This window comes from Streptomyces sp. NPDC048211 (assembly GCF_043202315.1).
Lineage (GTDB): Bacteria > Actinomycetota > Actinomycetes > Streptomycetales > Streptomycetaceae > Streptomyces.
In genome coordinates this window covers 390,259-612,536 of record NZ_JBIDAD010000001.1, presented here as the reverse complement: position 1 = coordinate 612,536, position 222,278 = coordinate 390,259, and the positions used below count along the sequence as shown (strand labels likewise).

214 protein-coding genes (1 of these 214 running past the window's edge) are annotated in these 222,278 nt (G+C 71.5%); 101 read left to right on the top strand and 113 right to left on the bottom strand.

Annotated elements, in window-relative coordinates; all coding sequences use genetic code 11:
• The first annotated feature begins 54 nt into the window (after positions 1-54).
• On the top strand, positions 55-459 hold the full coding sequence (locus tag ACGFZA_RS02885; RefSeq protein WP_393676729.1) for a hypothetical protein: 405 nt from the start codon (positions 55-57) through the stop codon (positions 457-459).
• Positions 456-758 carry a hypothetical protein gene (locus ACGFZA_RS02880; protein WP_385281828.1) on the top strand — a complete coding sequence of 101 codons (303 nt, stop codon included), beginning with the start codon at positions 456-458 and terminating at the stop codon, positions 756-758. Before ACGFZA_RS02885 ends, ACGFZA_RS02880 begins: the two co-directional genes overlap by 4 nt.
• A gap of 80 nt (positions 759-838) precedes the next feature.
• Here the strand turns inward: ACGFZA_RS02880 and ACGFZA_RS02875 are convergent, their stop codons facing one another.
• Entirely contained in the window at positions 839-1,861 is a 1,023-nt protein-coding gene (locus tag ACGFZA_RS02875) for a hypothetical protein (protein ID WP_393676726.1), read from the bottom strand.
• A gap of 118 nt (positions 1,862-1,979) precedes the next feature.
• Here ACGFZA_RS02875 and ACGFZA_RS02870 point away from each other — a divergent pair, with 118 nt between their 5' ends.
• Entirely contained in the window at positions 1,980-2,711 is a 732-nt protein-coding gene (locus ACGFZA_RS02870) for a TetR/AcrR family transcriptional regulator (RefSeq protein ID WP_393676724.1), read from the top strand.
• 43 nt (positions 2,712-2,754) lie between these two features.
• Positions 2,755-3,411 (top strand): hypothetical protein, encoded by a 657-nt coding sequence (locus ACGFZA_RS02865; protein WP_393676722.1) that lies wholly within the window; start codon positions 2,755-2,757, stop codon positions 3,409-3,411.
• An 81-nt stretch (positions 3,412-3,492) separates the two neighbouring features.
• Here the strand turns inward: ACGFZA_RS02865 and ACGFZA_RS02860 are convergent, their stop codons facing one another.
• The 3 genes from ACGFZA_RS02860 to ACGFZA_RS02850 all read right to left on the bottom strand — a co-directional run bounded on the left by ACGFZA_RS02860 (position 3,493) and on the right by ACGFZA_RS02850 (position 6,662).
• Positions 3,493-4,284: a GPP34 family phosphoprotein gene (locus ACGFZA_RS02860; RefSeq protein WP_393676720.1), complete on the bottom strand. Its 792-nt coding sequence runs from the start codon at positions 4,282-4,284 to the stop codon at positions 3,493-3,495.
• A gap of 73 nt (positions 4,285-4,357) precedes the next feature.
• Entirely contained in the window at positions 4,358-4,861 is a 504-nt protein-coding gene (locus ACGFZA_RS02855) for a GNAT family N-acetyltransferase (RefSeq protein WP_393676718.1), read from the bottom strand.
• Positions 4,862-6,122: 1,261 nt separating this feature from the next.
• Positions 6,123-6,662: an ATP-binding protein gene (locus ACGFZA_RS02850; protein ID WP_385281842.1), complete on the bottom strand. Its 540-nt coding sequence runs from the start codon at positions 6,660-6,662 to the stop codon at positions 6,123-6,125.
• 311 nt (positions 6,663-6,973) lie between these two features.
• On the opposite strand from ACGFZA_RS02850, the gene ACGFZA_RS02845 reads away from it, so the two are divergent.
• Entirely contained in the window at positions 6,974-7,825 is an 852-nt protein-coding gene (locus tag ACGFZA_RS02845) for a helix-turn-helix domain-containing protein (RefSeq protein ID WP_393676716.1), read from the top strand.
• A gap of 11 nt (positions 7,826-7,836) precedes the next feature.
• On the top strand, positions 7,837-8,028 hold the full coding sequence (locus tag ACGFZA_RS02840) for a hypothetical protein (protein ID WP_393676714.1): 192 nt from the start codon (positions 7,837-7,839) through the stop codon (positions 8,026-8,028).
• A gap of 63 nt (positions 8,029-8,091) precedes the next feature.
• Here ACGFZA_RS02840 and ACGFZA_RS02835 read toward each other — a convergent pair whose 3' ends face one another.
• The 16 genes from ACGFZA_RS02835 to ACGFZA_RS02760 form a co-directional block, all read right to left on the bottom strand.
• A complete protein-coding gene (locus ACGFZA_RS02835; protein ID WP_393676712.1) occupies positions 8,092-8,301 on the bottom strand; it encodes a hypothetical protein in 210 nt (69 codons plus the stop codon).
• Complete coding sequence (locus tag ACGFZA_RS02830; RefSeq protein ID WP_385281853.1) at positions 8,298-8,645, bottom strand: hypothetical protein; 348 nt, start codon at positions 8,643-8,645, stop codon at positions 8,298-8,300. Before ACGFZA_RS02830 ends, ACGFZA_RS02835 begins: the two co-directional genes overlap by 4 nt.
• A 192-nt stretch (positions 8,646-8,837) precedes the next feature.
• Entirely contained in the window at positions 8,838-9,482 is a 645-nt protein-coding gene (locus tag ACGFZA_RS02825; RefSeq protein ID WP_385281856.1) for an OmpA family protein, read from the bottom strand.
• Positions 9,482-10,075 carry a hypothetical protein gene (locus tag ACGFZA_RS02820; RefSeq protein ID WP_385281859.1) on the bottom strand — a complete coding sequence of 198 codons (594 nt, stop codon included), beginning with the start codon at positions 10,073-10,075 and terminating at the stop codon, positions 9,482-9,484. Before ACGFZA_RS02820 ends, ACGFZA_RS02825 begins: the two co-directional genes overlap by 1 nt.
• A gap of 29 nt (positions 10,076-10,104) precedes the next feature.
• Entirely contained in the window at positions 10,105-10,698 is a 594-nt protein-coding gene (locus tag ACGFZA_RS02815) for a pilus assembly protein TadG-related protein (RefSeq protein ID WP_385281862.1), read from the bottom strand.
• Between the two features lie 8 nt (positions 10,699-10,706).
• On the bottom strand, positions 10,707-10,940 hold the full coding sequence (locus ACGFZA_RS02810) for a hypothetical protein (RefSeq protein ID WP_385281865.1): 234 nt from the start codon (positions 10,938-10,940) through the stop codon (positions 10,707-10,709).
• Between the two features lie 203 nt (positions 10,941-11,143).
• Positions 11,144-12,226 carry a response regulator gene (locus ACGFZA_RS02805; RefSeq protein ID WP_393676707.1) on the bottom strand — a complete coding sequence of 361 codons (1,083 nt, stop codon included), beginning with the start codon at positions 12,224-12,226 and terminating at the stop codon, positions 11,144-11,146.
• 66 nt (positions 12,227-12,292) lie between these two features.
• Positions 12,293-13,663 (bottom strand): sensor histidine kinase, encoded by a 1,371-nt coding sequence (locus ACGFZA_RS02800; RefSeq protein ID WP_385281871.1) that lies wholly within the window; start codon positions 13,661-13,663, stop codon positions 12,293-12,295.
• Positions 13,664-13,716: 53 nt separating this feature from the next.
• Positions 13,717-14,604, bottom strand: coding sequence for a DUF5936 domain-containing protein (locus ACGFZA_RS02795; protein ID WP_393676705.1), 888 nt, complete (start codon positions 14,602-14,604; stop codon positions 13,717-13,719).
• Between the two features lie 28 nt (positions 14,605-14,632).
• On the bottom strand, positions 14,633-15,571 hold the full coding sequence (locus ACGFZA_RS02790; RefSeq protein WP_385281877.1) for a type II secretion system F family protein: 939 nt from the start codon (positions 15,569-15,571) through the stop codon (positions 14,633-14,635).
• A 62-nt stretch (positions 15,572-15,633) separates the two neighbouring features.
• A complete protein-coding gene (locus tag ACGFZA_RS02785) occupies positions 15,634-16,974 on the bottom strand; it encodes a CpaF family protein (protein WP_393676702.1) in 1,341 nt (446 codons plus the stop codon).
• 36 nt (positions 16,975-17,010) lie between these two features.
• Positions 17,011-17,367 carry a TadE family protein gene (locus tag ACGFZA_RS02780; protein ID WP_385281883.1) on the bottom strand — a complete coding sequence of 119 codons (357 nt, stop codon included), beginning with the start codon at positions 17,365-17,367 and terminating at the stop codon, positions 17,011-17,013.
• A 41-nt stretch (positions 17,368-17,408) separates the two neighbouring features.
• Positions 17,409-17,870, bottom strand: coding sequence for a TadE/TadG family type IV pilus assembly protein (locus ACGFZA_RS02775; RefSeq protein ID WP_385281886.1), 462 nt, complete (start codon positions 17,868-17,870; stop codon positions 17,409-17,411).
• A gap of 61 nt (positions 17,871-17,931) precedes the next feature.
• Positions 17,932-19,179: a CpaE family protein gene (locus ACGFZA_RS02770; RefSeq protein ID WP_393676699.1), complete on the bottom strand. Its 1,248-nt coding sequence runs from the start codon at positions 19,177-19,179 to the stop codon at positions 17,932-17,934.
• Between the two features lie 7 nt (positions 19,180-19,186).
• The gene (gene cpaB / locus ACGFZA_RS02765) at positions 19,187-19,897 is read right to left on the bottom strand and encodes a Flp pilus assembly protein CpaB (protein ID WP_385281891.1); all 711 of its coding nucleotides are present in this window, start codon (positions 19,895-19,897) and stop codon (positions 19,187-19,189) included.
• A gap of 168 nt (positions 19,898-20,065) precedes the next feature.
• Entirely contained in the window at positions 20,066-20,926 is an 861-nt protein-coding gene (locus tag ACGFZA_RS02760) for a hypothetical protein (protein ID WP_385281894.1), read from the bottom strand.
• Between the two features lie 772 nt (positions 20,927-21,698).
• Here ACGFZA_RS02760 and ACGFZA_RS02755 point away from each other — a divergent pair.
• Both ACGFZA_RS02755 and ACGFZA_RS02750 read left to right on the top strand, forming a co-directional pair.
• A complete protein-coding gene (locus ACGFZA_RS02755) occupies positions 21,699-23,366 on the top strand; it encodes a chitinase (RefSeq protein WP_393677617.1) in 1,668 nt (555 codons plus the stop codon).
• 212 nt (positions 23,367-23,578) lie between these two features.
• The gene (locus ACGFZA_RS02750) at positions 23,579-25,900 is read left to right on the top strand and encodes a serine/threonine-protein kinase (RefSeq protein ID WP_393676696.1); all 2,322 of its coding nucleotides are present in this window, start codon (positions 23,579-23,581) and stop codon (positions 25,898-25,900) included.
• Between the two features lie 30 nt (positions 25,901-25,930).
• Here ACGFZA_RS02750 and ACGFZA_RS02745 read toward each other — a convergent pair whose 3' ends face one another.
• The 4 genes from ACGFZA_RS02745 to ACGFZA_RS02730 form a co-directional block, all read right to left on the bottom strand.
• On the bottom strand, positions 25,931-27,406 hold the full coding sequence (locus tag ACGFZA_RS02745) for a GntP family permease (protein ID WP_385281901.1): 1,476 nt from the start codon (positions 27,404-27,406) through the stop codon (positions 25,931-25,933).
• A gap of 123 nt (positions 27,407-27,529) precedes the next feature.
• Positions 27,530-27,949 (bottom strand): RidA family protein, encoded by a 420-nt coding sequence (locus ACGFZA_RS02740; RefSeq protein ID WP_393676693.1) that lies wholly within the window; start codon positions 27,947-27,949, stop codon positions 27,530-27,532.
• A 6-nt stretch (positions 27,950-27,955) separates the two neighbouring features.
• Positions 27,956-28,714 carry an IclR family transcriptional regulator gene (locus tag ACGFZA_RS02735; protein ID WP_385281907.1) on the bottom strand — a complete coding sequence of 253 codons (759 nt, stop codon included), beginning with the start codon at positions 28,712-28,714 and terminating at the stop codon, positions 27,956-27,958.
• Between the two features lie 227 nt (positions 28,715-28,941).
• Positions 28,942-29,994 (bottom strand): sugar kinase, encoded by a 1,053-nt coding sequence (locus ACGFZA_RS02730; RefSeq protein WP_393676690.1) that lies wholly within the window; start codon positions 29,992-29,994, stop codon positions 28,942-28,944.
• A 182-nt stretch (positions 29,995-30,176) separates the two neighbouring features.
• On the opposite strand from ACGFZA_RS02730, the gene ACGFZA_RS02725 reads away from it, so the two are divergent.
• The 3 genes from ACGFZA_RS02725 to ACGFZA_RS02715 all read left to right on the top strand — a co-directional run bounded on the left by ACGFZA_RS02725 (position 30,177) and on the right by ACGFZA_RS02715 (position 34,133).
• Positions 30,177-31,547, top strand: coding sequence for an alanine racemase (locus ACGFZA_RS02725; RefSeq protein WP_393676688.1), 1,371 nt, complete (start codon positions 30,177-30,179; stop codon positions 31,545-31,547).
• Positions 31,548-31,615: 68 nt separating this feature from the next.
• Complete coding sequence (locus tag ACGFZA_RS02720; protein ID WP_393676686.1) at positions 31,616-33,250, top strand: amidohydrolase family protein; 1,635 nt, start codon at positions 31,616-31,618, stop codon at positions 33,248-33,250.
• Between the two features lie 34 nt (positions 33,251-33,284).
• Positions 33,285-34,133 (top strand): DUF1206 domain-containing protein, encoded by an 849-nt coding sequence (locus ACGFZA_RS02715; RefSeq protein WP_385281918.1) that lies wholly within the window; start codon positions 33,285-33,287, stop codon positions 34,131-34,133.
• A gap of 62 nt (positions 34,134-34,195) precedes the next feature.
• On the opposite strand, the gene ACGFZA_RS02710 is transcribed toward ACGFZA_RS02715, so the two are convergent.
• The 7 genes from ACGFZA_RS02710 to ACGFZA_RS02680 all read right to left on the bottom strand — a co-directional run bounded on the left by ACGFZA_RS02710 (position 34,196) and on the right by ACGFZA_RS02680 (position 40,573).
• Positions 34,196-35,113, bottom strand: coding sequence for a serine protease (locus ACGFZA_RS02710; protein ID WP_385281921.1), 918 nt, complete (start codon positions 35,111-35,113; stop codon positions 34,196-34,198).
• Positions 35,114-35,227: 114 nt separating this feature from the next.
• Positions 35,228-35,887: a response regulator gene (locus tag ACGFZA_RS02705; RefSeq protein WP_385281924.1), complete on the bottom strand. Its 660-nt coding sequence runs from the start codon at positions 35,885-35,887 to the stop codon at positions 35,228-35,230.
• Positions 35,884-37,038, bottom strand: coding sequence for a sensor histidine kinase (locus ACGFZA_RS02700; protein ID WP_393676682.1), 1,155 nt, complete (start codon positions 37,036-37,038; stop codon positions 35,884-35,886). The genes ACGFZA_RS02705 and ACGFZA_RS02700 overlap by 4 nt, the downstream gene beginning before the upstream one ends.
• Positions 37,035-37,871 carry a CPBP family intramembrane glutamic endopeptidase gene (locus ACGFZA_RS02695; RefSeq protein WP_393676680.1) on the bottom strand — a complete coding sequence of 279 codons (837 nt, stop codon included), beginning with the start codon at positions 37,869-37,871 and terminating at the stop codon, positions 37,035-37,037. Before ACGFZA_RS02695 ends, ACGFZA_RS02700 begins: the two co-directional genes overlap by 4 nt.
• Before the next feature lie 193 nt (positions 37,872-38,064).
• Positions 38,065-38,934, bottom strand: coding sequence for a GyrI-like domain-containing protein (locus tag ACGFZA_RS02690; RefSeq protein WP_393676678.1), 870 nt, complete (start codon positions 38,932-38,934; stop codon positions 38,065-38,067).
• A gap of 86 nt (positions 38,935-39,020) precedes the next feature.
• Positions 39,021-39,878, bottom strand: a complete 858-nt coding sequence (locus ACGFZA_RS02685) for a DUF3626 domain-containing protein (RefSeq protein WP_393676676.1) — start codon at positions 39,876-39,878, stop codon at positions 39,021-39,023.
• Positions 39,875-40,573 carry a methyltransferase domain-containing protein gene (locus tag ACGFZA_RS02680; RefSeq protein WP_393676674.1) on the bottom strand — a complete coding sequence of 233 codons (699 nt, stop codon included), beginning with the start codon at positions 40,571-40,573 and terminating at the stop codon, positions 39,875-39,877. The genes ACGFZA_RS02685 and ACGFZA_RS02680 overlap by 4 nt, the downstream gene beginning before the upstream one ends.
• Before the next feature lie 84 nt (positions 40,574-40,657).
• On the opposite strand from ACGFZA_RS02680, the gene ACGFZA_RS02675 reads away from it, so the two are divergent.
• Entirely contained in the window at positions 40,658-40,870 is a 213-nt protein-coding gene (locus ACGFZA_RS02675) for a DUF4287 domain-containing protein (RefSeq protein ID WP_393676672.1), read from the top strand.
• Between the two features lie 236 nt (positions 40,871-41,106).
• Here ACGFZA_RS02675 and ACGFZA_RS02670 read toward each other — a convergent pair whose 3' ends face one another.
• A complete protein-coding gene (locus ACGFZA_RS02670) occupies positions 41,107-41,448 on the bottom strand; it encodes a hypothetical protein (protein WP_385281942.1) in 342 nt (113 codons plus the stop codon).
• 269 nt (positions 41,449-41,717) lie between these two features.
• Between ACGFZA_RS02670 and ACGFZA_RS02665 the strand changes: the two genes are divergently transcribed.
• The 3 genes from ACGFZA_RS02665 (at position 41,718) to ACGFZA_RS02655 (ending at position 44,510) form a co-directional block, all read left to right on the top strand.
• Complete coding sequence (locus tag ACGFZA_RS02665) at positions 41,718-42,554, top strand: arylamine N-acetyltransferase (protein WP_393676670.1); 837 nt, start codon at positions 41,718-41,720, stop codon at positions 42,552-42,554.
• Positions 42,555-42,780: 226 nt separating this feature from the next.
• Complete coding sequence (locus ACGFZA_RS02660; RefSeq protein WP_393676668.1) at positions 42,781-43,992, top strand: pyridoxal phosphate-dependent aminotransferase; 1,212 nt, start codon at positions 42,781-42,783, stop codon at positions 43,990-43,992.
• Positions 43,993-44,093: 101 nt separating this feature from the next.
• The gene (locus ACGFZA_RS02655; RefSeq protein ID WP_393676666.1) at positions 44,094-44,510 is read left to right on the top strand and encodes a hypothetical protein; all 417 of its coding nucleotides are present in this window, start codon (positions 44,094-44,096) and stop codon (positions 44,508-44,510) included.
• Between the two features lie 96 nt (positions 44,511-44,606).
• Here the strand turns inward: ACGFZA_RS02655 and ACGFZA_RS02650 are convergent, their stop codons facing one another.
• From ACGFZA_RS02650 to ACGFZA_RS02640, 3 genes are all read right to left on the bottom strand, one after another.
• Positions 44,607-46,772 carry an isopeptide-forming domain-containing fimbrial protein gene (locus ACGFZA_RS02650; RefSeq protein WP_393676664.1) on the bottom strand — a complete coding sequence of 722 codons (2,166 nt, stop codon included), beginning with the start codon at positions 46,770-46,772 and terminating at the stop codon, positions 44,607-44,609.
• Positions 46,773-46,870: 98 nt separating this feature from the next.
• Positions 46,871-47,023: a hypothetical protein gene (locus ACGFZA_RS02645; protein WP_393676662.1), complete on the bottom strand. Its 153-nt coding sequence runs from the start codon at positions 47,021-47,023 to the stop codon at positions 46,871-46,873.
• A gap of 262 nt (positions 47,024-47,285) precedes the next feature.
• Positions 47,286-49,112 carry a phosphoenolpyruvate carboxykinase (GTP) gene (locus tag ACGFZA_RS02640; RefSeq protein ID WP_393676660.1) on the bottom strand — a complete coding sequence of 609 codons (1,827 nt, stop codon included), beginning with the start codon at positions 49,110-49,112 and terminating at the stop codon, positions 47,286-47,288.
• A 211-nt stretch (positions 49,113-49,323) separates the two neighbouring features.
• Between ACGFZA_RS02640 and ACGFZA_RS02635 the strand changes: the two genes are divergently transcribed.
• The 3 genes from ACGFZA_RS02635 (at position 49,324) to ACGFZA_RS02625 (ending at position 52,335) form a co-directional block, all read left to right on the top strand.
• Positions 49,324-50,025, top strand: coding sequence for a hemolysin III family protein (locus ACGFZA_RS02635; RefSeq protein WP_385281962.1), 702 nt, complete (start codon positions 49,324-49,326; stop codon positions 50,023-50,025).
• A gap of 139 nt (positions 50,026-50,164) precedes the next feature.
• The gene (locus tag ACGFZA_RS02630) at positions 50,165-51,691 is read left to right on the top strand and encodes an MFS transporter (protein WP_393676657.1); all 1,527 of its coding nucleotides are present in this window, start codon (positions 50,165-50,167) and stop codon (positions 51,689-51,691) included.
• A gap of 11 nt (positions 51,692-51,702) precedes the next feature.
• A complete protein-coding gene (locus tag ACGFZA_RS02625) occupies positions 51,703-52,335 on the top strand; it encodes a TetR/AcrR family transcriptional regulator (protein ID WP_385281968.1) in 633 nt (210 codons plus the stop codon).
• 18 nt (positions 52,336-52,353) lie between these two features.
• On the opposite strand, the gene ACGFZA_RS02620 is transcribed toward ACGFZA_RS02625, so the two are convergent.
• Positions 52,354-54,375 (bottom strand): thioredoxin domain-containing protein, encoded by a 2,022-nt coding sequence (locus ACGFZA_RS02620; RefSeq protein ID WP_393676655.1) that lies wholly within the window; start codon positions 54,373-54,375, stop codon positions 52,354-52,356.
• 246 nt (positions 54,376-54,621) lie between these two features.
• On the opposite strand from ACGFZA_RS02620, the gene ACGFZA_RS02615 reads away from it, so the two are divergent.
• The 3 genes from ACGFZA_RS02615 to ACGFZA_RS02605 all read left to right on the top strand — a co-directional run bounded on the left by ACGFZA_RS02615 (position 54,622) and on the right by ACGFZA_RS02605 (position 56,962).
• Positions 54,622-55,926: a hypothetical protein gene (locus ACGFZA_RS02615; RefSeq protein ID WP_393676653.1), complete on the top strand. Its 1,305-nt coding sequence runs from the start codon at positions 54,622-54,624 to the stop codon at positions 55,924-55,926.
• A gap of 215 nt (positions 55,927-56,141) precedes the next feature.
• On the top strand, positions 56,142-56,729 hold the full coding sequence (locus ACGFZA_RS02610; protein WP_385281976.1) for a DUF2975 domain-containing protein: 588 nt from the start codon (positions 56,142-56,144) through the stop codon (positions 56,727-56,729).
• Entirely contained in the window at positions 56,729-56,962 is a 234-nt protein-coding gene (locus ACGFZA_RS02605; protein WP_385281979.1) for a helix-turn-helix domain-containing protein, read from the top strand. Before ACGFZA_RS02610 ends, ACGFZA_RS02605 begins: the two co-directional genes overlap by 1 nt.
• Before the next feature lie 81 nt (positions 56,963-57,043).
• On the opposite strand, the gene ACGFZA_RS02600 is transcribed toward ACGFZA_RS02605, so the two are convergent.
• Positions 57,044-57,304: an LPXTG cell wall anchor domain-containing protein gene (locus ACGFZA_RS02600; RefSeq protein ID WP_393676650.1), complete on the bottom strand. Its 261-nt coding sequence runs from the start codon at positions 57,302-57,304 to the stop codon at positions 57,044-57,046.
• 134 nt (positions 57,305-57,438) lie between these two features.
• Between ACGFZA_RS02600 and ACGFZA_RS02595 the strand changes: the two genes are divergently transcribed.
• From ACGFZA_RS02595 to ACGFZA_RS02565, 7 genes are all read left to right on the top strand, one after another.
• On the top strand, positions 57,439-60,693 hold the full coding sequence (locus tag ACGFZA_RS02595; RefSeq protein ID WP_393676648.1) for a tetratricopeptide repeat protein: 3,255 nt from the start codon (positions 57,439-57,441) through the stop codon (positions 60,691-60,693).
• A gap of 637 nt (positions 60,694-61,330) precedes the next feature.
• A complete protein-coding gene (locus ACGFZA_RS02590; protein ID WP_393676646.1) occupies positions 61,331-62,674 on the top strand; it encodes a hypothetical protein in 1,344 nt (447 codons plus the stop codon).
• On the top strand, positions 62,671-63,918 hold the full coding sequence (locus ACGFZA_RS02585; protein WP_393676644.1) for a YcaO-like family protein: 1,248 nt from the start codon (positions 62,671-62,673) through the stop codon (positions 63,916-63,918). The genes ACGFZA_RS02590 and ACGFZA_RS02585 overlap by 4 nt, the downstream gene beginning before the upstream one ends.
• Position 63,919: 1 nt before the next feature.
• Positions 63,920-65,236 carry a TfuA-like protein gene (locus ACGFZA_RS02580; RefSeq protein WP_393676642.1) on the top strand — a complete coding sequence of 439 codons (1,317 nt, stop codon included), beginning with the start codon at positions 63,920-63,922 and terminating at the stop codon, positions 65,234-65,236.
• Positions 65,233-66,480 carry an MDR family MFS transporter gene (locus tag ACGFZA_RS02575; RefSeq protein WP_385281995.1) on the top strand — a complete coding sequence of 416 codons (1,248 nt, stop codon included), beginning with the start codon at positions 65,233-65,235 and terminating at the stop codon, positions 66,478-66,480. Before ACGFZA_RS02580 ends, ACGFZA_RS02575 begins: the two co-directional genes overlap by 4 nt.
• A 1-nt stretch (position 66,481) precedes the next feature.
• A complete protein-coding gene (locus tag ACGFZA_RS02570) occupies positions 66,482-67,321 on the top strand; it encodes a sulfurtransferase (protein WP_385281998.1) in 840 nt (279 codons plus the stop codon).
• On the top strand, positions 67,318-67,938 hold the full coding sequence (locus ACGFZA_RS02565) for a VOC family protein (RefSeq protein ID WP_393676639.1): 621 nt from the start codon (positions 67,318-67,320) through the stop codon (positions 67,936-67,938). Before ACGFZA_RS02570 ends, ACGFZA_RS02565 begins: the two co-directional genes overlap by 4 nt.
• Before the next feature lie 78 nt (positions 67,939-68,016).
• Here ACGFZA_RS02565 and ACGFZA_RS02560 read toward each other — a convergent pair whose 3' ends face one another.
• Together ACGFZA_RS02560 and mca are read right to left on the bottom strand one after the other, a co-directional pair.
• Positions 68,017-68,262 (bottom strand): hypothetical protein, encoded by a 246-nt coding sequence (locus ACGFZA_RS02560; RefSeq protein ID WP_393676637.1) that lies wholly within the window; start codon positions 68,260-68,262, stop codon positions 68,017-68,019.
• 1 nt (position 68,263) lies between these two features.
• Positions 68,264-69,145 (bottom strand): mycothiol conjugate amidase Mca, encoded by an 882-nt coding sequence (mca, locus tag ACGFZA_RS02555; RefSeq protein WP_385282006.1) that lies wholly within the window; start codon positions 69,143-69,145, stop codon positions 68,264-68,266.
• 151 nt (positions 69,146-69,296) lie between these two features.
• Here mca and ACGFZA_RS02550 point away from each other — a divergent pair, with 151 nt between their 5' ends.
• Entirely contained in the window at positions 69,297-69,713 is a 417-nt protein-coding gene (locus ACGFZA_RS02550; RefSeq protein ID WP_385282009.1) for a DUF4307 domain-containing protein, read from the top strand.
• 182 nt (positions 69,714-69,895) lie between these two features.
• Positions 69,896-70,393 carry a transcription elongation factor GreA gene (greA, locus tag ACGFZA_RS02545; protein WP_385282011.1) on the top strand — a complete coding sequence of 166 codons (498 nt, stop codon included), beginning with the start codon at positions 69,896-69,898 and terminating at the stop codon, positions 70,391-70,393.
• Positions 70,394-70,508: 115 nt separating this feature from the next.
• Here greA and ACGFZA_RS02540 read toward each other — a convergent pair whose 3' ends face one another.
• From ACGFZA_RS02540 to ilvA, 3 genes are all read right to left on the bottom strand, one after another.
• On the bottom strand, positions 70,509-71,360 hold the full coding sequence (locus ACGFZA_RS02540; RefSeq protein ID WP_393676634.1) for an ABC transporter permease: 852 nt from the start codon (positions 71,358-71,360) through the stop codon (positions 70,509-70,511).
• Positions 71,357-72,361: an ATP-binding cassette domain-containing protein gene (locus tag ACGFZA_RS02535; protein WP_385282017.1), complete on the bottom strand. Its 1,005-nt coding sequence runs from the start codon at positions 72,359-72,361 to the stop codon at positions 71,357-71,359. The genes ACGFZA_RS02540 and ACGFZA_RS02535 overlap by 4 nt, the downstream gene beginning before the upstream one ends.
• Before the next feature lie 150 nt (positions 72,362-72,511).
• On the bottom strand, positions 72,512-73,741 hold the full coding sequence (gene ilvA / locus ACGFZA_RS02530; RefSeq protein ID WP_385282020.1) for a threonine ammonia-lyase: 1,230 nt from the start codon (positions 73,739-73,741) through the stop codon (positions 72,512-72,514).
• A 156-nt stretch (positions 73,742-73,897) separates the two neighbouring features.
• On the opposite strand from ilvA, the gene ACGFZA_RS02525 reads away from it, so the two are divergent.
• From ACGFZA_RS02525 to ACGFZA_RS02500, 6 genes are all read left to right on the top strand, one after another.
• Positions 73,898-74,428: a MarR family winged helix-turn-helix transcriptional regulator gene (locus ACGFZA_RS02525; protein ID WP_393676631.1), complete on the top strand. Its 531-nt coding sequence runs from the start codon at positions 73,898-73,900 to the stop codon at positions 74,426-74,428.
• A 71-nt stretch (positions 74,429-74,499) separates the two neighbouring features.
• A complete protein-coding gene (locus ACGFZA_RS02520; protein ID WP_393676629.1) occupies positions 74,500-74,997 on the top strand; it encodes a sigma factor-like helix-turn-helix DNA-binding protein in 498 nt (165 codons plus the stop codon).
• Positions 74,994-75,245 carry a hypothetical protein gene (locus ACGFZA_RS02515; RefSeq protein WP_393676627.1) on the top strand — a complete coding sequence of 84 codons (252 nt, stop codon included), beginning with the start codon at positions 74,994-74,996 and terminating at the stop codon, positions 75,243-75,245. The genes ACGFZA_RS02520 and ACGFZA_RS02515 overlap by 4 nt, the downstream gene beginning before the upstream one ends.
• Before the next feature lie 215 nt (positions 75,246-75,460).
• The gene (locus ACGFZA_RS02510) at positions 75,461-75,868 is read left to right on the top strand and encodes a YciI family protein (RefSeq protein ID WP_385282031.1); all 408 of its coding nucleotides are present in this window, start codon (positions 75,461-75,463) and stop codon (positions 75,866-75,868) included.
• A 16-nt stretch (positions 75,869-75,884) separates the two neighbouring features.
• Positions 75,885-77,021 carry an RNA polymerase sigma factor gene (locus ACGFZA_RS02505; RefSeq protein WP_385282060.1) on the top strand — a complete coding sequence of 379 codons (1,137 nt, stop codon included), beginning with the start codon at positions 75,885-75,887 and terminating at the stop codon, positions 77,019-77,021.
• A gap of 70 nt (positions 77,022-77,091) precedes the next feature.
• Positions 77,092-77,283 carry a DUF1059 domain-containing protein gene (locus tag ACGFZA_RS02500; RefSeq protein WP_266782074.1) on the top strand — a complete coding sequence of 64 codons (192 nt, stop codon included), beginning with the start codon at positions 77,092-77,094 and terminating at the stop codon, positions 77,281-77,283.
• Between the two features lie 116 nt (positions 77,284-77,399).
• Here the strand turns inward: ACGFZA_RS02500 and ACGFZA_RS02495 are convergent, their stop codons facing one another.
• Positions 77,400-78,545, bottom strand: coding sequence for a cystathionine gamma-synthase (locus tag ACGFZA_RS02495; protein ID WP_385282034.1), 1,146 nt, complete (start codon positions 78,543-78,545; stop codon positions 77,400-77,402).
• 67 nt (positions 78,546-78,612) lie between these two features.
• Here ACGFZA_RS02495 and ACGFZA_RS02490 point away from each other — a divergent pair, with 67 nt between their 5' ends.
• From ACGFZA_RS02490 to msrA, 3 genes are all read left to right on the top strand, one after another.
• Positions 78,613-79,716: a hypothetical protein gene (locus tag ACGFZA_RS02490; RefSeq protein WP_385282037.1), complete on the top strand. Its 1,104-nt coding sequence runs from the start codon at positions 78,613-78,615 to the stop codon at positions 79,714-79,716.
• A gap of 90 nt (positions 79,717-79,806) precedes the next feature.
• Complete coding sequence (locus tag ACGFZA_RS02485) at positions 79,807-79,929, top strand: hypothetical protein (RefSeq protein WP_385282040.1); 123 nt, start codon at positions 79,807-79,809, stop codon at positions 79,927-79,929.
• A 73-nt stretch (positions 79,930-80,002) separates the two neighbouring features.
• Positions 80,003-80,668 carry a peptide-methionine (S)-S-oxide reductase MsrA gene (gene msrA / locus ACGFZA_RS02480; RefSeq protein WP_393676623.1) on the top strand — a complete coding sequence of 222 codons (666 nt, stop codon included), beginning with the start codon at positions 80,003-80,005 and terminating at the stop codon, positions 80,666-80,668.
• Here msrA and fxsT read toward each other — a convergent pair.
• Positions 80,605-82,983, bottom strand: coding sequence for an FxSxx-COOH system tetratricopeptide repeat protein (gene fxsT, locus ACGFZA_RS02475; RefSeq protein WP_393677614.1), 2,379 nt, complete (start codon positions 82,981-82,983; stop codon positions 80,605-80,607). The two genes, msrA and fxsT, sit on opposite strands and share 64 nt — an antisense overlap.
• Before the next feature lie 2 nt (positions 82,984-82,985).
• Complete coding sequence (locus ACGFZA_RS02470; protein ID WP_393676621.1) at positions 82,986-83,408, bottom strand: hypothetical protein; 423 nt, start codon at positions 83,406-83,408, stop codon at positions 82,986-82,988.
• 329 nt (positions 83,409-83,737) lie between these two features.
• Here ACGFZA_RS02470 and ACGFZA_RS02465 point away from each other — a divergent pair, with 329 nt between their 5' ends.
• Complete coding sequence (locus tag ACGFZA_RS02465; protein WP_393676619.1) at positions 83,738-84,193, top strand: YrdB family protein; 456 nt, start codon at positions 83,738-83,740, stop codon at positions 84,191-84,193.
• 160 nt (positions 84,194-84,353) lie between these two features.
• Here ACGFZA_RS02465 and gdhA read toward each other — a convergent pair whose 3' ends face one another.
• Complete coding sequence (gene gdhA / locus ACGFZA_RS02460; RefSeq protein WP_393677612.1) at positions 84,354-85,730, bottom strand: NADP-specific glutamate dehydrogenase; 1,377 nt, start codon at positions 85,728-85,730, stop codon at positions 84,354-84,356.
• A 380-nt stretch (positions 85,731-86,110) separates the two neighbouring features.
• Positions 86,111-86,281 (bottom strand): hypothetical protein, encoded by a 171-nt coding sequence (locus tag ACGFZA_RS02455; RefSeq protein WP_393676617.1) that lies wholly within the window; start codon positions 86,279-86,281, stop codon positions 86,111-86,113.
• Positions 86,282-86,480: 199 nt separating this feature from the next.
• Here ACGFZA_RS02455 and ACGFZA_RS02450 point away from each other — a divergent pair, with 199 nt between their 5' ends.
• Positions 86,481-87,107, top strand: coding sequence for an RDD family protein (locus tag ACGFZA_RS02450; protein ID WP_393676615.1), 627 nt, complete (start codon positions 86,481-86,483; stop codon positions 87,105-87,107).
• 58 nt (positions 87,108-87,165) lie between these two features.
• Here the strand turns inward: ACGFZA_RS02450 and ACGFZA_RS02445 are convergent, their stop codons facing one another.
• The 4 genes from ACGFZA_RS02445 to ACGFZA_RS02430 all read right to left on the bottom strand — a co-directional run bounded on the left by ACGFZA_RS02445 (position 87,166) and on the right by ACGFZA_RS02430 (position 91,557).
• Positions 87,166-87,849: an ABC transporter ATP-binding protein gene (locus ACGFZA_RS02445; protein WP_385282052.1), complete on the bottom strand. Its 684-nt coding sequence runs from the start codon at positions 87,847-87,849 to the stop codon at positions 87,166-87,168.
• A 109-nt stretch (positions 87,850-87,958) separates the two neighbouring features.
• The gene (locus ACGFZA_RS02440; protein ID WP_385282054.1) at positions 87,959-89,416 is read right to left on the bottom strand and encodes an ABC transporter permease; all 1,458 of its coding nucleotides are present in this window, start codon (positions 89,414-89,416) and stop codon (positions 87,959-87,961) included.
• Between the two features lie 148 nt (positions 89,417-89,564).
• Entirely contained in the window at positions 89,565-90,818 is a 1,254-nt protein-coding gene (locus ACGFZA_RS02435; protein ID WP_385288226.1) for an Ig-like domain-containing protein, read from the bottom strand.
• Between the two features lie 301 nt (positions 90,819-91,119).
• The gene (locus tag ACGFZA_RS02430; RefSeq protein ID WP_385288229.1) at positions 91,120-91,557 is read right to left on the bottom strand and encodes a hypothetical protein; all 438 of its coding nucleotides are present in this window, start codon (positions 91,555-91,557) and stop codon (positions 91,120-91,122) included.
• A gap of 139 nt (positions 91,558-91,696) precedes the next feature.
• Here ACGFZA_RS02430 and ACGFZA_RS02425 point away from each other — a divergent pair, with 139 nt between their 5' ends.
• On the top strand, positions 91,697-91,981 hold the full coding sequence (locus ACGFZA_RS02425) for an LPXTG cell wall anchor domain-containing protein (protein WP_393676611.1): 285 nt from the start codon (positions 91,697-91,699) through the stop codon (positions 91,979-91,981).
• Between the two features lie 63 nt (positions 91,982-92,044).
• Here ACGFZA_RS02425 and hutH read toward each other — a convergent pair whose 3' ends face one another.
• The 5 genes from hutH to ACGFZA_RS02400 form a co-directional block, all read right to left on the bottom strand.
• Entirely contained in the window at positions 92,045-93,595 is a 1,551-nt protein-coding gene (gene hutH, locus ACGFZA_RS02420; protein WP_393676609.1) for a histidine ammonia-lyase, read from the bottom strand.
• A gap of 35 nt (positions 93,596-93,630) precedes the next feature.
• The gene (locus tag ACGFZA_RS02415; protein WP_393676607.1) at positions 93,631-94,860 is read right to left on the bottom strand and encodes a diguanylate cyclase domain-containing protein; all 1,230 of its coding nucleotides are present in this window, start codon (positions 94,858-94,860) and stop codon (positions 93,631-93,633) included.
• Positions 94,861-94,955: 95 nt separating this feature from the next.
• Positions 94,956-95,768 carry an enoyl-CoA hydratase/isomerase family protein gene (locus tag ACGFZA_RS02410; protein ID WP_385288239.1) on the bottom strand — a complete coding sequence of 271 codons (813 nt, stop codon included), beginning with the start codon at positions 95,766-95,768 and terminating at the stop codon, positions 94,956-94,958.
• 233 nt (positions 95,769-96,001) lie between these two features.
• Positions 96,002-97,171 (bottom strand): adenylate/guanylate cyclase domain-containing protein, encoded by a 1,170-nt coding sequence (locus ACGFZA_RS02405; protein ID WP_385288242.1) that lies wholly within the window; start codon positions 97,169-97,171, stop codon positions 96,002-96,004.
• 188 nt (positions 97,172-97,359) lie between these two features.
• Positions 97,360-98,262 carry a biotin--[acetyl-CoA-carboxylase] ligase gene (locus ACGFZA_RS02400; RefSeq protein ID WP_393676604.1) on the bottom strand — a complete coding sequence of 301 codons (903 nt, stop codon included), beginning with the start codon at positions 98,260-98,262 and terminating at the stop codon, positions 97,360-97,362.
• Between the two features lie 157 nt (positions 98,263-98,419).
• Between ACGFZA_RS02400 and ACGFZA_RS02395 the strand changes: the two genes are divergently transcribed.
• From ACGFZA_RS02395 to ACGFZA_RS02380, 4 genes are all read left to right on the top strand, one after another.
• A complete protein-coding gene (locus tag ACGFZA_RS02395; protein ID WP_385288247.1) occupies positions 98,420-100,003 on the top strand; it encodes an acyl-CoA carboxylase subunit beta in 1,584 nt (527 codons plus the stop codon).
• 14 nt (positions 100,004-100,017) lie between these two features.
• The gene (locus ACGFZA_RS02390) at positions 100,018-100,224 is read left to right on the top strand and encodes an acyl-CoA carboxylase epsilon subunit (protein ID WP_219570237.1); all 207 of its coding nucleotides are present in this window, start codon (positions 100,018-100,020) and stop codon (positions 100,222-100,224) included.
• 139 nt (positions 100,225-100,363) lie between these two features.
• Positions 100,364-100,492 carry a morphogenic membrane protein MmpB gene (mmpB, locus tag ACGFZA_RS02385; protein WP_385288251.1) on the top strand — a complete coding sequence of 43 codons (129 nt, stop codon included), beginning with the start codon at positions 100,364-100,366 and terminating at the stop codon, positions 100,490-100,492.
• Positions 100,493-100,515: 23 nt separating this feature from the next.
• Positions 100,516-101,133, top strand: a complete 618-nt coding sequence (locus tag ACGFZA_RS02380) for a Maf family protein (protein WP_385288252.1) — start codon at positions 100,516-100,518, stop codon at positions 101,131-101,133.
• 15 nt (positions 101,134-101,148) lie between these two features.
• Here the strand turns inward: ACGFZA_RS02380 and ACGFZA_RS02375 are convergent, their stop codons facing one another.
• Entirely contained in the window at positions 101,149-101,607 is a 459-nt protein-coding gene (locus tag ACGFZA_RS02375) for a hypothetical protein (protein ID WP_393676600.1), read from the bottom strand.
• A gap of 393 nt (positions 101,608-102,000) precedes the next feature.
• On the opposite strand from ACGFZA_RS02375, the gene ACGFZA_RS02370 reads away from it, so the two are divergent.
• Entirely contained in the window at positions 102,001-103,755 is a 1,755-nt protein-coding gene (locus ACGFZA_RS02370) for an acetyl/propionyl/methylcrotonyl-CoA carboxylase subunit alpha (protein WP_385288257.1), read from the top strand.
• 161 nt (positions 103,756-103,916) lie between these two features.
• On the top strand, positions 103,917-104,591 hold the full coding sequence (locus ACGFZA_RS02365; RefSeq protein ID WP_393676598.1) for a TetR/AcrR family transcriptional regulator: 675 nt from the start codon (positions 103,917-103,919) through the stop codon (positions 104,589-104,591).
• 82 nt (positions 104,592-104,673) lie between these two features.
• Here ACGFZA_RS02365 and ACGFZA_RS02360 read toward each other — a convergent pair whose 3' ends face one another.
• Together ACGFZA_RS02360 and ACGFZA_RS02355 are read right to left on the bottom strand one after the other, a co-directional pair.
• Entirely contained in the window at positions 104,674-105,585 is a 912-nt protein-coding gene (locus ACGFZA_RS02360) for a DeoR/GlpR family DNA-binding transcription regulator (protein ID WP_385288272.1), read from the bottom strand.
• A 234-nt stretch (positions 105,586-105,819) separates the two neighbouring features.
• Entirely contained in the window at positions 105,820-107,259 is a 1,440-nt protein-coding gene (locus ACGFZA_RS02355; protein ID WP_385288261.1) for an NAD(P)H-quinone dehydrogenase, read from the bottom strand.
• Between the two features lie 217 nt (positions 107,260-107,476).
• Between ACGFZA_RS02355 and ACGFZA_RS02350 the strand changes: the two genes are divergently transcribed.
• The 3 genes from ACGFZA_RS02350 (at position 107,477) to ACGFZA_RS02340 (ending at position 110,771) form a co-directional block, all read left to right on the top strand.
• Positions 107,477-107,914, top strand: a complete 438-nt coding sequence (locus ACGFZA_RS02350) for a gamma-glutamylcyclotransferase (RefSeq protein WP_024490113.1) — start codon at positions 107,477-107,479, stop codon at positions 107,912-107,914.
• A 135-nt stretch (positions 107,915-108,049) separates the two neighbouring features.
• On the top strand, positions 108,050-108,874 hold the full coding sequence (locus ACGFZA_RS02345; protein WP_385288263.1) for a purine-nucleoside phosphorylase: 825 nt from the start codon (positions 108,050-108,052) through the stop codon (positions 108,872-108,874).
• Positions 108,875-109,130: 256 nt separating this feature from the next.
• Positions 109,131-110,771, top strand: a complete 1,641-nt coding sequence (locus ACGFZA_RS02340; protein WP_393676595.1) for a phospho-sugar mutase — start codon at positions 109,131-109,133, stop codon at positions 110,769-110,771.
• Between the two features lie 273 nt (positions 110,772-111,044).
• Here the strand turns inward: ACGFZA_RS02340 and ACGFZA_RS02335 are convergent, their stop codons facing one another.
• The 4 genes from ACGFZA_RS02335 to ACGFZA_RS02320 form a co-directional block, all read right to left on the bottom strand.
• The gene (locus ACGFZA_RS02335; protein ID WP_385288269.1) at positions 111,045-111,794 is read right to left on the bottom strand and encodes a DUF4239 domain-containing protein; all 750 of its coding nucleotides are present in this window, start codon (positions 111,792-111,794) and stop codon (positions 111,045-111,047) included.
• Between the two features lie 65 nt (positions 111,795-111,859).
• Positions 111,860-113,458 (bottom strand): hypothetical protein, encoded by a 1,599-nt coding sequence (locus ACGFZA_RS02330; protein ID WP_393676593.1) that lies wholly within the window; start codon positions 113,456-113,458, stop codon positions 111,860-111,862.
• 125 nt (positions 113,459-113,583) lie between these two features.
• Positions 113,584-114,810 carry a beta-ketoacyl-[acyl-carrier-protein] synthase family protein gene (locus ACGFZA_RS02325; protein ID WP_393676591.1) on the bottom strand — a complete coding sequence of 409 codons (1,227 nt, stop codon included), beginning with the start codon at positions 114,808-114,810 and terminating at the stop codon, positions 113,584-113,586.
• A gap of 185 nt (positions 114,811-114,995) precedes the next feature.
• Entirely contained in the window at positions 114,996-115,979 is a 984-nt protein-coding gene (locus ACGFZA_RS02320) for an acyl-CoA desaturase (RefSeq protein ID WP_393676589.1), read from the bottom strand.
• 541 nt (positions 115,980-116,520) lie between these two features.
• On the opposite strand from ACGFZA_RS02320, the gene ACGFZA_RS02315 reads away from it, so the two are divergent.
• Positions 116,521-118,701: a hypothetical protein gene (locus ACGFZA_RS02315; RefSeq protein ID WP_393676587.1), complete on the top strand. Its 2,181-nt coding sequence runs from the start codon at positions 116,521-116,523 to the stop codon at positions 118,699-118,701.
• Positions 118,702-118,817: 116 nt separating this feature from the next.
• Positions 118,818-119,099 (top strand): hypothetical protein, encoded by a 282-nt coding sequence (locus ACGFZA_RS02310; protein WP_393676585.1) that lies wholly within the window; start codon positions 118,818-118,820, stop codon positions 119,097-119,099.
• Between the two features lie 101 nt (positions 119,100-119,200).
• Here ACGFZA_RS02310 and ACGFZA_RS02305 read toward each other — a convergent pair whose 3' ends face one another.
• Both ACGFZA_RS02305 and ACGFZA_RS02300 read right to left on the bottom strand, forming a co-directional pair.
• Positions 119,201-120,799: a peroxidase family protein gene (locus tag ACGFZA_RS02305; protein ID WP_393676583.1), complete on the bottom strand. Its 1,599-nt coding sequence runs from the start codon at positions 120,797-120,799 to the stop codon at positions 119,201-119,203.
• 46 nt (positions 120,800-120,845) lie between these two features.
• On the bottom strand, positions 120,846-122,153 hold the full coding sequence (locus ACGFZA_RS02300) for a cytochrome P450 (RefSeq protein ID WP_393676581.1): 1,308 nt from the start codon (positions 122,151-122,153) through the stop codon (positions 120,846-120,848).
• 489 nt (positions 122,154-122,642) lie between these two features.
• On the opposite strand from ACGFZA_RS02300, the gene ACGFZA_RS02295 reads away from it, so the two are divergent.
• The gene (locus tag ACGFZA_RS02295; RefSeq protein ID WP_385287920.1) at positions 122,643-123,716 is read left to right on the top strand and encodes a (+)-(1(10)E,4E,6S,7R)-germacradien-6-ol synthase; all 1,074 of its coding nucleotides are present in this window, start codon (positions 122,643-122,645) and stop codon (positions 123,714-123,716) included.
• Positions 123,717-123,783: 67 nt separating this feature from the next.
• On the opposite strand, the gene ACGFZA_RS02290 is transcribed toward ACGFZA_RS02295, so the two are convergent.
• A complete protein-coding gene (locus ACGFZA_RS02290; protein ID WP_385287917.1) occupies positions 123,784-124,422 on the bottom strand; it encodes a PH domain-containing protein in 639 nt (212 codons plus the stop codon).
• Positions 124,423-124,603: 181 nt separating this feature from the next.
• On the opposite strand from ACGFZA_RS02290, the gene deoC reads away from it, so the two are divergent.
• From deoC to ACGFZA_RS02275, 3 genes are read left to right on the top strand one after another with little or no spacing between them, the layout of a single operon-like run.
• The gene (deoC, locus tag ACGFZA_RS02285) at positions 124,604-125,551 is read left to right on the top strand and encodes a deoxyribose-phosphate aldolase (RefSeq protein ID WP_385287936.1); all 948 of its coding nucleotides are present in this window, start codon (positions 124,604-124,606) and stop codon (positions 125,549-125,551) included.
• Positions 125,552-125,556: 5 nt separating this feature from the next.
• On the top strand, positions 125,557-126,993 hold the full coding sequence (locus tag ACGFZA_RS02280; RefSeq protein ID WP_393676578.1) for an aldehyde dehydrogenase family protein: 1,437 nt from the start codon (positions 125,557-125,559) through the stop codon (positions 126,991-126,993).
• Positions 126,986-127,897 carry an aldehyde dehydrogenase family protein gene (locus ACGFZA_RS02275; protein WP_393676576.1) on the top strand — a complete coding sequence of 304 codons (912 nt, stop codon included), beginning with the start codon at positions 126,986-126,988 and terminating at the stop codon, positions 127,895-127,897. Before ACGFZA_RS02280 ends, ACGFZA_RS02275 begins: the two co-directional genes overlap by 8 nt.
• Before the next feature lie 56 nt (positions 127,898-127,953).
• Here ACGFZA_RS02275 and ACGFZA_RS02270 read toward each other — a convergent pair whose 3' ends face one another.
• On the bottom strand, positions 127,954-128,370 hold the full coding sequence (locus ACGFZA_RS02270) for a hypothetical protein (RefSeq protein ID WP_385287910.1): 417 nt from the start codon (positions 128,368-128,370) through the stop codon (positions 127,954-127,956).
• A 150-nt stretch (positions 128,371-128,520) separates the two neighbouring features.
• Here ACGFZA_RS02270 and ACGFZA_RS02265 point away from each other — a divergent pair, with 150 nt between their 5' ends.
• Positions 128,521-129,189, top strand: a complete 669-nt coding sequence (locus ACGFZA_RS02265; RefSeq protein ID WP_393676574.1) for a uridine kinase — start codon at positions 128,521-128,523, stop codon at positions 129,187-129,189.
• Positions 129,190-129,419: 230 nt separating this feature from the next.
• On the opposite strand, the gene ACGFZA_RS02260 is transcribed toward ACGFZA_RS02265, so the two are convergent.
• Positions 129,420-130,181, bottom strand: a complete 762-nt coding sequence (locus ACGFZA_RS02260; protein WP_393676572.1) for a SigE family RNA polymerase sigma factor — start codon at positions 130,179-130,181, stop codon at positions 129,420-129,422.
• Positions 130,182-130,373: 192 nt separating this feature from the next.
• Between ACGFZA_RS02260 and afsQ1 the strand changes: the two genes are divergently transcribed.
• The 5 genes from afsQ1 to ACGFZA_RS02235 all read left to right on the top strand — a co-directional run bounded on the left by afsQ1 (position 130,374) and on the right by ACGFZA_RS02235 (position 134,237).
• A complete protein-coding gene (gene afsQ1 / locus ACGFZA_RS02255) occupies positions 130,374-131,051 on the top strand; it encodes a two-component system response regulator AfsQ1 (protein ID WP_026249390.1) in 678 nt (225 codons plus the stop codon).
• The gene (locus ACGFZA_RS02250; protein WP_393676570.1) at positions 131,048-132,586 is read left to right on the top strand and encodes an ATP-binding protein; all 1,539 of its coding nucleotides are present in this window, start codon (positions 131,048-131,050) and stop codon (positions 132,584-132,586) included. The genes afsQ1 and ACGFZA_RS02250 overlap by 4 nt, the downstream gene beginning before the upstream one ends.
• A complete protein-coding gene (locus ACGFZA_RS02245; RefSeq protein WP_385287900.1) occupies positions 132,583-133,197 on the top strand; it encodes a hypothetical protein in 615 nt (204 codons plus the stop codon). Before ACGFZA_RS02250 ends, ACGFZA_RS02245 begins: the two co-directional genes overlap by 4 nt.
• Positions 133,198-133,389: 192 nt before the next feature.
• Positions 133,390-133,938: a VanZ family protein gene (locus ACGFZA_RS02240; RefSeq protein WP_385287898.1), complete on the top strand. Its 549-nt coding sequence runs from the start codon at positions 133,390-133,392 to the stop codon at positions 133,936-133,938.
• A 92-nt stretch (positions 133,939-134,030) separates the two neighbouring features.
• Positions 134,031-134,237 carry a PspC domain-containing protein gene (locus ACGFZA_RS02235; protein WP_385287895.1) on the top strand — a complete coding sequence of 69 codons (207 nt, stop codon included), beginning with the start codon at positions 134,031-134,033 and terminating at the stop codon, positions 134,235-134,237.
• Positions 134,238-134,312: 75 nt separating this feature from the next.
• Here the strand turns inward: ACGFZA_RS02235 and ACGFZA_RS02230 are convergent, their stop codons facing one another.
• Together ACGFZA_RS02230 and ACGFZA_RS02225 are read right to left on the bottom strand one after the other, a co-directional pair.
• On the bottom strand, positions 134,313-134,627 hold the full coding sequence (locus tag ACGFZA_RS02230) for a hypothetical protein (protein ID WP_385287892.1): 315 nt from the start codon (positions 134,625-134,627) through the stop codon (positions 134,313-134,315).
• A gap of 134 nt (positions 134,628-134,761) precedes the next feature.
• Positions 134,762-135,916 (bottom strand): adenosine deaminase, encoded by a 1,155-nt coding sequence (locus ACGFZA_RS02225; protein WP_385287889.1) that lies wholly within the window; start codon positions 135,914-135,916, stop codon positions 134,762-134,764.
• Between the two features lie 113 nt (positions 135,917-136,029).
• Here ACGFZA_RS02225 and ACGFZA_RS02220 point away from each other — a divergent pair, with 113 nt between their 5' ends.
• Positions 136,030-136,791 carry an alpha/beta hydrolase gene (locus ACGFZA_RS02220; RefSeq protein WP_393676566.1) on the top strand — a complete coding sequence of 254 codons (762 nt, stop codon included), beginning with the start codon at positions 136,030-136,032 and terminating at the stop codon, positions 136,789-136,791.
• Positions 136,792-136,857: 66 nt separating this feature from the next.
• Here the strand turns inward: ACGFZA_RS02220 and ACGFZA_RS02215 are convergent, their stop codons facing one another.
• On the bottom strand, positions 136,858-137,589 hold the full coding sequence (locus ACGFZA_RS02215; protein ID WP_385287885.1) for a helix-turn-helix domain-containing protein: 732 nt from the start codon (positions 137,587-137,589) through the stop codon (positions 136,858-136,860).
• 223 nt (positions 137,590-137,812) lie between these two features.
• Between ACGFZA_RS02215 and ACGFZA_RS02210 the strand changes: the two genes are divergently transcribed.
• The 4 genes from ACGFZA_RS02210 (at position 137,813) to ACGFZA_RS02195 (ending at position 140,577) form a co-directional block, all read left to right on the top strand.
• Positions 137,813-138,484, top strand: coding sequence for a DUF4097 family beta strand repeat-containing protein (locus ACGFZA_RS02210; protein ID WP_393676563.1), 672 nt, complete (start codon positions 137,813-137,815; stop codon positions 138,482-138,484).
• A gap of 105 nt (positions 138,485-138,589) precedes the next feature.
• A complete protein-coding gene (locus tag ACGFZA_RS02205; protein ID WP_393676561.1) occupies positions 138,590-139,408 on the top strand; it encodes an alpha/beta fold hydrolase in 819 nt (272 codons plus the stop codon).
• 129 nt (positions 139,409-139,537) lie between these two features.
• Positions 139,538-140,386 (top strand): helix-turn-helix domain-containing protein, encoded by an 849-nt coding sequence (locus ACGFZA_RS02200; protein ID WP_393676559.1) that lies wholly within the window; start codon positions 139,538-139,540, stop codon positions 140,384-140,386.
• A complete protein-coding gene (locus ACGFZA_RS02195) occupies positions 140,383-140,577 on the top strand; it encodes a DUF397 domain-containing protein (protein WP_393676557.1) in 195 nt (64 codons plus the stop codon). The genes ACGFZA_RS02200 and ACGFZA_RS02195 overlap by 4 nt, the downstream gene beginning before the upstream one ends.
• 4 nt (positions 140,578-140,581) lie before the next feature.
• Here the strand turns inward: ACGFZA_RS02195 and ACGFZA_RS02190 are convergent, their stop codons facing one another.
• On the bottom strand, positions 140,582-141,535 hold the full coding sequence (locus ACGFZA_RS02190; protein WP_385287872.1) for a LysR family transcriptional regulator: 954 nt from the start codon (positions 141,533-141,535) through the stop codon (positions 140,582-140,584).
• 62 nt (positions 141,536-141,597) lie between these two features.
• On the opposite strand from ACGFZA_RS02190, the gene ACGFZA_RS02185 reads away from it, so the two are divergent.
• From ACGFZA_RS02185 to ACGFZA_RS02170, 4 genes are all read left to right on the top strand, one after another.
• On the top strand, positions 141,598-142,911 hold the full coding sequence (locus tag ACGFZA_RS02185; RefSeq protein WP_393676555.1) for an MFS transporter: 1,314 nt from the start codon (positions 141,598-141,600) through the stop codon (positions 142,909-142,911).
• A gap of 87 nt (positions 142,912-142,998) precedes the next feature.
• A complete protein-coding gene (locus ACGFZA_RS02180; protein WP_393676553.1) occupies positions 142,999-143,715 on the top strand; it encodes a L,D-transpeptidase family protein in 717 nt (238 codons plus the stop codon).
• 99 nt (positions 143,716-143,814) lie between these two features.
• A complete protein-coding gene (locus ACGFZA_RS02175; RefSeq protein WP_393676551.1) occupies positions 143,815-144,816 on the top strand; it encodes a sigma-70 family RNA polymerase sigma factor in 1,002 nt (333 codons plus the stop codon).
• On the top strand, positions 144,813-145,133 hold the full coding sequence (locus ACGFZA_RS02170; RefSeq protein ID WP_393676549.1) for a hypothetical protein: 321 nt from the start codon (positions 144,813-144,815) through the stop codon (positions 145,131-145,133). Before ACGFZA_RS02175 ends, ACGFZA_RS02170 begins: the two co-directional genes overlap by 4 nt.
• Positions 145,134-145,230: 97 nt before the next feature.
• On the opposite strand, the gene ACGFZA_RS02165 is transcribed toward ACGFZA_RS02170, so the two are convergent.
• The 9 genes from ACGFZA_RS02165 to ACGFZA_RS02125 form a co-directional block, all read right to left on the bottom strand.
• Positions 145,231-145,587 (bottom strand): STAS domain-containing protein, encoded by a 357-nt coding sequence (locus tag ACGFZA_RS02165; RefSeq protein ID WP_385284885.1) that lies wholly within the window; start codon positions 145,585-145,587, stop codon positions 145,231-145,233.
• A gap of 18 nt (positions 145,588-145,605) precedes the next feature.
• On the bottom strand, positions 145,606-146,196 hold the full coding sequence (locus tag ACGFZA_RS02160) for a Uma2 family endonuclease (RefSeq protein ID WP_385284883.1): 591 nt from the start codon (positions 146,194-146,196) through the stop codon (positions 145,606-145,608).
• A 98-nt stretch (positions 146,197-146,294) separates the two neighbouring features.
• Complete coding sequence (locus tag ACGFZA_RS02155) at positions 146,295-147,572, bottom strand: thymidine phosphorylase (protein ID WP_393676546.1); 1,278 nt, start codon at positions 147,570-147,572, stop codon at positions 146,295-146,297.
• A 142-nt stretch (positions 147,573-147,714) separates the two neighbouring features.
• Positions 147,715-148,137, bottom strand: a complete 423-nt coding sequence (locus tag ACGFZA_RS02150; protein WP_385284879.1) for a cytidine deaminase — start codon at positions 148,135-148,137, stop codon at positions 147,715-147,717.
• Positions 148,134-149,423, bottom strand: coding sequence for an ABC transporter permease (locus tag ACGFZA_RS02145; protein ID WP_385284877.1), 1,290 nt, complete (start codon positions 149,421-149,423; stop codon positions 148,134-148,136). The genes ACGFZA_RS02150 and ACGFZA_RS02145 overlap by 4 nt, the downstream gene beginning before the upstream one ends.
• A complete protein-coding gene (locus tag ACGFZA_RS02140; protein ID WP_385284875.1) occupies positions 149,420-150,535 on the bottom strand; it encodes an ABC transporter permease in 1,116 nt (371 codons plus the stop codon). Before ACGFZA_RS02140 ends, ACGFZA_RS02145 begins: the two co-directional genes overlap by 4 nt.
• Entirely contained in the window at positions 150,532-152,190 is a 1,659-nt protein-coding gene (locus tag ACGFZA_RS02135; protein ID WP_393676543.1) for an ABC transporter ATP-binding protein, read from the bottom strand. Before ACGFZA_RS02135 ends, ACGFZA_RS02140 begins: the two co-directional genes overlap by 4 nt.
• 269 nt (positions 152,191-152,459) lie before the next feature.
• Positions 152,460-153,500 (bottom strand): BMP family protein, encoded by a 1,041-nt coding sequence (locus ACGFZA_RS02130; protein WP_385284871.1) that lies wholly within the window; start codon positions 153,498-153,500, stop codon positions 152,460-152,462.
• A 138-nt stretch (positions 153,501-153,638) separates the two neighbouring features.
• A complete protein-coding gene (locus ACGFZA_RS02125) occupies positions 153,639-154,865 on the bottom strand; it encodes an amidohydrolase (RefSeq protein ID WP_393677608.1) in 1,227 nt (408 codons plus the stop codon).
• 349 nt (positions 154,866-155,214) lie between these two features.
• Here ACGFZA_RS02125 and ACGFZA_RS02120 point away from each other — a divergent pair, with 349 nt between their 5' ends.
• Positions 155,215-156,417: a M48 family metallopeptidase gene (locus ACGFZA_RS02120; protein WP_393676541.1), complete on the top strand. Its 1,203-nt coding sequence runs from the start codon at positions 155,215-155,217 to the stop codon at positions 156,415-156,417.
• Between the two features lie 38 nt (positions 156,418-156,455).
• Here ACGFZA_RS02120 and ACGFZA_RS02115 read toward each other — a convergent pair whose 3' ends face one another.
• The gene (locus ACGFZA_RS02115) at positions 156,456-157,082 is read right to left on the bottom strand and encodes a hypothetical protein (protein WP_393676539.1); all 627 of its coding nucleotides are present in this window, start codon (positions 157,080-157,082) and stop codon (positions 156,456-156,458) included.
• A gap of 209 nt (positions 157,083-157,291) precedes the next feature.
• On the opposite strand from ACGFZA_RS02115, the gene ACGFZA_RS02110 reads away from it, so the two are divergent.
• Together ACGFZA_RS02110 and ACGFZA_RS02105 are read left to right on the top strand one after the other, a co-directional pair.
• The gene (locus tag ACGFZA_RS02110) at positions 157,292-157,534 is read left to right on the top strand and encodes a type II toxin-antitoxin system Phd/YefM family antitoxin (RefSeq protein ID WP_393676537.1); all 243 of its coding nucleotides are present in this window, start codon (positions 157,292-157,294) and stop codon (positions 157,532-157,534) included.
• On the top strand, positions 157,534-157,908 hold the full coding sequence (locus ACGFZA_RS02105) for a type II toxin-antitoxin system VapC family toxin (protein WP_393676535.1): 375 nt from the start codon (positions 157,534-157,536) through the stop codon (positions 157,906-157,908). The genes ACGFZA_RS02110 and ACGFZA_RS02105 overlap by 1 nt, the downstream gene beginning before the upstream one ends.
• A 24-nt stretch (positions 157,909-157,932) precedes the next feature.
• Here the strand turns inward: ACGFZA_RS02105 and ACGFZA_RS02100 are convergent, their stop codons facing one another.
• From ACGFZA_RS02100 to ACGFZA_RS02085, 4 genes are read right to left on the bottom strand one after another with little or no spacing between them, the layout of a single operon-like run.
• Entirely contained in the window at positions 157,933-158,991 is a 1,059-nt protein-coding gene (locus ACGFZA_RS02100) for a hypothetical protein (RefSeq protein WP_385284861.1), read from the bottom strand.
• A gap of 11 nt (positions 158,992-159,002) precedes the next feature.
• The gene (locus ACGFZA_RS02095) at positions 159,003-159,938 is read right to left on the bottom strand and encodes an N-acetylneuraminate synthase family protein (RefSeq protein ID WP_148020346.1); all 936 of its coding nucleotides are present in this window, start codon (positions 159,936-159,938) and stop codon (positions 159,003-159,005) included.
• 15 nt (positions 159,939-159,953) lie between these two features.
• Complete coding sequence (locus ACGFZA_RS02090; protein ID WP_393676532.1) at positions 159,954-161,177, bottom strand: cytidylyltransferase domain-containing protein; 1,224 nt, start codon at positions 161,175-161,177, stop codon at positions 159,954-159,956.
• Between the two features lie 32 nt (positions 161,178-161,209).
• Entirely contained in the window at positions 161,210-162,559 is a 1,350-nt protein-coding gene (locus ACGFZA_RS02085) for a DUF6716 putative glycosyltransferase (RefSeq protein ID WP_393676530.1), read from the bottom strand.
• A 220-nt stretch (positions 162,560-162,779) separates the two neighbouring features.
• Between ACGFZA_RS02085 and ACGFZA_RS02080 the strand changes: the two genes are divergently transcribed.
• From ACGFZA_RS02080 to ACGFZA_RS02070, 3 genes are all read left to right on the top strand, one after another.
• Positions 162,780-163,763: a glycosyltransferase family 2 protein gene (locus ACGFZA_RS02080; protein WP_393676528.1), complete on the top strand. Its 984-nt coding sequence runs from the start codon at positions 162,780-162,782 to the stop codon at positions 163,761-163,763.
• Entirely contained in the window at positions 163,760-165,148 is a 1,389-nt protein-coding gene (locus ACGFZA_RS02075) for a polysialyltransferase family glycosyltransferase (RefSeq protein ID WP_393676526.1), read from the top strand. Before ACGFZA_RS02080 ends, ACGFZA_RS02075 begins: the two co-directional genes overlap by 4 nt.
• 202 nt (positions 165,149-165,350) lie before the next feature.
• The gene (locus ACGFZA_RS02070; protein ID WP_393676524.1) at positions 165,351-165,740 is read left to right on the top strand and encodes a hypothetical protein; all 390 of its coding nucleotides are present in this window, start codon (positions 165,351-165,353) and stop codon (positions 165,738-165,740) included.
• A 114-nt stretch (positions 165,741-165,854) separates the two neighbouring features.
• Here the strand turns inward: ACGFZA_RS02070 and ACGFZA_RS02065 are convergent, their stop codons facing one another.
• Positions 165,855-168,191, bottom strand: a complete 2,337-nt coding sequence (locus ACGFZA_RS02065) for a glycosyltransferase (protein ID WP_393676521.1) — start codon at positions 168,189-168,191, stop codon at positions 165,855-165,857.
• Positions 168,188-169,741: a hypothetical protein gene (locus ACGFZA_RS02060; protein WP_393676519.1), complete on the bottom strand. Its 1,554-nt coding sequence runs from the start codon at positions 169,739-169,741 to the stop codon at positions 168,188-168,190. Before ACGFZA_RS02060 ends, ACGFZA_RS02065 begins: the two co-directional genes overlap by 4 nt.
• 422 nt (positions 169,742-170,163) lie before the next feature.
• On the opposite strand from ACGFZA_RS02060, the gene ACGFZA_RS02055 reads away from it, so the two are divergent.
• Entirely contained in the window at positions 170,164-172,677 is a 2,514-nt protein-coding gene (locus ACGFZA_RS02055) for a YfhO family protein (protein WP_393676517.1), read from the top strand.
• 91 nt (positions 172,678-172,768) lie between these two features.
• Here ACGFZA_RS02055 and ACGFZA_RS02050 read toward each other — a convergent pair whose 3' ends face one another.
• On the bottom strand, positions 172,769-173,413 hold the full coding sequence (locus ACGFZA_RS02050) for a TetR/AcrR family transcriptional regulator C-terminal domain-containing protein (RefSeq protein WP_393676515.1): 645 nt from the start codon (positions 173,411-173,413) through the stop codon (positions 172,769-172,771).
• 61 nt (positions 173,414-173,474) lie between these two features.
• On the opposite strand from ACGFZA_RS02050, the gene ACGFZA_RS02045 reads away from it, so the two are divergent.
• On the top strand, positions 173,475-174,908 hold the full coding sequence (locus ACGFZA_RS02045) for an FAD-dependent monooxygenase (protein ID WP_393676513.1): 1,434 nt from the start codon (positions 173,475-173,477) through the stop codon (positions 174,906-174,908).
• Between the two features lie 15 nt (positions 174,909-174,923).
• Here ACGFZA_RS02045 and leuE read toward each other — a convergent pair whose 3' ends face one another.
• The 3 genes from leuE to ACGFZA_RS02030 form a co-directional block, all read right to left on the bottom strand.
• Positions 174,924-175,592, bottom strand: coding sequence for a leucine efflux protein LeuE (gene leuE / locus ACGFZA_RS02040; RefSeq protein WP_385284842.1), 669 nt, complete (start codon positions 175,590-175,592; stop codon positions 174,924-174,926).
• Between the two features lie 62 nt (positions 175,593-175,654).
• Positions 175,655-176,266 carry a Uma2 family endonuclease gene (locus ACGFZA_RS02035; protein ID WP_393676511.1) on the bottom strand — a complete coding sequence of 204 codons (612 nt, stop codon included), beginning with the start codon at positions 176,264-176,266 and terminating at the stop codon, positions 175,655-175,657.
• Between the two features lie 99 nt (positions 176,267-176,365).
• Positions 176,366-177,946 (bottom strand): methylmalonyl-CoA mutase, encoded by a 1,581-nt coding sequence (locus tag ACGFZA_RS02030; RefSeq protein ID WP_393676509.1) that lies wholly within the window; start codon positions 177,944-177,946, stop codon positions 176,366-176,368.
• A 229-nt stretch (positions 177,947-178,175) separates the two neighbouring features.
• Between ACGFZA_RS02030 and ACGFZA_RS02025 the strand changes: the two genes are divergently transcribed.
• A complete protein-coding gene (locus ACGFZA_RS02025) occupies positions 178,176-179,108 on the top strand; it encodes a L,D-transpeptidase family protein (RefSeq protein WP_393676507.1) in 933 nt (310 codons plus the stop codon).
• Positions 179,109-179,291: 183 nt separating this feature from the next.
• Here ACGFZA_RS02025 and ACGFZA_RS02020 read toward each other — a convergent pair whose 3' ends face one another.
• The 6 genes from ACGFZA_RS02020 to ACGFZA_RS01995 form a co-directional block, all read right to left on the bottom strand.
• On the bottom strand, positions 179,292-180,509 hold the full coding sequence (locus ACGFZA_RS02020) for a hypothetical protein (RefSeq protein ID WP_393676505.1): 1,218 nt from the start codon (positions 180,507-180,509) through the stop codon (positions 179,292-179,294).
• Entirely contained in the window at positions 180,509-181,342 is an 834-nt protein-coding gene (locus ACGFZA_RS02015; RefSeq protein ID WP_385284893.1) for an RNA polymerase sigma factor, read from the bottom strand. Before ACGFZA_RS02015 ends, ACGFZA_RS02020 begins: the two co-directional genes overlap by 1 nt.
• Before the next feature lie 422 nt (positions 181,343-181,764).
• Positions 181,765-182,478, bottom strand: a complete 714-nt coding sequence (gene lepB, locus ACGFZA_RS02010; protein ID WP_393676503.1) for a signal peptidase I — start codon at positions 182,476-182,478, stop codon at positions 181,765-181,767.
• 107 nt (positions 182,479-182,585) lie between these two features.
• The gene (locus ACGFZA_RS02005) at positions 182,586-183,167 is read right to left on the bottom strand and encodes a hypothetical protein (RefSeq protein WP_385284833.1); all 582 of its coding nucleotides are present in this window, start codon (positions 183,165-183,167) and stop codon (positions 182,586-182,588) included.
• Between the two features lie 203 nt (positions 183,168-183,370).
• Positions 183,371-184,102: a DUF4328 domain-containing protein gene (locus tag ACGFZA_RS02000; protein ID WP_393676500.1), complete on the bottom strand. Its 732-nt coding sequence runs from the start codon at positions 184,100-184,102 to the stop codon at positions 183,371-183,373.
• Between the two features lie 213 nt (positions 184,103-184,315).
• Positions 184,316-185,926 (bottom strand): glycoside hydrolase family 20 protein, encoded by a 1,611-nt coding sequence (locus ACGFZA_RS01995; RefSeq protein WP_393676498.1) that lies wholly within the window; start codon positions 185,924-185,926, stop codon positions 184,316-184,318.
• Between the two features lie 353 nt (positions 185,927-186,279).
• Between ACGFZA_RS01995 and ACGFZA_RS01990 the strand changes: the two genes are divergently transcribed.
• The 5 genes from ACGFZA_RS01990 (at position 186,280) to ACGFZA_RS01970 (ending at position 190,446) form a co-directional block, all read left to right on the top strand.
• Entirely contained in the window at positions 186,280-186,783 is a 504-nt protein-coding gene (locus ACGFZA_RS01990; protein ID WP_385284827.1) for a 2-oxo-4-hydroxy-4-carboxy-5-ureidoimidazoline decarboxylase, read from the top strand.
• A 242-nt stretch (positions 186,784-187,025) separates the two neighbouring features.
• Positions 187,026-187,406, top strand: a complete 381-nt coding sequence (gene sdhC, locus ACGFZA_RS01985; protein ID WP_026249405.1) for a succinate dehydrogenase, cytochrome b556 subunit — start codon at positions 187,026-187,028, stop codon at positions 187,404-187,406.
• 5 nt (positions 187,407-187,411) lie between these two features.
• The gene (locus tag ACGFZA_RS01980; RefSeq protein WP_148020330.1) at positions 187,412-187,885 is read left to right on the top strand and encodes a succinate dehydrogenase hydrophobic membrane anchor subunit; all 474 of its coding nucleotides are present in this window, start codon (positions 187,412-187,414) and stop codon (positions 187,883-187,885) included.
• Positions 187,886-187,915: 30 nt separating this feature from the next.
• A complete protein-coding gene (gene sdhA, locus ACGFZA_RS01975; protein WP_385284825.1) occupies positions 187,916-189,670 on the top strand; it encodes a succinate dehydrogenase flavoprotein subunit in 1,755 nt (584 codons plus the stop codon).
• Positions 189,670-190,446 carry a succinate dehydrogenase iron-sulfur subunit gene (locus tag ACGFZA_RS01970; RefSeq protein WP_148020328.1) on the top strand — a complete coding sequence of 259 codons (777 nt, stop codon included), beginning with the start codon at positions 189,670-189,672 and terminating at the stop codon, positions 190,444-190,446. The genes sdhA and ACGFZA_RS01970 overlap by 1 nt, the downstream gene beginning before the upstream one ends.
• Before the next feature lie 163 nt (positions 190,447-190,609).
• On the opposite strand, the gene ACGFZA_RS01965 is transcribed toward ACGFZA_RS01970, so the two are convergent.
• Positions 190,610-191,119, bottom strand: a complete 510-nt coding sequence (locus tag ACGFZA_RS01965) for a MarR family winged helix-turn-helix transcriptional regulator (RefSeq protein WP_385284823.1) — start codon at positions 191,117-191,119, stop codon at positions 190,610-190,612.
• Between the two features lie 87 nt (positions 191,120-191,206).
• On the opposite strand from ACGFZA_RS01965, the gene ACGFZA_RS01960 reads away from it, so the two are divergent.
• The 4 genes from ACGFZA_RS01960 to ACGFZA_RS01945 all read left to right on the top strand — a co-directional run bounded on the left by ACGFZA_RS01960 (position 191,207) and on the right by ACGFZA_RS01945 (position 194,143).
• Positions 191,207-192,433 (top strand): MFS transporter, encoded by a 1,227-nt coding sequence (locus tag ACGFZA_RS01960; protein WP_385284821.1) that lies wholly within the window; start codon positions 191,207-191,209, stop codon positions 192,431-192,433.
• A gap of 67 nt (positions 192,434-192,500) precedes the next feature.
• Positions 192,501-192,938 (top strand): hypothetical protein, encoded by a 438-nt coding sequence (locus ACGFZA_RS01955; protein ID WP_385284819.1) that lies wholly within the window; start codon positions 192,501-192,503, stop codon positions 192,936-192,938.
• A 9-nt stretch (positions 192,939-192,947) separates the two neighbouring features.
• Positions 192,948-193,397 carry a thiol-disulfide oxidoreductase DCC family protein gene (locus ACGFZA_RS01950; RefSeq protein WP_385284817.1) on the top strand — a complete coding sequence of 150 codons (450 nt, stop codon included), beginning with the start codon at positions 192,948-192,950 and terminating at the stop codon, positions 193,395-193,397.
• Between the two features lie 23 nt (positions 193,398-193,420).
• The gene (locus ACGFZA_RS01945; protein ID WP_393676491.1) at positions 193,421-194,143 is read left to right on the top strand and encodes a TetR/AcrR family transcriptional regulator; all 723 of its coding nucleotides are present in this window, start codon (positions 193,421-193,423) and stop codon (positions 194,141-194,143) included.
• A 78-nt stretch (positions 194,144-194,221) separates the two neighbouring features.
• Here the strand turns inward: ACGFZA_RS01945 and ACGFZA_RS01940 are convergent, their stop codons facing one another.
• From ACGFZA_RS01940 to ACGFZA_RS01930, 3 genes are all read right to left on the bottom strand, one after another.
• Positions 194,222-195,775 (bottom strand): ABC transporter substrate-binding protein, encoded by a 1,554-nt coding sequence (locus ACGFZA_RS01940; RefSeq protein WP_385284891.1) that lies wholly within the window; start codon positions 195,773-195,775, stop codon positions 194,222-194,224.
• 238 nt (positions 195,776-196,013) lie between these two features.
• The gene (locus tag ACGFZA_RS01935; protein ID WP_393677605.1) at positions 196,014-197,360 is read right to left on the bottom strand and encodes a metallophosphoesterase; all 1,347 of its coding nucleotides are present in this window, start codon (positions 197,358-197,360) and stop codon (positions 196,014-196,016) included.
• Between the two features lie 83 nt (positions 197,361-197,443).
• A complete protein-coding gene (locus ACGFZA_RS01930; RefSeq protein ID WP_385284815.1) occupies positions 197,444-197,689 on the bottom strand; it encodes an SCO4848 family membrane protein in 246 nt (81 codons plus the stop codon).
• 121 nt (positions 197,690-197,810) lie between these two features.
• On the opposite strand from ACGFZA_RS01930, the gene ACGFZA_RS01925 reads away from it, so the two are divergent.
• On the top strand, positions 197,811-199,079 hold the full coding sequence (locus ACGFZA_RS01925; protein ID WP_385284814.1) for a D-alanyl-D-alanine carboxypeptidase family protein: 1,269 nt from the start codon (positions 197,811-197,813) through the stop codon (positions 199,077-199,079).
• Here ACGFZA_RS01925 and ACGFZA_RS01920 read toward each other — a convergent pair.
• Positions 199,027-200,004 carry a YihY/virulence factor BrkB family protein gene (locus tag ACGFZA_RS01920; protein ID WP_393676488.1) on the bottom strand — a complete coding sequence of 326 codons (978 nt, stop codon included), beginning with the start codon at positions 200,002-200,004 and terminating at the stop codon, positions 199,027-199,029. The two genes, ACGFZA_RS01925 and ACGFZA_RS01920, sit on opposite strands and share 53 nt — an antisense overlap.
• Positions 200,005-200,144: 140 nt before the next feature.
• On the opposite strand from ACGFZA_RS01920, the gene ACGFZA_RS01915 reads away from it, so the two are divergent.
• Positions 200,145-201,533, top strand: a complete 1,389-nt coding sequence (locus ACGFZA_RS01915) for an FAD-binding protein (protein WP_385284810.1) — start codon at positions 200,145-200,147, stop codon at positions 201,531-201,533.
• A gap of 113 nt (positions 201,534-201,646) precedes the next feature.
• Positions 201,647-202,447: a decaprenylphospho-beta-D-erythro-pentofuranosid-2-ulose 2-reductase gene (locus ACGFZA_RS01910; RefSeq protein WP_385284808.1), complete on the top strand. Its 801-nt coding sequence runs from the start codon at positions 201,647-201,649 to the stop codon at positions 202,445-202,447.
• 25 nt (positions 202,448-202,472) lie between these two features.
• Here the strand turns inward: ACGFZA_RS01910 and ACGFZA_RS01905 are convergent, their stop codons facing one another.
• The gene (locus tag ACGFZA_RS01905) at positions 202,473-203,063 is read right to left on the bottom strand and encodes a 2'-5' RNA ligase family protein (RefSeq protein ID WP_393676486.1); all 591 of its coding nucleotides are present in this window, start codon (positions 203,061-203,063) and stop codon (positions 202,473-202,475) included.
• 105 nt (positions 203,064-203,168) lie between these two features.
• Positions 203,169-204,182: a tryptophan--tRNA ligase gene (gene trpS, locus ACGFZA_RS01900; protein WP_385284804.1), complete on the bottom strand. Its 1,014-nt coding sequence runs from the start codon at positions 204,180-204,182 to the stop codon at positions 203,169-203,171.
• Between the two features lie 213 nt (positions 204,183-204,395).
• Between trpS and rocD the strand changes: the two genes are divergently transcribed.
• The 3 genes from rocD (at position 204,396) to ACGFZA_RS01885 (ending at position 208,071) form a co-directional block, all read left to right on the top strand.
• A complete protein-coding gene (gene rocD / locus ACGFZA_RS01895) occupies positions 204,396-205,601 on the top strand; it encodes an ornithine--oxo-acid transaminase (protein WP_385284801.1) in 1,206 nt (401 codons plus the stop codon).
• An 83-nt stretch (positions 205,602-205,684) separates the two neighbouring features.
• Positions 205,685-206,557: a hypothetical protein gene (locus tag ACGFZA_RS01890; protein ID WP_393677603.1), complete on the top strand. Its 873-nt coding sequence runs from the start codon at positions 205,685-205,687 to the stop codon at positions 206,555-206,557.
• A 251-nt stretch (positions 206,558-206,808) separates the two neighbouring features.
• A complete protein-coding gene (locus ACGFZA_RS01885; protein ID WP_393676483.1) occupies positions 206,809-208,071 on the top strand; it encodes a serine hydrolase domain-containing protein in 1,263 nt (420 codons plus the stop codon).
• Positions 208,072-208,150: 79 nt separating this feature from the next.
• On the opposite strand, the gene ACGFZA_RS01880 is transcribed toward ACGFZA_RS01885, so the two are convergent.
• Complete coding sequence (locus ACGFZA_RS01880; protein WP_393676481.1) at positions 208,151-209,554, bottom strand: PLP-dependent aminotransferase family protein; 1,404 nt, start codon at positions 209,552-209,554, stop codon at positions 208,151-208,153.
• Between the two features lie 47 nt (positions 209,555-209,601).
• Between ACGFZA_RS01880 and ACGFZA_RS01875 the strand changes: the two genes are divergently transcribed.
• On the top strand, positions 209,602-210,114 hold the full coding sequence (locus ACGFZA_RS01875) for a carboxymuconolactone decarboxylase family protein (RefSeq protein WP_393676479.1): 513 nt from the start codon (positions 209,602-209,604) through the stop codon (positions 210,112-210,114).
• Between the two features lie 41 nt (positions 210,115-210,155).
• Positions 210,156-210,875, top strand: coding sequence for an isocitrate lyase/phosphoenolpyruvate mutase family protein (locus ACGFZA_RS01870; RefSeq protein ID WP_393676477.1), 720 nt, complete (start codon positions 210,156-210,158; stop codon positions 210,873-210,875).
• 102 nt (positions 210,876-210,977) lie between these two features.
• Here the strand turns inward: ACGFZA_RS01870 and ACGFZA_RS01865 are convergent, their stop codons facing one another.
• The 4 genes from ACGFZA_RS01865 to ACGFZA_RS01850 all read right to left on the bottom strand — a co-directional run bounded on the left by ACGFZA_RS01865 (position 210,978) and on the right by ACGFZA_RS01850 (position 215,388).
• The gene (locus ACGFZA_RS01865; protein ID WP_219574035.1) at positions 210,978-211,967 is read right to left on the bottom strand and encodes a malate dehydrogenase; all 990 of its coding nucleotides are present in this window, start codon (positions 211,965-211,967) and stop codon (positions 210,978-210,980) included.
• Positions 211,968-212,318: 351 nt separating this feature from the next.
• On the bottom strand, positions 212,319-213,422 hold the full coding sequence (locus tag ACGFZA_RS01860; protein WP_393676474.1) for a DUF2690 domain-containing protein: 1,104 nt from the start codon (positions 213,420-213,422) through the stop codon (positions 212,319-212,321).
• Positions 213,423-213,882: 460 nt separating this feature from the next.
• A complete protein-coding gene (locus tag ACGFZA_RS01855) occupies positions 213,883-214,494 on the bottom strand; it encodes a DUF3017 domain-containing protein (RefSeq protein ID WP_393676472.1) in 612 nt (203 codons plus the stop codon).
• 30 nt (positions 214,495-214,524) lie between these two features.
• Positions 214,525-215,388 (bottom strand): bifunctional methylenetetrahydrofolate dehydrogenase/methenyltetrahydrofolate cyclohydrolase, encoded by an 864-nt coding sequence (locus ACGFZA_RS01850; RefSeq protein WP_385284787.1) that lies wholly within the window; start codon positions 215,386-215,388, stop codon positions 214,525-214,527.
• A 228-nt stretch (positions 215,389-215,616) separates the two neighbouring features.
• Between ACGFZA_RS01850 and ACGFZA_RS01845 the strand changes: the two genes are divergently transcribed.
• Positions 215,617-216,387, top strand: coding sequence for an RDD family protein (locus ACGFZA_RS01845; protein ID WP_385284785.1), 771 nt, complete (start codon positions 215,617-215,619; stop codon positions 216,385-216,387).
• Positions 216,388-216,504: 117 nt separating this feature from the next.
• On the opposite strand, the gene purH is transcribed toward ACGFZA_RS01845, so the two are convergent.
• Positions 216,505-218,058: a bifunctional phosphoribosylaminoimidazolecarboxamide formyltransferase/IMP cyclohydrolase gene (gene purH, locus ACGFZA_RS01840; RefSeq protein ID WP_393676469.1), complete on the bottom strand. Its 1,554-nt coding sequence runs from the start codon at positions 218,056-218,058 to the stop codon at positions 216,505-216,507.
• Positions 218,045-218,701: a phosphoribosylglycinamide formyltransferase gene (purN, locus tag ACGFZA_RS01835; RefSeq protein ID WP_385284922.1), complete on the bottom strand. Its 657-nt coding sequence runs from the start codon at positions 218,699-218,701 to the stop codon at positions 218,045-218,047. The genes purH and purN overlap by 14 nt, the downstream gene beginning before the upstream one ends.
• A 365-nt stretch (positions 218,702-219,066) precedes the next feature.
• On the opposite strand from purN, the gene ACGFZA_RS01830 reads away from it, so the two are divergent.
• Entirely contained in the window at positions 219,067-220,041 is a 975-nt protein-coding gene (locus ACGFZA_RS01830) for a hypothetical protein (protein ID WP_393676466.1), read from the top strand.
• Here the strand turns inward: ACGFZA_RS01830 and ACGFZA_RS01825 are convergent.
• On the bottom strand, positions 220,031-221,788 hold the full coding sequence (locus ACGFZA_RS01825) for a DUF6350 family protein (RefSeq protein ID WP_393677601.1): 1,758 nt from the start codon (positions 221,786-221,788) through the stop codon (positions 220,031-220,033). The two genes, ACGFZA_RS01830 and ACGFZA_RS01825, sit on opposite strands and share 11 nt — an antisense overlap.
• 125 nt (positions 221,789-221,913) lie before the next feature.
• Here ACGFZA_RS01825 and ACGFZA_RS01820 point away from each other — a divergent pair, with 125 nt between their 5' ends.
• Positions 221,914-222,278 carry the 5' end (the start) of a helix-turn-helix domain-containing protein gene (locus tag ACGFZA_RS01820; RefSeq protein ID WP_393676464.1) on the top strand. The gene runs 1,150 nt beyond the window's last position, so the window shows 365 of its 1,515 coding nt (coding positions 1-365); it begins with the start codon at positions 221,914-221,916; its stop codon lies off the right edge, out of view.

Sequence of the window (222,278 nt, the reverse complement as noted above, 5' to 3'; positions counted from 1 at the left end):
CCCGCCGCCCACGGCCCGCCGCCCGTTGTCACACCCTGGTCGTACGCTCACGTCATGAGCGTCTCCCTCTACTACAACGCCCACCGTGCGACCCCGCTGACCGAGGCCGAGTCCGCCTCCGTCGAGCGTGTCGTCGCCGCGCACACGGCGACGTTCCCGTACGACGAGGAGGAGAGCCTGTACGTGTACGACGGGGCTTCCTCCGAGCCGTCGGAGATCATCACCGGGTCCACCAAGATGCCCTTCGATCCGGGCCGGCTGATGCCCGTGATCGCCCATGTGCTGGACTCCGTCACGGAGTTGCGCCGCGCTCTGCCGGACGCGCGGTGGCGCGTGCACATGGACGATCTCGACGTCCCGTGGGACGAGGCCGAGGGGTACGCCCTGCCCGGGATGCGCGACGCGGACCTCATCGCGGAGCTCGCGGCGGCCGGCGGCGAGGACGTGGCGGAGCGATGAGCGACGTGCCTGCCGGAACGGGGACTGCTCCGGACGCCCCGCAGCCGACGCCGGAGCAGCGGCTGCTCATCGAGTTCGGCGAGGCGCTGTACCACCGCGTCTCACCGGACGCCCGTCTCGGCCATGTGCTGCTGCCCGAGGACGACGCCGTCGCCGTCGTGCATCAGGTGCGCGGCGGCGGGACGGTCCTCGTGGGGGCCGACCGGTCGGTGCTCTTCTCCGGATCGGCGCGCGACATCAATGCCGCCCTGACCGACTTCCGGGCGGGAGTGCGCACACCCGTGGAGCGGTTCGGGTAGGGGCGGCCGGCGGCGGCGTGACCTGCTCGCGGTCGCGGCCGGACGGGCGCTCGGTGCTCCCGTGGAGGCCGTCCGGAAGGTCAGTGGTCCCGGTAGTGAGCGGCGACGGCGGTGAACGCGGCCTTGGGTTCCCACGGCATACCGGGGTACACGGTGCCCTGCCGGTCCTCGAAGACCTTGACGATGCCGTAGCTCGCCCGGTCCAGGTCGTCGCGGGGGTCGCCGTCGGGGCGGTGCACATGGTCGTACAGCGCGAAGGTGAAGACGAAGGCGCTGTCGATGCCCCCGGCCTCGAAGGCGGCCAGCAGTTCGCGCAGATACGCGGCCTGACCGGCCTCGTCGCGCGCGTAGACCCCGTCCAGCCGGACCGGCCTGCCCTCCTCGTCGTACTCGACGATCTCCAGACCACGCGCGCCCCGGTCGCCCGCGCCGAGGTAGCCGGCGGCGCCGAACTCGGTGACGGCGACCGGCTTTCCGTGCGCGACGAGGTCGCGCACGCCTGCGGCGAAGCCGTCGGCGGCCTCGGCCGACCGGTAGAGGTCGAGGGACATGATGTCGAAGGGCGTCCAGTCGACGCGTTCGAGCGGTACGGCCGCGTACGTCACCCGGCCGCCGAAGCGCTCCCGTACGAGCGCCGCGGCCCGGCCGAGGAACTCGTTGACACGTACCCCTGCCTCGCCGATGACCTCGCGCACCCGGTCCGGACCGCTCAGCAGGGCGACCCGCTCGTCCGTGCTGTCGCCGGGCAGGAACCCCTTGTTCATCAGGCTCAGTTCGGCGCCGGTGACGAACACGACCTCGGCGCCCCGCAGCCTGAGCCGCTCCGCACGCTCGGCGCAGTCGGCGAACAGGTCCAGCATCTCGTCCGTCGTCAGTTCGAGGGGATAGGGCGAGAACCACACCTCCAGTCCGAGGTCGGCGGCGCAGGAGGCCGCGAACTCCACCCGCTCCGGGTCCCCTCCCATCACGCGGACCGCGTTGCAGTGCAGGTCGTCCCGGATGACGCGCAGCTCCCGGCGCACCGTCTCGGGGTCGGCGTGCTCACGCGAGGTCACCCCGTCCCTGACGAATCCGGTGTCGTAGCTGATGCCTCTGGCGCGCATGTGTCGTCTCCCCTCCCGGCATGAACATTTAGGGTACGGAACGTACCCTACTTTCCGCCTGCCAGGGACGGCCGTCACAATGGGAAGGCACGAGCGGTACCGATCACGGGAGGGCGTCATGGCGGGTGACGCGAAGGAACGGCCCGGCACCGGGCAGACCCGGCGGCGCGGAGCCGTCCTGGAGGAGGCGATCCTGCGCGCCGCCGCGGACGAGCTCACCGCATCGGGATACGCCGGGCTGACCATGGACAAGGTCGCCGCCCGCGCGGGCACGAACAAGAACGCCCTCTACCGGCGCTGGCCCAACCGCCTCGCGCTCGGCATCGCCGCGTACCGCCGACTGGCCACGACCGTCCAGCCGCCCGACACCGGCACCCTGCGCGGCGACGCCCTGGAACTGCTGCGCCGGGCCAACCGCACCTGGAGCTCGCCCTTCGGCGCGATCCTGCGTGAGCTGCTCTCCGCAGCCGGAGGGGCCTCCGAGCTGCTGGCGCAGTTGCAGGACCAGTCCGGTGACGCGGCGGCCGCCCCCTGGCTGACGGTCCTCGGCCGTGCGGTCGCGCGCGGCGAGGCACCCCCCGAAGCGCTCCACCCCCGCGTTGCCACCGTGGCGATGGTCCTGCTGCGCAACGAGTTCGTCGTCCGCGGAGCCCCCACCGCCCCCGACGACGTCCTCGTGGAGATCGTCGACGAGGTGTACCTGCCGCTGGTACGGCGGCGCAACCCCGAGCCGGACCGGGCACCGGGATGTACACCCGGCCGCCCCGGGCCGCCGGCACACCGGGCCTCCGAAGGGCCGGACCGACAGCCCGGGAATATCGGCTCGGACCGGGCCGCGGGCAGCGCTTAGGGTGGGGCGGCAGGCAACGGTCGGGGGACACGTGGAACAACGGGTGCGCATCCACAAGGTGAGGCTGGGCAGCAACGAGATCCGGGTCGTCCGCCCCGCCCCGATTCCGGCCCGGCTGGCGCTGCGCGACGAGGGCCACTGGCTGTCGATGCACGCCGATCGCGGGGGCGCCGAACAACTCGTCGCGCTGTGGTCCCTGGCCGCCCGGTCCGCCCACTCGCTGGTGCACCTGCCGATCCGGGCCAACGCGGCCCCGAACGGAGTCGTGAGCGAGGGCCTCCCGACCTCGCTGGACCTGGTCCTGCTCCATCACAGCCTCCAGTTCCCCACGGGTTCGTGGAAGGAGGTACGGGCACGGCTCGGCACCGGCGCACCACAGGTCGCGGAGACTCCGCACGACGACTTCCGCGACGAGAGCGCCACCGCCTCTCAGCGGCGGCTCCACGCCGCACACCGGGACCATCTCCGCTTCGACATCGCCGCGCACACCCTCTTCGTCGTGGGCAGTTCCACCGCGTTCCGCGAGCACGGCGCAACCCTGCGCGGTCTCGTCGAGGAGGCCCCCTCACACATGCACCGCCGCCGGAACGCCGGTCACTGCTGCGCCGAGCTCAGCGCCGGTCCGTGGTCCCGGCCGCGGACGCGCCGGAACGTGCCGACTCTGCTGCACGTCCAGTACTGCGCCGACTGGCACGCCTGACGACGGAGAGTCCCGTCCACCGCGAGCCGGGCCTGATCCTCACGGGAGGGCCTGATTCGCCGCAGGACCCCCGGCACCGGGTCACCAGCCCCCGTGCCCGCCTCCCCCGTGGTGACCGGTGCCGTCCGACCAGTTGCCCGGGTCGGCGGAGTGGCCGAGACCGTGGCCTCCGGTGGTGAAGTCCGCGTAGAGGTCGCCGAGTTCGTCCTGGAGTTGCCGGGTGAGTCCGTCGGCTCCGGCGACCAGCGCCGCCGCGAGCTCCTCGTCGGCGGCCGGACCCGCTCCTCCGGCGCCGGGGGCGAGGTGCCCGCCCGCGGCAAGGGCGGCCAGACGGCGGCGGCCGAGGGTGCCGCGCACACCCGGGTGGACGGCTGAAGCGAGGCCGGCGGCCTGGACGAGGGCGGCGAGGGTCAGGTCGCGCTCTCCCGGGGAACCGTCCGGTCCGGAACGCACCACCGCAGCCAGGCGGTCCAGCACCTCCCGGCGGCGCGACCGGTCGACGAGGACGATGTCGTGGCGCGTGCGGCCACCGGCCTCCCGCCACCGCCGGACCCGGACCGTCTTCCGGTCCTCCAGCCGCGAGAGGTACTCGACGGTGAGGGAGCGCGGCGTCCGGCGCAGCCACTCCCCGAGACCGGGCGGAGGATGGGCGGAGGCCAGACCGCGCAGGACGTTGTTCAGGCGCCGTTCATCGACGGGCCGGGGGTCGGTCACCTCGATCCGACGGGGCCCGACGACGATCCGGCCCGCGCGGCCCAGGTCCGCCAACTCCGCTGCTCGCAAGGCGAATCGGAGCCGGTCCGCGTCCCTGATCCGGACGCGTCGCCGGTACGGCACCAATGCGATCAGGAGCAGTTCGTCCGCCGTGGTCATACGGGCCAGGGTAGGGACACATACGCCGGAGGGACCGCCTCCGGAGGCAGATGCCTCCCCACGTCGGGGAGCGCTACACCGCCCCCGCAGTGTCGATGGTGAACGCCACCCGGTCGAGGCCCGGGCCGTCGTAGTCCGGCTTCACGGCGGAGGCCGTGAAGCCCAGCCGGGTGTGGAAGGCCTGCGACGCGGTGTTCTCCGGGCTGGTGATGCAGTGCACGTGGTGACGCCCGTGCGACCGGGCGAGCGCGAAGAAGGACCGGTAGAGGGCACGCCCGACACCTTGCCCGTGCAGCACCGGGTCGACGCCGACGAAGTGCACGTAGGCGGCGTCGGGCTCCGTCTGCGACAGGAAGCCGACCAGGAAGGCGGCAATCCCGCCGTCGCCGCGTTCGACGACGAAGCTGGTGGTGGTGAAGTGCTGGAAGTACAGCCGGGGCAGCAGCAACGCGCGTTCGGTGGCCCCTGCCTCCCCCTTGAGTCCGCCCCACCACGCGTCGAGGACGGTGAGCACGCGGGAATGGTCCTCTTCGGCAAGATGCCGGGCGGTCAGGCCGGCCGGAAGCTCATCGATCATGCGTACAGTCTGTCATCCGCGTGAGGCACACAGGGGCGAACGGATGAGCGGCGACTCACGAGTCGCGCACGACAAGTAAGCGACGCCTGAGCCCGGTTACGCATCCCGCCTCGGCGTCCACCGCGCCTCCCGGGCGCCTCCATTGCGTAGAGCACTTGACGCCACAAGGACGGCGCCCGCACCCAGGCCGTACGGCGCCCGCCATGCGCCACTAGGCCCGCACTCGCCGGATTCACCCGGTTGACGCTCGTCGCTGACGGCTTGTCCACAGGCGGGTGCGCCTCCGTGTCCGTTGAGGAATCGTGGCTCCATGACCACAGCAGGCACCACCCCCCCTTCCCCGAAGCCGTCGGCATCCCGACGGGCCGAGGCCGTACCGGACCTGCCGTCCCTGGCGCCCGGAGGCGTGCTCTTCACCGCCCGAGCCCTCGAAGCCGGATGGACACGGAGGCAGCTTCACCATCGGCTGCGGCAAGGGCGGTGGCAGCCGATCGCCCACGGCGCCTGGGGCTCCGGGGCGCCGGGTCGACTGGTTCACCCGCGCCTGGGCCGTACAGACCCTCCAGCCGAACCTCGTGTGCAGCCACCGCACCGCAGCGGCTCTGCACCGACTCGAACTCCTTCACGGCCCCGCCAGGGAAGCGGACGCCGTGGCCGAGTTCACCGACCCGCGCCCCGGCCCGTACCGGAGCCGCCCCGGTACCCGTATCCACCGCTCCGCCCTCGCGCCCGCCGACCGAGCCGTGCGACGGGGGCTCCGCGTCACGTCCCCGGCCCGCACGGTCGGCGACCTGATGCGCCACCTCCCTCGCGACGAAGCGGTCGCGGTCGCGGACTCCGCCCTCTCCGCCCGCCGGGTACACGGCGTCCGTCGCCCTCCGGTCCTCTCCCTCCGTACGCTCCACGCCGAACTCGCACGCCACCGTCGCGGCGCCCCCCGCGCCCGCGCGCTCCTCGACCCCGCCTCCGCTTCCCCTGCCGAAACGGTCACCCGCCTCCTCTTCCACGACGCCGGTCTCCGCCCCGAGACCCAGGCACTCCTGCGCACCCCGAACGGCCGCCCCCTCCGCCGAACGGCGTCGCCACCGAGACGATGCCCCCGCCCGGCCGCACCGTCGAGACCGGGGCGGCGGCGCCCGCCGCGGTCAGCGGGACCGGGTTGGGGCAGGGTGTCGACCGGGCGCAGGCGTGGCCGGCGGCCCCGAGAGCCGTGCGACAGGGAGCACGGGGCACGCGGGGCACGCGGGGCACGCGGGGCACGTCAACGAGGGAGCAGGGCCCAGGACTTGGTGCCGCGCTGCGGCTCCGGCGCTTCGCACATGCCCCACTCGCCTCCCCAGTCGTCCACGACCGCCGCGAGCAGCCAGAGCGCACGTCGGCGGCGCGCCTCGCAGAGGGCGGTGAGGTCCGCTTCGGTGTGGTGCGGGTGCTGGTCCCACACGAGGAGGCGGACGGCGTCGTCGCGGTGGCGCAGCGACACGTAGAGCTCCCGGCCGGGGCTCATCCGCGCGGTGACCGAGACGAGTTCGGTGACCGCGTACGTCACGGGCCAGACGTACGGGTCGAGTCCATGCGCCTCCAGCGCGGCGGCGGTTGCCGTACGGGCGATGCGGGCGCTTCGGATGTCACCGGGGAGGGTGAAGCTCAGGGCGAGCCCGGGGGTGGTGCGCCCCGAGCCGCTCTTCGGGCGGAGATAGGGCTGCGGTGGGCGGGGACTGCCGGAGTGCGCGTACCTATCCGGAAAGGGCATCCGCGTCCCGGCGACGGCCGGGCAGAGCGCGGCGAGCGGAGATGAGTGCATGGCTGACTCCCCGTCATGGGTGGCGAGTTGGCGGTGTCTCTCTTCCTCGTGGGTGCGCACGGATGGCTCTCGCGTTTCGGACGACGAACAGTGGCCTGTCTCCCTGACGCGGACCCGCCCCTCCCAGGGAAGGAGGCTGCGGGCAGGGCCGTGCGATGCACTTCTTGCTCGGCTGTGCGTGAGCGGTGTGTTACTTAATGTAGTGGACGAAGGGTCATATTGGCCACCTCGTCACGGAAATGTGCCCCTTGCGTGGTTCAAGGAGGCTGCGGCACGGCAGACTTCGCAGCGAAGGACACGGAAGGACTGGCATGGCATCGCGAATCGCGCCGACCGAACGTCAGAAGCGTCTGGGGCGCGAGCTCCGCAAGATGCGCCTGACCGCTGGAGTTTCCGCCCAGGCCGCCGCAGGCATTCTCGGGGTCGACCGATCCCGGCTCTCCAACATCGAGCAGGGCATCAGAGCCATCAGCGAGGAGCGCCTGCTCGCGCTGGCGCACGCATGCGCGTGCCAGGATCAGGCGTTTGTCGCGGCTCTGGCCCGGATGACGAGACCGACGGAGCGGGGCTGGTGGGAGCGGTACCGGGACTCCCTGCCGGCCGGGCTGCTCGACATCTCGGAGCTTGAGGCCGGGGCGCTGGGGATGCGCACCGCACATTCGGTCCACATCCCGGGCATCCTCCAGACCAGTGAGCACGCCCTGGCCGTCTTCCGTGTGGTCGTTCCCGCACTCCCGGAACACGAAGCGGCCCTGCGGCTCGCCCATCGCGTGGAGCGGCAGCAGGTCCTGAAGGGCGCCGCACCGCCCAGGTACACGGGCGTCATCCATGAAGCCGCTCTCCGCATGCAGTTCGGTGGGCGCACGGTAGCTCGTGCGCAGCTTGAGCACCTGCTGGCCGCTTCCGAGAGCCCTCACATCAGGCTGCGCGTCATCCCCTTCGAAGCGGGGGCGTTCCCCGGTGCGGGGCAGACGGTCAATTACGCGGAAGGGCCTGTGCCTCAGCTCGACACCGTTCAGGTCGACAGTACGCATGGCCCCGAATTCCTCCACGAGGAGGCACAGTTGAGCAAGTATCGTTCGCACCTCGACTGGATGGAACGCCTCGCGCTCCCGGAGGACGAGTCGCGGGACTTCATCCATGGCATCGCACGCCACCTCTGAGGGGAGTCACCATGCGGGACGTCACGTGGGAAGCACCATTCTGCGGCGAAGGTGCCAGCTGCTACCGCCTCGGGACCGACAGCGAGGGCAACAGCTACATAGCCGTCGCGGGTGCCGAGGACCACCACCTCACCGACAGCCGCGAAGCGCTCCAGCAGATGATCCGCGACATCAAGGCCGGCAAGGCGGACCACCTGCTGTGACAACGAGACACCCGGCACCGCACATGCCCCAGCGGGTCGCGGTGCCTGGCGCGGGGTGTCGGATCAGAGGTCCTGCACGTCCGGGTGGTACGAGGTGTCGACCCAGAAGCCGTCGGTGGACCCGCCCTTGATCTCCCGTACGTACTGCCCCGCCATCAGCGGCGCGACGCCTCCCCCGATGTCCCAGGCGTAGCGACGGGTCAGCCCCGTCCGGAACGGTGCCGAGAACTCCCGCAGCTCCCAGGTGCCACCGCTCGGCTCCGTTCCGCTCACGATGGGTTCGTCTCGTCGAAGGGTTCGTCGTGCCAGCGCCAGCCGGCGGTGCCGTCGTCGTGGATGTGCAGCATGAACTCGGCGACCGGACTGCCGTCGGGGAATGACATGGTCAGCGCACCGCGGATCTCCTCGTAGCAGCCGTCGAGGCGTTCCCAGTCCTCCTCGTCGGCGGCTCGCTCCTGCTCGGCGAAGACCGGTCGGAATTCTTCGAAGCCAGGAAGGGTCTCGACGTCGGCGTACGTCCAGGGCATGTCCCCGCCGGTCACGGTCAGCCGGGCAATCTCCCGGTCGCCATGGTGGAGCCGCCAGACAGCATCGGTGTGCAGATTCGCGTGGGTCACCGTCCCATGATGGCGGCGACCACTGACAGGCGGAGCACACCGGCCGCCGCCGGTGGTCGCCGATGCCGGACCCGTCCCGCGGGAGGCGCCGGCCGGGCTCCGCGCCCGCCCGCACAGCCTCGCGGCCGGTGCCGTATGCACTTCGCATACGGCACCGGCCGCGAGGTCACGACGTGAAGCAGGAAGGCGGGGTCAGCTCTTCGAGCCCTCCCCGCGCGCGAAGGAGACCTCCACGCGACGGTTCTTCTTGCGGCCGTCTTCCGTCCCGTTGTCGGCGATCGGGTACTGCTCGCCGTAGCCACGGATCTCGTACGAGATGCCGGTGCCGGCCAGGGCCTTGTCCAGGACGTTGTGCACGGCCTCCGCGCGCTGCTTGGAGAGCACGTCGCCGTGGGCGGAGGAACCCAGGTTGTCGGTGAAGCCAAACACCCGGACCTTCCTGGCGTCCTGCTTCTTGATCTCCGCGGCGATCGCGTTGATGCGGCCGTTGGCCGCGGAGCTCAGCTTCGCGCTGTCCTTGCCGAAGAGGACTTCGGCCTGGAGCGCGAACTTGATGTCCGAGTTGGTGTCCTCGCGGCGCTCCTCGCCACCCATGTCCTCGATGACCGACTTGATGTCGAGGATCTTGACGGGGGCAAGGGTGGCCCCTTCGGGGAGCTTGAGATCCGTATCGTTCGCGTCGATCTTGACGGACGGCTCCGCGGATGCCGAGGGATACGGGCTGTCATCCGCGAAAGCCTGCGATACGCCCACGGATCCGAACGAGAGCACACCGACGAGAACCGTGATCGCCATCTGGCCGGACACCCGACGGGTGGTGGTGACGGTGCCGTTCATCAGGAGATCTCAATCGGCGCAGGGGCGAACCCGTGGAACAGGAGGTCGACCTTGCTGGTGGTGTCCGGAGGGGACGGGAACTGAGCGAAGAAGGTGATGGTCTTCCCCGCGTCGAGGAACGCGTTGAAGCCCGTGGTCGTCAATGGACGGTTGTCCGTGTCCCTCAGAACGTAGTAGCGCTTCTTCCCCACCGAGTCGACCAAGGTCATGTCCGCCAGGGATCGGTCCTTGAGCGCAACGGCAACCTCCTTGCCGTTCCATCCGATGGGGATGGTGTAACTCTTACCCGAGTTGTTCTTGAGCTGTCCGGTGACCGTGAGGAACCCACCGCTGTCACGCTTGGCCGAGTTGATGGCCATCTCGATGCCGTCATCGTTCTTGGATGTCACCAGAACGGTGCTCGTGTCCGGGACGGTTTCCCCGCCACCGTTGCCCTTGTCGGACTTGGACGGCGAGGTGGAAGCCTGGGAAGCGGCGTCCTTCGGCTTGTCCCCGTCATCACTGCCGCAGGCGGTCATCGAAAGCGCCAGAACGGCTGCCAGAACGGCAGCCCCCCCGGCACGGCGCAGGGTCCTCACGTGCGGATAGCTCATCGGTCCAGTTCCTTTGCGTTTGATCGTGGTCAGTCTTCGGCCAGGCGAACGTCGAAAAGCAGGGTCATATCCGGCATGGCAGCCAGGCTCTGGGGGCTGACCACCCACACCAGCCCGCTGGCACAGCCGACCGTGCCGATGGACGGCGACGTAATGATCGGGTTCGGGACGAACTTGCAGCCCCGATTGTCGAGAACGGCGAGCGCCTCCGCCTCCGCCCTCTTCCCCTCAGTACCCGGAACGAGGTTCGCACTCATGCGCTTTCTCGACTTCAGCTCGACCTCGTAGCCCCATCGCATGCCGGAAGCAGGCTGGCATCCGACATCGGTGGCATCGTTCCTGGCGGCGAACGCACGCGCCATGGAACAGCCGTCCATCCCGACGTAGGGGGTGTTGAACACCTCGGTGTAGAAGCCCCTGTCCATGACGTGGGCCATCAGGTCCAACTTGAGCAGCCGCCGGGAGTCCTTGGCCGCCGCCAGAGCCGTGGCATCGGCCGCAGTCTGTGCCCCGTTGCGCTTGACATCGGCTTCACCGAACGCAAAGAAGACCAACGCAAGGAAGAGCAGGCCCGTCACCGCTGTGATGTACAGCGGTGCGGCCTGCCCTGCCTCGGACTTCACTCGACGGATCACCCGTTGAGGACCGAGTTGATCTTCTCGGTGAACTTCGCGCCGATGGTCGAGCCGAGGTTCGTCTGCAGCAGCGCCACGACGATGGCCACCACGAGGATCGTGATGCCGACGTACTCGATCGCGCCCTGACCCTTGTCGCTGCGACGCTTGAGCGCGTCCACCGCGGTGTTCTTCCAGCCGTTGATGTAGGTCTGCGTGGCGGCGGCGGCCTTCAGGGTGATGTTCGACATGGTGTTCCCCTCCGAGTTCGGCCGACCGGGAATCGGCCGACGTTGCTGCGTACGTCTTCGTGTCGTTCGCGCTTCCGGCTTCCTCCTGGCCGGTCTCACTTCCGACATGAGAAACGTACGTCGGCGCAACACCCACTCGCATGGGCCTGCGGGCCCAACTCAGGGCCCACTTCGCCAGTTGGGTCTTCGGACCCACCCTGTGCTCAGCCATGCCTCGTCGACCCCCCGGACGACAGGCGGTGCCAGACGGCGATGGCCTCGCCCCGGCTGCCCGCATTCAACTTGGCGAAGATGCGATTGATGTGGTTCTTCACGGTCTTCTGGCTGATGAAGCAGGTGGAGGCGATCTGCTGATTGGTCATGCCCGACGCGATCAGGTCCATCACTTCCACCTCCCGTTCGCTCAGCTCGGCCGGCACTCCCCGAGGGGCCGCAACAGGTAGCCCTGAGGATGAATGTCCCACAGATGATTGCGGAAGCGAAGCCTTTTGCGGGAATCCGCGCGTGTCCAACTCCCGCCCCAAGTCCCCGACCTGGCGACCCGAGCCTCCAGCAAGTCCCAAACGTCCGCGCGTGTCGTGTGCGGGTGCAGACACTTGCCCCTGCGGGGCAACGGGCCGGTAGCCCGGCCCGGCGAAAGCCGTGCCCAGCCCTTCAGGCAACGGCCGGCCGTCCTGGCCCTGCCCGCCGCTCCCTCCCCGTACCGACTCCAGCAAGGCGCTGCTGGCCGAGTACGTGAAGTGGGCCCGTCCCTCCTTCGTGTCGCGGACGGCGGCCACCAGCTCGTCCGCGGTGAACTCGCCGTGCACCAGGTAGCCGCCGGCTCCCAGTCGCAGCGCCTCGTGGACGATCTCGCTCTCCCGGCTGTACGTCATCATCAGCACCGGGGCCAGCCGCACCAGGTGGGGCAGGGCCGAGATGCCGTCGACGCCGGGCATGCGTACGTCCAGCAGCACGACGTCCGGGCGGTGCCGCACCGCCATCTCGTACGCCTGACGGCCGTCACCCGCCTCCGCGACCACGTCGATGTCGTCGCGTCCGTGCAGGAGAACGGTCAGGCCCGCCCGTACGACCGGATTGTCGTCGGCGACGACGACTCTCAGCGCACGGGCCGCAGGCATCGCTTCGGGGCTGGGGAAGGCCGGGAATCCACCGGGGGAATCAGGTGCGGGGACACCGGCTGTGGGGGGCGAACTGAGCGGGCTCGGATGCGAGGACGTGTGCTGCGAGACGTGCGGCTGCTGCGTCCACTGCTCTCCGGAGCTGCGGGAAATCTCGTCCGACATGGCGCGGGCCTCCTCTCTCAAGGATGGGGACTGTGTGTGGGGGGACTCAGGAGCGGTGGTACGGATTCAGTTGTGGGGTCGGACGGGTTGGCCGGGTACCTGCGTGAGCAACGGCGGGTACCCGGGAGGGGCGGAGGACGCGGGTGGTGCCAGGTTCATCGCGGCGAGGGACAGGTCGAGGCGGACCTCGGTACCCCGTTCCGCCTTGCCCCTGCCGATCCGGATGCGGGCGCCGACGGAGGCGGCGCGTTCGACCATGCCGACGAGGCCGAAGTGCCCGGCCTTGCGCAGATCCGCCAGGGAGGTGCCCCGGGGCAGGCCCTCGCCGTCGTCGTACACGCTGATGCGCACCACGTCGCGGACCAGCCCGGCGGAGACCTCCACGTAGTGGGGACGGGCATGGCGCTGGGCGTTCTCCATGGCCTCGGTGGCGATGGTGAGCGCCTGGCGGGCCACGGCGTGCGGAATGGGTGGGACCGGGCTCTCGCCGAGTCGCCGGAAGATGGCCTTGACGCTGTGGCGGCGGTCGAAGTCCGCCGTGCGCGCCGCCAGCTCCTCGACCACGTCCACACCGCCGTCGAGGCCCGACTCCCTGCGCAGGTCCGAGAGGAGTTCCCGGGACTCCGCCGCGGCCCGGCGGGCCGCACGTGCGACGAGGTCCGCCTGGTGCTTGACCGTCAGCGGGTCCATCCGGTCGGCGGTGCTGGCCAGGCCGTCGGCCGCCATGGCCAGGCCGTGCAGCGTCTTGGCCACGGAGTCGTGCATCTCCCGGGCGAGGCGGGCCCGCTCCTCCTCGACCGCGCCGTTCACCGCGAGGCGGGCCCGGGTCTCCGTCAGCGCCTGGGAGGCCGCGCCGAACCCGAGGAGCAGACTCCGCAAGGAACTGCCCACCGCCCCGGCCATGATGCAGAGCCCCACCACGAGGAGCGCCGAGGAATCCGCATCGACCTCTTCGCTGACCCCGTACGCCGCGGCAAGCAGGAGCGCCTGAAGGGCCGCGAAGATGGCGCCGCCCCGCCAGCCGTAGACGAGCCCGGCAAGGAGCGGGGTACAGACCGTCACGTACGAGAGTGTCGATCCGGGTGTCGCCGCGAACAGCAGAAGTGCGCCGAAGAGCATGTCCGCGGCAAGCAGGAGCGGGTGGCGCAGCAGGACCGGCCCGAAGCGCTCCCAGTCGCGCATCAGTACGTACGAGACCATGACGGTGACGAGGACCGCCGCTCCCACCAGCCAGCTGCCCACCTCGTCGTGCACGCTGTCGAGGGCGAAGGGAGTGGCCAGCAAGGTCATCGCAAGCCGGAAGCCGAAGAGCTGACGGCACAGGGCTTGCAGGGCGTTCAGCTGGATCGGCAGGGAGGGGACGTGCCCCGGGGCGCTCTCCGGCGTCTGTGCATCGGGGCCGCCTGTCAGGGCGGAGCCGCTCAGGCGTGTGCCCATCCGGTCCTCTCACCTCCTCGTCGGTTCAGGTCTCTTCCTCATCCGCGTACGGATCAACCGCCGAACACATCCCCGATGTTGACTTGGGACGCGTAGTAGAAGCCGACGACGATCAGAATCATCGTTCCGGGCAGCATGAAGCTGGTGACGATCAGCGTGGCCTTGGGGACCGCCTTCGCCGCCTTGCGCCGCGCGTTCTGGGAGTCGGTCCGACGCATGTCGTTGGCGATCTGGATCAGGGTGTCCACGATCGGAGCACCGAGCTCCTCACCCTGCTGGAGGGCCGAGACGAACATCGACACCTGCTCCGACTCGTTCCGCTTGCGGAGCTGGTCGAAGGCATCGCGCCGGCTCACCCCCATGTCCATCTGGCGCAGGGTGATCCGGAGTTCGTCGGCCCACGGGCCCTGGTACTTCTCCGCGACCCGTTCCAGCGCCTGCCGGAAGCCGAGCCCGGCCGAGACGACCACCGCGAGGACGTCGAGGAAGTCCGGGAGGGTCCGGTCGATGTCCTCCTTGCGGCGCGAGATCGCGGACCTGATGATCACGTCCGTCCAGAAGAGGCCGTAGACGAACAGGATGATGGCCAGGACGAGCTGTCCGTTCATGAGCATGGCCAGGGCCGCGAGCGTCCCGAGGCCGCCGTAGAAGGCGCGGCGGGCCGCGTAGCGGTCGACCGTCATACCGCCGGGGTTGCCGGCCATGTCCAGCTTGCGTCGCACCTTGTCGACGCGCTTGGGGCCCATCATCGACAGGACCCGGGGTGCGTAGCGCATGCCCATGCGGTCGGCCAGGCCGCCCGCGACCGTCGTGCGGGTGGCGCCGACCTCCAGGGCGAGCTCCATGTCGCCGGGGAGCTTGGCCTCGGCGCGGTACATGCGGATGCCGTGGAAGGCTCCGTAGACGGCGAGTCCGAAGACGGCCGCGATCAGAAGGTCCATGATGTCCTCTCCTTGTTGATTCGGGCCGTCAGATCCGGACGCGAGTGAGTCGGCTGATGAGGAAGAAGCCGAGGGCGTAGAGGCCGGCGGCGACGAGGACGGCGATCCGGCCGGGGGTGGAGGCGGTCATGTCGTCCAGCGCGCCCGACCGCATGCTGTTGATGATGAGCAGGAAGCCCAGTCCGAGGACCGGGACGGCGACCGCGGTCACCTTGACCTGGGACAGGAGGGTGGTGACCTCTCGCCGGGTCTCCTTGCGCTCCTCCAGCGTCCCCGTGAGGTTGCGCAGCGAGGAGACGATCGTGCCGCCCGCCCGGTTGGAGAGGATGAGGGTGGAGACCAGCACGGTCAGTTCGCGTGAGGGGAGCCGCTCGACGAGTTCGTTCATCGCGTCGTCGAGCGAGTGGCCGACGGCCAGTCGGTCGGCCACCCGGCGCAGCTCCTCGTGCGCGGGCTCGTCGAGTTCGTCCACCGCCATGCTGATGGCCGTACGGAGCGCCAGGCCGGCCTGGGTGGCGTTGGCGAGGACGCGGGTCAGCTCGGGGAGCTGGTTGATGAACGCCTCGGTGCGCTTGGCGCGCTGGTAGTTGAGGAAGGCGTTGCCTCCCCACAGTCCGATGAGCGCGGCGATGAGTCCGAAGAACGAGGCGAAGATCGAGCCGACGACGAAGTAGAGGCCGAGCAGTGCCGCCACGACGTAGACGGCGTACTCGCCCGGTGTGAGGTCGAGGCCGGTGGCCGCGATCTTGCGTTCGATGCGCTTGCCCAGATTCGTCCTGCGCAGGCGCCGGTCGACGCCCCGGAAGCGGCGGGTGCGGCCGCCGATGGTGAGCTGGCCGGTCTGGGACATCCGGTCGACCAGGATCTGCTGCTGAGCTCTGCCCGAGGTGAACACGTGCACGCCTATGACGGCGAACAGACCGGCGAGGAGCGTCACACCGATCGTCAGGAGCGGAAGATTATCCATGTCGGACGAGGCCTTCTGGGTGAGCGGCGGGGTGGGGACGTGACCGGGTACGGGGACGGGGATCAGGCGGCGGACTTGCGCATGCTCAGCTGCTCCTCCGCCTGGGCGACACCGAAGGCCGCGGGGACGGCCTCACTCGACATGTAGAGGCGTTCGGCCACCCGGCGGGGCAGCGGGTAGTAGTCGAACTTCCCGTAGATGCGGCCGTCCGCCGCCATAGGCTGGGCGTTGAAACGGCAGACCGAGACGATGCGGTAGTCCTCGCGTCCGTGCGAGTCCACGATCGCGATCTCGGTGATCCGGCGGGAGCCGTCGGCGTGCCGGGTCAGCTGGACGATCACGTCGACGGCGCTGTTGATCTGGTCGTGGATCGCCACGAACGGGATCTCGACCTCGGACATGGAGCTCAGCGTCTGCAGACGCATCAACGCGTCCTCGGCGTTGTTGGCGTGGACGGTGGCGAGCGATCCGTCGTGACCGGTGGACATCGCCTGGAGCATGTCGAGCGTCTCGCCGCCTCGGACCTCACCGACGATGATGCGGTCGGGGCGCATACGCAGGGAGTTGCGGACCAGGTCGCGGATGCTGATCTGGCCCTTGCCCTCCACGTTGGAGGGGCGGCTCTCCAGCGTGATCACGTGGGACTGCTGGAGCTGGAGCTCGGCGGAGTCCTCGATCGTGACGATGCGCTCGCCGTTCGGGATGAGCCCGGACAGCGCGTTGAGGAGGGTCGTCTTGCCGGTGCCGGTGGCCCCGGAGACGATCACGTTGAACTTGGCGCGGACGAGTCCGGCGAGGAGCATCAGCATGTGCTCGTCGAGTGAGCCGAGCCCGATCATCTCCTGGAGCGTGAACGCCTTGGGGAAGCGCCGGATGGTGAGGATCGGGCCCTTGAGGGAGAGCGGCGGGATGATCACGTTGACACGCTCGCCCGAGGGGAGTCGCGCGTCGACCATTGGATTCGCCTCGTCGACGCGGCGGTTGACCGTGGAGACGATGCGTTCGATGGTCTGCATCAGCTGTTCGTTGGACGAGAACCGCATCGGGAGCAGCTCCAGGCGCCCTCGCCGCTCCACGTACACCTGCTCGTGTCCGTTGACCATGATCTCGCTGATGGAGGCGTCTTCGAGGAGCGGTTCCAGGATGCCGAGTCCGAGGGATTCGTCGACGACCCGGCGGATGAGCTGCGAGCGCTCCATCTGGGAGAGGACGGGGCCCTCGCGGCTGATGATGTGGCCCAGGACGCGTTCGAGCCGGGCCCGGCGCTCGGCCGCCGCGAGGGCGGACATCTCCGCGAGGTCGATCTCCTCCAGGAGTTTGGCGCGGTAGACCTGGACCAGCCGGCTCTCTTCGCTCAGCCCGCTCGTCGGCTCGGGTCCGGTAATGCGCGCCCGCAGGCTCATGTCCTCAACTCCCTGGTGTGGTGCAGCGGTACTGGATCAGTCGCGCGGCATGGTGGCTTTCTTCGTGACGGACCCGAACTTGAACATCGGCAGGAGAGAGGGGATGCGAACCGTCACCCGCACGGTCACCTCGTTCACACCACCGGAGGGGATGACTGTGGCTCCGTCGGCCAGCCAGTCGCTGAGTGAATCGCGTGCCACCGGCGCTGCGCGCCCCATCTGGTATTTGTCCGAGCCCACGCGCGCCCCGGCCCGGGCGGCCGTGCCGGCCTGCTGGGCCGTGTAGATCGCGATGCCGAGCTGGACCACGGCCAGGGATATGACGAGCAGGAGGGTGAGCACACCCACGTACTCGACTGCCGCCTGGCCGCGCACCCGGTCCGGGCGGGACACAGGGGTGCTTCCTGTACCGGGCTGTCGTGCCCATGGGTGCCTCACCATCCCCACCCGCCCTTCTCCTTCTTGGCCTTGGCGTCGCCCGTCGCGTGCCACGGCACGTTGAACACCCCCGGGAAGATGAGGGGGACCTTGACCTCGACCTTCGCGGTGACCAGGTCGCCGAAACCGGCGCTGCAGCGCACGACGTCGGTCTCCCAGGCGTCGGGCACGTCCTCGCGCACCGCCTGTTCGCACGCCTGGCGGGAGCCGCTCTCGGCGACGGCGGCCGCCCTGACGCCCTTGTCCGCCGCGTTGCCGGCGAGCACCCACGTGTAACAGACCAGTCCGGCCTGCCACATCACGGCCAGCGTCACCAGGATCAACGGCAGCGTGCCGACGAACTCGATCGCCGTCTGGCCCCGGTCGCTCCGGATGCGCCGGCGCCGTTCACCGGGGACGGCTGTCTCAGCCCTCGCGCTGTCCGGTCCGGCCGGCCGGCCCGTTCGTAGAAGATTCATAATTCAACGGTCCTCCTCGGTCTCATCGCTCCACTGGTCGCTTCACCGCGTGCCCGGCCGCTCACTTCGTACGTCCCCGGCGGGCACCGAACGAACCGCGGTCGCCCTTGAACTTCCCCTGCTTGTCCGCGCCTTCGGCGTTCTTCACCAGACCGAGATCCCCCGCGAGCCCCCACAGCGCCTGCTTCACCGTGGATTTGGCCTCCAGGTCCTGCATGCGGCCGGCGTCGACCACCGCCTGGAGTTCCTTGAAGTTCGCGGGGACCACGACCCGTGCCACCTTCGTGGCCGTGATCTTCTCGATCAGGGGTGGCTGGATCTCCGTGTTGCGGGTGTAGCGGTTGACGACCGTGACCGTCTCCTCGGCCTTGCGGACCTGGAGGCGGTCCCAGAGCCGGACCATGCGCTTGGCCGCGCGGACGGTGATCACGTCCGGGGTGGTGACCAGCAGGGTGCGGTCCGCCATCTCGATGGCCGCGGCGTTGGCCGAGTTCATGTGCGTACCGCAGTCGATGACGACGACCTCGAAGCGGTGGCGCAGGGCGCCGATGGTCTGGCGTACGACCCGGTCGCTGACGTCTTCTCCCCGCTCGCCCTCGCCCGGCGCCAGCAGCAGGGCGAGCCCGGTGTCGTGGCTGTAGAGGGCGTCCTGGAGGACGCGGGGCGAGATGTCCTGGATGGTGGAGAGGTCGACGATCGACCGGCGGAACTGCACGTCCAGGTAGGACGCCACGTCCCCGGACTGGAGGTCCAGGTCGGCGAGGGCGACGGTGTGGCCCGACGCCGCGGCCGCGAGGGCGAGCTGCACGGCGACCACCGTCGCGCCGACCCCACCCTTGGCGCCGCTGACGGTGACGACCGTACCGCCGGGGCCGGTGAACATCTCGGCGCCCGCGCCGAGGTGGCGGCGGACCCCGACGGACCAGCCGGCGGCGGCCTGGACGCGCTGGGCCAGCTCCTCGTACGAGAGGGGCAGGCCGACCAGGCCGCGTGCGCCGGAGTCCATGGCCGCCGAGTAGAGGCCCGGACTCATGTCGGCGGTGACGAGTACGACCCCGACCGCGGGGAAGCGCAGGGCCACCTCCCGGATCAGCTCCAGCGCCGGGACCGGACCGATCCGCTCGTGCACCAGCACGACCTCGGGCAGCTCGTCCAGCGACTCGGCGGCGAGCCGGGCCAGCGTGTCGAGCAGGGAGGTCGAGTCGCCGAGCGGCGCCGCCGGCTCCGCGTCGGGGAGCTGGCTGAGCAGCGTGGTGATGGACCGGGCGGCGTCGGCGTCGCCGACAGCCGGGAGGATTCGTGTGCTCATCCGGTCCTCACTTGTTCTTGTCTTCGTCGAGGTTGTAACTGCCCTCGCCGGGACGCAGGGTGGTCGGGCTGTCGTCGGGCAGCAGGGCGAGGCGTACGTGCTCCGCGAAGGACTCCGCGTAGGCGACGCGCTGCGCGTCGGTGGTGTCCAGGGCGAAGGTGATCGGCACGGCCTCGGTGGGGCCGCCGCGGTCGTCGCCCTTCGGGTCGAGCGAGGTCAGCTGGCCGACGTCGAGCACCTTGGCGTTGGGGACGATCACCCGGGAGGTGGGCTTGTCCTTGTCGGTCTGGCCCTCGAAGGTCGCGTAGATGTTGACCAGGTTGCCCGGCCGGATCTTTCCGGCGACGCCGGTCGCGGCGTCGATCATGATGGCTATCTCCTGCTGGCCGTTCTCCAGCTTGGGGCGCTTGACGAGCATGTCGTCCTGGAGCAGGGAGCCCTTGCGGAGGTTGGTGACGGCGATCTTGCCGTTCAGCACCGAGAGGTCGGTGACCGCGTTCTTGGACAGCCAGCGCTTCGGCATCTTGACCTTCTCGAACTGCCCCGGATCCAGCGGCCGGTAGGGGGCTATATCCGATTTCACCTGGTAGGCAGTCACCTCCGGACCGACCTTCGAGTTCACATCACTGATCACCGAGAGCACACCGGCGAACGCACCGAAGGCGCAGAGGACCGAGAGGAGAAGAAGGATGACGCCGCGGCGTTGCCGTGAGTTCATGAGCGGAGCAACCTCGTTGGGAGACGTGGGCCGATGAGCGGGGTGAGGAGCGGAGCGGGGTCGAGCCGTCGCAGGTCTCGCTGTGGCGTCGCCCGCGGGGACGGGCCGGCGCCGTGCACTGTTCTCCGGGATGCGGGTGCGGCAGGGGAGCACCGCTGTCGCGGTGGCTCACGACCCTTGGTGCATCGGTGTTCCTTGGCTCAGGACACCGGAACCGCGCGTTTGGTTCTCCGGCGGTTTCAGTGGGGCCGAGCAGAGACCGCAGCGGTCGCCGATGAGTTCATTTCCGCACCAGGTACAGACCTCCCTGCGAACCGAAGAAACCAGCTGATAGATCAGTGAAATATCGGGCAGAAAAGCGGCGAATTCGATCATCTTCGAAGTTCCCCACCAGGAAGGCGATTCTGCGGGCAGCGGGGCTTCGTGCACCGCCTGCACCTCCCAGGCCTTGGCGACGGTGGCCGTCACCCAGTCGGATTGCAGCTGCCCCTTCGCCACGAGCAGGTGGGTCGCGAATTCGGGCCCGGTGAGGTCCCCCGAGCCGACCTTGATCAGCTGCGGGTTCGGGTTGGCCATCACGCCGAACTGGGAGCCGGGGACCCAGGACTTGGCATGGGTCTTCAGGCTGACCGGCACCCGGTCGAGCTTGGTGACCGAGTTCAGGAGGGCGCCGGAGTGGATGTAGTGGGAGAGCAGCCTCGCCGCGGAGGCGACGACCCCGGCACTGAAGTCACAGATGGACAACTGCCGCAACTGGCGCACCAGTACGGCGATCCCCAAGGGGGGCAGATCCATCTTGAGCAGCGCAATACGGTCGCTCTCCATCACCGCGCGGATCGCATGGAGCCGCCGCTCATGGGTGGGCCTGATGCTGGCGGGATAGAGCGCGATGACGTAGCCGTGCTGCTCCAGCAGCACGTGCATGTCCCCCACCGCCTCTTCGAGCGACTGGTCCTCGGGCGCGCGCAGAACCACCGCCGTGGGCGTCTGCTGATCGGCCGGGGCCAGCACCAGGTCAGCGCTTGTCACTGCTATTGCTGTCGGCACGCTGTTCCCCGTTCGGCTCCGGCCGCCGCATACCGCCGGCCGCAATCGCTCCCGTCAGGTGCCCCTCCACTCAGGCGCTCCTGCATCTGCACTTTATCCACGTAATGCGAGGTAGAGAACACCTTCCTGGACCCAGTGCGGACGGGCCCACGGACCCCCGCAGGGCGTTCGCGTGACAAATCGGCCCAAGTGACTAGTTGTTAAAGTCCGTACCATTTAATCGAATACCCATTCCCCGCCCGGGTTATTCATGATCCTCACCAGTCTTTATGCACGTCACAGCCGTGGGAGCGCATTCACGCAACGGCCCGAGGTGTTCCTGGTGGGCCCAATGTGAACTCTGGGCCCGGATTGGGGCCCCCGGACCCAACGCGGCCCGCACGAGCAGCGCGGCCGGCAGGGGTCACCCTCCGGACTTCGCGAGCCCCCGCACAACCGTCCCCGGCTCCCCCTCGGAAGCCGACGGCCGGAGTCCGCACCCCCGCCCGACACCCCTTGCACGAGGGCGGATTGCGACGAGTCGCTGCCAGAGGTCTTGACAACTTGATTGGTCTGGACCAGTTTTAGCGCCCAGCGGTGGCCACCGTCCCTCGATTCCACACCCCGGCACCCCCGTGTCCGGCCCCGGCATCCCCGTGCCGCTCCCCCGCCATCCCCGACTCCCCCACGGAGGCAGCAAGTGGAACGTTCCCTCGCAACGAGCCTGCCGGCCCACCGCAGACGACGGCACAGCCGGCCGCTGCTCGGCTCCGCCATGGCGGTCGTGGCCGCGGGCGCGCTGACCCTCACCGGTCTCGTCAGCAGCGCCTCGGCCGCCGACGTCAACGTCGCCAAGAACGCCGGATTCGAGTCCGGCCTCGCCAACTGGACCTGTTCCGGCGGCAGCGGCGCCACCGTCTCCTCCCCCGTGCACGGGGGCACCTCGGCGCTCAAGGCCACCCCGGCCGGCCAGGACAACGCCAAGTGCACCCAGACCGTGGCCGTGAAGCCCAACTCCACGTACGCGCTGAGCTCCTGGGTCCAGGGCGGCTACGCCTACCTGGGCGCCAGCGGCACCGGGACCACCGACGTGTCGACCTGGACCCCCGGCTCCAGCAGCTGGACCCAGCTCTCCACCAGCTTCAAGACCGGGCCCAGCACCACCTCCGTCACCGTGTACACGCACGGCTGGTACGGGCAGGCCGCCTACCTCGTCGACGACTTCTCGGTCACCGGCCCCGACGGCGGCGGCGGTACCGACCCCGCGCCGACGATCCCCGCGGCCCCCGGCGGTCTCGCCGTCGGCACGGCCACGTCGTCCTCCCTCGCCCTGTCCTGGAACGCGGTGTCCGGCGCGACCGGCTACACCGTCTACAAGGACGGCGCGAAGGCCACCACCTCCACCGGGACCTCGGCGACGATCACGGGGCTGGCCGCCGACACGGCGTACCAGTTCGCCGTGACCGCCACCAACGCGGCCGGTGAGTCGGTCAAGTCCGCGACGGTCAGCGGCCGTACGGCCACCTCCGGCACCGGCAACCCGAACCCCGGCACCTCCGTGCCCAAGCACGCGGTCACCGGCTACTGGCAGAACTTCAACAACGGCGCGACCGTGCAGAAGCTCAGCGACGTGCCCGCGAACTACGACATCATCGCGGTCTCCTTCGCCGACGCCACGGCCACGCCCGGCGCCGTCACCTTCAACCTGGACTCGGCGGGCCTGAACGGCTACACGGTCGACCAGTTCAAGGCCGACATCAAGGCGAAGCAGGCAGCCGGCAAGAACGTCATCATCTCGGTCGGCGGCGAGAAGGGGTCCGTGTCGGTCAACAGCGACGCGTCCGCCACCAACTTCGCCAACTCGCTCTACTCCCTCATCCAGGAGTACGGCTTCAACGGCGTCGACATCGACCTGGAGAACGGCCTCAACTCCACGTACATGACGAAGGCGCTGCGCTCGCTGTCGCAGAAGGCGGGCTCCGGCCTCGTCATCACGATGGCTCCGCAGACCATCGACATGCAGTCCACCTCGGGTGAGTACTTCAAGACGGCGCTCGGCATCAAGGACATCCTGACCGTCGTCAACATGCAGTACTACAACAGCGGTTCGATGCTCGGCTGCGACGGCAAGGTCTACTCGCAGGGCTCGGTGGACTTCCTCACCGCGCTCGCCTGCATCCAGCTGGAGGGCGGCCTCGACCCGTCGCAGGTCGGCCTCGGCGTCCCCGCCTCCACCCGGGGCGCGGGCAGCGGATACGTCGCCCCGTCGATCGTGAACGCGGCGCTGGACTGCCTCGCGAAGGGCACCGGCTGCGGCTCCTTCAAGCCGTCGAAGACCTACCCCGGTCTGCGCGGCGCGATGACCTGGTCGACCAACTGGGACGCCACGTCCGGCAACGCCTGGTCGAACGCGGTCGGCCCGCACGTCCACGCCCTCCCGTAACACCGCCCGGACCGGGCCCTGCTGACCCCGGCCGGCATCACTGACCAGCAGCGCCGCCGCTCCCCCGGTGGCGCTGCTGCATGTGCGGGGCCGGGCGGGCGTCCCGGGCCTGTATCGGACCGGCAACAGAGTGTCGGGGAGTTGCCGCAATCCATGGCTGTTCGGGCGGCCTCGTGGCACCGTTGCCAGGAGGGTTCGACAGGGGGAGTGACATGGCCGGGGCGCGGGTTCAGGCGCTGGGCGGGGACGATCCGGCGACGCTCGGACCGTACCGGTTGATCGGACGGCTGGCTTCCGGTGGCATGGGGCGGATCTATCTGGCCCGCAGCGGTGAGCGCGGCGGGCGGGCCCTGGTCGCCGTGAAGACGCTGCTGGCGGAGGGGAGCGTCAGCGACATCGACCGCCGGCGCTTCGCCCGCGAGGTGGCGGTCGCGCAGCGGGTCGCCAGCGCGTACACGGCGCGCGTCCGGGACGCCGACCCCGACGCGGAGCGGCCGTGGATGGCCATCGACTACATCGCCGCTCCCCCGCTCTCCGAACTCGTGCGCAGCTGCGGGGTGCTGCCCGCGTCCGCCGTGCGGTGGATCGCCGCCGGCACCGCGGAGGCGCTGGTCACCCTGCACGGGGTGGGCATCGTCCACCGCGATGTGAAGCCGCAGAACGTGCTGCTGCCGCTGGACGGCCCCCGTGTCATCGACTTCGGCATCTCGCACGCCAGCGACCTCACGCTCACCGGCCTCACGCTCGGCACGATCGCCTTCACCTCGCCGGAGCAGGCGCGCGGCGAGGAGTCGACCGCCGCGTCCGACGTGTACTCCCTGGGCGCGACGCTCTTCCTGCTCGCCACCGGACGGCCGCCCTACGGTACGGACGGCGACACGCTGCGGCTGCTGGCCCGCGTCCAGCGGGGCGAACTCGACCTCGGCGGGCTGCCGAAGGAGCTCGTGGCGACGATCCGGCCGTGCCTGTCCCTCGACCCGGACCGGCGCCCCGAACCGGCGGACCTGCTCGCCAGTTTCCGCGAGGCCCAGGCCGGACTGCCGGAATCCCACAGCGGCACCCGGTGGCTGCCGCCGCGGTGGACGGCCCTGATCGGCGCGTACGCGACCCAGGGCCTGGAACTCGCGAACGACCGCCGTTCGGACCGGCCGAACCCGTCGGACCGGCCGAACCCGTCCCACCCGTCGAGCGCCGCGACCACGCCCGTCGCCCGGCGCACGCGCGTGGTGCCGCCGATCCCCCCGACGCTCGTCTACCCGCCGGAGCGGGAGGCCCGTGCGGCCCGCGAACGCGCGCGCCGCGCCAGGGCGCGGCCGGACCTGGCCGCCCTCTCGGAACTGGCGGAGCGGCAGCGGGCGGAACAGGCCGAGCAGGAACGCGGCGAACAGGAGCGCGTCGAGGCCGCCCGCAGGGAGGCGGAGCGACTGGCCGCCCAGCGCCAGGAGGCCGCGCGCGCCCGGCGCGAACGGGAGCGCGCGGCGCAGGAGCACGAGCGGGCCGAGCGCGAGCGGGCGCAGCGGCAGGCCGAGCGGGAACGCGCGGCCAGGGCAGCGGCCGAACGGGAACGCGCGGCGAGGGAGGCGGCCGAGCGCGCGGTGCGGGAGCAGGCCGAGCGGGAGGCCCGGAGACGGGCCGAGCGGGAGGCGGCCCGTCGCGCGGCCCGGTCCCGTACGTCGTCGCCCAGCACCGCCCCGCCCACCACGCGCCCGACACCTCCGCGTACCGGCTCCTCGGGCCGCTCGTCGGGCCTGGGCTGGCTGATCGCCGTGGCCGCCGTCATCGCCCTGCTGGTCTGGCAGCCCTGGGAACCGGCGGGCAACGAGGGGGGCGGTGGCGGCGGTTCGTCCTCCGGCGGCAGTTCGGGGGCCGTATCGTCCGGCAGCGGCCTCGACACGCACACGGACGGCTCCGGCACGGACACCGACAGCGGTAGCAGCAGCGGTGCCGATGAATCCGACGACGCGTCCGTGGACGAGCCGACACCGACCCCGACACCGACCCCGACACCCACGCCGACCCCCACGCCATCACCCACCCCGGACGCCACCGACCGGGCGTTCGCCGCGGTGCGCGCCGGTGACTGTCTCAACGTGTACAACGACGGGCACGACGACATGAGCGCCGACCGCCCGGTCCGGGTGAGCTGCGGCGCTTCGAACGCGTACATGCACGTCAACCGCGTCAGCACCCTCTCCGGCGGGTCCGGTTCCTGCGACACCGGGGCGGGCTTCACCTGGTGGAGCAGATCCGGTGACGACGGGATCGACAGGACGCTCTGCCTGGACCGGGTGTACCAGGTGGGCCAGTGCTTCCCCGCGGACGTCACCGGGGCCACCAGTGCCGATCTGACGGTGGTCTGGAGCTGCGACGCGTCGACCGTTCCCGTGGCAGGCCAGTCGATCCTGCGGATCACGGGGTTCTACCGGGCCCCGAAGGCGGGCCAGAACTGGACCTGCCCGTCCGGGAGCGGGCAACGGTTCTGGTACTGGCCGGTGAACCAGGGCCGGAGCATCATCTGCGCCTCGGCGGCCTGAACCGGCCAGTACCCGTGCGGACAGGAGACGCTAGATCACCAGGCTGAGCAGCGCGGCCACGGCGAACCCGGCCACCGACAGGACCGTTTCGAGGACCGTCCAGGACTTCAGGGTGTCGCGCTCGGAGATGCCGAAGTACTTCGACACCATCCAGAAGCCGCCGTCGTTGACGTGCGAGGCGATGATCGAACCGGCCGAGATCGCCATGATGACCAGCGCCAGGTGCGGCTGCGAGAAGCCCTGGTCCTCGACGAGCGGGACCACGATGCCTGCGGTGGTGACGATGGCGACCGTCGCCGAGCCCTGGGCGATGCGCAGCACCGCCGAGATCAGCCAGGCGAGCAGGATGACCGGCAGGCCGACGTCGTTGAACGTGTCGGCGAGCGCGTCCGCGATGCCGCTGCTCTTGAGGACGGCGCCGAAGATGCCGCCCGCGCCGACGACGAGCAGGATGTTGCCGACCGGCTTGAGGGACGAGGTCGACACGGATTCGAGGGACTTGCGGGACCAGCCGCGGCGGATGCCGAGCAGGTAGTAGGCGAGCAGCAGCGCGATCGTCAGGGCGACGAACGGGTTGCCGAAGAACTCGATGACGGAGCGGAGCGTCGAGGGGTCGAGCGCGATGGAGGAGAACGTCGCGGCGAGGATCAGCACCAGCGGGGTGCCGATGATCGCGAGGACGGTGGAGAGCGCGACGGGTGCCTCGTGCGGGGTGACCCCGGCGGCCCGCTGCTCGGCGACGACCGCGGCCTTCGCCTCCTCGGCGGCGTCGACCATGTCCTGCGGGACGTCGACGAAGATGCGCTTCCCGATCCAGGCGGCGTAGCCCCAGGCGGCCAGGACGGACGGGATGCCGACGACGGCGCCCATCAGGATGACCCAGCCGAGCGAGACGTGGAAGAGGCCTGCGGCGGCGACCGGGCCGGGGTGCGGCGGCAGGAACGCGTGCGTCATGGACAGGCCCGCGAGGAGCGGCATCGCGTAGAGCAGGATCGACTTGCCGGAGCGCTTGGCGGCCGCGTACACGATCGGCGCGAGGACGAAGATGCCGACGTCGAAGAAGACCGGGATACCGAAGATCAGACCGGTCAGGCCCATGGCGAGCGGGGCGCGCTTCTCACCGAAGAGGCGGAGCAGCCGGGCGCTCAACACCTCGGCGCCACCGGAGACTTCGAGGATCGCGCCGAGCATCGTGCCGAGGCCGATGATGATCGCGACATGGCCGAGGATGCCGCCCATGCCGGATTCGATGACGGAGACGGCGGCGGACTTCTGCACCGTGCCGAAGAGCTCGGTGACGGAGAGACCCGCGCCCAGGCCGACGGCTATGGAGACGGCGAGCAGCGCGACGAACGGCTGCAGCCTGACCTTGATGATCAGGAAGAGGAGGAGCGCGATACCGAGGACGGCGACGGTCAGCAGACCGGCCGTCCCGCCTATGAGGAGGAGGAGTCCACCGGTGTGGGGTGGCGTCTCGACCGGTGGGGGGCTTGCGGCGAGCAGCATGGGTAACTCCGTTGTCGTCCATGGGGATGGGTGGGTAGGGGGGAGCCCGGCAGGGCGCCCCGGTGGGGCGGGGCGCCGTGCCGTGCGTGGTGCGGTGGAGCGGGTGCGGCAAGGTGATCAGGCTCAGCCGAGGACCGCGAGGGCGTCGATCTCGATGAGCAGGCCCTCGGGCAGGCCGACGTAGACCGTCGTGCGGGCGGCGGGCGCCTCCTTGAGGTTCTGCTCGCCGAAGTAGGTGTTGTAGATCTCGTTCATCTCGGCGAAGTGGTCCACGTCCGTGAGGTAGACGCGCATCATCATCACGTCGTCCCAGCTCGCGCCGCCCTCCTCCAGGATCGCCTTGACGTTGGCGAAGGTCTGGAGGGTCTGCTCGCGCAGCGTCGGACCGGCCGGGGTCGGGGCCTGGCCCTCGACGGCGGGCAGGAAGCCGACCTGGCCGGCGACCTGGAGGATGTTCCCCTTCCGCACGCCGTGCGAGAACTTCGCGGGCGGGGTGGTGTGGGTGCTGGGGGTGAGGGCGGTCTTCTCGGTCTTGTCGGTCATCGCTGATCAGGCTTTCTTGGGTCGGTTGGTGCCGGAGTACTCCCGGCTGATGGTGTCGGCGGTGCGACGGACCAGGGGGAGCAGGGTGAGGAGTTCCTCGGCCGTGACGACCACGTTCGGTGCGGAGACCGACATCGCGGCGACGACGCGCCCGTCGGCACCGCGAATGGGGGCGCCGACGCAATTGATGGACTCCTCGTGGCCGCCGAGGTCGGTGGCCCATCCCTGTTCGCGCACGGTGGCGAGTTCCTTGAGGAAGGCGCCGGGGCCGGGGGTCGAACGGGACGTGTACATGGGGTAGTCGAGCTTCTCGGCGATGGCGCGCCGCTCGGTCTCGGAGAGGTCCGCGAGCAGCAGCTTGGCCACGGCGGCGACGGTGATCGCGACGGGTTTGCCGATGCGGGAGTACATCCGGACCGGGTAGCGGCTCTCGACCTTGTCGATGTAGAGGACCTCGTTCTCCTCGTACACGGCGAGGTGGACGGTGTGTCCGCAGGTCGCGTTGAGCTCGACGAGGTGCGCGTGGGCGATCTCCCGTACGTCGAGGTTCTCGACGGCCTCCTGGGCGAGCGCGAAGAGCCGCGCGCCGAGGCGGTAGCGCTGGTCCTGCTGCCGGTAGACGAGCCCGTGCTCGTGGAGCGTACGGAGCAGGCGCAGGGCCGTGGACTTGTGGACGCCGAGCCGCTCGGCGACCTGTCCGAGGTCGGCGGGCCCCTGAGCGAGCAGCGGCAGGATACTCAGCGCCCGGTCGACGGTCTGACTCATGCGCGTGCCTCGCTGTCCTCGGCCCGGCCTTCGCCGGTGACGCCCCTCATGTCGAATCGCTCGCTACGCTCGCTCATGCGCGTGCCCCGCTGTCCTCGGCCCGGCCTTCGCCGGTGACGCCCCTCATGTCGAATCGCTCGCTACGCTCGCTCATGCGCGTGCCCCGCTGCCCTCGGCCCGGCCTTCGCCGGTGACGCCCCTCATGTCGAATCGCTCGCTACGCTCGCTCATGTCTCACGTACCTCCGTGTCGTCCCCCGTCCACCCGGGGCCGAGACGCAGTCTCCCCCAGTCGGCGTCGGCCAGGGCCGCGAGCCGGTCGGCGTGGTCGCGGGCGGGAGGGTCGGTGAGATCGCCGGGGACGGTGAGGACGGCGGCGGCCATCAGGTGTCCGTGCCGGGCCCGGTCGCGGACGGGGAGTCCGCGCAGGGTGGCGGAGAGGAACCCGGCGGCGAAGGCGTCACCGGCGCCGACGGGGGCGACGACGTCGACGCGCAGGGCCGGTACGTCGGTGACGGTGTCGGCCGGGTCCGTGCCGCGGGAGAACACCGTCGCCCCCTCCGCGCCCCGTTTCACGACCACCACCGCCGGTTCCGGCAGCGCCGCACGGATCGCCTCGGCTCCCACGATCCCCCACGCCTCCTCCGCCTCGTCCTCGCCGACGAACACCAGGTCCGCGCCGCGGGCCAGGTCCAGCAGGACCGCGGGGGACGCGTCCGAGCCGCGCCACAGCCCGGGGCGGTGGTTGACGTCGAAGGAGACGAGCGGGCGGCCGGGGCGCGGGGCCGTCAGCTCGCGCAGCAGCGCCAGGCAGTCGGCGGAGAGTGCCGCCGTGATGCCGGAGAGGTGCAGGACCCGGCCGGCGAGCGGCGCCTCGCAGGGGACGTTCGCGGGGGACATCGCGGATGCCGCGGACCCGGCCCGGTAGTACGCCACCTCGTGGACGTCGGTGGCGCGGTCCGTCGCCGTACGGAAGTAGATGCCCGTGGGCCGGGCCGGATCGCGCCGCACGGCGGAGGTGTCGACGCCGTACGCCGAGATCGCGTCGACCAGGTGGTCGCCGAAGCCGTCGGCCCCGACCCGGCTCACCCAGGCCGCGCGGTGCCCCGCCGCGGCGAGGGCGCAGGCCACGTTGGACTCGGCGCCGCCGATGCCGCGGCCGAAGGACGGGACGTCGGCGAGGCGCCCGGGCCGCGAGGGCAGGAACGTCACCATGGACTCACCGAGGCACACGACATCGGTGGTCGCGTCGGTGTCGGTCCTGGCCGGGGTTCCGGTCACTCGGGCTCCTCGGGATCGGGCGGGCGGGCACCGGGTCTCACCATTGACCGGGCGTCGGCTCGGATGTTAGACAGCCTTGAGCGATATACGCAATGGGTGTTGCATATGCTGCAACGTCGATGCGGTGAGCTACCGCATGACTTCGCACGATTTCGCATGACTTCGACCAAGGAGGCACCCCCATGGCCGCCGAACCCCCCGTTGCCGGGCTCGCCGGGTTCTCCGGATCCGATGGACCCGACGGACCCGACGGACCCACCGGGCTCCCCGGAGTCTCCGGGCTCTCCGGACTCGCCGACGAGCGGGTCGACCACCGGTTCAAGGCGCTCCCGCCCGACGCGGACGGCCTGACCGTCGGCGACCTGGCCGCCGAGCGGCGCAACCTCTTCACCGGCGGGTTCACCACCCCGGTGCTCGCCCTGTCGGCCGGGTCCGTCGAGCACAACCTCGCCCTGCTGGAGACGTACGCACAACGCCACGGCCTCGCGTTCGCCCCGCACGGCAAGACCTCGATGTCCCCGCAGCTCTTCGCCCGCCAGCTGGAGCACGGCGCATGGGGCATCACCGCGGCGGTGCCCCACCAGGCGCGCGTCTACCGGGCGTTCGGGATCCAGCGGATCTTCCTCGCCAACGAACTCGTCGACGCGGTGGCCCTGCGGTGGCTCGCTGGCGAGCTCGACGCCGACCCGGACTTCCGCTTCATCTGTTACGTCGACTCGGTACGCGGCGTCGAGCTGATGGACGAGGCCCTGAGCGCGGCGGGCGCCTCCCGCCCGGTGGACGTCGTCGTCGAGCTGGGCGCGGGCGAGGGTGCCCGCACGGGTGCCCGCACCGAGGCCGACTGCGTCGCGGTGGCCGACGCGGCGGCCGCCGCCGGGACGCTGCGCCTGGTGGGTGTGGCCGGTTACGAGGGCGAGGTGCCGGACGCGGACGGCGAGCGGGTGCGGAACTGGCTGCGCCGGCTCGTGGCGCTGGCCGCGGACTTCGACGCGGCGGGGCGGTTCGCCGCAGCGGGCGCCGGTGAGCGGATCGTGATCAGTGCGGGCGGCAGCGCGTGGTTCGACGCGGTCGCGGACGTGTTCGCGGAGATCCCCGAACTCTCCGCCCCCGTACTCAAGCTGCTCCGCTCGGGGGCGTACGTCTCGCACGACGACGGGCACTACCGCCACCTCACGCCCTTCAACCGGGTCCCCGAGGAGGGTGCGCTGCAGCCCGCGTTCCGGCTCTGGGCGCAGGTCGTGTCGCGCCCCTCGGCCGGGCAGGCGTTCCTGAACGCGGGCAAGCGGGACGCCGCCTACGACCTCGACCTGCCGCAGGCGCAGGTCGTGCGCTCCGGCCGCGACGGCTCGGTGCGGGAGGCGACCGGCATCGAGATCACCGGCCTGTCGGACCAGCACGCGTGGGTACGGACGGACGAGGGGGCCGAGCTTGAGGTCGGGGACTGGGTGGGGATGGGCCTGTCGCACCCCTGCACGAGCTTCGACAAGTGGCAGCTGATCCCGCTGGTGGAGACGGACGGCACGGTCACGGACTACATCCGCACCTTCTTCTGATCCCGACCGCAGCACGGGTGCCGGGGGCCGCGCCCCCGGCACCCGGCCCCCGAAAGGCACCCCCCCTGATGGACCTGGTCATCCGCGACGCCCGCGTCATCGACGGCACCGCCACCCCCTCCTACCGCGCCGACGTGGCGCTCGCCGACGGCCGCATCGCGGAGATCCACCGCGAGGACTCCCCCGGCCCCCGCCCGACCGCCGCCCGGACCCTGGACGCCGACGGCCTCGCCCTCTCCCCCGGCTTCGTCGACATGCACGCCCACAGCGATCTCGCCCTGCTGCGCGACCCCGACCACAGCGCGAAGGCCGCGCAGGGCGTCACCCTCGAAGTGCTCGGGCAGGACGGACTGTCGTACGCCCCCGTCGACGACCGCACGCTCGCCGAGGTCCGCCGCTCCATCACCGGGTGGAACGGCGACGGGAGCGACATCGACTTCGACTGGCGCACCGTCGGCGAGTACCTCGACCGGCTCGACGGCAACTTCGGCGGCCGGGGCATCGCGGTGAACGCCGCCTATCTGATCCCGCAGGGCACCGTCCGCATGTACGCGGTCGGCTGGGACGACCGGCCGGCGACCGAGGCCGAACTGACCCGGATGAAGCAACTCGTCGCCCAGGGGATGGCCGAGGGCGCCGTCGGCATGTCCTCCGGACTCACCTACACCCCGGGCATGTACGCGGACGACGCCGAACTCACCGCCCTGTGCCGGGTGGTGGCCGAGCACGGCGGCTACTACTGCCCGCACCACCGCTCGTACGGAGCCGGGGCGCTGGAGGCGTACGAGGAGATGGTGCGGCTCACCCGCACCGCGGGCTGCGCCCTGCACCTCGCCCACGCCACCATGAACTTCGGTGTCAACGAGGGCCGCGCCCCGGACCTGCTCGCCCTGCTCGACGGCGCGCTCGACGCGGGAGCCGACATCTCCCTCGACACCTACCCGTACACCCCGGGCTGTACGACCCTGGTCGCCATGCTGCCCAGCTGGGCGAACGAGGGCGGCCCCGGGTCGGTCCTGACGCGCCTGGCCGACGAAGCGACGGCGGCGAGGATCCGCCACGACCTGGAGATCGTGGGCTCGGACGGCTGCCACGGGGTGCCCATCGAGTGGGACACCATCGAGATCTCCGGCGTCAGCGTGCCGGACCTGGCCTCCTATGTCGGCCGTACGGTCGCCGAGTCGGCCCGCCTGCGCGGCGAGGAGCCCTGGGTGACCGCACGGCGGCTGCTCGTGGACGACCGGCTGGGGACGACGATCCTCCAGCACGTGGGCCACGAGGAGAACGTCCGGCAGATCATGCGCCACCGCGTCCACACCGGCGGCAGCGACGGAATCCTCCAGGGCGACAAGCCGCACCCCCGGGCGTACGGCACGTTCCCGCAATATCTCGGCCGGTACGCCCGGGAGCTGGGCATCCTCTCCCTGGAGGAGTGCGTCGCCCATCTCACCTCGCGCCCCGCGGCCCGCCTGCGGCTGCCGGACCGGGGGTACGTGCGCGAGGGATACCGCGCCGACCTGGTGCTCTTCGACCCGTCGACGGTGGCGGCGGGCTCGACGTTCGAGGAGCCCCGCACCCTGCCGACCGGCATCCCGCATGTGCTGATCGACGGCCGGTTCGTCATCGAGGACGGGAAGCGGACGCAGGTGCTGGCAGGACGGTCGGTGCGGTCCGGCACGGCGTCCGGCGCCGGGGCACGGTAGTTTCCCGCCTCCCGGCCGGGGCAACCGGCTGACTATGAATATCTCTGCGACAGCCCGGAGAAGTCACGGAAAGGCAAGACAGGCAGGCGACAGTCCGGCCGTCGAGGCAGGCGGCCGGGCGGGATTCGTGGCCCGCGGAGTGATCTATGCCCTGGTCGGCGTCCTCGCGCTGCGCATCGCCTTCGGCGGGGGCGGAGACGGCGGGAAGCAGGCGGACCGGGGCGGGGCGCTCGCGGAGATCGCGCAGAAGCCCTTCGGTTCCGTCCTGCTGTGGATCCTGGGGATCGCCCTGGTGGGCATGGCCCTGTGGCGATTGTCCGAGGCGGCGTTCGGGGCCGCGGGCCCGGACGGGCGCAAGGCGGCCAAACGACTGGCCTCGGCCGCCCGCGCCGTCTTCTACGGCTTCGTGTCGTACTCGGTCCTGATGTTCGCCGCGGGCGACCGGGGCAGCGGAAGCGGAAGCGGCGACGCGCAGTCGAAGGACGTCACGGCACAGGTGCTCGACATGCCGGGCGGACGCTGGCTGGTGGGCGCTGTCGGGGCGGTCATCGCAGGCGCGGGCCTGTGGATCGCGGGCCGTGCCGCGCTGCGGAAGTTCCACAAGCATCTGCGCATCGGCGAGATGTCGCCCCCGGTCCGCCGCACGGTGGACATCACCGGAGTCTTCGGCGGCGTCTGCCGCGGACTCGTCTTCGCGGTCGCGGGCGGATTCGCCGTGTCCGCCGCGGTGAAGGCCCGCTCGGGCGAGGCCAAGGGGATGGACGACACCCTGCGCTCCTTCAGTTCGACGCCGGCCGGTCCCTGGCTGCTGGCCCTGATCGCCCTCGGGCTGGCGGCCTTCGGCCTCTTCTCCTTCGCGAACGCCCGGTGGCGCAAGATCTGACCGGGGCACCGGACAGGAGCGGGGCGGGACCACAGACGTGTGGTCCCGCCCCGCTCCGCCGTTCACGGCTTGGGGAGTGCGCAGCCTTCACGGTCGAGATCGAAGACGTTGCCGGTTCCGATGCACGGCACGATGCCGTACGTCTCCTGGGCGTAGTTGATGCCCTCGCGGACGGTCACCTGCCCGTTCTCGTCGACCTCGCACGGGTTGTTGTCCGTGCACTCCTGCCCGTCCTCGTTACCGGTGTTGTTGACGGCGACGACCTTGCCGGTGGCGTTGTCGACCACGGGCGAACCGGACGTACCGCCGATGGTCTGGCAGGCGGAGGTGTAGCGGAGCGAGTCCTTCCAGGTCCACTCCCCCTCCTTGAGGCGGTAGACGAACCCGTCGACGTTGCAGCTGTACGTGCGCTTCCAGTACCCGGACACGACGGTGATCGCGGTGCCCTGCACCGGGTGCGCGGTGTTGAGCTCCAGCGCCTTGATGCCGTAAGTGTTCTCGATCTGGGCGTACGTGGAGGTCAGTTGGTACACCGATATGTCGGTGTCCGTCATCGTCCCGTACGCGACCTTGCTCGCCCGCAGCGTGCCGACGCCGCTGCCCGCGGAGTTCAGGAGCGTGAAGCTGCGGGTGGACGGCTGGTTGAACACGACCTCGCCCGGCCCGGGGAAGCCGGATTCCAGGCAGTGTCCGTTGGAGAGCACGAGCGCGGGATCGCCCGGCTGGGAGTCGGGCGTACGGACGACCGATCCCGAACAGTTGCTGAGCGCCACGGTCCCGGCGAAGCCGATCGCCTTGGGCCTGACCTTCGCTTGCAGGGCCGCGTGGCCGGACGACGCCGCGGTGCGGCTCGCGGCAGCGGCTGCCGCCCTGACCGTGCTGGGCGCTGTCGCGTCGTGGCTTGTGGCCGCTGCCGCGGGCGCGGTGCCGGCTCCGAGGAGCAACACCGCGAAGAGCGCACCGACGAGAGGCTTTTTCATGTGGGGGTCCCCTCAAGTGACCTGCGCAGAGCGTGGAAAGCCTCTGCGACCGAAGTTCTTCCGGTTTGACATGCGCATGGTGGCGCACTGAGGAGAACCCCACAAGGGGCGATTTCAGGTCACCAGGCCCTGCCGGTAGGCGTAGACGACCGCCTGGACGCGGTCGCGGAGCCCGAGTTTGGCGAGGATGCGCGACACGAACGTCTTGACGGTCTCCTGGCTGATCAGGAGGGTCGCGGCGATCTCGCTGTTGGAGAAGCCGTCCGCGATGAGGCACAGGACCTCCCGCTCACGCGGGGTCAGCGGGATGTCGTGCGGGGTGTCGCCGGTCGGCCGGATCCGGGCGGCGTACCGGCCCACGAGCCGGCGTGTCACCTCCGGGTCCAGCAGCGCGGCGCCCGTCTGCACGGTCCGGATTCCGTGCAGCAGATGGGCCGGCGGCGCGTCCTTGAGCAGGAAGCCGCTCGCCCCGGCGCGCAGCGCCTCGTAGACGTACTCGTCCAGATTGAACGTGGTCACCACGAGCACCTTGGCGGGGTGCGGCACCCCGGCACCGGCCAGCAGCCGGGTGGCCTCGATGCCGTCGAGCACCGGCATCCGGATGTCCATCACCACGACGTCCGGGCGCAGCCGGCCGGCCATGTCGACGGCGGTGCGCCCGTCCCCGCACTCGCCCGCCACTTCGAGGTCGGGCTGGGCGTCGATGATCGTGGCCAGCCCGGTGCGGACCAGGATCTGGTCGTCGCAGACCAGGACCCGGATCGGCGCGCTCATGCGGAACTCCCCGCGGGTATGCGGGCCCGTACGACGAAGCCGCCGCCCGGGTGCGGGCCGGCGCTGAACTCGCCGCCCAGGACGCCGACCCGCTCGCGCAGACCGGCGAGGCCCCGCCCGCTGCCGCCCGGCACCCGGGCCCGGGAGCCCGGACCGTCGGTCCTCACCTCCACGTGGATCTCCGTTTCACTGTGCCGCACCCGGACCGAAGTGGGGCTTCCCTGAGCGTATTTGAGGGCGTTGGTCAGCGATTCCTGCACCACCCGGTAGGCCACGAGGTCGGCACTGCCGGTCGACTCCGCCGGAGTGCCCTCCTCGGTGAACTCGACGGTCTGCCCGGCCCGGCGGGTCTGCTCCACCAGCGGGAGCAGCCCGCCGACGGCCGGCTTCCTGGCCCCGGCGCCGTGATCGGGGTTGAGGAGGTCGAGCAGATGCCGCAGGTCGGTGATGGCCCGGCGGCCGGTGTCGCTGACGGTGGTCAGGGTCTGGTCGAGGCGTTCGGGCGCGGCGGTCAGATAGCGTGCCGCCTCGGCCTGCACGACCATCGCCGTGACGTGATGGGTCACGACATCGTGCAGCTCCCGGGCGATGCGGGTGCGCTCGGCGGCGCGCGTGTCCTCGGCGACGCGGCTGCGGCGCTCGGCCTCGGCCGCGCGGGTTGCCCGCAGCCAGGCGCCGGCGCCCCAGGCGAAGGCCAGCATCAGGTAGAACGTCACGAACTCGATCGGCGGTTCGCCCGTCCCGAACCTCAGGAGCACGAGCGACAGCGGCACGTACGCCGCGGAGAGCACGAGCACGACGGCCCGCCGGTGCCGCTCCAGATGGGAGCCCGCGCTCAGCAGGGCGATGGGGAGCGCGGCGCCCGCGACCAGGTGGTAGCCCCGGAGTTGGTCCAGGGCGAAGCCGAGGGACACCAGGGCGACACAGACCACCGGCCACCGCCTGCGCGCGGCGAGCGGGAGGCATTCGAGGGCCCCGGCCACGGCCGCCGGGGCGTCGAAGGAGTGGGTGGGCATCCCGCCGAACTGCGTACCCCGGCTGTGGAGCACGGGCACGAGCGACGCCGCGAGGAGCAGCAGCCCGAGCGGAAGATCGCGCAGGGCGACGTCGAGCCGGCGCCACTGTTCGGGGAGGCGCGGAAGACTGGTCACCGGGAGACTGTAGTCGCGGTCTCGCTCCGGCCGGCCCGTCGGCGACGGGGGACCACATGGCCGCGCCGGTGGGCCAGCCACATGAACACTCCGGTCAGCACCACTCCGAACGCCACCGAGTACACGCTGCCTTCGGGACCGAAGGCGCCGCCGGTGATCAGCCGCGGGCCCGAGGTGGCGGCGTCCAGGAGCCCCTGCTGGGTGTCGTTGCCCGAGACCTCCGTACTGAAGATGCCGGACGCGGCGAAGTTCCATCCGAAGTGCACGCCGATGGGCAGCCACAGCGTGCGGGTGGCCGCGTACGCGGCGGCGAGCATGCCGCCGGCCTCGATGGCGATGGCGACGGCGCCCCACAGGTCGGCGTCCGGGTTGGACAGGTGCGCCAGACCGAACAGCGCGCCCGTCAGGGTCAACGCGATCCAGGTGCCCGCGCGCTCCTCGACGAGCCGGAACAGCACGCCGCGGAACAGCAGTTCCTCGGTCACCGCGGCGGCGGCCATGAAGCCGATCAGCCCCACCGCCCCCGTGACGGTTCCCAGCCCGTCGACCTCGTAGTGGCCGAGGAGGGCGATGTTCGCGATGACCGCCCCGAACAGGACGAGGCCGATCAGCACTCCACGGCCGGTACCCGCCCCCGCGCCCTCCGGGGACAGTTCGGTGACCGGGCGGCGTTCGGTCCGCCCCACCACCCACCGGTAGACCGGCACGGCGAGCACCGCCGTCAGAAGGCCGAGTATCAGCGTCAGCCACGGATTACCGTCCACCGCGGCGACGCACTGACCGCCGGTCATCGCGACCGCTGCCACGGCGGCGAGCTGCCAGACCACTCTCATGAGAACTCCTCAGCGACACCCGCGGACGGTGCGCCGCGGCTTCGCTTCGACGCTACGGATCCGGCGGCCAGGAGTCGTCACCGCACAGTGGACACCTGCCCGTAGCTCGCACGGGGGACAAGCCGCCCCCGCGAGGTCCTCAACGCGCCGTGCGCTGACGCCCGTTCGGCACCGCGGCGCCCGCGCCGGCGCCTCAGGCCGCCGTGCCCCGCTCCACCGGAATCCACAACTGCGCTTCCGCCCGCGCGCCGTCGGGCGAGACGTGGACCCGCAGGATCTCCGGTCCCGGGCGGCTCCGGTACGGATTGGACGGGAACCACTCCGTGAAGACGTCACGCCACAGATGCTGGAGCGCCTGCGGGAAGGCGCCCGAGCTGTCGAAGACGGCCCAGATGCCGGCCGTCACGGGGAGCGCGTCCATGTCCTCGGGGACAGGCCCGGAGCTCACCACCGCGTGGTAGTAGTCCAGTTCGGTTCCCTCGGCCCGGCTCTCGTCGAGGTCGTCACTCACCTGGACGATCCCCTCCGGCTCCTGGTCGGACAGGCCGCGGATGCGCTCGACGGTCTCCTTGTCGATGCTCCGGATGAACGCGGCAATGGCCGGGTTGGCCCCTTCGTGTACCAGCGGAACGCGTGCCTTCCTGCCCACCACACGGAACTCTTCCTTCTCCACGATCCGGTAGCGCATGCTGCTGGTCCCTTCGACGACGAGGCGGAAGGACATCCGGGGCTGGGAGCGCAGAGTGGCCCCCGTGCGTCTGGCCTCGCCCGGACCGATGCCGTGCATGGCACGGAACGCACGGGCGAACGCCTCGCCCGAGGCGTAGCCGTACCGCACCGCGACATCCAGCAGCGTCCGCTCGCCGGCCAGCACCTCGGCGCCCGCGACCGTGAGCCGCCTGCGCCGGATGTACTCCGAGAGCGGGATCCCGGCGAGCGCGGAGAACATCCGCCGCAGGTGGTACTCCGAGGTCATCGCGATCCTGGCCAGCTCGGCGGCCTCGACGCGGCCGTCGAGACGGAGCTCGATGTGGTCCATGGCCTCGTTCAGCCGCTCCAGCACCCGGGCCTCCTTCCTCTTCGTCCACCACGGTAGGAAGGAACCACCCTGCCCCACCCGACATCCTGTGCCCGGCCCGGTCGGGTACGTCAGCGGGGCGGGACCGCCGGGGCGCCGAAGCGTGCCAGGCAGTGCCAGACCCTCTTCAGGGACTGGAGGTCGTGGCGGTCTGCGCGGGCGGCGTCACCGATGATCCGCGGGTCGAGGACGCCGTCCTCGGCGATCTCCGCCCCGAGGACGACGAACTCCTCGCCCCGGTAGTCGCCGTGCCGGCGCAGCTCCTCGACGGTCAGCCGGAATCCGGCGTGCCATTCGGTACGGAACGGCAGGGCGCGGGCCGCCGCCTCCACCGGGGTGCCCCGGTAGCAGGGGTCGAGGACGAGGGCCTCGACGTGCCGGTCCAGCAGGACCGGTCCGTGGATCTGGGCCTCGATGTAGTCGTCCAGCGCGTCCTGGTCGTCGGACTCGGCCAGCTCGATGAGGTGCATCCCGGCCGCGACGCCGAAGTCGGCGGGTTCGGCGGCGCTGTCCGGATAGCAGAAGGTGGCACGCGCCATGGCGTCGGCGGTGAGCCTGAGGTGCGCCGAGCCGAACCGGGGGGCCGCGCCGACGGCGGACCGGCGGAAGTCCAGCGCCCCGTACACCGGCCGTTCCTCGGCCGGGGCGTCGTCGTAGGCCCCGCCGAAGATCCTGCTCTCCCAGCGCCACCGGTCGCCGCCGGGGTGCCCGGTGAGGCCGCCGTTGCTGGTGCCCGTCACGAACTGCGAGTGGTAGACGCCGTCCCGCGCCAGGGCTTCCAGGATCGGCAGACCGCCCGTCTCGCGGTCGGGGTGGAGGTTCAGCGTCAGCCGCAGCGACGGGTCGAGGGGCTCTCCCGACGACAGGGAGGCGACATGGCGCAGGGCCCGGGTCGGGGGCGAGGAGGTCACGCCGGTCCGCGTCGTCACGCCCCCGCTCCCCGGCTGCCCGCCCCTGCCCCTGCCCCTGCCTCTGCCGCCTTGAGTACGTCGTAGCCGACGAAGTCGAACATCCGCCGGCCGGCGGCCAGTTCGCCCTCCTCGCCCGTCCCGCCCGTGAAGCGGTGCGCGCCGACGCCGAAGCCCGCGTCCGGATCGGACACCCACAGCCGCTCGAAGCCGCGCTCCTCGAACCAGTCGCAGACCACCGGCACCCGGTCGGGCGCGTGGCGGTTGCGCGTCCAGACGACCGTGCCGCCCGTCCGGCACAACCGGGTGCAGGCGTCGACGGTGCGCTCGATGTCGGCGTCGACGATATTGCCGAACACGCCGCAGATCAGGATGAGATCGGCCGGAGCCAGGTCGAGGTAGTGGTCGGTCAGCGAGGCGTCGCCCGTCACCACCTCCACCTGCGACAGGCCTGCCCGGCGGGCCGACTCCGCTGCGTACGCCGTGTTTCCGGGGTCGAGTTCCACCAGCCGGGCCCGTACGTCGTCGCGCCGGGGGTGGTCCGCCAGCACCTCGACGAGGTCGCGCCCCTGCCCGGCACACATGCTGGCCACCCGCAGCGGGCCGCGCGGCGCGGCGTCCAGCGCGTCCCGGATCCGGTCCTGGACGGCGTGCAGCCGTCGTGTCAGCCATGAATCGGGGGAATCGTACGCGTGGTGCCACGCCTGCCAGTCCATGGCCGGGACCCTACGGCGGGGGCCGCCGGCCCGTCATGCTGTTATCGGGGGGCGGTTGTCACACCCGGCTGCCAGACTTTCGTCATGAGCGATGCAGTGAAGGGCCCCGCACATTACTTCCCGTCGATCGAGCAGAAGTACGGCCGCCCGGTCGCGGAGTGGAAGGACCTCATCCGCGCCTCGCCGCTGACCAAGCACATGGAGCTCGTGAACTGGCTCAAGTCCGAGTACGCGATGGGGCACGGCCATGCCAACGCCTTGGTGGCCCACACCCTCGCCGAGGACAAGACCGCGTAGCGGGCCCCGTACGGGCGGAGCCGGGCCGACGACCCGGCGGGGCAGCCGTGACCGGAGCCCCGGTCTCCGCCGGGTCCGCCGCTTCCCGCGACAACCGCACCGCTTGCACCGCTTGCACCGCTTGCACCGCTTGCACCGCTTGCACCGCTTGCACCGCTTGCACCGCTTGCCGCAGGCTCGGCCCCGGCTCGGCGGACCGCACCGACCGGCGCGGCACACCGCCCGGTCCGGCACCCTCAGCCGGCATCCGCCACCACGTCGGCCGCCACCGCGTCCCGCGACAACTGCACCGCCTGCCGCAGGCTCAGCCCCGGCTCGGCGGTACGCAGCGCCTTGACCGCGGCCACGGAGTCGAGCGGGCCGTCGTGCCCGGACGCCCTGATCCGGCGCCCCGCCCAGCGGCCGCGCAGCTCCGCGTCCGGCACGCCGGCCTCGGCGAGGGCCAGTGCGAGGGCGCGCTCCAGACCGGGGCGCTCCTCGTCGCTCGCGTGCTCCCGCGCCTGCCGGAGCGCGGCGGTGATGCCCTCCGCGTCGCGGATCACGATCACGGCCATGTCCTTCTTCCCGTTTCCGATCATGCGGTCAGCGTCCCCCGCCGCACCCCGGCCCTCACCCGGATTGAGCTACTTCAGAGGTTCATGCCCCCTGCGGCGCCCGCCGGCCGGGCGCGATGACGACCTGGTGCGCGAGAGCGAGTGGATCGGCGAGCGGCATCGTGCGGCTCCGTATCCAGGGCGGAGGAGGCAAGCGGCGCGGGGCGGGGTCGACCGGCGCCGACGCGGGAGGCGGAGCCGCACGACGCCGGGAGCCCGCTCCCTCTCGCACACCAGGTCGTTACTGTCGGGGCATGACTCGCGAAGCCGCTCCGGCACTGGACCTCGACGCCTACCTCACCCGGATCGGCTGGAGCGGGGAGCGCCGTCCCACCGCCGCCGTGCTGCGCTCCGTGCACCGCGCGCACGCCCTCGGTATCCCGTTCGAGAACGTGGACCCCGTCCTCGGCACCGTCCCCTCGCTCGACCTGCCGGCCCTGGAGGCGAAGCTCGTCCGCGGCGGGCGCGGCGGTTACTGCTACGAGCACAACTCCTTGCTCGCCGCCGCGCTGCGGGCGCTCGGCTTCGAGGTCACACTGCTGGCCGCCCGGGTCCAGCTGGGTGCGGCCCCCGGTGACGTCCGGCCCCGCACCCACATGCTGATGCTGGTCCGGGTGGAGGGTGAGCCGGACCCGTATCTCGCGGATGTCGGGTTCGGGGCCATCGGCTCACTGCTGGAGCCGATCGGCCTGGTCGCGGACGCCGAGCTGCACGACGCCCCGCGCCGTCACCGGCTCGTCCACCCGCCGCACGACGGGCCGCTGGAGCTGTGGCAGTTGCAGGCCAGGGCGGGTGACGGGGAGTGGCAGGCGCAGTACGCGTTCACGGTGGAGCCGTTCGAGGCGCCCGACTTCGAGGTCATCAACTGGCACATCGCGACGAACCCGCGCTCACCCTTCGCGCACCGGCTGTACGTCCAGCGCACCACTGAGGACGCCCATCTGGCCCTCGCGGGCCGCGCCCTCACCGTGACGCCGGCCGACGGCGGGGCCCGGGAGGAACGGACTCTGGCGGACCGCGCCGAGGTGGAACGTGTCCTGGCCGGCCTCTTCGCCGTCAGGCTCCCGGAGGGCGCCCGCCTGCCGGAGTGAGCCCGCCCGCGTACGCCTCCGTGGCGCATCTCACCCGTTCCCGTCCGTCACGTCCCCGCGCCACCCCATTCCAAGCCGCGCCCCGCTCCCGACCGGCGTTCCGACGGTGCGGGGAGGCGGGCACATGCCGATGGAAGCCCCGGACGGACGGGCGGGTGGGCCCGGGCGGGTCAACCTGTGGCGAAAGCCCGGGCGGCCCGCGAAACACAGTCGTAAGCTCGCTGACATGCAGGTCATCCAGTCCACGAAGCTCGCCAACGTCTGTTACGAAATCCGGGGCCCCGTGCTCGAGGAAGCGATGCGGCTGGAAGCAGCAGGGCATCGCATCCTCAAGCTGAACACCGGCAACCCTGCCGCGTTCGGTTTCGAGTGCCCGCCCGAGATCCTCGAAGACATCCTGCGCAACCTCTCCGGGGCGCACGGTTACGGCGATGCGAAGGGACTGCTGTCCGCGCGGCGGGCGGTGATGCAGCACTACCAGACCAAGGGCATCGACCTCGACGTCGAGGACGTCTACCTGGGCAACGGCGTCTCCGAGCTGATCCAGATGTCCATGCAGGCGCTGCTCGACGACGGCGACGAGGTGCTCGTACCGTCTCCGGACTATCCGCTGTGGACGGCGTCCGTCTCACTCGCCGGCGGCACGGCCGTGCACTACCGGTGCGACGAGCAGTCGGACTGGATGCCGGACCTGGCCGACATCGAGCGGAAGATCACCGACCGCACCAAGGCCCTCGTCATCATCAACCCGAACAATCCGACGGGTGCGGTGTACGACGACGAGATGCTGCGCGGGCTGACGGAGATCGCCCGGCGCCACAACCTGGTGGTCTGCTCGGACGAGATCTACGACCGGATCCTGTACGACGGAGCGACGCACACCCCGACGGCCGCGATCGCACCCGACCTGATGGTGCTCACCTTCAACGGGCTGTCGAAGAACTACCGGGTGGCCGGATACCGCTCGGGCTGGATGGCGGTCTGCGGGCCGAAGGCGCACGCCTCCTCGTACATCGAGGGGCTGACGATCCTGGCCAACATGCGGCTGTGCGCCAACATGCCGTCGCAGCACGCCGTGGCCACCGCGCTCGGCGGGCGGCAGTCGATCAACGACCTGGTGCTGCCCGGCGGCCGGATCCTGGAGCAGCGGGACGTGGCGTACGACCTGCTGACACAGATTCCGGGTGTGACCTGCGTGAAGCCGAGGGGGGCGCTGTACCTCTTCCCCCGCCTCGACCCCAAGGTCTACAAGATCAAGGACGACCGGCAGATGGTCCTCGACCTGCTGCGGGCCGAGAAGATCATGGTGGTGCAGGGGACGGGGTTCAACTGGCCGGAGCCCGATCACTTCCGGGTCGTGACGCTGCCCTCGGCGAAGGACCTGACGGACGCGATCGGCCGGATCGCCCGCTTCCTGGACGGCTACGCGCAGGTCTGACCCGGCCTCGGGCATCGTGGACAACCATTGTTTCGAAGAAAGACAACTTTAGACTGAATCCAAGCTAGGATGGTTCCCACAGCACCACCAGGAGGCCATCCATGTACGAACCGATCCGCACCAAATCGGTCCACACACCGGCCGACCATGCCGCCGACTTCCCGCACCGCTCCCGCGAGGACGAGCTGGACATCCAGCTGGCCGGGCATTTGGCAGCGCTGCTCGCGGTCACCGACGAGCTGGGTCTGGGCGAGGCGGGCGACCGTATCGCCGAGCAGGTCGCCCGGCTGCGCGGCGCCCCGCCCGCCCGGCACGCCGGCCTGAGCGACGCGCCCGCGACCGCCCTTCACCGCCGCGCCCACGCCCTCGCGGGCCGGGCCCTGGTGGTGGCGGCGTCCCGCGCCGACACCGTGGTCGCGATCCTCTCGGCCGAGCGTATGGACGCCCACACCGCAGCGGTCTCCGCCGCCGCCGCCGAATCCCCCGCCGCACCGCCGCGGCTGGTCGGCGCCCTCTGACGGCCCCGGTCCACGGGCCTTCGAGGCGCGTGGACCGGGTGCCACCCATGTGCGCGGCCGGTTCCGCAGGTGATGCGGGACCGGCCGCGCCGTACGTCAGTGCCTGCCGCGCGTGGTCCGGAAGCGGACCATGGCGAAGCCGGCCAGCAGCAACAGCGCTGCCGCGATGCCGATCCCCACGGTGGTACTGCCCGTGTCGGCGAGGTCACCCGGCCGGCCCGGCTTCCCGGGGTGCGTGGGATGCGGCCCGGGGCTCCAGGTGGGTCCGTCCGAGTGCGTCTCCGTGGAGGTCGGAGTCGGGCTCGGGCTCGGCGAACGGGTCCACGTCGGCGTGGGACGCGGGGAATGCGTCCACGTCGGCGTCGGACGCGGCGAATGCGTCCACGTCGGCGTCGGACGCGGCGAATGCGTCCACGTCGGCGTCGGACGCGGCGAATGCGTCCACGTCGGCGTCGGAGTGGGGGTCGGGCTCGGGATGGTGACCGGTACCTCCACCTCGCAGGGGAGGTCGGGCTCCCCGACCGTCGCACAACGCGCACCCGGGGTGTCCGAGGTCACGGAGTTGCGGAGCACCGCGTCGCCGGTGTCGGGGTCGTCGACCGTCACCGTGTAGGTGATCGTCGCGGTGTCGCCCGGGGCCAGGTTCCCGGACCAGTCGAGCGTGTTGCCGGTGACCTGTGCCGTGCCGGTGCTCGCGGTGGGACCGGCCGTGACGGCCGCGTCGTCGAGCACCCCGGACAGGTCGTCGGTGAGGTGGGCGGGGCTCAGCGTGGTCTCACCCGTGTTGGCCGCCGTGATGGTGTAGGTGACCGTGTCGCCCTGTTCCGCGGTCTGCGGATCGGCGCTCTTGGAGATCTCCAGCACCTGCTCCTTCTCCTTGACGGGCACGGAGGCGGAGGAGTCGTTCGAGGTCACGTCGTCGCCGGCGTGGTCACCCTGCGCCTTCGCGGTGTTGGTGAAGGTGTCCGTGCCCGCGACGTCCTCCTCGGTCAGGACATGGGTGCCCTCGCACACCATGGACGAGGTGCTCGAACCCATCGGCCCGAGAGTGTCTCCCGGGCAGGTCGCGTCGGTCACGGACGGATCGACGACATGGACGTCGGTGAGCTCCGAGGTGCCGGTGTTGGTGACCAGGAACTGGTAATGCACCGTGTCACCGACCTCGAACGGCTCGGTCGCCGCGTTGTCCGGGGGCGCCACCGTCTTGACCAGGTTCAGCTGGTCGAGGGTGGTGACCGAGCCCGCCTGGAGGCCGCGGATCAGGTGGGTGTCGATACTGCCTCCGGTGGACCCGGAGAAGCCGAACTTGTACGTGGGCGGCGCGTCGGCCGTCATCTGCGTCGACAGCACGGGCTGGAAACCGGCGCCGTCGTTGAAGTCGATCTCGACGTCCACGGTCGGCCGGGTGTCCGGGCTGACCGTGATGTGCACCGTGCGCTTGGCGGGCAGCGGATCGGTGCCCTGGTAGCGGAGGCTGCCGGGCAGCGTGGAGCGGAACCCCGATGCCTGGGTGTCGTCCGGTTCGATGGTGGAGTCGAGGTAGCAGTAGCCGTCGTCGCCCTGCCCGGGGCCCCGCAGGGTGACGGTGTCCGTCACCGGGAGACCGCTGGTGACCGGGGACTTCTGCGCGTCGGGACAGCCGTTACCGCGCAGTTCCGCGTCGTTGGCGAAGTTGCCGTACGCGTCGAGGCCGACACCCAGATAGCCGCCGTCGACCCCCGGCTCCAGGTTGCGCTGGGCGTACCCGAGGGAGCCGCCGTTCGCGCCCGCCTTCGTCAGGTCCACCGAGCCGTCCACCAGGAAGAATCCGATGCCGTCGGCGCCGGAGTCGTTGGTGCCGTACTGGTACTGCTCGAAGGTGACGTCGAGGCCGCCGTTGCCGGGCAGTGGCCGGTTGTAGAGCATCCCGCCGACCCGGTAGTAGTCGTGGTCGGTGAGCTGGAGCCAGCCCGGCGTCTCTCCCGGAGTGGGCACGGGCGGAGTCGTCTGGGTGGCGGGGTCGTCGCACGGTCCGACCTGGGACTCGTCGGCGGGCGGTTCGTCCGAGGCGCCGGTCAGACAGGCGTTGTCCAAGGGCATGAAGCCGGGGTCGGTCACCGAGGTGCCGGTGAAGGTCTCGTCGAGCAGCACCGATTCGGCCGCCCTCGGCGAGGGCGGCGCGGCGGCGGTCGGCGCCGCGGTCAGGAGCAGACCCAGGGCCGTCCCGGCGGACGCCGTGACGGCAAGCACTGGAGCACGCCGCAGACGTTCATATCTTTTCATGACATTACGTTAAAAATACCGTGCAGACTCCTAGTTGCGCACGTCACCGACACGCCGCAACGGCGACCGAATGGCGGCGGCCTCCGCGGGCGTCCGGATCAGGGCGCGGCCGGGGCGGACGTCCGGGCGGCCGGGGCGGTCGACAGGAACGTCACGTCGGCGACCACGCACTGCGGGCGGCCCCGCACCGGAACCGGCCCGGTGATCTCCCTGGTCACCGTGGCACCCACCGCCAGGTCCTCGAAGATCACGGTGCGCCTCCCCGCCGCACTGCTCGCACTAGGCCGGGGCCCCTGCCTCAGACAGCTCCGGCCGGTCACGACCTGACGACGAACAGGACCGGCCGCCCACGCGCGGCAACCGCCTCCCCGGAAAAATGGGGCGGCCCCCGGAACCGCATGCCGGTTCCGGGGGCCAGGGCCGTGTTCGTGCACGTCCCCACCGCGGCAGGCCTTTGACCCCACAGGTCAGGGCGGATGTCGGGAGCCGGGCCGCGGAGCTCGAAGGGCGGGATCAGCCCAGGCGCTGGACCAGGGCCCGGTACTCGTCCCACAGTTCCTTCGGCGTGTGGTCGCCGAAGGTGTTGAGGTGCTCGGGGACCAGCGCCGCCTCCTCGCGCCAGACCTCCTTGTCGACCTTGAGCAGGAAGTCCAGGTCGGACTCGGAGAGGTCCAGGCCGTCGGTGTCGATGGAGCCCTTGGCCGGCAGGATGCCGATCGGGGTCTCGACGCCCTCGGCCTTGCCCTCCAGGCGCTCGACGATCCACTTCAGCACGCGGCTGTTCTCACCGAAGCCGGGCCAGACGAACTTGCCCGCCTCGTTCTTGCGGAACCAGTTCACGTAGTAGATCTTCGGGAGCTTCGACTGGTCCGGCTTGTCCGCACCGACCTTGAGCCAGTGGTTCATGTAGTCGCCCATGTTGTAGCCGCAGAACGGCAGCATGGCGAACGGGTCGCGGCGCAGCTCGCCGACCTTGCCCTCGGCGGCGGCGGTCTTCTCGGAGGCGACGTTGGCTCCGAGGAAGACGCCGTGCTGCCAGTTGAAGGACTCGGTGACCAGCGGGACGGCCGAGGCGCGGCGGCCGCCGAAGAGGATGGCCGAGATCGGCACGCCCTTCGGGTCCTCCCACTCGGGCGCGATGATCGGGCACTGTCCGGCCGGGACGGTGAAGCGGGCGTTGGGGTGGGCGGCGGGCGTACCGGACTCGGGGGTCCAGTCGTTGCCCTTCCAGTCGGTGAGGTGCTTCGGGAGCTCCTCGGTCATGCCCTCCCACCAGACGTCGCCGTCGTCGGTGAGCGCGACGTTGGTGAAGACGGAGTTGCCCCACATCGTCTTCATGGCGTTGGCGTTGGTGTGCTCTCCGGTGCCGGGCGCGACGCCGAAGAAGCCGGCCTCGGGGTTGATCGCGTAGAGGCGGCCGTCCTCGCCGAACCGCATCCAGGCGATGTCGTCGCCGATGGTCTCGACGGTCCAGCCGGAGATCGTGGGCTCCAGCATGGCGAGGTTGGTCTTGCCGCAGGCGGAGGGGAAGGCTGCCGCCACGTACTTCGACTCACCGCGCGGCGGCGTGAGCTTGAGGATCAGCATGTGCTCGGCGAGCCAGCCCTCGTCGCGCGCCATGACGGAGGCGATGCGCAGCGCGTAGCACTTCTTGCCGAGCAGGGCGTTGCCGCCGTAGCCGGAGCCGTAGGACCAGATCTCGCGGTCCTCGGGGAAGTGCGAGATGTACTTGGTGGAGTTGCAGGGCCACGGGACGTCCTCCTGGCCCTCCTCCAGGGGTGCGCCGAGCGTGTGGACGGCCTTGACGAAGAAGCCGTCGGTGCCGAGCTCGTCGAGGACGGCCTGCCCCATCCGCGTCATGGTGCGCATCGAGACGGCGACGTACGCGGAGTCGGTGATCTCGACGCCGATCGCGGAGAGCGGCGAGCCGACGGGGCCCATACAGAAGGGCACGACGTACAGGGTGCGGCCGCGCATGGAGCCGCGGAAGACGCCCTTGTCCCCCACGAAGATCTCCCGCATCTCGGCGGGGTCCTTCCAGTGGTTCGTCGGACCGGCGTCCTCCTCCTCGGCGGAGCAGATGAACGTCCGGGTCTCGACGCGCGCGACATCGCTCGGGTCGGAGGCGGCGTAGTAGGAGTTCGGGCGCTTGATCTCGTCGAGCTTGGTGAACGTGCCCTTGGTGACGAGCTCCCCGCACAGGCGCTCGTACTCGGCCTCGGAGCCGTCGCACCAGACGACCCGGTCCGGTTCGGTGAGGGCTGCGATCTCGTCGACCCAGGAGACGAGCTCCTGGTGGTTGGTGGGAACAGTGAGGGGAGCCGCGATGTCGCGCGCCACGATCGCTCCTTGATGAGGGTGTCTGTCTGGTAGGTGCCCCGTGGGGGCTGCGACCCGGATGCTTCTACCCCTTCGAATTCCCTGGCGCTCATCCGGTGCCGACCGCACTCATTTGATCATCCGACCGTTCCGCCCATATGTCCAGGGGGCCGCCCACGTGAGCATCGCCACTCGTATTCGATACCTACGGATGCGTAGGTACGATGCGGGAATGACTGCCGCCCCCGCCGCCACACCCGAACCCGCCGGGCTGGAACCAGCCGGAATCGTCGATGCGGAGCTGAAGCCACGCATGCGCGGCTGGCTGCACGCGGGGATGTTCCCGGCCGTCCTGATAGCGGGCATCGTGCTCATCGCGCTGGCGGACAGCACCCGCGGCCGGATCGCCTGCGCGATCTACATCGTGAGCGCGTGCCTGCTCTTCGGTGTGAGCGCGGTCTACCACCGGGGGACCTGGGGACCGCGCGGCGAGGCCGTACTGCGCAGGCTCGACCACGCGAACATCTTCCTGATCATCGCGGGCACCTACACCCCGCTGACCCTGCTCCTGCTCCCCGAGTCCACCGGGACCCCGCTGCTGTGGGCGGTCTGGGCGGCGGCGGTCGCGGGCATCGCCTTCCGGGTCTTCTGGGTCGGCGCCCCGCGCTGGCTCTACACCCCCTGCTACATCGCGATGGGCTGGGCGGCGGTCTTCTTCCTGCCGGACTTCATGCGCACCGGCGGGATCGCGGTGCTGGTGCTCGTCGTCGTCGGCGGGCTGCTCTACAGCGCCGGCGGCGTCATCTACGGCATCAAGCGGCCGAACCCGTCACCGCGCTTCTTCGGCTTCCACGAGGTCTTCCACTCGCTGACCCTGGCCGCCTTCGTCGTCCACTACGTCGGCATCTCGCTGGTGGCGTACAACCACAACTGAGCACTCCCCCCTCGATCAGGGCCGCGGCTTCCGAGCCGCGGCCCTTTCGCATGTCCGGACCCGGAGACGGCGCAACATTGACACTCACCATCTTTTGAGAGTTACTATCACTTGACTGCAACTCTCAAAGGAGTAGGCCATGAACCGACGCTGGTGGGCCCTGGGCGCGCTGGTGGCGAGCATGCTCGTCCTCGGCTTCGACATGACGATCCTCAATGTGGCGCTGCCGACGATGGCGGGAGATCTCGGCGCCACCACCGGTGAACAGCAGTGGATGGCCGACGCGTACGTCGTCGTGTTCGCCGCCCTGATGCTTCCGGCGGGCCTGCTCGGCGACCGGTTCGGACGTCGGCGGATGCTCATCACCGGCCTCGCCGTCTTTCTGGCCGGCTCGGTCGCCGGCACACTCGCCGACGGCGTGCCCACCGTGATCGCCGCCCGCTGCGTCATGGGCGTCGGCGGCGCGCTCGTCATGCCGCTCGCCATGGCCGTCCTGCCCTCGTTGTTCGGTGAGCCCCAGGACCGGATCAAGGCCATCGGCATCGTCTCGGCCGCCTCCGCGCTCGGCATGCCGCTCGGCCCGATCCTCGGCGGCTGGCTCCTCGACCACTTCTGGTGGGGCTCGATCTTCCTGGTCAACGTGCCCATGGTCGGCATCGGCATCACCGCCTGCGTGTTCCTGCTCCCCGAGACCCGGGACCCCGCGTCGCCGAGGGTCGACATCGTCTCCACCGCACTGACGGCGACCGGCCTCGGCGCCCTCATCTACGCGATCATCGAGGCGCCGGGCCGCGGCTGGGACGATCCGCTCGTGCTCGCCGTGCTGGCCGCCGGCGCGCTGCTGCTCGCCGCACTCGTCGTACGGGAACGCCAGGCCGTCCGCCCGATGCTCGACATGTCCCTGCTGCGGCAACGGCCGTTCCTGCTCAGCACGCTCGCCGCCACACTCGTGATGTTCGTGATGGCGGGGCTGATGTTCATCCTGCCCGGCTACCTCCAGGCCGTCCTGGGACACGACGCCTTCGGTACGGGCCTGCGGATGCTGCCCATGATGGGCGGGCTGATCATCGCCGCGAAGGCCGGAGCCCCGGTCACCGAACGGTTCGGGGCCCGCGCCACGATGTCGGCCGGACTCGTCGTGCTCGCCTTCGCCGCGCTGCTCGGCAGCCGTACGACGGTCGACAGCGGCTACGGCTTCACCGCGCTGTGGCTCTCCGTCGCCGGGGTCGGCTTCGGCTTCGCCGTCGTCCCCGCCATGGACGCGGCCCTCGGTGCCCTGCCCGCCGACCGGGCGGGCAGCGGGTCCGGGCTGCTGATGACCGTGCGGCAGACGGGCAGCGCGCTCGGGATCGCCCTGCTGGGCAGCCTGCTCGCCGGTGCCTACAGCGGCCGGCTCGACACCACGGGCGTACCGGCGGCCGCCTCGGACACGGCCGGGGACTCCGTCGTCGCCGCCCACGCCGTCGCCGCGCGGCTCGGGGCGCAGCGGCTCGCGGACTCCGCCGACGCGGCGTACGTGCACGGGATGAGCCTGGTCCTGCTCGTCATCGGTGCGACCGCGCTGGTCAGCGCGCTGCTGGTCGGGGCGTTCCTGACCACGGCGGACCGGCGGCCCGCGGAGTGCGAGGAGTCCGCGGACGTGGCCGCCGCCCCCGTCGATGCCTGACAATGGCAACCATGGCCGCCACCTCCCGTACCCCCTCCTTCACCGCACCCGATGCACAGCCCCCGATGGGACTGCGCGAGCGCAAGAAGCTCAAGACGCGGGTCGCGATCCGGCAGGCGACGTACCGCCTCATCCAGGAGCAGGGCTACGACGCGACGACCATCGAGCAGATCGCGGAGGCGGCCGAGGTGTCGCCGAGCACGGTGTTCCGGTACTTCGCGACGAAGGAGGACATCGTCCTCACCGACGAGTACGACCCGATCATGGAGGCCGTGCTGCGGAGCCGTCCGCTGGGCGAACCTCCGCTGGAGTCCCTGCGGTTGATGATGCGCGAGACGCTGACGGCGTTCGTCGCCGCGGAGGACCAGGAACTGCGCCAGCGCACCCGGCTGATGGTGGAGGTCCCCGCCATCCGGGCCCGGATGACGGAAACCATGTCGGACACGGCGAAGGTGCTCACCGGGGTGCTCGCCGACCGGGCCGGCCGCAGCCCGGACGACCTCCGGATCCGGGTCTTCATCGCGGCGGTGCTCGGCGCGCTGCGCGAGGTCACGCTGTACTGGGGCGAGCACGGCCAGGAGGGCGACCTGATCACGATGGTCGACGAGGCGCTGAACATGCTGGAGGGCGGCCTGCTGCTGTGAGCCGCCCCGCCGGCCGCCTCAGGCCCCGGCGCCCCTGAGCGCGTCCGCCAGCACCTCCGGGTCGGTGGTCGGCGCCTCGCAGACGAAGTGCCGGCACACATAGGCGGTGGGCGCACCGTCCACCATCGGACGGTCGGCCAGCAGCGGGAACTCCGTGCCGGCCGTCTCCCCCGCCGCCACCACCGCGCCGGGCGCCCGCCCCAGCAGGGCCGTTCGGTGCAGCGCCCCGCCGACCGGTCCGGCGACCGCCACCTCGCGCGGCCCGTCGAGCAGCGCCTCGGCCACCGCGAGCCCCCAGCCGGTGAAGCGCGGAGCCCGCGGACCCAGCGCCTTCACCACGCCCAACGCCCCCTCCGCGGCCGTGCGGTGGGGCTCCGATCCGGTGTACGCCGCGTACGAGAGCAGCGCTCCGGCCGCCGCGGTCCAGCCCGCCGGGGTGGCACTGTCGGTGGGGTCCTGCGGACGGCGGATCAGCTGCTCGGCGTCGTCCGCCGTGTCGTACAACTGCCCGCCCTCGCCGGTGAAGTGCTGGAGCACGATGTCCGTCAGGAAGCCCGCGAACTCCAGCCAGGCCCCCTCGCCGGTGACAGCGGCCAGGGCCAGGAAGCCCTCCGCCACATCGCCGTAGTCCTCCAGCACCCCGGCGTGCTCACCGGCGCGGCCGTCCTTCGACGTACGGACCAGCCGGGCGACGGGGCCCATGTGGAGCCGCACCAGCAGGTCCGCCGCCTCGGTGGCACGCTCGATCAGGTCGGGGCGGTCGAAGTAGGCGCCCGTCTCGGCGAGCGCGGCGATGGCCAGCCCGTTCCACGCCGCGACGACCTTGTCGTCCCGGCCCGGCCGGGCGCGCAGCTCACGGGCGGCGAGCAGCCGCGCCCGCACATCGGCGGCGCGGGCCTCATCCGTGGCCTCCGACGACGGGAGCTGGAGCACCGAGGAGCCCTCTTCGAAGGTGCCCTCGTCGGTCACCGCGAAGAGCTCCGCGGCGAACACGGCGTCCTCCTCGCCCAGTACCTCGCGCAACTGCGCGGGAGTCCAGACGTAGTAGGCGCCCTCGACGTGCTTCCCGTTCGCGTCCTCGCTGTCGGCGTCCAGCGCGGAGGCGAAGCCGCCCTCGGCCGTGCGCAGTTCGCGGACCATGAAGTCGGCGGTCTCCAGCGCCACGCGACGGGCGAGCCCGGATCCGGTGGAGCGCCACAGGTGGGCGTAGACGCGGCAGAGCAGCGCGTTGTCGTAGAGCATCTTCTCGAAGTGCGGGACGACCCATTCGCGGTCCACGGCGTAGCGGGCGAAGCCGCCGCCGAGCTGGTCGTAGATTCCGCCCCTGGCCATCGCCTCACAGGTGTCGGCCGCCATCTGGAGTGCGCCGTCCGCCCCGGTGCGGGCGTGGTGGCGCAGCAGGAACTCGATCGTCATCGACGGCGGGAACTTGGGCGCGCCGCCGAATCCGCCGTGCTTCTCGTCGTACTCACGGGTCAGCCCGAGGAGCGCCCGGGCGAACTCCGGCTCACCCGGCACGCCCTCGCCGCCCTGGGTGAGGGTGCGCTCGGAGAGGTCGCGGACGATGCGCGAGGCGACCTCGCCGACCTCGTCCCGGCGATCGGTCCAGGCCGCCGTCACGCCTTCGAGGACCTGACGGAAGGAGGGCAGGCCGTGCCGGGAATCGGGCGGGAAGTACGTACCGAAGTAGAAGGGTTCGGCGTCGGCGGTCAGGAAGACGGTCATCGGCCACCCGCCCTGGCCGGTCGCGGCCTGGACCGCCTCCATGTACACGGCGTCCACGTCGGGTCGTTCCTCGCGGTCGACCTTGACGTTCACAAAGTGATCGTTCATGTACGCCGCCGTGACCTCGTCCTCGAAGGACTCGTGCGCCATGACGTGGCACCAGTGGCACGCGGAGTACCCCACGCTCAGCAGGACGGGCACGTCGCGCCGTCGGGCCTCCTCGAAAGCCGCGGGCTCCCACGCCCACCAGTCGACCGGGTTGTCCGCGTGCTGAAGGAGGTACGGGGACGTGGCGTGCGCGAGTCGATTGGACATGCCTCCATCCTTGCGCACGCCCGTGCGTGCCACCTAGGCGCCACGGGCGGACACCGACGGTGCCGGATACGCGACTCCCGTGGATCGACGCAGACCTGGCCGCTATCCGTTCCAGGATTGTGATCCCGAATGCGTTTGTCGCTCCCGTGCAACCCTCCGGCGGTGTCAGCGGTCTCCTGGGCGAACAAACGTTCTTGCGTTGTTCCGATGCCCTTATCAACCAAGCCACTTCATACAGAGGTTTCCATGGCCCATGCTTCTCCCCGCCGCCGCGCCCTCCGCCGGACCGCCAGTGCTGTCGGCGTCGTGGCACTGATCGCACTAGGTGCCACGCCCGCGGGCGCGGCAGACCCGGACACCGGCCTCGTGATGGGCAAGATCGGCCCGATCGACGGGGTGAAGCCGGGCAGCGAGCTCGACCTGCCGGGTTCCTTCACCAACGCGGGCACCGCGGCGCTCGACAAGGTCTGGATGGCCTGGTCCATCTCCTTCGGCCTCGGCTATTCCCATCCGACACCCTCCAACTGCTCGACCTATAGCGACGGCGGCGCCGACGAGGCGCCTCAGTCCAACTTCCTGATCTGCGAGTTCGACCAGACGGTGAACCCCGGTGTCGTCTACGCGCCCGAGGGGCTGAAGCTGATGATCGACGACAGCGCCCTGAACGACGAACTCTTCGCGAGAGTCAGCAAGAGCCCGATCGAGATGCCGGAGGGCGGGGGGATTCCAGGCACCGGGCCCGCGATCAAGCTGGTGGAACGACCCGACGGAACCCCGGCCGCCCCGGGCTCCACCGAGCCCGCCACGGCCCAGACGAAGGTGACCGCCAAGAGCACGGCCGACTTCCAGGTGACGGGCGCCCACCTGAAGGGCAAGGTCGGCGACACGGTCCCGCTGAAGGTGAAGTACGCCAACGCAGGACCCGGCTGGGTGGCAGGGGAGCCCTACGAGTCCGTGACCAACGTCCACATCAAGATGCCTGCCGGCACGACGGTCACCGGGACCCACTCCTGCCGGGAGGAGGGGCAGGGGGCGTACGTCTGCGGCACAGACAGCTCGTTCACTCGCCCGAACACCGAGCACACCTACACATTCAATCTGAAGATCAACAAGGCGGTGCCCGGGGCCAAGGGCTCGGTGGCGCTCGAGAACAAGCCCCGGCCCTTCGACCCGGTCAAGTCGAACGACACGGCTGACATCCTGCTCGACGTCGAGGGCGCCGGCACCACGGGCGGCAGCGGCTCGACGTCCGGCTCCGGCGGTTCGGGGACGTCCGGCTCCGGCTCCACGTCCGGCTCCGGCGGCTCGGGGTCGGCCGCCTCCGGCAGTTCCGGCTCGACGTCCGGCTCCGCCTCGACGTCCGGTTCCGGGACCTCCGCCACGGGCGGCAGCTCCGCCACGGGCACCTCGGGCTCGTCCGCCACGGGCGGCGACCTGGCGGAGACCGGCTCCGGCTCCACCCTGCCCCTCGCGGGCGCGGCTGCCGGCGCCGTGCTCCTCGGCGCGGGCGGCGTGCTGCTGGCACGCCGTCGCGCCGCCCAGCAGCGGTAACGGCAACGGGGCGGACGGGCAAGCGAAGGGGCGGACGCGAGTCCGCCCCTTCGCTCGTCGCAGGGTCACGCCCGGGCCTGCGCGTGACGACGCACGGTCGCGCCCGGGCCTCCGCCTACCGTCGCGCCCGGGCCTCCGCAGACAGGGCAGACTTGTCGAATATCGATATGCTCCGCTAGCCTCCTCTATATCGACCATCGATATGGAGGGCTGCGGTGAACACGCGACTCACGAAGACTCTGGCCTCGGTCACCTTCGGCCTGGCGGTGCTCTGCGGGCTCGCCTTCCTGGGCACGGCCGCCTCACACATGCTCGACGACGGCGCGGTGTGCGTGAAGACGGACTTCTGGGCCAACGCCTCGCTCGGGCCGGAGGGGCCGCCGGTCGGCCAGGGCGTGGACGCGTCCAGCAGCGCCACCCGCCTCTGCCAGGACAGCCCCTCCGCGGGGCAGCGGGCCGCGGACCTCGGGGGCGAACTGCCCTGGCTGCTGTTCGGCGCCCTCGCGCTGCTGCTCTTCTCCCGGCTGCTGACAGGGGTCCTGGAGCGGGGGCCGTTCACCGACACGGTCGCTCAACGGCTCTCGGCCCTCGGCTGGTTCGTCACGGTGGGCACGCCGCTGGCCGGCCTCGTCGCCGGCTCGTCACAGTCCTGGCTCGCCGGGAGCATGGCGCCGGTGGTGGGCTCCGGGTTCGAACTCACCGGCCCCATGGCGCTCATCCTCGCCGGCCTGGGCGCGATGATCATGGGAAGGATCATGCGCGAGGGAGTGCGCATGCGCGAGGACATCGAAGCGACCATCTGATGCCCGAGGACGAGATCCACGGAATCCGGATCCACCTGGACCGGGTCCTCGCCGAGCGCGGCATGACCCTCACCGAACTGTCCTCACGGGTGGGCATCACCGTCGTCAACCTGTCCGTCCTCAAGAACGGACGCGCCAAGGCCGTACGCTTCTCGACCCTGTCGAAGATCTGCGAGGTCCTCGGGTGCCAGCCGGGAGACCTGATCACCCACGACCCCACCGGACCGGCCTGACCTCCACCGGCGAAGGGCCGGGCAGCACCCTGTCCGTCCGCACGGGGCCGCGCGCGGACGGACAGGGCGACTACAGCGGGATCAGGCGCGCTTGCGGCGGCGGGCGACCACGAGGGTGCCGCCGACGGCGACCAGCACGGCTCCGGCCGCGACCAGCGGGAGTGTGCCCGGGCCCGCTCCGGTGGCCGCGAGGTCCGAGCCCGCGTCGCCGCCCCTGCGGATCGCGGCGGCCGGCGCGGCATCGGAGCACGCGCCGGACGCCCCTTCCGCGGAGTGCCCGGTACCGCCGGTTTCCTTGCCGGGGAGCCCGTCGGACGGTTCGCCGCTGCCGCGGTCGGTCATGGTCCTGCGCTCCGCTTTCTCCGTACGGCTGTCGGCGCAGTCTCGCAGACTCCCTGTTGCGCACCGGCCCCAGGCAGGAGACTGGGACTCCACGCTGCCGGGTGCCGGGCGGGAACCGAGGGGGACATATGCGGATGCGGGACAGCCACCGGGCGGACGCCGAGAGGCTGTTGGCGCGGGCCGTGGAGGAGGAGGTCCGGCGCTCCGGCGGGCGGACGGACCCCGGGCCGCTGATGACGCGTGCGCGGGGCGGCCTGGACGCCATGGCGGCGGGCGTCGCCGAGGAGTACGCCGCGTACGTCGAGGCCCTGGATGCCGAGGCGGCCGGGCAGACGCCGCTGGCCCACCGGCTCAACCGGACGGCCATGGGAACGCCGTTACTGGTCACCGGAGTTGCGGCGGCAGCCGCCTTCGGTGCGGATCTGGCGCTCGGCACCGCCTCCGGCCTGGCGCTCGGCGCCGGGGCCATCGTCGCGGTCGCGGGCGCCACCACCACCGTCGCCAAGGTCACCGCGTCGCACTGGCCGGCCGCCTCCCGCCGGGCAGGAGCCGTCGGACAGCCGGGCGGTACGGAGCAGTTGAGGCTCCAGTGGCTGACAGCGCTGGAGGTACGGGGCATCCGTCCGTTCATCGACCAGCAGCGGATGCTGACCGCCTCGTCCCGCACTCCGGCGAAGAAGGCAGCCGCCGCCCAGCCCCGGTCCGCCCCGTCCCTGCGCGGCGGCGACCGCAGCGCGGCGGCGCGGATGCGCGCCCTCCTTGAGCAGTCGTTCAGCCATCTCCCGGCTTCGGAAGGGAAGTTCGCGGGCCGCAGGGCCGAACTGGCCCGGATCGGGCAATGGGTGCACGCGGCCCGTGCGTCGACGGAGACGAAGCCGACCGTGGTCGTGCTGCACGGCCCGCCGGGCTCCGGGCGCACCGCGCTCGCCGTGCGGGCGGCGCACGATCTGAAGGACCAGTTCCGGGGGGCGTGCGTGGTGGACCTGCGCGGTGGCGCGGACGGCGAACCGCCGCTGCCGACCCGCGACGCCCTGCTCCACCTGCTGAACCGCCTGGGCGCGCCCCGCGAACAACTGCTGTTCCGTGACGGGGGCTCCGCGGGCCGGCCGGCCGGCACCTCGGCCGAGCAGCAGGTGCGCCGGCTCAGCGAGCTGTACCACCAGCATCTGACCGGCACCCCGGTGACGGTCGTCCTCGACGACGCCAGTGACGTGGAGCAGGTCCGCACGCTGATTCCGGAACGTTCCGACAGCCTCGTCCTGGTCACCGCCCGCGAGCCGCTCGATCTGCCCGATTCGCTCCCGGCGTGGGTGCATCAGCTGGAGGTCGGGGCACTGGACGCGGCGGGGGCGGAGGAGCTGCTGCGCGAGGCGTCCCAGGAGGCGGACCAGGGGCTGTACGACTACCCGTCGAGCGAGGCGATCACCGAGCTGTGCGGCGGACTGCCGCTGGCGCTGCGGATCGCGGGTTCCTCGCTCGGAGCGCGTACCCCCAGCGCGCTGGCCGCCGATCTCGCCGCGTACGGCCCGGTGCCACCGGTCGAGCGGGCGCTCTGGCTGCGCTACACCGACCAGTCCGAGCAGGCGCGGCGGCTGCTGCGCCGGCTCGCGCTGGCCGGACGGGCGAGTCTGGGTGCCGCGGCGGCCGCCGCGCTGCTCTCGGCCGACGACCAGGAGGCCGAACGGCTGCTGGCCGACCTGTCCGGGGCCGGACTGCTGGACCACGTGCGGGGCTCGCGCTACCGGCTGCACGATCTCGTACGGGGCTTCGCCCTGGCCCGGCTGCTCGACGAGGAGGAACCGGCCGACCGCACGGCCGCGCAGGAGCGGCTGATCGCGAACTACGCGGAGCTGGCCGGCGCGGTGATCCGGATGGTGGACGGCAAGATGTCCACCCGGGCCGGTCAGTTCGGACCGCATGGGTTCAGCTCCCTCGACGCGGCGCTGCGCTGGCTGGACGACGAGTCGAGCTTCATCACGTCCGCGCTGCGGCACAGCGAGGGCGTCGACCAGGGCGCGGTGCTCGACCTGCTGGGGGCGCTGTGCGACTACTGCCTGCTGCGCGGTGACCTCTACCGGCTGGGCGAGATAAGCGAGTTGACGCAGGCGGTGGACCAGGGGCTGCTGGAGCGGTCGGTGCAGTGGCGGACCGGTATCGCGGCCCGTCAGCTCGGCGAGCTGGACAAGGCCCGCACCACGCTGTCGTCCGTGGTCGGCCTGTACCGGGAGGCGCAGAACGACTCGGGTACGGCGCTGGCGCTGTGCTCACTCGGCATCACCCTGCACCACCAGGGCAATCTGACGGAGGCGTCGGCTCGCCTGCGCGAGGCGATCGAGCTGCAGTCCTCCGCGGCGCAGGCGGAGGACCGGGCCTGGTCGTTGCACGCGCTGGCCGCCGTGGAGCGCGACCGGGCCCACCTGCCCGAGGCGCTGGAGCTCCTGGACACGGCGCTGGCCCTGCACCGCGAGGGCGAGTCGCTGCACGGGGAGGCGTGGACGCAGTTCCAGCTGGGCCAGGTGCTGTTGCGCAGGGGCGATGTGGAGCGGGCCGAGGCCGCGCTGCGTACGGCCCTGGAGCTGTACGGGCGGACGCGGGACGAGCGGGGCGAGGCGTGGGCGCTGACCCAGCTGGCACGGGCCCGGCTGATGGACGGCGATGCGGGCGCTGCGGTGGAGCAGTTGAACGCGGCGCTGGGCCGCCACCGCGACAGCGAGGACGCGCGGGGCGAGGCGTGGACGCTCTACTACCTGGGCCAGGCCCTGGAGGAGGCCGGCGACACGGACCAGGCGGTGCGGCAGCTGGAGCGGGCCCGGACGATGTTCTCGCGGATGCGTGACGTCTACGGGCTGGCGTGCGCCCGGCACCATTCGGGGCGGGTCACCCGCGACCAGCGGGCCGCGCAGACGGGCAACCTGCGCAATTCCGGTTTCGCCCGTCAGCTGCTGGTGGACGCGCGGGCCGACTTCCGGCGCATCGGGGTCGCCCACGGGGAGGCGTGGACGTGCCTGGAGCTGGCCCTGATCGACGCGGGCAACCAGCGCGCGCCGCAGGCCCTGGAGCTGTGCGGTGAAGCGGCGGCGCTGTTCGACTCGTACGGCGACGCGCGGGGCGCGGACTGGGCGCGCTTCCTGCGGTGCACGCTGCTGCCGTACGCCTCGCCGGGCGGCATCGAGGTGGGCTCGGTGGTGGCCCAGCAGGAGTTGGCCGACCTGATCGCGGCCGGCCACGCCACGCGGGACGCGAAGCTGGAGGACTGCGCGGAGGCGTTCCGGGTGGTCCTGAACCGGGGTGTGGACCTGGAGGACGGCTGGCAGGCGTGGCGCCTGGGCCTGACCCCGGCCCGCCAGGCCCGGGAGATCATGGGTGTGCCGGTTCCGGGCAGGCCGTAGCCGCGCGTCCGCACGGCGCGGACCGGGAAGACGCCGCACCCACCGCGCGGCGACCGGGCCGGGCCGGGAGCACCCCGGTACCGCGACACGGCAACCGGTACAGGGCCGGGTGCCGTAAATACGTCACGGTAAAAGGGTTTGAGGTCCGGAATCCCGGTCATCGTCGAATCTGCCTGGTCGGAGGCGATGCCTCTCCCATTGTTCGCCCGTCAACCGTCCCACGGGGTGCACACATGGGGAATTAAGGAGTCCGTAAGTGGTGCTTGACGTGGCTGGAATTGATTGCCAGAACAGGATTGACGCACATTCGAAATCTTGCCTAAGCTACCGACCGTTCGGACCAACATCCGGATCATCATTGATCGAATCACTACGGGAGGCTGTCATGAAGCGCAAGATCTCCAAGTACTCGACCCTGAGCCCCAAGCGTCCGATGACGCAGTCCCTCTGAGTTAGGCACTTCTCTTCGAAGTGTCCTCTGGGACCCGCTCCGTCCTCCTTCCGAGGGCGGAGCGGTCATCTCGTACAACACCGTGCAGAACGCTCGAAGAACACCTGACGCACCCTGCTGAATACACGCAGGGAATTGCGCAGATCGGATTCTCCGCGGAATGGGAGTGACGTGTCCTCGCTCGGTATGAGCCTTTCCAGCTGGCTGAATCGGCCCTACCTCGACCTGGGGCCCGCGCCGGAACAAGTACCCAACCATACGGCCGCGTTGGGAATCGACTGCCGCAGCCTCTTCGACGGCGAGGACACCCCCTGGTTCTGGTCCTCGCTGAATCCCTCCTTCCGTGAGGCTCTCATCGCGGAAACCGGCCTGAGCGCCTACGACGTCAGCGACCCGACCCGCCTCGCACCCGAGTTGCGCACGGAACGCTGGCAGCACCTGTGCACCCTTCTCGACGGTGGATTCACCCGCCTTTCGGTGGAGGAACAGGTAAAAGTCGCCCGGCTGCTCAACCGGATGTGCTTCTTCCGCTACGTCCGCGACCTGATTCCGCCGGAGGCGCTGGACCGGGCCGGGGACAGCCCCGCGCACGCCGCGCTGGCGTGGCTGCGCTGTGCGGCCGGATACAAACTCTGGATGGAGGGCGCCGAGCCCTCCTATTCCCTCGATGAATTCGAGCGGATAGCGGAGATCGCCCCGCCGGGACTGGCTCGCATCAATCCGCTGTACCAAATGGTCGTCCAGAACGTGAAACACCGGAACGACGTCGAGGCGACCGAATACTGGCAGGAGCGCCACCACCGGGCGATCCTGGAGACCGAGCCGGATCTGGACCGGCACGACTTCCTGATGGCGATCAGCCGCTCGCACCGCGTCGGCGGCTTCGTCCCGCAGATGCGCCGGGACCGGGCCGGGACCGTACGGGAGATGGACCTCGCCGAGGACTACGCCCTGCAGATGGACTTCGGTACGGAGCTGCAGCGCGCCTACGCCCGCGAACTGCTCTACCCCGTACGGGAGAGCCGCATCAAGGAAGCCCTCTGGCTGCAGGACCTCGACACCGCTCTGGAGCGGGCCGTCGTCCACCGGGACGCCCACCCGCTCGACTCGCGGGTCTGGGTGCACTGCGGCGAGGTGCGGATCGAGCGCGACGAGCCGGAGGAGGCGCTGCACTGCTTCCGCGAGGCCGCCCGGCTGGCACCGCCCGGCGGGGACATCGCCCGCTACATGGCCGGCCAGTGCCACGAGTACCTGGACGACCTCCCTTCGGCGCTGGACGCCTACCTCGGCGCGCTGCGCGTCGACCCGCTCGGCTACTCCTCGGCCGAGGGTGCGCTGCGGGTGGCGCAGGCGGTCGGCTCCGGCACGGCGCGCTGGGCCGAGCGGGCGGTGGCCGAGCTCACCGCACGCGGATCGCAGACGCCGCAGGAGAAGGCGGGCGGGACCGACGCCTACCGGAACCTCCCGGCGCCCGAGTCCACCGGCACCGCGCCCCGGCCGGCCGACGACAGCCAGGAGCTGACCGCGTGACGGGACCGGACGACCGGCACGCGGGGCTCGGGCCGGCCTCCTTCGAGAGCTGTCCCAGCCGCACCGAGGCCGGACACTGCCGCACCTTCGAGGAGACCTGGGCCCGCCTGGAGCCGCTGCTGCCGAAGGTCCCGGTCACCCGGGTCTACGACGCGACGCCCCTGGACGTCATCGGCCTGCCGGTCTGGTCCGCGGTCACGCCGCTGGCCACGGACCTGACCGTCCACGCGGGCAAGGGCACCAGCCCGCAGGCCTCCAGGATCAGCGCGGTGATGGAGGCCGTCGAGCGGGTCTGCGCCGAGTCGATGCCCGCGGAGCGGACCGTCCGGGGCGCCCACGGCTCACTGCCGGACACCGTCGACCCGTCCTCCTTCGCGCTGCCCTTCGGCACCCCGTACCGTCCCGGCGCGACGCTCTCCTGGACCGGCGCCCTCGACCTGATGGCCGGCGGCCACCACTGGGTGCCCGTCGACCTGGTGGTGAGCCCGGGCCGCGGCGAGCTCTGCTCCGGGACCGAGACCAACGGCCTGGCCTCCGGGAACACTTATACCGAGGCCGCCCTGCACGCCCTCTACGAGGTGATCGAGCGGGACGCCGTCGCCGTCGAGGAGTTCCACCACATCCACCACGACCCGGCGGAGGCCGCTGCCCGCCCGGTGCGGCTGTTCGACCCGGCCACCCTGCCTCCGGTCGCCGTGGAGCTGCTGGAGCGTCTCGTCGACGCCCGTCTGCGCGTGCAGTTGCAGGACTGCACCACCGCGCTCGGCATCCCGGTCTTCGCGGTCGTCCTGGTGGACGAGTCCTACCCGGGCGCGGAGGGCCAGGCCATCGCCTTCGCGGGGTACGGCGCGGACCTGGACCCGGTCCGCGCGATGCTGCGGGCGATCACCGAGGCCGCGCAGGCGCACACGGGGGTCATCCTGGGCGCCCGGGACGAGTTCGAGGGGATGCGCCCCATCCCCGACCGCGCGGCCATGCTGCAGCGCCGGATCGAACTCCTCTACGGCGAGGGCACCCTGCCCTTCCCCGCCGCTTCCGAGCCGTCCGGCGCGGACCTCTTCGACGACCTCCACGAGGTGCTGCGGAGACTGTGCGCGGCGGGATACGAGCGATGTCTGGTCACCTCACTGACCCGGCCCGACCTGGGAATCCCGGTGGTGCGCGTGCTCGTTCCCGGCCTCGCCTCCCCGTACCCGGACAGCTCCAGAGCCCCGGTCCCGCGACTCCTGGCACAGGTGGTGTGAAGTGGACACGAACCCCGGTCCCTCCGTCACCGTCTTCACCGGCCCCTCGCTCTCCCCCGCCGAGGCCGCGCGGACCCTGCCCGGCGCCGAGATCCTGGCACCCGTCGCCCGCGGCGACCTGCACCGCGCCCGCGAACGCGGCGCGCAGCTGCTGGTGGTGATCGACGGCACCTTCTCCCACTCCCTCGCGGTCTCCCCGCGCGAGGTCGTCGACGTCCTGCGCGACGGCGCGGTGGTACTCGGCGCCTCCAGCATGGGCGCCCTGCGGGCGGTCGAGTGCGGCCCTGCGGGCATGCTCGGCGTCGGCACGGTGTACCGGCTGTACCGGGCGGGGCTGCTCTCCAGCGACGACGAAGTAGCCGTCACCACCGACCCGGACCGCGACTACGCGGCGACCTCGGTCGCCCTGGTCAACATCCGGCTCGGGCTGCGCCGGGCCGTGCACCGCGGCCTCCTGACCGCGCGCCGGGCGGGCGAGGTGGAGGAGGCGGCCCAGTCCGTGTTCTTCGCGCAGCGCAACTGGCGTTCGGTGTTCCGGGCGTCCGGCGTCGCCGATCCGGACGGCGCGGCGCGGGCCTTCTGCGAGCAGGTCGACGTCAAGCGGGACGACGCCCGGCGGGCCCTGCGGACGGCGGCCGGACTGCTCACCGAAGGGGCGTTCAAACCGTCCGGGACCGCGCACTTCACGACGTCGCTGCGCTACCCGGGCCACGATCCGCTGCTCGGCCTCGACCGGGCCGAGGCCGCGTCGGACCTGTTGCGCTGGCTCTTCGGCAGCGGGCGCTACCAGCGCTACGTCTGGCCGCTCGCGGTCGGCGAACCCGAGTTCGGCGACCTGGCGGCGATCGGCCCGCAGGACCGTGCGGACGCCCTGCGGGAGCGTCTGGCGGCCCTCCTCGGCCGGACGCTGCGCGGACCGGAGGAGATCGCCGGCTTCGCCGAACGGCTGGCCCTGGAGCTGGAGTTCCTCGACGAGTTCCAGACGGAGCTGATGCGGCGGCACGCGGTGACCCGGCTCGCCGACGAGGCCGAGGCACACGGGCTGCGCCCGTCCCCGCACCAGCTGCGGGCGGTGCGTGAGTCCGTCGCCGTCGCACACGGCTACGAGGACTGGCCCTCGCTGACCGGCGACGTCACCCCGGCCGACGAGAGCGGCACGGAACGTCTTTACGGGGCGCTGCCGCTCCGCTGGGTCGAGGAGGCCTGCGACCGGCTCGCCCTCGCCCGCGCCTGGCAGGCCGGGACGCGCCGGCCGGCCGGGCCGCAGCAGCCGCAAGCGGTGCGACCGGCATCGCGGCGGACGGCGGACGGGGCATGACCGCGTCCGACACCGAACGGCCGGACACGCGGGAGGCCGCCAAGGCCGGCGCCCTCGTCACCTGGCGCGAGGCGCCGGCGGCGGCACGGATGCTGGTGATCGGCACCTTCGTCCACCGCCTCGGCAGCTTCCTGCAGACCTTCCTGGTCCTCTACCTGACGCACCGCGGCTTCTCCGACGGGCAGGCGGGCACCGCTCTGGGCGTGTACGGCGCCGGCATGGTGTTCGGCGTCCTGGTCGGCGGCTGGCTCTCGGACCGGCTCAGCCCGCGCACCACGATCGTCGGTTCGACGGCGCTCACGGCTCTCCTGCTGCCCGCCATGCTGTACCTGCACTCCATCGGGCCGATGCTGGTCCTGGTGGCGCTGATCGGCGCCGTCGGCCAGGCCTACCGGCCCGCCTCCACCAGCGCGTTGAGCAAACTGGTGCCCGAGAGCCGGCACGTGATGCTCTTCGCCATGGTCCGCCTGGCCACCAACCTGGGCACCGGCATCGGGCCCGTGCTCGGCGCGGCGCTGGTCATGGTCTCCTACCAACTCCTGTTCTGGGGCGAGGCCCTGGCGACCCTCTGCTTCGCACTCGCCGCCTTCTTCGCCCTGCGCGGCGGCGGAGCGGGTCTCGCGCATCCCAAGGGCGGGCCGGCCGGCGAGGAGGAGTCCGGCAGCTATCTGGAGGTGCTGCGCGACCGCCGCTACCTGATGTTCCTGTGTGCGCTGCTGACCACCTCGGCCGTGTACATCCAGTACGTCTCCACGCTCCCGCTCGCGGTGACGGCGGCCGGGCTGAACGTGATGTCGTACGGCATCCTGGTCGGCCTGAACGGCATCGTGGTCGTGGCCTTCGAACTCCTGGTGGCCAAGCGGGTCCAGCACTGGCCGCGCCGCGTCGCGGCCGTCGCCGGGGTGGTGCTGACCGCCGTCGGCGTGGCCGCGTACGCCCTCCCCTGGGGCATGGCCGGCTTCGTCCTGGCCACGGCGGTGTGGTCCTTCGGCGAGACGGTCGGCTACCCGACGCTCTTCTTCGCGTACCCGGCGCAGGCCGGACCGCGGCGGCTGCGCGGGCGCTATCTCGGCGCGTCCAACTCCGTCTACGGGCTGGGCTGCGCACTCGGACCGGTGATCGGCACGGCGGTATGGAGCGGAGCCGGGCGTGGACTGTGGCTCTGGTGCGGGGCGTTGGGCCTCGTCGCTGCCATCATGACCTGGGCGGGAGTGGTACCCGCCGAGCCCGAGCCGGAGGAGTGAGATGTCCGAGACGAACCCGCTGATCCAGGTCGACGAACTACGCGCCCTGCTGACGGACGGGGCACCGCTCACCGTGCTCGACGTCCGCTGGAACCCGCAGGGCCCGACACCGGTGCAGCGCTATCTGGACGGCCACCTCCCCGGGGCCGTCCGCGCCGATCTGGACGCCGACCTGGCCGCACCGCCCGGCCCCGGCGGGCGGCACCCGCTGCCGGACGCCGAGACCTTCCTGGCGGCGACGAACCGTCTCGGCGTCGACCGGGACCGGCCCGTGGTGGTCTACGACCAGCGGGACTCGACCATCTCCGCCCGTCTGTGGTGGATGCTGCTCCACTACGGCCACCCCTCGGTCCGGGTCCTGGACGGCGGCTACGAGGCGTGGGCCCGGGCCGGCGCGCCGGTCGAGACCGGGCCGGGCGCACCGGTCGCCCCGGGCGGCTTCGCCGGTACGCCCGGCGCACTGCCGCTGCTGACGGTGGACGAGGTGCCGGACGCGGCGGCCAAGGGCTTCCTGCTCGACTCGCGGCTCCCGGAGCGCTTCCGCGGCGAGGTCGAGCCCCTCGACCCGGTCGCCGGTCACATCCCGGGGGCGCTCTCCGCGCCCACCTTCGACAACAGCGCCCCGGACGGACGGTTCCGCTCACCCGAGGAACTGCGCCGGCGCTTCACCGGCCTGGGCCTCACCGACGGCCGTCCGGTGGCCGCGTACTGCGGTTCGGGGGTGACCGCCGCACACCAGGTCCTGGCGCTGCGGCTGGCCGGCTTCGAGGCGGCGCTGTACGCGGGCTCGTGGAGCGAGTGGGTCGCGGACCCGGCCCGGCCCGTGGCCGTGGGTGCATGACCGCCCTCGACCACCTGATCCTCGCCGCGCCCGACCTGGAGCGGACCGTCGCCTGGCTGGAGGAGGGGCTCGGCGTACGGCTCGCGCCGGGCGGCAGCCACCCCACCGCGGGGACCCGGAACTTTCTGCTGGGCCTGGGTGATTCCGCGTATCTGGAGGTGCTCGGCCCGGACACCGGACAGAGCGTGCCGCGCGAGGAGCTGCCGTTCGGCCTGGGGGTGCCCGGCCATCCCCGCCTCTGCACCTGGGCCCTGCGGGTCACCGACGTGGACGCCCGGGTGGCCGCCGCACGCGCCGCGGGCCACGACCCGGGCGACCCGGCGACGATGAGCCGGGTGGATCCGAGCGGGGCCGTGGTGAGCGGCAGGATCACCCCGCCGCGGGCGTCCGAGGACGGCGGCCTGCTGCCGTTCCTGGTGGACTGGGGCACCACGCCGCACCCCTCCCGCGGCCTCCCCCGGGCCGAGCTGGCCGACCTGCGCGGCTACCACCCGGACCCGGACCCCGTGCGTCAGGCCCTGCGGGCCGTGGAGGCCGGCCTCACGCTGCGCCGCGGGAGCCGCCCCGCCCTGGTGGCGACGGTGCGCACGCCGGACGGCGAGCTCACGCTGAACTGATCCGCGTGCCCCGTCGCCGTACCGGCGGGCGGGGGCGGGGGGCCCGGTCGCCCGGTGCCGCCCCGCCCCCGCCCGCGCCTACTTCCGCTTCGCGGAGCCCGCGGGCTCCGCCGCACCCTTCGCGCCGGCCGTCTCCTTCGGCTCCGCCGGAGCCTCCTCGAAGTCGACCTTGCCCATGTGCCGGTTCATCGACTTCATCAGCAGCCACACGCCCACGGCGAGCGCTGCGAAGACGATGAAGCCGAGGACCCCGGGGGTCACCTTGTTCTTGTCCAGTTCCTCGGCGAGCGGGACGAGGTGCGTCAGTGCCTGAGTCGCGTACATATCAGGCATTGTCGCGGATGCCCGCGAAGAGGTCGCTCTCGGGGAGGGAGGTATCGACGAGGGACTTCGCCAGCTCGTACTCCTCGGTCGGCCAGACCTCCCGCTGGATGTCCATCGGGACGCGGAACCAGCCGCCGTCCGGGTCGATCTGCGTCGCGTGCGCGATCAGCGCCTTGTCGCGGATCTCGAAGAAGTCCGCGCACGGAACGTGCGTGGTCAGCGTGCGCTCGGCGCGCTCGAACTCCTTCCAGCGCTCCAGCCAGTCCCCGTACGGCGACTCCAGGCCGCGGGCGAGCAGGGCCTCGTGCAGCGCGACCGTGCGCGGCTTGTTGAAGCCCTGGTTGTAGTAGAGCTTCTGCGGCGCCCAGGCGGGACCGAACTCCGCCTCGGGGAACTTCTCGGCGTCGGCCGCACCCTCGAACGCGATCATCGAGATCGTGTGGGTCATGATGTGGTCGGGGTGCGGGTAGCCCCCGTTCTCGTCGTACGTGGTGATGACCTGCGGCCGGAAGGCGCGGATCTTCGCGACGAGGCGGCCCGCCGCCACGGTCTCGTCCTCCAGCGCGAAGCAGCCCTCGGGCAGGGGCGGCAGCGGGTCGCCCTCGGGCAGACCCGAGTCGACGAAGCCGAGCCACTCCTGCTTGACGCCCAGGATCTCCCGGGCCTCGTCCATCTCCTTCTTGCGCACCTCGTGGATGTTCTTCTCGATGTACGCGTCACCCTGGAGTTTCGGGTTGAGGATGGAGCCGCGCTCGCCTCCCGTGCAGGTGACGACCAGCACGTCCACCCCCTCGGACACGTACTTGGCCATGGTGGCCGCGCCCTTGCTCGACTCGTCGTCGGGGTGGGCGTGCACGGCCATCAGTCGAAGCTGCTCAGTCAAGACTCGATCCTCAGTGATTGGTCGCCATCAAGGGTGCCGTCCCGCAGGGACGTCGGTGTGGGGTGGCGGTCGGGTGGCGCACGGGCGGCTTCTATAGTGACCGAACACGGGGGTGGAAAATTCCTCGATCCCCGGTACGGGAGGAACGATCATGACGGCGGTGCGCGAGACGCCTCCCGAGAACCGTTACGGCCGCTCCGCCGACCAGCGCGCGGACCGCAAACTCAAGATCATCGGTGCGGTCCTCGGTGCCGCCCTGCTGGGTGTGGTCGGCTGGATCGGTTACGGCTACGTGAGCGGCCAGGGCCTCAGCGCCGAGATGATCAAGTTCAAGGTCGCCTCCGACGACCGCGTCGAGGTGCACCTGGAGGTCCGCAAGGACCGGGACGCCAAGGGCTACTGCACGCTCCGCTCGCTGAGCGAGAACGGCACGGAGGTCGCCCGCAAGGACTTCCGCTTCGACGGGGACACCGACCGGATCGACCAGATCCTCACCCTGCGCACGACCTCCAGGGCGACCGCCGTCGAGCTGCTGGGCTGCACGGACGACGACGGAGCCCGGCGTTGACGCCGCACGGGTGATGTAGACGACTCCTGGCGGGCCTGACCTGCGGTTTCGCACTCTCGGTCGTTTACCTCCTCCCCCTTTCCCCGGCGAATTGTTAGGCTCGTGGTTTCGCCCACCCGTGGAAGCGCATGCTTCGGGGTAGGGCGATGCTTTGTATTCCCAGTACCGACGAGGAGCACCCTGTGACCCAGACCAGCGAAAACGTCACCTGGCTCACGCCGGAGGCGTACAGCCAGCTCAAGGCCGAGCTGGAGTACCTGTCTGGTCCCGCGCGCACGGAGATCGCCGTCAAGATCGCGGCGGCCCGTGAGGAGGGCGACCTGCGTGAGAACGGCGGGTACCACGCGGCCAAGGAGGAGCAGGGCAAGATGGAGCTCCGGGTGCGCCAGCTGACCCAGCTCCTGGAGCACGCGAAGGTCGGCGAGGCGCCGGCCGACGACGGCGTGGTCGAGCCCGGCATGGTCGTGACGATCGCCTTCGACGGCGATGACGACGACACGACGACCTTCCTGCTCGCCTCCCGCGAGTACGCGAGCTCGGACATCGAGACGTACTCCCCGCAGTCCCCGCTCGGCGTGGGCGTGAACGGCAAGAGGATGGGCGAGACCGCCGAGTACGAGCTGCCGAACGGCAAGACCGCCACGGTGAAGATCCTTTCGGCGAAGCCGTACTCCGGCTGATCCGCACACCTCACACACCCCGCACGAAGCCCCGGCCGCATCCTGGATCTCCAGGGGCCGGGGCTTCCTGCTGTGCTCGGGCGGCGTGCTCGGGCGGCGTGCTCGGGCGGCGTGCTCAGACGGCCACCGAGCGGTACTTGCGCACGGCCAGGGTCCGGAAGACCGCGACGATCACCACGGACCAGATCAGCGAGGCCCAGACGGGGTGCTGCATCGGCCAGGCGTCGGACGTCGAGACACCCGGGTTCCCGAAGAGCACACGGCATGCCTGGACGGTCGCGCTGAACGGGTTCCAGTCGGCGATCGGCTGGAGCCAGCCCGCCATCTGGCTGGAGTCCACGAAGGCGTTGGAGATGAACGTCACCGGGAACAGCCAGATCAGCCCGCCCGAGGTGGCCGCCTCGGGGGTGCGGACGGAGAGGCCGATCAGCGCGCCGATCCAGGAGAACGCGTACCCGAGGAGCAGGAGCAGCCCGAACGCGCCCAGCGCCTTGGGGACGCCCTCGTGGATGCGCCAGCCGACGATCAGGGCCACGATCGTGAGGACCAGCACGGTGAACATGGTCTGGACGAGGTCGGCCAGCGTCCGGCCGGTGAGCACCGCGCCGCGGGCCATGGGCAGTGAGCGGAACCGGTCGACGAGCCCCTTGTGCATGTCGTCGGCGATCCCCGCGCCCGCCCCCGCCGTGGCGAAGGTGACGGTCTGCGCGAAGATGCCGGCCATCAGGAAGTTCCGGTAGACGACGGGGTCCGTCGAGCCCCCGATGTTCATGGAGCCGCCGAACACGTAGCTGAACAGCACCACGAACATGATCGGCTGAATGAGCCCGAAGAGGACCACTTCGGGAATCCGGGTCATGCGGATCAGATTCCGCCGGGCCATGACCAGCGAGTCGCGGGCGGACTGGCCGATCCCGCCGGCGCCCCGGGGCGCGCGGCCTGCGGTCGTCTCGGTCACGGCACTCACTTCGCTGCCTCCGTCCGGGCGGCGTCCGCCGCGTCCGTCCCGTTCTCGTCGCTCTTGTCCTGCTCGGCCGCGTGGCCGGTGAGGGAGATGAACACGTCGTCGAGGGTGGGGCGGCGCAGCCCGATGTCGTCGATCTCCACGCCGCGGGCGTCCAGGTCGCGGATGACCTCGGCCAGGAGCTTGGCGCCGCCGTCGACCGGGACGGTCAGTTTGCGCATGTGCGGGACGACGGCGACCTCGCCCTTGCCCAGGTGGGCGAGGACCTCGCGGGCCGGGTCGATCTGGTCGCGCTGCTGGACGACGACCTCGACGCGCTCGCCGCCGGTGCGGGCCTTGAGCTGGTCGGAGGTGCCGCGGGCGATGACGAGGCCGTGGTCGATCACGCAGATGTCGTGGGCGAGGCGGTCGGCCTCCTCCAGGTACTGCGTGGTGAGCAGCAGCGTCGTACCGCCGGCGACGAGCTCCTCGATGACGTCCCAGAGCTGCTGCCGGTTGCGGGGGTCGAGGCCGGTGGTCGGCTCGTCCATGAACATGACCGGCGGGGAGACGACGAGCGCCGCCGCGAGGTCGAGGCGGCGGCGCATGCCGCCGGAGTAGGTCTTGGCCGTGCGGTCGGCCGCGTCGGCGAGGTTGAACCGCTCCAGCAGCTCCGCGGCACGTGCCTTCGCGGCACGGGACGACATCTGGTAGAGCTGGCCGACCATCTGGAGGTTCTCGCGGCCGGTCAGGTATTCGTCGACGGCGGCGAACTGGCCGGAGAGCCCGATCGAGCGCCGTACCTCGTTGGGTTTCTTCAGTACGTCGATGCCCGCGACGAAGGCGCTGCCGCTGTCGGGCCTGAGCAGCGTCGTGAGGACGCGTACGGCGGTCGTCTTGCCGGCCCCGTTGGGGCCGAGAAGTCCGAGGACGGTGCCTTCCGGCACGTCGAGGTCGACGCCGCCGAGTGCGGTGACGTCGCCGAAGGTCTTCACCAGACCTTCGGCGTAGATCGCGCCTGGCATACGGGATTCCCCCAGTGCGTTCGGGTGACTTCCTCACAGATCCTAGATTTGCCCGGGTTTCCGCGCCCGGTGAACGCACAGAGCAAACGCGTGCATGACGCCGGACCGGGCGCACGCACCGTATCGCGATACATCGCGACCAACAAGGGGTCAGGCCATCACCAGGTAGCCCGCCCCGCGCAGCGCCGCGGCGACCTCCTGGCAGTGCTCCGGGCCCTTGGTCTCCAGGTGGAGCTCCACCTCGGCCTCGGTGAGGCCGAGCCTCGGGTCGGTGCGCACATGGCTGACGTCCAGCACGTTGGCGTCGGCCACCGTCAGCACGCCCAGCATGGCCGCCAGCGCGCCGGGCCGGTCCGTCAGGCGCAGCCGCAGGCTCAGATAGCGGCCGGCCGCGGACATGCCGTGGGTCAGGATGCGCTGCATCAGCAGCGGGTCCACGTTGCCGCCGGACAGCAGCGCCACGACCGGCCCGCGGAACGACTTCGGGTCGCTGAGCAGCGCGGCCACCGGGCTCGCGCCCGCCGGCTCCACCACCATCTTGGCCCGCTCCAGGCAGAGCAGCAGGGCGCTGGACAGCTCGTCCTCGGAGACCGTGCGGACCTCGTCGACCAGCTCCCGGACCAGGCCGAACGGCACGTCACCGGGGCGTCCCACCTTGATGCCGTCCGCCATCGTCTGGAGCGAACCGATCGAGACGGGGTGGCCGGCGGCCAGCGACGGCGGGTAGCAGGCCGCGCCCGCCGCCTGCACGCCGACGATCCGCACATCGGGCCGGATCGCCTTCACCGCCACGGCGATCCCGGCCGCGAGGCCGCCGCCGCCGATACCGACGACGATCGTGCGCACCTCGGGGCACTGGTCCAGGATCTCCAGGCCCACCGTTCCCTGCCCCGCGATGATGTCGGGGTGGTCGAAGGGGTGGATGAAGACCGCGCCGGTCTCGTGCGCGTACTCCTGGGCCGCGGCCAGCGTCTCGTCGACGACGTGCCCGTGCAGCCGCACCTGCGCCCCGTACTCACGGGTCGCGGCGACCTTGGGCAGCGGCGCCCCGACCGGCATGAAGACCGTTGACCGTACGCCGAGCAGCGCAGACGCGAGCGCGACACCCTGCGCATGGTTTCCGGCGCTCGCGGCGACGACGCCTGCGGCGCGTTCGACCGGGGAGAGGCCGGAGATGCGTACGTACGCACCCCGCAGTTTGAACGACCCGGTCCGCTGCAGGTTCTCGCACTTGAACTGGACGGGCGCGCCCACCAGGGCCGACAGATGGCGGCTGCCCTCCAGCGGCGTGACCCGGGAAACCCCGGAGAGCATCTTCTGCGCCCCCCGGACGTCGTCGAGGATCAGCGGGGGAAAACGGCCGGGCCGTGCGAAGTTCATACCGCAAGTCTTGCAGCTGAAAGGGGTTGCGGCCGCCGCTGCCGGTGCCCTCCTGAGTCGATCTCCGCAGGTTTGTGCGGCACTGGTACGCGTTGCCCCGGGGCCGCGTACTCTGTCCCCCACCCATCCGACACCGCACGAAGAGAGCCCCCGGCCATGCCCCCTCAGGACATGACGACTGCCGCGTCTCCTTCCGGGGGCGCCACCCCGGAGAACCCGGGTCACGACCACCTTCTCGACACTCTGCAGCACCAGGTGGCGGTCTTCGCCCGGCGTGCCGAGCAGACCCGCCTCGGCGGGGTCGGACAGGTGCGCAACTCCATGGACCGAGCCGCGTATCTGCTGCTCAACCGGCTGGACCGGGAAGGCCCCATGGGCGTCAAGGCGCTGGCCGCCGGAATGGGGATCGACTCCTCGACGGTGACGCGACAGGTCGCGCCGCTCGTGGACACCGGTCTGGTCAAGCGCACTTCGCATCCGGAGGACGGCCGTGCGGTCGTGCTCCAGCTCTCCCCGCGCGGCCAGGCCCGCCTGGAGGAGGTCCGGGCCTCGCGGCGCGAGTTGATGTCCCAGGTGACGGACGAGTGGACCGAGGACGAGCGGGACACGTTCTGCGCCCTCCTCACCCGCTTCAACGGGTCCCTGGCCGCCCGCCAGGCGTCGCACCAGGCACCGCCTGCGCAGTAGGGCGCGTTGGCTAAGTCCCGCCTGCCTCCGGGGGGTTGACCCGGAGGCTGCGGAGCGCTCCGATTGACCTCGTGCGAGAACGCCATGCGGGCCGACGACGGCGCCGCGCCCAGGAGTTCGAGGCCTTCGTGGCGGGCGCGGCGGGCCGGCTGCTGCACACCGCGACCCTGCTCACGGCCGAACCGGTGGACCCGCCCGGCGGCAACGAGCGCGCGCTGCGGCTCCTGACGGCCGCTCTGGCCCGGACGTACGCGGACTGGGACCGGCTGCACGGTGAGGATCCGTACAACCGCACCCGGCAGGATCTGGCCGCCCGGTTCGCCCGGGAGGCGTGGCGCCATCACCGCCCGAGCGGCGGGCTACTGGACCCGCTGACCCCGCAGGAGCGCCTCGTCCTGGTGCTGCGCCTGTACGAGGGGGTCCCCGAGGAGCAGACGGCGGCGCTGCTCGGGGTGCCGGTGGACCGGGTGCGCGCGGTCTGCAACCGCTCGGTGGCCACGCTGCGCGGCACCAGGAGCCCGACCGCGCGACGGGGTCACGCCCGGCCGCCCCTGGGGGCGGCGCCGTGAGCGGGATCGGGCGCAAGGAGGACGAGGTCCGGCGGATGCTGGAGGGCCCCCGTCCGCAGGTGCCCGCGGAGCTGGCGGCGCGGGCGGTGGAACACGGAGTACGGCTGTTGCGCCGCCGGCGGGTGCTGCGACGGCTGTGGCTGCTGGCGGTGACCGCGGCGGTCGTGGCGTTCACCGTGTGGGCGGTGGTGGCCCAGCCCTGGCAGGCCCCGCCCGCCGAGACGACGGCGCCGCTGGACGGCTGGTAGGGCGTGCGCGGTCACCGTACGACGGACGCCCGCACCCGCCCCCGGAGCTCTCACCCGCGCGCCGCGCCCGAGACCCCTGACACCGCCGGACGGCTCGCCTAGGGTCACCGGCGAACCCGAAAAAAACATCGGACGGGGATGTCGAGAACCGGTGACCGGCTCCGTCCCCGCTATGAACGCGACCACAAGGGATCGCACCGGCAAGGAGAGACACCATGGCCAAGTACCTGCTGCTGAAGCACTACCGCGGCGCCCCGGACGCGGTCAACAACGTCCCCATGGACCAGTGGACGCCGGAGGAGATCTCGGCCCACATGCAGTACATGAACGACTTCGCGGCCCGGCTGGAGAAGACCGGCGAGTTCGTCGACGGTCAGGCACTCGCCCCCCGGGGGGCGTGGGTCCGCTTCGACGGCGAGGGGCGCCCGCCGGTCACCGACGGCCCGTTCGCGGAGACCAAGGACCTCATCGCGGGCTGGATGACCATCGACGTCGACAGCTACGAACGCGCCGTCGAGCTGGCCGGGGAGCTGTCCGCCGCCCCCGGCGCGGGCGGCCGGCCGATCCACGAGTGGCTGGAGCTGCGCCCGTTCCTGACCGAGCCGCCCACCATCACGGAGTGACACCCACGTGACTCAGGTGAACGAGGTCCTGCTCAGGAGCCTCACGCCGAGCGTGCTCACCGTTCTCGTCCGCCGCGGAGCAGACTTCGCGGCGGCCGAGGACGCCGTGCAGGACGCTCTGGTCGAGGCGCTCCGGGTCTGGCCGGACGACCCCCCGCGGGACGCCAAGGGCTGGCTGATCACGGTGGCCTGGCGCAAGTTCCTCGACGCGACGCGCGCCGACACCGCCCGCCGCCGGCGCGAGGACCGCGTCGAGGAGGAACCCGCGCCCGGCCCGGCACCCGGGGTGGACGACACGCTCCAGCTGTACTTCCTGTGCGCCCATCCGTCGCTGACCCCGGCGTCGGCGGTCGCGCTCACACTGCGGGCGGTCGGCGGGCTGACCACACGCCAGATCGCCGAGGCGTATCTGGTGCCCGAGGCGACGATGGCGCAGCGCATCAGCCGGGCCAAGCGCACCGTCTCCGACGTGCGGTTCGAGCGGCCCGGCGATGTCGCCACCGTTCTGCGCGTCCTCTACCTCGTCTTCAACGAGGGCTACTCCGGCGATGTCGACCTGGCCGCCGAGGCCATCCGGCTCACCCGGCAGCTGGCGGCCCGCATCGACCACCCCGAGGTGGCCGGGCTGCTCGCCCTCATGCTGCTCCACCATGCCCGTCGCGCCGCCCGGACCGCGTCCGACGGCAGCCTGGTGCCGCTCGCCGAGCAGGACCGCGGCCGCTGGGACACCCGCTCGATCGCCGAGGGCGTCGTGATCCTCCAGGCGGCCCTGGCCCGCGACCGGCTGGGCCAGTTCCAGGCCCAGGCCGCCATCGCGGCGCTGCACGCCGACGCGCCCGCCGCCGAGGAGACCGACTGGGTGCAGATCGTCGAGTGGTACGACGAGCTCGCGCGCCTGACCGACAGCCCGGTCGTCCTGCTCAACCGCGCCGTCGCCGTCGGGGAGGCCGACGGACCCCGCGCCGGCCTGGCGGCGCTCGCGGCGCTGGACGACTCCCTGCCCCGCCACACGGCGGTGGCGGCGTATCTCCACGAACGCGACGGCGACCCGGTGACGGCGGCACGGCTGTACGCCGAGGCGGCCCACAAGGCGCCCAACCTCGCCGAGCGCGATCACCTGACCCGCCAGGCGGCCCGGCTCCGTGCCCGCTGACGCTCCGCGGTGACCGACGGCGCGCGCATGCCCGTTCTATCCTGGAATGGCATCGGCAGAGGAGGCTGTGATGACCAGGAAGATCGCCGACTGCCGTAAGTATCCGAGTGTGTCGAACTGCTCGCTGACCATCTCCGGCGAGGAGGACGAAGTCGTGCGGGCCGCGACCGAGCACGCCGTCTCCGTCCATGAGCACACCGACAGCCCCGAGCTGCGGGAGCAGGTCAGGGCTTCGCTGGAGGACGAGAAGGTCTCGGTCTGAGGACGAGAAGGCCCCGGCGGGACCGGTCGAACCGGCCCCGCCCGAGGCCCTGTGTGCCGTACGGGAGCGACACGCCCTCGGGGCAGCCCCTCGAAACAGCCCCTGGGGAACAGTCCCTAGCCGAGCGCCTGCGTCAGGTCGGCCAGCAGGTCGTCGCCGTTCTCGATGCCGACGGAGAGCCGGACCAGGTCGGCCGGGACCTCCAGCGGGGAGCCGGCGGCGGACGCGTGCGTCATCCGGCCCGGGTGCTCCAGCAGGGATTCGACGCCGCCGAGCGACTCCCCCAGCGTGAAGAGCTTCGCGCGGTTGCAGACCTCGACGGCCGCCTCCTCGCCGCCCGCGACCCGGAAGGACACCATGCCGCCGAAGGCCTTCATCTGCTTGGCCGCGACCTCATGGCCCTGGTGCTCGGGCAGTCCGGGGTAGAGGACCTGGGTGACCTTGGGGTGGCGGGTCAGCAGGTCGGCGACCCTGGTGGCGTTCTCGCTGTGCCGGTCCATCCGGACGGCCAGCGTCTTGATGCCGCGCAGCACCAGCCAGGCGTCGAACGGTCCGGCGACGGCGCCCATCGCGTTCTGGTGGTACGCCAACTCGTCCGACAGGTCGGGGTCGTTGACGATCAGCGCGCCGCCGACGACGTCCGAGTGGCCGCCCATGTACTTGGTCGTGGAGTGGACCACGACATCGGCGCCCAGGGCGAGGGGCTGCTGGAGGTAGGGGCTGGCGAAGGTGTTGTCGACGACCAGTCGCGCACCCGCCGTGCGGGCGACGTCGGCGACGGCCGCGATGTCCGTGATGCCGAGCAGCGGGTTGGAGGGGGTCTCCACCCAGACCGCCTTGGTGCGCGGGGTGATCGCCGCCCGTACCGCCGCCACGTCCGAGGTGTCGGCGACCGAGAACTCCACGCCCCAGCGCGAGGCGACCTTCGCGAACAGCCGGAACGTGCCGCCGTAGGCGTCGTTCGGGATGACCACGTGGTCGCCGGGGGTCAGCAGCGTACGGAGCAGGCAGTCCTCGGCGGCGAGCCCGGACGCGAAGGCGAGCCCGCGGCGGCCGCCCTCCAGGGCCGCGAGGTTCTCCTCCAGCGCGGTGCGGGTCGGGTTGGCGCTGCGGCTGTACTCGTAGCCGCCGCGCAGGCCGCCCACGCCGTCCTGCTTGTACGTGGACACCTGGTAAATAGGCGGAACAACGGCGCCGGTGAGGGGATCGGCGGTGTTTCCCGCATGGATCGCGAGAGTCTCGAAGCTGTGCTGGTCGCTCATGGGCCCCGAGCGTAGTTCGTTCCGAGGGCGCTTACGGAGCACCTTGCCGTCCGGTGACAATGGGGGCATGGAGATTCTGTGGTTCCTGCTCGCGCTGTGCCTGCTCGCCGCGGTCGTCGGCCCGTACGTGCGGCGGCGTCGCGGCGGTATCCGTCTGGTGGCGCCCGGTTCACCCGACGCCGCGGATCCGGACACCTACGGCTTCGCGCGCCAGGAGGAGCTGGACATCAGGATGCCGGGCCCCGACCAGGATCTCCTCGACGTGCTCGACGTCGTCCAGCACACGCAGGAGTGGCGGGCGGCGTCCCAGCTGCTGTCCGGGACGCCGAAGGACGGCGAGGTGCGGTGGCAGCGGGTGCAGGCGTTCGCCGGGGCCGCCTCGCTGGAGCTGATGCGGCAGCCGGGCGTGGGCGGGTCGTGGCTGCGCAAGTGGCGTGCCGAGGCGCCGAAGGACGCGGGCGCCGCGGCCGTCCACGCGGAGTTCCTGGTCCAGCAGGCGTGGCGCTCGTCGACGGCCGGCACGGACGACTTCCGGATCATTCTGGAGGAGGCCCGCGCGGTGTCCGCCGAGGCGGCCCTGCTGGCGCCGGGCGATCCCGTCCCGTATCTGGTGGAGCTGGCCGTCGCCCGCGGACTGGGCTACTCCCACGAGGAGTTCGACCGGCTCTGGGCGAAGATCATCGACCGGGCACCGGCCCACATGGGCGCGCACATCGCGGCGCTGCACTTCTGGTGCGAGAAGTGGCACGGTTCGCGCGAGGAGGCCGACCGCTTCGCGACCGCGGCCGCGGCCCGCGCCCCGCAGGGCTCGCTGCTGGCCGCGCTTCCGCTGTTCGCGGTGTACGAGCACCTGCCCGAGGTCAATCTGGTGCAGGGGTTCTACCGGAGCCAGGTGGTGACCAAGGCGGTCGAGGGCGCGATGTTCGCCGTCCACGCCGCCCGCGCCGACGACCCGATGCTCGCGCACGTCCGTCATCTCCTGGTGCTGTTCCTGGTCCGCATGGAGCGCTGGTCCGAGGCGATGAACCAGCTGGTCCACATCGACGGGCACGTGGGCGCGCTGCCGTGGACGGAGAACTCCGACCCGGCCGCCGAGTACACCGTGTACCGGGCCCTGGCGGTGGCCGGCTACGAGGCGAACGGCGGCAGCCCGGCGACGCTGCCGCGGTAGCCGTCACCTCCCGCGGCCGCCGGTGTGCGACCGTGGAGGCACTCCTGCCGCGAAGCAGCGGCCGACCCCACGACAAGGACCGGTGTTCCCGTGGCACGACTGATACCCCTGATCCTGATCGGCCTCGGCCTCTACTTCTGGTTCAAGGCGCGCAAGCGGGCCGCGGCCTACGTCGAGGACGTGGAGTCCGGGGACGGCGCGCCCCGCGCCTGAGCGCGGGCGCCGGAATCCGCGGCGGTCCCGGTGCGTTGTACGGACAGCACACCGACCCAGGAGGAGCCCCCGCATGTTCCTGCACCGCCGCACCCCGCAGCTCCCCACGCCGGAGGAGGCCCTGCGCGGCCGCGCCACTCCGGAATTCACCGTCCCGTCCCGCCACACCGTCCTGGGCAACGCCCTGCTGGGGCCGTACCCGGAGGGTCTGGAGGTCGCCGACTTCGCGATGGGGTGCTTCTGGGGGGCCGAGCGCAAGTTCTGGGAGACGGACGGTGTCTGGACGACGCTCGTCGGCTACCAGGGCGGCTATACGGAGAACCCCGCGTACGAGGAGGTCTGCTCCGGCCTGACCGGGCACACGGAGGCGGTCCGCGTGGTGTACGACCCGAAGGTGGTCACGTACGCCCAGCTCCTGAAGGTCTTCTGGGAGTCCCACGACCCGACCCAGGGCTTCCGCCAGGGCAATGACGTGGGCACCCAGTACCGCTCCGCGGTCTACACCCACTCCCCCGAGCAGGCGGCGGCCGTGGCGGCCTCCCGCGAGGCGTACCAGAAGGTCCTCACGGGCTCCGGCTACGGCGAAATCAGCACGGAGATCCTCCCGGCGGAGGGCCGCACCTTCTGGCCGGCCGAGCCCGCGCACCAGCAGTACCTCGACAAGAACCCGGCGGGCTACTGCGGGATCGGCGGGACGGGCGTCTCGTGCCCGATCGGGGTGGCACCGGCCGCGGGCTGAGCGTCCGGCTCGTCCGAGTTCATTGCGGCATACGAGCCCTTGGACGGATCGGGTGAAGCGGCTGCTTCCTCTATGTCCGCTTTCACCCTTGCCAGGTTGTTCCGGCTCCTACGCGTGTCCGGGTGTGCGTTGCCCAGCACCCGCTCGCACTGGGCGAGGGTGACCTCATACAGCGAAACGGCCCGCCCAAGATCCGCCACTTCCCAGTAGGCGTAGGCGAGGTTGTTCCGGCTCGTCAGCGTGTCCGGGTGGGTGTCGCCCAGCACCCGCTCGTACTGGGCGACGGTGACCTCCAACAACGGAACAGCCCGCCCGAGATCCCCCGCTTCCCAGTAGGCGCCGGCGAGGTTGTTCCGGGTCCTCAGCGTGTCCGGGTGGGTGTCGCCCAGCACCCGCTCACATTGGGCGACGGTGACCTCCAACAACGGAACAGCCCGCCCGAGATCCCCCGCCGCACGGTAGGCACCGGCGAGGTTGTTCCAGCTCGTCAGCGTGTCCGGGTGGGTGTCACCCAGCACCCGCTCACATTGGCCGACGGTCACCTCGTACAGCCGGACAGCCCGCCTGAGATCCCCCGCCGCACGGTAGGCGTCGGCGAGGTTGTTCCGGTTCTTCAGCGTGCCCGGGTGGGTGTCACCCAGCACCCGCTCGCACTGGCCGACGGTCACCTCGTACAGCCGGACAGCCCGCCTGAGATCCCCCGCCGCCAAGTAGGCGCCGGCGAGGTTGTTCCGTCTCATCAGCGTGTCCGGGTGGGTGTCGCCCAGCACCTGCTCAGACTGGGCAAGGGTGACCTCGTGCAGCGGAACAGCCCGCCCGAGATCCCGCACATCCTGGTAGGCGTTGGCGAGGTTGTTCCGGTTCTTCAGCGTGTCCGGGTGGGTGTCGCCCAGCACCTGCTCGCACTGGGCGAGAACGGCCTCGAACAACGGAACCGCCCGCACTCTCTGCCCAGCCTGCCCGGCGTGGATGCTCGCGCGGTCGAAGAGCTTGATGGTGGTGTCGTTGGCGCTGGCGGGTGGGAGGTTGATGGCGAGCGCGATGATGTGGGGCATCAGTTCCTCCCACTGCCGCATGGTGGCCGGCATGGGGTCTCCGGACGGGGGGAGGGATGCCAGGAGGGCCTGTTCGGCAGAGGTTCTTCCCGCGGCGGGGTGGTCAGTACCGGTAACGGGTGTGCGCAGCACGACTTGCAGAAGTCGATGCACGCTGAAGGTGGGAGTGCGGCTGGAGAGCGTGATCATGTTGTAGGCGTGCAGAACGCCGAGCGCTTCGTCCACCGCGTCGTCGGCCTCGTCCGTGTCAGGGACCAAGGGGGTAAGGAACGCGCGGGGGACGCTGTCCGGGGCAAGCCAGGCGGCGGCGTTGAGGAGGGTCACGGCCAGCGGGTCACGCTCACGGATGGCCTGGAGAGACTGATTCCAGACGCGGGCCACGGTGCGCTCGGGGTCCGTGCCCTCGGAGTGCTTGGACAGCATCCGTGGCAGCGCCCTTCGGTACGCGGCGATTTCCTTACCGGTCTGGTGAAGGTAGGCGCCGGCCTGCTCCAGGGCCAGTGGCAGGTAGCCGAGTTCCGCGGCAAGAGCCTCGGCTTCCACTCGCTGCTCCGGCGTGGGTGTCCGCCGGTCGTACGCGATCTCGCACAAGAGGTCGGCGGACGCGACGGGGTCGAGAAGGTCCAGCGGAAGGGTGGGCCCGATCGTGTGCCACCCGGTGGCCTTGCGACTGGTCGCCACATGGTGCCCTCCGGACAGGGAACCGAGGTACGGGCGCAAGCGGTCGGGATGTTCGACGTTGTCGAAGACCAACAGCCAGCCCGGATGCCATTGCAACCAGGCCACCGCCCACGCCGTACGCTCCTCAGCTGTGGCGTCGTGAGCCCAGTGCGGGCACAACCGGGTCGCCAGCGAGGCAAGTCCGGACTCGATCAGTTCCGGGGACTCGGCATTGATCCACCACACCAGGGTGTAGGTGTCCCGATAGCGGACCGCGTAGTGCAGGGCCAAGGTGCTCTTGCCGATACCGCCCAGCCCGTGCACCGCACCCGTCTGCGTCACTGCCGCGTCACCCGAGTTCGTGAGCATGCCCCGCAGAAGATCCAGCGCGTTCTCGCGGCCGACGAACACACCCGAAGCCGATCCAGGAAGATTGGCCGTATTCGGCGGTGCCTCCACCTCTCTCGCCCATTGCACTGCCTGGGGCGGCAGGTTCACGAAGCGGACGTCACCCGACACCGCGAGCCCGATCGAGCGTGCGGCCATCGACCTCTCGCCCGACGCTTCGATCCCAGTCGAATCGGGATCGGCACCCGGCATGGTCACGGCCGCAGAGTGGCGTTGTCTCCGGTGATCGCCGTGGCGATGTGCTGCGCGGCGATGGACCGCTCACCCGACGCCGTCACCGAGACCGAACCCGACTTCCCGGCAGACAACAAGGACGTCAACTCCGCCAACAGGTCGGCGTCTTCACGCAATGCGCGCTTGATCTGCTGGCGCAGTGCCGCCGCAGCATCCGCGTCATCGGGCTCCTCGGCCGCATCGCGCACGGCCGCCTCCAGCTCGGCACGCCCCCGCTCACCCCGCCGACGCCATACGACATCCAAAATCCGTCGTCCCGCGTTCGCCGTGGCATCAACGGCAGCGTCCTCAGCACGCGCCAACACTCCGACGCCGTAGGCACCCAAAGCCGCCGTCAGATACGGCCCGGCCTGATCCACCAAAGCAGCGATCTCAGCACTCATCCCCAGGCTCCCCGTCTTCCTGCATCCTCAACGGCTCCAGTCTGGCTCAGCAGCACCGGCTCCCGCGCAGGATGACGAGCAATGCGTGAAGCTCACCCGCCAAATCATACGAAAATCAGCCAGCCACCCGGGAGTCGCCGGCGAATACCCCTTGAACAGGAGATCACCGCTGAACCGGAAGGCAACTACGGGGTGGGCAGCGACGGCCACACGGTTCCCTCCTCGGATCGGTGGCCGATCCATCAGACATCCGAGCGGATCACTCGCATCCGGGTTCGCAGGACCGGTACCCTCGCTGCGACTTGAACGGCGAGTGCAGCGGGGGAACGATGCGCGGGAACCGGACGGACGAGCCGGCGATACCTTCCCTGAGCGGGCGGCCCTGGTGGGCCGCGAACGAGGTCCTGGCGTTCGTGCTGGAGCTGTTCGCAGTGGTCTGCCTGTGCTGGTGGGGTTTCACCGCCGGGGACGGTACGGCCGTGCGCATGCTGCTGGGGATCGGCTTGCCGACGGCCGGTATCGCCCTGTGGGGCACGTTCGCCGCCCCTCGCGCCCGGATCCGGCTGCCGCTGGCGGGTGTGCTCGCGGTGAAGGCCGTGGTGCTCGGGGGCGGTGCCTTCGGGCTGTACCGGGTGGGGCACGCGGGCGCCGCGGTGGTCCTGGCCGTCGTGATGGTGGCGAACACGGCCCTCGCAGAGACGTTCCGGCGTCGGGTCGCACCGGTTGAGCAGCCCGGCGGCGAGGGGGGCGGTCGCGGAGGTCGTGGCCTCCGCCGGCGCGGGTGAGACCGGACCGGTTCACAAGGAGGCGGGCGACAACCGGCGCAGCCTCCGCCGGCAGTCCTGCCCGAACCTGACCCAGAAACGGATACGCCCTCGTTCCCCCGTCAGGCCGGCCCGGGACGCGGTCGCGTCCCGGGCCGGTGTCAGTGCTGCGGGGGCACGGTCAGATCAGGCCCTGCGCCAGCATCGCGTCCGCGACCAGCTCGAAGCCGGCGATGTTCGCGCCGACCACGTAGTTGCCGGGGCTGCCGTAGCGCTCCGCCGTGGTGTAGCAGGAGTCGTGGATGTGGCGCATGATCTCCGCCAGCCGCTCCTCGGTGTGGGCGAACGTCCAGGAGTCGCGCGAGGCGTTCTGCTGCATTTCCAGAGCGCTGGTGGCCACGCCGCCCGCGTTGGCCGCCTTGCCGGGCGCGAAGGCCACGCCGGCGTCCTGGAACACGCGGACGGCCTCGGGGGTGGTGGGCATGTTGGCGCCCTCGGCGACCGCCTTCACACCGTTGCGTACGAGGGTCAGCGCGTCGGCCTCGTGGAGTTCGTTCTGCGTGGCGCAGGGCAGCGCCACGTCGACGGGGACGTTCCAGACGCCGGTGCCCTCGACGTACGTCACGTGCCCGCCGCGCCGCTCGGCGTACTCGGAGATGCGGCCGCGGCCGCGCTCCTTGATCTCCTTGAGGAGGTCCAGGTCGATGCCCTTGTCGTCGACGACGTAGCCGCCGGAGTCGGACGCGGTGACGACGGTCGCGCCGAGCTGCTGGGCCTTCTCGATCGCGTAGATCGCGACGTTGCCCGAGCCGGAGACGGCGATGCGCCGGCCGTCGAGGCTGTCGCCCTGGCTGCGGAGCATTTCGGCGGTGAACAGGACGCAGCCGTAACCGGTCGCCTCCGTACGCACCAGGGCGCCGCCCCAGCCGAGACCCTTTCCGGTGAGGACGCCGGACTCGAAACGATTGGTGATCCGCTTGTACTGGCCGAAGAGGTAGCCGATCTCGCGGCCGCCCACGCCGATGTCACCGGCGGGAACGTCGGTGTACTCGCCGAGGTGGCGGTGGAGCTCGGTCATGAACGACTGGCAGAACCGCATGATCTCGGCGTCCGAGCGGCCCTTCGGGTCGAAGTCGGAGCCGCCCTTGCCGCCGCCGATGGGCATGCCGGTGAGGGCGTTCTTGAAGATCTGCTCGAAGCCGAGGAACTTCACGATGCCGAGGTTGACCGAGGGGTGGAAGCGCAGCCCGCCCTTGTAGGGGCCCAGCGAGCTGGAGAACTCGACCCGGAACCCGCGGTTGACGTGGATGTCGCCGGAGTCGTCCGACCACGGCACCCGGAAGATGAGCTGACGCTCCGGCTCGCATATGCGCTCGATGATCCGGGCGTCCACGAACTCCGGTCGCTGGGTCAGCACCGGGCCGAGCGTCTCCAGGACCTCCCGTACGGCCTGGTGGAACTCCTTCTCGCCCTGGTTGCGGCGGAGGATCTCCGCGTACAGCGGCTCGATGACACGGTCGGCGGCGTGCGGCGTTGCGGAGTCAGGGGTGACCGGCATCTGATCAAGACCTTCCATGGGTCGGCTCATGCGCGAAGGCGCCCCCGTCCCGAGGGGCGCCAGGTCCCCCCTCGCCGTTGAGGGCGTCGCCCGACATCGCGCATACCGTGCTCACGAAAGCGACGTACAGGACCGTTGTGGCGTATCGAGTGTCCCAGCGGGACGACGCGATGCTCCACGGGCATCCACATGGTGATCCCTGCGAACCCCGCCCGGGAAGGGCGCAACCGCCCGGTTCCGGGCCGGTTCCGGGGAGGATTGGCCCGGTTGCGGCCGGGTCGCACGTCATTCGAAGTGGTGAACCTCACAGGGGCGCGGGAGCGGGTGTGAGGTCCCGGGCGGGCCGCCCCCGGTTCGCGGGCGGGCCGTCCCGGGCGCCCTCAGCTCTCGCGGCGGCTCCTCAGCATCCACAGGCCCGCCGCCGACGCGAGCAGGACCACGCCCGACACCACGCTGAGGGCGATGTGCAGTCCCTCCTGATCCACCAGGAGGTTCAGCGAGAGGTTCGCGACGAGTGCGACGAGGAGCACGGTCCGGAGCAGCGGTTTCACGGGTTCCTCCAGGGTGCGGGGCGGGGCGCCGGGGCCTTGTCCGGCTGTGCCCTTCATCCTTCCGGCGGACGGACTCCCGCGCGAGGGGCCGGCCTCCCGGACCCGTGGTGGAGCCGGCTCCACCACGGCGCGGCCGGCCGAGGTCCCCGGAGGTGCGCGTCCGGGCCCGCGGTGACGGGCAATCAGACATGATTCCGTCATGACAACCTCACGGGGGAACCACAGGGCCCGCGCCCCTCATACTCCTTACGCGTCAACGCCGTTGGCCCCGGGCGCCCGGCTCGGCCACGGGCAGCCACGACCGTCGTACGTCCCCGGCCGGACCGGGCGTCCCGCGCCGGGCGCACCGCCCCGGGCCGGCGAGATGCGCCGCTATCTCGCCGTGGGACTCGACTGCTATCTCTGCCTGGTCACCGGCGGCTTACTCGTCCGGTCCTACGCGGGCCCGGCGACCGTTCCCCAGGTCGTCGGGCTGCTGATCGGGCCGGTACTCGCCTTCTCGTTCCTCAATCAGGTGGTGCTCACCGCGGTCGTCGGAGCGGGCGCGGGGAAGCTGATCATGGGGATACGGGTGGTGAGCCTGCCGGACGCGGGGCGCCCCGGCCCCGGGCGGCTGGTGCGGCGCTGGCTGTACGGACTGTGCTGGCTGCCGCTGCAGCCCTGGTACGGGCTCCGTGCCCGTCCGGGGGCCGGCGAGGCGGGCGGTCCCGGCCCCCGGACGGCCTGCGAGGAGGGCGTCGCGTCCACTGACCCGGTCGGCCTGCGCCAGGTCCGCCGCAGCGACCTGGCGGCGCACCGCAGGGTCGTTGCCGGGCGGGCCGTCTGAGCCGGCGGGCCGATGGTGCGGGCCCGCCGGCTCACGGCGGCACAGGTGCGGCGCCGGGTCAGGCCGCGGCGTTCTCCGTGATGGTGACCTTGCCCTTGCGGATGGTGGCCAGCCGCGGTGCGCGACGGGCGATCGCGCTGTCGTGGGTGACCATGATGAACGTGAGCCCGTGCTCCTTCCACATGGTCTCCAGCACCTCCATGATCTCGTCGCGCATGGACTCGTCGAGGTTGCCGGTGGGCTCGTCGGCGAGGAGCACCTTGGGCTGCTTGACCAGGGCTCTGGCGATGGCGACGCGCTGCTGCTGGCCGCCGGACATCTCGCTGGGGAGGTGGCCGAGCCGTTCGCCCAGTCCGACCGAGTCGAGTGCCTCGGCGGCTCGTCTGCGCCGCTCGGACGCCTTGACGCCGAGCGGGACGAGGGCGGTCTCGACGTTCTCCTGGGCGGTGAGCGTCGGGATCAGGTTGAAGCTCTGGAAGACGAAGCCGATGTTCTCGGCGCGCACCTTGGTGAGCTTGGCCTCGCTGAGCTTCGCGAGGTCCACCCCGTCGAGTTCGACGCTGCCGTCGGTGGGGCGGTCCAGGCCGCCGAGCATCTGGAGCAGCGTGGACTTGCCGCCGCCGGTGGGGCCCTGGATGACCAGGCGGCCGCCGTCCTCGATGGTCAGGTCGACGCCGGCGAGCGCGTGGACGGTGGACTTGCCGCGCGTGTAGCGCTTGGTGACGCCTTGAAGCGTGTACATGGGTCAGCTCCTGCTGGACGATGATCGCGGATCCCGGGCGACCGCCTCGGGGATCGCGGACCGCTGGGGACGGGGTGCGGGAGGCCCGCGCCGGGCCTCCCGCGGCGGGCTACTCGACGCGGCGCAGTGCGTCCGCGGGGCGCAGCCGGGAGGCGCGCCAGCCGCCGAAGGCGCCCGCGATCAGTCCGCCCGCCACGGCCAGGCCGACGGCGACGAGGATGACCGAGAGGGAGACGGGCGCGGTCAGCGCGATGTCGAGTGCCTTGGACGCGGTCTGCCGGCCGGGGCCGCCCATCCCGCCGCCGCGCATCCCGCCGCCGCCACCGCCGGAGGAGCCGAGCTGGGCGGTGAGGGTGGGGCTGATCGCGGTCACGATGTAGGCACCGGCGAGGCCGATCGCGATGCCGAGGACGCCGCCCATCAGTCCGTTGACGAGTGCTTCGCCGACGACCTGGCGGGTGACCCGGCCGCTCTTCCAGCCGAGCGCCTTGAGGGTGCCGAACTCCCGTACGCGGCGGCTGACCGCGGAGGAGGTGAGGAGGCCCGCCACCAGGAAGGCGGCGATGAGCACGGCGATGGAGAGCCACTTGCCGACGCTGGAAGCCAGGTCGGACGCGGTGGACAGGGAGCCGGACACGGTGTCCGCGAGGTCGGCGGAGGTGGTGACCGTGGTGCCCGTGATGTTCTTCTGGATGGTGGACTTGACGCTGTCGATCTGCTGCGAGTCCGCGGCCTTGACGTAGACCGTGGTGACCTTGTTCTTCGCGTCGGCGAGGGTCTGCGCCTGCTGGAGCGGGATGTAGAGGTTGGCGGCCGCGTCACCGCTGTCGGCCGTCGAGACGCCGACGATCGTGAACTTGGTGCCGTGGATCGTCACCGTCTTGCCGGCCGAGAGCTTCTTCTCCTTGGCGTAGGCGGCGTCGACGACGGCCACCTTCGCGTTGGTCTCGGTCGTCTTGAACGTACGTCCTGCGGTGATCTTCGACGAGGTGAGCGGGCCGAGGTCCTGCTTGGTGACGTCGGTTCCGTACACCGTGTAGGAGTTGACGTCGAAGGAGGCGCCGCCGCCCTGGACCTCGCCCTGCGGCTGGCCGCTGCCGCCGCCGGGTCCGCCTCGGGTGCCGCCGGTGGTGCCGCCCTGCTGCTTGAACTCACCGCGCTTGAACTGGCCGTCGACCTTCATGACGGTCATGCTCAGTCCGCCGACGGCGTCGGCGACGCCGCTCTGCTTGTCCACCTTGTCCACGGTGGTGGAGGCGAGCGTCTGGAAGCCCTGGACCATGACCCGGTCCGTGCTCTGGGTCGAGTCGTCGTCGCTGCCCTTGGCGTCGAACTCGAACCTGGGGCGCTCCGAGTTGGTGCCCGGAGCTGCGGCGGCCTTGGTGACGGTCATGTCCGTGCCGAGGCCGTACAGCGATTCCAGGACCTTGTCCTGGGCCTTGCTCATGCCCGAGGAGACCGAGCTGACGATGATGACCAGCGCAATACCGAGGGCGAGCCCCGAGGCGACGACGAGCGCCGCCTTTCTGCGGCGGCGCAGCTCGCGCCGGAGGTAGGTGAAGAACATGGGGCGAGGCTAGGGACCGCTTGTGATGGTGGGTTAAGGCCAGGATGAGAGCAGGATGAGAACGCCCGTACGCCGAAGGCGGCGGCACCGGATCCGTGCGGATCCGGTGCCGCCGCCTTCGGCGTACGGGGTGGGGAGAGCGGCCGGCTCAGGCCTGGGAGCCCGCCGTCCACTCGGCCCAGCTCAGGTTCCAGCCGTTGAGGCCGTTGTCGGGCTTGATGGTCGCGTCCGGGGAGTTCTTGACGATGACCACGTCGCCGATCATGGAGTTGTTGTAGAACCAGGCGGCGGGCTGGTTGGCGTCACCGGCACCCTTGGCGTCGGCGAGACCGACGCAGCCGTGGCTGGTGTTGGCGCTGCCGAAGATCGACTTGGCGCCCCAGTAGTTGCCGTGGATGAAGGTGCCCGACGTGGACAGCCGCATGGCGTGCGGCACGTCCTTGATGTCGTACTCACCCTTGCCGTCGTCGTCGGTGAAGCCGACCGTCGAGCCGTCCATCCGGGTCTCCTTGAACTTCTCGGAGATCACCATCTGGCCGTTGTACGTCGGGTTGTCCGACGAACCGGCCGAGATCGGGATGGTCTTGATCGTCTTGCCGTTCTGGGTGACGGTCATCGTGTGCGTCTTGGCGTCCACGGTCGACACCTGGTTGCGGCCGATCTTGAAGGTGACCGTCTTCTGCTGCACGCCGTAGACGCCGTCCGCGCCCTCGACGCCGTCCAGCGCCAGCTTGAGCGTGACGGTGGAGCCGCCCGTCCAGTAGTCCTCGGGGCGCAGGTCCAGGCGCTGGGAGTTGAACCAGTGTCCGGCGACCTGCTGGCCGCTGCTGGACGTGACGGTGATGCCGGCCTGGACGGCCTTCTGGTCGGTGATCGGCTTGTTGAAGTTGATCGAGACGGGCATGCCGACGCCGACGGTGGAGCCGTCCTCGGGGGTGAAGTTCCCGATGAAGCTGTTGGCGGGCGACACGGTGGTGAAGGAGGAGTTCTCGTGCGCCTCGCGGCCCTTCGAGTCCTGCGCCGTCGCATTGATCTTGTACGTGGTCGAGCGCTCCAGCTGGGCGTCCGGCTTCCAGCTCGTGCCGTCGGCGGACAGGGTGCCCTTGACGCTCTCGCCGGCCGCGGTGGTCATGGTGACGACCGTCAGCTTGCCCTTGGCCACGGTGACCTTCGCGGCGTTGTTGATGCTCGCGTTGGTGGCGCCGTTCTTCGGCGAGATCGCTATCTGCGCCTCGGAGGCCTCCTCGGCCGCCGCCTTGTCGACCTCGGCCGCCTGTGACTTCGAGCTGTCGGGGCTAGGGCCGCCCTTGTCGCTGCCGTCGTTGCAGGCCGAAAGCACCAGCACGCCGCCGAGCAGTGCGGACGCGGCCATGAGGCCCCTGCGCCGTTTGCTGTCCGTCATCACACGCTTCTCCATCGTTGCCGAAATCCCCAAAAACCCCGAGCGAGGCCGCTGACCGGCGCTACCCCGTCAATGTTCCAAGAACACCCTGAAAGGGTGGCCCGTTCCCTATCCGTCTCAGATGTGGGGAACACCACTCATCGACGCGGTGCTGACAGCCGTGGTTCCCGCTGTTCACCACCTGGGTGCCCGTCGGTGCACGACCCGGTTGTACAGCACGTCCGCGATCCGTACCCAGCGGCTGCCGACGCACACCGGCCCCGGTCCGCCGGAAGCGGGCCGGGGCCGGTGTTCCCACCCGCTAGACCCGCCGTTCCGTGCTGGCGTCCCTGTCGTTCTCCTCCCCATTGTGCGGGACGCCGGAAGCGCTCCCGTCGCCGTCGTCCGCGTCGTCATCTCCCTCACCGTCCTCGTCCTGGCCGTCATAGAGGTCCCATCCGTCCGGGTCCTCCGGGTCGTAGTCGATGGTCTCGCTGCTCCAGGAGGCCTGGGTCAGCTCGACCCCGGGCACCTCACTGACCAGGTCGAACGGGTCGATCAGCGAGGCGAGGGCCTCCGCACCGTCTTCCCGCACCGCGGTCTCGGCATGCGTGCGCTCCTCGGCGGACTCGCCACCGGGCTCCCCGTACTCGGCCGCGAGGCTTTCCAGCGCCGTCCCGCTCAGGGCGTCGGCGTCCGTGATCTCCACCACCATTTCGACACGAAGGCGAACGAATCGTGATGTCTCAGAAGTGCTCATGGGGTGGAGCGTAGGCCGACCGGCCGCCATGGCTTTCCCGCGACCCGCTGCGTTCATTAGCATCGGCGCAACAGGCCTGAGGGGACCCGGCATTCGGGGAGCCCTCTCCATCGCGGCTGCCCCGAGGGGGATCGATTCCGTGGCCATCACCCGCCGCCCGCTCCTGACCGCCACCGCTGCGGGAACACTGCTGTGTGCCCTGTGGTTCGTCCCGTCCGCCAATGCGGGCAACGCGCCCGCGGCGCCGGACACGGCAGGCCACAGCGCCACCACCGGCTCCGACCTGGGCTCCTCCGCACTCGCCGAGACCGGGACGGGGATCGACACGACGCCGTATCTCGTCGGCGGCATGGCGCTCCTGGGCGCCGGAGCCGGCTTCGTCACGTACGCGGGCCGTCGCGGAGGTCCGCAGCCCGCCCTGTGAGCGGTACGCGTGAGCGGCCACCGGGTCCGCCCGGTGGCCGCTCACGCGTGTGTACGGCCCCGATCAGGCCAGCGGCCCCGTGACGGGCTCGACCGCCGCGACGAGCCCGCCCGCCCTGACGAAGGCGTCCGCCGCGGCCAGGTCCGGCGACAGGAAGCGGTCCGGTCCCGGGCCCTCCACGCCCGCCGCCCGCAGCGCCTCGATGGCGGCGAGCGAGGCGGGGGCCGGGGTCAGGCCCTGTGCGGCGCGCAGTTCGACGGCGCGGGTGGCCGCGTACAGCTCGACGGCGACGATCCGGGCGAGGTTGTCGACGGCGGTACGGAGCTTGCGCGCGGCCGACCAGCCCATCGAGACGTGGTCCTCCTGCATCGCGGAGGACGGGATCGAGTCCGCGGAGGCCGGGACGGCGAGCCGCTTCATCTCGCTGACCAGGGCGGCCTGCGTGTACTGGGCGATCATCAGGCCCGAGTCGACACCGGCGTCGTCGGCGAGGAACGGCGGCAGCCCGTGCGAACGGTTCTTGTCCAGCAGCCGGTCGGTACGGCGCTCGGCGATCGAACCGAGGTCGGCGGCGACGATCGCGAGGAAGTCCAGGACGTACGCGACCGGCGCCCCGTGGAAGTTGCCGTTGGACTCGACCCGCCCGTCGGGAAGCACCACCGGGTTGTCGACGGAGGAGGCCAGTTCGCGGTCGGCGACGGTCGCGGCGTACGCGAGGGTGTCGCGGCCCGCGCCGTTGACCTGGGGCGCGCAGCGCACGGAGTAGGCGTCCTGAACGCGCGGCGCGTCGTCCTGGTGGTGACCGGTCAGACCCGAACCGGCCAGCACCCGCAGCATGTTGTCGGCGCTGGCGCCCTGGCCGGGGTGCGGGCGGATGGCGTGCAGCTCGGGGGCGAGGACCTTGTCCGTGCCGAGCAGGGCCTCCAGCGAGAGGGCGGCGGTGATGTCGGCCGAGGTGTAGAGGCTGCGGAGGTCGGCGAGGGCCATCACGAGCATGCCGAGCATGCCGTCGGTGCCGTTGAGGAGGGCGAGGCCCTCCTTCTCGCGCAGCTCGACCGGGGCGATGCCGTGGGCGGCGAGGAGCTCACCGGCCGGGCGCACCGTCCCGTCGGGGCCCTCCGCGTCGCCCTCCCCCATCAGGGTCAGGGCGCAGTGCGAAAGCGGTGCCAGATCGCCGGAGCAGCCGAGGGAACCGTACTCGTGAACGACGGGTGTGATCCCGGCGTTGAGTACGTCCGCCATGGTCTGCGCGACCTCGGGCCGCACGCCCGTGTGTCCGGAGGCGACCGTCTTCAGCCGGAGGAACATCAGCGCCCTGACGACCTCGCGCTCGACCCGCGGGCCCATGCCGGCGGCGTGCGAGCGGACGATGTTGCGCTGGAGCTGCGCGCGGAGCTCCGGGCTGATGTGGCGGCTGGCCAGGGCACCGAATCCGGTGGAGACGCCGTAGACCGGCTCGGGCTTGGCGGCGAGCGCGTCCACGATCTCGCGGGCGGCGGCCAGGGCGCTCACCGCGGCCGCGGAGAGCTCGACACGGGCGTTGCCGCGGGCCACGGCGATGACGTCCTCAGCGGTGGTACCGGACGTCCCCACCACGACTGTATGCATATCCATATTCAGAAGCGTACGGATTGAAACCCTTCATGTCACTAGTGGTCATCGGGTTGACCCCTTACCGGATCCGTCACCTCGGGGGCGGATCCGCGCAGCCGGCGGCGGTCGTGGGCGGATTTCGGCGGGGAGTCGGCCAGCCGGATGACCTCACCGTCCCGCCCCGCCACCACGGGCTTCCTGGAGCGTGCCGCCTTCGCCCGGTACTGGGCCGCGTCCGCGAGCCGGAAGAGCCGCCGCGCCGAGACGACCGGGCCGATCGGATCGCCGGTGGAGGCGAGCCCGCAGGCGACCCCGTTGCCGAACTCCAGCTCGGCGGCCCGCTCGCAGAGTTCCGTGGCCACCGCGATCACCTCGTCCGCCTCGGGGCCCAGGGCCAGCAGGCAGAACTCGTCACCGCCGAGCCGGGCGGCCAGCGCCCCGGGCAGCATGGCCCCGCACCGGGACAGCACGGAGCCGAAACGTTCCAGCAGGCGGTCACCGACGGCATGCCCCTGTGTGTCGTTGACCCGTTTGAGGCCGTTGAGATCACAGACGACCAGACTCACCACCGACCCGTCCTCCCGGTGCCGCTCCACCGCCTCGTCCAGCCGCATGTCGACGGCCCGCCGGTTGGCGAGGCCGGTCAGCGGATCGGTGAAGGCGAGCTTGCGCACCTCCTCCAGGCGCTCGGTCTGGGAGATCCCGGCGGCCACGACGGCGGCCAGCACGGTGGCGAAGTCCGCGTCCGGGCGGCCGAACACCGGCTCCCCCACCCGCCGGGCCACATAGAGCTCCCCCCAGGCCCGCCCGTGCAGCACGATCGGCGCGACCACGCAGCAGCCGCGCCCACGCCGGCGCAGCGCCGCGACCCGCTGATGGCAGTAGCCACGCCGGTAGCCGTGCGCACCCGACACGTCCGCACCCCCCGCTCCGGCACCCCCGGACTCCGGCTCCACCGGCCCGTCGGCGGTCTCCACCCAGGCGTCCGGCTCACCGCCCCCGGCCCACCGCTCGTGGAGGAACTCGGTGATCTCCGGGAACTGATGCACCGGGTACGTCTCCGCGTCGGGGAACTCCTCCTCCCCCTCGGCCCGCTCGCCCGCGTTGACCAGGACCCGCAACCGCCCGCGTCCGCGCTCCCAGACCGACAACGCGGCGAAACTGCCGCCCAACGCCTCGCACGCCCCCAGCGCGGCCGCTCGCCAGCACCCCCGCGGGGTGTGCGCCGCCGCCATCGCCTGCGCAAGCGAAACCACGGCCCGCAGCCGTGCATCGTCACCACCCATCGCACCAGCTTATGTAGATTTGTGACGATTTGATCAGTTGGCGAGCCTCTTCACACACGGTGCGTCGCGGTTCGGGCATCCAACGTCACAACCGGTCACTCTCCGGGCCAGTTCGCCTTCCGCTTCTCGTTGAACGCCGCCACGCCCTCCGCCCGGTCGCCGGAGAAGGCCACCGAGCGCCACGCGGAGTCCTCGACCTCCAGACCGGCGCGCAGATCGAGCCCGTGCCCGAGCCGCAGCGCCCGCTTGGCCGCCCTCAGCCCCACCGGGGAGTTCGCCGCGATCCGGCCGGCCAGCGCGAGCGCCTCGGCCCGGTCCTCGCCCTCCGCGACCAGCTCGTCGACCAGCCCCAGCTCCCGTGCCTCGGGCGCCGCCACCCGGCGGGCGGTGAAGATCAGCTCGGCGGCGCGCGCCGCCCCGACCCGGCGCGGCAGCAGCTGGGTGCCGCCGCCGCCCGGGATCACCCCGACGGACACCTCGGGCAGGCCCACCAGCGCGGTCGCGTCGGCGACGATCAGATCGCAGGACAGCGCCAGCTCGAACCCGCCGCCGAGGGCGAAGCCGTGCACCGCGGCGATCGTCGGCATCGGCAGTTCGAGCACTCCGGTGTAGGCGGCGCGCGCGGTGGGCCGCTGGCGTACCAGATCCGCGTCGGTGAACGAGTTGCGCTCCTTCAGGTCCGCGCCCACACAGAAGGCCCGCTCATGGCTGGAGGTGAGCACGGTGACCCGGACGTCCGGGTCGGCGGCGAGCGCGGCACAGGCGGCGCCGATCGAACGGGCCATGTCCGTGGACACGGCGTTCATGGCCTTGGGCCGGTCGAGCACCAGCTCGGCGACATGCTCCAGGCCCTCGTGGCCCCGGACGACGACGAACTCCCCGAACCGCTGCTCGGACGTGACGGTCATGACTGCACCCCTGTCGGTTAACGAGCGTTACCGGAGGGATCCTAGGGTCTTTCGTCCGGCCCGGACATGATCCGGACGGAGAGGGCCTGGAGGGCTCCCGGGGAGTGAGGTCAGGGAGCGGCCAGGGCGGCCCGGACGGGCGGCGCTGGGAGGGGTCAGGCCGGCCCGGCGGTCGCGACGGGCGGTCCCGGGGCGGCGGGAACGGGCCGGCCCGGCAGTCGGGGAGCGGTCGGTCAGGACGTACCGCGACGGGCCAGCAGCCACGGCTCGACGATGCCGAGACCGCGCACCGGGCGCTGCCACATCGGCTGCAGCCCGTAGCGGTACTTGGGTACGGGGGCCGGCTCCTCGCCGTCCGCGTTCTCCTTCGCCGCCGCAGCCTCCTCCGCGGCCTGGGCCTCGGAGACGGGGGCGTCGCCGGTACGGGTCAGCTCCTCGGCGAACGCCCCGTCCACGAGGACGGCGTCCTTCGGCGCTATCGAGGTCAGCCGGCTGGCGAGGTTCACCGTGGTGCCGAAGACGTCGCCCATCCGGGTGGTGACGGTGCCGAACGCGATGCCGACGCGCAGCGCGGGCATCGTCTCGTCCAGCGTCATCGCCTCCACGAGGCGCAACGCGATCTCGGACGCGGTGCCCGCGTCGTCGGCGGCGAAGAGGACCTCGTCGCCGAGGGTCTTGATCAGCCGGCCGCCGTGGGCCGCGACGAGGTCGGCGCAGGTGGTCTCGAAGGACTCGACGAGCTCGCCCAGCTCCTCCTCCTCCAGCCGTCGGGTCAGCCGGGTGAATCCGACGAGGTCGGCGAAACCGACGGCCAGGCGCCGGTCGACCATCTCGTCGTCGTCCGCGGCCTGCACGACCCGGCCGGTGGCGGCGGCGAGCTGGCGCCGCCACACGTACACCAGGAACTCCTCCAGCTCCGGCAGGAGCAGTTCGATCAGCGGGTACGTGACCTCGGTACGGGTCATGCCCGGCTCGGGCGGCTCGGTGAGGCCCTCCAGGAAGGAATCGATCTGCCATTCCGCCAGCCGGGCGGTGGTCTGCCCGGTCGAGCGCGCCACCTGGATCGCCATCGGCTCGCTGAGCAGCCCGGCCTCGACCAGACCCGACAGCCGCCGCAGCGCCAGGACGTCGGCCTCGGTCAGCGCCTTGGCCTGGCCGATGTCGGCGAAACCCATGGCCCGCCAGAACCGGGACGCCAGGTCCATCGAGACGCCCGCGGTCCGGGCCGCCTGGAACGGGGTGTAGCGCCGGTCGGCCCCCAGGATCAGCTGTTCCAGCCGGATCGCCAGAGGATCGTCGGTCGGTTCCGCCGTGTGGTCGACTTCGTGATGCGGTGTCGCGTGGACCGAGGAGTCCGACGGGGGCTCCGCGCCCGCGTCGGAGGTCGTGTCGTCGACGGTCACCAGCCGCCTCCTGCCCGTTCCCTGCGCACTGCCCTGCCGATCTGTCGGTGGATCGCCTCAACGATACGGCAGGTGTGCCCTACCTCACGTCGTCGAGGCGTTACCGGACGGGTCGGGGCGTGCCACGCGGGCACGCCCCTCGGAGGCCGTCGCACGGCCGCCCGCTCGCAGGTGCGCACGACAACCTCTCAGGTCAGCCCTCCCGCCGCTCCGCGCAGGTGCACGATGTCACCCGCGGAGACCGGCTCCCGCAGGCCGTCGTCCGACGACAGGACCAGCCGCCCGTCCCCGTCGATCGCCACCGCCTCACCGGTGAGCGTGCGCCCGCCCGGCAGCTGGGCCCGCACCGTCCGGCCGAGCGTCGCGCAGCCCGCCGCGTACGCCTCCTGGAGCCCGCAGGCTGCCGCGTCGCCGTCGGCCGCGCGCCACTGCCCGTACCAGTGCTCCAGCGAACGCAGTACGCCCCGCAGCAGCGTCTCGCGGTCGGTGGAGACCGCTCCGGCAAGGGCGAGCGAGGCCGCGGTGGGGGCGGGCAGCTCGTCGGCCCGCAGGGAGACGTTGAGGCCGATGCCGATGACGACGCCGTCGCCGGCCCGCTCGGCGAGGATGCCGCCGGTCTTGCGCTCCTGGCCGGACGGGGTCTCCCCTGGACGGACCTTGTCGGAGTCCTCGGGGACGGTGACCAGCAGGTCGTTGGGCCACTTCAGTGCCATGTCGACGCCTGCCGCGCGTGCCAGGCCGGTCGCCGCGGCGACCCCGGCGAGGAGCGGCAGCCAGCCCCACCGCCGCACCGGCACGGTCCCCGGCTTCAGGTAGACGGAGAAGAACAGGCCGGAGCGGGCCGGCGCCGTCCAGGTCCGGTCCAGCCGGCCCCGGCCGGCGGTCTGCTCCTCGGCGACCAGGACGGTGCCCTCGGCGAGGGAGGCGGCCCGCCCCGCGAGATCGGAGTTGGTGGAGCCGGTGGCGGCGACGACGTCGAGGGCGGTCCACAGCCCGCCCGGCCGCAGCAGCCCGCGGCGCAGTGCGGGAACGTTCAGGGGCGGCCGGTCCAGGTCCGACCAACGGTTCTGTGGCGCATCCGAAGGTGTCATGCAAGCCACCCTAGGTGTGTCAAAGGACGCACTGCCGAACCGTATCCGCGCCGATACGCTACGGATCAGTAGCCGTTCAGCGCTGCGGGCCGTCAGCCGTTCATCCGCTGATCAGCAGCGCAGTCGTCCCCGTGACCAGGCAGGGAGCCGCCACCCGATGTCCGAGCCGGAAGAGACCGACATCCACACCACCGCGGGCAAGCTCGCGGACCTGCAGCGCCGTATCGAAGAGGCGACCCACGCGGGCTCCGCGCGCGCGGTGGAAAAGCAGCACGCGAAGGGCAAGCTGACCGCGCGCGAGCGCGTCGGTCTCCTGCTCGACGAGGGTTCCTTCGTGGAGCTGGACGAGTTCGCCCGGCACCGCTCGACGAACTTCGGCATCGAGAAGAACCGGCCGTACGGAGACGGTGTCGTCACCGGGTACGGCACGGTCGACGGCCGCCCCGTCTGCGTGTACTCCCAGGACTTCACCATCTTCGGCGGCTCGCTCGGCGAGGTCTACGGTGAGAAAATCGTCAAGGTGATGGACTTCGCGCTGAAGACCGGCTGCCCGGTCATCGGCATCAACGACGGCGGCGGTGCGCGCATCCAGGAAGGTGTCGCGGCACTGGGCCTCTTCGCGGAGATCTTCCGCCGCAACGTGCACGCCTCGGGAGTGGTCCCGCAGATCTCGCTGATCGTCGGACCGTGCGCGGGCGGCGCGGTCTACTCCCCCGCGATCACCGACTTCACGGTCATGGTCGACAAGACCTCGCACATGTTCATCACCGGTCCCGACGTCATCAAGACGGTCACCGGTGAGGACGTCGGCTTCGAGGAACTCGGCGGCGCCCGCACCCACAACACCACCTCCGGTGTGGCGCACCACATGGCGGGCGACGAGAAGGACGCCATCGAGTACGTCAAGTCGCTGCTGTCGTACCTGCCCTCGAACAACCTGTCCGAGGCCCCCGCCTTCCCAGAGGAGGCGGACCTGGAGGTCAGCGACGAGGACCGCGAACTCGACACGCTGATCCCGGACTCGGCGAACCAGCCCTACGACATGCACACCGCGATCGAGCACGTGCTCGACGACGGGGAATTCCTGGAGACCCAGGCCCTGTTCGCGCCGAACATCCTGACCGGTTTCGGCCGGGTCGAGGGCTATCCGGTCGGCATCGTCGCCAACCAGCCGATGCAGTTCGCCGGCTGTCTGGACATCAACGCGAGTGAGAAGGCGGCCCGGTTCGTCCGCACGTGCGACGCGTTCAACGTGCCCGTGCTGACCTTCGTCGACGTCCCCGGCTTCCTGCCCGGCGTCGACCAGGAGTACGGCGGCATCATCCGCCGCGGCGCCAAGCTGATCTACGCCTACGCGGAGGCGACCGTCCCGCTGATCACGGTGATCACCCGCAAGGCGTTCGGCGGCGCGTACGACGTCATGGGCTCCAAGCACCTGGGCGCCGACATCAACGTCGCCTGGCCGACCGCGCAGATCGCCGTCATGGGCGCGCAGGGCGCTGTCAACATCCTGCACCGCCGCACCATCGCCGCCGCCGCCGACCAGGAGGCGGAACGCGCCGCCCTCATGGCGGACTACGAGGACGCGCTCCTCAATCCCTATGTGGCGGCCGAACGCGGCTACGTCGACGCGGTGATCATGCCGCACGAGACCCGGGCCCAGGTGGTCAAGGGACTGCGTCAGCTGCGCACGAAGCGGGAGTCGCTGCCCCCCAAGAAGCACGGCAACATCCCCCTCTAGAAAGGGTCCTGGCCATGATCAAGGTCGTACGGGGCAACCCGACCCCGGAGGAGCTGGCCGCCGCACTGGCGGTCGTCCGGGCCCGCGCCGCGGCGGCGTCCGCCGTGTCGTCCGGCGCGCCGGAGCTGCCCGCGCAGTGGTCCGACCCGGGCCGGCTGGCCCGGCGCGGCCGCCATCTGCCGGGGCCGCGCGCCTGGGCGCGCACGTACTGGCCCGGTTAGTCAGAGTCTGTCGCGGGAGGGCCCGTACCCGGCCGGGTACGGGCCCTCCCGCGTACCGGAAGGATCTGGTCCGTACGCACCACGGTTGCTGAGTACGGGTACTCAGGCGCGGGGGCGGCATCGGCAGCAGGATCGGATCATGTTGTGGTCCGACCCGGAGAACAAGCCGCCGAAGGAACTGCGCGACGCCCAGGACATGATGCGTCGCGCGGGGCTGGTGCTCGCGCTGGCCATGGTGATCGCGATGATCGCGCTCGGGACGCGATGAGCGGGCCGTAGGGCCTTTGTACGATGGCGCCCATGACTCATCCCGCACCCCGCCGTCTCGTGCTCGCCTCGCAGTCACCCGCCCGCCTCGGTCTGCTGCGGCAGGCCGGGTTCGCGCCCGAGGTGATCGTCAGCGGGGTCGACGAGGACGCGCTGAGCGCCCCGACTCCGGCCGAGCTCGCGCTCGTGCTCGCCGAGGCGAAGGCGGGGGTCGTGGCCGCACTGCCGCAGGCGGCGGGGGCCCTGGTCATCGGCTGCGACTCGGTGCTGGAACTGGACGGCGAGGCGCTCGGCAAGCCGGCCGACGCCGAGGAGGCCACGGCCCGCTGGAAGTCCATGCGCGGGCGTTCCGGGGTCCTGCGGACGGGTCACTGCCTGACCGACACGGCGAGCGGGCGCACCGCCTCCGCGACCGCGTCGACGACGGTGCGCTTCGGCGAGCCGTCGGACGCCGAGGTCGCCGCCTACGTGGCCTCCGGCGAACCGCTCCACGTGGCGGGCGCCTTCACCCTCGACGGGCGCTCGGCGCCGTTCGTGGACTCCATCGACGGCGACCCGGGCAATGTCATCGGGCTCTCGCTGCCGCTGCTGCGGCGGCTGCTGGGCGAGCTGGGGATCCAGGTCACCGATCTCTGGGTCTGAGCCGGGCCCGCCGCGTCAGGCGGGGGCCGGGGCCGCCGGCTGCTCGGGCTCGGCGGCGGTGGCCGGTTCCCGGCCGGCGGAGCCGTACGCCACCAGCGTCAGCACGATGAGGCCGAGCACCACCATCATGAACGCGAACGCGGTCCAGCCCACCAGGCCGACCGTCAGCGCGCCCAGCACCCCGTGGATGACGGCGCAGCAGATGAGCACGATCCGGGCGGCCCGGCCGGGGGCCCGGTCGCGGATGCCGGCCAGCAGGAGCAGGACGCCGCACAGCACCAGGAACAGCCCCGACACGCCGCCCAGTACCCAGGTCCCCTTGGACATGACGCCGGGGTCCGTGCCCGCGAGGGACATGTCCTGGTTCTTCACGACCGTTCCCAGGACCACGTTGATGATCACGATGCCCACGGCTTCCGCGAACAGCACGAGCGCGGCTATGAAAGCCACCGGCCTGCGCACCACGGCGCTCACCCCCTGTTACCTGCAGTACGTGCGATAGCGCGGACCCTACTAACGGGTAACGCTCCGGACAAGAGGTTCGGCAACCCCGTCGCACACCCACGCGCGCCGGCTGCGCGCCCCCCTTGTGCGCGCCCTCGTGCGTCGGGCAAAGAATCGCGCGCCGCTTAGTAGGAATTCCACAAAGAAACACAGGGAGTCGCTGCCCGTGCCAACAGAGACCTGGACCACACCTCGTGGCTACTGTGCGGTTATGGATCCCGGCGTACCGTGGTGCCACAAGGGATTTCGCGACTCGAGCAAGCCTCGAATCACACTCCGTGTGGGCAAGCTCACCATTGGGGACGGGTCGTAGGACCGTGTCGGTTGTCCCTAAACTCAGCTTGTTTCAAGGAGGGAGCCATCGTGCGCAAGGTGCTCATCGCCAACCGTGGCGAAATTGCTGTCCGTGTTGCTCGGGCCTGCCGGGACGCGGGAATCGGGAGCGTGGCCGTCTACGCAGACCCGGACCGCGACGCTCTGCATGTGCGTGCGGCCGACGAGGCATTCGCTCTGGGCGGTGACACCCCGGCCGCCAGTTATCTGGACATGGCCAAGGTGCTCCAGGCGGCCAAGGACTCCGGGGCGGACGCGATCCACCCGGGTTACGGCTTCCTGTCGGAGAACGCCGAGTTCGCCCAGGCCGTGCTCGACGCCGGTCTCACGTGGATCGGCCCGCCGCCGCAGGCGATCCGGGACCTCGGTGACAAGGTCGCCGCCCGTCACATCGCCCAGCGCGCCGGCGCCCCGCTCGTCGCGGGCACCCCGGACCCGGTCGAGGGTTCCGCCGAGGTCGTCGCCTTCGCGCAGGAGCACGGGCTCCCGATCGCGATCAAGGCCGCGTTCGGCGGTGGCGGACGCGGGCTGAAGGTCGCGCGCACGCTGGAGGAGATCCCGGAGCTGTACGACTCCGCGGTCCGCGAGGCCGTCGCCGCGTTCGGCCGCGGGGAGTGCTTCGTGGAGCGCTACCTGGACAAGCCGCGGCACGTGGAGACCCAGTGCCTGGCCGACTCCCACGGCAACGTGGTCGTCGTCTCCACCCGTGACTGCTCGCTCCAGCGCCGCCACCAGAAGCTGGTCGAGGAGGCCCCGGCCCCCTTCCTGTCCGAGGCGCAGAACGCGGAGCTGTACGCCGCGTCCAAGGCGATCCTGAAGGAGGCCGGCTACGTCGGCGCCGGCACGGTCGAGTTCCTGGTCGGCATGGACGGCACGATCTCCTTCCTGGAGGTCAACACCCGCCTCCAGGTCGAGCACCCGGTCACCGAGGAGGTCACCGGCCTCGACCTCGTACGCGAGATGTTCCGCATCGCGGACGGCGAGGAGCTCGGCTACGACGACCCGGTCATGCGGGGTCACTCCTTCGAGTTCCGGATCAACGGCGAGGACCCGGGCCGCGGCTTCCTGCCCGCCCCCGGCACCGTCACCCTCTTCGCCCCGCCCACCGGCCCCGGCGTCCGCCTGGACGCGGGCGTCGAGTCCGGCAGCGTGATCGGCCCGGCGTGGGACTCCCTGCTCGCCAAGCTCATCGTGACGGGTGCCACCCGTGAGCAGGCGCTCCAGCGTGCGGCCCGCGCCCTGGCCGAGTTCAACGTCGAGGGCATGGCCACCGCGATCCCCTTCCACCGCGCGGTCGTCACCGACCCCGCGTTCACCAGCGACCCGTTCCGCATCCACACCCGCTGGATCGAGACGGAATTCGTCAACGAGATCAAGCCGTTCGCCGCACCCGCCGACACGGACGCGGACGAGGACGCCGGCCGCGAGACGGTCGTCGTCGAGGTCGGCGGCAAGCGCCTGGAAGTCTCCCTGCCCTCCTCGCTCGGCATGAGCCTGGCCCGCACCGGACTCGCGGCGGGCGCCAAGCCCAAGCGCCGCGCGGCCAAGAAGTCCGGCTCCGCTGCCTCCGGCGACACCCTCGCCTCCCCCATGCAGGGCACCATCGTGAAGATCGCGGTGGAAGAGGGCCAGGAGGTCAAGGAGGGCGACCTGATCGTCGTCCTGGAAGCCATGAAGATGGAACAGCCCCTCAACGCCCACCGGTCCGGCACCATCAAGGGCCTGGCCACCGAGGTCGGCAGTTCGGTCTCCTCCGGCGCCGTCATCTGCGAGATCAAGGACTGATCCGCGCGACACCTGTTCCACCGGCGCCCCGCTCACGTCACAGGACGTGACCGGGGCGCCGGTCATTGCGGGCACGGTCCGGCCGAAGCGGGTTACGGAGGACACCTCCGGTTGCACGATGGCATCCTGGACCCGAGGGCGGACACAGGGAGGACTGCGCAATGGCGATCAGTACGGCACGGACACCGGTCCGCACGCCGGACCGGCCCATGCGCGCCGACGCGCGCCGCAATTACGACCGGCTGCTGGCCGAGGCCCGGCACTCCTTCGCCGAGCACGGCACCGACGCGTCCCTGGAGGACGTCGCACGGCGTGCGGGCGTGGGCATCGGCACGCTGTACCGGCACTTCCCGACCCGCCACGCGCTGATGAGCGCGGTGTTCCAGGAGGCCGTGGCCTCACTGATCGCCCGCTCCCGCGAGCTGACCGAGGCGGAGCAGCCGTGCGCCGGACTGGTGGAGTGGCTGGGTGCGCTCATCACTCATGCGGGTGAGTACCGGGGGCTGGCCCAGGCGCTCATGTCGACGTGCCGGGACGAGACCTCGGCCCTGTCGCCGTGCAATGTGCCGTTGCGAGAGGCGGGTTCGGTGCTGCTGGGCCGGGCGCAGGCGAGCGGGACCGTGCGGGCCGGCGTGTCCATCGACGACCTGATGCAGCTGACGAACGCGATCGCGCTGGCCGCCGAGCAGTCACCGGACGATCCGGAACTGGCGGAGCGCTTGCTGACGCTGACGCTGCGGGGGCTGAGCTCATCCGGCTCATCCGGCTCATCCGGCCCATCCGGCTCGACCGGTCGCTCCGCCCTGCCCACTCCCTCGGTCCCTCCCAGCCCCTGAGGGCCCCTCGGAGGGAGTCCGGGCGGGCTTGAGGGGCGGGGAGCCCGGAGACGGTGCCCCGGGGCGGCCCGCGGCCGCCCCGCTACCGGCGGCGCAGGTCCGCCACCCTGGCCCGGTCCCCTTGCCCCGGCTCCGCCAGCACCGCGCCCCGGACCTGCTGCGCATGCGTGCGGCGCTGTCCCGGCAGGGGCATGTCGCGACGGGAGCCCCGGCCAGGCGGCGCGACGTCGGCCGAGGCCGGCGCACCTCCGGCGCCCGCCACCGCGATCTGCACCCCCTGGTCCGCCAGGGCCTGCAGCTCCGCGGCCGCCCGGTCGTCGTGCGCGGCCGGTTCGTCCGTCACCAGCCGGGTGATGAGATCCGTCGGCACGGTCTGGAACATGGTGTCGGAGCCGAGCTTGGTGTGGTCGGCGAGGACCACCACCTCCCCCGCGGCCTGCACCAGCGCCCGGTCCACGCTCGCGGAGAGCATGTTGGACGTGGAGAGTCCGCGTTCGGCGGTGAGGCCGCTCCCGGACAGGAAGGCGCGCGAGACCCGCAGCCCCTGGAGCGACTGCTCGGCCCCACTGCCCACCAGGGCGTAGTTGGAACCGCGCAGGGTGCCCCCGGTCATCACCACTTCCACCCGGTTGGCATGCGCCAACGCCTGGGCGACCAGCAGCGAGTTGGTGACCACGGTCAGACCGGGGACCCGCGCGAGCCGGCGGGCCAGCTCCTGCGTGGTCGTACCGGCGCCGACCACGATGGCCTCGCCTTCTTCGACGAGACCGGCGGCCAGGTCGGCGATGGCCGTTTTCTCCGCGGTGGCGAGATGGGATTTCTGCGGAAAGCCGGACTCCCGCGTAAAACCGCCCGGCAAGACCGCACCGCCGTGCCGGCGGTCGAGGAGTCCTTCTGCCTCCAGTGCCCGCACGTCCCGCCGTACGGTCACTTCGGAGGTCTGGACGACGCGGGCGAGCTCACGGAGCGATACCGCCCCGTTGGCACGCACCATTTCGAGGATCAACTGACGACGTTCTGCAGCGAACACAAAACTGACAGTAACGTGACCGCCCGAGCGTTTTCAGCTGTTTGCGCCGAATAACAGAAGTTGTACATACAAGGGGCCGCCAAGTGGTATAGGCGGCCCCGTTGTTGTTCCGTACTGATCGAGCGGCGGTCACCGGACCGCCTGAGTTGCCGGGAGTTGCCGGGGAATGCCGGGTTGCGGGCGCTCCCCCGGGAGCGGCTAGGCCTCGCCCGCCTGCTTCCGGGTGTGCAACTGACGGGCCACTTCCGCGATCGATCCCGACAGGGACGGATACACAGTGAAGGCGTTTGCGATCTGTTCCACGGTCAGATTGTTGTCGACCGCGATCGAGATGGGGTGGATCAGCTCGCTCGCCTTCGGTGCGACGACGCAGCCGCCGACCACGATGCCGGTGCCGGGCCGGCAGAAGATCTTGACGAAGCCGTCCCGGATGCCCTGCATCTTGGCGCGCGGGTTGCGCAGCAGCGGGAGCTTGACGACCCGGGCGTCGATCTTGCCGGCGTCGACGTCGGCCTGGGTGTAGCCGACCGTGGCGATCTCGGGGTCGGTGAAGACGTTCGAGGAGACCGTCTTCAGGTTCAGCGGGGCCACCGCGTCACCGAGGAAGTGGTACATCGCGATCCGGCCCTGCATGGCGGCGACCGAGGCGAGGGCGAAGATCCCGGTGACGTCACCGGCCGCGTAGACGCCGGGCGCGCTGGTGCGGGAGACCTTGTCGGTCCAGATGTGGCCCGAGTCCTTGAGCCGGACCCCGGCCTCCTCCAGGCCCATGCCGGCGCTGTTCGGGATCGCGCCGACCGCCATCAGGCAGTGCGAGCCGGAGATGACCCGGCCGTCGGCGAGGGTCACCTCGACCCGGTCGCCGACGCGCTTGGCGGACTGGGCGCGGGAGCGGGCCATCACGTTCATGCCGCGGCGACGGAAGACGTCCTCCAGGACGGCCGCGGCGTCCGGGTCCTCGCCGGGCAGCACCCGGTCGCGGGACGAGACGAGGGTGACGCGGGAGCCGAGGGCCTGGTAGGCGCCGGCGAACTCGGCGCCGGTGACACCGGAGCCGACGACGATGAGCTCCTCGGGGAGCTCGTCGAGGTCGTAGACCTGGGTCCAGTTCAGGATCCGCTCACCGTCGGGGAGCGCGTCCGGGATCTCCCGGGGGTGACCGCCGGTGGCGATCAGCACGGCGTCCGCGGTGAGGGTCTCCTCCGTGCCGTCGGCCGCGGTGACGACGACCTGGCGCGAGCCGTCGGCGGCCTGGAGGCCCTCCAGACGGCCGCGCCCGCGCATCACCCGTGCGCCCGCACGGGTGACGGACGCGGTGATGTCGTGGGACTGGGCGAGCGCCAGGCGCTTCACCCGTCGGTTGACCTTGCCCAGGTCGACGCCGACCACACGCGCCGCCTGCTCTATGTGCGGCGTGTCGTCCGCGACGATGATGCCGAGCTCCTCGTACGAGGAGTCGAAGGTGGTCATCACCTCTGCCGTCGCGATCAGGGTCTTCGAGGGCACGCAGTCGGTGAGCACGGACGCGCCGCCGAGGCCGTCACAGTCGACGACGGTCACCTCCGCGCCGAGCTGGGCGCCCACCAATGCCGCCTCGTACCCGCCGGGTCCGCCGCCGATGATCACGATCCGGGTCACGAAAAGTCCGCCTCGCGTTTCTCGTCCCACGGCCGTCTGCTGTCCCGGCCGGGGTCCGGGGGGCCGCCCCGGGGGAATGCAGTACGTACTTCATTGTCCCGCACGCGCCAAGGTGCTTCGCCCCGGGGCCCTCCAAACGTGGTCCGGGGCGCCCCGGACAGGGTTGTTCCTCTCAGGAATCGACGCTCCCGGTGTCACCTCCCGTACCCTCGATCCCATGTCGCTCTACGCCGCGTACGCCGGCAACCTCGACGCGCGGCTGATGACGCGCCGCGCACCGCACTCCCCGCTGCGCGGCACCGGCTGGCTGAACGGCTGGCGCCTGACGTTCGGCGGCGAGCAGATGGGCTGGGAGGGCGCGCTGGCCACGGTGGTCGAGGCGCCCCGCTCCCAGGTGTTCGTGGCGCTGTACGACCTGGCGCCCATGGACGAGGACTCCATGGACCGCTGGGAGGGCGTCGGCCTGGACATCTACCGCCGCATGCGGGTCCGGGTGCACACCCTGGACGGCGAGGAGCCGGCCTGGATGTACGTGCTGAACGGGTACGAGGGCGGGCTGCCGTCGGCCCGCTACCTGGGCGAGATCGCCGACGCCGCCGACTCCGCGGGCGCGCCGCACGATTATGTGATGGAACTCCGCAAGCGGCCCTGCTGAGCACCACGGGGCCGCCCTGATCTGCTCTTTCGCATGATCACCGCGGGATGACTGTGGGAACACACGAACGAACACGGTGAGACTCTGTAGAGGAGCATCTACGCGCGTAGGGCTTCAGCGGTTACGCTCATCCGCGTGAACGCATCAGTTATTCCGGACCACATCCAGGGCGACCCGCACGCCGCCGCTGCCGACGCCGCCGCCCGCCTGCGCGAGCTGACCGGTGCAGAGACCCACGACGTCGCCCTCGTGATGGGCTCCGGCTGGGCGCCCGCCGGCGATGCGCTCGGCACACCGGAGGCCGAGTTCCCGGTGACGGACCTGCCCGGATTCCCGGCCCCGGCCGTCGAGGGCCACGGCGGCACGATCCGCTCGTACCGCATCGGCGAGAAGCGCGCCCTGGTGTTCCTGGGCCGTACCCACTTCTACGAGGGCCGCGGCGTCGCCGCCGTGGCGCACGGGGTGCGTACCGCCGTCGCCGCGGGCTGCAGGACCATCGTGCTGACGAACGGCTGCGGCGGGCTGCGCGAGGGCATGCGCCCCGGACAGCCGGTCCTGATCAGCGACCACATCAACCTCACGGCGGCGTCGCCGATCATCGGCGCCAACTTCGTCGACCTGACCGACCTGTACTCCCCGCGGCTGCGGGCCCTGTGCAAGGAGATCGACGAGACCCTCGAAGAGGGCGTGTACGTGCAGTTCCCCGGCCCGCACTACGAGACCCCGGCCGAGATCAACATGGTCCGCGTGATGGGCGGCGACCTCGTCGGCATGTCCACCGTGCTGGAGGCCATCGCGGCCCGTGAGGCCGGTGCGGAGGTGCTGGGCATCTCCCTGGTGACGAACCTGGCGGCCGGCCTGAGCGGGGAGCCGCTGAACCACGAAGAGGTGCTGCAGGCGGGGCGCGACTCGGCGACCCGGATGGGCTCGCTGCTGGCGAGGGTCCTGGACCGCATCTGACCGGCCCCGGCCGGTCCGGGGGCGTGCCCCCGCACCGGCCGCTCCTCGATCGCCCGGCGGGCTCGACTCCGCCCGGCCGGGTTCGAAGCCCTGCGGCCGCGTCTCCGGCCCCGCCGGCGCTCGTTGAGCGGCCGGTGCGGGCAGATCCTCCCGGTCCCGGGAAGGGGCGGGGTGGGGAACACGCCGCCGCAGGCGCCCCCACCGCTCCACACCGCACCCCGCGACGCGTCGCACCCACTCCGAAAGGCGGACCACCGTGCAGCAGGACCTCATGACGCGGGCCAGGACCTGGCTCGCCGAGGACCCCGACCCCGAGACCCGCGCCGAGCTCGCCGCGCTCATCGACGCCGAGGACCTCGACGAGCTCGGCGCACGGTTCGCCGGCACGCTCCAGTTCGGCACCGCCGGACTCCGCGGTGAGATCGGCGCCGGGCCCATGCGGATGAACCGCGCCGTCGTCATCCGCGCCGCCGCCGGGCTCGCCGCGTACCTGAAGGACCGGGGACAGGAGGGCGGCCTCGTCGTCATCGGCTACGACGCCCGTTACAAGTCCACCGACTTCGCCCGGGACACGGCGGCCGTGATGACCGGCGCCGGTCTGCGGGCAGCGGTGCTCCCCCGCCCGCTCCCCACCCCCGTCCTGGCGTACGCCATAAGGCACCTGGGCGCCGTCGCGGGCGTCGAGGTCACCGCCAGCCACAACCCGCCGCGCGACAACGGCTACAAGGTCTACCTCGGCGACGGCTCGCAGATCGTGCCCCCGGCCGACGGCGAGATCGCCGCCGCGATCGCCGCGGTCGGCCCGCTCGACACCGTGCCCCGCCCCGACGGCGGCTGGGAGACCCTCGGCGACGAGGTCCTGGACGCCTATCTGGCGCGTACGGACGCGGTCATGGCCGCGGGCTCGCCCCGCACGGCCCGCGTCGTGTACACGGCCATGCACGGCGTCGGCACCTCCGTGCTCGCCGCCGCCTTCGACCGGGCCGGATTCCCCGCCCCGGTCCTCGTCGCCGAACAGGCCGAGCCCGACCCCGCGTTCCCCACCGTGGCGTTCCCCAACCCGGAAGAACCCGGCGCGATGGATCTCGCCTTCGCCACCGCGCGCCGCTCGGACCCCGACATCATCATCGCCAACGACCCGGACGCGGACCGCTGCGCCGTCGCCGTACCGGACCCGGCCGCGGACGGCGGCTGGCGGATGCTGCGTGGCGACGAGGTCGGCGCGCTGCTCGCCGCCCATCTGGTCCGCCGCGGTGTCAGCGGTGTGTTCGCCGAGTCGATCGTGTCCTCGTCCCTCCTCGGCCGGATCGCCGAGAAGGCAGGCCTCGGTTACGAGGAGACGCTGACCGGCTTCAAGTGGATCGCCCGCGTGGAGGGTCTGCGGTACGGCTACGAGGAGGCGCTCGGCTACTGCGTCGACCCGGACGGCGTCCGCGACAAGGACGGCATCACGGCGGCGCTCCTGGTTACCGAACTCGCCTCCGTCCTCAAGGAGCAGGGGCGCACGCTGCTCGACCTGCTGGACGACCTCGCGGTCGAGCACGGGCTGCACGCCACCGACCAGCTGTCGGTCCGGGTCGAGGACCTGTCCGTCATCGCGGATGCCATGCGCCTCCTGCGCGAGAAGCCGCCGACCGCACTCGCGGGCCTGGCCGTCACCTCGGCCGAGGACCTGTCGCACGGCACCCCCCTGCTGCCGCCCACCGACGGGCTGCGCTACCACCTGGAGGGCGCCCGGGTGATCGTCCGCCCGAGCGGCACCGAGCCGAAGCTCAAGTGCTACCTGGAGGTCGTGGTGCCGGTCGCCTCGGCCGACGCGCTGCCCGCGGCCCGCGCGAAGGGCGCGGAGCTGCTGGCCGGTATCAAGCGGGACCTGGCGGCCGCTGCCGGGATCTGACCCGGAGAACCGGGCGCCGGCTCACGTACGCATCAGGTACGTGAAGCCGGTGCCCGGGCCCACGCAGGACCGGAGCGTCAGATCGCCCCAGTACAGCCGTGGGCGGGGGCGCCGGCTCACCAGTCCGCTTTCACAAGGAAGTTGTCTGTCGGCTGCCCGGCATACACGCGGGTGTTCCGGCGACGGCGCGCGGCGGCGGCCTGCGTCGGCCGGACCGGGGCGTCCGGCTGCGGCGCGCGGCGGCGCCCTGCGACGGCCGGACCGGGACATGGCTCACGGGCGCGGGAAGTACCGGGTGAAGGAGGACGCGTCGACGGCGAGCAGGCCGCTGAACGGCTGGTTCAGCTGGTAGACAAGCACGACGGTGAACGTGATCAGACCGGTGAGCCCCATGACCATGGTGACGTGGGTGACGTTTCGCTTGACGCCGAACATGAACATGAACGCCACGGTGAGGGCGCCGCCGATGATCAGTCCGAGCCACAGGGTGGGGGACAGCCTGTTGAGGGCGTCGGACTCCCGCCCGCGCCGTGCGTCGTCCAGCGTGCTGAGCTGCGCGAGCACCTCCTGCACGGTGGCCTGCTGCACGGGCGTCGCGTCGTCGGGGGCCTGGTTGGCGGTGCGTACCCGGTGCAGCAGGACCCAGCCCTCCTCGCCGAGAGGCCGGCTCCCCACCATCGAGGGGAACTCGGCGCCGACCACGTGGTGGACGTAGGCCGCCGTGGCCGTACGCACCCGCTCGGCGCTGTCCGGCGGAAGTCCATCGGCCAGCAGATAGACCTGATGGGCCGCGCTGGCCTCGGTCTGCACATGTCCTTCGGCACTGGAACGGGTCTCCCAGACCGAGACCAGCGACAGCCCCAGGACCAGGGCGTAGAGCACGCCGACCATCATCGAGATGTACTCGGCCACGTCCTCGCGCGGTTCGTCGTCGGGGTCCGCGGGCCAGTAGCGGTGCCGTACGAGCACGATGGCGGCGGAGAGCAGCGCGACGCCGAGAACGATGGCGATGATTTCGGTCATCGGAGTCCGGCTCCTGTCGGCGGAGGTGGGTCACGGCGGGTCGGTCCGGCCATCCGCGCCATCCGCTACACCCGCCGGGAACCGAGGACGGCGGCGGCGATGGCGGCGGGCATCAGCACGAGGAAGAGCACGGTGAGCACTCCCAGTCCGGTGGGACCGCGCCCCGGACGGTACAGGCGGCTCAGGATCGAGGAGCGCTGCTCCCGTCGCGCCGGTTCCTCGGGCCGAAGAGCGGTGATCCCGGCGGTGCCCGTGGCGGTCCCCGAACTGGTCCCGGAGCCGGTGCCGGTGCCGGTGCCCGAACGGGCGCCCGTGCCCGCGTTCGCGCCGGAGCCGGTGCCCGCGCCGGCGTTCGTGCCGGAGCTCGCGCCGGAGCCGGAGCCGGTGCCCGATCCCGAGCTCGCGCCGGTGCCCGATCCGGAACCGGTTCCTGATCCGGAGCCCGTACCCGAACCGGAGTCGGAACCAGTCCCGACCCCCGGGTCGGGGCCGGTTCCGGTGCCGGAACCGGCGCTCGTACCCGATCCCGCGCCCGTACCGGAACCGGAACCGGAACCCGGGACGCCGGCCCCCGGCGGCTCGGCCGCCGCCGCCTCCGCGGCGGCCAGCAGGCCGGGGGCGGCGACGCCCGGTGGGGGCAGCGGCAGCCCCAGGGCGCTTGTCGGAACCGGCAGCCCGGGGGCGTTCGTGGGAACCGGCTGGAGTGTCGGGGGCGGCGGCTGGGCGGCGGCCGGTGGCGGGCCCGCGACCGGGGGCGGGGTGCGGGGCGCGGTACGCGGCGGAGCCGCCGCGCGAGCCGGGGGCCTCGGGCGGGTGGCGGAGGCCGGGGGCCTGGGGAGGGTGAAGCGTCCTGAGGCGCGTGCGGTCAGCCGTCGCGGCGGAACCCTGCCGCCCGTGCGGCCGAGCGTGGTGATCCGGTCGCTGCCCCCGGCGAGCCCCTTGCTGACGTACGCGCCGGGTGCGCGGCGTACGACCGCCCGGCATTGCGCGGAGCGCCCCGGCCCGATCCGCGCCACGACGGGCCGCCCGCCCCCGCAGTCGATGCCGCCCGCGGCGACGAGCGGGTCGCTGAGCCGGATGTCGTACACGACGTGCCGGCCACGGTTCGTCACCTGGTAGCGGATGGCCGCCTGCCGGCCGGTGACCGTCACGCCTTCCGTGAGCGCGAGGGCGCTCCGGATCCCCTTGTATCCCGACCGCGCCGTGGCCTTCGAGTCGGCGTGCAGATAGGGGATGTGGCCGGAGGCGAGGACGTCCCCGGTCCAGGTGCCGGGCCGGGCCTTCGTCTCCGCGGTGCAGCGCGCCGAACCGAGGCCCCGCAGCATCGGCACCCGGTCGCCGCCGGAGCAGCGGACCGCCACCCCCGGCAGGCCCGGGTCGGTCACCCGCACGTCGTACAGGTCGGCGCTGCCCCGATTGATCAGCAGGTAGGTCTTGACCACCGGATCCCCCACCCGGATCCCCGGTCGCAGCGCGCCCGTTCCGGGGCGGGAGTTCACGCTCACGCTGAGCGCCAGCCCGCGCTTCCCCGCGCCGTCGGCGCGGGCCGGAACGGGAGGACCCATGCCCGCGACCGCGGCGAGCACGGACGACAGCAGGAGGGATGCCAGGTGACGGCGGTGCCGTAAGCGGGGTTCCGCGTACCGATGTCGTCCGATGATCACACCGGGATGCTGGTGGGGTCGGGCCCGCTGCCGCTCCTGCCACGCCCGGCGCCCCCGCACCGGCGGCCGATTTTCCCTCGAACGGCGCCCGCTCGGCCGTCGGACCGGTGCGCGGCGCCGGTGCCTCACTCGGCGGTGGTGAGGGCCAGTACCGCGTTCTGGCCGCCGAAGCCGAACGAGTTGCTGACCGCCGCCCGCATGGAGTGCGGACGGGGGGCCTTGGTGACGACGTCGAGGTCGAACTCCGGGTCGAGTGCGTCCAGGTTGGCGGTGGGCGGGATGAGCTGATGTTCCAGGGACAGCACCGTGCAGGCCGCTTCGATGGCCCCGGCGCCGCCGATGGCGTGTCCGATGGCGCCCTTGAGCGCGGTGACCGGCGGCGGACGGCGGAACACCTGGTGCAGGGCGTGGTGTTCGGCGGCGTCACCGCTCGCCGTGGCCGTGCCGTGGGCGTTGACGTGGCCGACGTCCTCGGGCGAGAGACCGGCGTCGGCGAGGGCGCTGCGGATCGCCCCTGCCGCACCGTCGCCGCGGGGGTGGGGCGCGGTGAAGTGGTACGCGTCGCAGCTCGCCCCGAACCCGGCGACGTAGGCCCGTGGCCGTGCGGCCCTGGCGCGGGCGTCCTCGGGGCGTTCCAGGACGAGGACGGCGGCTCCCTCACCGAGGACGAAGCCGTCGCGGTCGCGGTCGAACGGGCGGGACGCGACGTGCGGGGCGTCGAAGCGGCGGGAGAGCGCCCGCATCTGGGCGAAGCACGCGGCGGTCATCCGCAGCCGGGCCGACTCGCTGCCACCGGCGAGCACCACGTCGCAGGCGCCGGAGAGCAGCAGGTCCCGGGCCAGGCCGATGGCACTGGTGCCGGAGGCGCAGGCCGTGGAGACAACCAGGTTGGGGCCGGTCGCGCCGAGGTCGATGGCGATCTCGGCCGCGGCCATGTTGGGCACGCTGCGGGACAGTGCGAGGGGAGAGATCCGGGTGGGTTCCCGGTCCGCGAGCCGGTCGAACTCGGCCTGCCAGCTCTGCATGGAACCGTTCCCCACCCCCATGACCACGCCGACGCGCGGGCCGGCCGGTCCGCCGGCCGCGAGCCCGGCGTCCTCGACGGCCTCCCGGGCGGCGAGCAGCGCGAGCGTGGCGAACCGGTCGAGGCGGCGCGCGCGTCGGTGTCCCAGGAGTTGCCGGGCGTCGAAGTCGGGGACGCGGCAGGAGAACGCGACGGGCAGCCCGTCGAGGTCGGGATCGGCTGCGGCGGCGGAGCACCCCGTGCTCAGCCCCTCCCAGGTGGCCTTCTCCCCGATCCCCGCCGGGGTGATCAGTCCAAGGCCCGTGACGGCCACGGGGCCGCGCCTCATGCGTATGCCATCGCTCGGTGCATGAAGGCTGATTATGCGTTCGAGGCCGGGAATGTCCGGTCAGTACGTGGCGGGGGCTCCGCCTCAGTAGCCCGTTCGGCGCACGTCGGACAGGGCGCCGGCCGGCTCGTTCAGCACACGCCGGACAGGGCGCGGCTGCCCGTGCGGGCCCCGTCCCGCACGGGTCACTGTGGGCTCGTCCCGCGGGGCGCGGTGTGCCCCGCGTCGAGGCGTTTGGCGGCGAGGCGTTGCTCGTCGGGCCAGCGCACGTCGTACGCCCAGCCGAGCTTCTCGAAGAGTGCGATCAGCCGTGCCGTGGGGTCGGCCTGGCCCTTGAGCGCCCCGTGGCGTGCGCTGTTGGGGTCGGCGTGGTGGAGGTTGTGCCAGCCCTCGCCGAAGGTGAGGGCCGCCACCCACCGCACGTCCCGCGACTGGTCCCGGGACGCGTAGTGCCGGGGGCCGAAGGCGTGCGCGACGGAGTTGACCGACCAGGTGACGTGGTGGACCACCGCGTACCGCACGAGGCTCGCCCAGAAGAAGGTGAGGGCGGCCTCCCGCCAGTCCCGGGTCCAGGCCAGGGTGAGCACGGGCGGCAGGAGCAGGGAGAAGGCCGCGGTGGCCGGGTACCAGCGGTCCAGGCGGCGTACGTCGGGGTCGGCGAGCAGGTCGGGCGTGTAGCGGGGGTAGTTGGAGCGCACCGGGGAGGAGGAGAACCATCCGATCTGCGCGTGCCACAGCCCCTTGGCCAGCGCCCGCCGGCCCGTGCCGTACTTCCACGGGGAGTGGGGGTCCCCTTCGCGGTCCGAATGCTGGTGGTGGCGCCGGTGTTCGGCCACCCACATGGTGACGGGGCCTTCCATCGCCATGGCTCCGGCGAGGGCGAGAGCGATCCGCAGCGGGCGTCGCGCCTTGAAGGACAGGTGGGTGAAGTGGCGGTGGTATCCGGCGGAGATGCCCATGATGGAGATCGCGTACATGCCGGCCCCGAGCACGACGTCCCGCCCGTGGATGCCCCAGCCCCACGCGAAGGGAACCGCCGCCGCGAGGACGACGAGGGGCAGCACCACGAGCATCACCAGATAGCCGGTGCGCAGGGGCAGGCCGACGGGAACGGTGTCGGGGAGCGGCGCACGGTGGCGGGGCGCGGCGGGAGGAGACGACGAGGACATGGGCGGGCTCTCTTCGCTGGAGGGCGTCGCTGGACGGCGGAGGGCGGAAGGGGTGCGGTCCCCCGGCTCCGGCCCGTACGGCGGTGGGGCGACGGGCTCCCGTACGGCGGTGACGCCGCGGGCTCTCGTAAGGCGAGGGCGCGAGGGTGCGGCCGGGAGCGGCGGGCGGGACAGCACATGATGATCACTGTGCAGGACCGGGAGGCCTCCGGCAGCGCCGGAACCGGCGGTGCCCCCGGGCGGGCGGCACCCGCCCGGGTGCCCCGCGTCCGGAGTGCTGACGCCGTCCCGGAGACATCTCCGGTGGCGCGCCGGCCGGTCCTGGGGTCCGCCCGCCCAGCGGTTCCCGGGGTGGGGTGGCGGCGCCCGCGCGGACGTCCGGGGCGGCCGCCCGCGTGGAGCGGCACCCGGCGATCACCCGCACGCACCAACCGGCGCCCGTCCGCCCGATGTGCGTCCGGTGACCGACCGGCCAAAGATGGGGTGGTCGGAGTACGGGCCCGGCCGAAGCGGGGTCCCGGTCGACGAAGGGACCATCCTGATGGCCGAGCACCCCCCTACAGGCGCGTCGCGGACGGCGGACGGACCGGACGGCCCTTCGGCCGTTCCGGCGAGGGAACTGCTGCGGCAGTGCGCGCGCGACGTGGTCGCGGTCGCCGAAGGTGTCCGCGCCGTGTCCGCGCGCACCACCGCCGTGCTCCTGAACGAGGAGTTCCGCGCCTCCGCCCGCAGGCGTCCGCGTACCGGGCTGCCCGCCCAGTGGGCCACCCTGCGCGTCCTCATGAGCAAGCAGGGCCTCGGCTCCGCCATCACCGCGGACCGCGGGGCGGGGCGCCGGCTGGGACAGGGCGGCGAGATCCTGGGACGGGAGAGTCTGGCCGCGCTGGTCGCCGTGACCTCGCTGCGCCTGCGGATCAGCGCCGTCCTGCTCGACCATCCCGAGCTCGTCCGGGACGCCGGCATGCGCCGTATCGTCGACGCGGTGACGGCCGACCGCGACCTGGCGTCACTGCGCGCGCTGCGCGCCCTGTTCAGGAGCCGCGGCGCTCAGCAGGCCCTGTCCGCACTCGCACCGATCACGGCCGAACTCCTGGCGATCCGGGCCCTGCTGGACGAGGACCCGATGAACGACGAGACCGGCTGGGCCCTGGCGACGGGCCGCGAGCTCAGCGCCGATCCGGTGAAGGGGGTCAGGGCGTCGTACCTGTGCGAACTCGACCGCGGCGAGGGCGCGGCCGACCCCGTCGAACTGACCGCGCAGGAGTCCCCGCGTCTGAGCGTCCGGGGCTCGTTCCTGGGGTTCCTGCGCAACATCGATCTGCTGTCCACCGACGGCCGGATCCTCATCCAGGACGTCCGCGGCCCGGACGGCACCGTCCGGCACGTCGTGCACGCCCCCGGAATGGCCCCGGGCCGGCCCCGCAACGACTCGCCCCAGGACTTCGTGGGCGCGTGGCGCAACCTGTTCATGGCCGACTCCCCGTACACCCGGTCGATCCTCCGGGCCATCGGGCACTACGGCATACCCGCCGGGGCGGACGTCGCGCTGATCGGGCACAGCGAGGGCGGCATCGCGGTGATGAACCTCGCCCAGAGCGAGGAGTTCTCGCGCACCTACCGGGTCACGCACGTCGTCGCGGTCGGCTCCCCGGTGGACCACAAGAAGCCCGCGGACCCCCGCACCTGGGCGGCCACGATCACCAACCAGCACGACATCGTGCCCATCCTCGACGGCAGGGCGGCCGGTTCGGTCTTCGATCCCCACCCGGACTGGTACGAGGTCGACTACATCGGCCCGACCCACGAATTCCCCCTGAGCCACATGCTCGGCACGTACATCCGCGACCTCGAAACGGTGATCGCCGACGCCGCCCTGCACGTCGACGAGGCACTCGCGCCGTACCGGGGCGAGGTGCTGCGCACGCAGTCCTACCAGCTCAAGGACCGCGCCCACCCGCCGCAGGGCTATCCGTTCCTGGCCGTTCCCACCGCTCCCGTACTGACCTCCGCCGGTCCGGTGGACACCCCTGTGCGCTACTACGACTCGACCGCCGCGCACGCGTTCTTCCCCGTCGACGCGGAGGCGGCGAGGAGCCTGCTCCCCGACGTCACCTGGATGGTGCCGGCGCGCCTCGGGCGGCGGGCGCTCGCGGTGCTTTCGGTGTACGAGCACCGGTGCACGACCATCGGCCCGTACAGCGAGGTCGGCCTGTCGGTGATCGTCAACGACCTGTGGCGGCCGCGGCCGTTCGACCTCGCCCTCGACCTGACGCGCTCGATGGACCTGCGCCGCACCGGGCGTCACGTCGTCGGGGTGGCGGTCTCCACCGAGGAGGCCCGCGCGGTGGCCTCGGACATCTGGGGCCAGCCGGCGTCCGTCTCCGCCCTCGACGTCGATCTGCTGGGCCGGGACATCAGTGTCGGAGCGGTGGAGCCCGGCATCCGGCTGACGGGCGGACTGGGCCCCGCCGTCCGCTGTCCCGACGCGGACTGGGTGCTCTACGGCCGCCGGGGCGACCGGACGCTGCGCGTCCAGGTCCGCAACCACGGCAGGCCGCGGCTCCACCCCGCGCCGCGCGTCAGGCTGCGGGTGGACGCGCAGGCGCACCCGCTGGCGCAGCAGCTGCACCGGCTCGGTCTGGACTCCGCGAGGCCGCGGTCCGTGCTGACCTGCCACGACTTCATGGCCCGCCGGGGCGCCGGCGCCGAACTTCCGCGCTGAGCGCCCGGGGAGCCGGACACGGCACGCGCGGACAGGCAGCCGAGGACGCCCACGCGGTCAGCCCCAGGACGGCACACGAAGACAGCCCCCAGCACACCGAAGGACAGGTGAAACCGATGGTGACCGGTATCCCCGGCCGGAACACGGCCGCCCCGCCCGACCCCGGCACCTTGCCCGGCCTCGCCGACGCGCTGCGGGCCGACGCCGCCAGGTTGGAGGAGTACGCGCGCACCCTGCGCGCCACCGCCGCGACACTCGGCGGCCTGGCCGAGGCTCCGGACTGGAGCGGCCCCGCGCTGGAACGCCAGGCATCGTCCTGCCTGGTCGCGGCGGAGCAACTCCGCACCGCGGCGGCGGCGTTGGACAGCCATGCCCGGCCCGCGACGGCTCCGGGCTGAGGGCCGCCCCTCGCGCCCGAGCCCGCGGAGGCCGGCCCCCGCGCCGGGCCGAGGACCGGGCCGAGGACCGCCCCCGGGCCGGAGCCCGCACGTGGGAGCGTTCAGGCGCCCGGGGCCGTGGGGGCCGCGAGCGAGACGACGTACCGTCCGTCGTCCTCCGGCAGATTGCGGTGGACCAGCTGCGCGAAGCCGCGGGTCTCCCGGATGATCCGCATCCCCTCGGGCGAGAAGGTCGACGGGGTGAACAGGCGCGGCGCCAGCAGCGGGTTGTTGAGCGCCTCGGAGAAGGCGTCGACCGAGATGACGCGTTCGAGCAGCCTGCCGAAGATGGCTCCCGGCCCGGGTTCCTCGGCGAACAGCCCGACGAACAGCTCGACGTCGTCCACGCGCGCGTAGGTGTCCCGCAGCCCCTCGCGGACCTGCGGATCGCCGGAGATCTGCTGCCAGTCGGTCACGCGGGGAAAGCCGTAGTAGGCGCGGTAGTCGTTGTACGTGGCCAGGCCGAGCTCCCGGCCCACGGCGATGCTCCGGGCCTCGATGGGCAGCAGCAGCGGGTCGGTGTTGAACAGACCGGATCGGCCCGCGGGCTGGAGGGAGAGGTCCTGGAAGAGCGGCCCGAGGCCCCGGTCAAGGACGAGCTGCCCGTTGGCGACGGTCCCTGCCAGGGGCACGTCCCGGCCGCCGATCGCGTACGTGGAGGGGATCAGGCTGTGCCACCGGTAGACCAGGCTGAACTCGATCGTCGCCCAGTTCTCCCGGTGCCACACCCCCTTGTCGGTGCGGACCGGGTCGAGGACGAACCGGAAGTGGTACGGCGTGATGTGGTTGATGTACTCCTCCAGCATCACCCGGATCATCATCACCACCAGGGTGTTCCGGGTGGTCTGGAAGACCCGCTCGTCGTCCCAGTCCGGGTGCGCCGCGGCGAGGACGGCCGCGACCCGGTTGTGCTCGCGCAGGAAGAGGACGTTCATCGCCATCGGCCCGATGTGCGCGTGGACGCGGTCGCCGCCGCAGGCGAACAGGGTGTCGCGGAGCTGATCGGGAACCTCGTCGAAGCGGACCGGCTTGAGCGCGCCGAACTCCCGCTTGATCCTTCCGCCTTCGCACAACGCGGGCGGGAACTCGCCGCCGTCGACCGTGCGGCTCTTCAGCCTGCCGCCCTCGAACGTCCGCAGGCAGGCGGTGGCCTCCTCGCTGTCGCCGTACAGCTGGGACATGTCGAGGGTGTGCGGGGAGTCGGTCCTGCGCGGGTCGCCCGTGGCTCCGTGACCGCGCAGGAAGCCGTCGGTGAACCACTGGGCGAAGGCGGGCAGCAGCGCGCTGGAACGCCCGCAGGGGCGGGTGGGGCCGCTGCGCCGGAACAGCTCGGTGACCGTCTCCACGGCCGGCCGGGCGGGGTGCGGGTCCGCGAGCGGGGGCAGGTGCCGTCCCACGTAGGAGCGGTCGGTCAGCGACGGCCAGGAGGTGTACGGGCTCTTGGTGCTCAGCGGGTTGGGGCGGGTCGGGGCCTTGAGCACGGCCAGGTCGGTGAGGGTGGAGTTCACCCGGCGGTGCAGCGCGTGGCGGCTGTGCACCATCCGCCACATCGGGCCGTAGTGGGTCAGCAGGTGCGACTCGAAGCGGTTGCGCCAGCCGTCCCTGGACCGGTCCCGGCCGGTGGTCTGCGCCTCGGGCCGGGAGGGGGCGGTGGTGGTCATGGGTCCTCCGGACGGGTCGGATGGATGGGCGCGGCGACGTGGGGGATCAGCGGCCGCCGGAGTCCGGGCCGGCCGCCACCGGGTAGTGCTGCGGGTAGGGCGTCGCGGCGTAGTCCATCGCCTCCTCGCCACCGGCCGGCGGCCGGATCCCGGGGCGCAGCAGCACCCGCCGCACCAGCTCCGGAACGATGACGGACGCCGCGTACCTGCCCACGCAGTCGTGGGCGCCGTATCCGAGGACGAGGTTGTGCGACGGCGGCCGTCCGGTCCGGAACTCGGTGGGAGCGTCGACGACGTCCTCGTCGAACATCGCCGAGTACAGGGAGGCGACCACGGGGGTCCCCGCGGGAATCGGCGTCTGCCGGGGTGTTCCCGCCGCGAGGACGTGGTCGCGTACGCACAGGCGGGGGGTGGCCGGCACGAAGGGGTGGAAGCGCAGCGCCTCCCAGACGTACGCGTCGAAGCGCGCGGGGTCGGGGTCGGCGGCCGCCCGCTCGGCCTCGGCGAGCGCCTCGGGGCGGAGCGCCAGCTCCTTGAGGGCGGTGGCCGCGCACTGGGTGGCGTTCTGCTGGTACCCCGTGAGATAGCCGACGAGGTTGGCGTTGATCCGCTCGTCGTCGAAGCCGAACTCGTCGGGCAGCCGGGTGCGCAGCATCCGTCCCAGGACGTCGTCGGGGCGGTCCGTTCCGTCCGTCCCGTCCCTCCCGCAGGCCCGGCGCCGGGTGATGAGGGCGGCCACCCGGTCGTGCAGTTCCTTGCCGGCGGCGGCCCCGGCGGCGTGGACCTCCGGGTCACCGCCCGGGTTGACCGCGAACGCCCACTGCATCCGGCGCGAGTGGGTGTGCAGCATCTCCTCGGGGATGCCGTCGAAGCCGAGGTACTCGACGGCGACCCGGGCGGCCGCCACCCGGGCGTAGTCCTGGATCAGGTCGAACGTGTCGCTCCCGCGCCCGGCGGCCCCCGCCACGGCCGCGTCCAGTACGGCGTCGGCGAGGGACGCGGTGAGGGCGCGGACCCGGGGCGCGTCCTCGGGGGCGAGGACCATCTGCCCGTACCCGCGCTCGCGCCAGTGCACGTCCGCGCCGTCGCGGGCGAGGATGAAGGGGGCGCCCAGCACGTCTTCGAGGGCGGGTCCGAGGACACCGACGGTGAAGACCTCCGGCGTCGACAGCACCTCCAGGACGTCCGGGTGCCGGGTGACGAAGACGCCGAGCGGGGTGGCGAACACGGGCCGTGCCGCACGCAGCTCCCGGAAGAGCCCGGCCTTGTCCGTGGCCGTCTTCCGGCGGAGCAGGGCGATCCGCTGCGCTGCGTCTGTCTCGGGGACCGCGTCGTACGCGGCGAGGAAGTCCACGGTGATGACCGCCTGTGAGGGAAGGGAGGGCCGGAGGCGTGTGCGAGCCGCTCCACGGACGGCGCGACGCCGGACCGGCTCGCACGACTGCGCACCCGATCATTCAGACACGCGTCCGGGGCGGCCGCATGCCGACGGCGCAGTCGGGTGTCCCCGCCCGCGGACCGCGAGCTGCCGGCGAGGGGGCGGCGGTGTCAAGTCCGGTACCGGTGGGGCCCGTTCCGCGGCTGCGGTACCGGTCGGACCCGGACACGCAAGAGTCACTTTCGGGCCAACTACGCGCCGAGGAGACCGTTCGCGAACGGGGTGCGATCAACCACGTGGGCGGTTTCGGAGGGCCCGAAACATGGCCGGAAATGCCCGATCCCCCGAGGGAACGAACACCGGCCCGTAGGCCAACCCGGCTGAAAACGGCTGTACCTGTTCCCCGTACACCTTGATAACTTCCGGAACTCAGCGTAATTGAAAAGTGCACTCGAAAGGGTGGCGATGACCTCCCCAGCTCCCGCACCGAAGATCCCTCAGCTGTGGGTTCCACTCCCGTCGGGGATCCACCCGGGCTGGCGTGAGATCGACGAGCGCTCGGCTGCCTGGCTCGATCGCTTCGGCCTCTACTCCGACCGGGCACAGCGCGAACGGCTGACACGGATCTCCGTCGGGGAGATAACCAGCCGCGGCGCCCCGTCCGGGCGCCTGGCGGCGCTGCAGTGGACGTCGGACTTCCTGATGTGGCTCTTCGCCTTCGACGACGAATACTGCGACGAGGGCCCGGTCTCGGCATCCCCGGACGCCACCCTGCTCATCGTCACCAAGCTCCAGCGCATCGTCGAAGTCCCCTGGACCACCCCCACCGACGACAGCTACAGCGCCGCCCTGCGCGAACTGCGGCTGCGGCTGGAGAACCTGACCACGCCCGTGCAGACCGCGCGCTGGGCCGCCGGCTTCCGCGCGTATCTCCAGGGCCAGGTCTGGATGGCCGCCAACAACGCCCACGGGCGGATTCCCACCCTCTCGGACCACCTGGCCGTCCGGCTCGACTCCTCGGCGGTCAAGATCTTCTCGACCCTGAGCGAGATCATCCACGGATACGACCTCCCGGCGGCCGACTACGAGCGCCACGACGTCCGCGGGTTCGTCGAGGTCTTCGCCTCGATCATCGGCTGGTCCAACGACCTGGTCTCGTACCACAAGGAGCGCCAGCGCAGTCAGGACGGATACGGGAACATCGTCGACCTGATCGCGTACGAGCGGAACTGCACGCTCGCCGAAGCGGTCAGCGAGACCGCCATGATGCACACCCGCGCCATGGCCCTCTACCTCCGGCTGCGCGACCAGATCCTGCACGACGCCGGCCCCGAGCTCCACCGCTGGATCACCGACTGCGACCACTGGATCCGGGCCGACTACGACTGGTCCCTCACCACCAACCGCTACGTCAATCCGGAGAACCCCGCCGACCTTCCCGCCGGCAGCGCCGCCTCCCCCTTCCACGCACGGGAAGCGGACCAGCCGCTGCCGATCGCCAGCATCGCCTGGTGGTGGACCCTGCTCAAGGACGAGTGACCGGGGCGGAGTGCTTCCCGCCCGGCCCCGGACCGGGAGGAAACGGCTCAGCCGGTCAGGAGGTCCCTCAGCCGATCGCGCCCAGGACCACGAGCAGGACCGCGCCGGCCACGGCCGGCGCGATGACCTCGTACGCCCAGCGCACCGACTTGACCGTGCCCCCGGCCACGGGCTTGTCACCCGCGCGCTCGGCCAGCTCCCGCAGGTCTACGACCGTCTGGTCCGCGGCGGCCGTCCGCCCCTTCGTGTCGCGCACGTCGGCGGTGACGGACGTCCTGCGGTACGGGTCGTCCATCGACTGCCGGGTCTGGTGACGGGCGGCCTTCTTGCGCTGCCGCAGCGACACCGGGACCGCCCAGAGCTGGAACTTCTCGTTGTCGCGCGTGAAGAGCTCGCTCGAATACCCGGCCCGGACGTCCGCCACATCGGTCCACGGCAGCGTGATCGTCCGGAACGGGTTGCGGATCCTGATGCGCTCGTCGTTGGCGAACACCACGGGCCGCAGGCTGAAGGCGACCACCAGCGGCACCACGGTCAGCAGCCCGGCCAGGGACAGCCACGGCACGCGGCCCTCGCCCCGGATCGCGGCGTCGCCGCCGATCCAGCAGATCAGCAGGAGCAGCAGGGCGCCCCCGACCAGCCCGGCGGGCGACCGGAAGGTCCGGTCGGCGTAGGTGGGCTCGGAGGGCTGGGTGGGGCTCGTCATGAGCCCGATTCTGCCTGACGCGGGCACCGAACGCGGGGGCGGCCGCCCGGACACGCGTACGGATCTCGTCGGGACCCGTTGCGGGCAGGCGTGCGCCCCACCCGCCGGCGCCGCGCGATGCACGAACGGCCGGGGCCCCTGTACAGGCCGCTACGCGCGTAGATATGCTCCTCTGGTGACCATGCCCACCACTGCTCCCGCATTCGCCGACGCGACGGCGTCCGACAGTGCGCTGCGCCGCTTCCTGCACGGGCTGCCCGGCGTCGACGCCGTCGGCCTCGAAGCGCGCGCCGCCTCCCTCGGAACCCGGTCGATCAAGACGACGGCCAAGGCGTACGCCATCGACCTCGCCATTTCGATGATCGACCTGACGACGCTGGAAGGCTCGGACACTCCGGGCAAGGTCCGCGCGCTCGCCGCCAAGGCCGTCCATCCCGATCCCACCGACCGCACGACCCCGCACACCGCGGCGGTCTGCGTCTACCCCGACATGGCGGCGACCGCGGTCGCCGCCCTGGCCGGTTCGGGCGTGAAGGTGGCGTCCGTCGCGACGGCCTTCCCGGCCGGGCGCGCCGCACTCGCCGTGAAGCTCGCGGACGTCCGCGACGCGGTGGCGGCCGGGGCCGACGAGATCGACATGGTGATCGACCGCGGCGCCTTCCTCTCCGGCCGCTATCTGAAGGTGTACGAGGAGATCCTCGCCGTGAAGGCCGAATGCGGCCGGGCCCGGCTGAAGGTGATCTTCGAGACGGGCGAGCTGTCCACGTACGACAACATCCGGCGCGCCTCCTGGCTCGGGATGCTGGCGGGCGCGGACTTCATCAAGACGTCGACCGGCAAGGTCGGGGTCAACGCCACCCCCGCCAACACCCTGCTGATGCTGGAGGCGGTGCGCGACTTCAAGGCGCAGACCGGGATCCAGATCGGCGTGAAGCCGGCCGGCGGCATCCGCACCTCCAAGGACGCCCTCAAGTTCCTGGTGCTGGTGAACGAGACGGCGGGCGAGGACTGGCTGGACAACCACTGGTTCCGCTTCGGCGCCTCCAGCCTGCTGAACGACCTGCTGATGCAGCGCCAGAAGCTCAGCACCGGCCGTTACTCCGGCCCCGATTACGTGACGGTGGACTGATTCCCATGGCATCTGCATTCGAGTACGCACCGGCGCCGGAGTCCCGTTCCGTCGTCGACATCGCCCCCTCCTACGGCCTGTTCATCGACGGTGAGTTCACCGACGCGGCCGACGGCCAGGTCTTCAAGACGGTCAGCCCGTCGTCGGAGGAGGTGCTCTCCGAGGTCGCGCGGGCAGGCTCCGCGGACGTGGACCGGGCCGTGAAGGCGGCCCGCCGGGCGTTCGAGAAGTGGTCGGCGCTGCCCGGCTCCGAGCGCGCCAAGTACCTCTTCCGGATCGCCCGGATCATCCAGGAGCGCAGCCGCGAGCTCGCCGTCCTGGAGACCCTCGACAACGGCAAGCCGATCAAGGAGACCCGCGACGCGGACCTCCCGCTGGTCGCCGCGCACTTCTTCTACTACGCGGGCTGGGCCGACAAGCTGGACCACGCGGGCTACGGCGCGAACCCGCGCCCGCTCGGCGTGGCCGGCCAGATCATCCCGTGGAACTTCCCGCTCCTGATGCTCGCGTGGAAGATCGCCCCGGCGCTCGCCACCGGCAACACCGTGGTGCTCAAGCCCGCCGAGACGACCCCGCTCTCCGCGCTCTTCTTCGCGGACATCTGCCGCCAGGCGGGCCTGCCCAAGGGCGTCGTCAACATCCTGACGGGTTACGGGGACGCGGGCTCGGCCCTCGTCGACCACCCGGACGTCAACAAGATCGCCTTCACCGGATCGACGGTCGTCGGCAAGGCCATCGCCCGCCAGATCGCCGGCACCGGCAAGAAGGCCACGCTGGAGCTGGGCGGCAAGGGCGCCAACATCGTCTTCGACGACGCCCCGGTCGACCAGGCCGTCGAGGGCATCGTCACCGGCATCTTCTTCAACCAGGGCCAGGTCTGCTGCGCGGGCTCGCGGCTCCTCGTGCAGGAGTCGGTCGAGGAGGAGCTGCTGGACTCCCTCAAGCGCCGGCTGTCCACGCTGCGCCTCGGCGACCCGCTGGACAAGAACACCGACATCGGCGCGATCAACTCCGAGGAGCAGCTCTCCCGGATCACCGCGCTCGTCGAGACCGGCGAGGCCGAGGGCGCGGACCGCTGGTCCGCACCGTGCGAGCTGCCCTCCGCCGGCTACTGGTTCGCGCCGACGCTGTTCACCGGCGTCACCCAGGCGCACACCGTCGCCCGCGACGAGATCTTCGGCCCGGTCCTGTCCGTGCTGACCTTCCGCACGCCGGACGAGGCGGTCGCCAAGGCCAACAACAGCCAGTACGGCCTCTCGGCCGGCATCTGGACGGAGAAGGGCTCCCGCATCCTCGCTGTGGCGAACAAGCTCCGGGCGGGCGTCGTCTGGGCCAACACGTTCAACAAGTTCGACCCGACCTCGCCGTTCGGCGGATACAAGGAGTCGGGCTTCGGCCGCGAAGGCGGCCGTCACGGTCTGGAGGCCTACCTCGATGTCTGACGGGCGACTGAGCGTCTTCAAGACCTACAAGCTGTACGTCGGGGGCAAGTTCCCCCGCTCCGAGAGCGGCCGGGTGTACGAGGTGACGGACTCGAAGGGCAACTGGCTGGCGAACGCCCCCCAGTCCTCCCGCAAGGACGCGCGTGACGCCGTCGTGGCCGCCCGCAAGGCGTTCGGCGGCTGGTCGGGCGCGACCGCGTACAACCGCGGCCAGATCCTCTACCGCGTCGCGGAGATGCTGGAGGGCCGCCGGGACCAGTTCGTCCGCGAGGTGGCGGAGGCCGAGGGGCTGTCGAAGTCCAAGGCCGCGGCCGTCGTGGACGCGGCCGTCGACCGCTGGGTCTGGTACGCGGGCTGGACGGACAAGATCGCCCAGATCGTGGGCGGGGCGAACCCGGTCGCGGGCCCGTTCTTCAACCTCTCGACCCCCGAACCGACCGGTGTCGTGACCGTCCTGGCCCCGCAGGAGTCCTCGTTCCTGGGCCTGGTCTCGGTGCTCGCACCGGTGATCGCGACGGGCAACACGGCGGTCGTCGTGGCCTCGGCGCGGTCCCCGTTGCCCGCGTTGTCGCTGGGCGAGGTGCTGGCCACCTCGGACCTGCCGGGCGGGGTCGTCAACATCCTGTCGGGGAAGACCGCGGAGATCGCCGCGCCGCTCGCCTCCCACCAGGACGTGAACGGCATCGATCTGACGGGGGCCGACGCGGATCTGGCGAAGGAGCTGGAGATCGCGGCGGCCGACAACCTGAAGCGGGTCCGCCGTCCACAGCCTGTGGACGGCGGCGCGGAGGCCGGGACCGACTGGTCGGCCGATCCGGGCACCCACCGGCTCACCGCGTTCCTGGAGACCAAGACCGTCTGGCACCCGACGGGCGCACTGGGCGTCTCGGGCTCCTCGTACTGACGCGCACGGGCAGCGGCCCGTACCCGGGGTCTCCCGGGCACGGGCCGCTTCCGGTGTCAGCCGTGCAGCAGTCCCGCGACCTGTCCGACCACGGGCAGGTCCTTCAGCGCGCCGCCGCTGGTCACCGGGTCGGTGACGAGGGCGGTGGAGACCGGCTTGAAGTCGGCGATCTGGGTTCCCACCGCGTTGTCCAGCGGGTCCACACCCGTGCCGGCCAGCGGGTCGAGCCGCAGATGCGTCACGGGGGCGATGCCGTTGCCGAGCGAATGACCGAGCGCCCCGGTGAGCGCGCCACCGGCCGCCTCGCTCGCCTCGCCGAGGCTGGTGTCCGTACCCGACGCCTGCACGAGGGGCAGCGGAGCCGCCTGGGCCGCCGCACCCCCCGCGCCGAGCGCGGCGCCCACCGCGGTGACGGTCAGACCTGCCCGCAGCAGCGTGCGGCGCCGGGACTTGGAAAGTGCGTGACGTGCCATGAAGTTCCCACCTGATCGGGCCGATTCGGCCGATTCGAACCATCAATCGAGTAATCGGTTGAGTGCACAGAGTAGTTGAGGTGTGATGCCGGATACCAACAAGACCTCCGGGGATCCCCTGTGCGGGTCAATGCCTCACACTTGTGTTCTGTGAGTTCCCAAGCGATTTCGAGCCGCGTCGTCCTGCTGGCGGGCCCCTCCGGCTCCGGCAAGTCATCCCTGGCCGCCCGTACCGGTCTTCCGGTGCTGCGGCTGGACGACTTCTACAAGGAGGCAGGCGACCCGACGCTGCCCGTCGTCACCGGCAGCACGGACATCGACTGGGACTCCGCGCTGTCCTGGGACGCCGACGCGGCGGTCGCCGCGATCACGGACCTCTGCCGCACCGGACGGACCGACGTCCCGGTGTACGACATCGCGACCAGCTCCCGTACGGGGCACGAGGGCTTCCACATCGAGCGCACACCGCTCTTCGTGGCCGAGGGGATCTTCGCCGCCGACATCGTCGGGCGCTGCCAGTCCCTGGGTCTCCTGGCGGACGCCCTGTGCCTGCGCGGCCGCCCGTCGACGACGTTCCGCCGCCGTCTGCTGCGGGACCTGCGCGAAGGCCGCAAGTCCGTACCGTTCCTGCTGCGGCGGGGCTGGCGGCTGATGCGGGCCGAACGCCGGATCGTGGCGCGCCAGGCGGAACTGGGGGCGTACCCCTGCGGCAAGGCCGAGGCCCTGGGCCGCCTGGCCGCCGCCGCTGCGGGCCGGTGCCGGACGCCGGCACCCGCACCGACGCTGACGTCGGCGGAAGCCGGCCCCGCCGGCGACTGAGGAGCGGAGGCGCGGGAGCAGCGCCCCGGAAACCCGGCACGCGCGCCCGCGGTCCCCATATCCCCGTCCCTGCGCACACGCACTGAGGGGCCGGACAAGACCCCCCGGCCCGTCCGACCCCTCAGCTTCCCCCGTGCACCGCCGCCTCCCCCGAGGCGGCGGCCCGTTTCCCCCGTATCCCCCGTGCACCGCCGCTTCCCCCGAAGCGGCGACCCCGTTCCCCCGTTGCCTCAGGCCACCAGCTCGCCGAAGGACTCCTCCTCGTCACGTCCGAAGCTGAGGACCTCGTCCTCGCGCAGCCGGCGGAGCGACCGCCAGATGCTGGACTTCACCGTGCCGACACTGATGTCGAGGATGGACGCGATCTCCGGGTCCGTACGGCCCTCGTAGTAGCGCAGGACCAGCATCGTGCGCTGCGTCTCGGGCAGTCGCGCCAGCGCCTGCCAGAGCACGGCGCGCAGCTCCGTACCGCGCATCGCGTCCGTGTCGCCCGCCGTCTCCGGCAGCTCCTCGGTCGGGTATTCGTTCAGCTTGCGCCTGCGCCAGGCGCTGATGTGGAGATTGGTCATCGTGCGGCGCAGGTAGCCGCCGACCGCCGCCTTGTCACTGATCCGGTCCCAGGCCCGGTACGTCGAGAACAGGGCGCTCTGCAGCAGGTCCTCGGCCTCGAACCGGTCACCGGTCAGGTGGTAGGCGGTGGCGTACAGGGAGGCGCGGCGCTCCCGGACGTAGGCCGTGAACGCCGCTTCGGCGTCCTCGGCCTGCGCCGGGGCCTTCCGCTCCCCCGTGAGCTCCCCGTACGCGCTTCCCCCGTTGCCCGCCGCCGTGGCGGCAGGCGCGTCGACCACCGTCATGAATGACGGGTACTGACGCCCGGCGCCTCGAACGCACCCCCGCCCGTTCACTGCGGCGCCGGACTTCTCGGTGCTCCGCCCGACGTCGTGGAGACGCGTGACAACTGCGCTCGTGGTGATGCTGTGCGTGGTGTTCATCTCGCGCCCCCCATCGGTGGAGTCCGTCCGTTCCTTGTGTCAACGAGCTTGCCGGGGCGATTTCATGGCCACGTCCGCCGACTGTCACAGACCTGTCACAGGGCCCGGCGTGGGCACGATTCGGGGCCGCCGGATGCATGAGAGGGGACCAACTGTCGAACTAGGGCTCCCCCATGGGTCAGAATGACCAGCGTGCCTTTCCTGTTGCTGATCGAGGACGACGACGCCATCCGCACGGCCCTCGAACTCTCGCTGTCACGCCAGGGCCACCGTGTGGCCACCGCGGCGACGGGAGAGGACGGCCTCAACCTGCTGCGCGAGCAGCGGCCCGACCTGGTCGTGCTGGATGTGATGCTGCCCGGGATCGACGGTTTCGAGGTGTGCCGGCGCATCCGGCGCACCGACCAGCTGCCGATCATTCTGCTGACCGCACGGAGCGACGACATCGACGTCGTGGTCGGACTGGAGTCCGGCGCCGACGACTATGTGGTGAAACCCGTGCAGGGGCGGGTGCTCGACGCCCGCATCCGCGCGGTGCTGCGCCGCGGCGAGCGCGAGTCCACGGACTCCGCCACGTTCGGCAACGTGGTGATCGACCGCTCGGCCATGACCGTGACCAAGGACGGGGAGGACCTGCAGCTCACGCCGACCGAGCTGCGCCTCCTGCTGGAGCTGAGCCGCCGGCCGGGCCAGGCCCTGTCCCGCCAGCAGTTGCTGCGCCTGGTCTGGGAGCACGACTACCTCGGTGACTCCCGTCTGGTGGACGCCTGCGTCCAGCGGCTGCGCGCGAAGGTGGAGGACGTACCGTCCTCGCCGACCCTGATCCGTACCGTGCGGGGCGTGGGATACCGGCTGGACTCGCCGCAGTGAGCACGGCTGTGCGGCGGGGCCTGCTCGCCGGGCTCCGCTGGACCAGCCTGCGGCTCCGGCTCGTCGTCGTGTTCGCACTGGTCGCGCTGACCGCCGCGGTGTCCGCGTCCGGCATCGCGTACTGGCTGAACCGCGAGGCGGTGCTGACCCGTACGCAGGACTCCGCGCTCGGCGACTTCCGCCAGGAGATGCAGAGCCGGGCGGCCTCGCTGCCGCTGCGCCCCACCAAGGAGGACCTGCAGACCGCCGCCGTGCAGATGGCGAGCAGCAGCCCCGGCTACAGCGTGCTGCTGCTCGACGAGCGCGACCCCGGCAAGCCGATCGTCGGCAACTCCGACCTGGACACCTTCACGCTGGACAACGTACCGGCGTCGCTGCGCAAGCAGGTCGACAGGAAGCAGGCGGTCAAGGACGGCAACAAGTACGAGTACCACCTGTTCTGGCAGCGGATATCCATCCGCGGTACCCCGTACCTCGTGGCCGGCACGAAGATCATCGGCGGCGGCCCGACCGGTTACATGCTCAAGTCCCTCGACCAGGAACGGCAGGACCTCAACTCCCTCGCCTGGTCACTGGGGATCGCCACCGCGCTGGCCCTGGTCGGCTCCGCACTGCTCGCGCAGGCAGCGGCGACGACGGTGCTGCGTCCCGTGCAGCGGCTCGGCGACGCCGCCCGCAAGCTCGGTGAAGGCAAGCTCGACACGCGGCTGGTGGTGTCCGGCACCGATGAACTGGCCGATCTCTCCAGGACGTTCAACAGAACGGCGAGCTCGCTGGAGAAGAAGGTCGCGGACATGAGCGCGCGGGAGGAGTCCAGCCGCCGCTTCGTCGCCGACATGTCCCACGAACTGCGCACCCCGCTCACCGCGATCACCGCCGTCGCCGAGGTGCTGGAGGACGAGGCCGACAGCCTCGACCCGATGATCGCGCCCGCCGTGCACCTGGTGGTCAGCGAGACCCGGCGCCTCAACGACCTGGTGGAGAACCTGATGGAGGTCACCCGCTTCGACGCGGGCACGGCCCGTCTCGTCCTCGACACCGTCGACGTCGCCGACCAGGTGACCGCCTGCATCGACGCCCGCGCCTGGCTGGACGCGGTGGACCTGGACGCCGAGCGCGGCATGATGGTCCGCCTCGATCCGCGCCGGCTGGACGTGATCCTGGCCAACCTGATCGGCAACGCGCTGAAGCACGGCGGTTCGCCGGTACGGGTCGCGGTACGGACCGAGGGCGACGACCTCGTCATCGAGGTGCGCGACCACGGCCCCGGCATCCCCGAGGACGTACTGCCGCACGTCTTCGACCGCTTCTACAAGGCCAGCGCCTCCCGCCCCCGTTCCGAGGGCAGTGGTCTGGGGCTCTCGATCGCCATGGAGAACGCGCACATCCACGGCGGCGACATCACCGCCGCGAACTCGCCGGACGGGGACGGCGCGGTGTTCGTCCTGCGCCTGCCGCGCGACGCCGAGGCACTGGACGCCACCACCGAGGGTCACGGCGCCGAGATCCCGGACGAGGAGGACGACGCGACGTGACACGCGAACGCCGGGGCCGCCGCCCCGCCGCAGCCCTGGCCGGTGCCGCGCTCTGCGCCGTACTGGCCGCGGGCTGCGGGATCAGGACCACCTCGGTCCCCGTCGACGCCGGCCCGGCCCCGTCCATGGTTCCGTGCACGATGCCGGCGGAGGACATCACCACCCAGGCCCAGCAGGGCATCCCCGTGCAGGTCTATCTGGTCTGCGCCTCGGAACTGGTCACCGTGGACCGCACCGTCCAGGTCCAGGAGTCGGCGTCGGACCGGCTCCGCATCGCCCGCGCCCTCCTGGACGAACTGCGCCAGGAACCGCCCGCCGCCGAGCGGCAGGCGGGCTTCTCCACGCACGTCCCCGTGGCGCTCCGGATCGGCGGCCCCCGCGCGGGCGACCCGAAGGGCACGCTGCGCCTCAGCGAGCAGCCGGAGGACCTGCCGTCCGAGGCGCTGGCGCAGATCGTCTGTACGTATGCCGAGAGCGAGTCGCTCGTCCCCGACGGCTCGGTGACGCTCGGCGGCCCGGGCAGCTACGCCCCGCGCGCCTATCTGTGCACCACGGAGACGAAGGCCAGCCCGAAGGCCGTACCGACGACGGGCACGGCCCGGCTCTCCTGAGCGGGGACCGGTCCGGGCGTGTCCCGGCCGCCTGATCGGCACCGGTACCAGCCCGTCCCGACCGCCCCGGGCGCCTCGGCCGCCCCGGGCGGGACCGGTCCGGGCGTGCGCCACGGGGTTCCGGAACGGGGTGAGCCAGGTCTCCCCCACCTGAGCGGAACCGATCCTGCCGCCGCCCGCGTCTTGGGTGGCGTGCGTCAAGGTTCGGGCGGCCAAGCCGTCATCCGCTTCCGCGCGGTCGGAGTGTCGCTGCTCCTCGCGCATCTGCTGCTCGTCGGGTGGCTGACCCTGCGCCCGCTGGACGTGCCGTGGATGACCGCCGCCAACCTCCAGCCCTTCGCCGGCATCAAGGCCGACCTCTCTCTCGGCCCGGCCGCCGCCGCCCGTCACATCGGCAAGGAACTCCTGCTGCTGGCACCCCTGGGCGTCCTGCTGCCGCTCGCCGGGGGCCGGCTCTTCGTCTCGCCGTGGGCCTCACTGACCCGTACCGTCGCCGCCGGGGCGCTGATCTCGCTGGCCATCGAACTGGGCCAGACCGGGGTGCCCGGCCAGGTCGTCGACGTGGACTCGCTGATGCTGAACACCATCGGCGTCGCGCTCGCCCACGTCCTGGTCGTCCCGGCCTGGCGGGCGCGGCTGCGCCGCCACAAGCAGCGGCGGATCCAGGTGCTTCCGCCCGCCGGCCGTGAGGTCTCTCAGGGATCGACCCCGACGATTTCCAGGGTCGGCATCGCCCCGTAGAGCGACGCCTCACCGCGTGGCGCGCGCCATCCTGGATACATCGGGAGCGCGACGGACCGCTCCCTCCGCAACGGTTCGCGAAGGAGCCCACCATGGCCGCACTTGCCCGCCCCCGTGACGGACGCATGCTCGGCGGAGTGTGCGCGGCGCTGGCACGGCGCTTCGGCACCTCCGCGAGGACCATGCGCGTCGTCTTCGTCGTCTCGTGCCTGCTGCCGGGCCCGCAGTTCCTGCTCTACCTGGCGCTGTGGCTGCTGCTCCCCGAGGAGAGGACGTCGTCCACCGCGACTGCCTGGTAGCCGTTCCCGTACGTACACCTGTGGGCGGGCACCCGGTAACGGGTGCCCGCCCACAGACAGGTGCGAAGCCGTGCGTCAGCGGCCGAGCGGCAGGCCGTTGGCCGACAGGCCGCTGGTGGTCAGACCACCGGCGGGCATGCCTCCGAGGAGGCCCTTGGCCGGGGCGGCGACGTCGCCCAGGACCTTCGTCTGGCTGGTGCCGAGAAGCTCGGTGGCGGTGTCCTGGACCGGCAGGGTCGACGTGGCGTTCGCCAGCGCGCCGGCGACGGGCAGGACGCTGGTCGCGGTGTCCAGCGGCAGCGCGGAGGCCGACGCGGTGCCGGCGGCGGCAGCGGCGAAAGCGGCACCGAGAGCGGCGACGCCGAGAGTCCTGGCAGCAGACTGCTTCATGTGAAATTCATCCTTGGGGAAGGGGATGTGAGCGGCTCTTGAACGTAGTCAGCCCCCTGCCCGTCCCGCAAACATGGAAAAACGCGGAAAACGGCCGGGAATCACGTTCCCGGCCGTTTTCCGAAGGCGGCCGGTCAGCCGGCGACCGAGGTAGACACGCTGGTCGCAGCGGTCTGCTCGAAGAGCCATTCGGACTTCAGCTCGGCATAGCCGGGCTTGATGACGTCACTGATCATCGCCAGACGTTCATCGAAAGGAATGAATGCTGATTTCATCGCATTGACGGTGAACCACTGCATGTCATCGAGCGTGTATCCGAAGGTCTCGGTCAGCTTCTCGAATTCCCGGCTCATGCTCGTACCGCTCATCAGCCGGTTGTCCGTGTTCACGGTGGCACGGAAGTGGAGCCGGCGCAGCAGTCCGATCGGGTGCTCGGCGTACGAGGCCGCGGCACCGGTCTGCAGGTTGGAGGTCGGGCAGAGCTCCAGCGGGATGCGCTTGTCCCGTACGTAGGACGCGAGGCGGCCGAGCTTCACGCTGCCGTCCTCCGCGACCTCGATGTCGTCGATGATGCGGACGCCGTGACCGAGCCGGTCGGCGCCGCACCACTGGATGGCCTGCCAGATCGACGGGAGGCCGAATGCCTCGCCCGCGTGGATGGTGAAGTGGTTGTTCTCGCGCTTGAGGTACTCGAAGGCGTCGAGGTGCCGGGTGGGCGGGAAGCCCGCCTCCGCACCGGCGATGTCGAAGCCGACGACGCCCTGCTCGCGGTAGCGGTTGGCCAGCTCCGCGATCTCCAGCGAACGCGCGGCGTGCCGCATCGCGGTGAGCAGCGCGCCCACCCTGATCCGGTTGCCGTCCCGGCGCGCCCGGCGTTCACCCTCGCGGAAGCCCTCGTTGACCGCCTCGACGACCTCTTCGAGGCTCAGGCCGGCTTCGAGGTGCTGCTCGGGCGCGTACCGGATCTCCGCGTAGACGACGCCGTCCGCGGCGAGGTCCTCGGCGCACTCGGCGGCGACCCTGACCAGCGCGTCACGCGTCTGCATGACGGCGCAGGTGTGGGCGAACGTCTCCAGGTACCGCTCCAGCGATCCGGAGTCGGCGGCTTCCCTGAACCAGATGCCGAGCTTGTCGGGGTCGGTCTCCGGAAGTCCGTCGTATCCGTTCGCGGCGGCGAGTTCGACGATCGTCCCGGGGCGCAGGCCGCCGTCGAGGTGGTCGTGGAGAAGGACCTTGGGGGCACGCCGGATCTGATCCTGGCCGGGCACATTGAGGGTCGGGCTCATCATTCACGCACTCTAGCGCCTACGCGCGTAGAGCGCCGCTGGGAACGGCTCGCCGATACGTAACAGAGACCGCGAATACGGGTGGCGTACACCTGCCCTTCTGACACTGTTACGTCATGGCACAGCGCGCACTCCCCCTGCCTGCTGCAAGGCTGGGACGGGCCGTCAGGACGGCCGGAGAATCCACCACGGTCAGCGGCGTGGTCCTGCTGCTCCCGGACGGCGAGCCCTACTCGCACCGCCGCCCCTCCTCCCTCTCGTACGCCCTCCAGCTGCCCCTGGCCCGCTCCCTGGCCCGCGCGGGCGGCGACGACGGCCTCGCCGCCCACGTCGTGCACTACCGCTGCCGCGGCTGGAACACCACGGACGCCCACCTCGCGGCGGACGCCGAATGGGCGGTGGACGAAGCCGTACGCCGCTACGGCGACATCCCGGTCTGCCTGGCCGGCCACGGCATGGGCGGCCGCGCGGCACTCCGCGCGGGCGGCCACCCGGCCGTCACCTCGGTCCTCGCCCTGGCCCCCTGGCTGCCGGGCGACCCGGAGGCCGAACCGGAACCCGTGAAACACCTGGTCGGCCGTCAGGTCCTGCTCGTCCACGGCACGAACGACGCCCGCTCCGACCCGGAGCTCTCCTTCCGACTGGCCGAACGCGCCAAGAAGTCCAACCGCGACACCTGCCGCTTCGAGGTCCACTCGGACGGCCATGCGCTGCGCCAGCACCACGCCGAAGTGGCCGCCCTGGCAGCGGACTTCGTCCGCGGCTCCCTCTTCGCCCACTCCTACGCCCGCCCGGTCGCCGACGCACTGGCGGCCCCGCCGCCGCTGGGGCTGCGGATGCCGTTGGCGGCGGGGTTCGGGAAGTCGCTGGGGCACTGAACGGCGGGCCCGGCGCCCGGGCCGCCGCCCCCCGCCCGATGAGGTCACCCGCCGGGCGGTGGGCACCTAACCGCGGTCCGCGTCCGGTTCGGGTTTCGCGTGCAGGATCTCGCGGACCTGCTCCGCGGCGCGCAGAATGCTCTCGCTGATGAAGTCGCTGAAGCGCGCGATGTTTTCGAGGCGGGCGGCGGCGGGGCTGTCCCGGCCGAGGACGCCGACGCCCTGCCGCGCGGTCTCGGCTATCAGGGCGGTGCCCTGGGCGCTGGCGACCGTCGACCGGTACCAGACGTCGTCGTCGACGAAGTACCGCTCGCGGCGGCGTTCGTCGCGCTTGCGCAGGATGAGCCCCTGGCCTTCGAGGAACCCGATCGCCTTGGAGACGGATGCCGGGCTGACCTGGAGGCGCTGGACGAGTTCGGACGCGGTGAGGCTGCCCGCGTCGGCGATGAACAGGCAGGTCAGCACCCGCGCCGCCATCCTGGGCAGCCCCTGATGCATCAGGAGGGTGGTGAACGCCTCCTCGTACGCGCGCACGGCCTCGTCGTCGCGCCCGTCGGCCGGAACCGGCGCCCCCTGCCCCGGGGACGGGGCCTGCTTGCGCCGGTGGGCGCGGCGTTCGGTGGCCCGGTGGGCCAGGTCGGCGCGGTAGCCGGCGGGGCCGCCGTTGCGCATCACCTCACGCGTGATGGTCGAGGTGGGGCGGTCGAGGCGTCGGGCGATCTCCGCGTAGGCGAGGTCGTCGGCCAGCCCCAGGGCGATCTGCTGGCGTTCCTGCTGGGTGAGTCTGCCTCCTGGCATCGCGGCCCCCTTCGTCGTCCGTAGGGGCGCCAGCGTAGCGTTCGCTCTCACCCCAATGCAACGACCGGCCAGGCATTCATTGCATTAGCTCCATCTCCATTGCAATGAAATCCCTATCTTCACCTGCACTTACGGCAGTTGAGTGCAACAACGTCGTTGCCACATCCTCGAACGCAACGTAGCTTTTCCGTTGTAAGAAACGAACGCACACAAGGAGAACACCATGCAGAAGTTCGACACCCCCGCCACCATCTCCGCCCTGATGGACGTCACCGCCGGACGCATCCAGGTCATCGCCGCCGACCGGGCCGACACCACCGTCACGGTCCTGCCCGCCGACGCCTCCAAGGGCCGCGACGTGAAGGCCGCGGAGCAGACCACGGTCGAGTACGCCGACGGCATCCTGCGGATCCAGGGCCCGGCCGAGAAGAACCAGATCCTCGGCGCATCCGGATCCATCGAGGTGACCGTCCAGCTGCCCGCCGGCTCCCGCGTCGAGACGAAGTCGGCCGGCGCCGGGTTCCGCGGCGTCGGACGGCTCGGCGACGTCACCTGCGAGGGCGCGCACGGCTCGGTCAAGATCGACGAGGCCGCGAGCGTGCACGTCACCGCCCACGCCGCCGACGTCACGGTCGGCCGCCTCACCGGCGCCTCGGAGATCAGCACCCAGCAGGGCAACGTCCACGTCACCGAGGCCACCGCCGGCACGCTCGTGCTCCGCACCCGGACAGGCGACGTGACGGTCGGCGCCGCCCGCGGCGTCTCCGCCACCCTGGACGCCGGCACCGGCTACGGCCGGGTCAACAACACCCTGAACAACACCGAGGGCGCCGCGGCCGGCCTGAACATCCGGGCCACCACCGACCACGGCGACATCACCGCCCGCAGCCTGTAAGGACCCCGGCGGCGCGGCCACCCGGCTCCACGTGGCCCGCGATCCACCGCCGGGGCCCTCAGGACCCGCACCGAACACCCCGCCCCACACGACCAGGAGAACCACATGACGAAGAACAGCCCTTCCTCGACCGGTTCGACGTGGACCGGCATGGTGCCGGTCGACGACACGGCCCTGGCCGTGACGGACACCGGCGGCTCCGGAATCCCCGTGATCTACCTCAACGGCCAGTTCGCCACCCAGGGCTACTGGCGGCGGGTCATCGCCGAACTGGGCCCGCAGTGGCGGCACATCACCTACGACGAGCGGGCCCGCGGCAAGAAGTCGAAGCGCTCCGCGGACTACTCCTTCGAGGCCGCCGTCCGGGACGTCGACGCCGTCCTCGCCGCCAGAGGCGTCGACCGCGCGCTCGTGGTCGGCTGGTCCTACGGGGCGTTCGTCGCAGCCCACTGGGCCGCCCGCAACCCCGACCGCGCCCTGGGCGCCGTCATGGTCGAAGGCGCCCAGCCGCACGACTGGCTGGACGACGCCATGGAACAGCGCATCCGCAAGACCTTCCGCCGGCTGAACCTCTTCATGCCGCTGCTGCGCCCGACGGGCCTGACCCCGCGCATGAACGCCGACCAGATGGCGGACTGCAACATCGAACTCGGCAAGCTCGCCCGGGAGCGCGAACTGGGCCCCGTCCTGGACAGCATCACCGTCCCGGCGCGCTACGTGGTCGCGTCGGGCAACTCCCTCGGAAGCAAGGGCGACGAACAAGAGCTCATCCGCGCCAGCCTCGACGGCGTGGTCGCCCGCAACGCCCACATCAAGATCAGCGCGAAGGTCGCCAGCAACCACGACGCGATCCTGAAGAAGGACTTCCTGGCCGTCGCCGAGGCGGTACGCGAGGTCACCGCCCCGGACCGGGGCCTGCGCTGAAGGCCCGCCCGGGGCCCTTGCGGGCGGACACCGGTACAGATCCGCCTGTACGGGTTGACGCTCTGGACGGATTGAGTAACCGTCCGTGATCATGGGCGCGTTGATCGATGCGCGGAAGACGGGGCGGCGATGACGGCAGACCACGAGGGCGCCACGGCGAACAGCGAGTCCGAGCTGTCCGACAGCCTGAGGACATTCGGGGCGGTCCTGAAAGCCCTGCGCGAGGCCGCCGGCCTCACCCAGGAGGACTTCGCGCCCCGCGTGCAGTACTCGCCCGCCTACATCGCCAAGATCGAGCAGGGCAAGCGATTCCCGCCCGCGAGCCTCCCGGAGAAGGCGGCGGAAGCTCTCGGGCCGGTCGCGGGCAAGGTCCTGGGCGCTGCCGCGCGAAGCCTGCGCAGGAGGGCGGGCCTGGCCTCCTGGTTCCAGCAGTGGGCGGGGATCGAGGAGGAAGCGATCACGCTGTACGCGTACGACTGCCGTGGGGTCCCGGGCCTGCTGCAGACCGAGGGGTATATCCGGGCCGTCTTCGACCGGCGGCTTCCACCGCTCGCGGAGGATCAGTTCGAGCAGCAGGTGGCCGCGCGCCTGGCCCGACAGGAGCTCCTGCCCGAACGCCCCAACACATCGTTCTCGTTCCTCATCGAACAAGCAGTCATCGAGCGCCGGTTAGGGGGCACCCAGGTCACGTCCACGCTCATCGACAACCTGTTGACGGAGGGCGGACGCCGCAACGTCGAGGTGCTCGTGATGCCGCTCAGGCAGCCTGATCACTCCGGCATCGACGGGCAGATGTACCTCGCCGAGACTCCCTCGAACAACTGGTTCGGCTACGTCGAAGGCCACGACAGCAGCACTCTTCTCACTGACCCGAAAGTGGTCAGTGCCATGCTCCAGCGCTATGGCAAGATGCGCTCACAGGCGCTGAGTCACGAGGCCTCGGCGGGCCTGCTGAAGCAGATGCCAGGAGCGCTATGAACACCGAACCGGCCTGGTTCAAGAGCAGTTACAGCGGCAGCGGCGGCGACAACTGCATCGAGGTCTCCCTGCACCCCCGCGCCGTCCACGTCCGCGACTCCAAGGACATCGCCCGCCGCCCGTTCACCGTCTCCGCCACCGCGTGGTCCGACTTCACCGCGTACGCCTCGGCCTCCGCCCCCGCCGCCTGACCCCTCAGTCCGGCAGCAGGTTCCCCCGGCGCGACAGCAGGAACTTCTTGAAGGCCGCCACCGGCGGGGTGTCCGGGTGCCCGTCCAGCCAGGCCACGCCGATCTCCCGCGCGGCCCGCGGTGCCGTCACCGTCAGCTCCACCACCCCGGGGCGGGCCACCGCCGGGGGCGGCAGCAGGGCCACGCCCAGGCCGGCCGCGACCAGGCCGCGCAGGGTCTCCGCCTCCTCGCCCTCGAACGCGACGCGCGGGACGAAGCCCGCCTCCGTGCAGAGGTCGTCCGTGATGCGGCGCAGACCGTAGCCCGGCTCCAGGGTGACGAAGGTTTCGTCGGCGGCCTCCGCCAGGCGGACGCGCCGGCGGCCGGCCAGGCGGTGGTCCTCGGGGACGACCAGGCGCAGCCGCTGTTCGTCCAGGCGGCGGGCGACGAGGTCCGGGGCGTCCGGGACCGGTGAGGTGAGGCAGAGGTCCAGGCCGCCCGCGCGGAGGCGTTCGAGCATGGCCTCGCCGTAGTTCTGGACGAGCTGGAAGCGGACCCGGGGATGGTCGACGCGGAAGGCGCGGATGAGCGCGGGGACGGTTTCCGATCCCATGGTGTGGAGGAAGCCGAAGGCGACCTTGCCGGAGGTGGGGTCGGCGTCGGCGCGTACCGAGTCGGCGGCCTTCTCCACCTCCTCCAGCGCCCGCTCCGCCGAGCCGAGGAAGGTGCGGCCCGCGGGGGTGAGGGAGACGGTGCGGCCCTTGCGGGCGAACAGGGCGACGCCCAGGTCCTGTTCCAGCCGGACCATGGCCCGGGAGAGCGTGGACTGCGGGACGCCCAGCTCGTGCGCGGCGCGGGTGACGTGCTCGTGACGGGCGACCGCCTCGAAGTACGCGAGGCGCGGCGCGAGCACCGCTCGAATGTCTTCTTCGTAACTGCTTGGTGACAGCCGAGGCTGTGAGCTGTACTGATGCGCCATGGGATTGATTATCGCGTGTTTGTGCATTGGACGCATGAAAGGCGTCGGCATACGTTCGTGGCATGCCTCCTGCCAGTACCGGGGCGTCCACCGTCGTCGTGGCCGCCTCGCCCCAGTCGTCCCCCGTCGCCACAACCGTTCCCGCCGTCGCGTCGGACCGGCTCGAACCCGGTCGCCCCGGATATCGACGGATGAGCTTCGCGCTCTTCGCCGCCGGTGTGGCGACGTTCGCACTCCTCTACTCCACCCAGGCCCTGCTGCCCGCCGTCTCCGCGTCCTTCGGCGCCACGGCCGGGCAGGCGAGCTGGACGGTGTCCGCCGCGACGGGTGCGCTGGCGCTGTGTGTGCTGCCGATGAGCGCGCTGTCCGAGCGGTTCGGGCGGCGGCAGATGATGACCGCCTCGCTGGTGGTCGCGGTGACCGTGGGGCTGTTCGTGCCGTTCGCTCCCTCGCTGGGCTGGCTGATCGCGCTGCGTGCCGTCCAGGGCGCCGCGCTCGCCGGTCTGCCCGCCTCCGCGATGGCGTACCTGGCGGAGGAGGTCCGGCCGAAGGCGCTCGTCGCGGCGATCGGGCTGTTCGTGGCCGGTAACAGCATCGGCGGGATGAGCGGACGGATCCTCACCGGCTGGATCGCCCAGGCGTGGGGCTGGCGGGCGGCACTGGGAGCGGTCGGGCTGCTGGCCGTGGCCTGCGCGGTGGTCTTCCACTTCATGATCCCCCGGGCCCGGCACTTCACCCCCGGTTCGCTGAACCCGAGGGCGCTGGCCAAGACGGTCGGCGGGCACCTCGCCAATCCGCTGCTGCGTCGGCTGTACGCGATCGGCGCGCTGTTCATGACGGTGTTCGGCGCGGTCTACACGGTGATCGGGTACCGGCTGGTCGAGGCGCCGTTCAGCCTCCCGCAGGGTGTCGTCGGTTCGATCTTCCTCGTCTACCTGGTCGGCACGGTGTCCTCCGCCACGGCGGGGCGGCTCGTCGCCCGGCTGGGGCGCCGGGGTGCGCTCTACCTCGCCGTCTCCACCACGGCCGCCGGTCTGCTGCTCTCGCTCGCCGACCACCTGGCCGCCGTCCTCGTCGGCCTGGTCCTGATCACGGCCGGCTTCTTCGCCGGGCACGCGGTCGCCTCCTCCTCCGTGAGCCGCACGGCGACGAAGGGCCGGGCCCAGGCGTCGGCGCTCTACCAGTCGGCGTACTACCTGGGTTCCAGCGCGGGCGGCACGCTCGGCGCGGTCGCCTTCCACGCAGGCGGCTGGGCGGGCACGGTGGCGCTGGGACTGCTCGCGGTGCTCGGTGTCGTCTCGATCACGCTGTACGGGTCGCGGGCGGCGCGTGCCGAGCGGCTGCGGCCGAGCACCGTGGTCTCCGTACAGAACTGAGACATTCGACGCACAACCAACCACTCCCCGACGCGCGTCTAGCAGGCGGAAGCACCGCACTGCGCGCGAAGGGGAGTTGGGGTTCACATGAGAGTCACGGGGAACTTGCGGAGCGTACGGACACGGCGCGGTCTCGCACTGGCCGTCGCCGGTCTGACCGCGATACCGGCGTTCGTCCTCGGCACCGGCGGCACCGCCCAGGCGGCGTCCTGCACCGCGTCCAAGGGGCCGTACCAGAAGCAGGCCGAGAAGTACCTGCACCTGAAGGTGGACGGCAAGCAGTCGGCCGCCGACTGCAAGGCGATCCGGTCCTTCCAGAGCACTTACGGGGTCACGCCGACCCTCGGTTACGCGGGGCCCATCACCTGGCGCACCATGCAGACGCTCACCGCGCAGAAGGCGGCCGGGAAGACCCCGAACAAGGCCAAGAAGTGCCCCACGAACAAGGGGCGCATCGCGTGCGTCGACCTGACCCGGCAGATCACCTGGATCCAGGACGGCAGCAAGCTGAAGTTCGGGCCGGTGCCGGTGCGGACCGGGCGGGACGGGTACGAGACCCGGACCGGGGCGAAGAAGATCTACTGGAAGCACAAGAACCACGTCTCCACCATCTACAACGTGGCGATGCCGTACTCCCAGTTCTTCGACGGCGGGCAGGCCTTCCACGCGGTGGGCGTGAAGATGTGGAACCCGCCGGGCTCGCACGGTTGCGTCAACATGCGCACCGCCGACGCGAAGTCATACTGGAACCTGTTGAAGAACGGCGACGACGTGTACGTGTACGGGCGCAAGCTCGGGACGTGACCGCTTCTGCTCTTCCCGCCCCCGTTGTCAGTGCACTGCGATAGCTTCCGAAGAGCTGAAGTGAGCGGTGTCACAGCGCGACAGGGGTGAGCGAGAGCGATGACTGATCTGACGGCAACGACGTCGACCGATATCGACAGTCGTCTGGAGGGACACCGGGTCGAGCTGACCGGCTACTGCTACCGGATGCTCGGCTCGGCCTTCGAGGCGGAGGACGCGGTCCAGGACACCCTGGTGCGCGCGTGGCGCAACATCGAGAAGTTCGAGGGACGTTCGTCGCTGCGGTCCTGGCTCTACCGCATCGCGACGAACGTCTGTCTCGACATGCTCAACGCGGGCAACAAGCGGGCCAGGCCCGTCGATCTGTCCGGGCCGACGCCGCTCGCGCAGGCCGCGCTCAACCCACTGCCGGAGAACACCTGGCTGGAGCCGATGCCGGACGGCCGGATCCTGCCGTCGGTCGCGGACCCGGCGGAGGCCGCCGTCGCGCGTGAGTCGGTACGGCTCGCGTTCGTCGCCGCGCTCCAGCATCTGCCGCCGAAGCAGCGGGCGGTGCTGATCCTGCGCGAGGTGCTCGCGTGGAAGGCGAGCGAGGTCGCCGAGCTGCTCGACACCTCGGTCGCCTCGGTGAACAGCGCGCTCCAGCGGGCGCGGGCCACGCTCACCGATCACCAGGGCGATGCCGCGACCGCCGACGCGGCGGACCCGCTCGACGAGGAGCAGCGCAAGCTGCTCGATCGGTATGTGGCGGCGTTCGAGGGCTACGACATGAAGGCGCTGACAGCGCTCCTCCATGAGGACGCCGTCATGACCATGCCGCCGTTCGATCTCTGGCTGCAGGGGCACGACGACATCGCCGGTTTCATGACGTCCATCGGCGCGAGCTGCGCCGGCTCCCGGCTGATCGCCACGTCCGCGAACGGCACCCCCGCGTTCGCGCACTACAAGCCGAACCCGGACGGGCCCGGCTTCGTGCCGTGGGCCGTGCAGGTCATCGACATCCAGGACGGGGCGATCACGGGGATGCACTGCTTCCTGGACACCCCGCGCTGGTTCCCGCTGTTCGGGCTGCCCGATCATCTGGACGCCGATGCCGCGTGACGCGGCGCGCGGTGCGGGGGCTGGTGGCGGCGTGGGTGGTGCTGGCGGCCATCGGCTGGGGCACCACGAAGTGGCTGGGAGAGCCGGCGGCGACCAGCGGGCCCGCTTCCCGTGCTGTCCCGCGTGCGTCGCCCACGACCGACCCCGCCGAGGAGGCCGAGCGGCTGCGCCTGTGGCGGGAGGCGATCTGCGCCGATCCGCACAGCGATATCCCGTATCCCGGGACAGCCCTTAGGGCCGAGGGACACCAGTCCGAGGTCGTCGCAGTGGCCTGCCTGAACGTGGGGTCGCGAAGCAATGCCGCTACGGGCCCGTGAACAGAATCCTGCCGGCACGGCGCGCACGCGTGTACGGCGAGAGCTGCATCCTCGGCTCGGGCGCCGCCACCCGAACACCCCTGCGCCCAGGCCCCGCTCACTCGCCCACGACCGGCACCCGCCCCGCCTCCGCCAGCCCCACCACGTCGGCCAGCCCCACCAGGTCGAGCAGCAGTTGGAGTTCGGGGGGCGTGGAGCGCAGCCGCAGCCGGCGGCCGCCCGCTCTGCGTGCGACCAGCGACAGGCGCGCGATCGCCTCCACCGAGGCCACGTCCGGCTGAACGACCCCGCCCACGTCGCAGTCCACCACGGCGGCCTCTGAGGCGGCGAGGATCGCTTCGAGCTCGGCGCACAGGTGGGGGACACCGGTGCGCGTGAGGCGGCCGGTGATGACGAGAGCGGCCGGCGGCAGGGGATGCATACCAAGGAGACCGGCGCCGCGGCCGGAACTCATCGCGCGTCACGGTACTTCTCAGCTCACGGGGAAGATCCCCGTATCCAGGTCCAGCCCGAACGGCTCGGGCAGCGACAGCTTTCCGCCGTACTCGACCGTGTCCAGCACGCGGTACGTGCCATCGGCCGGGTCCCCGTACAGAGTGGCCGTGGGGCGGCCGGAGTGCCACGGGTCGAGGAGCAGGAAGAGCTCGACGCCGGCCTTCGCGTACCCGTGCACCTTGCCGATGCGGTCGTGGTTGGCGTTCGCCTGCGAGGTGATCTCGACGACGAGCCGCGCCTCCTCGGCCGGTACACGGTTGCCGGGGCCGGTGGCGATGGCGCGCGGTACGACGACGAGATCGGGGATGTAGAGACCCGCGCGGCCGGGCACCGAGACACCGAGGGTCTGGTAGATCCCCCAGTCCTCCGGAATGACGGTGTAGAGCCTGCGCTGCAGCAGTTCGGCCGTGGTGTTGTGGTCCTTGGACGGCGGTGGCGACACAGTGACGATCCCCTCGATGATCTCCACCTTGCAGCCCTCGGGCGCGTCCGTCTCCTCCCAGATCCGGACGAGGTCGTCCCAGTCCTGGCCGTGGCCGGGTGCGGGGTCGACGGTGAGTGCGCTCATGGCGGTCTCCTCTTATCGGTGCGTCACCGAGTCCAGCATGCCGAACGGGACCGGCGGCAGTCCACCGGTCCCGTTCACCCGTACGAGGAAACCGCAGGTCAGGCGATGCGTTCCCGCACCACCGGGGTGGCGGCGAACGGGGTGCCCGACGGGGCGATGTCGTACGCGTCGGGCAGGGCCTTCAGCGCGTACTCGAACTTCTCCGGGGTGTCGGTGTGCAGCGTCAGCAGCGGCTGTCCGGCCGTCACCTCGTCGCCCGGCTTGGCGTGCAGCTCGATGCCGGCGCCGGCCTGGACCGGGTCCTCCTTGCGGGCGCGGCCCGCGCCGAGGCGCCAGGCGGCGACGCCGATGTCGTAGGCGTCCAGGCGGGTCAGGATGCCGGAGGACAGGGCCCTGACGACGTGCTGCTCGCGGGCGACCGGGAGCGTGGCGTCCGGGTCGCCGCCCTGGGCGGAGATCATCCGGCGCCAGACGTCCATCGCGGAGCCGTCCGCGAGGGCCTTCTCCGGGTCGGCGTCCTTGAGTCCGGCCGCGTCCAGCATCTCGCGGGCGAGGGCCAGCGTGAGGGCGATGACGTCCTGCGGACCGCCGCCGGCCAGCACCTCGACCGATTCACGGACCTCCAGGGCGTTGCCCGCGGTGAGGCCGAGGGGGGTGGCCATGTCGGTGAGGAGGGCGACCGTGCGTACGCCGCTGTCGGTGCCCAGCGCGACCATGGTGGAGGCCAGTTCGCGGGCGTCCTCGATGGTCTTCATGAAGGCGCCGGAGCCGACCTTGACGTCCAGGACGAGTGCGCCGGTGCCCTCGGCGATCTTCTTGGACATGATCGAGCTGGCGATGAGCGGGATGGCCTCGACGGTGCCGGTGACGTCGCGGAGCGCGTACAGCTTCTTGTCGGCGGGCGCGAGACCGTCACCCGCCGCGCAGATGACGGCGCCGGTGGTGTCGAGGACGTTCAGCATCTCCGCGTTGGAGAGGTGCGCGCGCCAGCCGGGGATGGACTCCAGCTTGTCGAGCGTGCCGCCGGTGTGGCCGAGGCCGCGGCCGCTGAGCTGCGGCACGGCGGCGCCGCAGGCGGCGACGAGCGGGGCGAGAGGCAGGGTGATCTTGTCGCCGACGCCCCCGGTGGAGTGCTTGTCGGTGGTGGGGCGGGAGAGCGCGTCGAAGTTCATCCGCTCGCCGGAGTCGATCATGGCGGCGGTCCAGCGGGCGATCTCCGTGCGGTTCATGCCGTTCAGCAGGATCGCCATGGCCAGTGCGGACATCTGCTCGTCGGCGACCTCGCCGCGGGTGTACGCGTCGATGACCCAGTCGATCTGCTCGGGGGTCAGCTCGCCTCGGTCCCGCTTGGTGCGGATGACGGAGATGGCGTCCATGTCCTGGAGTCCTTCCGGCCGGTACGTACGTACGCATGAGCACGCATGAGTCCCACTGACTCTACGCGCATAGAGGATCTGGGAGACGCCGGACGGGCCCGCGGTGTGCGGGCCCGTCCGGCGGATGGGGACGAAAAGGTGCTCAGCCGAGGTGCGAGGGCCCGAAGGCCTGCGGCAGCATCTCGTCGAGCGTGCGGAAGCCGTCCGGGGTCTCCAGGACGAGTTCCGGTCCGCCGAACTCGTACAGCAGCTGCCTGCACCTGCCGCACGGCACGAGGATCTCGCCCGAGCCGTCCACACAGGTGAAGTGGGTCAGCCGGCCGCCGCCGGTGGCGTGGAGCTGGGAGACCAGTCCGCACTCGGCGCACAGCCCGATGCCGTACGAGGCGTTCTCGACGTTGCACCCGACGATGGTGCGGCCGTCGTCGACGCGGGCGGCGACGCCGACCGGGTAGCCGGAGTAGGGCGCGTACGCCCGGGACATGGCGTCCCGGGCCGCGGCCCGCAGGGCGTCCCAGTCGGCCCCCTTCACGGCGGCGTCGTCCGCGCCGGCGGTGGGCGTCACTTGCCCTGGCCCTTGCGGTAGCGCATGCCGTCCGCCTTCGGCATCCGCAGCCGCTGCGCGGAGAGCGAGAGCACGAGCAGCGTGACGACGTACGGGGTGGCGCTCACGAACTCCGTGGGCACGGTGTCCGTACCGAGGTACCAGACCAGCACGGCGGCGGCGATGACCGCGCTGACGACGCCCTGAAGGAAGCTCTTGCGGTAGAGCTTCCAGGCGGCGATGCCGGCCAGCACGACCACGAGCAGCAGGAGCAGCGCGTGCACGGACTCGCCGCCGTTGCGCAACTGGAGCGCGTCGGCGAAGCCGAACAGCCCGGCGCCCATGGCGAGTCCGCCGGGACGCCAGTTGCCGAAGATCATCGCGGCGAGACCGATGTATCCGCGGCCGCCGGTCTGTCCCTCGTTGTAGATGTGCGAGGTGACCAGCGAGAGGAAGGCACCGCCGAGTCCGGCCAGGCCGCCGGAGACGATCACCGCGACGTACTTGTACGTGTAGACGTTCACGCCGAGCGATTCGGCGGCCACCGGGTTCTCGCCGCAGGAGCGCAGCCGCAGACCGAAGGCGGTCTTCCACAGGACGAAGAACGTCACGACGAAGAGCACCGCGGCGACGATCGTCAGCAGGGACACGTTGGTGACCAGGCCGCCGATGACGCCGGCCAGGTCGGAGACGAAGAACCAGTGGTGCTTCTCGATCGAGTGAAGCCAGTCGGAGAGGCCCGGGATCGTCACCGAGGTGATCTCGTCGGCGGGCGGTGACTGCTTCGGTGAGCCGCCCTTGGCCGCCGCGTCGCCGGTGTTGAACCAGAGCTTGGCGAAGTAGGTGGTGAAGCCGAGCGCCAGGATGTTGATCGCGATGCCGGAGATGATGTGGTCGACGCCGAAGGTGACGGTGGCGACCGCGTGCAGCAGTCCGCCGAGCATGCCGCCGATGACACCGGCGAGGACGCCGAGCCAGGGGTTGGTCTGCCAGCCGGCCCAGGCGCCGAAGAAGGTGCCCAGGATCATCATGCCTTCGAGGCCGATGTTGACCACGCCGGCGCGTTCGGACCAGAGGCCGCCGAGACCGGCGAGGCCGATCGGCACGGCCATCGCGAGCGCCGCGCTGATCTGTCCGGCCGAGGTGACGTCCTGCGCGCCGGTGATGGCGCGCACCGCGGACAGCGCGAGCAGGACGCCCGCGATGACCAGCAGGATGACGGGGAAGGAGAGACGGGTGCGGCCGCCCTTGCCGCCGGAGACCTTGGGGGCCGCGGGGGGCGGGGTGGAAGTCGCCGTGACGGTCACGCCGACACCTCCTGCTGGTCGGAGTTACGGGCGGCCTGTGCGGCGAGTTCCGCGCCGACCTTGCTCTGCTGGCGCTTGAGTCCGTAGCGTCGGACGACTTCGTAGGCGATGACGACGCACAGGACGATGACGCCCTGGATCACGCCGACGATCTCCTTGTCGTACCCCTCGAACTCCAGCTTTCCGGTGCCGCGCTCCAGGAAGCCCCAGAGCAGTGCGCCGAGCGCGATGCCGATGGGGTGGTTGCGGCCGAGGAGGGCGATGGCGATGCCGGTGAAGCCGATGCCGACCGGGAAGTCGCCGCTGTACTCGTAGCTGTCGTTGAGCAGGGTCGGCATGCCGATCAGGCCGGCGACCGCGCCCGAGATGAGCATCGAGGTGACGACCATCTTCTTGACGTTCACACCGCTGGCCTCGGCCGCCGAGCCGGACTGGCCGACGGTGCGCAGGTCGAAGCCGAAGCGGGTGCGCGAGAGCGTGAACCAGTAGGCGATGCCCGCGACGACCGCGATCACGATGAAGCCCCAGACGGGCGACGGGGTGGTCGGGAACTCGAAGAAGTGCGAGGACTCCGGAAGCGGCTTGGTGGAGATCTTGGTGCCGGCCTCGTCGAGGTGGCCGAGGCGGTTCTGCTGGAGCAGGTAGCCGATGATCGCGGTCGCGATGGCGTTCAGCATGATCGTCGAGACGACCTCGCTGACGCCTCGGGTGACCTTGAGGACACCGGCGATGCCGGCCCACATCGCGCCGACGATCATCGCGGTGAGGATGATCAGCGGGATCGAGAGGGCTCCGGGCAGGGTCAGCGCCCCGCCGAGCGCGGCGGCGAAGAAGGCCGCGAGGCGGTACTGGCCGTCGACGCCGATGTTGAAGAGGTTCATCCGGAAGCCGACGGCCACCGCGAGACCCGCGAGGTAGTACGTCGTCGCCTTGTTGAGGATGTAGACCTGGCTGTCCGACTTCAGGCCGTAGTCGAACATGATGCCGAAGGCGCTGAACGGCTCCTTGCCGGTGGCGGCGAGCACGAGTGCCGTCACCAGGAAGGCGACCACGATCGCGAGTACGGGGGCCGCGATCCCCAGGAGCAGCCGCTCCTTGTCGATCTTCTTCATCGGTCCTCTCCCCCGTCGCGGGGGTCGGTGTCGGTGCCGTCGGTGCCGTCGCTGTCGGCGGCCGGGTCGTCCGGTGCCGGTGAGTCCGCGGGGCGCAGGGACTTCCCCGGGGCCGGGGGCTCCTCCGCCGCGGGCTCCTCGGACGCTTCGAGGTGCCCGCTGGCCGCGCCCGTCATCGCCGAGCCGAGCTCCTCGGGCGTGACGGACGCCGGGTCGGCGTCCGCGACCAGGCGGCCGCGGTACATGACGCGCAGGGTGTCGGAGAGCCCGATCAGTTCGTCCAGGTCGGCGGAGATCAGCAGCACCGCCAGCCCCTCGCGGCGCGCCTCACGGATCTGGTCCCAGATCTGGGCCTGCGCGCCGACGTCCACGCCCCGGGTGGGGTGTGCGGCGATCAGGAGCTTGGGCGCGTGGCTCATCTCGCGGCCGACGATCAGCTTCTGCTGGTTGCCTCCGGAGAGGGAGGCCGCGGTGACCTCGATGCCGGGGGTGCGCACGTCGTACTCGCGCACGATCCGCTCCGTGTCGGCGCGGGCCGCCTTGAGGTCGAGGAAGGCGCCCTTGCTGTTGGGGCGTTCGGTGACGTGGCCGAGGATGCGGTTCTCCCAGAGCGGGGCCTCCAGCAGCAGTCCGTGCCGGTGGCGGTCCTCGGGGATGACGGCCATGCCGTCCTCGCGGCGCTTGCGCGTCGGCGTACGGGAGATGTCGGCGCCGTCCAGGGCGAGCGAGCCCGCGTCCAGGGTGCGCATGCCCATGATCGTGTCGACGAGTTCGGACTGGCCGTTGCCCTCGACGCCCGCGATGCCGAGGACCTCGCCCTTGTGGATGGTGAAGGTGATGCCGTCGAGTACGGCGCGCACCACCCCGTCCGGGTCGGTCGCGGTCAGCCGCAGCCCGTCGGCGGTCAGCATCGGCGTGTCGGTGACGGTCGACTCGCGGGTCTCCGGCGACGGCAGCTCACTGCCGACCATCAGCTCGGCGAGCTGCTTGGTCGTGGTGTGCTGCGGATCGGCGGTGCCCACGGTCGTACCGCGCCTGATGACGGTGATCTCGTCGGCCACCGACAGCACTTCGCCCAGCTTGTGCGAGATGAAGATGACGGTCAGGCCCTCGGCCTTGAGCTCGCGCAGGTTGTCGAAGAGCGCGTCGACCTCCTGCGGTACGAGGACGGCGGTGGGCTCGTCGAGGATCAGGGTGCGGGCGCCGCGGTAGAGGACCTTGAGGATCTCCACGCGCTGGCGGTCGGCGACACCGAGGTCCTCGACCATGGCGTCCGGGCGGACGCCGAGGCCGTAGGCGTCGGAGATCTCCCGGATCTTCGCGCGGGCCCGGTCGCCGATGCCGTACAGCTTCTCGGAGCCGAGGACGACGTTCTCCAGGACGGTGAGGTAGTCGGCCAGCATGAAGTGCTGGTGCACCATGCCGATACCGCGGTCGATGGCGTCACCCGGGTTGGAGAACGTGACCTGATCGCCATCCACCGCGATGGTGCCCTCGTCCGGCTTCTGCATGCCGTACAGGATCTTCATCAGAGTGGACTTGCCGGCGCCGTTCTCACCGACGAGAGCGTGGACGGTGCCGCGGCGCACGGTGATGTCGATGTCGTGGTTGGCCACGACCCCGGGGAACCGCTTGGTGATGCCGCGGAGCTCCACGGCATGAGGACTGCTGGACGCGTTGATGGCGCACTCTCCTTGGCAGGAGCGGAGGGCAAAGGCGGTGGGGCGGAGACGGGAAGGCGTGAGCGGGGGGCGGAAAAAGGTACCGCGCCCGAGCCGGAGCTACGCGCGTAGCGCCACCGAATCGTTGGCCACCTGATCACAGATGGCGGGACCGGGGCCGGTGACCCCGGTGCGGAGGTACGCGATCGGGGCCCGGCCGGGCGGCCGAAGCCGCTCGCCCGGGCCCCGATCGACGGGACGGATCAGGTCGTGGTCTTGACCGTGATGGTGCCGTCGACGATCTTCTTCTTCGCCTCGTCCAGCTGGGTCTGGATGTCCTTGAGGTGGTCACCCGTGGTGGTCAGGCTGACGCCGCCCTTGGCCAGGGAGTACGTCTGCGTGCCGGTCAGCGGCTTGCCGTCCTTGACGGACTTGACCAGGTCGAAGACGCCGGTGTCGACGTTCTTGACGACCGAGGTCAGGATCGAGGCCTTGTACTTGGACAGTGCCGGGTCCAGGGCCTGGTCGGAGTCGACGCCGATGGCCCAGGCGCCCTTCTGGCCGGCGACGGCCTCGATCGCACCGGCACCCGAACCGCCCGCGGCGGCGAAGATGACGTCGATGCCCTTGTCGAGCATGCCCTTGGCGGCGGCCTTGCCCTTGTCGGGGCTGCCGAAGCCGGACAGGTCCGAGCCGGTGGACAGGTACTGGATCTGCACCGTGGCCTTGGGCTTGGTGTCCGTGACGCCCTGCTGGAAACCGGCGGCGAACTTCTTGATCAGCGGGAGGTCCACACCACCGATGAAGCCGACCTTGCCGTCCTTCGACTTCAGCGCGGCCGCGACACCGGCGAGGTACGAGCCCTGCTCCTCGGTGAAGACGATGGAGGCGACGTTCTTCGCGTCGGCGACCGAGTCGACCAGGCCGAAGTTGACCTTCGGGTACTTGGGGGCGATCTTGTCGACCGCGTCCTTGTACGCGAAACCGACGGCGATGACCGGGTTGTAGCCACCCTCGGCCAGCGACTGCAGGCGCTGCTCGCGGTCGGCGGGGGTCTCACCGTTCTTGGCGGTGAGCTCCTTCGTCTGGGCGTCGAACTCGGCCTTGGCCTTGTCCAGGCCGCGGGCGGCGGAGTCGTTGAACGAGTTGTCGCCACGGCCGCCGACGTCGTAGGCCATGCCGATCTTCATCTGGCCGTCGTCGGAGCTGCTGCTCTCGTCCGACGAACTGCCGCACGCGGTGGCGGTGAGTGCGAGAGCTGCGGTGACAGCACACGCGGCGGTGATCTTGGATACCCGGCGCAAGGGAAGGCTCCTTCAAACCTGACCGAAGCGCCTCTTCCGGCGCTGGTTTCGCGGCGATCGTAACGCGCGTAGATGTCAGATAATGACCTGTACGGCAGCCGTTATCGGATCGTCGCGAACCGCGGGTGGCCTGTCCGGTTACGGATGGTTGCCGTCAAGGAGAGCGGAGGCGGTGAAAAGCTCCACCCCGACGGTGATCGCCTCCTCGTCCGCGTCGAAGTTGCCCCGGTGCAGGTCCAGTCCGCGCGTGTCTCCCGGCGTACGCACCCCGAGGCGCGCCATGGCCCCCGGCACATGCTCCAGATACCAGGAGAAATCCTCTCCTCCCAGGCTCTGTTCGGTGTCCTCGATGGCATACGAACCGCGGCGGGCGGACATCGCGCCGGCGAGCAGGTCGATCGCGGCCGCGTCGTTCACCACGGGCGGGACCCCCCGGATGTAGTTGATCACCGTCTTGGCGCCGTACATTCCGGCCACCTCGTCGATCGCGGCGTGCACCAGGTCGGGTGCGTCGCGCCACGCCGTCAGATCCAGGCAGCGAACCGTGCCCGACAGTTCGGCGTGTTGCGGGATCACGTTGCACGCGTGCCCGGTCTCCAGGCGCCCCCACGTCACCGCGAGCCCGGCCCGCGCGTCGACCCGGCGGGCCAGCAGCGCGGGCACCTCGGTGGCGACCTTGGCGGCGGCGGTGACCAGGTCCGTGGTCAGGTGCGGGCGGGCGGTGTGGCCGCCGGGGCCGTCCAGGGACAGCTCCAGGCGGTCGCAGGCGGAGGTGATGGCCCCCACGTGCAGCCCGATCCGGCCCACGTCGACCTTGGGGTCGCAGTGCACCCCGATGATCCGGCCGACGCCCTCCAGCACCCCCGACTCGATCGCGTCGGGCGCCCCGCCGGGCAGCACCTCCTCGGCCGGCTGGAAGATCAGCCGCACCGGGTTGGGCAGCAGCCCCTGCCGGTCCAGCTCGGCGAGCACGAGGCCGGCGCCGAGGACGGTGGTGGTGTGGATGTCGTGCCCGCAGGCGTGCGCCCGGTCGGGCACGGTGGAGCGGTACGGGACGCCCGCCTTCGTGTCCGGGATCGGCAGCGCGTCGATGTCGGCCCGCAGCGCCAGCATGGGCCGCGTCGCCTCGCCCCGCGTACCGACGTCACACATGAGCCCGGTCCCGGTGGCGAGCACCCTCGGCTCCAGCCCGGCCTGCTCCAGCCGGGCCTTGATGGCCGCGGTGGTGCGGAACTCCTGGTTTCCCAGCTCGGGGTGCATGTGCAGATCGCGGCGGAAGGCGATGAGCTCGGCGCGCAGGGATTCGGACAGCGTGCCGGGCAGGGCCGGGTTTCCGGGCAGGTCGGCATCGGTCTCGCGGGACATCAACTGGTTCACCTGTTCAAGGGTAGGCCCCTCCCCCCGCCAACTGGCCACAGATCAACAAAAGTTCAGCCGCATAGAGGAACAAAAGGCGGCGCGGACATGTGTGGTGTGAGAGGGAGGCGGGTAAACTCCGCCGCTTTTCACCCCCGGAGTCTTGCTGTCCGGCCGCCGCACCCACGGCCTGACCTGTGTCCCAGGCGGTGGACTCGAATACACGTACGTTGTACACGTGAACGGTTCCGGTCGGAGCCGTGGGACGAGGGGGGCCTCGGCAGTGCTCGGCGCGGTGGAACAACACGTTCGGTCATGCCCGGAAGGCGGGACGGAGATCCGGACGGACCCCAGGTTCGTGGCGTGGTGCGCCGCCTGCGACTGGAACGTGGACCCGGGGCAGCCCGAGGCGCCGACAGGCCCCCTGGAGATCCTTCGGCACAGGCTGGCCCGGCAGCACGGCGAGAAGCTGCTCGCGGAGGTGACGACGGACGGGCCCCTGCGCCCCGGGCGCGATGCCGCAGCCCTCCTCGCCCTCGTCCTGGCCCTGGCCGTCCACGGCGTCACCGCCGTGCTGCTCGTCGGCGGCCTGCTGCTGGCCGTTCTCGGCTGGGGCGGTGGCCTCCCCGTCCTCGGCGCCCTGTGCCTCCTCGTCGCCTGGTTCCTGCGCCCCCGGTTCGCACGACTGCCGGAGGACGAGCCTGTCCTGCGCCGGGCCGAGGCGCCGGAACTGTTCGCCCTGGTCGACGAGATCGCCGCGACGACGGGGACGACCGGGGTGCACGCGGCCTCGGTCACCGATGCGTACAACGCGAGCGTGTCGACGTACGGCCTCCGGCGCCGACGGCTGCTCTCCATCGGTCTCGGACTCTGGGAGAGCCTCACCACCGAGCAGCGGATCGCACTGCTGGGACACGAGCTCGGCCACTACGCCAACGGCGACACCCGCCGCGGTCTGATCGTCGGGAACGCACTCCGCTCCCTGAACACCTGGCGGTACCTGCTGAGCCCGGTCGAGCACCCCACGCCCGTGGAGGCCGTGTTCAACTTCCTCTATCTGCTTCCCCGTTCCGCGGTCACCGGCGCCCTGATGGCCCTCGACCACCTGACCCTGCGCGCCACCCAGCGCGGGGAATACCTGGCCGACTCCTTCGCCGCCCGGTGTGGGTCCACGGAAGCCGCGGTGGGCATGCTGGACCGGCTGCTGGTCTCCGAATCCGCCACAGCCGCGCTGCTTCGCGAGTCCAACTCTCATCGGACCCGCCGGACCGGAGCCCCGGCAGACAGCAACGCCTCCCGGAACGGCCTGTGGGAACACCTGGCCGCCCACATGGACTCGATTCCGGCAAGCGAGTACGAGCGGCAGCGCCGTTGCGGCGCGCTGCGCGGCCACAGCGTCGACTCCACGCACCCCCCGACCCACCTGCGCCGGGCCCGGCTGCTGGCCACAGCCGCCCTGCCGGCGGCGGTCACCATGGACACCGCGCGCCGTACCGCGCTTCAGGCGGAACTCAAGGGGGCACGGGACACGGTGGCGCGCCGCGTCATGAACGGCCGGTAGCGCCAACGTGGGGTGCACCGCACCCCCCACGGGCCCCCTCAGCCCCGCAGCCCCCGGCGCACCGGGTACAACGCCAGCCCCAGGCACAGGGCTCCGGCCGCCAGCAGGTCCAGGCTCATGGCCATCATGACGATCCCGGCGAGCACCAGCAGCGGGGACCGGCCCGGGACCTCGTCCCGGCGGAAGAACGCGAGCTGGGTGACGAGCGCCAGCAGCCCCAGCCAGAACAGCATCGGCACCACCGTGTAGACGGCCGGCATCACGCCGGGCGCGCCCTGCACCTTCTCGAACATGTCGCTCATGGCCTCCGCGTCCGCCGCGAGGAACCCGACCACCAGGTCGATCACCGCCTGCACCGCCACCGCGGCCGCCCCCAGCAGCCCGATCCCGGCGGCCACCCGGACGCCGGTCCGTCTGCCGCCGCGCACCTGGGCCGGCAGTCGCAGGCCCAGGAACACCGGAACGAAGGCGAGCACTCCGGCCAGGAACAGCAGGTGCGCCACCGACCACCACACCCCGGGGCCGTAGTCACCGGCCGCCTTTCCGATCAGCCGCGCGACGCCGTATCCGGCCATCAGAGCCGGGCCCACGAGAAGCAGCGGCGCTGGGGTTGCCCCGGGGGTGATCGAGTCGCTCTGGCGGTTCGTCACTTCCGTTGTCTGCATGGCTCAATGATCGAATCGCGGCGCCGTCGGCAACTATCGGGGATGCCCCTGGGCCGCCCCTGACCGGGACTCGGGGGCATCCAGGGGTTGCGCTCGGGGTCGGTGCACCGGGCCGCCGGCCCGGCAGGGCGGCGGATCAAGGAGTGCGCTCGGTCCAGTGGTTAGTCCAGTGATTAGTCCACCCTCGTATCCGCCCCTGTGAGGCAGTCGTGGAAGCAGCTCGTCAGTACAACGTCCATGAGGCCAAGACCCACTTCTCGCGCATCCTGGAGCAGGTGGCCACCGGTGAGGAAGTGGTGATCTCCAAGGCGGGAGAGCCGGTCGCAAAGGTAGTGCCGCTGCGCGCCCGGGTGAGGCGGACCGGGCGCGGCTCGCTGCGGGGGCAGATCCGCATCAACGATGTCTTCGACGAACTGCCGGACGACATCGCCGACGCCTTCGGGATGCGTTGATGAAGCTGCTGCTCGACACGCGCGTCGTCCTGTGGTGGCTCGACGACTCCGCCGAGCTCACGGGCGAGGTCAAAGACTTGCTGGACACAGAACCGTCGGTCTTCGTCAGTGCTGTGACGCCATGGGAGGTCGCGATCAAGCAGTCCCTCGGAAAGCTCGAAGGGCCGGACGACCTGCCGGAGCGGGTGCGGGACAGCCAGTTCCTCTCGCTCCCCGTCACCGCCGGACACGGTGTACGGGCGGGCCGGCTGCCTGGACACCACCGCGACCCCTTCGACCGGATACTGATCGCTCAGGCCCGGACCGAGGGGATGACCGTCCTGACCCGGGACAAGTGGATCCCGTCCTACGACGTGCAGGTCATGCCCGTCTGACCGTGGCGGGCCCGTCCGGCCGGTTCACGCCTCCGTGGTCACCGCCGTGACCCGCCACGGTGCCAGCCGCTGGACGTCGCGGGCCGTCTCCGTGACCCCGGCCAGGAAGCCCTGGGCCCTCGGGGACGCCGTTTCGCGGAGCCATTCCGGGGCGATGTCGCAGACCGCGACCTTCACCTCGGTGCCGACCAGGGCCAGCGGCAGGGTGTGGACGACCGTGGAGGGGAAGCTCAGGACCGTGCGGCCGATGGGGCCGCGGCGGGCGATGAGTTCCAGGGGGAGGTCGGGGCGGACGATCTCCAGGCCGGTGGCGGCCTCCAGGGCGTGGAGCTTCTCGGTGGACTCACGGCGGTGGGCGAAGTAGCGGGTGGCGCCGTGCGTACGGGCCAGGGCCGCGACCGCTTCCAGGTACTGCCCGCGGTCGACCACGCCCGTCTCGACCAGCGAGGTGCCGACCAGGTCCGCGCCCTTCGTGAGCAGGGGCGGCCCGAAGCGGGAGCGGGTCCAGGAGAACGTGTTGGGGATGAGGGTGATGCCGGGCGGCGGGATCACCGGCATCGCGGTGAAGAGCTCGACCTCGCGCGCCGCGGACGGGGTGAAGCGGCGGCGGGCGGTGGCGGAGACCGGCGCCAGGGCCAGATCGCGGGGGCCGGCACCGCCGCGGCGGTGCCAGCGCACGAGGCGCTCGCCGCGGGTCAGCAGCGCGACGAACTCCATGGTGGCGGTGCCGTCGTCGACCACGGTGAGCCGGCGGGGGCGGACCAGGGAGAGCAGGAGCTGTACGTACCGGGAGAACGGGTCCCCGATGACGATGTGGTCGGCGTTGCGCACCAGCTTGGTGAGGGCGCGCAGCGACTTCAGGGGGGTGCCCGAGTCGCCGCGCGCCTCCTGCCAGCGCACGGTGATGCCCTCGTCGCGGGCCAGCTCCGCCATCCGGCGCAGCTGACCGCGCGACATCGGGTCGACCGGAGGGAGGACGACGACGGTGACGTCCGCGACGACACGGCCGCCGCCTCCCTCTGTGTAGGCCCACTCCAGGACGTTCAGGAGCTGGACCGGGCTCTCGACGAAGGCGAGGTTCACCGGTCTGCCCGTCAGACCGCGACCGGCTCGGCGGCCTGGGCCGTCTCGCCGCTCTCTGCCACGACGCCCGGGACCCGGCGGAGCTTCTTCATCGGGCCGAGCTCCGACTCGTACACCTTCTTGACGCCGTCACCGAGGGATGCCTCGATGGTGCGGATGTCGCGGACCAGACGCGTAAGGCCCTGCGGCTCGACGGACGCGGCCTGGTCGGAGCCCCACATGGCGCGGTCCAGCGTGATGTGGCGCTCGACGAACGCGGCGCCGAGCGCGACGGCGGCGAGGGTGGTCTGGAGCCCGGTCTCGTGGCCGCTGTAGCCGATCGGGACGTTGGGGTACTCCTGCTGGAGGGTGTTGATGACGCGGAGGTTCAGCTCCTCGGCCTTGGCCGGGTACGTCGAAGTGGCGTGGCAGAGAAGGATGTTGTCCGAGCCGAGGACCTCGACCGCGTGACGGATCTGACGCGGGGTCGACATGCCCGTGGAGAGGATCACCGTGCGGCCCGTGGCGCGCAGCGAGCGCAGCAGCTCGTCGTCGGTGAGGGACGCGGAGGCGACCTTGTGGGCGGGGACGTCGAACTTCTCCAGGAAGGCGACGGCCTCGGTGTCCCACGGGGAGGCGAACCAGTCGATGCCGCGCTCGGCGCAGTGCTCGGAGATGGCCCGGTACTCGGTCTCGCCGAACTCCACGCGGTGGCGGTAGTCGATGTACGTCATCCGGCCCCAGGGGGTGTCGCGCTCGATGTCCCACTGGTCGCGCGGGGTGCAGATCTCCGGGGTGCGCTTCTGGAACTTGACGGCGTCGCAGCCGGCTTCGGCGGCCACGTCGATGAGCTTGAGGGCGTTGTCGAGGTCGCCGTTGTGGTTGATGCCGATCTCGCCGGTCACGTAGACGGGGTGGCCGGGGCCGGCGGTGCGGTTGCCGAGGGTGCGCAGGCGGGAGGTACTCATGAGGGTGTTCCTTACTTACTTGGTGGGGGTGGGAGCGGTGAGGGTGGGGCCCAGCAGCCAGGCCGCGATCTCGCGGATGGCGCCGAAGCCGCCGGGTGTGGTCGTCACGGCGCGCGCCGCGGCGCGGACCGAGTCGTGCGCGCTCGCGACGGCCACGGGCCAGCCGGCGAGTGCGAAGCAGGGGAGGTCGTTGACGTCGTTGCCGACGTACAGGACGCGTTCGGGAGCGATGGACTGTTCGTCGCACCACTGCTTGAGCGCGAGGTCCTTGCGGTCGATGCCGTGCAGGACGGGGACGCGGAGCTTGTGGGCGCGGGCGGCGACGACCGGGTTCTGTTCCGTGGAGAGGATCAGGAGGGGGAGGCCCGCCTTGCGCAGCGCGGCGATGCCGAGCCCGTCGCCCCGGTGGACGGCGACGGTCTCGCGGCCGTCGGAGTCGATGAGGACGCGGTCGTCGGTCTGGGTGCCGTCGAAGTCGAGGACGACGGCGTCGATGTCCTCGCGGGTGGGCAGCGGGGCCGGGTCCAGGAGCGGGGCCAGGGCGCGGGCGCGGGCCAGGTCGTGCGGGTCGTCGATCTCCAGGACCCGGGCCGGGTCGGTGCGCACCAGGGCGGTGTGGCCGAAGAAGCGGTGGCGGTGCGTACGGAATCCGGCCGCGTCCATCGCGTAGGCGGCGCCCGTTTCGAGGAGGTCCTCGGGGCGGTCCTGGCGGCGGGGGCGGACCTTCTTGTCGTGGTTGACGCCGTAGTTGTGGTCCTCGACCGCGCTGCCGTCGCGCCAGAGGAAGCCGTGGAACGGGGCGACGGTGACGGCGGTGTCGGCGCCTTCGCGGGCGACCGCGGCGGCGACGCCGTCGATGTCCTCGCGGGCGACGAAGGGGCTGGTGCACTGGACGAGCAGCACCACGTCCACGGTCCGGCCGTGCTCCGCCTCGTACGTGTCCAGGGCGTGCAGGACGGCGGCCTCGCTGGTCGCGGTGTCGCCCGCGATGGCTTCGGGGCGCTGGACGCAGTGCAGCCGGCCGGCCTCGCCGAGGGCTTCGCCGGCGGCGCGGGCCGCCTCCGCGACGGCCGGGGCGTCGGTCGTCACGACGACGTCGGTGACCTCGCTGGACGCGAGGCAGGCGCGGACCGCGCGGACGACGAGCGGTACGCCGCCCACCTGGGCGAGGTTCTTGGCGGGTACGCCCTTGGATCCGCCGCGCGCGGGGATCACGGCGAGCACGGTGGGCTGCGTCATCGCTGCTCCAGGAAGAGTTCCGGTGGTGGTGTTCACAGCTCGCCCAGCCGTCGGATGACCGGGGCGACCCGCTGGACGCCGTGGCGGTACGCGCCCCGGGCCGCGTCGCGGACCGCGTCGCGCACCGCGCCCCTGACCCCGCCGGTCTCCCTGGGCGCGGCAGCCCCGGGAAGCGGGTGGCCGTCGGGGCCCAGGTGGTGGCGGGCGAGGATGCCGGGGAGGTAGCCGGGGGCGGTGGCGGGTGTGTAGTAGGGCGCGAGGTCCGGCAGCCGGTCCTGCGCCAGCAGGGCGGCGACCCGGGCGCGGGCGGTGTCGTAGGCCGTGGCGTACGTGCCGTCGGCGGCGACGCCCTGGCCGGCCAGCCACTCGGCGTCGGGCTCGGGGTGGGCGCCGCCGTCGAGGTGGTCCCAGGAGGTGAGCAGGCCGGAGCCGGTGAAGTGGTGGTTGCCGAGGGTCTCGCGGACCCCGAGGTCGGTGAGGACCGCGGTGGGGATGCGCCGGTGCAGGGACTCCAGGGCGGCGGTCGAGGAGACGGTGACCAGGAGGTCGGTGCGGTCCAGGACCTCGCCCATGTGCCCGTACACGAGGCGGAAGTTGGGCGGGAGCCCGCCGGGCAGCTTATCGGCGAGGCGCTGGTAGGGGAGTTCCTCGATGTGCGTGGTGTGCTCACCGGGCTTGGAGCGCAGTTTGAGGAGCACCTCGCGCTTGGGGTGCAGCCTGGCGTGCTCGACGAGCCGGCGCAGCAGGTACGTACGGTCGGCGCGGGACGCCGGTACGGAGGGCTGGGCGGCGAACACGACGGTGTCGCGGCCCTGTTCGGGGGTGTGCGGGGCGCCGCCGAGGAACGGCAGGGCGGCCTCCGTGACGGCCGAGGCGTCGGCGCCCACCCCCTCGTACACCGCGCGGAAACGCTCCGCGTCGTGGCGGGAGTTGGCGAGGACGACGTCGGCGCCGTGCCGCAGCAGCAGGCCGTCGGCGAGCTTCTCGTAGACGACGCCGACGTAGCCGGTGACGACGACGGGCCGGGCGGGCAGCCGGAGTGCGGCGAGGCCGTGCACCATGGCCTGGACGGCGCCGCCGACGAGGGCGAGGACCACGAGGTCGTATCCCTCGTCGCGCACGAGGCGCAGGAACTCGACGGCCGTGACCTCGCGCACCCGGTCGGTGTCGATGCCGACGTCGCCGACCTCGGCGAGCTGGCGGGGCGTCGGGGTCGCCCGGCCGCGCAGCAGCAGTCCGCTGATCTCCGTGCGGGGCCCGGACACGCCGCCGTCACCCGTGGTCAGCCGGCGCGCGGTGAGCGCGCCCCATTTCCATCGGGTGTCGGAATCGGCGAGTACGGCTACCCGGAGGGCGCTCGTCTTTTCGGTACGTGGGGGCACGTCCCAGACGTTAGGAAGGCCCGGGGGTCGACAGCCCAACGCGACAGCAACAAAGGGTTAACAGCCCGCCGACGATTGCCGAACCGGCCGACCCGGTTGTTGAAAAGGGAAGAAGAGTTTCCCCGCGGGCCTCCTGATTAACGAATCCGACGGGCGCCGTTCACCTGCCGTCCGCACAGCCGACAGGACGAATGCCCGGCCCGGAACTAGCGTGATGCGGGTGGTTAAGCTCTCCGTCATCGTGCCGTTCTACAACGTGCAGACATACGCGCCCGACACCCTCAGAAGTCTGCTGGCGAACGCCCGCGAGGACTTCGAATTCATTCTCGTCGACGATTGCTCGACCGACGGGACCGCGGACATTCTGCACCGCGCCCAGGAGGACATTCCGGGGGTGGTGGTGCTCAGACACGAACAGAACGGCGGCCTGGCCACCGCGCGCAACACCGGTCTGGACGCGGCCCGCGGCGAGTACCTCACCTTCCTGGACGGCGACGACTGGCTGGCGCCCGGCTACTACGCCGAACTCGTGGCCCGCGCCGAGAGCCTGGACTGCGACTTCGTCCGTACGGACCATGTCCAGGCCCACGGCCGGGAGCGCACCCTGCAGCGCGCGCCGCACGGGCTCAGGGACGTGCCCCTGGACCCCCGCGCGGCGATCCTGCCCGCCACCCGGTCCACGATGGTCGACTACCCGTACGCCTGGGCCGGGATCTGTCACCGCCGGCTGCTGGACCGCGGACTGCTGCACTTCACGGACGGGCTGCGCACGGCGGAGGACCGGCCGTGGATCTGGCGGCTGCACCGGCAGGCGGAGTCCTTCGCGGTGGTCGGAATGCTGGGCCTGTTCTACCGGCGCGGGGTTTCCACCTCGCTGACCCAGATCGGGGACGTACGCCAGCTCGATTTCATCCGGGCGTTCGACCAGGTCGTACGGGAAACGGCCGAGGACCGTGACGCGGATTCCCTGCTGCCGAAGGCCGTACGGACCTATTGCGCCGTCATTTCTCATCACGTCAACTCGATCGAAAGGTTCGAACCCTCCGTGGCCCGGACATTGAAGTCGCTCAGCTCGGCGGCCCTGAAGCGCATGCCGCAACAGGTGCTCGACGAGGCACTGGACTCGATGGACGGACAGCGCGCGACGCTGCTGCGCCGGCTGCGCCGCCGGCCGCAGGCCGCGAAGGAGACCGCTGCCGCATGAGCACCACCGTGCGCACCACGCGCATCTTCGCCGCCTCCACTCTCTACGGTGTCGCCACGCTGGCCGCCGCGATGGACGCGGGCCGCTTCGAGCCCGCCGACCGCTCGCTGCTCCTGCTCTGCAACAACGCCTCGATCCCCGAGACCTCCCCGTCCGTCGACACGATGCCGGGCTTCGACGCGCTGCGCGGCCGCTTCGACGGCGTGCTGTCCTGGAACGAGGCCATCGCGCCCTTCCACCCCGGCCTCTGGGCACCCCGGATCGACGACGTGCCGCTGTGGGAGCGCCATCTGCGGCTCGCGTGGGGACTCGGCGACGACCGCGTCGAGCTCGTCGTCGAGTCGATCCAGGTCAGCCCGGCCCTGTCGATCTGCCAGATCTTCACCGCCGCGCCGATCGACGTGTACGCGGACGGCCTGATGAGCTACGGCCCGACCCGGAACAAGATCGACCCGCTGATCGGCACCCGGGTGCGCCGGCTGCTCCATCCCGATCTGGTGCCCGGGCTGAAGCCCCTGCTGCTCACGGAGTTCGGCGTCGAGCCGGAGACGCTGAGCACGGACCACCTCCTGAAGGTCTTCGCCGAGCTGGCCGACATGCCGGTCGCCGTTCCGCCCGTGGAGGCGCCCGCGCTGCTGCTCGGCCAGTACCTCTCGGCGCTCGGACTGATCGAGGCGGAGCAGGAGGAGCAGCTGCATCTGCGGATGATCCGGGGCGCCGTCGCACTCGGCCACACCCAGCTGGTGTTCAAGCCGCATCCCACCGCGCCGGAGCAGTGGGGGCAGGCGATGGCGACGGAGGCACGCACGCTGGGCGCCGAACTGACCGTCCTGGAGCGCGGATCGGGCGACGCCGGCACGTCGGGCGCCTCCCTGCTCGCGGAGGTGCTGTACCAGCGGATGCGGCCGGCGCTGGTCGTCGGCTGCTTCTCCACGGCTCTGCTGACGGCGGCCGCGTTCTACGGGCTGCCGGTCGCCAGGACCGGCACGGAGCTGCTGCTGGACCGGCTCGCCCCGTACCAGAACAGCAATCGGGTGCCGGTGACGCTGGTCGACGCGCTGCTGCCGGACCTGGGTGACGCCGAGGCCGTACGCGGATGGTCGCCGCCCTCCGCGGAGCAGGTGGCCGAGCGCGTCTCTCCGCTCCTCACGGCGGTGGGCTTCGCGATGCAGCCCCAGATCTACCCGGACCTGCGCCCGGCGGCCGAGGGCTATCTCGCGCATCATCTGAACGACCGCACCCGGCGCTACTTCAAGCGCCGCCGCCTGACCACGCTGGCCCTGCCGGGGGGGGTCCCCGCCCAGCTCGCTTTCATCCCGCGCAGCCCGGCCCTGCGGAAGGTGGCGCGCCGGGCACGGGCGTTGAAGCGGGCGGCGTTGGGGTGACAGCCGGGCCCGCCGGCCCGGGTCGGGTCGTGCCCCGCAGGACAGTGTTGTCCGTCTCGTCATGTGACGGCCACTCCATCACCGCGCGGCGGCGCATAGCCTTCGCCGAGTCATCTGTTCAGCGGGGCGGGCGCCGGCCGCACCGACCCGCATCGCGACAACCGGGGGCATTGTGAAACCTGTCCGACTGTGGACAATCCGCGTGAGCACGGTGTGCGCCGGGCTCGCTCTGGCTGCCGGACCGGTGGCCGCGCCGGCCCTGGCAGACTCGTCGCGGCCCGCGGCTGCCGCGCGGACCACGGCCGCGCCCGCACCCGCGCCGACCGGTCTCGCCTACGCGTACGACACGGTCAGCCAGAGCGTGACGGTCACCTGGGCGCCCAAGGACGCCGCTGACTCGCTCACTCTGAACTACCGCCCCGGCTTCTGCGGCCCGACACCGACGGAGCCGTGCTTCGTCTCCAACCAGGTCATCACAGGCACCTCGTTCTCGTTCCGACGAGCGCCGGGAACCCCTGCGTACGTCAAGGTCTATGCCGAGAACGCCGGCCACCAGCTCACCGGTTCCGCGGTGCTGGTCGTCACCACCTGAGCGTCGAGGGCACACGCACGAGGCCCCGTCCGGTCACTCGATCCGGACGGGGCTTCGCTGTCGGGGTCCACGGCGGGTGGGCCGGCCGGCCCACCCGCCCCTCCCGCCGTACCGTCAGACGCGGACGCCCGCCCGGATGAGCCGCAGGTCCGCCGTGTTCGCCTCGGTGACCTTCCACAGTTCCTGCTGCCGGCCGTGCACATCGGCCACCGCCGCCGCGTGGTCGTCGAGCAGCCCGGCCGCCCGTTCCACGAGCCGCGCCCCGAGGTGCCGGTCATGGACGGAGATGCCCCACTCGGGCCGTTCGATGTCGGCCAGGAAGTACGCCATCTTCGGGTGCGAGATCAGGCTGATGATCGGCGTGCCGCAGCCGAACGGGATCATGCCCGCGTGCCCGCGCATCCCGATGACCAGCTTGGTCCGGGCGTACGTGTCACGGATCTCGTCGTTGCCGAAGTCGTACATCGGGATGACCGGCAGCGCGATGCCGTGCTCGCGCCGCAGGTCGAAGGCGATCCGTTCGTCGTCCAGCGAGTGGGCGACGCACATGACCTCGGCGTGGGCGCCGAGCCCCTTCACCGCGGTGGCCATCTCGGCGAGGAAGTGCGCGTAGTCGTGGCCGAAGCGGAGCCCCGAGCGGTCGTACGCGGCGTTGACCAGCACGGTGTCCTCGCGCTGCGCGGGGTCGGTCCAGCCGTCCACCAGCTGCCGGGTGACCGTGGTCGGGCAGGGCTGGAATCGGACCTTGTCGTGCAGGGACGGCGGCAGCAGCTCGCGGACCTTCTCGATCGAGCCGTGGTTGCGCAGCCCGAAGAACGAGGAGCGCTCGACCAGTCTGCGCAGCGAGGACAGGAACCGGTCGCGGCCGTGCCCGTACGCCTGGCCGTCGAAGGCGTTGAACCCGACCGCGTACACCATGACGGGTACGTCGATCCGGTCCAGCATGTCGTCGGGGACGTTCCACTGCCAGCCGCTGTTGCCGTTCGGGGCGGTGTCCGGGATGAAGAGCCCGCCGCCGCCGATGACGAGTCCCTGACGGGCGTTGACGCGTTCGAGCGCGGCCTCGTCGAACAGGCGGTGGGCGTGGACGGAGTGCCAGCGGTCCGGGCCGGTGTCACGGCCGAAGGCCAGCCGGACGCTCTCCGGGAGCAGCTTGTCGCCCGCGTTGCCCTGCCGGTCCATGTAGAACGCGACGTGGGCGAGTTGCTGGTCGGCCGGCCCCTCCACGGGTGTTTCGGCGTCCCTGGTGCGCTTGTACATCAGCCGGTTCGCCCGGTGGGTCGGGTCGACGCCGAGCCCTTGGAGGGCGTACTGCGCGGCGGTGGCGTCGTCGCCGTGGATCCAGGCGATCTGGGCGAGGCGCGAGAAGGCGGTGGCGGCCCGGTTGGGGGCTGCGGCCGCCAGCAGGAGCTGGACGCGGGCCTCCTCGTAGCGGGAGACGCTCAGCAGCGCGTTGCCGAGCACCTCGTGCGGCCAGGCCTCGTCGACGGGGATCCGGACCCCGCCGAGCAGGTCGGCCGCCTCCTGGTACTCACCGGCGCCGATGTGTGCGGCGGCGACCTTGCGGGCGCTCTCGGGGTCGGTGGTGCGCCGGACGTGCGGGGTGCCGTAGTGCACCAGCAGGTCGTGGTGCTTGGCGCCGGGCAGCGCCAGGTACGCGGCGTGGAACGCGGCGTCGGACAGCTCGAACTCGCGCCAGCGGTCCTCGGCCCGGCCGTAGCCGGCCTCGCCGCCCTGCCACGGCTTGTGCCGGCCGGTGAAGTGCAGGATCGCGGTGGTGTCGGGCACCGGGAGGTCGCCGGAGAGCCGCCGCTTGACGAAGTTGTAGCGGGCGTCGAGCTGCACGAAGTCGCCGTCGAGCACGGCGTTCAGGATGCCCTGGTCGTGCTTGTCGAGTTCGTAGGTCCCCTTGCGGCCGACTTCGTCGATCCTCGCGCAGAAGGGGTCGCTCAGGTACTCGCGCTGGATGACCAGCAGTCCGCTGTTGAGCTTGTGCTGCCCGTAGAAGAACTGGGGGACGGCGGCGAGGCCGTCGCGCAGCTTCAGCAGGTCGCCCAGATCGCCGAGGACCACCATGTCGGTGTCCAGCGTGATCACGGTGTCGTAGTCGCGCACCCGGAAGACGTCGAGGATGAAGTAGGCCTTGCGCACCAGGTAGTTGTCCTGGTCGCCCTTGGCGTACGTGTCGTAGTGCGCGGCGTCGACCCGGCGGAAGTCGATGCGCGGGTGAAGTGCCCGGATCTGCGCCACGGAGGCGGGGCGCAGGCCGTCGTGCAGGACGATGAAGTCCTCGCAGACCGCCGGGTTGGACAGGGCGAGGCTGCGCAGCAGGGTGAGGAAGCCGGGCAGGTAGTTCTCGTCCACGAAGCTCGCGAAGGCGACGCGGCGTTTGCCGGTGAGCGCGTTGGCGGGGGCGCGTGGTGCGGGCGCGGTAGGGGGCGTCGTCGTCATCGCAGTCGGATCCTCGTATCGGTGACGCTCTGGGCGCGTTCCATGACCCACGCCTTTTCGCTGGTGTACTCGTGGACGGAGGTGATGGGCATCTTCATCGCGGCGGGCAGCCGGTAGGCGCCGCTCTCGTAGAAGTCGAAGCCGATCAGGTCCAGTTGCGGGCTGACGTCCAGGTGGTCCAGCAGCCACAGCATGTTGAAGCCGCTGGTGGGGATGGCCGGCCAGACGTCCGTGCCGACCCTGCCGATGTTGCGCAGCGGCCAGCGCAGGGACTCGTCACCGAGGTACTGCTGGGCGCCGGGCACGAGGCGGTTGCGCAGCGAGTACTTCCAGTCGCCGGAGATCCCGCCGAAGACCAGCCGGGTGTGGACCTTCTGGTCCCAGTTGAAGCCGTGCTTGTGGATGGTGGCGTGGATGTCGGTGCGGCTCCCGGTCGCCGCCGGGTCGATCCGGTACGAGTTGAAGCGGACGACCAGGTCGTACGCGTCGATCTCGGCGCCCAGCGAACCGGTGCCGACTCGCTGGGAGTTGGCGATCAGACAGATGGACTTGCCCGCGATGCGGTTACGGAACTCCCCGAGCGTCGTCCATTCGATCCCGCCGAACGTGGGGTCGTCGACCGGGCCGCGCATCCGGACCCGGCGCTGACCCGCGTAGAGCTCCATGAGTTCGGCGAGGGCGGTGAGATCTCCGCTGCCCGCGGTGGTGCGGGGGCCGCCGCCCCCGGGCGCGCCGCCGGCCTCCAGCGCGAGTCCGACGTACTGGCTGAGCGCCTCCTGGATCTCCGGCACGGGCGCACCGGACCGGTCCTGGGCCAGCAGCACACCGATCAGCCGGGACCGTGCCCGGTTCCAGTCGCCGCGCCCGTGCAGCGCCAGGCCCTCGGCCCAGGTGTCGGTGACGGACCCTCCGGCGAACGCCGCGGCCTCGGGGCAGCCCTGTTCCAGTCTCCGCAGCAGTTCGCTCTGGTACTCCGCACCGGCCCGCAGCCCGGCCGTCTTCGCCGCGACTCCGAAGCCGTCCTCGTCGGTGAGGGCGAGGTAGCGCTCGTACGCCTCGACGGCGTCGCTCTCCGCGCCCATCGCCTCCAGGACACGCGCCCGCAGCCGCCAGGCCGCCCGCGACTTCCTGCGCTGGGTCAGCACGGCGTCGGTGACCAGGACGGCGAGCTTCAGCTCGTCCTCGTAACCGCAGTCCAGCGCCTTGGTGCCGACCGCGAGCAGCGGGTCGAGCAGCTGGTCGCCGAGAACCAGCGCGGCCCCCGGCCCGCCTTTGCCCGCGCGCCGCAGCAGCGGGAGCGGGGAGGCCGCCTCGGCGGACGGCTGCTCCATGATCGCGTGGGTGGCCAGCAGGTTCCGCAGGGCCTCGGCGAGCGCCGTGCGCCGCCGGTCGAGCCCGGCGACCAGCTTCCCGCTGTGCGCGGCGCAGGCCCGCAGGCAGGTCTCCAGTTCCGTCGGGCGGACGGCGGCGAGGGAGGGTGTGCCGCCGTCGGGCGGTGTCGGTTCCTCCGCGTCACGCTGCCGTGGCCAACGGGTGCGGGCTTTCGTCATGGCGCTCCAAGCGTCTGCTGCCCGTGGGGGGAAGGGGCGTAGGGAGGGAAGGATGTACGGATGTTCGTCACCCGTTCGTGGTTCCGTAGCACGCTAGGAAACCTGAACGGCCGCAAGGTGAACTCGCCCTGTCAGCCCGGAAAACTGCCGCCCTCCGTCCGTGGGCACCGCCCCGCGGGCCCGTCACCCGCCTGCTCGCCGGCGGCCGTTCCGCGTGCCCGGCTGTCGTTCCCCGTGCTCGTGGCCCGCCGTACGGACGAGGGCGCTCCGCCGTGGACCGTGCCCGCCGGGCACTCTGCACGAGCCGCCTCCGGCGCGGGATGACCGCGCGGGGGCGGCCGCGTGAAGGGCGGCGGGCCATCAGGTGAACCGCCCTTTCGCCCGCGGGATTTGGCGATCCTCGATGGCATATTCGACCCATCATGAGGACTCCGTCGATGCTCCGATCACCGCGCGCACCGGGTGCCGCCCTGGCCGCCGTACTCACCGTCGTGACCGTCTGTGCCGGTGACGCGGTGGCCCGCAGCTACCCCTTCGGCCCGCACACCCGCAGCGTGAACGACCTGGGGAATCAGTTCGTCCCGTTCCACGCCCGGCTCTGGGACCTGCTGCACGGGCGGGCGGACGGCGGGTTGCTGGTCAACTGGCAGTCGGGCTTCGGCACGAGTTTCCTGCCGGACCTCGGTACGTATCTGACCAGCCCGTTCGCCCTGCTCGTCGGAGTGTTCCCGAGGGACCGGATCGACCTGGCCGTCTACGTGGTCACGCTGGTGAAGACGGGCGTGGCGGCGGCGGCCATGACCTGGCTGCTCACCGCGTTGCGCCGGGGGCGCGGCCGGGAGTGGCTGGCGGCCGTGCTCGGCGCGTCGTACGCGCTGTGCGGCTGGTCGGTGGCGGAGGCCGTCTACAACCCGATGTGGCTGGACGGGCTGATCGCCTTCCCGCTGCTGTGCCTGGCCGGCGAGTGGGCGCGCACCGCGCGGCGACCGGTGCTGGGGACGCTCCTGGTGACCCTCGCCTGGGTGTCCAACTTCTACACCGCGTACATGGCCACGCTCGGGGCGGCCCTGGTGCTGGTGGTACGGCTGCTGCTGGAGGACGGGACGTCGCGGGAGCGGGTCCGGGGGCTGGTGCGTGCCGTGCGGACCGTGCTGATCGGCATCGGACTGGCCGCGCCGGTCCTCGTGCCGGTCTTCCTCGGCACCCGGCACGCCTACCCGGGCTGGAACCGGGAGTTCGCCCCGGCCGCGTGGCCGGACGTCGCGGCCCGGCTGCTGCCGGCCACGTACGGTTTCTTCAGCCCGGCGGTCTTCCTCGGCACCGGCTCCCTGCTCCTGGCCTGCGTGCTGGCCTTCCACCGCGCCGTGCCGCGCGCGGAGCGGTGGGTGTGGCCGGGGCTGGTGGCGGCGGTGACGCTGTCGTTGCAGTGGGGGCCGACGCATCTGGTGTGGCACGCCTTCGCGACGCCGAACGGGAGCCCGTTCCGCCAGACGTTCGTCCTCTCCGGCCTCGTGGTGATCGCCGCCTGGACGTCCGTCGCCCGGGCCTGGCCGGACCGGCGGGCGCTGCTGGGCGGAGGCGGGGTGCTGGTGCTGATCGCCGCCGCTGCCGCCCCCAGCGAGCTGGTCACCCGGTGGACCTATCCCCTGTTCGCCGCCGGGCTGGTGGCGGCGGTCGGCGCTCTCGCGCTGGTGCGCAGCCGCAGGTTCGTCGTCCTCGCGGCGGTCCTGCTCGTCGGGGCGCAGGCCGGGCAGGCCGCGGCGACCACCGCGTTCGCCGACCGGCAGCGGCTGAACCGGCTCGACGACTACGCCCCCTGGGGCGAGCGGCAGAGCGCCCAGGCCGCCGCGGTCGCCGGCGCCGACGGCTGGCCGCGCTACCGCACCGACCCCGGTATCGAGCAGAGCACCGCCAACGATCCGATGCTGGTGGGCGGGCAGGGCGGGGCCTACTACAGCAGCCACACGCCCGACGTGACGACCCGCACCTTCCTCGCCCTCGGCGCCGGCTGGACCTCGCGCGGCCGCGCCCTGCAGAGCCTCGACAACCCGGTGAGCGACGCGGTGTTCTCGGTCGGGGCCCGCGTCCACGTACCGCGCGATCCACATCAGGTCTGGAACCGCCCGGACCGGCGGCCGGTGACCGTGACCCGGCAGGACGTCCCGCCGCTGGTGACCGTGCGTCCGTCCGGCTCCGGTGCGTCCGGGTGGGGGCGCTCGCCGTTCCGCAACCAGGAGAAGCTGCTCGGCGCCTCGGTGTACACCCTGCCCTCGACCGCGCTGAGGTCCGCGGACGGCTCGGACCCCGCCGACCGGAACGCGAGCACCTATGCGGTGAAGCCCGGCACGTACACCCTGAGCGCGAACTGCCCCGCAGGCAGCCAGGTGTTCCTGTGGGCGCCCGACCTGTTCGGCACCGCCCGACTGGGCGCGACCGGCGAACTCAACGACATCCGGGGCGATATGCCCGCGCGCCGGGCCGGGATCCTGCCCCTGGGCACCGGTGCGGGCCGGATCGCCGTGACCCTGCGGGCGGAGAGGGCGGGGACCGTTCCGCACGAGGCCGTCGGCTGCCTGGATCCGGGGCGTCTGGCCTCGGCGGTGGAGCGGCTGAAGGACACGGGGGCGACGCGGGTCACCGTCGCCGGCAGCAGCGTGCACGCCGAACTGCCGCCGGGTACCGAGGGGGTCGCCGTGCTGGCCGCGCCCCGGATCGCGGGCTGGAGCTGCGACGGGCGCCCGGCCGACACGTACCTCGGCCTGGTCGCGGTGCCGGTCGGCGGCGACCGGACGTCGGTGGACTGCGCCTTCCGGCCGCCGGGGCTGCGCGCCGGGACGATCGCCGGGGCGGCCGCGCTGGCGGCCCTGCTGGCCGTGACGTTCGCACCGGCGGCCCTGGCGCGTGTACGACGACGGCGCGCGCGGACGCAGAGGTAGGGGCGAGGGCACGGGGCGCGCGCCGCGGCATGGTGGCGGGCTTCTCCCCGGGGGCACGGCGCTCCCACGGGGCGACGGCACCCGGCCGCGCTCACCCCGTCCCGTACCGTGCCTCGATGCCCGCGACGATCAGCCGCAGGCCGTCCTCGAAGCGTTCGTCGTAGTTGGCGAAGATCTCCGCGCCGGCCGCGGCGGCCAGGGGGTAGCGGGCCATCCGTTCCGCGCGCTCCGCGATGTCGAAGCCCTCGCGCTGCTGGTCCGGCAGCGGGCGGACGCCCTGCTCCTCGCCGACGAAGCCCATCGTGTAGGAGTACGCGGTGGTGCCCGCCCGGACCGCCTGCCACAGCTCGAAGCCCGCGTCGACCATGGTCCGCAGATGGGCTTCGAGGCCGTCCGCGTGCTCGGTGCCGGTGAACTTCGCGCCGCCGTAGACCTTGGCCCCGTCGCGGTAGCGCAGCAGCGCGGCGCGCAGGGCGCGGTTGTACGCGACGAGCTGGTCCTGCCAGCGCTCCGGGGCCGGTCCCGGCAGGCCCTCGTCGAGCATCCGCCGGTACATGACCGTGGCCATCTCGTCGAGCAGCGCCTGCTTGTCCTTGAAGTGCCAGTAGAGCGCGGGCGCCTTGACGTCCAGCTCCTTGGCGATGGCGCGCAGGCTGAGCCCGTCCAGGCCCACCTCGTTCAGCAGCCGCAGCGCCGTGTCGGCCACCCGGGACCGGTCGATCTTCGTCGTACCCACCTCGACAAGTTAACAGCCCCACCCTTGACAACTTAACAGTGTTAAGCACAGACTCCGGAGCATGGAACTTAACAACGTTAAGGAAAGCGTCACGGAGACCTCGGTCCTCATCGTCGGCGCCGGCCCCTGCGGTCTCGCCCTGGCCTGCGATCTGGCCCGTCGCGGCGTTCCCGCCCTCCTCGTCGAGCAGGCGCCCGCCCTCTTCCCCGGCTCGCGCGGCAAGGGCATCCAGCCCCGCACCCGGGAGGTCCTCGACGACCTCGGGGTCGGCGACGCGGTCCGCGAGCACGGCGGGCCCGCGCCGGTCGGGATGGTCTGGCAGAACGGTGAGCGGACGGGCGAGCACCGGATGTTCCGGGTGGCGCCCCCGACGGACGCGGAGCCGTACGGCGAGCCGTGGATGATGCCGCAGTGGCGCACCCAGGAGATCCTCCTGGCCCGGCTGCGCGAACTGGGCGGTGACGTGGTCTTCTCGGCCGCGCTGACCGGCCTCGCCCAGGACGCGGACGGGGTCACCGCACAGCTGTCCACGGGCCCGGTCCGCGCCTCCTACCTGGTCGCGGCGGACGGCGGCCGCTCCACCGTGCGGCGGGCCCTGGGCATCGCGATGACCGGGGAGACGGTGGACCCGGCATCGATGCTGGTGGCCGACGTCCGGGTATCCGAGGACGCGCTCGACCGGCTCAACTGGCACATGATGAGCACCGACGCGGGGTTCATCACGCTCTGCCCGCTGCCCGGCACCGCGGACTTCCAGCTGGTCGCCCAGTTCAAGGACGGCGCGCCGGACACCTCCCCGGAAGGGGTGCGCGCCGTCGTCGCCGAGCGCACCCACCTGGAGGCCCAGGACGTCACCGAGGTGCTGTGGGCATCCGACTTCCGGCCGCGCGCCGCGCTCGCCGACCGGTTCCGCGACGGGCGGGTCTTCCTGACCGGGGACGCGGCCCACGTCCACTCCCCGGCCGGCGGCCAGGGTCTCAACACCAGCGTGCAGGACGCGTACAACCTGGGCTGGAAGCTCGGCCAGGTGCTGGGCCACGGGGCGCCCGCCGCCCTGCTCGACAGTTACGAGGAGGAGCGCCGCCCCGTCGCCGCCGAGATGCTCGGCCTGTCCACCCGGATCCACCGCGGTGAGCAGGAGCGCGGCGCGGCCGCCCAGCAACTGGGCCTCGGCTACCGCGAGGGGCCGCTGTCGGAGGGGCGCGCGGGCGTCCTGGAGGCCGGCGACCGCGCCCCCGACGGCTCCCTCGGCGAGCGGCGGCTGTTCGATGTCTTCCGGGGCCCGCACTTCACGCTGCTGGCGGTCGGCACCGACGCGGAGCTGCCGGAGTTCACCGGCTCCCAGGTCGAGGTGCACCGCACGGCCGCCTGCGAGGCGTACGGCAAGGGGCTGTTCCTGATCCGGCCGGACGGCTACGTCGGCTGGGCGGGCGAGGACACCGCCGGGCTCGCGGAGTACCTCGCACCGCTGGGCCTCGGCCTCAGGGCCGGCTGAGCCCGCAGCCCCGGGTCAGACGCTGCTGAGCGAGAGCTTCGCCGCGAAGCCGAGGAACAGCACCCCCGCCGCCGAAGTGGCTCCCGCCGAGAGCCGCTTGCGGCGGCGGAACGCGGCGGACAGCCGGGTGCCGCCGAAGATCAGCATCGACAGGTACAGGAAGCTGGCGATCTGGAGCAGGGTCCCCAGGACCAGGAAGGAGAGCGCCGGGTACGCGTACCCGGGGTCGACGAACTGCACGAAGAACGAGATCAGGAACAGGATCGCCTTCGGGTTGAACAGGCTGACCACCAGCGCCCGCCGGTACGGCCGCTCCATCGTGACCGGGGTCCCGGCCCCGTCCGCCGCCTCGCCCGTGAGCTCGGCCACCCGGCGGTGCCGCTCGCGCCACATGGACACCGCGGCGCGCAGCATCCCGATGGCCAGCCAGGTCAGATAGCCCGCACCGGCGAACTTCACCACGGTGAAGAGCACGGGCGTGGTCTGCAGCAGGGACGAGGCCCCGAGCGCGGACAGCGTCATCAGCACGGTGTCCCCGGTCCACACCCCGGCCGCGGCGACATAGCCGGTACGCACCCCGCGCCGGGCGGCGACGGACAGCACGTACAGCGAATTGGGTCCCGGCAGCAGAACGATGAGCACGAGGCCGGCGAGATAGGTCGGAAGATCGGTGACACCCAGCATGAAACGGAGTTTCGCACGGGGGTACGACACTCCGGAAGCGGGGGTTCCGGTGCTGCGTCCGCTCAGTCCTCGTCGCCGTCGAGCAGCCGGTCCACCGAGAGCTCCATCTCCACGCCGACCTCGTCGGGCACGGCGAAGGACGTCCCGCGCTTGTGGTGCGCCTTGTTCTTGTACTCGCCACCCCGGGGGTCGCTGCAGAGCAGCACCTGGTCGTGCTTGCGGTCGGCCACGACGTAGACCGGGATGCCCGCCTGGGCGTAGTCCTCGACCTTGGGACCGAGGTCGTCGGCCCAGTTGGTCGACGTCACCTCCACGACCATGCGGAAGACGTGGGCGGCGTAGCAGTTCTTCATGGCGTGAGCGTCGCGGAAGTCCGCCTCGACGACCGACAGGTCCGGAATCGCGTAGTCGTCAGGGCCGGTCGGCAGCCAGAGCCCGACGCCCTGAACAAGTCTGAGGCCGGTCCTGCGTGCCCGCGCACCGAATTCCTCGCCGAGCCAGGACAGCGCCAGAGCGTGCGTTCCGTCGGCCGGTGGTGTCACCGTGAGCCTCCCCTGGAGAATCTCCACGCGATGCCCAGGCAGCGAGCGTGCGAGCTGGTCAGCTGCCTCGCCGAGCGTCAGCTCCGGCTGTTCCTGCACGTGCACCTGCTCCCCGTGCTGTATGACGGCCACCGCATCCTCCTTTCGGGGACCACTGTTCACGAGCTTATCCAGGGCCGCGGACATTCGGCGAGAGGTCACTCCTGCGAGTGGCGGACCGGCGAAGACGCCTCAGAACGCGTCCGCCGGAACGTACGTCCCCCACACGTCCCGCAGCGCGTCGCACACCTCGCCCACCGTGGCGCGGGCCCGCAGCGCGTCCTTCATCGGGTGGAGCACGTTGTCCGCGCCCGCCGCCGCCTCGCGCAGGGCCGCCAGTGCCGCGTCCACCGCGCCCCCGTCGCGTTCGGCACGGAGCTTCGCCAGCCGGGCCGCCTGCCGGGCCTCGATCGCCGGGTCGACGCGGAGCGGCTCGTACGGTTCCTCCTCGTCGAGCCGGAAGCGGTTGACACCGACCACGACGCGCTCTGCGCTGTCCGTCTCCAGCGCGACGCGGTAGGCGCTGCGCTCGATCTCGTTCTTCTGGAAGCCGTGCTCGATCGCGTGGACGGCGCCGCCCATGTCCTCGATCCTGAGCATCAGCTCCACGGCGGCGGCCTCGACGTCGTCGGTCATCCTCTCCACGACGTAGCTGCCCGCGAGCGGGTCGACGGTGGCCGTCACGTCCGTCTCGTACGCCAGGACCTGCTGGGTGCGCAGGGCGAGGCGGGCGGACCTGTCGGTGGGAAGGGCGATCGCCTCGTCGAAGGAGTTCGTGTGCAGGGACTGCGTGCCGCCCAGGACCGCTGCCAGGCCCTGCACCGCGACGCGCACCAGGTTGACCTCGGGCTGCTGTGCGGTGAGCTGCACGCCCGCGGTCTGGGTGTGGAAGCGGAGCATCAGCGACTTCGGGTTCCGCGCGCCGAACTCCTCCTTCATCACCCTCGCCCAGATCCGCCGGGCGGCGCGGAACTTGGCGACCTCCTCCAGGATCGTCGTACGCGAGACGAAGAAGAAGGAGAGCCGCGGGGCGAAGTCGTCGACGTCCATGCCGGCCGCGACGGCGGTACGCACGTACGCGATGCCGTCCGCGAGCGTGAAGGCGACCTCCTGCGCGGGCGAGGCCCCGGCCTCGGCCATGTGGTAGCCGGAGATCGAGATGGTGTTCCACTTCGGGATCTCGGCCCGGCAGTACTTGAAGATGTCGGCGGTCAGCCGCAGCGAGGGCGCGGGCGGGAAGATGTACGTGCCCCGGGCGATGTACTCCTTGAGCACGTCGTTCTGGATGGTGCCCGTGAGCTGCCGCGCCGGGACACCCTGCTCCTCGCCCACCAGCTGGTACATGAGCAGGAGCAGCGCGGCGGGGGCGTTGATCGTCATGGACGTGGAGACCTTGTCCAGCGGGATCCCGTCGAACAGCACCCGCATGTCGTCGACGGAGTCGATCGCCACCCCGACCTTGCCGACCTCGCCGGACGCGATCTCCGCGTCCGAGTCGTGGCCCATCTGGGTGGGCAGGTCGAAGGCGACGGACAGGCCCGTCGTGCCGTTGGCGATGAGCTGCTTGTAGCGGGCGTTGGACTCGGTGGCCGTACCGAAGCCGGCGTACTGGCGCATCGTCCACGGGCGCCCGGTGTACATGGACGGGTACACACCGCGGGTGAAGGGGTAGGCGCCCGGCTCACCCAGCTTCTCGGCGGGGTCCCATCCGTCGAGCGTGTCCGGTCCGTAGACCGCTTCGATCGGCAGTCCCGACTCCGACTCGCGCGTCATCTGCTGTGCCTCCCGCTGAAACCGCCCACCGGTGGTCCATGGCTCCCGCGACGGACCGCAGCGGCGCACGCTCAAGCGTAGGAGGGGGCCGGGGCCGGGACCTTGCTCACGGCCCCGATGCCTGACATCCTCCGGTCCCCGATGCCGCTTTCCCCATCATGCGCGGGATTCGGCAACCGGGCAGAGCGGGAATCCGTCCCATGAGACAACGCAGATCCAGGGGGCCGAGATGACAGGCAGCAGCAGGACCGGGCGCGGCCACGCACCGAGAGGCGGCCGGGGGGCGGGCGCGGCATCCGCCGCCGTCGCCGTACTGGCACTGGTCGCCGTGACCGCGGGGTGCAAGGCCGAACCCGCCGGCAGCGCGCCGCCGGCGAGCAGCTCGCCCACCGACGACGCCAAGCCCGGCGCGAAGGGATCGGATCCGGCCACGCCGTCCGCGAGCGCGAAGCCGAGCACGCCACCGAAGCCTGCACCGAAGGCGACACCCACACGGACACCGGAGTCCACGCCGTCGGCCGATCCGCAGGCCGAGGTGATGATGGCGAGCGGCGCGCAGGGCAAGCGGGTCCGTGAGCTCCAGGCCCGGCTGCGGCAGATCGGCCACTTCGACCGCAGCCCCACGGGGTACTACGGCTCCGTCACGGTCGCCGCCGTGCAGTCGTTCCAGGGCAAGCGCGGGCTGTCCCGTACGGGGAGGACGGACACGCTGACCTGGCAGAAGCTGCTCGGCATGACGCACACGCCGACGGCCGCCGAGCTGACCCCGCCGACCACGCGTCCGGCCGCGAAGCCGGACAAGCGCTGTCTGACGGGCCGGGTGATCTGCATCAGCAAGAACAGCCGGTCGCTGTCCTGGATGATCGACGGCAAGGTCGTCTCGTCGATGGACGTGCGCTTCGGCTCGCAGTACACGCCGACCCGCGAAGGCACCTTCTCCGTCTACTGGAAGTCCCGGCACCACGTGTCGACGATCTACCACACGGCCATGCCGTACGCGATGTTCTTCAGCGGCGGCCAGGCGGTGCACTACTCGTCGGACTTCGCGGCGCGCGGCTACAACGGTGCGTCGCACGGCTGCGTCAACGTCCGGGACGAGGGGAAGATCGCCTCGCTGTTCGACCAGGTCCGCAACGGTGACAAGGTCGTCGTCTACCAGTGAGGTCGTGGATGAGGGGCGCGGGCGGGACCGGGGGAACGTGTCCCGCCCGCGCCATGTGCGCCGAGCCGTAGGTACGGGGGGAACCCCGGCTGCGGGCGCTGCCGATGACCAGTCGGCTCACTCAGTACTGCGCCCGCAGGCCGGAAAACGTCACACCCGGTGGTGGTGGGGCGGTGCGGAACGTCAGCGTGCCGCGAAGGAGAGCTCCGGCGCCGGGGAGTACGAGGACGCGGAGCCCGGGGCGAGAGCGGCGGTCGAGGGCTCCGGGGAAGCGGGGGAGAACCGGATCGAGGGCAGGGTTCCCGAGCCTTCGCTGCCGGCCGGGTCGCCGCCGTCGCTGTCGTCGTCGCCGTCGCTCTGGCCGTTGCCGCTCTGCCCGTTGCCGCTCTGGCCGTCATTGCTCTGGCCGGCGTTACTCCGGCCCAGCATCCGGTCGCAGAACCGGTCGAGGTTGCGGGCTCCCTTGGCCAGCGCTTCGAGGCGCGTTCTGCGCTCGTCGCTGAGCTTGCCGTCGCGGTAGTCGCGGCAGGCCTTCAGGGTCTTGGCGTACCAGGCGGCCGTCTCGTCGTCGTTGTCGCCGGACGTCCCGTCGCCGGTCTTCCCGTCCTGGCTGTCCTGGCCCTGCGTCGCGTCGCCGCCGCCCGCCGGGGTGTCCCCGGCGCTGCCGGACCGGCCGGCGCCGGTGCCCTCCTCGCCGTCGGGGGCCTGGGTCGTGCGGCCGCCGTCGTCGGGGCGGCCGCTCTCCGGTCCGCCGGTCCGGCCGGGACCGGGCTTGCCCGGCGTCGCGGTGTCTCCGCCCGGGGATCCGGGCGGCGGTGCGGACGACTCGTCGTCGGTGGTGAGGCCGGAGCCCAGTTCCTCGGGGGACGCCGCGGCCGACACCGAGGTGGCCGGAGTGGGGGTGTGCCGGCCGAAGGGTCCGGGCAGCACCCCGGTGCCGGCGGCCACGGCCACCCCGCCGATCGCGCAGCACGCGACGGAGGCGGCCAGGCCGAAGCGGATCGGCCGGCTCCAGCGCATCGGGCGGGGACCGCGGGAACCCGCGCCCCCCGGCGCCGTGCCGGAGCCGGCCGGGCGTATGTGTACGGGCGCGAGCATCACGGACTCGGACTCGGCGGAGCCGCCGGTCCCGGTCCGGGCCGCGCGCACCGCATCTGCGGGCGCGGACACGGCGGTGGTACGGGCGTCGGGACGGCGGGCGGCGCGGAAGGCGGCCAGTGCGGCGGCCTCGCCGGGCAGTTCCCCCGCGGCGGGGCGGACGCCGCGGGCCGCGGCGTCCAGAGCGGCCGCGAGCCTTTCGGCGTCCTGTCGGGGCCGGGCGTCGCCAGGGTCGACCGGTTCGCGGCGGAGCATCCTCTCCGCCGCTTCCTTGTCAAGCCATTCGTGCTGCTCGTCGGCCATCACATGTCCTTCTGCGTCCACAGACGCGAATGCGTCACACCGGCGGGCGCCACCAGGCCGGTGCGGGAGGGGCGTTGCGCGGGAACGGCGCCGAGTTCCACCGTCCGCCCCGCCCCGTTGCCCTGCGGCGACTGTGCCGGGGCCGTGTCGTCGGCGGGCCCCCTGGGCGCGCCGACCCCGCCGGCCGGAGCGTCGCCGCGCGGACTGCCCGATTCCGCGGGACCGGCCGCCGGCGGACCGCCGTCGCCGCCGGGCAGCCCGGCACTGTCCGCACCGTCGGGGGCGTCCGTCCGCAGCAGTTCGGCGAGCCGCTTCAGCCCGCGGTGCGCGGCGGTGCGGACCGCACCGGGCCGCTTGCCCAGCGTCTGCGCCGCGCTCTTCGCGTCGAGTCCGACCACCACGCGCAGCACCACGGCCTCGGCCTGGTCCTGGGGCAGCTGGGCGATGAGGGACATCGTGCGGCCGGTGGCCAGGGCCTCGATCGCCTCGTCGGCCGTGTCGGACCCGGCCGGTTTCTCCGAAAGCTCCGTCTCGTCACCGCCGATGGCGGGCCGCCTGCCGCGCATCCGCAGATGGTCCAGGGCCCGGTTACGCGCTATCCGCGCCGCCCACCCCCGGAACCGGTCGGCGTCACCGCTGAACCGATCGAGGTCCCTGGCTATCTGCAGCCACGACTCGGACGCCACGTCCTCGGCGTCCAGCTCCCCCACGAGCGTCCGTATGTAGCCCAGCAGCCGCGGCTGCACAGCGCGGTACACAGTACGGAAGGCGTCCTCGTCCCCGTCCTGCGCCGCGAGCACCGCGGCGGTAAGCCCCGCGTCGTCCCCCAGCACTCCCTCAACCTGCCCTGCTGTCCTGAATCGCAGCTGGTCACCACTGCCGCGCCACCCTGCGCGACTCAGCACGCTACGTCCTTCGCGGGCATCGCGTCCATGACTTGTACAACCCGCAACATTCTTCGGACACCGTGCGGTGTGACAGAAAACGCAGTCACGGCGCTGAGATGAGTACGGGGTCGTCCTGCGGCCCCGCGGAAGACGACCGGGGCCTCTCCTGTGGGGGGTGGCGGCCCCGGTCGTCGTTCCACTCCCCCACACCTGGCCAGGCAGAACGCGGGTCGGTGGCCCCTGAATCCCCGGCGCCGGACTCCCTTCGCCCGTGTCGGAGCTCACAGCCTCAGGCCGTGGTCCGGCCGGCCCTTCCGCTGTCCGCCGCCCCTCGGGGGGGGCTCCCGCACCCTGTCGTCCTGTCTCGTTCACCGCTCCGGCGCGGACCACAAGGCCTGTTGGCCGTCGACGCCGGGCACCGGGGACGGCCCGGAGAGCGCCCGCGCCCGCCCGGCCCTGCGGATCAGCAGACCGGCCAGCACGCAGATGCCGCCGCCCACGGCGAGGAGGATGCCGAGCACCGCGGTCAGGCCGAGCACCACCGGGACCGCGCTGTTCCCCAACGCACGGCCCTGGACGGCGGATACGGGCACGGTGCCCGAGTGGTCATCCGGGAAGTACCGCGAGTCGTGCGCGTTCCCACGGTTGTCACCCATGAGGAACATCCGGCCGGGGGCCACCTTCACGTCGTACGCCGGGACGCCGTGTCCGCCGTCCTCCTTTTTCGCGTAGGGCTCATCGACCCGTCTTCCGTTGACGGTCAACGTCCCGCCGGAGTAGACGAGGTGGTCGCCGCCGAGCCCGATCACGCGCTGCAGGACCGGCATCCCCTCGTAGCGGTCCGGCACCTTGTAGAGCACCGCGTCCCCCCGCTCCGCCTCCTCGCCGCCGGATCGCTCGATCACGACACGGCGGCCCTGGGGGTACGTGGGTTCCATCGACCCTCCGACCTCCGTGATCACCGTGTAGGAGCTCCGGGAGAACCAGAACGCACCGGCAGCCGTGGCGACGCCCAAGGCGACCAGGACCACCCCCGTGACCCACCAACCGCGTCCGGTGCGCGGGCGTTGACTTCCACTCATGGGTCTCTCCGTCACTCGTACGGGCGCGGGCGTTCGCCCGCGCCGGAATCGGAACGTCGTGCAGGGGGGTTCTCCGTCGCGGACGGAAGGCCGGGACGTGCCTCGCGTCAGCCGCGCACCCGGGCCCGTCGCGAGGCAGCCGCGCGCAGGACCCGCTGGCCCTCGGTCGACACGTCCATCACCTGCCGCAGGCCCGCGCCCATGGGGGCGGCGGCCCCGATCTCGGCCAGCATCTCCAGGATCCGGACCTGCCGGGCGGCCTCCCCGGACAGCAGTGGCCCCGCGTCCGACGGATCGCCGGCCCGGCAGCGCCCCACCAGCTCGGTGACGTCGGCGCGCGCGGTGTCGTGCCCGCGGTGGATGTCGAGGGCCAGGGCCGAGCAGGCGTCCGCCCAGGTGCGCAGTTCCTCGCCCGACCGCTCCTCCGGCGCCTCATCGAGCAGCGCCCGGATCCGCAGGACGGCTTCCTGCGCGCCTTCCGGCGCATCCGGCAGGCCGTCCACTGCCGCCCGCGCTTCGGCCAGCCGTTGCGGCCAGTGGTGCGGGTCGGCGCAGCCGGCCCAGAGCGGACGCAGCGGATCCGGTTCGGCTCCTCCGGCGGGTTGCGGCAGGCACCGGTCGAGGCAGGCGGCCCCGCTCACGGCGAGCCCCCGGGCGTCAGCGGCGGCGATCAGTTCGAGCAGGCTCATCGGCGTCTCCCGTCGGCACCCCCGTACGCGGACGTACGGGGACGCAGCGCGTCGTCTTATCGCGTTCAGCGCCGAATGGCCGAAAATCGTCACTCGTACCGTCTGAATACCGTCGCTCGCGCCCTACGTCCGGATCAGGCGGGCTCCCACGAGCCCGGTCCGGTCCGATCCGCAGGAGAGGCCCCGGCCCCCGCACCGGGCCGTCAGTGCGCCCGGCCCCAGTCGGCCCGCTCCGCCGGGATGGCCGGGGCGACGGGAGCGGGCCCCTGCGCCGCCCGCTCGCCCTGCATCGCGGTCAGCCGGCGCACGAACAGGATGGCGAGCACAGCGGCGAGGATGTCGAGCGCGTCAGCGGCCATGACCTGGTCGAAGGCGGTCAGGACCTCGTCCGGCTCCTCGGCGTCCGAGTAGGCCTGATCGGCGTACCGGGAGAAGACTTGCGCGCAGAGCAGCGCCGCCCACCAGGCATGCAGCAGTCCGCGCGGGGTCGGAGGGCGGTTGCTGCCGCCCGGGGAGCTCGCGGTCCAGGTGCCGCTCGCGACGCGGTGGGGCAGCCAGAGAACGGCGATGGGGACGAACCACCCGCCGAGCGCCCAGCCGGGCCGCAGCGAGTGGGCGTACGGGTCGAACACCTCCGCGTTGAGCCGCACGCGGCGGAACCAGACGAGGAAGACGACGACGGTGGCCAGCAAGGTCAGCACCTGGAGCGACCCGGAGGCCCGGTACAGCAGGTCGGCGCGGTCCCCGGCCGCTTCGTCGTACGTCAGGAAGTCGTCCGCCATCCCCTCGCTGAACAACTGACGCGAGTGGGCGCCGGCGCCGATGGCGAGCACGTCCGCCACGGCCACCGCGCCGAGCAGCACACACACCGCCGCGCCGAGGCCGACCGGTGACCGCAGGGAACGCCTGGTCGGCGGTCCGGTCGGCGCCGGCATCAGCCCGCCCGCCCGTGAACGGCGGAAAGCGGCGCACACGGTGCACCGCCCGTCGGCGGTGGTGGCCGGTCTCGTACCGCAGAGTGAGCAGAGCATGACAGTGGAACCCCCCAGGGCTTCGGACGTCTACGCATCGAGCGCGCGTCCCTCCCCGGACCACGCGGCAAGCGGAACGTAGTCTCCGCGCGCCGCGCTGTCCACGGGGTTCGGGCCTCAGCCGGCCCGGCCCCGGTCGATCTCCTTCGCCAGCGCCGTGAACCCGTCCCAGCTCAGCTTCGGTGTGCCCGGGTCCCACAGCTTCTGGGAGGTCGCCCGCAGGGGCATCCGGATGCCCTGGGCCACCTGCTCCGCGGTCTGGGCGTTCGGGAAGTCGCCCCAGACCGCGAACCGGCCGCCGAGGATCTGGTCCGAGTACTTCGCCGGAACGGGGCTCGTGCCGCGCAGGACGAGGGGGGTCCACTGCTCGTAGATGCGCTTGCCGGTGGGATAGACGAAGGCGTTGGGCTGGCCGAGCACGTAATAGAGGAACTCGTCGTTGAGGTTCAGCATCTTGAACCCCTCGCTCAGATACTGCTCCGGCGGCCGGGCGCCGTACTCCTTGCCCGTCCAGTACTCGATCTCGATGTCCTTGTCGGCCCGGACGGTGCTGTCGCGGAAGAGGCCGTCGTTCCACGCCTTGGGCGTCATCCCGTGCGGCCGGACCACTGCCGCACGGTCGTTGAGCCAGCCGGTGGCGAGGTCCTCGATCCCGGCCTGCGCCCCGTACTTCTTCACGGCCGCCCGCTGGAGCTGCGGATACGACGCGGCGGGACTGCTCACCGTGAGCGCTTGGTACTCGTCGGCGCCCAGGTGCCAGTAGGCGCCGCCGAACAGCTCGGTGTACTCGCCGAGGAGCTCGTCGATGAGCTTCGCCGCGCCCGGCTTCGAGATGTCGAGCGACCCCTTCGACGGCACGCCCGAGACGTTGAACAGCTGGAGGTCGGGGTGGGCGCTCAGGACCGCGCCGAGGTGGCCCGGGGAGTCGATCTCCGGGACGACCTCGATGTGCATCCGGCCGGCCAGGGCGACGATGTGCCGCACCTCCGCCTTGGTCAGGTGCTCGGGCGACACCACCTCGGGGTGGGTGTCGGACTCGATGCGGAAGGCCTGGTCGTCGGAGAAGTGCAGGCCGAGCTGGTTGAGCTTGATGTCGGCCATGTCGCGCAGCCGGTCCTCGATCCAGCCGGCGCTGTAGTGCTTGCGCGCGATGTCGAGGTTGAGCCCGCGCTGCGGGCGGTCGGGGCGGTCGCGCACCTCCCCCTCGGGCATGGCCCCGTCGGCCCGCACGGACTGCTTGAGGGTACGGGTCCCGTAGAAGACCCCCGCCTGGCCGGGCCCGCTGATGGTGACGCGTCCGTCGCGGGTCCGCAGGGTGTACGACTCGGGCCCGCCGCCGTCCTTCGTGTTCAGGTCCAGCGCCACGTCACCGGCCCGGGCCGGCTCCTCGCCCCGGTAGCCGATCTTCAGCTCACCGGCGAGCAGCCGCCCCTCGTCGGCGAGCGCCTTGTCGCCCTTGCCGATCACCACCGCGCTGTCCTTCCCCGGCCGCCAGCCGGGACCGCGGGCGGGGGTGTGCTCCCGTACGGCGGGGATGGTGCGGGGCGTCTTCGAGAGCGGGTAGCTCCGGGTCGGGGAGGGCGTGGGGGACGCGGACGGTGACGCCGCCGAGCGGGATGTCTCGGAGCCGTTCCCGTGTTCGGTGCCGGAGCCGTCGCAGGCGGCGACGGTGACGGCCGCCGCAGCCACCGCCGTGACGGCCATGAGGGCGCCGCGTGAGGGTGCCATCAGTCAGAAACCTCCGGTTTCAGGGGGGAAAGAGAGCAGAAGTACGAGAAATCAAGGCAGATGCAGGGAGATAGCCGGGCATTCTCCTCGCCCACACGTCCCTCACGCATCGTGAAACTCTCCCGTCCGGGTGAAATTCGCGCATCCGTCGGACGGCCGTTGCCCGACGTCGCTAGCTTTGAGGCACATTCGTCTCTCCCTTCACCCTGCATCCACCTGGTCTCTCCGGTCCCTCCCCACTCCAGGTTCACAGATGCCGCTGATTCGAGGAGCCCACGCTGTCCAGGTCCAGCGAGTCCCACGCCGGCCTCCCCGAGCAGCCGCCCCCGTCCGCCCCGCGGACCGCCGTACCCGTGCAGAGCTGCGGACCCGTGCCCGGCCGGGCCCCCTACGGCCCCGTCGGCCTGCTGCGGTTCAACACCGCCCCCGCCGCCGAGGCCGAGGCCGCCCTGCTGGAGTGCTACGGCAGCCGCCGCTGGGCCAAGCGGCTGACCGGCCACCGCCCGTACCCGGATCTGGACGCGTTGCTCGCCGCCGCCGACGAGGCGGGATACGACCTCTCCCCCACCGAGCGCGCCGAGGCACTCGCCGTCGAGGTCTCCCCGGGGCTGCACCCGGACGCGCCGCACTCCGCCCATCTCGCGCTGGCCGCCGCGCACGCCGCGTACGAATGCAAATTCGGTCACGTCTTCGTGATCTGTCTGGACGGCTTCCGGACCGCCGAGCACCCCGACCAGGTGCTGGCCGGCATCCGGGCCCGGCTGGGGCACGAACCCGAACAGGAGCGGGTGGTGACGGCCGACGAGATGCGGCGACTCGCCCGGGGCCGCATCATCGAGCTGGTATCGAGTCAGTAACGGGCCAGCAGGCGGCCCCGACGTGCGGATCCCCGGCCACAGGCCGGTCGAGAGGCCCGTCGGAGTACCGCTATAGCCCGTACGTGCCTGTTTGATTGCCACTTTGATCACACCAGAGGCCCCGGCGCGAACGAACCGACAAACCGTCGCTACGATGGCCGGGGCCGGTGGACCGTACCCGGCCGGGTCAGACCGACAGTCAAGCCGGCCGACCCCAATCCCCGCTCCCGGAGGGTTCTTCCGTGCCGGCTGGAACGCTGTACCGCGGCCGGGAAGGCATGTGGTCCTGGGTGGCTCATCGAGTCACCGGTGTCCTCATTTTCTTCTTCCTGTTCGTACATGTCCTGGACACCGCCCTCGTCCGCGTCTCCCCCGAGGCATACGACGACGTCGTGTCCACGTACAAGACGCCGATCGTCGCGCTCCTCGAATACGGCCTGGTGGCCGCGATTCTCTTCCACGCGCTCAACGGTCTGCGCATCGTCGCCGTGGACTTCTGGGCCAAGGGCCCGCGCGTTCAGAAGCAGATGCTCTGGGCCGTACTGGGTATCTGGATCGTGCTGATGGTCGGGGCCCTGTACCCCGTCCTCGGCCACGCCGTACGCGAAGTATTCGGGAGCTGAGGCCAATGTCCACCGAGACTTCCGCGATCGGCGACGTCGAGGGCGCGGCCCTGTACGACGTCGACAACCCGGCGCCCGTGATCGAGCCGCCGCGCAAGCGGACCGGCAAGACCCCCAAGGGTTCGCGCACCAACTTCGAGATGTACGCCTGGCTCTTCATGCGCCTGTCGGGCATCGTGCTGGTCGTCCTGGTCCTGGGCCACCTGCTGATCCAGCTGGTGCTGGACGGCGGCGTCTCCAAGATCGGTTTCGCCTTCGTGGCGGGCCGCTGGGCCTCGCCGTTCTGGCAGGTCTGGGACCTGGCGATGCTGTGGCTCGCCATGCTGCACGGCGCCAACGGTCTCCGTACGGTCATCAACGACTACGCCGAACGGGACAACACCCGCTTCTGGCTGAAGATGCTGCTGTACACCGCCACGGTGTTCACCGTCCTGCTGGGAACGCTGGTGATCTTCACCTTCGACCCGAACATCCGCTAGACGCCGGGCCCGAAGGACCAGAGGTAAACCATGCAGATCCACAAGTACGACACCGTCATCGTCGGCGCCGGCGGCGCCGGCATGCGCGCGGCCATCGAGTCGACCAAGCGCAGCCGCACCGCCGTGCTGACCAAGCTCTATCCCACCCGCTCCCACACGGGCGCGGCGCAGGGCGGCATGGCCGCCGCGCTCGCCAACGTGGAGGAGGACAACTGGGAGTGGCACACCTTCGACACGATCAAGGGCGGCGACTACCTGGTCGACCAGGACGCCGCCGAGATCCTGGCGAAGGAGGCCATCGACGCCGTTCTCGACCTCGAGAAGATGGGCCTGCCGTTCGGCCGTACGCCCGAGGGCAAGATCGACCAGCGCCGCTTCGGCGGCCACAGCCGTAACCACGGCGAGGCCCCGGTCCGCCGCGCCTGCTACTCGGGCGACCGCACCGGCCACATGATCCTCCAGACGCTGTACCAGAACTGCGTCAAGGAGGGCGTGGAGTTCTTCAACGAGTTCTACGTCCTGGACCAGCTGGTCGTCGAGGAGGACGGCGTCAAGAAGTCCGCCGGCGTCGTCGCCTACGAGCTGGCCACCGGCGAGATCCACGTCTTCCAGGCGAAGTCGGTCATCTACGCCTCGGGCGGCACCGGCAAGTTCTTCAAGGTGACGTCGAACGCACACACCCTGACCGGTGACGGCCAGGCCGCCTGCTACCGCCGGGGCCTGCCGCTGGAGGACATGGAGTTCTTCCAGTTCCACCCGACCGGCATCTGGCGCATGGGCATCCTGCTGACGGAGGGCGCCCGCGGTGAGGGCGGCATCCTCCGCAACAAGGACGGCGAGCGCTTCATGGAGAAGTACGCGCCCGTCATGAAGGACCTCGCGTCCCGTGACGTCGTGTCCCGCTCCATCTACACCGAGATCCGCGAGGGCCGCGGCTGCGGTCCCGAGGGCGACCACGTCTACCTCGACCTCACGCACCTCCCGCCGGAGCAGCTGGACGCCAAGCTCCCGGACATCACGGAGTTCGCGCGTACGTACCTCGGCATCGAGCCCTACACGGACCCGATCCCGATCCAGCCGACCGCGCACTACGCCATGGGCGGCATCCCGACCAACGTCGAGGGCGAGGTGCTGGCCGACAACACCACCGTCGTCCCGGGCCTGTACGCCGCCGGCGAGGTCGCGTGCGTCTCCGTGCACGGCGCCAACCGCCTCGGCACCAACTCGCTGCTCGACATCAACGTCTTCGGACGCCGGTCGGGCATCGCCGCCGCCGAGTACTCCGCGAAGAACGACTTCCTCGAGCTTCCCGAGAACCCGGCGCAGCAGGTCGTCGACCAGGTCGAGCGGCTGCGCAACTCCACGGGCACCGAGCGCGTCTCGGCGATCCGCCTGGAGCTGCAGGAGTGCATGGACGCCAACGTGATGGTGTTCCGCACCGAGCAGACGATCAAGACCGCGGTCGACAAGATCGCGGAGCTGCGCAAGCGCTACCTCGACGTGTCCATCCAGGACAAGGGCAAGCGGTTCAACACCGACCTGCTGGAGGCCATCGAGCTGGGCAACCTGCTCGACCTCGCCGAGGTCATGGCGACGTCGGCGCTGGCGCGCAAGGAGTCCCGCGGCGGTCACTACCGCGAGGACTACCCGAACCGCGACGACGTCAACTTCATGCGCCACACCATGGCGTACCGCGAGGTCGCCGACGACGGCACCGAGTCGATCCGGCTGGACTACAAGCCGGTCGTCCAGACCCGCTACCAGCCGATGGAGCGTAAGTACTGATGGCTACCCCCACCCTGGAAAAGGCAGACAAGGCTCCCGAGCCCGAGGCCGGTTTCGCCGACTCGCCGTACATCACGGCGACCTTCCGGATCCGGCGGTTCAACCCGGAGGTCTCCGACGAGGCCCAGTGGCAGGACTTCCAGATCGAGATCGACCCGAAGGAGCGTGTGCTCGACGCCCTTCACAAGATCAAGTGGGAGACCGACGGCACGCTGACGTTCCGCCGCTCCTGCGCGCACGGCATCTGCGGTTCGGACGCCATGCGGATCAACGGCAAGAACAGGCTCGCCTGCAAGACGCTGATCAAGGACCTGAGCCCGGAGAAGCCGATCACGATCGAGGCCATCAAGGGCCTCACGGTCCTCAAGGACCTCGTGGTCGACATGGACCCGTTCTTCCAGGCCTACCGCGACGTCATGCCCTTCCTCATCACCAAGGGGAACGAGCCGACCCGCGAGCGTCTGCAGTCCCCCGAGGACCGCGAGCGCTTCGACGACACCACCAAGTGCATCCTGTGCGCCGCGTGCACGTCCTCGTGCCCGGTGTTCTGGAACGACGGCCAGTACTTCGGCCCGGCGGCGATCGTCAACGCGCACCGCTTCATCTTCGACTCGCGTGACGAGGGCGGCGAGCAGCGCCTGGAGATCCTCAACGACCGTGACGGGGTGTGGCGCTGCCGCACCACCTTCAACTGCACGGACGCCTGCCCGCGTGGCATCGAGGTCACGAAGGCGATCCAGGAGGTCAAGCGCGCGCTGATCACGCGTCGCTTCTGACCCCCGGGAGCTCCCGCGTACGCAGAGAGGCCCCGCCCCCGCAGGAACACCGCGGGGGCGGGGCCTCTCTGCGTACGCGGGAGCGCTCGGCACGGAGGGGACCTCCCGGGGCGTCATGCCGTGCGCGGGAGCGCCCGGCGTCCGTCCCGGGAGCGGGGCCGGCTCAGTCCCAGTCCGCCCCGCCCTTGTGCTCCGCGACGACCATGATGCGCCGCAGCATGTCGTTGAGCAGCGTGCGTTCGTCCTTGGGCAGGACGCCCAGCAGGCGCTCCTCCTCGTGCCCGAGGAACTCCATCGCACCGACCCAGGTCGAGCGTCCCTCGTCGGTCAGCTCCACGTCGACACGGCGCCGGTCGGTGGTGGAGGGCCTCCGGCGGACGAATCCGCGGCGCTCCAGGGCGTCCAGCCGGCCGGTGACGGAGGCGGGTGCGAGGTCGAGGTCGGCGGCGAGCTCGGAGGGGGCGGCCTTGCCGCCGCGGCCGGCGAGCTTGTGCAGGGTGTCGAACTCCTGGCGGTCCAGGTCGAAGTCGACCAGGGACTGCTCACGCACTCGGCGCAGATGGACGGAGAGCTTCTTCATCCGGGTCACCGCGCCCTCGACATCGGGGTCGAGTTCGGGAAGTACCGGCTTCCACCGCTCCACGTGGCCGTCGGTCCAGTCGCGTTGCTGCATGAGCCACAGCCTACGCCGGACCCTTCCATGCTTCGGAAGTTGATATTTCGTTGACGAATAGTTCGGTGGCGAAATAGATTCCCGCCCATGTCGCACCCCTTACACACCCGGTCCTTCCGTCTCCTCTTCGTCGGACGCAGCCTCTCCCTGCTCGGTGACGCCGCGATTCCCGCCGCCCTCAGCATCGCCGTCTATCTGGCCACCGGCTCGACCGGCGACCTCGCCCTGGTGCTCGCCTGTGCGATGGTGCCCAAGCTGCTCCTGCTCCCGCTCGGCGGCGTGGCAGGCGACCGCTTCAACGCCCGTACGGTCGCGCTCACCACCGATCTCGTACGGTGCGCCACCCAGCTCTTCGTCGGCGCCGAACTGCTCTCCGGGACCCCGGCGCTGTGGCAGATCGCCCTGGCCGAGGCGATCGGCGGCGCCGCCGGAGCCTTCTCGATGCCGACCGTCTCGCCGCTGATCCGCGGCACCGTGGACGCGTCCGAACTGCTGCGCGCCAACGCCCTGATGGCCGTGGTCAACAGCGCGACCCGGATCGGCGGACCCGCCGTCGCCGGGGCGCTGGTGTTCACCGCGGGACCCGGCTGGGCCTTCGTCCTGGACGGCGCGAGCTTCGCGGTGAGCGCCGCGCTGCTCGCCTCGATCGAGGTCCGGCACGTCCCCATCCCGCGGCGCTCGCTCATCGCCGACCTCAAGGAGGGTTGGGGCGAGGTCCGCAGCCGCGACTGGTACTGGACGAGCCTGATCGCCCACGCCGTCTGGAACGGCGCGGCAGCCGTCCTGATGACGGTCGGCCCCGCGCTGTTCCTGGGCGACCTGGGCGGCAAGGGAGCCTGGGTCGCCTTCCTCCAGACCGGGGCCGTCGGCCTGCTGCTCGGCTCGCTGGTGGCAGGGCGGGCCAAGCCGCGCCGCCCGGTCCTGACCGCCAACCTGGGCGGCGCCCTCTACGCGCTGCCGCTCTGCCTGCTGGCCGCGCACACCCCCGTCGCCGTGTCCGTCGTCGCGTACGGGATCGCCATGGCCGGACTCGGCTTCCTCAACCCGGTCTGGGAGACCGCCGTCCAGTCCGCCGTGCCCGCCCACGCGCTCGCCCGGGTGACCTCGTACGACTGGCTGCTCTCACTGGGCGCCATGCCGCTCGGGTACGCGCTGGCTCCGCTGGCGGCCTCCGCATGGGGCGCCGAAGTCCCGCTGGCCGTGGCGGGGTTGATGGTCGGCGCGGCCTGCATCGCCACTGCGGCCGTGCCGGGCGTGCGGCGCTTCGCACCTCCCCCCGCCGACGTGACGGCGGCCACCGAAGCCGCGGCTTGAACATGTTCAAAGACGGGTCTACAGTCCATGACAACAGCATTTGAACGCGTTCAAGGGAGGGTGGGGCATGGACCTCACTGTTGTCGCGTACGTGATTTACCTGCTCATCAGCGTGGCGCTCACCATCTGGGTCGCCCGCACGCTCAGCCGCAACGGCAAGGTCTTCCTCGCCGACGTACTGCACGGGAACGAGAAGCTCGCCGACGCCGTCAACCACCTGCTGGTGGTGGGCTTCTACCTGGTCAACCTGGGGTTCGTGACGCTCTACCTGAAGAACTCCGACGGCGTCGCCGACGCCCGGCAGCTCTTCGAGGCGTTGTCGGTCAAGATCGGCGTCGTCCTGCTCGTCCTCGGGGTCATGCACCTGGGCAACGTCTACGTCCTCAACAAGATCCGCCGCCGCGGCATGATGGAGCGCGAGCACACCCCGCCCGTCGCGCCGCAGGGCTGGGTGGGTCCGGGTCCGGGACAGGGCCCGTGGGCCACGCCCGCCCCCAGGGCGTGAGGGCCCGTCATGACGAGCCGCACCGCTGGGCGGCGACTGTCCGTCGAACGGCTCACCGTGCTCTACGACGCACAGTGCTCGCTCTGCGTCCATCTGCGCCAGTGGCTGATGAGCAGGCGCCAGCTGGTCCCGCTCGACCTGGTGCCGGCGGACTCCGCCGAGGCGCACCGCCGCTTCCCCGGGCTCGACCACTCCGGGACGCTGGAGGAGATCACGGTGATCGGTGACCGGGGGCAGATCTACCGGTCCACCTCCGCGTGGATCGTCTGCCTCTGGGCGCTGGCCGAATACCGGCCGACGGCCCACTGGCTCACCACACCGGCGGGCCGGCCGTTCGCCCGGGCGACCGTCCTCGCCGCAGCCAGGTACCGCTCGCTGACGGCCGGGCCGTGCCGGGCGGACGGCAGCGGCGGGGCGGGCGGGGAGTGCCGGGTACAGGGCCCCGGCCCGGGAACGTAGCCGGTCCGGATACCCTCGGGACCGTGGTGAAGGAAGAGAAGGACGTGAAGGAAGTCAAGGCTCCCAAGAGCGAGCAGACCCGCACACTCATCCTGGAGACCGCGCTCCGGCTCTTCGCCGAACGCGGCTACGACAAGACGACGATGCGGGCCATCGCCCAGGAGGCCGGCGTCTCCGTAGGGAACGCGTACTACTACTTCTCGTCCAAGGAACACCTCGTCCAGGGCTTCTACGACCGGATCGCCGCCGAGCACGAGGTGGCGGTCCAGTCGGTCCTGGACGGCGACAAGGACCTCGCGGTGCGTATCCGCGGGGTCCTGCTCTGCTGGCTGGACGTGGCGGAGCCGTACCACCGCTTCGCCGCCCAGTTCTTCAAGAACGCCGCCGACCCCGAGAGCCCGCTCAGCCCCTTCTCGCCGGACTCGGTCTCCGCGCGGGAGGCGGCGATCTCCATCCACGAGCGCTGCCTGGCGGGTTCCGGCACCAAGGTCGACCCCGAACTGGCCGATCTGCTGCCCCAGCTGATGTGGCTGAACCAGATGGGCCTGGTGCTGTACTGGGTCTACGACCGGACGGACGACGCCGAACGCAGCCGCCGCCTCGTCGAGCGCACCGCCCCGATCGTCGCGCGGGCCGTCGCCCTGTCCCGGTTCCGGGTGCTGCGGCCGCTCGTGCGCCAGGTGTACGAGGTGCTGGAGGAGTTCCTGCCCGGAGTGGCGGGCCGGGCGGCGCGCAAGCCCGAGTAGCGGCGGCGGAAACGGCCGAGCGGCCGTCCCGGGACCGGATCCCGGGACGGCCGCTCGTCGTCGTGCTGTGACGCCGGATCAGATCCAGCCCAGTTCCCACAGCCGCCAGATGCCGGTGCCGTCGGAGAGGTACTGCGAGCCGGCGACGTCGGGCTTGGCGACGACGTAGTCCTTCTTCTGCCACAGCGGCACGAGCGGCACGTCCTCGCCGACCAGCTTCTGGAGCTGCTTGAAGTCGGAGGAGGTGCGGCTGCGGTCGCTGTACTGCAGCGTGGAGCTGATCAGCTGGTCCATCTTCTTGCTGGTGTAGCCGTTGTGGAGGCTGCTGTCGCGGCCGACGAGCGGCTGGCTGAAGGTGTCGGGGTCCGGGTAGTCCGGGAGCCAGCCGACGGTGTACATGTCGTACTGGCCGGCGGCGTAGCCCTTCTGGAAGGCCTGCCACTCCACGGCCTTCACGGTGACCTTGAACAGCCCGTCCGCCTCCAGCTGGCGGCGGATCTCCGCCGTCTCCTTCGTGTACTCGTCGTCGTCGCGGTAGGCGAAGGTGACGGGCAGCGGGAGCTTCACACCGGCCTCCTCCATCAGCTGCCGGGCGCGCTTGGGGTCGGGCGCCGGGTACTGGTCGAAGAACGGGGTGCTGTGCCCGATGTAGCCCTGCGGGATCAGCGAGTAGAGCGGTTCGACGGTGCTCTTGTAGACGTCGCTCACCAGCGGCGCGCGGTCGATGATCGCGGCGATGGCCTGGCGGACCTTCTTGTCGGCGAGCGGGGAGCCCGCGCGGACGTTGAAGACCAGGTTGCGGATCTCGGCGCTGTCGGCCTCCGTCACGCGCTGGTCGACGTCACCGGTGTCCAGCTCGGCGAGCGTGGACGGCGGGAGCTGACGGTGCGTGACATCGATCTGGCCCGACTTCCAGGCCGCCAGGAGATCGTCCGACTGCTTGTAGTAGCGCACGGTGACCGGGCCACCGGTGCTCTTGAGCGCGCCCTTGTACTTCGAGTTCGGGACGAGCTCCGCGGAGGCACCCGGCTCGTAAGACTTCAGTACGTACGGCCCGGACCCGGTGACCGAGTTGTCGGCCCTCAGCTTGTGCTCCGAGTAGGCGTCCTTCTCGACGATCGAACCCGCGCCGGTGGCGAGCTTCTGCGGGAAGGTCGCGTCACGCGCCGAGAGGTTGAAGGTGATGGTCCGGCCCTCGGTCACCACGTTCTTCAGACTGGGGAAGAGGACCGAGGGACCGACGTCCGTCTTGATCTCCATCATCCGGTCGAAGGAGTACTTGACGTCCTCGGCGGTGATCGCCTGCCCGTCGGAGAAGGTCAGGTCGTCCCGCAGCTTGCACTGGTACGTCTGCAGCTTCCCGCCGATGAACTGGCAGCTCTCCGCGGCGTCGGGCTCGGGGACGATCGCCCCGGACTTGAACGTCATGAGCGACTGGTAGACGTTGCTGTACATCGCCCACGAACCCGCGTCGTACGCGCCCGCCGGGTCGAGCGAGGTCACCTCGTCGGTCGTGCCGACCGTGACCGGATCACTCTTCCCCTCGTCCGAGGGAAGCAACTGCCAGGCACCGACGCCTGCGATGACCAATACCGCGAGAATCGCGAGAATCCGTAGCCGGATCGACCGCATTGCCGTGCTCTCCCTTACCAGCCCCACCTCGGCGTCGCGCTCAGATACGCAGATCACCGCACGTTCGCGCTCAGCCAATCACACGATTTTCACATCTGGAAGAGGAAATCAGAGGCTCATAGCCTTTTGTTCGTTAGTTGAAACCTTGGGCCGTTCGGCCGAATACAGAGGGTTCATGCCCGGTCACCCGATCGGCCATTTCGACGGTGTTCGACGGGGATTGGGAACGGCGGGGTGATTACGCCCTGCGGGACGCGAGCTCGACGACGGTGATGTCGGAGGGTGCGCCGACCCGCACGGGCGGGCCCCAGGCTCCGGCGCCGCGGGTGACGTACAGCTGGGTGTCGCCGTAGCGTTCGAGCCCGGCGACCGTGGGATTGGACAGTTCCGCGATGTAGTTGCCCGGCCAGAGCTGGCCGCCGTGGGTGTGCCCGGAGAGCTGCAGGTCCACGCCGTACTCGACGGCCTCGTCGATGACGACGGGCTGGTGCGCCATGAGAACGGCGGCGCGACGACGGTCCCGGTCTCCGAGGGCCCGGCCGAAATCGGGGCCCTGCCCTTCGCTCTCACCCCCGATGTCATTGACCCCGGCAAGATCGAAGCCGTCGATCTCGACCCGTGCGTTCTCCAACGGACGAAGGCCCAATTCCCTTACGTGATCGACCCATTCGGCGGCCCCGGAGTAGTACTCGTGATTGCCGGTGACGAAGAACGCGCCATGCCGGGAGCGGAGCCGGGCGAGCGGTTCGGCGGCCGGACCGAGATCGGCGACCGATCCGTCGACCAGATCCCCGACGACCGCGATCAGGTCGGGCTGGGTCCGGTTGACCGTGTCGACGATCCGCTGGGTGTGGGCCCGGCCCAGGATCGGACCCAGGTGGATGTCGCTGACGACGGCGATCCGGAAGCCGTGGGCGGACCGGGGCAGCCTGGCCAGCGGGACGGTGACGCGCTTGACGCGCGGGCCGCGCAGCACCCCGTAGGTGCCGTAGCCGGTGATGCCAAGGCCGGCGACGGCGGCGGCGCCCCCGACAGCCCGCGCGACGAAGAGGCGGCGCGAGGAGGCGGCGGGGCCGGCGGCGGGGGGCGCGGGGTCCGGCGGGGCTTCGGTCGAGAGGGGGGAGGCGGGTGCGGCGGAGGCGGGTGCCGCGGAGGCGGGTGCGGCGGAGGCCGTTGCCGGTTCGGCGGGCGTCGAGTCCGTGGCCGGTGCGGCGGTCTCCACGACCGGTGCGGCCGTCTCGGTCGCCCGTGTTTCCGGGGCCCGTGCGTCCCGGCTGGCGAGCAGCCTGCGCAGCAGCGGCCGCACCGCCTCGCCGACCAGCAGGGCGAGCGTCAGATAGAGCAGGGCGGCCAGCCAGAGATACCCGGGCCAGGCCAGCGTCCGCTGGAGCCAGAAGGGGACCCCCGCACGCCCGGAGACCAGGGCACCGACGCTCAGCAGCGGCAGGACGTACGCCGCCACCGTGCCGGCCCGGCGCAGGGGGCTGCCCGCTGCCGTCGTGTCACCGACGAAGCGGCGCCACACATAGCGGTGCACGAGAACCAGCAGCGCGAGCACCGCTGCCGCCAACAGCGCGAACCCCATGACCGCCACGGACACTCCCCGACCTATGTGTACCTGTTCATCGCTGTTTGTCCCGCATCCGGATCCGGCCGGAAGTCGACGTACTACGCCTCTTGCCTGCGCAGGGCCCTGACGCCGCGGAACCCGATCACTCCCACTGCCGTCCCCAGAAGGAAGGACGTGATGGCGAGCAGCAGATGCACCCAGAAGTAGGCAGTCGGGTCACCCGCGTCGTCGAAGGCGAGACCGCTGCCGTCCTTCCACAGGTTTTTGACGAAAGTGACCCAGATGAACCAGCTCCACACCCCGAATGCGAGCAGGAACCAGGAGACGGGGCGGCTGAGCTTCATGGAATCAGTATCTCCGCCGCGCTCCGGCCGCCTCGCCCGGGGTGGGCTGTCCCGGCGGTACGCACGGCGGGTCATACCTCCGGTATCCATATTCAGATCAACTGCATGTACGTTTTCGACCGTGCCAGCTCTCAAGAAGGCCGCTCTGTCGGTCACCTCTGCCGCTCTGCTGTCCGTTCTCCTCGTCAGTCCCGCGTCCGCGGTCGGTCAGGACACCGCGGACGACGAGCCGAAGCCGCCCACCGGCATGTCGCAGGTCGGTGGCGCGCAACTCGGCCTGAGCGGGACCCAGGTCAATCTCGGCGCCGGCGCCCCGGTCCTGCCGAAGGATCTGACCGGCAGGTCCTGGATGGTCTCGGACGCGGAGACCGGCGACATCCTCGCCTCGCACAATCCGCACTGGCGGCTGCCCCCGGCTTCGACGCTGAAGATGCTCTTCGCCGACACCGTGATGGAGGCGCCGGCCCTCCAGCCGAAGACTCTTGAGTACACGGTCAAGGACGAGGACCTCGCCGACATGGGCGAGGGCAGCAGCCTGGTCGGGGTGAAGGAGGACCTCAGCTACACGGTGCACGACCTGTGGCTCGGGGTCTTCCTGCGTTCGGGCAACGACGCGGTGCACGTGCTGGCCTCGATGTACGGGGGCATCCCCAAGACCGTCGCCGACATGCAGACGCACGCGGTGGACCTCCAGGCCCTGGACACCAGGGTGGTGTCGCCCGATGGGTACGACGCCCCCAACCAGGTCTCCAGCGCCTACGACCTCACGCTGTTCGCCCGCAGCGGGCTGCAGAAGGCGGACTTCCGCGAGTACTGCGCGACCGCCACGGCGCAGTTCCCCGGTGAGCAGAAGAAGGGCGAGAAGCGCGAGAGCTTCGGCATCCAGAACACCAACCGGCTGCTCACCGGGGCCGACGGCGTCACCCCGTACAAGGGCATCGCGGGCGTCAAGAACGGCTACACGACGCACGCCGGGAACACGTTCACCGGCGTCGCCGAGCGCAACGGCAAGGTGCTGCTCGTCACCGTCATGCACCCGTCGTCCAGCGAGACGCACGCGGTCTACAAGGAGGCGGCGAGCCTGCTCGACTGGGGCTTCGCCGCGAGCGGCAAGGTCACCCCGGTCGGCGAGCTCGTGCCGCCGAAGTCCGCCGAGACCGGAACGGATACGGGGACGGGCAAGGGCGCCCAGGCCGACAAGCCGGCCTCGGACAAGGGCGGGAACGGGCCCCAGCACACGAAGACCGCCGCGGCCGCCGGCCGTACGGGCGGGGCCGGGATCGCCCTGGGCATCACCGCCGGGGTGCTGGTGCTGCTGGCCGGGGCGGCGTTCCTGGTCAACCGGCGCTGGCCGCTGCCGGACCTGGTGCGGCGCCTCCCTCGCCGCTGAGGGTGCTGCCACCGGCCTTGCCGTCCGCGTCGGACACGGAGTCCCGCTCCGCGTCCGGCGTCGGCGCTGCCTCGCCCTTGCCCGGTGTCGCCGTCCAGGCGGCGCAGAACAGCAGCAGTTTCGCGGTGAAGTTGATCCACAGCAGGAGCGCGATCGGCACGCCGAAGGCGCCGTACATGCTCTTGGAGGCGACGCCCTGCATATAGCTGCCGAGCAGCAGCTTGAGCAGTTCGAAGCCGACCGCGCCGATCAGCCCGGCGACCAGGAGCCGGCGCCGTGGCGGCTCGACACCGGGCAGCAGGGTCAGCAGGTAGAGCAGCAGCAGGAAGTCGGCGATCACGGCCACCGCCAGGGCCGCGATCCGCAGCAGTACGCCGCCCGCGCCGTCCTGCGGGATGTTGATCAGGTCGGCGACCCGCCCGACGGCCACGGAGCCGACCGAGGAGATCGCCAGGGTCACCAGGGCGGCCCCGCCGAGACCGAACAGCAGCCCGGCGTCCTTGAGTTTGCGCAGGACCGGGTTGCCCTGGTTCAGGTCGTCCCTCTCCCAGACGGCGCGCAGGCAGTCCCGCATCGAGCCGACCCAGCCGATGCCGGTGAAGAGCAGCAGCGCGCCTGCCACCAGCCCGACCGTCCCGGCGTGGGCGACCAGGCCGTCGATGCCGAGCTGGTCGGAGATGCCGGGCACCTGCTCGGCGACCTTGTCCTCGATCTTGTCCAGCTGCTCGGTCGAGAGCAGCGCCGCGCCGATCGCCGCGCCCACGGCGATCAGCGGGAAGAGCGCCAGAAAGCTGATGAAGGTGATCGCCGCGGCGAGCCTGGCCCAGTGGACCCGTTCCAGCGTCTCGTAGCTTCGCCAGGCGTGCGTCTCCATCAGCCGGGAGACGATCGGCCCGATGACGGGGAGTTTTTTCAGCCAGTCCATGAAGTACGACTACCCTCCCGGGCACCGAAAACGGGCGACCGGTCTACCCCGGAGGAAATGACGCTCCTTCAATCACCCATTTCGGTGAGTGTTGTAACAAATCCCTCAAAGGTGTTTTCTCGGGCGATACGGTCACCCTCATGTCTGTCGACACCGTGTCCCTGACCGGCTGGGGCCGTACCGCCCCGACGACCGCGCTGCGCTTTCACCCCCGGAGTTACGAGGAGGCGGTCGCCGCGGTGCGCGGCTGCGGGCCGCGCGGCTCGATCGCCCGCGGCCTGGGCCGGGCGCACGGCGACGCGGCGCAGAACGCCGGGGGTTCCGTCCTCGACATGACGGGGCTGGACCGGATCCGCACCATCGACGCAGGGGCCGGCCTCGTGGTGTGCGACGCGGGGGTGAGCCTGCACCGGCTGCTGGAGGTGCTGCTGCCGCTCGGCTGGTTCCTGCCGGTGACGCCCGGCAGCCGGTACATCACGGTGGGCGGGGCGATCGGCTCCGACGTCCACGGTCACAACCACCGCACCGCGGGCTCCTTCTCCCGCCACGTCACGGAGTTCGAACTCCTCACCGCGGACGGCGGGATCCGTACGGTCCGCCCCGGCACCCCGCTCTTCGACGCGACCGCGGGCGGCCTGGGCCTGACCGGGGTGATCCTCTCGGCCACGCTGCGGTTCCACCCCGTCGCGACGTCCCTGATGTCGGTCGACACCGAACGGGCCCTCGATCTCGACGACCTGATGACGCGGCTCGCCACCGGCAGCCGCCGCCACCGCTACGCCTCGGCCTGGATCGATCTGACCGCCCGCGGCCGGTCGACGGGGCGCGGTGTCCTGACCCGGGGAGAGCACGCGCCCCCACATATGCTCCCGGCGCACGCCCGGCGCACACCGCTGGCCTTCCGCCCCGCTCCGCCGCCCCCCGCGCACTCCCTCGCGGACCTCGTGCCGGACCTCGTGCCGGGGCCCGGCCTCGTGCCCGGCGGGCTGTTCGGCCGCATGTCCGCCGCCGCGTTCAACGAGCTCCGCTACCGCCGCGCGCCCCGGTCCCGTACCGGTGAACTCCAGCGGATCTCCACGTTCTTCCACCCCCTGGACGCCGCGCCGCACGTGCCCCGGCTCCACGGCCGGGGCGGATTCGTCCACTACGAGTTCGCCGTCGGGGACAGGCGGGCGGAGACACTGCGCCGGATCGTCGGGCAGGTGTCGCAGCGGCGCTGTCCGTCGTACCTCGCCGTCCTCAAACGGTTCGGACCGGGCGATCCCGGCTGGCTGTCCTTCCCGGAGCCCGGCTGGAGCCTCGCCCTGGACCTGCCCGCGGCCCTGCCGGGACTGGCCCGCTTCCTCGACCGGCTGGACGAGGAGGTGGCGGCGGCGGGCGGGCGGGTCTGTCTGACGGCCGACTCCCGGCTGCGGCCCGACGCGCTGTCCGCGATGTACCCGCGACTGGGTGAATTCCGGCAACTCCGGGCCGAGTTGGACCCGAACGGGGCCTTCCGGTCGGACCTGTCGCGTCGGCTCTCCCTCTGATCGCCCGATCCCCCGGTCCCCGGTCATTCGTTCCCCGGCTGGTGCCCTCTGCCGGCGCGACGACCGCCGGCCCGCCACGCGCCCCACTTCCGCCTTCAGTTAGGAGCGTTCTCGTGAAGGATGCCTTCGGTGCCCCGCAGTCCCTGCTCATCCTCGGCGGCACATCGGAGATCGGGCTCGCCACCGCACGCCGCCTGATCGCCCGCCGCACCCGCACGGTCTGGCTGGCCGGACGCCCCTCCCCCGCCCTGGAGTCGGCCGCGGCCGAGCTGCGCGGACGGGGCGCCTACGTCCGTACCGTCGACTTCGACGCCCTGGACACGGAGTCCCACGAGACCGGCCTCGGCAAGATCTTCACCGAGGGCGACATCGACATGGTCCTCCTCGCCTTCGGTATCCCCGGCGACCAGGAGCGCGACGAGGAGGAGCCGCTCGCCGCGGTCCGGGTCGCCCAGACGAACTACACGGGGGCCGTCTCCGCCGGGCTGGTGTGCGCCGGCGCACTCCAGGCGCAGGGGCACGGCTCGCTGGTGGTGCTGTCCTCGGTGGCGGGGGAGCGCGCCCGGCGCGCGGACTTCATCTACGGGTCGAGCAAAGCGGGTCTGGACGCGTTCGCGCAGGGGCTCGGGGACGCCCTTCACGGGACGGGCGTGCACGTGATGGTCGTGCGCCCCGGTCTCGTCCGGCCGTCGACCGCGCCGGCCGGGTCCGGCGCTGCGGCGGCCGGGGCGCCGCTCGCGATGATCCCGTTCACCCGGACTCCGCTCGTGACCACACCGGACGCGGTCGCGGAAGCGATCGTCACGGGGCTGCGGCGGCGTTCGGAGACGGTGTGGGTGCCGGGGGCGCTGCGGGCCGTGATGTCGGCCCTGCGGCATGTACCGCGGCCGCTGTTCCGGCGCCTGCCGGTCTGAGCGGACGGGCCCGGACTCCGCCCCCTCAGGTGCGGAGCGAGGGCTCGTCCACGGAGCTGCCGTTCTGCGCGGGCACGACGGGGCCGGCGCCGCCCGCCCCGAACGGGAACTCGTTGATCTTGCGCCAGACGCCGTCCGGGCCCTGCTCGTACAGGGCGAAGGCCCCGCAGGTCCACGACGCCTCGTAGTCGCCGAGCTCCGCGTAGGCCCGGTCCATCGCCGCCTCGGAGATGCCGTGCGCCACGGTCACGTGCGGGTGGTACGGGAACTGGAGCTCGCGCACCAGCGGCCCGGAGGCGTCCCGGACCCGCTTCTGGAGCCAGGAACAGGCCGAGGCGCCCTCGACGACCTGGACGAAGACGACCGGCGAGAGCGGCCGGAAGGTGCCCGTGCCGGAGAGCCGCATCGGGAAGGGGCGGCCACCGGTCGCGATCTCGGCGAGGTGCGCCTCGATCGCGGGCAGGTCGGCCGCTGCCGCCTCGGTCGGCGGCAGGAGGGTGACGTGGGTGGGAATGCCGTGTGCGGCAGGGTCCCCGAAGCTCGCGCGCCGCTCCTGGAGCAGGCTGCCGTAGGGCTCCGGGACCGCGATCGAAACGCCGAGCGTTACGGTCCCCACGTCGTTCTCCTCAATCCTCGATGGTCTGTTTTCAGCCACTGGCAGCCGATGCTTTACGCCGCCAGTGTGCAGCCTGTGGAGGTCCTGACGCCAGGGTCCTTGGACTCAGTGCTTGGCGGGCAGAAGACCCATCCGGTCATAGGTCCGCGCCAGGGTCTCGGCGGCGACGGCCCGTGCCTTCTCCGCTCCCTTGGCCAGGATGGAGTCCAGCGTCTCCGTGTCGTCGAGATATTCCTGGGTGCGGTCGCGGAACGGTGTGACGAAATCGACCATGACCTCGGCGAGGTCGGTCTTCAGCGCACCGTAGCCCTTGCCCTCGTACTTCTGCTCCAGGTCGGCGACGGACGTGTCGGTGAGGGTCGAGTAGACGGACAGCAGATTGCTGACGCCCGGCTTCTCGGCCCGGTCGAAGCGGATCACGGTGTCGGTGTCCGTGACGGCGCTCTTCACCTTCTTGGCGGTCGTCTTCGGCTCGTCGAGGAGGTTGATCAGGCCCTTGGGGTTCGCCGTCGACTTGCTCATCTTGGCGGACGGGTCCTGGAGGTCGTAGATCTTCCCGGTCTCCTTGAGGATGTACGGGTCCGGCACGGTGAAGGTGTCCCCGTAGGTGCCGTTGAACCGCTCGGCGAGATTGCGGGTCAGCTCCAGGTGCTGGCGCTGGTCCTCGCCCACCGGGACCTGGTCGGCCTGGTAGAGCAGGATGTCGGCGACCATCAGCATCGGATAGGTGAAGAGCCCGACGGTGGTGCGGTCGGCCCCCTGCTTGCCGGACTTGTCCTTGAACTGCGTCATCCGGGACGCCTCGCCGAACCCGGCCAGGCAGTTCATGACCCACCCGAGCTGGGCGTGCTCGGGGACATGGCTCTGGACGAAGAGCGTGCAGCGCTCCGGGTCCACTCCGGCGGCGAGGAGCTGGGCGACGGCGAGCCGGGTGTTGGCACGCAGCTCCGCCGGGTCCTGCGGGACGGTGATCGCGTGCAGGTCGACCACCATGTAGAAGGCGTCGTGGGAATCCTGCAGAGCCACCCACTGGCGGACGGCGCCGAGGTAGTTACCGAGGTGGAACGAGCCGGCGGTGGGCTGGATTCCGGAAAGCACACGGGGACGTTCAGAGGCCATGGAGTCATTGTCTCAGGTACGGAACCGATCCCGGGCAGCCGGTGTAAGAAAGGCGTGAGGGCGCCGGACGCGGTCCCGGGGACGGGCCGCGGGGGCTCGCGGCGGCGGAGAACGCGGGCGCGCCGTGAAGTGAAGGTTTCCTCGTGGGAGATCCGACCGACGATACAAAGTGGGCACACCCTTGGCCCACGCCGCACGACGAACGGAGATCCCGTGTCGACCACGGAAACCGCCATCGCCTCCGCCGAGGCGCACAGTGCGCACAACTACCATCCGCTGCCCGTCGTCGTCGCCACGGCGGACGGCTCCTGGATGACCGATGTCGAGGGCCGGCGCTACCTCGACATGCTCGCCGGATACTCGGCGCTCAACTTCGGCCACGGCAACCGCCGTCTGATCGACGCGGCCAAGGCGCAGCTGGAGCGGGTGACCCTCACCTCGCGGGCCTTCCACCACGACCGGTTCGCCGACTTCTGTACGCGGCTCGCCGAGCTGTGCGGCATGGAGATGGTCCTGCCGATGAACACCGGGGCCGAGGCCGTGGAGACCGCGGTGAAGACCGCCCGCAAGTGGGGCTACCGGATCAAGGGCGTCCCGGACGGGATGGCGAAGATCATCGTCGCCTCCGACAACTTCCACGGCCGGACGACGACGATCGTCAGCTTCTCCACGGACCACGAGGCGCGCGCGGACTTCGGTCCGTACACCCCGGGGTTCGAGATCGTGCCGTACGGGGACCTGACCGCGCTGCGGGCCGCGATGACCGAGAACACCGTGGCGGTGCTGCTGGAGCCGATCCAGGGCGAGGCCGGGGTGCTGGTTCCGCCGCCCGGCTATCTCCCCGGGGTCCGGGAGCTGACCCGCGAGCGGAACGTGCTGTTCATCGCGGACGAGATCCAGTCGGGTCTCGGCCGGACCGGGAAGACGTTCGCCTGTGAGCACGAGGGTGTCGTCCCCGACGTGTACGTGCTGGGAAAGGCGCTGGGCGGGGGTGTGGTGCCGGTGTCGGCGGTGGTGTCGTCCGCGGCGGTGCTGGGGATCTACCGGCCCGGGGAGCACGGCTCGACGTTCGGCGGCAATCCGCTGGCGTGCGCGGTCGCGCTGGAGGTCATCGCGATGCTGCGCACCGGTGAGTACCAGCAGCGGGCCGCGGAGCTGGGCGAGCACCTCCATCAGGAGCTGGGCCTGCTGGTGGGCGGCGGCGCGGTGGAGGCCGTGCGGGGCCGCGGGCTGTGGGCGGGTGTCGACATCGACCCGGGCCGCGGCACGGGCCGGGAGATCTCCGAGAAGCTGATGGACCGGCGGGTGCTGGTGAAGGACACCCACGGTTCCACGATCCGGATCGCGCCGCCGCTGGTGATCAGCAAGGAGGACCTGGACTGGGGCCTGGAACAGCTGCGCGAGGTGTTGCGGGGCTGACCTCGCCCGGGGCGGCCGGGGCGGCCGCCGCGGCGGACCGGCCCTCGCGGGTCCGCCAGTAGAGTCCCCGTGTGCTCCTGGGGATGATCTGTGCGCTCGGTTCCGCGGTCTGCTTCGGCACGGCCTCCGTCTTCCAGGCCGTCGCCGCGCGGGCCGCCGCCGAGCCCGGGGCCGGGGCCGGGGTGGACCCGGCGCTGCTGCTGCGGGCCCTTCGCCAGTGGCGGTACGTGGCCGGGCTCGCCCTCGACGGTCTCGGATTCGTCTTCCAGATCATCGCCCTGCGCTCCCTGCCCATCTACGCGGTGGGCGCGGCGCTGGCCGCGAGTCTCGCCGTGACCGCGGTCGTCGCCGCCCGGCTCCTCGGTGCGCGGCTGAGTACCACCGAGTGGACGGCCGTCGCCGTGGTCTGCGCGGGCCTCGGCATGCTGGGGCTCGCCTCCGGCGAGGAGGGGCGGTCGGCCGGATCGGACGCGTTGCGCTGGTCGATGCTCGGCATCGCCGTCGGCATCCTGCTGACCGGCGCGGCGGCGGGCCGGCTGACCGGGCGGGCGCGCGCCCTCGTCCTGGGGCTCGGCGCGGGGTGCGGTTTCGGGGTGGTGGAGGTAGCGGTCCGGCTCATCGACGACGTCGCGCCGGCCGCGCTGCTGTCCGACCCGGCCACGTACGCGCTGCTGGTGGGCGGCGGATCGGCGTTCCTGCTGCTCACCTCCGCGCTGCAGCGGGGTTCGGTGACGACGGCGACCGCCGGAATGGTGCTGGGCGAGACGATCGGACCCGCGCTGGTGGGGGTCGTCTGGCTCGGCGACCGTACGCGCGACGGTTTCGGCTGGCTCGCGGTCACCGGCTTCGCGGTGGCGGTGGCGGGGGCGCTGGCCCTGGCCCGGTTCGGCGAGGCCCCGGCGGAGATCGCGTCCGGGGACGCGGCGGACGGCGCGGCTGCGGTGGGCCCGCGGTAGGACGGGAAGAGGCCGTCCCTCGGCGCTCTCGTCCCCGTCGGGCGTGCCCCGGGGCGGCCCGGCCCGGTCGCGCGCCGCGCGCTGCGGGTCGCCGGACCGCTGCGTTCCCCACCGCGCCGGTCGGCACGGCCGGACCGTGTCCGTTCGGCCGGATCCCTCACGGGGGTTATCCCCCTGCCGTTCCGGATGATCGCCCCATCGCCCCGGCCCGCACCGCTCGGGCATCGTGAGCTCGCGACGACAGTGCGGGGGTGAACAGCCTTCCGCAGCAGCGGACTTGTTACGACGACGAGGATGAGGGACACGTGATCAAGCACAAGCGTGTACGGGGTGGGGCGCTCATGCTGGCCGTGGCGGTCGGCGTGATGGGAGGCGGCCTGCCGGGTACCGCCGCGGCGACCACGGCCGGAACCACCGCCGCACGGTCCACCCACACGGCCGACGACGCTCGGCTGCGTGCGCTCATGCACCGGCTGACCACCGCGGACGGTGCGCCCGGAGCGCTCGTCGCGACGCGGGACGGACGCGGCAGCTCCGTGCTGACCAGCGGCGTCGCGGACGTGGGGAGCCGGGCGTCGGTGCGCGGCGACAGCAGGTTCCGGATCGGCAGCATGACCAAGCCCTTCGTGGCCACGGTCGTGCTCCAGCTGGTGGGACAGGGCCGCGTCGATCTCGATGCCCCGGTGGAGCGCTACCTGCCCGGCGTCGTCCGCGGCCACGGGAACGACGGCCGGGTGATCACGGTCCGCATGCTCCTCCAGCACACGAGCGGCTTGCCCGACTACCTCGACCATCTCGACCCGCGGGACATCCTCGGGGACCCGCTGGCCCACCACGACACCCGGGACCTGGTGAACCTCGCGCTCGCCCACCCGCCGACCTTCGAGGAGACCGGTGCGAAGCCCGGCTCCGAGTGGCACTACTCCAACACCAACTACCTGCTGGCGGGCATGCTCATCGAGAAGGTGACCGGGCACGCCTACGGCGAGGAGATCCGCCGGCGCGTCATCGAGCCGCTCGGACTGCACGACACGTCCGTGCCCGGCGATGCCACGTCGATCCCCGGGCCGCACCCGCGCGGCTACGTGCGCCCGGGCGAGGACGCGCCGCTCGTGGACATCACCGCGTTCAACCCCTCCGTCGCGGGCGCGTCCGGCGAGATGATCTCCAGCGGCGCCGATCTCAACCGCTTCCTGGACGCCCTCGTGCGCGGCAAACTGCTGCGGCCCGCCCAGCTCAAGGAGATGATGACGACGCGGCCGACCGGCGGTGACGACGACCGGGCGTACGGCCTGGGCCTGGAGAGCCGGACGCTGCGCTGCGGCGGCGGCCTCTACTGGGGCCACGGCGGCGACGTCTTCGGCTATCAGACCGCCGGCGGCGCCACAGCCGACGGCAGGCAGGCGACGGTCATGACGAACGTCGACCCGGGTGGGCCGGACGCACAGGACGACGACATGGAATCGGCCGTCCAGACGGGGCTGTGCCAGGGGCGGCCCGCACATTCCCGGTAGCGGTTCGGCGCCTCGTCCGCCGCCTCCGCCGTCCCCGTCGTCCTCCTCGGCGGGGGCGGCGGTCCTCCCCGTCCCCGTCTCACGGCAGCACCCGCATGAGCGCGTCGAGCGTGCCGGCCCAGGCGCTGTCGGTCGGGGTGCCGTAGCCGATGACCAGGGCCTCGCGGCGCACCTCGGCGTCCGGGTGGCGGTAGAAGGACAGCCCCTCCACCCCCAGCCCCTGCCAGGCCGCCGCCCGGACGACGTCCGCCTCGCCGCCTTCCGGGAGTTCGAGTACGGCGTGCAGGCCGGCGGCGATCCCGCTGACCTTGATGGACGGGGCTCGTTCCGCCAGCGCGGCGACGAGCTGGTCGCGGCGGCTGCGGTAGCGCAGCCGCATGGAGCGCACATGCCGGTCGTACGCGCCGGAGGCGATGAACTCCGCGAGCGTCAGCTGGTCCAGCGCGCCGGACGCCCAGTCGCTCACCCCCTTGGCCTCGGTCACCTCGCGCACCAGCGACTGCGGGACCACCATCCAGCCCAGCCGCAGCCCCGGTGCCATGGACTTGCTGGCCGTGCCGAAGTACACGACGCGTTCCGGGTCGAGTCCCTGGAGGGCGCCGACCGGCTGGCGGTCGTAGCGGAACTCCCCGTCGTAGTCGTCCTCCAGGATCAGGCCGCCGGTGCTCCGGGCCCAGTCGACCGCCGCGGCCCGCCGGTCGGGGTGGAGCGGCACCCCCGTCGGGAACTGGTGCGCGGGTGTCAGCAGCACCGCGCCGGCGCCCCGCATCGCGGGCAGTTCGCCGGTCCTGGAGCCGAGTTCGTCGAGCGGCAGGCAGGGGATGCGCAGCCCGGCCTCGACGAGCAGACGGGTGTGCACGTCGAGCCCGTACGACTCGACGGCGACCTCGCGCACGCGGCGCTCCCGCAGCACCTTCCCCATCATCATCAGTCCGTGGACGAAGCCCGAGCAGATGACGATGCGTTCGGGGTCCGCGTACACACCGCGGGCGCGTGACAGGTAGTCGGCGAGCACGGTCCGCAGTTCGATGCGGCCGAGTGGATCGCCGTACCCGAAGGCCTCGTTGGGCGCCGCGGTGAGGGCGCGGCGGGCGGCCTTGAGCCATTCGGCGCGCGGGAACGTGGCCAGGTCGGGCGAGCCGGGCATCAGGCTGTACGCGGGGCTGCTGCGGGGCGGCCGGGAGCGCGGTGGCGCGCTCGCCCCGCGCCGCGGCTCGGCGCGCCGCGCGACCCGGGTGCCGGAGCCCTGCCGCGCGGTCAGCCAGCCCTCCGCGACCAGCTCCGCATAGGCGTCCGCGACGGTGTTGCGGGCCATCCCCAGGTCGGCCGCGAGGGTGCGGGACGACGGCAGCCGGGTGCCCGGTGCGAGGCGCCCCGTCCGGACCGCCTCGCGCAGGGCGTCCATGAGCCCGGCCCGCAAGCCGGGTGCGCCGGTCGGGTCGATGTGCAGGTCGGCCCCGAAAGTGGCCCACGGATCAGTCATGAAAATGGACCATACCGCTGCGCCACCCCCCACGTAGCGTGGCATCCATGACCACGAACGAGCAGAGCCACGCACCGTCCGAATACACCACCGAGCACACCCCTCGCATGCAGTGGACCGAGCACGCCCCCGACGTCTACAAGGCCATGGCCCGGCTGGAGGCCGCGTCCCGCAAGGGGCTCGACCCGGTGGTGGCCGAGCTGGTGAAGATCCGGTCCTCGCAGCTCAACCACTGCGCGTTCTGCCTCGACATGCACACCAAGGACGCACTCGCCGCGGGCGAGTCCATCGAGCGGATCGTGCAGCTCAGCGCGTGGGAGGAGTCGCAGCACTTCTACACGCCGAAGGAGATCTCCGCGATCGCGCTGGCCGAGGCGATGACCGTCCTGACCGACGGTTTCGTACCGGACGAGGTGTACGCGAACGCCGCCAAGCACTTCGACGAGACCGAACTCGCCCATCTCATCGCCGCGATCATTACGATCAACGCCTGGAACCGGTTCGCCGTGACCACCCGGATGGTTCCCGGTCACTACACCCCGGGCGACCACCGCGCCTGACCCCGTCTGCGCCCCCACCCCGTCCCAGGAGCCCCTCCGCGATGACCGCGTCCGAACTCCGTACCCTGCACCACGGCCGCACCCCCGCCGACCCGCTGGTCCTCCCCGGCCCCTGGGACGCGGTGAGCGCGCGGGTGCTCGCCGACGCGGGTTTCCCGGCCCTCGCCACACCGAGCGCCGGAGTGGCGGCCTCGCTCGGGTACGCGGACGGGGCCACGCCCGCCGCCGAGATGTTCGCGGCGGTGGAGCGGATCGCCCGCGCCGTCTCCGTACCCGTGTCGGCGGACATCGAGGCGGGGTACGGACTCGCGCCCGGGGAACTCGTGGAGCGGCTGCTGGCCGCGGGGGCCGTCGGCTGCAATCTGGAGGACACGGTGGACGGCGTCCTCGTGGATGCCCGGTGGCAGGCGGACCGGCTGGCCGGGGTGCGGGCGGCCGCCGGGGACGAGCTGTTCGTCAACGCCCGGGTGGACACGTATGTCACCGGCGTCCCGGAGGGCACGGACCCGGAGGCCGAGACCGTGCGACGCGCGCTGCTGTACGTGGCGGCGGGCGCCGACGGCGTCTACCCGATCGCGGCACCGGCCGAGGCGCTCCCCCGCCTGGCCGCCGCCGTACCGGTGCCGCTGAACGCCCTGGCCGTGCCGGGCGGTCCGGGTCCACGGGGCCTGGGCGAACTGGGCGCCGCCCGCGTCACGTTCGGCCCCGGTCTCCAGCGCCGCGCCATGGCGGCCCTGGGCGAGTTCGCCGCCGCTCTCTGACGCTCCGCAAGCGCTCCGGCCCTGCCGGCAACGCCTTCGCCCCCGGCAGCAAGCGCTGCCGGGGGCGAAGGCGTTCCCGCGTCCCCGAGGGGGACGCACGGATCAGATCAGGCCGAGCTCGCGGACCGCGTCGCGCTCCTCGGTGAGCTCCTTCACCGACGCGTCGATGCGCGCACGGGAGAACTCGTTGATGTCCAGGCCCTGGACGATCTTGTACGTACCGTTCTCCGTGGTGACGGGGAACGAGGAGATGATGCCCTCGGGGACGCCGTAGGAGCCGTCCGACGGGATGCCCATGGAGGTCCAGTCGCCCGCGGCGGTGCCGTTGACCCAGGTGTGCACGTGGTCGATGGCGGCGTTCGCGGCCGAGGCGGCCGAGGACGCGCCACGGGCCTCGATGATCGCGGCGCCGCGCTTGGCGACGGTCGGGATGAAGGTGTCGGCCAGCCAGGCCTCGTCGTTGACGAGCTCGGCGGCGTTCTTCCCGCCGACCTCCGCGTGGAAGATGTCCGGGTACTGGGTGGCCGAGTGGTTGCCCCAGATCGTCAGCTTCTTGATGTCGGAGACGGCGGCACCGGTCTTGGCGGCCAGCTGCGAGATCGCGCGGTTGTGGTCCAGACGGGTCATCGCGGTGAAGCGGTCCGCCGGTACGTCCGGGGCCGCGGCCTGCGCGATGAGCGCGTTGGTGTTGGCCGGGTTGCCGACGACGAGCACCTTGATGTCGTCCGCGGCGTTGTCGTTGATCGCCTTGCCCTGCGGCTTGAAGATGCCGCCGTTGGCGGAGAGCAGGTCGCCGCGCTCCATGCCCTTCGTGCGCGGGCGCGCGCCCACGAGAAGGGCGACGTTGGCGCCGGCGAAGCCGACGTTGGCGTCGTCGGTGATCTCGATGTTGCGCAGCAGCGGGAAGGCGCAGTCGTCGAGCTCCATCGCGGTGCCCTCGGCGGCCTTCAGCCCCTGCGGGATCTCCAGGAGACGCAGGTTGACCGGCACGTCCGGGCCGAGCAGGTGGCCGGAGGCGATGCGGAAGAGCAGCGCGTAGCCGATCTGGCCGGCTGCGCCGGTCACGGTGACATTCACGGGAGTGCGGGTCATGGCGATCTCCGTTAGACAGCTGGCGGTGGGGGCTCCTGGCCCCTGGTGCTGGACATCCCTGAATCTTGATGTGAAGAGATATCCGTCGGTCAGGCTATCCGACCCGCGACCCCGTGGCCGCCCACCCCCCTGTGGCACCGCACACAACCGGTCACTCCCCGCTCATCCGGGGGGGGGCGGAAGCGAGGACGCACGAGCGGGCGTGCTGGTCTGCGGGCGTCGCGGACCGGCGGGCGTACCGGCGGGAGCGGCGAGTCCGCGGGCGTCGCGGACCGGCGGGCGTACCGGCGGGAGCGGCGGGTCCGCGGGCGTCGCGTACCGGCGGGCGTGCGGGCGGCACGCCCACTCCTCCTACTCGGACGCCTCGGCGGTGCATCCTCGCGTACCGGAGGCGAGCGTGGCGCAGGCTTCGACGTCGGCGACCCGCCGTACGGCGACCATCGGGGTGTACGCGGCCGTGGTGGCGTCCGCCGTGCTGTTCTGCCCTGCCCCGCCCGCGGTGATCTCCACGGTGTCGCCGGGGGCGGCCTTGGTGATCCGCGCCCATGCCGCGCCGCACGTCTCGCTGTAGCGCACCTCTATGAAGCTCGTCCCGACGGTGGCGCTGGAGAGCGTACGGACGTGCTCGCCGCCGCACCCCATCTCCTCGGGGTCCTGGCCCGCGCAGGCGGAGCCGCTGCACTCGACCCCGGCGGGCAGCGCGGGAGCGCTGGTCCGCGGTGCCCGGGAGGGCGTGGTCGCGGCCTCGGTGCCGTGGGAGCCGCCGTCCGGGCGGAGCAGCAGCACCGCCCCGGTGACCACGAGCAGGACGCCCACGACGACAGCCGCGATCAGGACCCTCCTGCGGCCGCCCCCGGACGACGTGCCCCCGCCGCCGTCGCGGCGCGCGGGCGGTTGCGGTCCGCCGATGCCGGCGGCGAAGGCCACGGCGGGCGGCAGACCGTGCCCGCGGACCGGGTCCGGCCCGGCCTGCGGCTGTTGCGGCACCCGCGGAAGCGAACCGCGCTGGGCCGGCACGGACGCCGAGCGGCCCTCGCCGGGCAGCGCGCCCGCCCCTGCCCGCCCTGACGTACCGACGGCGCCGGAGGGGCGGCTCCTGCCGTGGCCGCGCGGGGCCCCGGCGTCGAGCGCGGCCCGCGCCTGGGTGATCCGGATGGCCTCCATCGTCATGTCGTGGCGCATCTCGGCGCGGCTCCAGGCCCGCTCCGCCAGCTCCCACATGGTGTTCAGATGGGTCTGGTCGGTACCGGTCGCCTCGGCGAGCGCGACGACCGCACCGCGCGGGGCGAGCAGCCGGCCGTTCAGATACCGCTCCCACGACGTCTTGCTGTAGCCCGTGCGGTCGGCCAGCGCGGCGATGCTCAGGCCGCCGCGGTCGACGATTCTGCGCAGCTGGCCGGTGAACTCCCGGATCTGTGGGTCGAGATCCGCCGGCAGTGCCTTCCAACGAGGCATCAATTCCCCCTACTTACCGCCACCGTCACCGCTACCGCTGACGGCTCGTCGCTTGTGCGTCCCGTTCGGTACGCCCGGCTTCCGCCGCGCGCGCACGGTCCGCCCCCGTCCGGAGCGGTTGGTCTTCCGTTCCGGACTGCCCAGGTGGATGCGCGGACGCAGACTGCCAGTTCCCGGGGAGGGAGCGCACGGTGGCACTCGGCGTCCCGGCACCCGCTCGCACGCCCCTGCCCGTGGCGGGCCGGGCCAGTCTGCCACCGTTGCCCAGCGATCACACCGTGGCGGAATGGTCACTTCCGTGCCACAGGCCACAGCCATCCCTTGAACCCTCGATCCCGGTCAACAAGGCTGGAGCCAGGACGGGGCAAGGCCGCTCAAGTCGCCGCGTTCCGGGGCATTTTCGCTCCGGTGCGCCCCGCCCCGGTGTCCGTCCCTTCTCGGGGGAGGGGACGGACACCGTTCATCGGATCGTGAAGTGGACCGCGTCCTCCAGGAACGGGATGTCCAGCCACGGCTTGGGCTGCGCCATGAGCGACAGCATCACGATGAGGACGCCCAGCAGTCCGTACGTCACCAGGTCGGTGAAGCGGGAACGCACCGCGAGCATGCCCACCGACGGGACGACGAGCCGCAGGACCGCGCCCCCGATGAGCGCCGCACCGATCAGGATCGTGCCGATCCGGAAGGCTTCCTCGAAGGGGTCGGCGGCCACGATCAGCAGACCTGCCCCGGCCGTGCAGAGCACGGCGAGCAGCGGCCACTGACGGGCGGGCGCCGGGGCGTCGCCGCCCGCCGCCCGGCCGCCGCCCTCGGGACGCGCGGTGTCCCGGGTGAACGACGGGAAACGCCGCGACCGGCGCGCCGCGGGGGACTCGCCGGGGCCGGGTTCCGGGTGGCTGCCGGTGCGGCCGTCCGGATCCTCGGCCGGTTCGTCGACCGCGGCGGCGGCCGACGCATCGGCCGGGCCTGCGGCCGGGGCGTCGTCCGCGGTGTCAGCCGCGCTCTCTGCCCGCTCGTCGGCCGGGCCGGTCGCCGAGGCGGCCCGGTCGGCCGGACTCGTACCAGCACCCATGGGGTTCCTTCCGGATCGGGATCAACCGGCTCAGACGGCGTCGGCGGCGTCGCGCTCGGCCGCCTCGACCACGTTGACGAGCAGCTGGGCGCGGGTCATCGGGCCGACGCCGCCCGGGTTCGGCGAGATCCAGGCGGCGACCTCGGCCACGCCCGGGTGGACGTCGCCGACGATCTTGCCGTTCTCGTCGCGGCTCACGCCGACGTCGAGCACGGCCGCGCCCGGCTTCACGTCCTCGGGCTTGATGATGTGCGGGACACCGGCGGCGGCCACGATGATGTCGGCCCGGCGGAGGTGCGAGGAGAGGTCACGGGTACCGGTGTGGCACTGGGTCACCGTGGCGTTCTCGGACTTACGGGTGAGCAGCAGCGGGATCGACCGGCCGATCGTGACACCGCGCCCGACGACCACGACGTGCGCGCCGTTGATCTCGACCCCGTGGTGGCGGAGCAGCTGCACGACGCCCTGCGGGGTGCAGGGCAGCGGGCCCTGCTCGTTGAGCACGAGCCGGCCCAGGCTCATCGGGTGCAGGCCGTCGGCGTCCTTGGCCGGGTCCATGAGTTCCAGGACGCGGTTGGTGTCGATCCCCTTGGGCAGGGGCAGCTGCACGATGTAACCGGTGCACGCGGGGTCGGCGTTGAGTTCGCGGACGACGTCCTCGATCTCCTCCTGCGTGGCGGTGTCGGGGAGTTCGCGCTGGATGGAGCCGATGCCGACCTGGGCGCAGTCCTTGTGCTTGCCGTTCACGTACCACCTGCTGCCCGGGTCGTCCCCGACCAGCAGGGTTCCCAGGCCCGGGGTGACACCCCGGGCCTTGAGGGCCGCCACGCGGACGGTGAGATCGGACTTGATCGCGGCTGCGGTGGCCTTGCCATCGAGAATCTGGGCAGTCATGGGGACATTCTCGCGGATGACCCCGCCCGCGGACCAATTGCGGGCGCTGCCGTGGACACAAGGTTGCACTTGGACAACTTCTTGGACAGCGGCTGGACAAACTTACGTCCTGCTTATAACGATGAAGGCCGCAGTGCCGCAGAAGTACCCGGGGGGCGGACCGCTGATGTTTTCTTTCCTCCGCGCGGCCGCATTCGTCCCCGTACGTCCGTTGGAGGAACGCCCCAGATGAGCTTCGGCGACCCGAACCCGAACAACCCCTACGGGCAGCAGCCCGGTCAGCCGCCCCAGGGCCAGCCCGGCTACGGATACCCGCAGCAGGCGCCGCAGGGTGTCCCGCCGCAGGGTCAGCCGGGTTACGGCTACCCGCAGCAGCCCGGCGTGCCCCCGCAGGGCCAGCCCGGCTACGGCTACCCGCCCCAGCAGCCCGGCGGCACCCTCCAGGCCAACAACGGCTACATCAACGTCGCGGGGCTCGGCACCGTCGAACTCGCCACGATGGGCCGCCGCCTGGGTGCGCGCGCCCTGGACGCCGTCGCGTACGGCATCCTCTACATGATCTTCTCGCTGATCGGCGTCGCCAGCCTCGTGGGCGCCTCGAAGTCCATCGACGACTGCAGCGGCATGGAGTACGGCACCTCCGCCTACACCCAGTGCGTGAACGACAATGCCGACGCCAGTGTCGGCATCATCGCGGGCTTCCTCGGCTTCGTCGCCGTATTCGCTCTGATCGCGCTGCTCTACGAGTGGCTGATGGTCTCCATCTGGGGCGCCACGCTCGGCAAGATGGTCCTCAACGTCAAGGTCGTCAAGGAGAACACCGGTCAGGCCCCCGGCCTGGGTGCGGGCTTCATCCGCTGGATCATCCCGATGGTCGGCTCGCTCTTCTGCGGTCTCGGCACGCTGCTGGTCTACCTCTCCCCCTTCTTCGACAACTCGGGCAAGCTCCAGGGCTGGCACGACCGCGCCGGCAGCACGCTCGTCATCAAGACGAAGTGAGCACGCGCTGAAGGTGTGAGCACCCTCACGGCATGACGAAGGCCGCCGATTCCCCACGTACGCGTGGGGAATCGGCGGCCTTCGTGTCTCTCCCGGGCCACCCGGGTGAGACACGGGTCAGTGGAAGAAGTGCCGCGTACCCGTGAAGTACATCGTCACGCCCGCCTTCTTCGCGGCCTCGACCACCAGCTCGTCGCGGACCGAACCGCCCGGCTGGGCCACGGCCCTGATGCCGGCCGCGGTCAGGATCTCCAGCCCGTCAGGGAAGGGGAAGAAGGCGTCGGAGGCCGCGTACGCGCCCCGTGCCCGCTCCTCGCCCGCGCGCTCGACCGCGAGCTTCGCGGAGTCGACGCGGTTGACCTGACCCATGCCGACGCCGACCGAGGCGCCGTCCTTGGCGAGCAGGATCGCGTTGGACTTGACCGCGCGGCAGGCCTTCCACGCGAAGGCGAGCTCACGCAGCTCGTCGGCGGAGAGCGCCTCACCGGTGGCGAGCGTCCAGTTGGCCGGGTCGTCGCCGTCGGCCTGGAGGCGGTCGGTCACCTGGAGCAGCGCGCCGCCGTCGATCGGCTTGACCTCGACCTCGGAGGACGGGGCGTCGGGGCAGCGCAGCACGCGGATGTTCTTCTTGCGGGCGAGCACCTCGACGGCGCCGTCCTCGTACGCCGGGGCGACGATGACCTCGGTGAAGATCTCCGCGACCTGCTCGGCCATCGCGACCGTCACCGGGCGGTTGACGGCGATGACGCCGCCGAACGCCGACAGCGGGTCACAGGCGTGCGCGTTGCGGTGCGCCGTCGCGACGTCGTCGGCGATCGCGATGCCGCACGGGTTGGCGTGCTTGATGATCGCGACGCACGGCTCGGCGTGGTCGTACGCGGCCCGGCGCGCGGCGTCGGTGTCCGTGTAGTTGTTGTACGACATCTCCTTGCCGTGCAGCTGCTCCGCCTCGGCGAGGCCGCCCTCGCCGGAGGTGTAGAGCGCGGCGGGCTGGTGCGGGTTCTCGCCGTAGCGCAGGACGTTCTTGCGCTCGTAGGTCGCACCGGTGAAGTCGGGGAAGCCCGAGTCGTCGGCCGCGGCGTAGTCGGAGGCGAACCAGGAGGCGACGGCCACGTCGTACGCGGCGGTGTGCTGGAAGGCCTCGGCGGCGAGCCGCTTGCGGGCGGTCAGGTCGAAGCCGCCCGCCTTGACGGCGGCCAGCACGTCGGCGTACCGCTCGGGGCTGGTGACGACGGCGACCGACGGGTGGTTCTTGGCGGCGGCGCGGACCATGGACGGGCCGCCGATGTCGATCTGCTCGACGCACTCGTCGTCCGACGCGCCGGAGGCGACGGTCGCCTTGAACGGGTAGAGGTTGACGACCACCAGGTCGAACGGCTCCACACCGAGCTCGGCGAGCTGCTCGCGGTGGGCGTCCAGGCGCAGGTCGGCCAGGATGCCGGCGTGGACGCGCGGGTGCAGCGTCTTGACGCGGCCGTCGAGGCACTCGGGGAAGCCGGTGAGCTCCTCGACCTTGGTGACCGGGACTCCGGCGGCTGCGATCTTCCCGGCGGTGGAGCCGGTGGAGACCAGCTCGACACCCGCCTCGTGCAGACCGCGCGCGAGGTCTTCGAGCCCCGTCTTGTCGTAGACGCTGACCAGGGCGCGGCGGATGGGCTTATTCACCGACATGACCGAGATGAACCTTTCGTCCCTCAATGCGATAGCCGTCACGGGCGAGCCGCCCCACGGCCTCGACGAGCAGCTTGCGCTCGACTTCCTTGATGCGTTCGTGGAGGGCCGCTTCGCCCTCCGGGGTGTCCTCTTCGGTCACCTCGACCACGCCCTGCGCGATGATCGGACCGGTGTCGACGCCGTCGTCGACGAAGTGGACGGTGCACCCGGTGACCTTCACGCCGTACGCGAGCGCGTCGCGCACACCGTGGGCACCGGGAAAGCTGGGGAGCAGGGCGGGGTGGGTGTTGATGAACCGGCCGCCGAACCCGGCGAGGAACTCCTTGCCCACGATCTTCATGAAGCCCGCGGACACGACGAGGTCCGGGCGGTGCTCGGCCGTGGCCGCGGCGAGGGCGGCGTCCCACTCCGCGCGTGACGCGTGGTCCTTGACCCGGCACACGAAGGTGGGAAGCCCGGCCTTCTCGGCCCGCTCCAGACCTGCGATGCCGTCGCGGTCCGCACCGACCGCGACGATCCGGGCACCGTACGCCTCGGGGTCGTCACCGATCGTGTCGAGCAGGGCTTGGAGGTTCGTACCGGAACCGGAGACCAGGACGACCAGGCGGGCCGGTCCGGCGGAGGAGAGCGGGGAGGCCACGGCTGGGCCCTTTCTCGCGTGTGGAGCAGTTCGAAGCGGCCGCACCACCCGCCACATTGCGGGACCGGCGGCACGGCGACCATGCTGTTTGTACGGTCATACGAAAGAATCGCGCCCCTCGATACGGGGAACTCTACGAACGAGCCGACCGTCAGCAACGATACCGGCACCTCGGAACGCCCTCGTCTGACGGGGGTGAGGGTCCGGTGACCGCCGGCCCGGCACGGGCGGGCGGTCCGGGGGGCAGCTGTCCGCCACCACGCCTGTACGCCCAGCTTTCGGCGCCTCCGCGCCGGAGGGTAGCGTCAGGGGACAGCGAACCGTCCACCGGGCGGAAATGACGAGATGGGGAAGACGTTCACCATATGCCGGACCGACGCCGCCGCAACGCCTTCCGCCACCCGCTGCCCGAGCGGTCCACACTGCTGATGCGGGAGCGCCAGTCCCCCACGCCGGGCTCCTCTTCCTCCTCCACTCCGCCCTCCTCCTCACCGGCCGGCTCCTCCGGGTCGTCCGGTTCCGACGAGGACAACCCGTTCGCCCCGCCGCCCGAGGGCCGCCCCGACCAGCCGTGGCAGCCGCGCCACCCGGCCAACGGCGGTACGAACGGCAGCGGCGAGGGCAACGGCGACTCCGGGGACGCACCCGAGGGCGGCTCCTCCGACAGCCGGCCCGTCTGGGGCAGCCAGTGGAGCAGCCACCAGCCGGGGCGCCAGAACGGCAACTTCGGCGGACGCCCCACCGGTCCCGGCGGCCAGGGCGGCCCGGGCGGCGGGCGGGGCGGCCCCGACGGCCCCCGCTCCAGCCTGCGCTGGGACCCGACCGACCCGGTCCAGCGGCGCGCCCGGTACTCCCTGCTCTCCGGCATGTGGGCCTTCTTCTTCGCACTCTTCGACCTCCCGGAGATCGCGCTGTTGCTCGGCGCGCTCGCCACCTACTGGTCGATCAGCGCGCTCCGGGCCAAGCCGAAGGAGCCGTCGGCGCCGGGGGAGGCCACCGGCCCGGCCGGGGCACCCGGCGCGGGCACCCTCGCGCAGGGCCAGGGCACCGCACCCGCTCAGCCGTCCGCACCGGCACCGATCACCGGCTCCACGCCCGCGGCGGGCCCGCAGGCAGTCAACTACGTCCAGCGCGGCAGCAGGCAGCAGACGACGGCCGCGGTCAGCGGCCTGGTGACGGCGCTGGTCGCTCTGTCCATCGTGGCGACGACGTTCACCGTGCAGCTGGTCTACCGCGACTACTACACCTGCGTGAACGACGCCCTCACCAAGACGGGCCAGCTGTCCTGCAACGACCTGCTCCCGAAGCCGCTGGAACCCTTCTTCGGCGTCAAGGAGTAGCGTCCGCCGGGCCGGCCGGGCCGAGAGGCCCGGCCGGCCCGGCGGTTGCGGAACCCGCCGCCCGCACACCTTCTCCGGCTGATGCGGGTTCGCCCGCTGCCGCGGCTTCTTCCATCTCTCCGGCCGGTGCGGGTTCGCCTGCCGCCGCGGGTGCTGCGGACCGGGCAGGCCGTGCGTCGGACGCCTTCGCGTGCCAGGGGTCGGTGGGCAGGAAGTCGTACGCCTGGAAGTCGTAGGCCTCGAACGCGTCGTCCTCGTCGGCCCGCCGGGATCCGGCCGGGTGGGGGACGGAGACGGACGCCTCGTCCGTACCGGGATCCGCCGGCCTGGGGCCGCGCCCCGGCCACCACCTGCGCGACGGTTTCCCCGCGTCCCCCTCCGCCTCGCCCCGGGGCTTGCGCACCGCTCCCCCGGGCTTCCGCTCCTCGTCGCCCGCACCGCTCCGAACGGCGCTCTCCGCCTCGGCCGCGCGCTCCTCGTCCGGTGTACGCCCACGGAGCCGCCAGGCCCGCAGCAGCAGCGCCACGGGGACGGCGAGCGCCGCCGTCCACACCAGGGCCGCCGCGCCCGTGAGCCACCAGACGGGCCCGAACCGCGCCAGCGCGTGCGTCCCGAGCGGCCCTCCCGCCGCGGCCGCCAGCAGGGCCGCGCCGACGCCGCAGCCGGCTGCCGCCAGCGCGGTGGTCAGCGCCGTCTCGCGCAGGCTCCACGCCTCCTCGCGCGCGCCGTGGGCGGGCGCCGCCCTTCGTACGGTGAACCAGGCGACCGTCAACGCGGCCGCGACCGGCACCGCGGCGGCGGCCCAGTTCAGGGGCGCCCCGGGTCCGTGGGCCGACAGCGCGGCCAGCAGCGGGAAGTCCGGCAGCGCGGGGTGCCCCTCGAAGGCGATCGGGGTCGCCGTGGACGCCGTACCGAGCGCGAAGCCGGGGCCGAGCCCGTACGCGGCACCCCACACCGCGGCGTTCGGCACCAGCGCCAGCGCCAGCAGGAGCACCGCGATCCGCCCGGACCAGTCACCGGAGAGCCGCAGGAACGACTCCTGGACCGGCTCCGCGTGCCACACCAGCGCCGCCGCGGCCACCAGGGCGCCCCCGCCCAGCAGGACCGCCACCCCGGCCGCGGCGGACCGGCCCACCGCCTCCGCGCGCCGCGCGAACCGGGAGCGCGCCATCGCCTCGTGCAGGCGCACCGGCGCCCAGGAGGGCGGCGGCCCGAGCGGGCGGCCCGAGGCCGTCCACACCCCGGCGGCCGCGGCGCACGCCACCACGAGGGCCGACGGAAACAGCAGGGACAGCGGCCGCGCGGACAGCGAGGAGCCCCGGGCGTAGAGCGCGACAGCCGCGCCGACCAGCAGATATCCCCCCGTCACCAGGGCGAACGTCCAACCGGCCGAGGGAGCGCCGCGCCCCTCCTCGGGCTCCAGCACGTCCCTGGCCGCCCGATGCACCAGCCAGACCGGCAGGAGGGTGAGGAGCAGCGGAACGACGCCGACGGGAGCCGGGGCCCCGGTCAGGGTGTCGGTCCTGATGAGTCCGGCGCCGTGCGCCAGCAGCCAGAGACCCGCCGCCGCGTGGACGGCCTCGCCGGGGCCGCTGTCCGGTGCCGGGGAACTGATCCAGAGCACCACGACGAGCACCGCGACGGAGCCCAGTCCCAGCCCTGCCGCGACGGCGCCGCGCAGCAGCGCCCGGGCCTGCACGACGGACCGTCCGTGCTCTGCCGACAACGACGGGCCTCGTTCGGTCATTTGGGTCACGCCGCCATGCTCCCAACGACACGCGCTTATTCCGTGTAACGGGCGAACGGCCGTTGTGTCGCTCAATATACGTTTATGTACTTTTTCACCCAGTGCAGGCCGGGCGAGGGGCCCTCATGACACAGAGCACGACCGGCACGCCCGCCGCGCATCCGCTTCCCTCGCCCAAGGAGCGACGCAGACTGCGAGAGGCGAAGTCACTGAGTGAGGAGCAGGTCGCGGCCGCGGTGGGCGTCACCCGGGCCACGGTCCGGGCCTGGGAGACGGGCCGTACCAGCCCGCGCGGGCGCAAGCGCGAGGCGTACGCGCGGCTGATCGGAACCGGCGGCACGCGGTCCACTTCACGCCCCTCCACCGTCAAGCCGGCGACTCCGAACAACAGGCCGAGGGCCGCCGCCGCACGACGGGCCCGGTCGGCCGAGAACGCGCAGGCGGCCGGGAGCGGGACGCCTACGGCTGCCGGGCCTTCGGTCCCGAAGAC

What these genes read in the sequence shown, in the direction of transcription:
- ACGFZA_RS02885 (WP_393676729.1), top strand. Translation starts at nt 55, where the DNA reads ATGAGCGTCTCCCTCTACTACAACGCCCACCGTGCGACCCCGCTGACC.
- ACGFZA_RS02880 (WP_385281828.1), top strand. Translation starts at nt 456, where the DNA reads ATGAGCGACGTGCCTGCCGGAACGGGGACTGCTCCGGACGCCCCGCAG.
- ACGFZA_RS02875 (WP_393676726.1), bottom strand. Translation starts at nt 1,861, where the DNA reads ATGCGCGCCAGAGGCATCAGCTACGACACCGGATTCGTCAGGGACGGG.
- ACGFZA_RS02870 (WP_393676724.1), top strand. Translation starts at nt 1,980, where the DNA reads ATGGCGGGTGACGCGAAGGAACGGCCCGGCACCGGGCAGACCCGGCGG.
- ACGFZA_RS02860 (WP_393676720.1), bottom strand. Translation starts at nt 4,284, where the DNA reads ATGACCACGGCGGACGAACTGCTCCTGATCGCATTGGTGCCGTACCGG.
- ACGFZA_RS02855 (WP_393676718.1), bottom strand. Translation starts at nt 4,861, where the DNA reads ATGATCGATGAGCTTCCGGCCGGCCTGACCGCCCGGCATCTTGCCGAA.
- ACGFZA_RS02850 (WP_385281842.1), bottom strand. Translation starts at nt 6,662, where the DNA reads ATGCACTCATCTCCGCTCGCCGCGCTCTGCCCGGCCGTCGCCGGGACG.
- ACGFZA_RS02845 (WP_393676716.1), top strand. Translation starts at nt 6,974, where the DNA reads ATGGCATCGCGAATCGCGCCGACCGAACGTCAGAAGCGTCTGGGGCGC.
- ACGFZA_RS02840 (WP_393676714.1), top strand. Translation starts at nt 7,837, where the DNA reads ATGCGGGACGTCACGTGGGAAGCACCATTCTGCGGCGAAGGTGCCAGC.
- ACGFZA_RS02825 (WP_385281856.1), bottom strand. Translation starts at nt 9,482, where the DNA reads ATGAACGGCACCGTCACCACCACCCGTCGGGTGTCCGGCCAGATGGCG.
- ACGFZA_RS02820 (WP_385281859.1), bottom strand. Translation starts at nt 10,075, where the DNA reads ATGAGCTATCCGCACGTGAGGACCCTGCGCCGTGCCGGGGGGGCTGCC.
- ACGFZA_RS02810 (WP_385281865.1), bottom strand. Translation starts at nt 10,940, where the DNA reads ATGTCGAACATCACCCTGAAGGCCGCCGCCGCCACGCAGACCTACATC.
- ACGFZA_RS02805 (WP_393676707.1), bottom strand. Translation starts at nt 12,226, where the DNA reads ATGTCGGACGAGATTTCCCGCAGCTCCGGAGAGCAGTGGACGCAGCAG.
- ACGFZA_RS02800 (WP_385281871.1), bottom strand. Translation starts at nt 13,663, where the DNA reads ATGGGCACACGCCTGAGCGGCTCCGCCCTGACAGGCGGCCCCGATGCA.
- ACGFZA_RS02795 (WP_393676705.1), bottom strand. Translation starts at nt 14,604, where the DNA reads ATGGACCTTCTGATCGCGGCCGTCTTCGGACTCGCCGTCTACGGAGCC.
- ACGFZA_RS02790 (WP_385281877.1), bottom strand. Translation starts at nt 15,571, where the DNA reads ATGGATAATCTTCCGCTCCTGACGATCGGTGTGACGCTCCTCGCCGGT.
- ACGFZA_RS02785 (WP_393676702.1), bottom strand. Translation starts at nt 16,974, where the DNA reads ATGAGCCTGCGGGCGCGCATTACCGGACCCGAGCCGACGAGCGGGCTG.
- ACGFZA_RS02775 (WP_385281886.1), bottom strand. Translation starts at nt 17,870, where the DNA reads ATGAATCTTCTACGAACGGGCCGGCCGGCCGGACCGGACAGCGCGAGG.
- ACGFZA_RS02770 (WP_393676699.1), bottom strand. Translation starts at nt 19,179, where the DNA reads ATGAGCACACGAATCCTCCCGGCTGTCGGCGACGCCGACGCCGCCCGG.
- cpaB (WP_385281891.1), bottom strand. Translation starts at nt 19,897, where the DNA reads ATGAACTCACGGCAACGCCGCGGCGTCATCCTTCTTCTCCTCTCGGTC.
- ACGFZA_RS02755 (WP_393677617.1), top strand. Translation starts at nt 21,699, where the DNA reads ATGGCGGTCGTGGCCGCGGGCGCGCTGACCCTCACCGGTCTCGTCAGC.
- ACGFZA_RS02750 (WP_393676696.1), top strand. Translation starts at nt 23,579, where the DNA reads ATGGCCGGGGCGCGGGTTCAGGCGCTGGGCGGGGACGATCCGGCGACG.
- ACGFZA_RS02745 (WP_385281901.1), bottom strand. Translation starts at nt 27,406, where the DNA reads ATGCTGCTCGCCGCAAGCCCCCCACCGGTCGAGACGCCACCCCACACC.
- ACGFZA_RS02740 (WP_393676693.1), bottom strand. Translation starts at nt 27,949, where the DNA reads ATGACCGACAAGACCGAGAAGACCGCCCTCACCCCCAGCACCCACACC.
- ACGFZA_RS02735 (WP_385281907.1), bottom strand. Translation starts at nt 28,714, where the DNA reads ATGAGTCAGACCGTCGACCGGGCGCTGAGTATCCTGCCGCTGCTCGCT.
- ACGFZA_RS02725 (WP_393676688.1), top strand. Translation starts at nt 30,177, where the DNA reads ATGGCCGCCGAACCCCCCGTTGCCGGGCTCGCCGGGTTCTCCGGATCC.
- ACGFZA_RS02720 (WP_393676686.1), top strand. Translation starts at nt 31,616, where the DNA reads ATGGACCTGGTCATCCGCGACGCCCGCGTCATCGACGGCACCGCCACC.
- ACGFZA_RS02715 (WP_385281918.1), top strand. Translation starts at nt 33,285, where the DNA reads ATGAATATCTCTGCGACAGCCCGGAGAAGTCACGGAAAGGCAAGACAG.
- ACGFZA_RS02710 (WP_385281921.1), bottom strand. Translation starts at nt 35,113, where the DNA reads ATGAAAAAGCCTCTCGTCGGTGCGCTCTTCGCGGTGTTGCTCCTCGGA.
- ACGFZA_RS02705 (WP_385281924.1), bottom strand. Translation starts at nt 35,887, where the DNA reads ATGAGCGCGCCGATCCGGGTCCTGGTCTGCGACGACCAGATCCTGGTC.
- ACGFZA_RS02695 (WP_393676680.1), bottom strand. Translation starts at nt 37,871, where the DNA reads ATGAGAGTGGTCTGGCAGCTCGCCGCCGTGGCAGCGGTCGCGATGACC.
- ACGFZA_RS02680 (WP_393676674.1), bottom strand. Translation starts at nt 40,573, where the DNA reads ATGGACTGGCAGGCGTGGCACCACGCGTACGATTCCCCCGATTCATGG.
- ACGFZA_RS02675 (WP_393676672.1), top strand. Translation starts at nt 40,658, where the DNA reads ATGAGCGATGCAGTGAAGGGCCCCGCACATTACTTCCCGTCGATCGAG.
- ACGFZA_RS02670 (WP_385281942.1), bottom strand. Translation starts at nt 41,448, where the DNA reads ATGATCGGAAACGGGAAGAAGGACATGGCCGTGATCGTGATCCGCGAC.
- ACGFZA_RS02665 (WP_393676670.1), top strand. Translation starts at nt 41,718, where the DNA reads ATGACTCGCGAAGCCGCTCCGGCACTGGACCTCGACGCCTACCTCACC.
- ACGFZA_RS02660 (WP_393676668.1), top strand. Translation starts at nt 42,781, where the DNA reads ATGCAGGTCATCCAGTCCACGAAGCTCGCCAACGTCTGTTACGAAATC.
- ACGFZA_RS02655 (WP_393676666.1), top strand. Translation starts at nt 44,094, where the DNA reads ATGTACGAACCGATCCGCACCAAATCGGTCCACACACCGGCCGACCAT.
- ACGFZA_RS02650 (WP_393676664.1), bottom strand. Translation starts at nt 46,772, where the DNA reads ATGAAAAGATATGAACGTCTGCGGCGTGCTCCAGTGCTTGCCGTCACG.
- ACGFZA_RS02635 (WP_385281962.1), top strand. Translation starts at nt 49,324, where the DNA reads ATGACTGCCGCCCCCGCCGCCACACCCGAACCCGCCGGGCTGGAACCA.
- ACGFZA_RS02630 (WP_393676657.1), top strand. Translation starts at nt 50,165, where the DNA reads ATGAACCGACGCTGGTGGGCCCTGGGCGCGCTGGTGGCGAGCATGCTC.
- ACGFZA_RS02625 (WP_385281968.1), top strand. Translation starts at nt 51,703, where the DNA reads ATGGCCGCCACCTCCCGTACCCCCTCCTTCACCGCACCCGATGCACAG.
- ACGFZA_RS02620 (WP_393676655.1), bottom strand. Translation starts at nt 54,375, where the DNA reads ATGTCCAATCGACTCGCGCACGCCACGTCCCCGTACCTCCTTCAGCAC.
- ACGFZA_RS02615 (WP_393676653.1), top strand. Translation starts at nt 54,622, where the DNA reads ATGGCCCATGCTTCTCCCCGCCGCCGCGCCCTCCGCCGGACCGCCAGT.
- ACGFZA_RS02605 (WP_385281979.1), top strand. Translation starts at nt 56,729, where the DNA reads ATGCCCGAGGACGAGATCCACGGAATCCGGATCCACCTGGACCGGGTC.
- ACGFZA_RS02600 (WP_393676650.1), bottom strand. Translation starts at nt 57,304, where the DNA reads ATGACCGACCGCGGCAGCGGCGAACCGTCCGACGGGCTCCCCGGCAAG.
- ACGFZA_RS02595 (WP_393676648.1), top strand. Translation starts at nt 57,439, where the DNA reads ATGCGGGACAGCCACCGGGCGGACGCCGAGAGGCTGTTGGCGCGGGCC.
- ACGFZA_RS02590 (WP_393676646.1), top strand. Translation starts at nt 61,331, where the DNA reads ATGAGCCTTTCCAGCTGGCTGAATCGGCCCTACCTCGACCTGGGGCCC.
- ACGFZA_RS02575 (WP_385281995.1), top strand. Translation starts at nt 65,233, where the DNA reads ATGACCGCGTCCGACACCGAACGGCCGGACACGCGGGAGGCCGCCAAG.
- ACGFZA_RS02570 (WP_385281998.1), top strand. Translation starts at nt 66,482, where the DNA reads ATGTCCGAGACGAACCCGCTGATCCAGGTCGACGAACTACGCGCCCTG.
- ACGFZA_RS02565 (WP_393676639.1), top strand. Translation starts at nt 67,318, where the DNA reads ATGACCGCCCTCGACCACCTGATCCTCGCCGCGCCCGACCTGGAGCGG.
- ACGFZA_RS02560 (WP_393676637.1), bottom strand. Translation starts at nt 68,262, where the DNA reads ATGTACGCGACTCAGGCACTGACGCACCTCGTCCCGCTCGCCGAGGAA.
- ACGFZA_RS02550 (WP_385282009.1), top strand. Translation starts at nt 69,297, where the DNA reads ATGACGGCGGTGCGCGAGACGCCTCCCGAGAACCGTTACGGCCGCTCC.
- ACGFZA_RS02535 (WP_385282017.1), bottom strand. Translation starts at nt 72,361, where the DNA reads ATGCCAGGCGCGATCTACGCCGAAGGTCTGGTGAAGACCTTCGGCGAC.
- ilvA (WP_385282020.1), bottom strand. Translation starts at nt 73,741, where the DNA reads ATGAACTTCGCACGGCCCGGCCGTTTTCCCCCGCTGATCCTCGACGAC.
- ACGFZA_RS02525 (WP_393676631.1), top strand. Translation starts at nt 73,898, where the DNA reads ATGCCCCCTCAGGACATGACGACTGCCGCGTCTCCTTCCGGGGGCGCC.
- ACGFZA_RS02510 (WP_385282031.1), top strand. Translation starts at nt 75,461, where the DNA reads ATGGCCAAGTACCTGCTGCTGAAGCACTACCGCGGCGCCCCGGACGCG.
- ACGFZA_RS02500 (WP_266782074.1), top strand. Translation starts at nt 77,092, where the DNA reads ATGACCAGGAAGATCGCCGACTGCCGTAAGTATCCGAGTGTGTCGAAC.
- ACGFZA_RS02495 (WP_385282034.1), bottom strand. Translation starts at nt 78,545, where the DNA reads ATGAGCGACCAGCACAGCTTCGAGACTCTCGCGATCCATGCGGGAAAC.
- ACGFZA_RS02490 (WP_385282037.1), top strand. Translation starts at nt 78,613, where the DNA reads ATGGAGATTCTGTGGTTCCTGCTCGCGCTGTGCCTGCTCGCCGCGGTC.
- msrA (WP_393676623.1), top strand. Translation starts at nt 80,003, where the DNA reads ATGTTCCTGCACCGCCGCACCCCGCAGCTCCCCACGCCGGAGGAGGCC.
- fxsT (WP_393677614.1), bottom strand. Translation starts at nt 82,983, where the DNA reads ATGCCGGGTGCCGATCCCGATTCGACTGGGATCGAAGCGTCGGGCGAG.
- ACGFZA_RS02470 (WP_393676621.1), bottom strand. Translation starts at nt 83,408, where the DNA reads ATGAGTGCTGAGATCGCTGCTTTGGTGGATCAGGCCGGGCCGTATCTG.
- ACGFZA_RS02465 (WP_393676619.1), top strand. Translation starts at nt 83,738, where the DNA reads ATGCGCGGGAACCGGACGGACGAGCCGGCGATACCTTCCCTGAGCGGG.
- gdhA (WP_393677612.1), bottom strand. Translation starts at nt 85,730, where the DNA reads ATGCCGGTCACCCCTGACTCCGCAACGCCGCACGCCGCCGACCGTGTC.
- ACGFZA_RS02450 (WP_393676615.1), top strand. Translation starts at nt 86,481, where the DNA reads ATGACAACCTCACGGGGGAACCACAGGGCCCGCGCCCCTCATACTCCT.
- ACGFZA_RS02445 (WP_385282052.1), bottom strand. Translation starts at nt 87,849, where the DNA reads ATGTACACGCTTCAAGGCGTCACCAAGCGCTACACGCGCGGCAAGTCC.
- ACGFZA_RS02440 (WP_385282054.1), bottom strand. Translation starts at nt 89,416, where the DNA reads ATGTTCTTCACCTACCTCCGGCGCGAGCTGCGCCGCCGCAGAAAGGCG.
- ACGFZA_RS02435 (WP_385288226.1), bottom strand. Translation starts at nt 90,818, where the DNA reads ATGACGGACAGCAAACGGCGCAGGGGCCTCATGGCCGCGTCCGCACTG.
- ACGFZA_RS02430 (WP_385288229.1), bottom strand. Translation starts at nt 91,557, where the DNA reads ATGAGCACTTCTGAGACATCACGATTCGTTCGCCTTCGTGTCGAAATG.
- hutH (WP_393676609.1), bottom strand. Translation starts at nt 93,595, where the DNA reads ATGGATATGCATACAGTCGTGGTGGGGACGTCCGGTACCACCGCTGAG.
- ACGFZA_RS02415 (WP_393676607.1), bottom strand. Translation starts at nt 94,860, where the DNA reads ATGGGTGGTGACGATGCACGGCTGCGGGCCGTGGTTTCGCTTGCGCAG.
- ACGFZA_RS02410 (WP_385288239.1), bottom strand. Translation starts at nt 95,768, where the DNA reads ATGACCGTCACGTCCGAGCAGCGGTTCGGGGAGTTCGTCGTCGTCCGG.
- ACGFZA_RS02400 (WP_393676604.1), bottom strand. Translation starts at nt 98,262, where the DNA reads ATGACACCTTCGGATGCGCCACAGAACCGTTGGTCGGACCTGGACCGG.
- ACGFZA_RS02395 (WP_385288247.1), top strand. Translation starts at nt 98,420, where the DNA reads ATGTCCGAGCCGGAAGAGACCGACATCCACACCACCGCGGGCAAGCTC.
- ACGFZA_RS02390 (WP_219570237.1), top strand. Translation starts at nt 100,018, where the DNA reads ATGATCAAGGTCGTACGGGGCAACCCGACCCCGGAGGAGCTGGCCGCC.
- mmpB (WP_385288251.1), top strand. Translation starts at nt 100,364, where the DNA reads ATGTTGTGGTCCGACCCGGAGAACAAGCCGCCGAAGGAACTGCGCGAC.
- ACGFZA_RS02380 (WP_385288252.1), top strand. Translation starts at nt 100,516, where the DNA reads ATGGCGCCCATGACTCATCCCGCACCCCGCCGTCTCGTGCTCGCCTCG.
- ACGFZA_RS02365 (WP_393676598.1), top strand. Translation starts at nt 103,917, where the DNA reads ATGGCGATCAGTACGGCACGGACACCGGTCCGCACGCCGGACCGGCCC.
- ACGFZA_RS02360 (WP_385288272.1), bottom strand. Translation starts at nt 105,585, where the DNA reads ATGGTGCGTGCCAACGGGGCGGTATCGCTCCGTGAGCTCGCCCGCGTC.
- ACGFZA_RS02350 (WP_024490113.1), top strand. Translation starts at nt 107,477, where the DNA reads ATGTCGCTCTACGCCGCGTACGCCGGCAACCTCGACGCGCGGCTGATG.
- ACGFZA_RS02335 (WP_385288269.1), bottom strand. Translation starts at nt 111,794, where the DNA reads ATGACCGAAATCATCGCCATCGTTCTCGGCGTCGCGCTGCTCTCCGCC.
- ACGFZA_RS02325 (WP_393676591.1), bottom strand. Translation starts at nt 114,810, where the DNA reads ATGAGGCGCGGCCCCGTGGCCGTCACGGGCCTTGGACTGATCACCCCG.
- ACGFZA_RS02320 (WP_393676589.1), bottom strand. Translation starts at nt 115,979, where the DNA reads ATGTCCTCGTCGTCTCCTCCCGCCGCGCCCCGCCACCGTGCGCCGCTC.
- ACGFZA_RS02315 (WP_393676587.1), top strand. Translation starts at nt 116,521, where the DNA reads ATGGCCGAGCACCCCCCTACAGGCGCGTCGCGGACGGCGGACGGACCG.
- ACGFZA_RS02310 (WP_393676585.1), top strand. Translation starts at nt 118,818, where the DNA reads ATGGTGACCGGTATCCCCGGCCGGAACACGGCCGCCCCGCCCGACCCC.
- ACGFZA_RS02305 (WP_393676583.1), bottom strand. Translation starts at nt 120,799, where the DNA reads ATGACCACCACCGCCCCCTCCCGGCCCGAGGCGCAGACCACCGGCCGG.
- ACGFZA_RS02295 (WP_385287920.1), top strand. Translation starts at nt 122,643, where the DNA reads ATGACCTCCCCAGCTCCCGCACCGAAGATCCCTCAGCTGTGGGTTCCA.
- ACGFZA_RS02290 (WP_385287917.1), bottom strand. Translation starts at nt 124,422, where the DNA reads ATGACGAGCCCCACCCAGCCCTCCGAGCCCACCTACGCCGACCGGACC.
- deoC (WP_385287936.1), top strand. Translation starts at nt 124,604, where the DNA reads ATGCCCACCACTGCTCCCGCATTCGCCGACGCGACGGCGTCCGACAGT.
- ACGFZA_RS02280 (WP_393676578.1), top strand. Translation starts at nt 125,557, where the DNA reads ATGGCATCTGCATTCGAGTACGCACCGGCGCCGGAGTCCCGTTCCGTC.
- ACGFZA_RS02275 (WP_393676576.1), top strand. Translation starts at nt 126,986, where the DNA reads ATGTCTGACGGGCGACTGAGCGTCTTCAAGACCTACAAGCTGTACGTC.
- ACGFZA_RS02270 (WP_385287910.1), bottom strand. Translation starts at nt 128,370, where the DNA reads ATGGCACGTCACGCACTTTCCAAGTCCCGGCGCCGCACGCTGCTGCGG.
- ACGFZA_RS02260 (WP_393676572.1), bottom strand. Translation starts at nt 130,181, where the DNA reads ATGAACACCACGCACAGCATCACCACGAGCGCAGTTGTCACGCGTCTC.
- ACGFZA_RS02235 (WP_385287895.1), top strand. Translation starts at nt 134,031, where the DNA reads ATGGCCGCACTTGCCCGCCCCCGTGACGGACGCATGCTCGGCGGAGTG.
- ACGFZA_RS02230 (WP_385287892.1), bottom strand. Translation starts at nt 134,627, where the DNA reads ATGAAGCAGTCTGCTGCCAGGACTCTCGGCGTCGCCGCTCTCGGTGCC.
- ACGFZA_RS02225 (WP_385287889.1), bottom strand. Translation starts at nt 135,916, where the DNA reads ATGATGAGCCCGACCCTCAATGTGCCCGGCCAGGATCAGATCCGGCGT.
- ACGFZA_RS02220 (WP_393676566.1), top strand. Translation starts at nt 136,030, where the DNA reads ATGGCACAGCGCGCACTCCCCCTGCCTGCTGCAAGGCTGGGACGGGCC.
- ACGFZA_RS02215 (WP_385287885.1), bottom strand. Translation starts at nt 137,589, where the DNA reads ATGCCAGGAGGCAGACTCACCCAGCAGGAACGCCAGCAGATCGCCCTG.
- ACGFZA_RS02210 (WP_393676563.1), top strand. Translation starts at nt 137,813, where the DNA reads ATGCAGAAGTTCGACACCCCCGCCACCATCTCCGCCCTGATGGACGTC.
- ACGFZA_RS02205 (WP_393676561.1), top strand. Translation starts at nt 138,590, where the DNA reads ATGACGAAGAACAGCCCTTCCTCGACCGGTTCGACGTGGACCGGCATG.
- ACGFZA_RS02200 (WP_393676559.1), top strand. Translation starts at nt 139,538, where the DNA reads ATGACGGCAGACCACGAGGGCGCCACGGCGAACAGCGAGTCCGAGCTG.
- ACGFZA_RS02195 (WP_393676557.1), top strand. Translation starts at nt 140,383, where the DNA reads ATGAACACCGAACCGGCCTGGTTCAAGAGCAGTTACAGCGGCAGCGGC.
- ACGFZA_RS02190 (WP_385287872.1), bottom strand. Translation starts at nt 141,535, where the DNA reads ATGGCGCATCAGTACAGCTCACAGCCTCGGCTGTCACCAAGCAGTTAC.
- ACGFZA_RS02185 (WP_393676555.1), top strand. Translation starts at nt 141,598, where the DNA reads ATGCCTCCTGCCAGTACCGGGGCGTCCACCGTCGTCGTGGCCGCCTCG.
- ACGFZA_RS02180 (WP_393676553.1), top strand. Translation starts at nt 142,999, where the DNA reads ATGAGAGTCACGGGGAACTTGCGGAGCGTACGGACACGGCGCGGTCTC.
- ACGFZA_RS02175 (WP_393676551.1), top strand. Translation starts at nt 143,815, where the DNA reads ATGACTGATCTGACGGCAACGACGTCGACCGATATCGACAGTCGTCTG.
- ACGFZA_RS02165 (WP_385284885.1), bottom strand. Translation starts at nt 145,587, where the DNA reads ATGAGTTCCGGCCGCGGCGCCGGTCTCCTTGGTATGCATCCCCTGCCG.
- ACGFZA_RS02160 (WP_385284883.1), bottom strand. Translation starts at nt 146,196, where the DNA reads ATGAGCGCACTCACCGTCGACCCCGCACCCGGCCACGGCCAGGACTGG.
- ACGFZA_RS02155 (WP_393676546.1), bottom strand. Translation starts at nt 147,572, where the DNA reads ATGGACGCCATCTCCGTCATCCGCACCAAGCGGGACCGAGGCGAGCTG.
- ACGFZA_RS02140 (WP_385284875.1), bottom strand. Translation starts at nt 150,535, where the DNA reads ATGAAGAAGATCGACAAGGAGCGGCTGCTCCTGGGGATCGCGGCCCCC.
- ACGFZA_RS02125 (WP_393677608.1), bottom strand. Translation starts at nt 154,865, where the DNA reads ATGTCCCGCGAGACCGATGCCGACCTGCCCGGAAACCCGGCCCTGCCC.
- ACGFZA_RS02115 (WP_393676539.1), bottom strand. Translation starts at nt 157,082, where the DNA reads ATGCAGACAACGGAAGTGACGAACCGCCAGAGCGACTCGATCACCCCC.
- ACGFZA_RS02105 (WP_393676535.1), top strand. Translation starts at nt 157,534, where the DNA reads ATGAAGCTGCTGCTCGACACGCGCGTCGTCCTGTGGTGGCTCGACGAC.
- ACGFZA_RS02095 (WP_148020346.1), bottom strand. Translation starts at nt 159,938, where the DNA reads ATGAGTACCTCCCGCCTGCGCACCCTCGGCAACCGCACCGCCGGCCCC.
- ACGFZA_RS02090 (WP_393676532.1), bottom strand. Translation starts at nt 161,177, where the DNA reads ATGACGCAGCCCACCGTGCTCGCCGTGATCCCCGCGCGCGGCGGATCC.
- ACGFZA_RS02075 (WP_393676526.1), top strand. Translation starts at nt 163,760, where the DNA reads ATGAGCACCACCGTGCGCACCACGCGCATCTTCGCCGCCTCCACTCTC.
- ACGFZA_RS02065 (WP_393676521.1), bottom strand. Translation starts at nt 168,191, where the DNA reads ATGACGACGACGCCCCCTACCGCGCCCGCACCACGCGCCCCCGCCAAC.
- ACGFZA_RS02060 (WP_393676519.1), bottom strand. Translation starts at nt 169,741, where the DNA reads ATGACGAAAGCCCGCACCCGTTGGCCACGGCAGCGTGACGCGGAGGAA.
- ACGFZA_RS02055 (WP_393676517.1), top strand. Translation starts at nt 170,164, where the DNA reads ATGAGGACTCCGTCGATGCTCCGATCACCGCGCGCACCGGGTGCCGCC.
- ACGFZA_RS02045 (WP_393676513.1), top strand. Translation starts at nt 173,475, where the DNA reads ATGGAACTTAACAACGTTAAGGAAAGCGTCACGGAGACCTCGGTCCTC.
- leuE (WP_385284842.1), bottom strand. Translation starts at nt 175,592, where the DNA reads ATGCTGGGTGTCACCGATCTTCCGACCTATCTCGCCGGCCTCGTGCTC.
- ACGFZA_RS02030 (WP_393676509.1), bottom strand. Translation starts at nt 177,946, where the DNA reads ATGACGCGCGAGTCGGAGTCGGGACTGCCGATCGAAGCGGTCTACGGA.
- ACGFZA_RS02025 (WP_393676507.1), top strand. Translation starts at nt 178,176, where the DNA reads ATGACAGGCAGCAGCAGGACCGGGCGCGGCCACGCACCGAGAGGCGGC.
- ACGFZA_RS02020 (WP_393676505.1), bottom strand. Translation starts at nt 180,509, where the DNA reads ATGGCCGACGAGCAGCACGAATGGCTTGACAAGGAAGCGGCGGAGAGG.
- lepB (WP_393676503.1), bottom strand. Translation starts at nt 182,478, where the DNA reads ATGAGTGGAAGTCAACGCCCGCGCACCGGACGCGGTTGGTGGGTCACG.
- ACGFZA_RS02005 (WP_385284833.1), bottom strand. Translation starts at nt 183,167, where the DNA reads ATGAGCCTGCTCGAACTGATCGCCGCCGCTGACGCCCGGGGGCTCGCC.
- ACGFZA_RS02000 (WP_393676500.1), bottom strand. Translation starts at nt 184,102, where the DNA reads ATGCCGGCGCCGACCGGACCGCCGACCAGGCGTTCCCTGCGGTCACCG.
- ACGFZA_RS01995 (WP_393676498.1), bottom strand. Translation starts at nt 185,926, where the DNA reads ATGGCACCCTCACGCGGCGCCCTCATGGCCGTCACGGCGGTGGCTGCG.
- ACGFZA_RS01980 (WP_148020330.1), top strand. Translation starts at nt 187,412, where the DNA reads ATGTCCACCGAGACTTCCGCGATCGGCGACGTCGAGGGCGCGGCCCTG.
- sdhA (WP_385284825.1), top strand. Translation starts at nt 187,916, where the DNA reads ATGCAGATCCACAAGTACGACACCGTCATCGTCGGCGCCGGCGGCGCC.
- ACGFZA_RS01970 (WP_148020328.1), top strand. Translation starts at nt 189,670, where the DNA reads ATGGCTACCCCCACCCTGGAAAAGGCAGACAAGGCTCCCGAGCCCGAG.
- ACGFZA_RS01965 (WP_385284823.1), bottom strand. Translation starts at nt 191,119, where the DNA reads ATGCAGCAACGCGACTGGACCGACGGCCACGTGGAGCGGTGGAAGCCG.
- ACGFZA_RS01960 (WP_385284821.1), top strand. Translation starts at nt 191,207, where the DNA reads ATGTCGCACCCCTTACACACCCGGTCCTTCCGTCTCCTCTTCGTCGGA.
- ACGFZA_RS01955 (WP_385284819.1), top strand. Translation starts at nt 192,501, where the DNA reads ATGGACCTCACTGTTGTCGCGTACGTGATTTACCTGCTCATCAGCGTG.
- ACGFZA_RS01950 (WP_385284817.1), top strand. Translation starts at nt 192,948, where the DNA reads ATGACGAGCCGCACCGCTGGGCGGCGACTGTCCGTCGAACGGCTCACC.
- ACGFZA_RS01940 (WP_385284891.1), bottom strand. Translation starts at nt 195,775, where the DNA reads ATGCGGTCGATCCGGCTACGGATTCTCGCGATTCTCGCGGTATTGGTC.
- ACGFZA_RS01935 (WP_393677605.1), bottom strand. Translation starts at nt 197,360, where the DNA reads ATGGGGTTCGCGCTGTTGGCGGCAGCGGTGCTCGCGCTGCTGGTTCTC.
- ACGFZA_RS01930 (WP_385284815.1), bottom strand. Translation starts at nt 197,689, where the DNA reads ATGAAGCTCAGCCGCCCCGTCTCCTGGTTCCTGCTCGCATTCGGGGTG.
- ACGFZA_RS01920 (WP_393676488.1), bottom strand. Translation starts at nt 200,004, where the DNA reads ATGGACTGGCTGAAAAAACTCCCCGTCATCGGGCCGATCGTCTCCCGG.
- ACGFZA_RS01915 (WP_385284810.1), top strand. Translation starts at nt 200,145, where the DNA reads ATGTCTGTCGACACCGTGTCCCTGACCGGCTGGGGCCGTACCGCCCCG.
- trpS (WP_385284804.1), bottom strand. Translation starts at nt 204,182, where the DNA reads ATGGCCTCTGAACGTCCCCGTGTGCTTTCCGGAATCCAGCCCACCGCC.
- ACGFZA_RS01890 (WP_393677603.1), top strand. Translation starts at nt 205,685, where the DNA reads ATGATCTGTGCGCTCGGTTCCGCGGTCTGCTTCGGCACGGCCTCCGTC.
- ACGFZA_RS01880 (WP_393676481.1), bottom strand. Translation starts at nt 209,554, where the DNA reads ATGACTGATCCGTGGGCCACTTTCGGGGCCGACCTGCACATCGACCCG.
- ACGFZA_RS01875 (WP_393676479.1), top strand. Translation starts at nt 209,602, where the DNA reads ATGACCACGAACGAGCAGAGCCACGCACCGTCCGAATACACCACCGAG.
- ACGFZA_RS01870 (WP_393676477.1), top strand. Translation starts at nt 210,156, where the DNA reads ATGACCGCGTCCGAACTCCGTACCCTGCACCACGGCCGCACCCCCGCC.
- ACGFZA_RS01865 (WP_219574035.1), bottom strand. Translation starts at nt 211,967, where the DNA reads ATGACCCGCACTCCCGTGAATGTCACCGTGACCGGCGCAGCCGGCCAG.
- ACGFZA_RS01860 (WP_393676474.1), bottom strand. Translation starts at nt 213,422, where the DNA reads ATGCCTCGTTGGAAGGCACTGCCGGCGGATCTCGACCCACAGATCCGG.
- ACGFZA_RS01855 (WP_393676472.1), bottom strand. Translation starts at nt 214,494, where the DNA reads ATGGGTGCTGGTACGAGTCCGGCCGACCGGGCCGCCTCGGCGACCGGC.
- ACGFZA_RS01850 (WP_385284787.1), bottom strand. Translation starts at nt 215,388, where the DNA reads ATGACTGCCCAGATTCTCGATGGCAAGGCCACCGCAGCCGCGATCAAG.
- ACGFZA_RS01845 (WP_385284785.1), top strand. Translation starts at nt 215,617, where the DNA reads ATGAGCTTCGGCGACCCGAACCCGAACAACCCCTACGGGCAGCAGCCC.
- purH (WP_393676469.1), bottom strand. Translation starts at nt 218,058, where the DNA reads ATGTCGGTGAATAAGCCCATCCGCCGCGCCCTGGTCAGCGTCTACGAC.
- ACGFZA_RS01830 (WP_393676466.1), top strand. Translation starts at nt 219,067, where the DNA reads ATGCCGGACCGACGCCGCCGCAACGCCTTCCGCCACCCGCTGCCCGAG.
- ACGFZA_RS01825 (WP_393677601.1), bottom strand. Translation starts at nt 221,788, where the DNA reads ATGACCGAACGAGGCCCGTCGTTGTCGGCAGAGCACGGACGGTCCGTC.